Annotated in this window: 215 protein-coding genes, 2 tRNA genes and 3 pseudogenes (2 of these 220 only partly in view); 90 read left to right on the top strand and 130 right to left on the bottom strand. The window is 60.4% G+C overall.

Annotation, left to right across the window (positions count from 1 at the left end):
* Positions 1-237: the start of an acyl-CoA dehydrogenase family protein gene (locus ACXX9E_RS12145; protein ID WP_458555467.1), read on the bottom strand. The gene continues 642 nt to the left of window position 1, outside the view; 237 of the gene's 879 nt are visible here — the first part of the coding sequence; its start codon is at positions 235-237; its stop codon lies off the left edge, out of view.
* A gap of 154 nt (positions 238-391) precedes the next feature.
* On the opposite strand from ACXX9E_RS12145, the gene olsB reads away from it, so the two are divergent.
* Together olsB and ACXX9E_RS12135 are read left to right on the top strand one after the other, a co-directional pair.
* Positions 392-1,147, top strand: coding sequence for an L-ornithine N(alpha)-acyltransferase (olsB, locus tag ACXX9E_RS12140; RefSeq protein WP_016982801.1), 756 nt, complete (start codon positions 392-394; stop codon positions 1,145-1,147).
* On the top strand, positions 1,147-1,941 hold the full coding sequence (locus ACXX9E_RS12135; protein ID WP_123465356.1) for a lysophospholipid acyltransferase family protein: 795 nt from the start codon (positions 1,147-1,149) through the stop codon (positions 1,939-1,941). Before olsB ends, ACXX9E_RS12135 begins: the two co-directional genes overlap by 1 nt.
* Before the next feature lie 112 nt (positions 1,942-2,053).
* On the opposite strand, the gene ACXX9E_RS12130 is transcribed toward ACXX9E_RS12135, so the two are convergent.
* Complete coding sequence (locus tag ACXX9E_RS12130; RefSeq protein WP_458555466.1) at positions 2,054-2,632, bottom strand: acyl carrier protein phosphodiesterase; 579 nt, start codon at positions 2,630-2,632, stop codon at positions 2,054-2,056.
* 168 nt (positions 2,633-2,800) lie between these two features.
* Between ACXX9E_RS12130 and ACXX9E_RS12125 the strand changes: the two genes are divergently transcribed.
* The 3 genes from ACXX9E_RS12125 to ACXX9E_RS12115 are packed head-to-tail and all read left to right on the top strand — an operon-like array spanning position 2,801 to position 5,382.
* Positions 2,801-3,103, top strand: a complete 303-nt coding sequence (locus tag ACXX9E_RS12125; RefSeq protein ID WP_016771327.1) for an ArsR/SmtB family transcription factor — start codon at positions 2,801-2,803, stop codon at positions 3,101-3,103.
* A 34-nt stretch (positions 3,104-3,137) separates the two neighbouring features.
* A complete protein-coding gene (locus ACXX9E_RS12120) occupies positions 3,138-4,304 on the top strand; it encodes an MFS transporter (protein ID WP_458555465.1) in 1,167 nt (388 codons plus the stop codon).
* Between the two features lie 28 nt (positions 4,305-4,332).
* On the top strand, positions 4,333-5,382 hold the full coding sequence (locus ACXX9E_RS12115; protein ID WP_123465350.1) for an alkene reductase: 1,050 nt from the start codon (positions 4,333-4,335) through the stop codon (positions 5,380-5,382).
* 376 nt (positions 5,383-5,758) lie between these two features.
* Here ACXX9E_RS12115 and emhR read toward each other — a convergent pair whose 3' ends face one another.
* On the bottom strand, positions 5,759-6,391 hold the full coding sequence (gene emhR / locus ACXX9E_RS12110) for an efflux system transcriptional repressor EmhR (protein ID WP_123465348.1): 633 nt from the start codon (positions 6,389-6,391) through the stop codon (positions 5,759-5,761).
* 266 nt (positions 6,392-6,657) lie between these two features.
* Here emhR and emhA point away from each other — a divergent pair, with 266 nt between their 5' ends.
* The 5 genes from emhA to ACXX9E_RS12085 all read left to right on the top strand — a co-directional run bounded on the left by emhA (position 6,658) and on the right by ACXX9E_RS12085 (position 15,221).
* A complete protein-coding gene (gene emhA, locus ACXX9E_RS12105; protein ID WP_123465345.1) occupies positions 6,658-7,815 on the top strand; it encodes an efflux RND transporter periplasmic adaptor subunit EmhA in 1,158 nt (385 codons plus the stop codon).
* Positions 7,816-7,818: 3 nt separating this feature from the next.
* On the top strand, positions 7,819-10,983 hold the full coding sequence (gene emhB / locus ACXX9E_RS12100) for an efflux RND transporter permease subunit EmhB (protein ID WP_123465343.1): 3,165 nt from the start codon (positions 7,819-7,821) through the stop codon (positions 10,981-10,983).
* Positions 10,980-12,440 carry an efflux RND transporter outer membrane subunit EmhC gene (gene emhC / locus ACXX9E_RS12095; protein ID WP_123465341.1) on the top strand — a complete coding sequence of 487 codons (1,461 nt, stop codon included), beginning with the start codon at positions 10,980-10,982 and terminating at the stop codon, positions 12,438-12,440. Before emhB ends, emhC begins: the two co-directional genes overlap by 4 nt.
* A gap of 444 nt (positions 12,441-12,884) precedes the next feature.
* Positions 12,885-14,144 carry an OprD family porin gene (locus ACXX9E_RS12090; RefSeq protein WP_123465339.1) on the top strand — a complete coding sequence of 420 codons (1,260 nt, stop codon included), beginning with the start codon at positions 12,885-12,887 and terminating at the stop codon, positions 14,142-14,144.
* A gap of 270 nt (positions 14,145-14,414) precedes the next feature.
* A complete protein-coding gene (locus tag ACXX9E_RS12085) occupies positions 14,415-15,221 on the top strand; it encodes a methyltransferase domain-containing protein (RefSeq protein ID WP_128616249.1) in 807 nt (268 codons plus the stop codon).
* Positions 15,222-15,339: 118 nt separating this feature from the next.
* Here the strand turns inward: ACXX9E_RS12085 and pcaC are convergent, their stop codons facing one another.
* From pcaC to pcaR, 11 genes are all read right to left on the bottom strand, one after another.
* Positions 15,340-15,732, bottom strand: coding sequence for a 4-carboxymuconolactone decarboxylase (gene pcaC / locus ACXX9E_RS12080; protein WP_458555464.1), 393 nt, complete (start codon positions 15,730-15,732; stop codon positions 15,340-15,342).
* 10 nt (positions 15,733-15,742) lie between these two features.
* Complete coding sequence (gene pcaD / locus ACXX9E_RS12075; RefSeq protein WP_128616248.1) at positions 15,743-16,534, bottom strand: 3-oxoadipate enol-lactonase; 792 nt, start codon at positions 16,532-16,534, stop codon at positions 15,743-15,745.
* A gap of 11 nt (positions 16,535-16,545) precedes the next feature.
* On the bottom strand, positions 16,546-17,910 hold the full coding sequence (locus ACXX9E_RS12070; protein ID WP_128616247.1) for a 3-carboxy-cis,cis-muconate cycloisomerase: 1,365 nt from the start codon (positions 17,908-17,910) through the stop codon (positions 16,546-16,548).
* Between the two features lie 45 nt (positions 17,911-17,955).
* Entirely contained in the window at positions 17,956-19,251 is a 1,296-nt protein-coding gene (locus tag ACXX9E_RS12065; protein ID WP_457237139.1) for an MFS family transporter, read from the bottom strand.
* A 261-nt stretch (positions 19,252-19,512) separates the two neighbouring features.
* Positions 19,513-20,079, bottom strand: coding sequence for a protocatechuate 3,4-dioxygenase subunit alpha (gene pcaG, locus ACXX9E_RS12060; protein ID WP_222833517.1), 567 nt, complete (start codon positions 20,077-20,079; stop codon positions 19,513-19,515).
* A 1-nt stretch (position 20,080) separates the two neighbouring features.
* Positions 20,081-20,785 (bottom strand): protocatechuate 3,4-dioxygenase subunit beta, encoded by a 705-nt coding sequence (gene pcaH, locus ACXX9E_RS12055; RefSeq protein ID WP_123465327.1) that lies wholly within the window; start codon positions 20,783-20,785, stop codon positions 20,081-20,083.
* A gap of 37 nt (positions 20,786-20,822) precedes the next feature.
* Positions 20,823-22,028: a 3-oxoadipyl-CoA thiolase gene (gene pcaF, locus ACXX9E_RS12050; protein ID WP_185015789.1), complete on the bottom strand. Its 1,206-nt coding sequence runs from the start codon at positions 22,026-22,028 to the stop codon at positions 20,823-20,825.
* Positions 22,025-22,804 carry a CoA-transferase subunit beta gene (locus tag ACXX9E_RS12045; protein ID WP_128616245.1) on the bottom strand — a complete coding sequence of 260 codons (780 nt, stop codon included), beginning with the start codon at positions 22,802-22,804 and terminating at the stop codon, positions 22,025-22,027. Before ACXX9E_RS12045 ends, pcaF begins: the two co-directional genes overlap by 4 nt.
* A complete protein-coding gene (locus ACXX9E_RS12040) occupies positions 22,804-23,661 on the bottom strand; it encodes a CoA transferase subunit A (RefSeq protein WP_123465321.1) in 858 nt (285 codons plus the stop codon). The genes ACXX9E_RS12045 and ACXX9E_RS12040 overlap by 1 nt, the downstream gene beginning before the upstream one ends.
* A 274-nt stretch (positions 23,662-23,935) precedes the next feature.
* A complete protein-coding gene (gene pcaK / locus ACXX9E_RS12035; RefSeq protein WP_458555463.1) occupies positions 23,936-25,282 on the bottom strand; it encodes a 4-hydroxybenzoate transporter PcaK in 1,347 nt (448 codons plus the stop codon).
* Between the two features lie 294 nt (positions 25,283-25,576).
* Complete coding sequence (pcaR, locus tag ACXX9E_RS12030; RefSeq protein WP_123465317.1) at positions 25,577-26,419, bottom strand: pca regulon transcriptional regulator PcaR; 843 nt, start codon at positions 26,417-26,419, stop codon at positions 25,577-25,579.
* Positions 26,420-27,071: 652 nt separating this feature from the next.
* On the opposite strand from pcaR, the gene ACXX9E_RS12025 reads away from it, so the two are divergent.
* Positions 27,072-27,272 carry a hypothetical protein gene (locus ACXX9E_RS12025; RefSeq protein WP_008080067.1) on the top strand — a complete coding sequence of 67 codons (201 nt, stop codon included), beginning with the start codon at positions 27,072-27,074 and terminating at the stop codon, positions 27,270-27,272.
* 373 nt (positions 27,273-27,645) lie between these two features.
* A complete protein-coding gene (locus ACXX9E_RS12020) occupies positions 27,646-29,121 on the top strand; it encodes an inorganic phosphate transporter (RefSeq protein WP_123465315.1) in 1,476 nt (491 codons plus the stop codon).
* 1,004 nt (positions 29,122-30,125) lie between these two features.
* On the opposite strand, the gene ccoM is transcribed toward ACXX9E_RS12020, so the two are convergent.
* The 3 genes from ccoM to ACXX9E_RS12005 all read right to left on the bottom strand — a co-directional run bounded on the left by ccoM (position 30,126) and on the right by ACXX9E_RS12005 (position 31,017).
* Complete coding sequence (gene ccoM, locus ACXX9E_RS12015; protein ID WP_003222396.1) at positions 30,126-30,239, bottom strand: cytochrome c oxidase subunit CcoM; 114 nt, start codon at positions 30,237-30,239, stop codon at positions 30,126-30,128.
* A 148-nt stretch (positions 30,240-30,387) separates the two neighbouring features.
* On the bottom strand, positions 30,388-30,549 hold the full coding sequence (locus ACXX9E_RS12010) for a hypothetical protein (protein WP_164747860.1): 162 nt from the start codon (positions 30,547-30,549) through the stop codon (positions 30,388-30,390).
* A gap of 126 nt (positions 30,550-30,675) precedes the next feature.
* Positions 30,676-31,017: an aspartate-semialdehyde dehydrogenase gene (locus ACXX9E_RS12005; RefSeq protein WP_340133344.1), complete on the bottom strand. Its 342-nt coding sequence runs from the start codon at positions 31,015-31,017 to the stop codon at positions 30,676-30,678.
* 253 nt (positions 31,018-31,270) lie between these two features.
* On the opposite strand from ACXX9E_RS12005, the gene rapA reads away from it, so the two are divergent.
* Positions 31,271-34,117: an RNA polymerase-associated protein RapA gene (gene rapA, locus ACXX9E_RS12000; RefSeq protein WP_123465313.1), complete on the top strand. Its 2,847-nt coding sequence runs from the start codon at positions 31,271-31,273 to the stop codon at positions 34,115-34,117.
* A 182-nt stretch (positions 34,118-34,299) separates the two neighbouring features.
* On the opposite strand, the gene ACXX9E_RS11995 is transcribed toward rapA, so the two are convergent.
* Positions 34,300-35,649, bottom strand: a complete 1,350-nt coding sequence (locus tag ACXX9E_RS11995; RefSeq protein WP_123465312.1) for a spinster family MFS transporter — start codon at positions 35,647-35,649, stop codon at positions 34,300-34,302.
* Positions 35,650-35,950: 301 nt separating this feature from the next.
* Between ACXX9E_RS11995 and ACXX9E_RS11990 the strand changes: the two genes are divergently transcribed.
* Entirely contained in the window at positions 35,951-36,319 is a 369-nt protein-coding gene (locus tag ACXX9E_RS11990) for a YkgJ family cysteine cluster protein (protein WP_007918504.1), read from the top strand.
* Positions 36,320-36,468: 149 nt separating this feature from the next.
* Entirely contained in the window at positions 36,469-38,751 is a 2,283-nt protein-coding gene (locus tag ACXX9E_RS11985; protein ID WP_458555462.1) for a putative bifunctional diguanylate cyclase/phosphodiesterase, read from the top strand.
* Here ACXX9E_RS11985 and ACXX9E_RS11980 read toward each other — a convergent pair.
* Positions 38,642-39,535: an NAD(P)-dependent oxidoreductase gene (locus ACXX9E_RS11980; protein WP_458555461.1), complete on the bottom strand. Its 894-nt coding sequence runs from the start codon at positions 39,533-39,535 to the stop codon at positions 38,642-38,644. The two genes, ACXX9E_RS11985 and ACXX9E_RS11980, sit on opposite strands and share 110 nt — an antisense overlap.
* Before the next feature lie 198 nt (positions 39,536-39,733).
* Here ACXX9E_RS11980 and ACXX9E_RS11975 point away from each other — a divergent pair, with 198 nt between their 5' ends.
* On the top strand, positions 39,734-41,932 hold the full coding sequence (locus tag ACXX9E_RS11975; protein ID WP_123465306.1) for a hypothetical protein: 2,199 nt from the start codon (positions 39,734-39,736) through the stop codon (positions 41,930-41,932).
* A 318-nt stretch (positions 41,933-42,250) separates the two neighbouring features.
* On the opposite strand, the gene ACXX9E_RS11970 is transcribed toward ACXX9E_RS11975, so the two are convergent.
* Positions 42,251-42,556 (bottom strand): DUF2288 domain-containing protein, encoded by a 306-nt coding sequence (locus ACXX9E_RS11970; RefSeq protein WP_123465304.1) that lies wholly within the window; start codon positions 42,554-42,556, stop codon positions 42,251-42,253.
* Between the two features lie 352 nt (positions 42,557-42,908).
* On the opposite strand from ACXX9E_RS11970, the gene ACXX9E_RS11965 reads away from it, so the two are divergent.
* From ACXX9E_RS11965 to ACXX9E_RS11925, 9 genes are all read left to right on the top strand, one after another.
* Positions 42,909-44,036, top strand: coding sequence for a branched-chain amino acid ABC transporter substrate-binding protein (locus tag ACXX9E_RS11965; protein ID WP_123465302.1), 1,128 nt, complete (start codon positions 42,909-42,911; stop codon positions 44,034-44,036).
* Positions 44,037-44,266: 230 nt separating this feature from the next.
* The gene (gene livH / locus ACXX9E_RS11960; RefSeq protein ID WP_123465300.1) at positions 44,267-45,190 is read left to right on the top strand and encodes a high-affinity branched-chain amino acid ABC transporter permease LivH; all 924 of its coding nucleotides are present in this window, start codon (positions 44,267-44,269) and stop codon (positions 45,188-45,190) included.
* Positions 45,187-46,443: a high-affinity branched-chain amino acid ABC transporter permease LivM gene (locus ACXX9E_RS11955; protein WP_123465298.1), complete on the top strand. Its 1,257-nt coding sequence runs from the start codon at positions 45,187-45,189 to the stop codon at positions 46,441-46,443. Before livH ends, ACXX9E_RS11955 begins: the two co-directional genes overlap by 4 nt.
* Entirely contained in the window at positions 46,440-47,207 is a 768-nt protein-coding gene (gene livG / locus ACXX9E_RS11950; RefSeq protein WP_123465296.1) for a high-affinity branched-chain amino acid ABC transporter ATP-binding protein LivG, read from the top strand. Before ACXX9E_RS11955 ends, livG begins: the two co-directional genes overlap by 4 nt.
* The gene (locus ACXX9E_RS11945; RefSeq protein WP_003222380.1) at positions 47,208-47,909 is read left to right on the top strand and encodes an ABC transporter ATP-binding protein; all 702 of its coding nucleotides are present in this window, start codon (positions 47,208-47,210) and stop codon (positions 47,907-47,909) included.
* Between the two features lie 206 nt (positions 47,910-48,115).
* On the top strand, positions 48,116-48,421 hold the full coding sequence (locus ACXX9E_RS11940) for a BufA1 family periplasmic bufferin-type metallophore (protein WP_123465294.1): 306 nt from the start codon (positions 48,116-48,118) through the stop codon (positions 48,419-48,421).
* Between the two features lie 25 nt (positions 48,422-48,446).
* On the top strand, positions 48,447-49,334 hold the full coding sequence (bufB, locus tag ACXX9E_RS11935) for an MNIO family bufferin maturase (RefSeq protein ID WP_267800544.1): 888 nt from the start codon (positions 48,447-48,449) through the stop codon (positions 49,332-49,334).
* Positions 49,331-50,089 carry an HvfC/BufC N-terminal domain-containing protein gene (locus tag ACXX9E_RS11930; protein ID WP_222833522.1) on the top strand — a complete coding sequence of 253 codons (759 nt, stop codon included), beginning with the start codon at positions 49,331-49,333 and terminating at the stop codon, positions 50,087-50,089. The genes bufB and ACXX9E_RS11930 overlap by 4 nt, the downstream gene beginning before the upstream one ends.
* Entirely contained in the window at positions 50,086-50,562 is a 477-nt protein-coding gene (locus tag ACXX9E_RS11925; protein ID WP_123465288.1) for a DoxX family protein, read from the top strand. The genes ACXX9E_RS11930 and ACXX9E_RS11925 overlap by 4 nt, the downstream gene beginning before the upstream one ends.
* A gap of 30 nt (positions 50,563-50,592) precedes the next feature.
* Here ACXX9E_RS11925 and ACXX9E_RS11920 read toward each other — a convergent pair whose 3' ends face one another.
* A complete protein-coding gene (locus ACXX9E_RS11920; RefSeq protein WP_458555460.1) occupies positions 50,593-51,507 on the bottom strand; it encodes a LysR family transcriptional regulator in 915 nt (304 codons plus the stop codon).
* 104 nt (positions 51,508-51,611) lie between these two features.
* Here ACXX9E_RS11920 and ACXX9E_RS11915 point away from each other — a divergent pair, with 104 nt between their 5' ends.
* Positions 51,612-52,211: a short chain dehydrogenase gene (locus tag ACXX9E_RS11915; protein WP_123465284.1), complete on the top strand. Its 600-nt coding sequence runs from the start codon at positions 51,612-51,614 to the stop codon at positions 52,209-52,211.
* A gap of 3 nt (positions 52,212-52,214) precedes the next feature.
* Here ACXX9E_RS11915 and ACXX9E_RS11910 read toward each other — a convergent pair whose 3' ends face one another.
* Positions 52,215-52,565, bottom strand: coding sequence for a hypothetical protein (locus ACXX9E_RS11910; RefSeq protein ID WP_458555459.1), 351 nt, complete (start codon positions 52,563-52,565; stop codon positions 52,215-52,217).
* Between the two features lie 139 nt (positions 52,566-52,704).
* Between ACXX9E_RS11910 and ACXX9E_RS11905 the strand changes: the two genes are divergently transcribed.
* Both ACXX9E_RS11905 and ACXX9E_RS11900 read left to right on the top strand, forming a co-directional pair.
* Positions 52,705-53,358 carry a COG3650 family protein gene (locus ACXX9E_RS11905; RefSeq protein WP_123465280.1) on the top strand — a complete coding sequence of 218 codons (654 nt, stop codon included), beginning with the start codon at positions 52,705-52,707 and terminating at the stop codon, positions 53,356-53,358.
* A gap of 97 nt (positions 53,359-53,455) precedes the next feature.
* Positions 53,456-55,069: an NAD(P)/FAD-dependent oxidoreductase gene (locus ACXX9E_RS11900; protein ID WP_123465278.1), complete on the top strand. Its 1,614-nt coding sequence runs from the start codon at positions 53,456-53,458 to the stop codon at positions 55,067-55,069.
* 136 nt (positions 55,070-55,205) lie between these two features.
* Here ACXX9E_RS11900 and ACXX9E_RS11895 read toward each other — a convergent pair whose 3' ends face one another.
* A complete protein-coding gene (locus tag ACXX9E_RS11895) occupies positions 55,206-56,300 on the bottom strand; it encodes a PLP-dependent cysteine synthase family protein (protein WP_123465276.1) in 1,095 nt (364 codons plus the stop codon).
* A gap of 252 nt (positions 56,301-56,552) precedes the next feature.
* On the opposite strand from ACXX9E_RS11895, the gene nhaA reads away from it, so the two are divergent.
* From nhaA to ACXX9E_RS11880, 3 genes and pseudogenes are all read left to right on the top strand, one after another.
* The gene (gene nhaA, locus ACXX9E_RS11890) at positions 56,553-57,740 is read left to right on the top strand and encodes a Na+/H+ antiporter NhaA (protein ID WP_123465274.1); all 1,188 of its coding nucleotides are present in this window, start codon (positions 56,553-56,555) and stop codon (positions 57,738-57,740) included.
* 133 nt (positions 57,741-57,873) lie between these two features.
* A pseudogene (locus ACXX9E_RS11885) lies at positions 57,874-59,058 on the top strand (colicin E3/pyocin S6 family cytotoxin).
* Entirely contained in the window at positions 59,055-59,279 is a 225-nt protein-coding gene (locus ACXX9E_RS11880) for a hypothetical protein (RefSeq protein ID WP_128615358.1), read from the top strand. The pseudogene ACXX9E_RS11885 and the gene ACXX9E_RS11880 overlap by 4 nt, the downstream one beginning before the upstream one ends.
* A 155-nt stretch (positions 59,280-59,434) precedes the next feature.
* On the opposite strand, the gene ACXX9E_RS11875 is transcribed toward ACXX9E_RS11880, so the two are convergent.
* Complete coding sequence (locus ACXX9E_RS11875; protein WP_007969461.1) at positions 59,435-59,899, bottom strand: outer membrane lipoprotein; 465 nt, start codon at positions 59,897-59,899, stop codon at positions 59,435-59,437.
* Positions 59,900-60,067: 168 nt separating this feature from the next.
* On the opposite strand from ACXX9E_RS11875, the gene ACXX9E_RS11870 reads away from it, so the two are divergent.
* Positions 60,068-60,304, top strand: coding sequence for a hypothetical protein (locus ACXX9E_RS11870; protein WP_458555458.1), 237 nt, complete (start codon positions 60,068-60,070; stop codon positions 60,302-60,304).
* Positions 60,305-60,309: 5 nt separating this feature from the next.
* Here ACXX9E_RS11870 and pdxH read toward each other — a convergent pair whose 3' ends face one another.
* The 5 genes from pdxH to dinG form a co-directional block, all read right to left on the bottom strand.
* Positions 60,310-60,957 carry a pyridoxamine 5'-phosphate oxidase gene (pdxH, locus tag ACXX9E_RS11865; RefSeq protein WP_123465266.1) on the bottom strand — a complete coding sequence of 216 codons (648 nt, stop codon included), beginning with the start codon at positions 60,955-60,957 and terminating at the stop codon, positions 60,310-60,312.
* Between the two features lie 24 nt (positions 60,958-60,981).
* Entirely contained in the window at positions 60,982-62,103 is a 1,122-nt protein-coding gene (locus ACXX9E_RS11860; protein WP_123465264.1) for an OmpA family protein, read from the bottom strand.
* A 113-nt stretch (positions 62,104-62,216) separates the two neighbouring features.
* On the bottom strand, positions 62,217-63,362 hold the full coding sequence (locus ACXX9E_RS11855; protein ID WP_458555457.1) for a serine hydrolase domain-containing protein: 1,146 nt from the start codon (positions 63,360-63,362) through the stop codon (positions 62,217-62,219).
* Positions 63,363-63,576: 214 nt separating this feature from the next.
* A complete protein-coding gene (locus ACXX9E_RS11850) occupies positions 63,577-66,057 on the bottom strand; it encodes a beta-galactosidase (RefSeq protein WP_458555456.1) in 2,481 nt (826 codons plus the stop codon).
* Positions 66,058-66,149: 92 nt separating this feature from the next.
* Complete coding sequence (dinG, locus tag ACXX9E_RS11845; protein ID WP_003222341.1) at positions 66,150-68,294, bottom strand: ATP-dependent DNA helicase DinG; 2,145 nt, start codon at positions 68,292-68,294, stop codon at positions 66,150-66,152.
* A gap of 98 nt (positions 68,295-68,392) precedes the next feature.
* Between dinG and ACXX9E_RS11840 the strand changes: the two genes are divergently transcribed.
* Complete coding sequence (locus ACXX9E_RS11840; RefSeq protein WP_123465258.1) at positions 68,393-68,857, top strand: CopD family protein; 465 nt, start codon at positions 68,393-68,395, stop codon at positions 68,855-68,857.
* Between the two features lie 193 nt (positions 68,858-69,050).
* On the opposite strand, the gene ACXX9E_RS11835 is transcribed toward ACXX9E_RS11840, so the two are convergent.
* The 4 genes from ACXX9E_RS11835 to ACXX9E_RS11820 form a co-directional block, all read right to left on the bottom strand.
* Entirely contained in the window at positions 69,051-69,809 is a 759-nt protein-coding gene (locus ACXX9E_RS11835; RefSeq protein ID WP_222833533.1) for a collagen-like protein, read from the bottom strand.
* Entirely contained in the window at positions 69,802-70,077 is a 276-nt protein-coding gene (locus ACXX9E_RS11830) for a DUF1145 domain-containing protein (protein WP_123465254.1), read from the bottom strand. The genes ACXX9E_RS11835 and ACXX9E_RS11830 overlap by 8 nt, the downstream gene beginning before the upstream one ends.
* 162 nt (positions 70,078-70,239) lie before the next feature.
* The gene (locus ACXX9E_RS11825) at positions 70,240-70,962 is read right to left on the bottom strand and encodes a PA1041 family peptidoglycan-binding anchor lipoprotein (RefSeq protein ID WP_123465252.1); all 723 of its coding nucleotides are present in this window, start codon (positions 70,960-70,962) and stop codon (positions 70,240-70,242) included.
* A gap of 89 nt (positions 70,963-71,051) precedes the next feature.
* Entirely contained in the window at positions 71,052-71,747 is a 696-nt protein-coding gene (locus tag ACXX9E_RS11820; protein WP_128614907.1) for a PA1041 family peptidoglycan-binding anchor lipoprotein, read from the bottom strand.
* 200 nt (positions 71,748-71,947) lie between these two features.
* Between ACXX9E_RS11820 and ACXX9E_RS11815 the strand changes: the two genes are divergently transcribed.
* From ACXX9E_RS11815 to ACXX9E_RS11800, 4 genes are all read left to right on the top strand, one after another.
* Positions 71,948-72,445: a DUF6231 family protein gene (locus ACXX9E_RS11815; protein ID WP_123465248.1), complete on the top strand. Its 498-nt coding sequence runs from the start codon at positions 71,948-71,950 to the stop codon at positions 72,443-72,445.
* A gap of 4 nt (positions 72,446-72,449) precedes the next feature.
* A complete protein-coding gene (locus tag ACXX9E_RS11810) occupies positions 72,450-72,926 on the top strand; it encodes a YchJ family protein (RefSeq protein ID WP_123465246.1) in 477 nt (158 codons plus the stop codon).
* A 101-nt stretch (positions 72,927-73,027) separates the two neighbouring features.
* Entirely contained in the window at positions 73,028-73,522 is a 495-nt protein-coding gene (locus ACXX9E_RS11805) for an LEA/WHy family protein (protein ID WP_128614908.1), read from the top strand.
* Positions 73,519-73,722: an SEC-C metal-binding domain-containing protein gene (locus tag ACXX9E_RS11800; protein WP_030139406.1), complete on the top strand. Its 204-nt coding sequence runs from the start codon at positions 73,519-73,521 to the stop codon at positions 73,720-73,722. The genes ACXX9E_RS11805 and ACXX9E_RS11800 overlap by 4 nt, the downstream gene beginning before the upstream one ends.
* 272 nt (positions 73,723-73,994) lie before the next feature.
* Here the strand turns inward: ACXX9E_RS11800 and ACXX9E_RS11795 are convergent, their stop codons facing one another.
* On the bottom strand, positions 73,995-74,552 hold the full coding sequence (locus tag ACXX9E_RS11795) for a cysteine hydrolase family protein (protein WP_123465242.1): 558 nt from the start codon (positions 74,550-74,552) through the stop codon (positions 73,995-73,997).
* A gap of 142 nt (positions 74,553-74,694) precedes the next feature.
* Between ACXX9E_RS11795 and ACXX9E_RS11790 the strand changes: the two genes are divergently transcribed.
* The 11 genes from ACXX9E_RS11790 to pdeM all read left to right on the top strand — a co-directional run bounded on the left by ACXX9E_RS11790 (position 74,695) and on the right by pdeM (position 89,119).
* The gene (locus tag ACXX9E_RS11790; RefSeq protein ID WP_458555455.1) at positions 74,695-75,339 is read left to right on the top strand and encodes a glutathione binding-like protein; all 645 of its coding nucleotides are present in this window, start codon (positions 74,695-74,697) and stop codon (positions 75,337-75,339) included.
* A gap of 171 nt (positions 75,340-75,510) precedes the next feature.
* Positions 75,511-77,961, top strand: coding sequence for a penicillin acylase family protein (locus ACXX9E_RS11785; RefSeq protein WP_458555454.1), 2,451 nt, complete (start codon positions 75,511-75,513; stop codon positions 77,959-77,961).
* A 523-nt stretch (positions 77,962-78,484) separates the two neighbouring features.
* Positions 78,485-79,519: a ligase-associated DNA damage response exonuclease gene (locus tag ACXX9E_RS11780; protein ID WP_458555453.1), complete on the top strand. Its 1,035-nt coding sequence runs from the start codon at positions 78,485-78,487 to the stop codon at positions 79,517-79,519.
* Positions 79,516-81,204: an ATP-dependent DNA ligase gene (locus ACXX9E_RS11775; RefSeq protein ID WP_186744472.1), complete on the top strand. Its 1,689-nt coding sequence runs from the start codon at positions 79,516-79,518 to the stop codon at positions 81,202-81,204. The genes ACXX9E_RS11780 and ACXX9E_RS11775 overlap by 4 nt, the downstream gene beginning before the upstream one ends.
* A gap of 396 nt (positions 81,205-81,600) precedes the next feature.
* Positions 81,601-82,383, top strand: coding sequence for a transporter substrate-binding domain-containing protein (locus ACXX9E_RS11770; RefSeq protein ID WP_008083900.1), 783 nt, complete (start codon positions 81,601-81,603; stop codon positions 82,381-82,383).
* Positions 82,384-82,440: 57 nt separating this feature from the next.
* Positions 82,441-83,169 (top strand): ABC transporter permease, encoded by a 729-nt coding sequence (locus ACXX9E_RS11765; protein WP_128614962.1) that lies wholly within the window; start codon positions 82,441-82,443, stop codon positions 83,167-83,169.
* Positions 83,166-83,876, top strand: a complete 711-nt coding sequence (locus ACXX9E_RS11760; protein WP_186744470.1) for an ABC transporter permease — start codon at positions 83,166-83,168, stop codon at positions 83,874-83,876. The genes ACXX9E_RS11765 and ACXX9E_RS11760 overlap by 4 nt, the downstream gene beginning before the upstream one ends.
* An 11-nt stretch (positions 83,877-83,887) precedes the next feature.
* On the top strand, positions 83,888-85,006 hold the full coding sequence (locus ACXX9E_RS11755) for a succinylglutamate desuccinylase/aspartoacylase family protein (RefSeq protein WP_447807615.1): 1,119 nt from the start codon (positions 83,888-83,890) through the stop codon (positions 85,004-85,006).
* 13 nt (positions 85,007-85,019) lie between these two features.
* Positions 85,020-85,784, top strand: a complete 765-nt coding sequence (locus tag ACXX9E_RS11750; RefSeq protein ID WP_123465226.1) for an ABC transporter ATP-binding protein — start codon at positions 85,020-85,022, stop codon at positions 85,782-85,784.
* 192 nt (positions 85,785-85,976) lie between these two features.
* A complete protein-coding gene (locus ACXX9E_RS11745) occupies positions 85,977-88,466 on the top strand; it encodes a ligase-associated DNA damage response DEXH box helicase (protein ID WP_458555452.1) in 2,490 nt (829 codons plus the stop codon).
* Positions 88,463-89,119: a ligase-associated DNA damage response endonuclease PdeM gene (gene pdeM / locus ACXX9E_RS11740; RefSeq protein ID WP_128616389.1), complete on the top strand. Its 657-nt coding sequence runs from the start codon at positions 88,463-88,465 to the stop codon at positions 89,117-89,119. Before ACXX9E_RS11745 ends, pdeM begins: the two co-directional genes overlap by 4 nt.
* 46 nt (positions 89,120-89,165) lie before the next feature.
* On the opposite strand, the gene ACXX9E_RS11735 is transcribed toward pdeM, so the two are convergent.
* Positions 89,166-89,375: a hypothetical protein gene (locus ACXX9E_RS11735; protein WP_222833542.1), complete on the bottom strand. Its 210-nt coding sequence runs from the start codon at positions 89,373-89,375 to the stop codon at positions 89,166-89,168.
* 107 nt (positions 89,376-89,482) lie between these two features.
* The gene (dcd, locus tag ACXX9E_RS11730) at positions 89,483-90,049 is read right to left on the bottom strand and encodes a dCTP deaminase (RefSeq protein ID WP_007940589.1); all 567 of its coding nucleotides are present in this window, start codon (positions 90,047-90,049) and stop codon (positions 89,483-89,485) included.
* 353 nt (positions 90,050-90,402) lie between these two features.
* Between dcd and ACXX9E_RS11725 the strand changes: the two genes are divergently transcribed.
* Positions 90,403-90,612, top strand: coding sequence for a cold-shock protein (locus ACXX9E_RS11725; RefSeq protein ID WP_002554837.1), 210 nt, complete (start codon positions 90,403-90,405; stop codon positions 90,610-90,612).
* Between the two features lie 161 nt (positions 90,613-90,773).
* On the opposite strand, the gene ACXX9E_RS11720 is transcribed toward ACXX9E_RS11725, so the two are convergent.
* On the bottom strand, positions 90,774-91,781 hold the full coding sequence (locus ACXX9E_RS11720) for a DUF481 domain-containing protein (RefSeq protein WP_123465218.1): 1,008 nt from the start codon (positions 91,779-91,781) through the stop codon (positions 90,774-90,776).
* Positions 91,782-91,945: 164 nt separating this feature from the next.
* Here ACXX9E_RS11720 and ACXX9E_RS11715 point away from each other — a divergent pair, with 164 nt between their 5' ends.
* The 4 genes from ACXX9E_RS11715 (at position 91,946) to ACXX9E_RS11700 (ending at position 96,718) form a co-directional block, all read left to right on the top strand.
* A complete protein-coding gene (locus ACXX9E_RS11715; RefSeq protein ID WP_123465216.1) occupies positions 91,946-92,299 on the top strand; it encodes an MGMT family protein in 354 nt (117 codons plus the stop codon).
* 43 nt (positions 92,300-92,342) lie between these two features.
* Positions 92,343-93,902 (top strand): AmpG family muropeptide MFS transporter, encoded by a 1,560-nt coding sequence (locus ACXX9E_RS11710; protein WP_458555451.1) that lies wholly within the window; start codon positions 92,343-92,345, stop codon positions 93,900-93,902.
* A gap of 129 nt (positions 93,903-94,031) precedes the next feature.
* Entirely contained in the window at positions 94,032-95,747 is a 1,716-nt protein-coding gene (locus ACXX9E_RS11705) for a proline--tRNA ligase (RefSeq protein WP_123465212.1), read from the top strand.
* Positions 95,748-95,764: 17 nt separating this feature from the next.
* Positions 95,765-96,718 carry a hypothetical protein gene (locus ACXX9E_RS11700; protein WP_128615699.1) on the top strand — a complete coding sequence of 318 codons (954 nt, stop codon included), beginning with the start codon at positions 95,765-95,767 and terminating at the stop codon, positions 96,716-96,718.
* A gap of 127 nt (positions 96,719-96,845) precedes the next feature.
* Here the strand turns inward: ACXX9E_RS11700 and dinB are convergent, their stop codons facing one another.
* Positions 96,846-97,907: a DNA polymerase IV gene (gene dinB / locus ACXX9E_RS11695; protein ID WP_458555450.1), complete on the bottom strand. Its 1,062-nt coding sequence runs from the start codon at positions 97,905-97,907 to the stop codon at positions 96,846-96,848.
* A gap of 280 nt (positions 97,908-98,187) precedes the next feature.
* On the opposite strand from dinB, the gene ACXX9E_RS11690 reads away from it, so the two are divergent.
* From ACXX9E_RS11690 to ACXX9E_RS11670, 5 genes are all read left to right on the top strand, one after another.
* A tRNA-Met gene (locus ACXX9E_RS11690) sits at positions 98,188-98,264 on the top strand.
* Positions 98,265-98,483: 219 nt separating this feature from the next.
* Positions 98,484-98,560 (top strand) — tRNA-Met (locus ACXX9E_RS11685).
* Between the two features lie 279 nt (positions 98,561-98,839).
* A complete protein-coding gene (gene mprF / locus ACXX9E_RS11680; RefSeq protein ID WP_458555449.1) occupies positions 98,840-101,479 on the top strand; it encodes a bifunctional lysylphosphatidylglycerol flippase/synthetase MprF in 2,640 nt (879 codons plus the stop codon).
* A complete protein-coding gene (locus ACXX9E_RS11675) occupies positions 101,479-102,771 on the top strand; it encodes a virulence factor family protein (RefSeq protein ID WP_267799813.1) in 1,293 nt (430 codons plus the stop codon). Before mprF ends, ACXX9E_RS11675 begins: the two co-directional genes overlap by 1 nt.
* A 523-nt stretch (positions 102,772-103,294) precedes the next feature.
* A complete protein-coding gene (locus ACXX9E_RS11670) occupies positions 103,295-103,618 on the top strand; it encodes a DUF3077 domain-containing protein (RefSeq protein ID WP_123465205.1) in 324 nt (107 codons plus the stop codon).
* A 112-nt stretch (positions 103,619-103,730) separates the two neighbouring features.
* On the opposite strand, the gene ACXX9E_RS11665 is transcribed toward ACXX9E_RS11670, so the two are convergent.
* The gene (locus ACXX9E_RS11665; protein ID WP_458556577.1) at positions 103,731-105,572 is read right to left on the bottom strand and encodes a potassium transporter Kup; all 1,842 of its coding nucleotides are present in this window, start codon (positions 105,570-105,572) and stop codon (positions 103,731-103,733) included.
* Between the two features lie 350 nt (positions 105,573-105,922).
* Between ACXX9E_RS11665 and rimO the strand changes: the two genes are divergently transcribed.
* The 6 genes from rimO to tsaA all read left to right on the top strand — a co-directional run bounded on the left by rimO (position 105,923) and on the right by tsaA (position 111,330).
* Positions 105,923-107,260: a 30S ribosomal protein S12 methylthiotransferase RimO gene (gene rimO, locus ACXX9E_RS11660; protein WP_003222282.1), complete on the top strand. Its 1,338-nt coding sequence runs from the start codon at positions 105,923-105,925 to the stop codon at positions 107,258-107,260.
* Positions 107,261-107,588: 328 nt separating this feature from the next.
* Positions 107,589-108,062 carry a GNAT family N-acetyltransferase gene (locus ACXX9E_RS11655; protein WP_123465201.1) on the top strand — a complete coding sequence of 158 codons (474 nt, stop codon included), beginning with the start codon at positions 107,589-107,591 and terminating at the stop codon, positions 108,060-108,062.
* Between the two features lie 189 nt (positions 108,063-108,251).
* Positions 108,252-108,962 carry an rRNA pseudouridine synthase gene (locus ACXX9E_RS11650; protein WP_458555448.1) on the top strand — a complete coding sequence of 237 codons (711 nt, stop codon included), beginning with the start codon at positions 108,252-108,254 and terminating at the stop codon, positions 108,960-108,962.
* Between the two features lie 72 nt (positions 108,963-109,034).
* On the top strand, positions 109,035-109,502 hold the full coding sequence (locus ACXX9E_RS11645; protein WP_123465197.1) for a YehS family protein: 468 nt from the start codon (positions 109,035-109,037) through the stop codon (positions 109,500-109,502).
* Between the two features lie 175 nt (positions 109,503-109,677).
* Positions 109,678-110,448: an SDR family oxidoreductase gene (locus tag ACXX9E_RS11640; protein WP_267799807.1), complete on the top strand. Its 771-nt coding sequence runs from the start codon at positions 109,678-109,680 to the stop codon at positions 110,446-110,448.
* A gap of 183 nt (positions 110,449-110,631) precedes the next feature.
* Complete coding sequence (gene tsaA, locus ACXX9E_RS11635) at positions 110,632-111,330, top strand: tRNA (N6-threonylcarbamoyladenosine(37)-N6)-methyltransferase TrmO (RefSeq protein WP_458555447.1); 699 nt, start codon at positions 110,632-110,634, stop codon at positions 111,328-111,330.
* A gap of 87 nt (positions 111,331-111,417) precedes the next feature.
* On the opposite strand, the gene fpr is transcribed toward tsaA, so the two are convergent.
* Positions 111,418-112,197, bottom strand: coding sequence for a ferredoxin-NADP reductase (gene fpr, locus ACXX9E_RS11630; protein ID WP_003222277.1), 780 nt, complete (start codon positions 112,195-112,197; stop codon positions 111,418-111,420).
* A gap of 135 nt (positions 112,198-112,332) precedes the next feature.
* On the opposite strand from fpr, the gene ACXX9E_RS11625 reads away from it, so the two are divergent.
* Positions 112,333-113,259 (top strand): LysR family transcriptional regulator, encoded by a 927-nt coding sequence (locus ACXX9E_RS11625; protein WP_186745204.1) that lies wholly within the window; start codon positions 112,333-112,335, stop codon positions 113,257-113,259.
* Here the strand turns inward: ACXX9E_RS11625 and ACXX9E_RS11620 are convergent.
* The 3 genes from ACXX9E_RS11620 to ACXX9E_RS11610 form a co-directional block, all read right to left on the bottom strand.
* Positions 113,256-113,618: a diacylglycerol kinase gene (locus ACXX9E_RS11620; protein WP_042607041.1), complete on the bottom strand. Its 363-nt coding sequence runs from the start codon at positions 113,616-113,618 to the stop codon at positions 113,256-113,258. The two genes, ACXX9E_RS11625 and ACXX9E_RS11620, sit on opposite strands and share 4 nt — an antisense overlap.
* 76 nt (positions 113,619-113,694) lie before the next feature.
* Entirely contained in the window at positions 113,695-114,342 is a 648-nt protein-coding gene (gene erdR, locus ACXX9E_RS11615; protein WP_123465189.1) for a response regulator transcription factor ErdR, read from the bottom strand.
* Positions 114,343-114,565: 223 nt separating this feature from the next.
* Positions 114,566-115,312, bottom strand: coding sequence for a tRNA-uridine aminocarboxypropyltransferase (locus ACXX9E_RS11610; protein WP_123465187.1), 747 nt, complete (start codon positions 115,310-115,312; stop codon positions 114,566-114,568).
* Positions 115,313-115,501: 189 nt separating this feature from the next.
* Between ACXX9E_RS11610 and ACXX9E_RS11605 the strand changes: the two genes are divergently transcribed.
* A complete protein-coding gene (locus ACXX9E_RS11605; RefSeq protein WP_123465185.1) occupies positions 115,502-115,927 on the top strand; it encodes a PA3611 family quorum-sensing-regulated virulence factor in 426 nt (141 codons plus the stop codon).
* Here the strand turns inward: ACXX9E_RS11605 and ACXX9E_RS11600 are convergent, their stop codons facing one another.
* Positions 115,928-116,122 (bottom strand): hypothetical protein, encoded by a 195-nt coding sequence (locus tag ACXX9E_RS11600; RefSeq protein WP_123465183.1) that lies wholly within the window; start codon positions 116,120-116,122, stop codon positions 115,928-115,930. It lies immediately after the preceding gene.
* Positions 116,123-116,474: 352 nt separating this feature from the next.
* Here ACXX9E_RS11600 and ACXX9E_RS11595 point away from each other — a divergent pair, with 352 nt between their 5' ends.
* The gene (locus ACXX9E_RS11595; RefSeq protein WP_123465181.1) at positions 116,475-117,593 is read left to right on the top strand and encodes an LOG family protein; all 1,119 of its coding nucleotides are present in this window, start codon (positions 116,475-116,477) and stop codon (positions 117,591-117,593) included.
* Positions 117,594-117,650: 57 nt separating this feature from the next.
* Here the strand turns inward: ACXX9E_RS11595 and recX are convergent, their stop codons facing one another.
* The 37 genes from recX to ACXX9E_RS11410 all read right to left on the bottom strand — a co-directional run bounded on the left by recX (position 117,651) and on the right by ACXX9E_RS11410 (position 147,777).
* On the bottom strand, positions 117,651-118,121 hold the full coding sequence (gene recX, locus ACXX9E_RS11590) for a recombination regulator RecX (protein ID WP_123465179.1): 471 nt from the start codon (positions 118,119-118,121) through the stop codon (positions 117,651-117,653).
* 8 nt (positions 118,122-118,129) lie between these two features.
* On the bottom strand, positions 118,130-119,188 hold the full coding sequence (gene recA, locus ACXX9E_RS11585) for a recombinase RecA (protein ID WP_003222269.1): 1,059 nt from the start codon (positions 119,186-119,188) through the stop codon (positions 118,130-118,132).
* Positions 119,189-119,271: 83 nt separating this feature from the next.
* Entirely contained in the window at positions 119,272-119,772 is a 501-nt protein-coding gene (locus ACXX9E_RS11580) for a CinA family protein (RefSeq protein ID WP_123465177.1), read from the bottom strand.
* Positions 119,773-119,840: 68 nt separating this feature from the next.
* Entirely contained in the window at positions 119,841-120,359 is a 519-nt protein-coding gene (locus ACXX9E_RS11575) for a lysis system i-spanin subunit Rz (protein WP_336347021.1), read from the bottom strand.
* Positions 120,338-120,904 (bottom strand): glycoside hydrolase family 19 protein, encoded by a 567-nt coding sequence (locus tag ACXX9E_RS11570; RefSeq protein ID WP_123465174.1) that lies wholly within the window; start codon positions 120,902-120,904, stop codon positions 120,338-120,340. The genes ACXX9E_RS11575 and ACXX9E_RS11570 overlap by 22 nt, the downstream gene beginning before the upstream one ends.
* 75 nt (positions 120,905-120,979) lie before the next feature.
* A complete protein-coding gene (locus tag ACXX9E_RS11565) occupies positions 120,980-122,128 on the bottom strand; it encodes a phage tail protein (RefSeq protein ID WP_422495995.1) in 1,149 nt (382 codons plus the stop codon).
* Positions 122,129-122,138: 10 nt separating this feature from the next.
* A complete protein-coding gene (locus ACXX9E_RS11560; RefSeq protein ID WP_322373823.1) occupies positions 122,139-122,738 on the bottom strand; it encodes a YmfQ family protein in 600 nt (199 codons plus the stop codon).
* Positions 122,726-123,769, bottom strand: a complete 1,044-nt coding sequence (locus tag ACXX9E_RS11555; protein ID WP_458555446.1) for a baseplate J/gp47 family protein — start codon at positions 123,767-123,769, stop codon at positions 122,726-122,728. The genes ACXX9E_RS11560 and ACXX9E_RS11555 overlap by 13 nt, the downstream gene beginning before the upstream one ends.
* The gene (locus ACXX9E_RS11550; RefSeq protein ID WP_123465166.1) at positions 123,759-124,157 is read right to left on the bottom strand and encodes a phage GP46 family protein; all 399 of its coding nucleotides are present in this window, start codon (positions 124,155-124,157) and stop codon (positions 123,759-123,761) included. The genes ACXX9E_RS11555 and ACXX9E_RS11550 overlap by 11 nt, the downstream gene beginning before the upstream one ends.
* Positions 124,157-124,666, bottom strand: coding sequence for a phage baseplate assembly protein V (locus ACXX9E_RS11545; RefSeq protein WP_123465164.1), 510 nt, complete (start codon positions 124,664-124,666; stop codon positions 124,157-124,159). The genes ACXX9E_RS11550 and ACXX9E_RS11545 overlap by 1 nt, the downstream gene beginning before the upstream one ends.
* 158 nt (positions 124,667-124,824) lie before the next feature.
* Positions 124,825-125,868: a phage baseplate assembly protein gene (locus ACXX9E_RS11540; RefSeq protein WP_186745193.1), complete on the bottom strand. Its 1,044-nt coding sequence runs from the start codon at positions 125,866-125,868 to the stop codon at positions 124,825-124,827.
* A gap of 3 nt (positions 125,869-125,871) precedes the next feature.
* A complete protein-coding gene (locus ACXX9E_RS11535) occupies positions 125,872-127,110 on the bottom strand; it encodes a DNA circularization protein (protein WP_123465160.1) in 1,239 nt (412 codons plus the stop codon).
* Entirely contained in the window at positions 127,097-128,677 is a 1,581-nt protein-coding gene (locus tag ACXX9E_RS11530; protein WP_458555445.1) for a phage tail tape measure protein, read from the bottom strand. Before ACXX9E_RS11530 ends, ACXX9E_RS11535 begins: the two co-directional genes overlap by 14 nt.
* A gap of 130 nt (positions 128,678-128,807) precedes the next feature.
* Positions 128,808-129,104, bottom strand: coding sequence for a phage tail assembly protein (locus tag ACXX9E_RS11525; protein WP_007908778.1), 297 nt, complete (start codon positions 129,102-129,104; stop codon positions 128,808-128,810).
* Positions 129,101-129,448 (bottom strand): phage tail tube protein, encoded by a 348-nt coding sequence (locus tag ACXX9E_RS11520; RefSeq protein ID WP_007908779.1) that lies wholly within the window; start codon positions 129,446-129,448, stop codon positions 129,101-129,103. Before ACXX9E_RS11520 ends, ACXX9E_RS11525 begins: the two co-directional genes overlap by 4 nt.
* A gap of 67 nt (positions 129,449-129,515) precedes the next feature.
* A complete protein-coding gene (locus tag ACXX9E_RS11515; RefSeq protein WP_336347026.1) occupies positions 129,516-131,012 on the bottom strand; it encodes a phage tail sheath subtilisin-like domain-containing protein in 1,497 nt (498 codons plus the stop codon).
* Complete coding sequence (locus tag ACXX9E_RS11510; protein ID WP_123465154.1) at positions 131,012-131,194, bottom strand: DUF2635 domain-containing protein; 183 nt, start codon at positions 131,192-131,194, stop codon at positions 131,012-131,014. The genes ACXX9E_RS11515 and ACXX9E_RS11510 overlap by 1 nt, the downstream gene beginning before the upstream one ends.
* Positions 131,191-131,775: a phage tail terminator protein gene (locus ACXX9E_RS11505; RefSeq protein WP_458555444.1), complete on the bottom strand. Its 585-nt coding sequence runs from the start codon at positions 131,773-131,775 to the stop codon at positions 131,191-131,193. The genes ACXX9E_RS11510 and ACXX9E_RS11505 overlap by 4 nt, the downstream gene beginning before the upstream one ends.
* A gap of 148 nt (positions 131,776-131,923) precedes the next feature.
* A complete protein-coding gene (locus ACXX9E_RS11500) occupies positions 131,924-132,952 on the bottom strand; it encodes a hypothetical protein (protein WP_422495992.1) in 1,029 nt (342 codons plus the stop codon).
* A 9-nt stretch (positions 132,953-132,961) separates the two neighbouring features.
* Entirely contained in the window at positions 132,962-133,174 is a 213-nt protein-coding gene (locus tag ACXX9E_RS11495) for a tail protein X (RefSeq protein WP_128614956.1), read from the bottom strand.
* Complete coding sequence (locus ACXX9E_RS11490; RefSeq protein ID WP_458555443.1) at positions 133,167-133,550, bottom strand: phage tail protein; 384 nt, start codon at positions 133,548-133,550, stop codon at positions 133,167-133,169. The genes ACXX9E_RS11495 and ACXX9E_RS11490 overlap by 8 nt, the downstream gene beginning before the upstream one ends.
* The gene (locus tag ACXX9E_RS11485) at positions 133,550-135,784 is read right to left on the bottom strand and encodes a phage tail tape measure protein (protein ID WP_458555442.1); all 2,235 of its coding nucleotides are present in this window, start codon (positions 135,782-135,784) and stop codon (positions 133,550-133,552) included. Before ACXX9E_RS11485 ends, ACXX9E_RS11490 begins: the two co-directional genes overlap by 1 nt.
* Before the next feature lie 128 nt (positions 135,785-135,912).
* Positions 135,913-136,494, bottom strand: a complete 582-nt coding sequence (locus ACXX9E_RS11480) for a phage tail assembly protein (RefSeq protein ID WP_123465144.1) — start codon at positions 136,492-136,494, stop codon at positions 135,913-135,915.
* A 151-nt stretch (positions 136,495-136,645) separates the two neighbouring features.
* Positions 136,646-137,152: a phage major tail tube protein gene (locus tag ACXX9E_RS11475; protein WP_222833555.1), complete on the bottom strand. Its 507-nt coding sequence runs from the start codon at positions 137,150-137,152 to the stop codon at positions 136,646-136,648.
* Positions 137,152-138,318, bottom strand: a complete 1,167-nt coding sequence (locus ACXX9E_RS11470) for a phage tail sheath protein (protein ID WP_128614952.1) — start codon at positions 138,316-138,318, stop codon at positions 137,152-137,154. Before ACXX9E_RS11470 ends, ACXX9E_RS11475 begins: the two co-directional genes overlap by 1 nt.
* A gap of 2 nt (positions 138,319-138,320) precedes the next feature.
* On the bottom strand, positions 138,321-138,506 hold the full coding sequence (locus tag ACXX9E_RS11465) for a hypothetical protein (RefSeq protein ID WP_007964321.1): 186 nt from the start codon (positions 138,504-138,506) through the stop codon (positions 138,321-138,323).
* A gap of 93 nt (positions 138,507-138,599) precedes the next feature.
* A complete protein-coding gene (locus tag ACXX9E_RS11460; protein WP_458555441.1) occupies positions 138,600-139,154 on the bottom strand; it encodes a DUF4376 domain-containing protein in 555 nt (184 codons plus the stop codon).
* On the bottom strand, positions 139,154-141,859 hold the full coding sequence (locus ACXX9E_RS11455) for a phage tail-collar fiber domain-containing protein (RefSeq protein WP_422495987.1): 2,706 nt from the start codon (positions 141,857-141,859) through the stop codon (positions 139,154-139,156). The genes ACXX9E_RS11460 and ACXX9E_RS11455 overlap by 1 nt, the downstream gene beginning before the upstream one ends.
* Entirely contained in the window at positions 141,860-142,495 is a 636-nt protein-coding gene (locus ACXX9E_RS11450; protein WP_123465136.1) for a phage tail protein I, read from the bottom strand.
* The gene (locus ACXX9E_RS11445) at positions 142,492-143,487 is read right to left on the bottom strand and encodes a baseplate J/gp47 family protein (RefSeq protein ID WP_128614651.1); all 996 of its coding nucleotides are present in this window, start codon (positions 143,485-143,487) and stop codon (positions 142,492-142,494) included. Before ACXX9E_RS11445 ends, ACXX9E_RS11450 begins: the two co-directional genes overlap by 4 nt.
* A complete protein-coding gene (locus tag ACXX9E_RS11440) occupies positions 143,484-143,816 on the bottom strand; it encodes a hypothetical protein (protein ID WP_422495986.1) in 333 nt (110 codons plus the stop codon). The genes ACXX9E_RS11445 and ACXX9E_RS11440 overlap by 4 nt, the downstream gene beginning before the upstream one ends.
* A 15-nt stretch (positions 143,817-143,831) precedes the next feature.
* Entirely contained in the window at positions 143,832-144,440 is a 609-nt protein-coding gene (locus ACXX9E_RS11435) for a phage baseplate assembly protein V (protein WP_422495985.1), read from the bottom strand.
* A 1-nt stretch (position 144,441) separates the two neighbouring features.
* Complete coding sequence (locus tag ACXX9E_RS11430; RefSeq protein ID WP_123465128.1) at positions 144,442-144,963, bottom strand: hypothetical protein; 522 nt, start codon at positions 144,961-144,963, stop codon at positions 144,442-144,444.
* 70 nt (positions 144,964-145,033) lie between these two features.
* Positions 145,034-145,372 carry a phage holin family protein gene (locus tag ACXX9E_RS11425; RefSeq protein WP_011332709.1) on the bottom strand — a complete coding sequence of 113 codons (339 nt, stop codon included), beginning with the start codon at positions 145,370-145,372 and terminating at the stop codon, positions 145,034-145,036.
* Positions 145,373-145,516: 144 nt separating this feature from the next.
* Positions 145,517-145,957: a tail fiber assembly protein gene (locus tag ACXX9E_RS11420; RefSeq protein ID WP_225931062.1), complete on the bottom strand. Its 441-nt coding sequence runs from the start codon at positions 145,955-145,957 to the stop codon at positions 145,517-145,519.
* A 151-nt stretch (positions 145,958-146,108) separates the two neighbouring features.
* Positions 146,109-146,525 carry a tail fiber assembly protein gene (locus tag ACXX9E_RS11415; RefSeq protein ID WP_186745157.1) on the bottom strand — a complete coding sequence of 139 codons (417 nt, stop codon included), beginning with the start codon at positions 146,523-146,525 and terminating at the stop codon, positions 146,109-146,111.
* 517 nt (positions 146,526-147,042) lie between these two features.
* Positions 147,043-147,777: a LexA family transcriptional regulator gene (locus ACXX9E_RS11410; RefSeq protein ID WP_047291917.1), complete on the bottom strand. Its 735-nt coding sequence runs from the start codon at positions 147,775-147,777 to the stop codon at positions 147,043-147,045.
* A gap of 208 nt (positions 147,778-147,985) precedes the next feature.
* On the opposite strand from ACXX9E_RS11410, the gene mutS reads away from it, so the two are divergent.
* Positions 147,986-150,568, top strand: coding sequence for a DNA mismatch repair protein MutS (gene mutS, locus ACXX9E_RS11405; RefSeq protein ID WP_267799722.1), 2,583 nt, complete (start codon positions 147,986-147,988; stop codon positions 150,566-150,568).
* A 163-nt stretch (positions 150,569-150,731) separates the two neighbouring features.
* Positions 150,732-151,055: a ferredoxin FdxA gene (gene fdxA, locus ACXX9E_RS11400; protein WP_123465120.1), complete on the top strand. Its 324-nt coding sequence runs from the start codon at positions 150,732-150,734 to the stop codon at positions 151,053-151,055.
* Positions 151,056-151,592: 537 nt separating this feature from the next.
* Here the strand turns inward: fdxA and rpoS are convergent.
* The 8 genes and pseudogenes from rpoS to ACXX9E_RS11360 all read right to left on the bottom strand — a co-directional run bounded on the left by rpoS (position 151,593) and on the right by ACXX9E_RS11360 (position 158,845).
* Complete coding sequence (rpoS, locus tag ACXX9E_RS11395) at positions 151,593-152,603, bottom strand: RNA polymerase sigma factor RpoS (RefSeq protein ID WP_016985073.1); 1,011 nt, start codon at positions 152,601-152,603, stop codon at positions 151,593-151,595.
* Between the two features lie 106 nt (positions 152,604-152,709).
* Complete coding sequence (locus tag ACXX9E_RS11390; protein WP_458555440.1) at positions 152,710-153,591, bottom strand: peptidoglycan DD-metalloendopeptidase family protein; 882 nt, start codon at positions 153,589-153,591, stop codon at positions 152,710-152,712.
* 212 nt (positions 153,592-153,803) lie between these two features.
* A pseudogene (locus ACXX9E_RS11385) lies at positions 153,804-154,440 on the bottom strand (protein-L-isoaspartate(D-aspartate) O-methyltransferase).
* 41 nt (positions 154,441-154,481) lie between these two features.
* The gene (gene surE, locus ACXX9E_RS11380) at positions 154,482-155,231 is read right to left on the bottom strand and encodes a 5'/3'-nucleotidase SurE (protein WP_123465116.1); all 750 of its coding nucleotides are present in this window, start codon (positions 155,229-155,231) and stop codon (positions 154,482-154,484) included.
* Positions 155,219-156,277: a tRNA pseudouridine(13) synthase TruD gene (gene truD, locus ACXX9E_RS11375; protein ID WP_458555439.1), complete on the bottom strand. Its 1,059-nt coding sequence runs from the start codon at positions 156,275-156,277 to the stop codon at positions 155,219-155,221. The genes surE and truD overlap by 13 nt, the downstream gene beginning before the upstream one ends.
* A complete protein-coding gene (ispF, locus tag ACXX9E_RS11370) occupies positions 156,274-156,747 on the bottom strand; it encodes a 2-C-methyl-D-erythritol 2,4-cyclodiphosphate synthase (protein WP_007907189.1) in 474 nt (157 codons plus the stop codon). The genes truD and ispF overlap by 4 nt, the downstream gene beginning before the upstream one ends.
* 43 nt (positions 156,748-156,790) lie before the next feature.
* Positions 156,791-157,642 carry an S-formylglutathione hydrolase gene (fghA, locus tag ACXX9E_RS11365; RefSeq protein ID WP_186745212.1) on the bottom strand — a complete coding sequence of 284 codons (852 nt, stop codon included), beginning with the start codon at positions 157,640-157,642 and terminating at the stop codon, positions 156,791-156,793.
* 90 nt (positions 157,643-157,732) lie between these two features.
* Positions 157,733-158,845, bottom strand: coding sequence for an S-(hydroxymethyl)glutathione dehydrogenase/class III alcohol dehydrogenase (locus tag ACXX9E_RS11360; RefSeq protein ID WP_123465111.1), 1,113 nt, complete (start codon positions 158,843-158,845; stop codon positions 157,733-157,735).
* Between the two features lie 116 nt (positions 158,846-158,961).
* On the opposite strand from ACXX9E_RS11360, the gene ACXX9E_RS11355 reads away from it, so the two are divergent.
* Complete coding sequence (locus tag ACXX9E_RS11355; protein WP_123465109.1) at positions 158,962-159,858, top strand: LysR substrate-binding domain-containing protein; 897 nt, start codon at positions 158,962-158,964, stop codon at positions 159,856-159,858.
* A gap of 49 nt (positions 159,859-159,907) precedes the next feature.
* Here ACXX9E_RS11355 and ispD read toward each other — a convergent pair whose 3' ends face one another.
* The 23 genes from ispD to rpsB all read right to left on the bottom strand — a co-directional run bounded on the left by ispD (position 159,908) and on the right by rpsB (position 186,059).
* Positions 159,908-160,615 (bottom strand): 2-C-methyl-D-erythritol 4-phosphate cytidylyltransferase, encoded by a 708-nt coding sequence (gene ispD / locus ACXX9E_RS11350; RefSeq protein WP_458555438.1) that lies wholly within the window; start codon positions 160,613-160,615, stop codon positions 159,908-159,910.
* Positions 160,612-160,890, bottom strand: coding sequence for a cell division protein FtsB (gene ftsB, locus ACXX9E_RS11345; RefSeq protein WP_007964293.1), 279 nt, complete (start codon positions 160,888-160,890; stop codon positions 160,612-160,614). Before ftsB ends, ispD begins: the two co-directional genes overlap by 4 nt.
* A 171-nt stretch (positions 160,891-161,061) precedes the next feature.
* Complete coding sequence (gene eno / locus ACXX9E_RS11340) at positions 161,062-162,351, bottom strand: phosphopyruvate hydratase (RefSeq protein ID WP_003222156.1); 1,290 nt, start codon at positions 162,349-162,351, stop codon at positions 161,062-161,064.
* A 157-nt stretch (positions 162,352-162,508) separates the two neighbouring features.
* Positions 162,509-163,354 carry a 3-deoxy-8-phosphooctulonate synthase gene (gene kdsA, locus ACXX9E_RS11335; protein ID WP_123465105.1) on the bottom strand — a complete coding sequence of 282 codons (846 nt, stop codon included), beginning with the start codon at positions 163,352-163,354 and terminating at the stop codon, positions 162,509-162,511.
* Between the two features lie 5 nt (positions 163,355-163,359).
* Entirely contained in the window at positions 163,360-164,991 is a 1,632-nt protein-coding gene (gene pyrG, locus ACXX9E_RS11330; RefSeq protein WP_123465103.1) for a CTP synthase, read from the bottom strand.
* Positions 164,992-165,265: 274 nt separating this feature from the next.
* Positions 165,266-166,594 (bottom strand): tRNA lysidine(34) synthetase TilS, encoded by a 1,329-nt coding sequence (gene tilS / locus ACXX9E_RS11325; RefSeq protein WP_458555437.1) that lies wholly within the window; start codon positions 166,592-166,594, stop codon positions 165,266-165,268.
* A gap of 147 nt (positions 166,595-166,741) precedes the next feature.
* Complete coding sequence (locus ACXX9E_RS11320; protein ID WP_123465099.1) at positions 166,742-167,689, bottom strand: acetyl-CoA carboxylase carboxyltransferase subunit alpha; 948 nt, start codon at positions 167,687-167,689, stop codon at positions 166,742-166,744.
* 139 nt (positions 167,690-167,828) lie between these two features.
* Positions 167,829-171,350 carry a DNA polymerase III subunit alpha gene (gene dnaE, locus ACXX9E_RS11315; RefSeq protein WP_128615930.1) on the bottom strand — a complete coding sequence of 1,174 codons (3,522 nt, stop codon included), beginning with the start codon at positions 171,348-171,350 and terminating at the stop codon, positions 167,829-167,831.
* Between the two features lie 76 nt (positions 171,351-171,426).
* The gene (rnhB, locus tag ACXX9E_RS11310; RefSeq protein WP_064586190.1) at positions 171,427-172,053 is read right to left on the bottom strand and encodes a ribonuclease HII; all 627 of its coding nucleotides are present in this window, start codon (positions 172,051-172,053) and stop codon (positions 171,427-171,429) included.
* An 11-nt stretch (positions 172,054-172,064) separates the two neighbouring features.
* Positions 172,065-173,195, bottom strand: coding sequence for a lipid-A-disaccharide synthase (lpxB, locus tag ACXX9E_RS11305; protein WP_123465095.1), 1,131 nt, complete (start codon positions 173,193-173,195; stop codon positions 172,065-172,067).
* A gap of 2 nt (positions 173,196-173,197) precedes the next feature.
* The gene (lpxA, locus tag ACXX9E_RS11300; RefSeq protein WP_123465093.1) at positions 173,198-173,974 is read right to left on the bottom strand and encodes an acyl-ACP--UDP-N-acetylglucosamine O-acyltransferase; all 777 of its coding nucleotides are present in this window, start codon (positions 173,972-173,974) and stop codon (positions 173,198-173,200) included.
* Entirely contained in the window at positions 173,971-174,411 is a 441-nt protein-coding gene (gene fabZ / locus ACXX9E_RS11295; RefSeq protein ID WP_003222142.1) for a 3-hydroxyacyl-ACP dehydratase FabZ, read from the bottom strand. Before fabZ ends, lpxA begins: the two co-directional genes overlap by 4 nt.
* Before the next feature lie 106 nt (positions 174,412-174,517).
* Complete coding sequence (gene lpxD, locus ACXX9E_RS11290) at positions 174,518-175,573, bottom strand: UDP-3-O-(3-hydroxymyristoyl)glucosamine N-acyltransferase (RefSeq protein WP_123465092.1); 1,056 nt, start codon at positions 175,571-175,573, stop codon at positions 174,518-174,520.
* Positions 175,574-175,576: 3 nt separating this feature from the next.
* Positions 175,577-176,080 (bottom strand): OmpH/Skp family outer membrane protein, encoded by a 504-nt coding sequence (locus ACXX9E_RS11285; protein WP_007908849.1) that lies wholly within the window; start codon positions 176,078-176,080, stop codon positions 175,577-175,579.
* Positions 176,081-176,125: 45 nt separating this feature from the next.
* Positions 176,126-178,516, bottom strand: a complete 2,391-nt coding sequence (gene bamA, locus ACXX9E_RS11280; protein ID WP_128615929.1) for an outer membrane protein assembly factor BamA — start codon at positions 178,514-178,516, stop codon at positions 176,126-176,128.
* A 74-nt stretch (positions 178,517-178,590) separates the two neighbouring features.
* On the bottom strand, positions 178,591-179,943 hold the full coding sequence (gene rseP, locus ACXX9E_RS11275) for a sigma E protease regulator RseP (protein WP_458555436.1): 1,353 nt from the start codon (positions 179,941-179,943) through the stop codon (positions 178,591-178,593).
* Between the two features lie 54 nt (positions 179,944-179,997).
* Complete coding sequence (ispC, locus tag ACXX9E_RS11270; protein WP_123465084.1) at positions 179,998-181,188, bottom strand: 1-deoxy-D-xylulose-5-phosphate reductoisomerase; 1,191 nt, start codon at positions 181,186-181,188, stop codon at positions 179,998-180,000.
* The gene (locus tag ACXX9E_RS11265; RefSeq protein WP_458555435.1) at positions 181,185-181,991 is read right to left on the bottom strand and encodes a phosphatidate cytidylyltransferase; all 807 of its coding nucleotides are present in this window, start codon (positions 181,989-181,991) and stop codon (positions 181,185-181,187) included. The genes ispC and ACXX9E_RS11265 overlap by 4 nt, the downstream gene beginning before the upstream one ends.
* Entirely contained in the window at positions 181,991-182,746 is a 756-nt protein-coding gene (gene uppS / locus ACXX9E_RS11260; RefSeq protein ID WP_064120741.1) for a polyprenyl diphosphate synthase, read from the bottom strand. Before uppS ends, ACXX9E_RS11265 begins: the two co-directional genes overlap by 1 nt.
* Before the next feature lie 13 nt (positions 182,747-182,759).
* A complete protein-coding gene (frr, locus tag ACXX9E_RS11255) occupies positions 182,760-183,317 on the bottom strand; it encodes a ribosome recycling factor (RefSeq protein WP_123465080.1) in 558 nt (185 codons plus the stop codon).
* Complete coding sequence (pyrH, locus tag ACXX9E_RS11250) at positions 183,314-184,057, bottom strand: UMP kinase (protein WP_011332683.1); 744 nt, start codon at positions 184,055-184,057, stop codon at positions 183,314-183,316. The genes frr and pyrH overlap by 4 nt, the downstream gene beginning before the upstream one ends.
* Positions 184,058-184,267: 210 nt before the next feature.
* On the bottom strand, positions 184,268-185,131 hold the full coding sequence (tsf, locus tag ACXX9E_RS11245) for a translation elongation factor Ts (RefSeq protein ID WP_123465078.1): 864 nt from the start codon (positions 185,129-185,131) through the stop codon (positions 184,268-184,270).
* A gap of 190 nt (positions 185,132-185,321) precedes the next feature.
* Complete coding sequence (gene rpsB, locus ACXX9E_RS11240) at positions 185,322-186,059, bottom strand: 30S ribosomal protein S2 (RefSeq protein WP_003222119.1); 738 nt, start codon at positions 186,057-186,059, stop codon at positions 185,322-185,324.
* Positions 186,060-186,432: 373 nt separating this feature from the next.
* On the opposite strand from rpsB, the gene map reads away from it, so the two are divergent.
* The 3 genes from map to dapC are packed head-to-tail and all read left to right on the top strand — an operon-like array spanning position 186,433 to position 191,202.
* Positions 186,433-187,215, top strand: coding sequence for a type I methionyl aminopeptidase (gene map / locus ACXX9E_RS11235; protein ID WP_007964271.1), 783 nt, complete (start codon positions 186,433-186,435; stop codon positions 187,213-187,215).
* 41 nt (positions 187,216-187,256) lie between these two features.
* Positions 187,257-189,959, top strand: a complete 2,703-nt coding sequence (locus tag ACXX9E_RS11230) for a [protein-PII] uridylyltransferase (protein ID WP_123465076.1) — start codon at positions 187,257-187,259, stop codon at positions 189,957-189,959.
* A gap of 43 nt (positions 189,960-190,002) precedes the next feature.
* Positions 190,003-191,202: a succinyldiaminopimelate transaminase gene (gene dapC, locus ACXX9E_RS11225; RefSeq protein ID WP_422495974.1), complete on the top strand. Its 1,200-nt coding sequence runs from the start codon at positions 190,003-190,005 to the stop codon at positions 191,200-191,202.
* 48 nt (positions 191,203-191,250) lie between these two features.
* Here dapC and ACXX9E_RS11220 read toward each other — a convergent pair whose 3' ends face one another.
* The gene (locus tag ACXX9E_RS11220) at positions 191,251-192,882 is read right to left on the bottom strand and encodes a Na+/H+ antiporter (RefSeq protein WP_123465072.1); all 1,632 of its coding nucleotides are present in this window, start codon (positions 192,880-192,882) and stop codon (positions 191,251-191,253) included.
* A 293-nt stretch (positions 192,883-193,175) separates the two neighbouring features.
* Between ACXX9E_RS11220 and ACXX9E_RS11215 the strand changes: the two genes are divergently transcribed.
* From ACXX9E_RS11215 to ACXX9E_RS11200, 4 genes are all read left to right on the top strand, one after another.
* Positions 193,176-193,538: an ArsC family reductase gene (locus ACXX9E_RS11215; RefSeq protein ID WP_123465070.1), complete on the top strand. Its 363-nt coding sequence runs from the start codon at positions 193,176-193,178 to the stop codon at positions 193,536-193,538.
* Between the two features lie 32 nt (positions 193,539-193,570).
* Entirely contained in the window at positions 193,571-194,605 is a 1,035-nt protein-coding gene (gene dapD, locus ACXX9E_RS11210) for a 2,3,4,5-tetrahydropyridine-2,6-dicarboxylate N-succinyltransferase (RefSeq protein WP_123465068.1), read from the top strand.
* 131 nt (positions 194,606-194,736) lie between these two features.
* Positions 194,737-195,942 (top strand): aminotransferase class V-fold PLP-dependent enzyme, encoded by a 1,206-nt coding sequence (locus tag ACXX9E_RS11205; protein ID WP_458555434.1) that lies wholly within the window; start codon positions 194,737-194,739, stop codon positions 195,940-195,942.
* On the top strand, positions 195,939-196,343 hold the full coding sequence (locus ACXX9E_RS11200) for a SufE family protein (RefSeq protein ID WP_186745109.1): 405 nt from the start codon (positions 195,939-195,941) through the stop codon (positions 196,341-196,343). Before ACXX9E_RS11205 ends, ACXX9E_RS11200 begins: the two co-directional genes overlap by 4 nt.
* 115 nt (positions 196,344-196,458) lie before the next feature.
* On the opposite strand, the gene tcdA is transcribed toward ACXX9E_RS11200, so the two are convergent.
* On the bottom strand, positions 196,459-197,277 hold the full coding sequence (gene tcdA, locus ACXX9E_RS11195; protein WP_437180211.1) for a tRNA cyclic N6-threonylcarbamoyladenosine(37) synthase TcdA: 819 nt from the start codon (positions 197,275-197,277) through the stop codon (positions 196,459-196,461).
* A gap of 214 nt (positions 197,278-197,491) precedes the next feature.
* Here tcdA and ACXX9E_RS11190 point away from each other — a divergent pair, with 214 nt between their 5' ends.
* The 4 genes and pseudogenes from ACXX9E_RS11190 (at position 197,492) to ACXX9E_RS11175 (ending at position 202,736) form a co-directional block, all read left to right on the top strand.
* Positions 197,492-200,083, top strand: coding sequence for a glycosyltransferase (locus ACXX9E_RS11190; protein ID WP_123465060.1), 2,592 nt, complete (start codon positions 197,492-197,494; stop codon positions 200,081-200,083).
* 238 nt (positions 200,084-200,321) lie between these two features.
* Positions 200,322-201,474: pseudogene (dapE, locus tag ACXX9E_RS11185) on the top strand (succinyl-diaminopimelate desuccinylase).
* On the top strand, positions 201,474-202,283 hold the full coding sequence (locus tag ACXX9E_RS11180) for a putative RNA methyltransferase (RefSeq protein ID WP_123465056.1): 810 nt from the start codon (positions 201,474-201,476) through the stop codon (positions 202,281-202,283). Before dapE ends, ACXX9E_RS11180 begins: the two are co-directional and overlap by 1 nt.
* Positions 202,284-202,358: 75 nt before the next feature.
* Positions 202,359-202,736 (top strand): hypothetical protein, encoded by a 378-nt coding sequence (locus ACXX9E_RS11175; RefSeq protein WP_039769649.1) that lies wholly within the window; start codon positions 202,359-202,361, stop codon positions 202,734-202,736.
* Positions 202,737-202,805: 69 nt separating this feature from the next.
* Here ACXX9E_RS11175 and ACXX9E_RS11170 read toward each other — a convergent pair whose 3' ends face one another.
* Positions 202,806-203,015: a cold-shock protein gene (locus tag ACXX9E_RS11170; RefSeq protein WP_007908870.1), complete on the bottom strand. Its 210-nt coding sequence runs from the start codon at positions 203,013-203,015 to the stop codon at positions 202,806-202,808.
* Positions 203,016-203,252: 237 nt separating this feature from the next.
* Here ACXX9E_RS11170 and plsB point away from each other — a divergent pair, with 237 nt between their 5' ends.
* The 3 genes from plsB to ACXX9E_RS11155 all read left to right on the top strand — a co-directional run bounded on the left by plsB (position 203,253) and on the right by ACXX9E_RS11155 (position 206,973).
* Positions 203,253-205,754: a glycerol-3-phosphate 1-O-acyltransferase PlsB gene (gene plsB / locus ACXX9E_RS11165; protein WP_458555433.1), complete on the top strand. Its 2,502-nt coding sequence runs from the start codon at positions 203,253-203,255 to the stop codon at positions 205,752-205,754.
* Between the two features lie 103 nt (positions 205,755-205,857).
* A complete protein-coding gene (locus ACXX9E_RS11160) occupies positions 205,858-206,256 on the top strand; it encodes a YbaY family lipoprotein (RefSeq protein WP_123465052.1) in 399 nt (132 codons plus the stop codon).
* A gap of 27 nt (positions 206,257-206,283) precedes the next feature.
* On the top strand, positions 206,284-206,973 hold the full coding sequence (locus ACXX9E_RS11155) for a DUF4197 domain-containing protein (protein ID WP_458555432.1): 690 nt from the start codon (positions 206,284-206,286) through the stop codon (positions 206,971-206,973).
* A gap of 1,195 nt (positions 206,974-208,168) precedes the next feature.
* On the opposite strand, the gene ACXX9E_RS11150 is transcribed toward ACXX9E_RS11155, so the two are convergent.
* Together ACXX9E_RS11150 and ACXX9E_RS11145 are read right to left on the bottom strand one after the other, a co-directional pair.
* Positions 208,169-211,237 (bottom strand): efflux RND transporter permease subunit, encoded by a 3,069-nt coding sequence (locus ACXX9E_RS11150; RefSeq protein WP_222833572.1) that lies wholly within the window; start codon positions 211,235-211,237, stop codon positions 208,169-208,171.
* Between the two features lie 6 nt (positions 211,238-211,243).
* On the bottom strand, positions 211,244-212,344 hold the full coding sequence (locus ACXX9E_RS11145; protein WP_123465046.1) for an efflux RND transporter periplasmic adaptor subunit: 1,101 nt from the start codon (positions 212,342-212,344) through the stop codon (positions 211,244-211,246).
* Positions 212,345-212,438: 94 nt separating this feature from the next.
* On the opposite strand from ACXX9E_RS11145, the gene ACXX9E_RS11140 reads away from it, so the two are divergent.
* Entirely contained in the window at positions 212,439-213,074 is a 636-nt protein-coding gene (locus tag ACXX9E_RS11140; protein ID WP_458555431.1) for a TetR/AcrR family transcriptional regulator, read from the top strand.
* Positions 213,075-213,202: 128 nt separating this feature from the next.
* Here the strand turns inward: ACXX9E_RS11140 and ACXX9E_RS11135 are convergent, their stop codons facing one another.
* Positions 213,203-213,985 carry a class I SAM-dependent methyltransferase gene (locus ACXX9E_RS11135; RefSeq protein WP_123465042.1) on the bottom strand — a complete coding sequence of 261 codons (783 nt, stop codon included), beginning with the start codon at positions 213,983-213,985 and terminating at the stop codon, positions 213,203-213,205.
* Positions 213,986-214,078: 93 nt separating this feature from the next.
* On the opposite strand from ACXX9E_RS11135, the gene ACXX9E_RS11130 reads away from it, so the two are divergent.
* On the top strand, positions 214,079-214,699 hold the full coding sequence (locus tag ACXX9E_RS11130; RefSeq protein ID WP_222834428.1) for an energy transducer TonB: 621 nt from the start codon (positions 214,079-214,081) through the stop codon (positions 214,697-214,699).
* A gap of 3 nt (positions 214,700-214,702) precedes the next feature.
* On the opposite strand, the gene ACXX9E_RS11125 is transcribed toward ACXX9E_RS11130, so the two are convergent.
* From ACXX9E_RS11125 to adk, 6 genes are all read right to left on the bottom strand, one after another.
* On the bottom strand, positions 214,703-215,395 hold the full coding sequence (locus tag ACXX9E_RS11125) for an extensin-like domain-containing protein (RefSeq protein ID WP_458555430.1): 693 nt from the start codon (positions 215,393-215,395) through the stop codon (positions 214,703-214,705).
* A 2-nt stretch (positions 215,396-215,397) separates the two neighbouring features.
* Positions 215,398-216,234, bottom strand: coding sequence for an isocitrate lyase/PEP mutase family protein (locus ACXX9E_RS11120; RefSeq protein ID WP_123465038.1), 837 nt, complete (start codon positions 216,232-216,234; stop codon positions 215,398-215,400).
* Positions 216,235-216,263: 29 nt separating this feature from the next.
* Positions 216,264-217,124: a DUF72 domain-containing protein gene (locus ACXX9E_RS11115; RefSeq protein ID WP_123465036.1), complete on the bottom strand. Its 861-nt coding sequence runs from the start codon at positions 217,122-217,124 to the stop codon at positions 216,264-216,266.
* Positions 217,124-217,432: a hypothetical protein gene (locus ACXX9E_RS11110; RefSeq protein WP_123465034.1), complete on the bottom strand. Its 309-nt coding sequence runs from the start codon at positions 217,430-217,432 to the stop codon at positions 217,124-217,126. The genes ACXX9E_RS11115 and ACXX9E_RS11110 overlap by 1 nt, the downstream gene beginning before the upstream one ends.
* A gap of 221 nt (positions 217,433-217,653) precedes the next feature.
* Complete coding sequence (gene tsaB, locus ACXX9E_RS11105; RefSeq protein ID WP_422495965.1) at positions 217,654-218,328, bottom strand: tRNA (adenosine(37)-N6)-threonylcarbamoyltransferase complex dimerization subunit type 1 TsaB; 675 nt, start codon at positions 218,326-218,328, stop codon at positions 217,654-217,656.
* Between the two features lie 93 nt (positions 218,329-218,421).
* Positions 218,422-219,072: an adenylate kinase gene (adk, locus tag ACXX9E_RS11100; RefSeq protein ID WP_458555429.1), complete on the bottom strand. Its 651-nt coding sequence runs from the start codon at positions 219,070-219,072 to the stop codon at positions 218,422-218,424.
* Here adk and ACXX9E_RS11095 point away from each other — a divergent pair.
* Positions 219,062-219,265 carry a hypothetical protein gene (locus ACXX9E_RS11095; protein ID WP_458555428.1) on the top strand — a complete coding sequence of 68 codons (204 nt, stop codon included), beginning with the start codon at positions 219,062-219,064 and terminating at the stop codon, positions 219,263-219,265. The two genes, adk and ACXX9E_RS11095, sit on opposite strands and share 11 nt — an antisense overlap.
* Before the next feature lie 106 nt (positions 219,266-219,371).
* Here ACXX9E_RS11095 and ppc read toward each other — a convergent pair whose 3' ends face one another.
* Positions 219,372-222,002, bottom strand: a complete 2,631-nt coding sequence (ppc, locus tag ACXX9E_RS11090; RefSeq protein WP_458555427.1) for a phosphoenolpyruvate carboxylase — start codon at positions 222,000-222,002, stop codon at positions 219,372-219,374.
* A 214-nt stretch (positions 222,003-222,216) separates the two neighbouring features.
* Between ppc and ACXX9E_RS11085 the strand changes: the two genes are divergently transcribed.
* The 3 genes from ACXX9E_RS11085 (at position 222,217) to lptF (ending at position 224,177) form a co-directional block, all read left to right on the top strand.
* Positions 222,217-222,561 carry a pilin assembly protein gene (locus ACXX9E_RS11085; RefSeq protein ID WP_123465026.1) on the top strand — a complete coding sequence of 115 codons (345 nt, stop codon included), beginning with the start codon at positions 222,217-222,219 and terminating at the stop codon, positions 222,559-222,561.
* A gap of 366 nt (positions 222,562-222,927) precedes the next feature.
* On the top strand, positions 222,928-223,332 hold the full coding sequence (locus ACXX9E_RS11080; protein ID WP_025112229.1) for a DUF4398 domain-containing protein: 405 nt from the start codon (positions 222,928-222,930) through the stop codon (positions 223,330-223,332).
* A 56-nt stretch (positions 223,333-223,388) separates the two neighbouring features.
* Positions 223,389-224,177: a lipotoxin F family OmpA-related lipoprotein LptF gene (lptF, locus tag ACXX9E_RS11075; RefSeq protein ID WP_085712811.1), complete on the top strand. Its 789-nt coding sequence runs from the start codon at positions 223,389-223,391 to the stop codon at positions 224,175-224,177.
* Between the two features lie 261 nt (positions 224,178-224,438).
* On the opposite strand, the gene ACXX9E_RS11070 is transcribed toward lptF, so the two are convergent.
* The 5 genes from ACXX9E_RS11070 to ACXX9E_RS11050 form a co-directional block, all read right to left on the bottom strand.
* Positions 224,439-224,768, bottom strand: coding sequence for a PA3694 family proteiin (locus ACXX9E_RS11070; RefSeq protein ID WP_128615722.1), 330 nt, complete (start codon positions 224,766-224,768; stop codon positions 224,439-224,441).
* Entirely contained in the window at positions 224,765-225,670 is a 906-nt protein-coding gene (locus ACXX9E_RS11065; protein ID WP_123465024.1) for an alpha/beta hydrolase, read from the bottom strand. Before ACXX9E_RS11065 ends, ACXX9E_RS11070 begins: the two co-directional genes overlap by 4 nt.
* Before the next feature lie 101 nt (positions 225,671-225,771).
* On the bottom strand, positions 225,772-227,049 hold the full coding sequence (locus ACXX9E_RS11060) for a flavohemoglobin expression-modulating QEGLA motif protein (RefSeq protein WP_123465022.1): 1,278 nt from the start codon (positions 227,047-227,049) through the stop codon (positions 225,772-225,774).
* Between the two features lie 24 nt (positions 227,050-227,073).
* The gene (locus tag ACXX9E_RS11055) at positions 227,074-227,628 is read right to left on the bottom strand and encodes a hypothetical protein (RefSeq protein ID WP_123465020.1); all 555 of its coding nucleotides are present in this window, start codon (positions 227,626-227,628) and stop codon (positions 227,074-227,076) included.
* A 100-nt stretch (positions 227,629-227,728) separates the two neighbouring features.
* On the bottom strand, positions 227,729-227,757 hold the end of the coding sequence (locus tag ACXX9E_RS11050) for a TetR/AcrR family transcriptional regulator (RefSeq protein WP_123465016.1). The gene runs 685 nt beyond the window's last position; only the last 29 of its 714 coding nucleotides appear in the window; its start codon lies beyond the right edge, outside the window; the stop codon is at positions 227,729-227,731.

The following is a 227,757-nucleotide window of genomic DNA, read 5'->3' as shown; positions in this document are numbered from 1 at the left end:
TTCGGTCGCACACAATGCACCGAGGCTCAGTGGCGCGCTCGGCCACAACATCCTCAGCGCCGCCTGATAACCGATCAGAAACGCCAGCCTCGGCGTCGCCATCCGCCGTGCGCCGGCCACCGCCAATTCAAACGGTGTGACGTTGCCCAGTTGATGCAACAACGTCGCAAAACCCTCCGCAAGGTCAGGGGCGGCGGGCAACCGTTCACGGTTTTGCAGCAGAGCGGGCCAGGGCATAAGAGGCTCCTTGAGGGCTGTCATATAAGCATCACCGAACGTTCATGGCGATGACACCGGGGCTACATAGCCTGACTTTGCACAACACGGCTGCATAAAGAAAGTCGATCGGCTGCAACCCACGACGGGTTAAAGGCCCGTACGGAGATTCACAATGACTCAGATCGCCCGCATCAGCGACACCGGCAATGAACGCCGCCTGCAAGCCGAACGCCTGATCGGCGCCGAGGCTCTGCAGCAAGCCCAGGCCTTGCGTTTCAACGTTTTCAGCGGCGAGTTCAACGCCAAACTGAAAGGCGCGGAACTGGGTCTGGACATGGATGACTATGATGTTCACTGCAGCCACATCGGTGTGCGTGACTTGAACACCGGCCGTTTGGTCGCGACCACCCGCCTGCTCGATCACACCGCCGCCAGCAGCCTGGGCAAGTTCTACAGCGAAGAAGAATTCAGCCTGCATGGCCTGGCGCATCTGCAAGGCCCGATTCTGGAAATCGGCCGCACCTGCGTCGACCCGGCGTACCGCAACGGCGGCACCATCGCGGTGTTGTGGGGCGAATTGGCCGAAGTGTTGAATCAGGGCGGTTACAGCTACTTGATGGGTTGCGCGAGCATTCCGATGCAGGACGGCGGCATTCAGGCCCACGCGATCATGCAGCGCCTGCGCGAACGTTATCTGTGCACCGAAAACCTGCGCGCCGAGCCGAAAAATCCGCTGCCAACGCTGGACATCCCGTCCAACGTGATCGCCGAAATGCCGCCCCTGCTCAAGGCTTATATGCGTCTGGGCGCGAAGATCTGCGGCGAGCCGTGCTGGGACGAAGACTTCCAGGTTGCAGACGTGTTTATCCTGCTCAAGCGCGACGAACTCTGTCCGCGCTACGCCAAGCACTTCAAGGCGGCTGTGTGATGAGCCGGCTGCGGGTGTACGCGCGAATCGCGCGAGTGTTGCTGGTGGTGGCTCTGGGCTTGACCATGGCCAGCGTCTTTGGCGTGTTCGAACGGATTGGCCTGGCGCATTCAATGGAGCGTCGCCAGCGCTGGTCGCGCTTTTTCATGGCGCGTCTGAGCAATGCCCTGCCCTTTCGCGTGACCGTGCACGGCGAGCTGCCGAAGCAGCCGATGCTGTGGGTCAGCAACCATGTGTCATGGACCGACATTCCCCTGCTCGGTATGCTTACGCCGCTGTCGTTTCTGTCCAAGGCCGAAGTGCGCACCTGGCCGGTGGCCGGCTGGCTGGCGGCCAAGGCCGGCAGTCTGTTCATCCGTCGCGGTTCGGGCGACAGCCAGTTGATCCGCAAGCAGATGACCCGTCACCTGCAAACCGATCATGCGCTGCTGATGTTCCCGGAAGGCACCACCACCGACGGCCGCTCGCTGCGGACCTTCCATGGGCGCCTGTTGTCGGCGGCGATTGATTCGCAAGTGATGCTGCAACCGGTGGCGATCCGTTATCTGCGCGATGGCGAAATCGACGCGCTGGCGCCGTTCATTGGTGACGACGATTTGCTCTCGCATCTGATGCGCCTGTTCAGCCACGATTGCGGTGACGTAGAAGTGCACCTGCTCAAGCCGATTGCCTGCCAGGGTCGTGAGCGTGCGGCATTGGCGTTTGAAGCGCAGCAGGCGGTGCAGAAGGCGTTGTTTGGTGAGGTGGCGAAACCCGCTGAACCACGTCGTGCCGGCGAGCTGATCGCCGCCTGAAAACGCACTTCTCCCCTGTGGGAGCGAGCTTGCTCGCGAAAGCGGTATGTCATTCAAAGTTGGTGTTGGCTGACACGACGCCTTCGCGAGCAAGCTCGCTCCCACATTGGTTTTATGTCATTGACGGGTTTTGGGCGAAGTCCTGAAGTTGCGGGTAGAACAACCGGAAGTCTTCGCTCAATGGCTCATACAACCGCCGCAATTCCTGCATCGCCCCCGCCAGTTCTTCCGGCCGAGTCAACCGCCGCGAGATCCCGCGCAATACCTGCTCCAGCACTTCAAATTCCTGATACGAACCCAGCCAGTCATTGGCGACCATGTGCGGGGCAATCTTCGCCAGTCGCTCGGGCAATTGCGGTTCACGGGACAGCACCCGGTACACATCTGCGGTGAAGTGCTCCAGCGGCTGATCGGCATACAGCGTCCAGTCTCGCGCCAGGCAATGATCAAAAAACACATCGAGAACGATCCCGGCATAACGCCGGCGGGTCTGGCTAAAGCGCCCGAGGGCGGTGTCCACCAACGGATGACGATCGGTAAATACGTCAATCCGTCGATGCAGTTGAATGGCCGCCTCGACCTCCGGAGCGAACTGCCCTTGCAGCCGGCCTTTGACGAAGTCGCCATAGAGGCTGCCGAGTAATTGGCCGGGACGCTGGCCACCGAGGTGCAAATGTGCGAGATAGTTCATGGGCGCAGCTTAGCACTGCGTCCTGCAATCAACACCCCATGTATCGTTATAACCCGATATACCGATTTATGCTGAGTTCAGATCAAAATCATATTGGTGTATCGCGAATTAACGATTTAAAGTTCGCCTCATCGCGATATAGCGTTGTACACACACGAGCACCCTGCCATGAACCTTGACCTCGACGAAATAATAAAAGCCCTGGCGCACCCAGTACGGCGAGACATCCTCAATTGGCTGAAAGACCCGAAAGGCGAGTTCCCGGAACAGTTGCACAACCACGAGTACGGCATCTGCGCCGGGCAGATCGATCAGCGCTGCGGCCTGTCGCAATCGACTGTCTCGGCACACCTGGCAACGTTGCAACGCGCCGGTCTGATCAGCAGCCAGAAGGCCGGTCAATGGCACTTTTTCAAACGTAACGAGGACGTGATCCAGGCGTTCCTCAGCACCCTCAGTAAAGAGCTCTGACCCTTAACGTCAGCCAGCCGACAAGGAAACCTGCATGCCCCTCTCGCTACTCATACTCGCCTTGAGCGCCTTCGCCATCGGCACCACCGAGTTCGTCATCATGGGCCTGCTGCCCGATGTGGCGGCCGACCTCGGTGTGTCGATCCCCGGCGCCGGCTGGCTGGTGACCGGCTACGCCCTCGGCGTGGCCATGGGTGCACCGTTCATGGCCCTGGCCACGGCAAAACTGCCACGCAAGGCTGCACTGGTCGCGTTGATGGGCATCTTTATTGTCGGCAACCTGCTTTGCGCCATCGCCAGTGACTACAACGTGCTGATGTTTGCCCGCGTGATCACTGCGCTGTGCCACGGTGCCTTCTTCGGTATCGGTTCGGTGGTGGCGGCCAATCTGGTGCCGGCGAACAAACGCGCTTCGGCCGTGGCCCTGATGTTCACCGGCCTGACCCTGGCCAACGTCCTCGGCGTGCCGCTGGGCACCGCACTGGGTCAGGAAGCCGGCTGGCGTTCGACCTTCTGGGCCGTGACCGTCATCGGTGTGATCGCACTGATCGGCCTGATCCGCTTCCTGCCGGCCAAACGTGACGAGGAAAAACTCGACATGCGCGCCGAACTCGCCGCCCTCAAAGGCGCCGGTATCTGGCTGTCGCTGAGCATGACCGCGCTGTTCGCCGCCTCGGTGTTCACCCTGTTCACTTACGTGGCGCCGCTGCTCGGCGAAGTCACCGGCGTGTCGCCCCGTGGCGTGACCTGGACGCTGATGCTGATCGGCCTGGGCCTGACGGTCGGCAACATCATCGGCGGCAAGCTGGCCGACAAAGGCATGGCCGCCACGCTGATCGGCGTATTCATCGCCATGGCCGTGGTCTCCACCGTGCTGACCTGGACCAGCGTCGCGCTGATCCCGACAGAAATCACCCTGTTCCTCTGGGCCACCGCCTGTTTCGCCGCCGTGCCGGCACTGCAAGTCAACGTGGTGACCTTCGGCAAAGCGGCACCGAACCTGGTTTCGACCCTGAACATCGGCGCGTTCAACGTCGGCAATGCCCTTGGCGCCTGGGTCGGCGGCACCGTCATCGCGCACGGCTACGGCCTGACCAGCGTGCCGCTCGCAGCCGCCGCGCTGGCAGTGCTCGCCCTGCTGGTGACCCTGATCACTTTCCGTCAGAACGGCAACGCCGATCTGGCCCCGGCAACCAACTGATTAACTTTTACTTATGAGGGTTGTAGACATGGCAACTATTTTTGATCCGATCAAACTCGGCGACGTCGAACTGGCCAACCGCATCATCATGGCCCCGCTGACTCGCTGCCGCGCCGACGAAGGCCGTGTGCCGAACGCGCTGATGGCCGAGTACTACGTACAACGCGCCTCTGCCGGCCTGATCCTGTCCGAAGCCACTTCGGTGACACCGATGGGCGTCGGTTACCCGGACACCCCGGGTATCTGGTCCAATGACCAGGTGCGTGGCTGGGCCAACGTGACCAAGGCCATTCACGCGGCCGGCGGCAAGATCTTCCTGCAACTGTGGCACGTTGGCCGTATCTCCCACGAGTCGTACCTGAACGGTGAAACCCCGGTTGCGCCGAGCGCGATCCAGCCTAAAGGTCACGTCAGCCTGGTGCGTCCAATGGCTGACTACCCAACCCCGCGCGCTCTGGAAACCGCTGAAATCGCCGACATCGTCGACGCTTACCGCACCGGTGCCGAAAACGCCAAGGCGGCTGGTTTCGACGGCGTGGAAATCCACGGCGCCAACGGTTACCTGCTCGACCAGTTCCTGCAAAGCAGCACCAACCAGCGTACCGACCTCTACGGCGGCTCCCTGGAAAACCGCGCCCGTCTGCTGCTGGAAGTGACTGACGCGGCGATCGAAGTCTGGGGCGCTGGCCGCGTCGGTGTGCACCTGGCACCGCGCGCCGATTCCCACGACATGGGCGATGACAACCTGGCGGAAACCTTCACCTACGTCGCCCGTGAGCTGGGCAAACGCGGTATCGCGTTCATCTGCTCCCGCGAGAAAGAAGGCGCCGACAGCCTCGGCCCACAACTGAAGGAAGCCTTCGGTGGCCCGTACATCGCCAACGAACGTTTCACCAAAGACAGCGCCAACGCCTGGCTGGCGGCTGGCAAGGCAGATGCCGTGGCATTCGGCGTGCCGTTCATCGCCAACCCGGATCTGCCGGCACGCCTGAAGGCGGATGCGCCGTTGAACGAGGCGCGTCCAGAGCTGTTCTACGCCAAAGGCCCGATCGGCTACATCGACTACCCGACGCTGTAAGCCGTAACGTTGGAAGACAAAAGCCCCCGACTCGTGAGAGCCGGGGGCTTTTTTGTTCGCCTGAAGATTGATTGGGCGGCTGAGTACGTGGCCCCTCACCCCAGCCCTCTCCCAAGGGCGAGGGAGCCGATCTGTGTGCTTTTCAAATCTGGAGTTCGGCCCTGATATCTCAGGTCGGTGTAACTCGAATAAACAACACGGTCAGTCGCCTCTCCCTCTGGGAGAGGGTTAGGGTGAGGGCAGCAGCCAACACTTGTTCACACAGAAGACACAAATTCCCTACAAAATGCGTAGCTCGCTACGTATAAACTCCCTGCCGCGAACGTATATAAAAGCCGGCCAATTGACATAAGCTGTGCCAATTACGCATTTTGTTTCATTTGCGCAGGCTGGGGCTCAGGCGCAGCATATCCAACCCTGTATCGACCCAACGCTCGGCCTCGGCATGCAGCTCAAAGCTGTCCGGCGCCAAAAGCCATCCATACAGGAGGCCATCAATATAGCCATGAATACTGATGGCCGCACGGGCGGTGTCGAGATCTTCCGGCAACTGGCCGCGATTGACCGCATTACGCAAGGTCAGCGCGATGCGCTCATTGCAATCGAGACTGACTTCCCGGCGCTGCTGACGCAGATCGCACATTTCATCGGTGAACTCGCACTTATGAAACAGAATTTCGTTGATACGCCGGGTTTTCGGGTCCAGCGCAACTTGATGAAACAAATGAATCAGCAATTGGCGCATGCAGCCCAGCGGATCCAGCTCATCCTCACTTTCACTGGCCCGAGCCAGCTCATCCAGCGGCTCCCGCAAGGAGTCGAGCATGGCCTGTACCAGATCGGCCTTGTTACTGAAATGCCAATAAATAGCACCGCGCGTGACGCCGGCCAACGCCGCGATATCCGCCAGGGTGGTGCGCGCAACGCCCCTTTCATAAAAAGCTTTCTCCGCCGCTTCCAGAATCTGGCTACGGGTTTCTTGAGCTTCCTCTTTGGTACGACGGACCATGGCAGTAAAACCTCAAACAGGATGTTTCAGGGATGGCTGAATATCCGCTGAATAAAGAGGGGGCGATCTCTCGTGAATCGGCTCCCCGGCCTACAATTTCAAACCTTGCGACGCGTTTTGTAACAGGGTGGGTACAACGCCAAGGTGTTTACAAACAACCATGAACGTAAGTATATTCCTTAGCAAGCTACTTATCCACCCGGAAGCCGTTTTTTACCCTTCCACACTTCTTGTGCGTTTTTCGCGCGCCTGACCCGAGGATCTTCATGCAATTCAAGCCAGCTGTTACCGCTCTGGTCACTGCCGTCGCCCTGGCATCGCTGCTCAGCGGATGTAAAAAGGAAGAAGCGGCTCCAGCCGCTCCGCCTCCTCAGGTCGGCGTCGTCACCCTGCAACCACAAGCGTTCACCCTCACGTCCGAACTGCCGGGGCGCACCAGTGCGTACCGCATTGCTGAAGTTCGACCGCAGGTCAACGGCATCATCCTCAAGCGTCTGTTCAAGGAAGGCGGCGACGTCAAAGCCGGCCAGCAGCTGTATCAGATTGACCCGGCGGTCTATGAAGCGACCCTGAAAAGCGCGGAAGCCAGCCTGCGTTCGACCAAGTCGATCTCCGACCGCTACAAGCAACTGGTCGATGAGCAGGCCGTGAGCCGTCAGGAATACGACACCGCCGTGTCCAACCGTATGGAATCGGAAGCGGCGTTGCAGAGCGCACAGATCAACGTGCGTTACACCAAGGTGTATGCGCCGATCTCCGGGCGTATCGGCCGCTCTTCGGTCACCGAAGGTGCCTTGGTGAGCAATGGTCAAACCGACGCCATGGCCGTGATCCAGCAATTGGACCCGATCTACGTTGACGTCACCCAGTCCTCGGTGGAGCTGCTGGAGCTGCGCCGCGAACTGGAAAGCGGTCGTCTGCAAAAAGCTGGCGACAACGCCGCCGCCGTCAAACTGACCCTGGAAGACGGCAGCCAATACAAGCTCGACGGTAAGCTGGAATTCTCCGAAGTGTCGGTCGACCAGACCACCGGTTCGGTGACCCTGCGCGCCGTGTTCCCGAACCCGGATCACACCCTGTTGCCAGGCATGTTCGTCCACGCCCAGTTGCAGGCAGGTGTGAACAGCGCGGCTATCCTCGCTCCGCAGCAAGGCGTGACCCGTGACCTCAAAGGCACGCCGACCGCACTGGTCGTCGGCCCGGACAACAAAGTCGAGTTGCGTCAGTTGAAGGCCAGCCGCACTGTCGGCAGCCAGTGGCTGATCGAAGACGGGTTGAAGGCCGGCGATCGCCTCATCACCGAAGGGCTGCAATTCGTCAAACCGGGCGTCGAGGTCAAACCGACCGAAGCGACCAACGTCGGCACCAAAAACCCGGCCCCCGCTCAGGCAGCTGACAAAGCCGCTGGCGGCAAAGGGGAGTAACTCATGTCGAAATTTTTTATCGACCGTCCGATTTTCGCCTGGGTAATTGCCCTGGTGATCATGCTGGTCGGGGCACTCTCGATCCTGAAACTGCCGATCAACCAGTACCCGAGCATTGCGCCTCCGGCCATCGCGATCTCCGTGACCTACCCGGGCGCTTCGGCGCAAACCGTGCAGGACACCGTGGTCCAGGTGATCGAGCAGCAGCTCAACGGTATCGACAACCTGCGTTATGTGTCCTCGGAAAGTAACTCCGACGGCAGCATGACCATCACCGCGACCTTCGAGCAAGGCACCAACTCCGACACCGCGCAGGTTCAGGTTCAGAACAAGCTGAACCTGGCCACCCCGCTGCTGCCGCAGGAAGTGCAGCAACAAGGTATCCGCGTCACCAAGGCAGTGAAAAACTTCCTCCTGGTGATCGGCGTGGTGTCGCGTGACGGCAGCATGACCAAGGACGACTTGTCCAACTACATCGTGTCGAACATGCAGGACCCGATCTCGCGGACCGCCGGTGTCGGTGACTTCCAGGTCTTCGGTGCCCAGTATGCGATGCGCATCTGGCTCGACCCGGCCAAGTTGAACAACTTCAACCTGACCCCGATCGACGTGAAGACTGCCATCGCGGCGCAGAACGTCCAGGTCTCGTCCGGCCAGCTCGGCGGCTTGCCTGCCGTGCAGGGTCAGCAACTGAACGCGACGATCATCGGCAAAACCCGTCTGCAAACGGCCGAGCAGTTCAAAGAGATTCTGCTCAAGGTCAACAAGGACGGCTCGCAGGTTCGCCTCAAAGACGTCGCCGACGTCGGCCTCGGTGGTGAGAACTACGCGATCAGCGCCCAGTTCAACGGCAGCCCGGCTTCCGGCCTGGCAGTCAAACTGGCCAACGGCGCCAACGCCCTCGACACCGCCAAGGCCCTGCGTAATACCATCGACAGCCTGAAGCCGTTCTTCCCGCCAGGCATGGAAGTGGTGTTCCCGTACGACACTACGCCGGTGGTGACCGAGTCGATCAAGGGTGTGGTTGAAACCCTGGTCGAAGCGATCGTGCTGGTGTTCCTGGTGATGTTCCTGTTCCTGCAAAATTTCCGCGCCACGGTCATCACCACGATGACCGTGCCGGTGGTACTGCTCGGTACGTTCGGCATCCTCGCCGCCGCCGGATTCAGCATCAACACCCTGACCATGTTCGGCATGGTGCTGGCCATCGGCTTGCTGGTGGACGACGCCATCGTCGTGGTGGAAAACGTCGAACGGGTGATGAGCGAGGAAGGCCTGTCACCGAAGGAAGCGACCAAAAAATCCATGGGCCAGATCCAGGGAGCCCTGGTCGGTATCGCCCTGGTGCTGTCGGCGGTACTGCTGCCGATGGCGTTCTTCGGCGGCTCAACCGGGGTGATCTACAAGCAGTTCTCCATCACCATCGTTTCGGCCATGGCGTTGTCGGTACTGGTTGCCCTGATCTTTACCCCTGCGCTGTGCGCCACCATGCTCAAGCCGATTCCCCATGGCGAGCACGGCATACCGAAAAAAGGCTTCTTCGGCTGGTTCAACCGTGGATTCGACCGCAGCGTCAAAAGCTACGAACGAGGCGTGGGCAATATCCTGCGTCACAAGGCCCCGTACCTGCTGGCTTACGTGATCATCTTCGTAGGTATGATCTGGCTGTTCCTGCGCATACCGTCCTCCTTCCTGCCGGAAGAAGACCAAGGCGTACTGTTTGCCCAGGTGCAGACACCGGCCGGTTCCAGTGCCCAGCGCACGCAGGTGGTCGTGGATGAAATGCGTGAATTCCTGCTGCGTCCGAGCAAGGATGGCGGCGAGGGTGACGCGGTCTCGTCGGTGTTCACCGTCACCGGCTTCAACTTCGCCGGCCGTGGTCAGAGTTCGGGTATGGCGTTCATCATGCTCAAGCCGTGGCACGAGCGGAACGCCGACAACAGCGTGTTCAAACTCGCCGCCCGCGCCCAGCAGCACTTCTTCAGTTTCCGCGATGCAATGGTGTTTGCCTTCGCCCCGCCTGCGGTACTGGAACTGGGTAACGCCACCGGATTCGACGTGTTCCTGCAGGACCGTGCCGGTATCGGCCATGATCAACTGATGGCTGCTCGCAACCAGTTCCTCGGCATGGCAGCGCAAAGCAAAGTGCTGTCGCAGGTGCGTCCAAACGGTCTGAACGACGAGCCGCAGTTCCAGCTCGAAATCGATGACGAGAAGGCCAGTGCACTGGGTATCACCATCAGCGACATCAACAACACCCTGTCGATTGCGCTGGGCAGTAGCTACGTCAACGACTTCATCGACCGCGGTCGCGTGAAGAAGGTGTATGTCCAGGGCCAGCCGGATTCACGGATGAGCCCGGAAGACCTGAAGAAGTGGTACGTGCGCAATGCCTCCGGCACCATGGTTCCGTTCTCGGCGTTTGCCAAGGGTGAGTGGATCTACGGGTCGCCGAAGCTGTCGCGTTACAACGGCGTGGAAGCGATGGAAATCCTCGGGGCCCCGGCACCGGGCTACTCCACCGGTGAAGCGATGGCTGAAGTCGAGGCAATCGCTGCCAAGCTACCTAAAGGTGTCGGTATTTCCTGGACCGGACTGTCCTATGAGGAACGTCTGGCAGGCTCGCAGGCGCCGGCGCTGTTTGCGCTGTCGTTGCTGATGGTATTCCTGTGTCTGGCGGCGCTGTACGAGAGCTGGTCGATCCCGATCGCCGTTGTGCTCGTAGTGCCGTTGGGGATTATCGGGGCATTGCTCGCCACCAGCCTGCGCGGCCTGTCCAACGACGTGTACTTCTTGGTGGGTCTGTTGACCACCATTGGTCTGGCGGCGAAAAACGCTATTCTGATCGTCGAGTTCGCCAAGGAGTTGCACGAGCAGGGCAACAGCCTGATCGACTCCGCAGTCGAAGCGTGCCGCATGCGTCTTCGCCCGATCATCATGACGTCCCTGGCGTTCATTCTGGGCGTCGTGCCACTGGCCATCTCCACCGGGGCCGGCTCGGGTAGCCAGCATGCCATCGGTACTGTGGTAATCGGCGGTATGATCACCGCCACGATCCTGGCGATCTTCTGGGTCCCACTGTTCTTTGTCACGGTTTCGTCCCTCGGCCAGCGCAAAATCGCCGACCAGGACGAGACGACTGAAACCCCTAAAGAGGCTGGCCAATGAGCAAGTCGCTACTCTCCATCGCAGTCGCCGCCTTCGTGCTGAGCGGTTGCTCGCTGATCCCCGATTATCAGCAGCCTGAAGCACCGGTTGCGGGCCAGTACCCGCAGGGCCCGGCGTACTCGCCGGCCCAGGCTCCGGCGCAAGCGGCTGCCGAGCAAGGCTGGAAGCAGTTTTTCCATGACCCGGCCCTGCAACAGCTGATCCAGGTCGCCCTGGAAAACAACCGCGACCTGCGTGTCGCGGCGCTGAACATCGACGCCTATGCGGCTCAATACCGCATCCAGCGTGCCGATCTGTTTCCGGCGGTGTCGGCCAATGCCAACGGCAGCCGTCAGCGGGTTCCGGCCCGTGCCTCGCAGACCGGTGAAGCGTCGATCAGCAGCTCCTACTCCGCTACCGTCGGCATCAGTGCCTACGAACTCGACCTGTTCGGTCGCGTTCGCAGCCTGAGCGAACAAGCGTTGCAACAATACTTCGCCACCGAAGAAGCACGGCGCAGTACCCAGATCAGTCTGGTGGCCAGCGTGGCCAACGCCTACCTGACCTGGCAAGCGGACAAGGAACTGCTCAAGCTCACGCAGGACACCCTCGGTGCCTTCGAGGAAAGCTACAAGCTGACCAGCCGCAGCAACGAAGTCGGCGTGGCCTCGGCACTCGACCTGGCGCAGTCGCGTACTTCCGTGGAAAACGCCCGGGCCCAACTGGCGCGTTATACCCGCCAGGTCGCGCAGGACGAAAACAGCCTGACCCTGCTGCTCGGCACCGGTATCCCGGCCAACCTGCAAGGGGCGAAGCCGCTGTCGGATGACCTGCTCAGCGACGTACCGGCCGGTCTGCCATCGGACTTGCTGCAACGTCGTCCGGACATCCTGCAAGCCGAGTACAACCTGAAGGCGGCCAACGCCAACATCGGCGCGGCCCGTGCCGCGTTCTTCCCGAGCATCAGCCTGACCGCCAACGCGGGTAGCTTGAGCCCGGACCTGTCCGGTCTGTTCAAGGGTGGTTCGGGGACGTGGCTGTTCCAGCCGCAGATCAACCTGCCGATCTTCAACGCCGGCAGCCTGCGCGCCAGCCTCGACTACGCCAAGATCCAGAAGGACATTGGCGTGGCGAACTACGAGAAGTCGATTCAGACCGCCTTCCAGGAAGTCGCCGACGGCCTGGCGGCCCGCCAGACCTACACCGAGCAGTTGCAGGCGCAGCGTGACTTCGTCGCGGCCAACCAGGATTACTACCGCCTGGCCGAGCGTCGTTACCGCATCGGTGTCGACAGCAACCTGACCTTCCTCGATGCCCAGCGTCAGCTGTTCAGTGCGCAACAGTCACTGATCACCGACCGCCTCGCGCAGCTGACCAGTGCGGTCAACCTGTACAAGGCCTTGGGTGGCGGCTGGAATGCGCAGACCGCGCAGAACGAAGCACTGAAAGAAGAAGCACCGAAGATGAAGCTGTTCTGATCATCTTCAGGTGAAAACAGGAAGCCCACCGATTGGTGGGCTTTTTGTTGCCTGTCAAAACGCTGTGGTATCCGACCCGGCCCCATCGCTGGCAAGCCAGCTCCCACAGATTTATCTGGGGGTCTGCAAATGTGTGCTCACTGAAGATCCTTGTGGGAGCTGGCTTGCCAGCGATGGGGCCTGATCCCCCCCCACAAAACCCGGCAGAATCTTGCGTTCGATAATCGCCCAGAACCCGCTTTCCCCGATTGAAACCCGCCCTTCGCGCCCCGCACCATTCGCTCCACAAAACCAATAACAACAGGTTCGATACCATGCTCCCGCGCCCTGCTCCGTCCGGCTGATCGCTCGCCGCTTCATCCCCAAAAGTGCAACTTCGTAACTGCCCCGAGAACGGCGGCAACGGATTTCGTTCGACCCCAAAAAATAACAAGAGACCCTGCGATGACCCATCCCATTGCGCCGTATGCAATTCCCGGCCTGATCGCCCTGACACTGGCTGGCGCGGCCCTGCCCGTAGCGGCCGAAGAAGCCGGTTTCATCGAAGGGGCAAAGGTCAACCTCAACCTGCGCAACTTCTACATCAACCGCAACTTCACCAACCCGACCAAGGCCCAGGGCAAGGCTGAAGAATGGACGCAGAGCTTCATCCTCGACGCCAAATCCGGCTTCACCCAAGGCACCGTCGGCTTCGGCATGGATGTACTCGGTTTGTACTCGGTGAAGCTCGATGGCGGTAAAGGCACCGGCGGCACGCAACTGCTGCCGCTGGATCACGACGGCCGTCCGGCTGACAACTTCGGTCGCACCAACGTCGCGTTCAAGGCCAAGCTGTCGCAGACCGAAATCAAGGTCGGCGAATGGATGCCGGTGCTGCCGATCCTGCGCTCCGACGACGGCCGTTCGCTGCCGCAAACCTTCCGTGGCGGGCAGATCACCTCGAAGGAAATCGACGGCTTGACCCTCTACGGCGGGCAGTTCCGCGCCAACAGTCCGCGCGACGACAGCAGCATGAGCGACATGTCGATGACCGGCAAAGCGGCGTTCACTTCCGATCGCTTCAACTTCCAGGGTGGTGAATACGTTTTCAACGACAAACGCACGCAGATCGGCCTGTGGAACGCCGAGCTCAAGGACATCTACAGCCAGCAATACGTCAACCTGATTCACAGCCAGCCACTCGGCGACTGGACGCTGGGGGCCAACCTCGGGTTCTTCTATGGCAAGGATGACGGCAGCGCCCGCGCCGGTGACCTCGATAACAAAACCTGGTCCGGAATGTTCTCTGCCCGCTACGGCGGCAACACCTTTTACCTCGGCCTGCAGAAACTCACCGGCGACAGCGCCTGGATGCGCGTCAACGGCACCAGTGGCGGCACCCTGGCCAACGACAGCTACAACGCCAGCTACGACAACGCGCAGGAACGCTCCTGGCAATTGCGCCATGACTACAACTTCGCCGCCATGGGCATTCCCGGCCTGACGCTGATGAACCGCTATATCAGCGGCGACAACGTACACACCGGAACCATCACCGACGGCAAGGAATGGGGTCGCGAATCGGAACTCGGTTACACCGTGCAAAGCGGCACGCTCAAGGACCTGAACGTGCGGTGGCGCAACTCGACCATGCGCCGCGACTTCAGCAACAACGAGTTCGACGAGAATCGCCTGATCGTCAGCTATCCGATCAGCCTGCTCTAACCCCTTGCAGGAGTGAACCTGCGCGCGAAGGCGGCATACCAGCCATCACTGTTGGTGACTGATCTACCGCCATTGCGAGCAGGTTCACTCCTACAGGTCGGTGCCATCCGTCAGGATCTGTGGCACATCGCGAGGCCTCGGATAAAGTAAGAAAAACCTGAAGGACTCAGGCGCCACACTCACCCCGCTTCCGCTACCCATAGTTGTTGGTCCTCAAGATTTGGCCAGATTGTCATCGGAAGACACTGCTGATCATCGGAGGACCACCTCATGATCACCCGTTTCTACACCGTGCCCGACTGGGACGCCAAGGCGTACCAGCAGTTTTCCAGCCACCGGCAACGCCCGGTCAACGAATTGCTCGACCGTGTCGAACTGGACGACCCCAAGTGCATTTACGACCTCGGTTGCGGCACCGGCATTGCCACGCAACTGCTGGCCGAACGCTGGCCGCGTGCGCAGTTGCATGGCGTCGACAGTTCCGCACAGATGCTCGAAGAGGCGCGTTGCCTGCCAATCAGCGCACTGTGGAAACAATGCGACCTGCTCGACTGGCAACCTGAACAACCCGCCGACCTGCTGCTCGCGGCGGCGGTGTTGCACTTCATCGGTGACCACGAACAGTTGCTGCCCCGTTTGCTGGGCCATCTCAGCCCCGGCGGCTGTCTGGCGGCGCATATGCCGGACTGGCGCGATGCGTTGTGGTATCGCCTGATGCTCGACACGCTTGAGGACTCGGGCCCAGGCCACACGCCCTTGGGCACTGCGCAATTGCGCCAGCGCATGGCCGCGCGACCGTTGCTGTCGCTGGAAGATTACTACCGCTTGCTGGCGCCACTGACCACGTCGCTGGATATCTGGGAAACCGAGCAACTGCAGGTGGTGGACGGCAAATCGCCGATTTATGACTGGGTAAAGGTGTCGGCGCTGCGGTCGGTGATGCAGGCGCTGAACTCAGAGGAACAGGCGCGGTTTATCTACCACTTCATGATGCGCGTGCATGCGCATTATCCGCAGGAGAAAAACGGCAATACGCTGTTTCCGTTCAAGCGGATTTTCATTGTGGCCAGGGTTTAATTCATCAAGGCACCTACCGCTATCGCTGGCAAGCCAGCTCCCACAGCGATGTTCAGTGAACACCATTTTTGTGTACACCCGAAAACCTGTGAGAGCCGGCTTGCCAGCGATGGCGCCATTATTCCCGGGATTCGACGCCTAGCTCATCCCAAACCGATTCGGCCAGATGGAACGTCGCATTGGCCGCCGGAATCCCGCAATAAATCGCACTCTGCATGATCACTTCCTTGATCTCGCTACGGCTCACGCCGTTATTGGCCGCCGCCCGCAGGTGCAGTTTCAGTTCGCCCTCGCGGTTCATGCCAATCAGCATGGCGATGGTGATCAGGCTGCGGGTATGCCGCGGCAACCCCGGTCGCGTCCAGATATCGCCCCAGGCGTGGCGGGTGATCATTTCCTGAAACTCCGAGTTGAACTCGGTCAGGGTGGTGAGGCTGCGATCGACATGCGCATCGCCCAGCACCGCACGGCGAACCTGCATGCCCTCGTTGTAACGTTGTTTCTCGTCCACAAACACTTCCTCACTGAGCCTGCAAAAACGCCAGCACGCGATCACTGAAATCCGCACCGGCCTGCACGTTGGACAAATGCGCCGCATAGAACTCGGCGTACTCGGCACCGCGCACATGTGCCTGAATGAAATGCCCGCCGGACGGCGGTGTCACCGCATCTTCGGTGCCGGCAATCACCAGCAGCGGCAGGTTGATCGAGGCCAACTGTTCACGGAAGTCGGCATCGCGCACCGCCGCGCAGTTGGCTGCGTAACCTTCAGGCGAGGTGGCCGCGAGCATGTCGGTGATTTTCTTCGCCGCGGCCGGATCGGCCGCCGAAAAGTCCGGGGTGAACCAGCGCGCAATCGACGCATCACGCAGGGCGACCATCGCTGCCGGGCCATCACGCAGTACAGTTTCGATGCGCGGGTTCCACACCGACGGGTCGCCGATCTTCGCCGCGGTGTTGCACACGATCAATTTGTGCAGACGATGCCCGGCGTTGATCCCCAGCCACTGGCCGATCAAACCACCCATCGACAGCCCGCAGAAATGCGCACGCTCGATGTGCAATGCATCGAGCAGACCCAGCACGTCGCGGCCCAGTTGTTCGATGCTGTAAGGCCCCGCTGTCACCAGCGACTGGCCGTGGCCACGCGTATCGAAACGTAGTACGCGAAAGTGTTCGGTGAACGCCGGCATCTGCGCGTCCCACATGTGCAGGTCGGTGCCCAGTGAGTTGGACAGCACCAGCACCGGCGCCTCAGCCGGGCCCTCCAGTTGATAGTGCAGTTCGCCATCGGCGAGTTGAACGAAAGCCACAGCCCTCTCCTTCAGACAGTCAAAGCGTTGTGTTCGGCCACCGCACGCTCGACCCAGACCTGCGCCTGGCCGAGGTAATGGGCGGGATTCAAAAGATCATCGAGTTCGGCGTGGCTCAACTCGGCAGTCACCTTGGGTTCGTCACCCAATACCGCACGCAAATGCCGTTGTTCGGCCACCGCCCGCTTGCAGCATTGTTCGAGCAAGTGGTGCGCGGTGTCGCGACCGACCCGTTGCGCGAGCACGATGCTCACCGCTTCGGCCAGCACCAACCCTTGGGTCAATTCGAGGTTGCGCGCCATGCGCGCGGCGTCGACTTCCAGGCCAGCGGCCAGCAACTGCGCTTGTTGCAACGCGCCGGACACCAGGCAGCAGATCTCCGGCAAGGTTTCCCATTCGGCATGCCAGAGACCGAGGCTGCGCTCGTGCTCCTGAGGCATGGCGCTGAACAGCGTCGAGACTAGCCCCGGCACCCGGGTCGCCGCGCCGATCAACACCGCCGCGCCCACCGGATTGCGCTTGTGCGGCATGGTTGAAGAACCGCCCTTGCCCGGCGCCGACGGCTCGAACACTTCCGCCGCTTCGGTCTGCATCAACAGACTGATGTCGCGGCCGAACTTGCCAAGGCTGCCGGCGATCAAGCCGAGTACCGCACCGAACTCGACGATGCGATCACGCTGGGTGTGCCACGGTTGCTCGGGCAGCGTCAGGTGCAGTTCTTCGGCCAGGGCTTGTGCGATGGGCAACGCTTGCTCGCCGAGCGCCGCGAGCGTCCCCGACGCACCGCCGAATTGCAGCACCAGCAAGCGCGGCTTGAGTTCACGCAGACGCTGACGGCTGCGAGTCACCGCACCGAGCCAACCGGCGATCTTCATGCCGAGGGTCACCGGTGTCGCGTGTTGCAACCAGGTACGGCCGGCCAGTGGCGTGGTGGCGTAACGCTGTGCCTGGGTCGCGAGCGCATCCGCCAGTTGCGCCAGATCGCTTTCGATCAACTCCAGCGCCTGACGCACTTGCAGCACCAGCCCCGAATCCATCACGTCCTGACTGGTGGCACCCAGGTGCACATAGCGTTCTGCTGCAGCGTCGGTGGCAGCGATCTGCTTGCCCAACGCCTTGACCAGCGGAATCGCCGAATTCCCCGCCGTGGCGATGGCCTCACCCAGCGCCGCGAAGTCATACAGACCGGCGTTACAGGCAGCGCCAATCGGGGCAACGGCGGACGCCGGAATCACCCCGACCCGTGCTTCGGCGCGCGCCAGTGCAGCTTCGAAGTCGAGCATCGCCTGCACGCGGCCCTGATCGCAGAACACCTCACGCATATCGCGGGCAGTGAAGTAGGCATCGAACAATTGATTGCCCGGTCGCTGAGTCATAAAAATCCTTGCCGGCGCGGGCCGTGGCGGCCCGCGCCCATCGGGTTAGAGATCGTGGTGCAGATACGCGGCCTGTTTCGGCAAGCGCAGGCTGAACAGAAACGCCACCGCCATCATCACCGTGACGTACCAGTAGAACGCGTTTTCCATGCCCCCGGCTTTCAGGCTCAGGGCGACGTATTCCGCCGAGCCGCCGAAAATCGCGTTGGCCACGGCATAGGCCAGGCCGACGCCGAGGGCGCGCACTTGCGGCGGGAACATTTCGGCTTTCACCAGGCCGCTGATCGAGGTGTAGAAACTGACGATCGCCAGCGCCACGGTGATCAGCACAAACGCCAGAATCGGGCTGCTGACGCTTTTCAGGCTCAACAGAATCGGCACCGTGAACAGCGTACCGAGCGCGCCGAACCAGAGCATCGAATTACGTCGACCGATCTTGTCAGCAAGCATGCCGAACAGCGGCTGCATGCACATATACAGGAACAGCGCGCCGGTCATGATGTAGCTGGCGGTCTTGGCATGCATGCCGGCGGTATTCACCAGGTACTTCTGCATGTAGGTGGTGAAGGTGTAGAAAATCAGCGAGCCACCAGCGGTGTAACCGAGCACGGTGATGAACGCGGCTTTGTGATCGCGCAACAGTGCGCGGATGCTGCCGGCGTCCTTGTTCTCGCGCATTTCCTTGCTGCTGGTTTCTTTCAGGGAGCGACGCAGGAACAACGAAATCACCGCCGCCACCGCACCGACCACAAACGGAATCCGCCAGCCGTAGGCACGCAGTTCGTCTTCGCTGAGGAACTGCTGCAGGATTACCACCAGCGACACCGCCAGCAATTGCCCGCCGATCAGGGTCACGTACTGGAACGAGGCGAAGAAGCCGCGCTGGCCCTTGAGCGCGACTTCACTCATGTAGGTCGCGGTGGTGCCGTACTCGCCGCCCACCGACAAACCTTGCAGCAGACGGGCAAACAGCAACAGCAGCGGCGCCCAGACGCCGATGCTGGAATAGGTCGGCAAACAGGCGATGAGCAACGAGCCGAAGCACATCATCAGCACCGAGATCATCATCGAAGTCTTGCGGCCCTTCTTGTCCGCCAGCCGACCGAAAATCCAGCCCCCAATCGGGCGCATCAGGAACCCGGCGGCGAACACCCCGGCCGTGTTGACCAGTTGCACCGTGGGATTGTCGGAGGGGAAAAACGCCGGGGCGAAATAGATCGCACAGAAGGCATAGACATAGAAGTCGAACCATTCGACGAGGTTGCCGGACGAGGCACCGACAATCGCGAAGATGCGCTTGCTGCGCTCCTCGCCAGTGTAATCAGCGGTGGTAGTTGTCATTGTTTTTTACTCTGAAGGGACAGGTGAGAGTCTAGACACACTTTGCAACAGTCCCGTTCCACAGATACATCCAACACAGTTCCCTTGCAGGAGTGAACTATGTGGCGAGGGGATTTATCCCCGATGGGCTGCGAAGCAGCCCCAAAACGGATAATCACGAAGCAACAGACCTGGCGCATTTACCGGTTTTGCGAGCGCTGCGCACTCGGTCGGGGATAAATCCCCTCACCACACACTCACTCCCTTGGAAGGGGATTTCGATCAGTAATCGAAGAACACCGTCTCCGCCTCAGTGCCCTGCAAAATCACATTCCACTGATAAACCCCCGCCGCATCCGGCTTGGCCAGCAACGTCGCGCGACGCTCGGCCGGTACACACTCCAGCAGCGGATCATCTACGTTCGCCGGCTCGCCTTCAAAGTAGATCCGTGTCAGCAAATGCTTCACCAGGCCACGGGCAAACACCAGCACCACCAGATGCGGCGCCTGGGTCGAGCCCTTCAGGCCTTCGACCGTGCCCGGTTTGATCGTGGTGAAACGGAAACGCCCCTCGGCGTCCACCGGCACCCGGCCGAACCCTTCGAAATGCGGGTCCAGCGGTTTGTCCTGCTCGTCTTCCGGATGCGCGTACTTGCCGGCGGCGTTGGCCTGCCAGACTTCGAGCATGGCGTCATTGACGACATCGCCATTGCCATCAATCACTTGCCCGGTGATCGCCACGCGCTCGCCGAGGGTTTGTTCAACCGCGAGGTTCTCGCGGTTCAGCCAGGTCAGGCCGATGTGGTAGTACGGCCCGACGGTGTGGGACGTGGTCGCAGTCAGCGTCATCTTATTTCTCCATCGGCGTGGCTTCACGGCCGCGCAACACGATGTCCCAGCGGTAACCGAGGGCGTAGGACGGAATGGTTTTTTCCAGATCGAAAGCGGCGATCAGACGTTCCTTGGCAGAAGTGTCCGGCACGCAGTTGTAGATCGGGTCGTAGGCCAGCAGCGGATCGCCGGGGAAGTACATTTGCGTCACCAGACGGGTGAGGATGCTCGGCCCGAACAGCGAGAAGTGGATGTGCGCCGGGCGCCACGCATTATGGTGGTTGCCCCACGGATAGGCGCCGGGCTTGATGGTCTGGAACTGATACCAGCCGTCGGCATCGGTCACGGTGCGGCCGGTGCCGGTAAAATTCGGGTCCAGCGGCGCGTCGTGCAGATCGCGCTTGTGGTTGTAGCGGCCGGCAGCGTTGGCCTGCCAGATCTCCACCAGAATCCCCGGCACCGGCAGGCCGTTTTCGTCGAGCACGCGGCCGTGAATGATGATGCGCTCGCCCAACGGTTCGCCGTCGTGCTGGGCGGTCAGGTCGTTGTCCTTGTCGGCGACGCGTTCGGCGCCGATGGTCGGACCGGTGATCTCCGACAACGAATGCGGCAGAAACACCAATGGCTTGGACGGCGAGCGCAGGTTGGTGGATTGATACGTCGGGTGCAGGTACTCGGGCTGGGTGCCTTCCTGCGGACGACGGTAGCCAGGCTTGTCAGTCATTTCGCTTTCCTCTGTTCTTATCAGTCGACGCGCTGCGTCAGACGCGTTCGATGGCCAGGGCCAGACCCTGGCCGACACCGACGCACATGGTCGCCAGACCTTTCTGGCCGCCGGTCTTTTCAAGTTGATGCAGCGCGGTCAGCACCAGGCGCGCACCGCTCATGCCCAACGGGTGACCGAGGGCAATCGCACCACCGTTCGGGTTGACCTGCGCCGCATCGTCGGCCAGGCCCAACTCACGCAGCACCGCCAGGCCCTGGCTGGCGAAGGCTTCATTGAGTTCGATCACATCGAAATCGCTGACTGCCACGCCGAGACGTTCGGTTAATTTGCGCACCGCTGGCACCGGGCCGATGCCCATCACCCGTGGCGCGACGCCGGCACTGGCCATGCCGAGCACTTTGGCGCGGGCGGTCAGGCCGTGTTTCTTCACCGCTTCAGCCGACGCGAGAATCAGCGCCGCAGCACCGTCGTTGACGCCGGAGGCGTTGCCGGCGGTGACGGTTTTGTCCGGGCCGTTGACCGGTTTCAATTTGCTCAGCGCTTCAATGGTGGTCTCAGCGCGCGGATGTTCGTCCTGGCTGACCACGGTTTCGCCCTTCTTGTGGGCGATGCGGACTTCGACGATTTCCTCGGCGAAGTAGCCGGCAGCCTGCGCGGCGGCGGTGCGTTGCTGACTGCGCAAAGCAAAAGCGTCCTGATCGGCGCGCGAGACTTTATAGTCATCGGCCACGTTGTCGGCGGTCTGCGGCATCGCGTCGACGCCGTACTGGGCCTTCATCAACGGGTTGATAAAGCGCCAGCCGATGGTGGTGTCTTCCAGTTTCATGTTGCGCGAAAACGCCGCGTCAGCCTTGCCCATCACGAATGGCGCGCGGGACATCGACTCGACGCCACCGGCAATCGCCAGCTCCATCTCGCCACTGGCAATCGCGCGGAACGCGGTGCCGATCGCGTCCATGCCCGATGCACAGAGACGGTTGAGGGTCACGCCCGGCACGGTTTCCGGCAGGCCGGCCAACAGCAGCGCCATGCGCGCGACGTTGCGGTTGTCTTCGCCAGCCTGGTTGGCGCAACCGAGGAACACTTCGTCGATGGCGTTCCAGTCCACCGACGGATTGCGCTCCATCAGCGCCTTGATCGGCACGGCGGCCAGATCGTCGGCGCGCACGCCGGCCAGACCACCGCCGAAACGGCCGATGGGGGTACGAATCGCATCGCAGATATACACGTCACGCATCATGCTTCTCCCGGTGCCTGGCCGTGGGCGGCGGCGGTGCGTGCTTCGAGATCGCGCAGCGCAGTCAGTTCGACGTCGGTCGGCTCGGCGGTAATGGCGACATGGTCGGCAAAACGAATCGCCCATCCGGTGGCCGCGACCACTTGCTCGCGGGTCACACCGGGGTGCAGCGCGGTGACCACGAACTCATGAGTGCCCGCTTCCGGCTCCATGATGCACAGGTCGGTGATGATCCCGACCGGGCCGGCACCCGGCAGGCCCAGACGCTTGCGCGAATCGCCGCCCTCGCCATGACCGACCGAGGTGATGAAGTCGAGCTTGTCGACGAACGAACGCGCCGACTGCTTGAGGATGATCAGCACGCTTTTCGCCGAACCGGCGATTTCCGGCGCGCCACCGGCACCCGGCAGACGCACTTTCGGCGCATGGTAATCACCGACCACGGTGGTGTTGATGTTGCCGAAACGGTCGACCTGCGCCGCGCCCAGGAATCCGACGTCGATGCGCCCGCCCTGCAGCCAGTAGCGAAAAATCTCACCGGTCGGGACCACGGTGTCGGCGGTTTCCGCCAGCTCGCCATCACCGATCGACAGCGGCAACACGCTCGGCTTGGCGCCAATCGGGCCCGACTCGTAGATCAGTACCACGTCCGGCGACGAGGTCAGACGCGCAAGGTTCGCGGCTTTCGACGGCAGGCCGATACCGACGAAGCACACCGAGCCGTTTTTCAGGCGACGAGCTGCGGCGACGGTCATCATTTCATTGGTGGTGTACGTCATTACTTGGCCTCCGAAGCAGCGGCCAACTTGGCCTGGAACTCGCTGAAGTCAGCGCAGCCATGGATGTATTCGTTGATCCACGCGGTAAACGTCGCCCGGTCGCGAGCGATCGGGTCCCACGCCTGATAGAAACGGTTGTCGCGTTCGGTGTAACCGTGGGCGTAGGACGGGTGCGCACCACCGGGTACGTGGCAAACCGCGCTCAAGGCCCAGGTCGGCAGCACGCAGGCGTTCATCGGGGCGTTGAGGTTGTCGACGATTTCCTCGACGGTGACGATGCAGCGCTTGGCCGCCAGTGCGGCTTCTTTCTGCACACCGAGAATGCCCCACAGCAGCACGTTGCCCTGGCGGTCGGCTTTCTGCGCGTGGATCACGGTCACGTCGGGGCGCACCGACGGCACCGCCGCCAGCACTTCACCGGTGAACGGGCAGGTGACCGATTTGATCAGCGGGTTGACCTTCGGCAGGTCGGAACCGGCGTAAGCCCGCAACACGGCGAATGGCAGGCCGGAAGCCCCGGCAACATAGGCATTGGCCAGGTCGGCGTGGCTGTGTTCTTCGATTTCCAAAGCGTGTGGCCATTGCTTCTCGACCGCATCGCGCAGACGGTGCAGCGAACCGACGCCCGGGTTGCCGCCCCAGGAGAAAATCAGCTTGCGGGCACAACCGGCACCGATCAGTTGGTCGTAGATCAGGTCAGGCGTCATCCGCACCAGGGTCAGGTCTTTCTTGCCCTGCCGAATGATTTCATGACCCGCTGCCGTAGGGATCAGGTGAGTGAAGCCTTCGAGCGCGACGGTATCGCCGTCGTTGACGAATTGCTTCACCGCGTCATGCAGCGAAAGGATCTCAGCCATGGAGCGGGCTCCCGTTTTTGTAATGAATCGCCAGTGATAAAAAGGCGCGAGGTTCAGCGCCGGAGTCACTGCAGATTAAGCCGCTGAAAATCGCCAAACAATCCGATAATCGACTGAGTGTTCGTTTATCGAACGGATTGTTATCTCCCTAACAATCAAAACCGAAGGCATCGCGAGCAGGCTCACTCCTACCGGGGAAATGCATTCTCAAATGTCGGAGTGAGCCTGCTCGCGATGCGGCCATCACATTCACCGACGATGCTGAAAGTGAAACTCAGGTCGCATCCGCATGACTCACCATGCCTTTGATCACCACCGCCGCCGTCGCCAACGCCGCCGGAATCACCAGCGCCGTCAACACCTGTTCGAAGTTCCAGCCCAGGCCCAACAGCGTCGCGCCCATCCACGCTCCGAGAATCGCGCCGAAGCGACCAATCCCCAGCATCCAGGAAACACCGGTCGCCCGGCCCTGAGTCGGATAAAACCGCGCCGCCAGCGACGGCATCGCCGATTGCGCACCGTTCACGCACATCCCCGCCACCAGCACCAAGGTCGCAAGCAAGGTAATGTTGCCCAGGCTCTGCCCCACCGCATAGGCAAACACCCCGGCCAACAGATAGAACGCGCCGATGACCTTGTGCGGATTGAAGCGGTCCATCGCCCAGCCCACCGCGACCGCACTCAGCACACCGCCGAACTGGAACAGCGCACCGATGAACGCGGCCTGCTCCATGCTCGCGCCGCTGTCACGCATCAGCGTCGGCAACCAGCTGGTCAGCAGGTACACGATCACCAGTCCCATGAAATAGGTCAGCCACAACAACAAAGTGCCGGTGCTGTAGGTGCCGGAGAAGATCACCGCGAACACATTGCGCGCCTTGACGGTTTTCTGTTCCGGCACACTGAAACTCGACGCTTGGGCAACGGTGACCGGGTCGATCGGTGCCAAGGTCTTGCGCACCTTGTCGGTGCCGCGGTTACGCACCACCAGGTACCGCGCCGATTCCGGCAGCCAGACCAGCAATACCACCGCGAGGATCAACGGCAGAATCCCGCCAATCAGCAGCAGGCTGTGCCAGCCGAACGCCGGAATCAATTTGGCGGAAATGAAACCGCCGCCGGCCATGCCGAGGTTGAAGCCGCAGAACATGCTGGTCACCAGCAGCGACTTCTTGCGCTCCGGGGTGTACTCCGACAGCAGCGTGGTGGCGTTGGGCATGCCGGCGCCCAGACCGAGGCCGGTGAGAAAGCGCAGCACCAGCAGTTGTTCGACATTGGTGCTGTACGCTGACGCCAGGCTGAAGGCACCAAACAACACCACTGCGCCGACCAGCACGACTTTGCGCCCGAAGCGGTCAGCCAGGGGGCCGGAACCCAGTGCACCGAAAACCATGCCGATCAACGCGGCGCTCATCACCGGGCCGAGGCTGGCGCGGTCGATGCCCCAGTCCTGAGACAGCGCCGGGGCAATGAAGCCCATCGCGGCGGTATCAAGGCCATCGAGGAACACAATCAGGAAACACAGGATCACCACCCGCCACTGATAGCGCGAGATCGGTTGGGCATTGATGAAGGTCTGCACGTCGAGGCAGTTACCCACAGCGGACTGAGGCTGGTTCATTATTTTTATTCCACGCAAAAAACGCAGTCGAACGGCGGCCGGCCAGAGAGCGGCACGGTCACAAGAATAGAAGGTGTGGATCAGGCGTTGCGTTGAAACCGGCAACACGGGGAGCGGCGGCGACAGTCGGGGAACGTGCGCATGGGGAGTTGCCTCTTGTCATTATTATGGGAGTCGGCAGTCCGGCGAGCTCATTCACATCAGCGCCGGATGACGCTGCCGCGACATTAATGATCCGAGGGTTTTAGCGTCAATTCGATAAACGCAACACTGTGCGTTTATCGAACAGCTTCCTCAGGCAAACAGTTGCGCACTGAGGTCGCGGCTGGCGCTGAGCAGGCCCGGCAGGAAGCGTTGTTCCAGCTCGGTACGGCTGACACGGCCAGCGTGGGTGCTGACGTTGAGCGCAGCGACCACTTGCCCCGAAGCATCGTAGACCGGCACGGCAATCGAGCGCAGGCCTTGTTCCAGCTCCTGATCGACAATGCACCAGCCCTGCTGCCGCACTTCTTGCAGACACTCGAGTAAGGCTTCCGGGGTGTGAAGCGTGCGGCTGGTCTTGGCCACGAGTTCGGCATGATCGAGGTATTCACCGAGGGATGTGTCGTCCAGCGCCGCCAGCAGAATCCGCCCCATCGACGTGCAATACGCCGGCAGGCGCCCGCCCACCGACAGGTCCACCGAAATCAGCCGTTGCGTGGTCGCCGAGCGGGCGATGTAGAGAATGTCGTCCCCTTCGAGCGTGGCCATGTTGCAGGCTTCGTGCAATTGCTCGCTCATGCGGTCGAGGTACGGCTGGGCCGAAACCGCCAACGGGGTCGAAGACAGATAGGCGTGACCGAGGGTCAGCACTTTGGGCAGCAGCGAATAGGTACGGCCGTCGGTGGTGGCGTAGCCGAGCTTGATCAGGGTGTGCAGGCAACGACGCACGGCAGCGCGGGGAATTTCCGTGCGGTGGCTGATCTGGGCGATGGTCAGGTGCCGCTTGCGCTCCTGAAATGCCTGCACCACCGCCAGGCCCCGGGCCAGCGAGGTCATGAAGTCCGGATCGCCGGTCAGGGCCTGAATGCGCTTGGCCGGCGAGGCAACGATCGGCGGCGCCACGGAGGTAAAGGAGTTGCGCATTTGATCGTTCATGTCGGGTCCTTGTTTTTGTGCTCGGCTCAGCGGCTATACAAACGACTTGGCAACCGATGCACAAGCGTCGAACCGCCAACATTGGGCGATTATCGAACCGTCGACCGATAATCGCAATCGACCTGCGCTGCCTCGCTCGGTGCTTTTTTGCTCAGGCCTCAACTTCACCAGCGCACTGAACAGCGCTTTAGTTGTTCGACTAAATGACGCCAAAAACAGATCGCCAGGCCAATAACTGTATTTTCCAGACGTTAACTAGCAATAAAGTTGCGAGCAACAAAACGATCACACATCCAGAACCGTTTTTAACTTGGCAAAGATAGTCATTCCCGAATCGACCGCTATAATGCACCTCAGTGGCACCGCGTTTTTAATCACCGGGGTCGCCACTGGCTGATGCGATGTCCATCGCCGACGCCCCGGCCTGCGCCTGACACCAATGCCTCATGCAACGCCAGCGCTCGCTGAAACAGGAAACTGATGCTGCGTCAGTTTTAATCTGGTGCCGTAGCCGCCTGTAACATGGAAGTCCTTGACCCGCCCTGCTCTTATATCAATGTCCGTTCAGGCGTTGAGCACTCGACGGGACCGATCAAGCGATTCGTTGCAGTGTGTTCACCAGACATTCAACTCAACTCAAACAGGTAGCACTGTGACGAAAGACGAACTGCGCGCGGAACTTGAGCGCCAGGAACAACGTTACAAGGAAGTTTACGGCGGGGAAGTCACCACCTACGCCGCTCAACCCGAGCCGGAACGCAAGGCATGGCGCAAACGCCCTACCGTTCAGGATCAGGTCTTCAAGCAGGAAATCGAAAAGATCGAAAAGGAACTCAAAGCCGAAGAGCCATGAGCCACGGGTTTTGACGATTTCGAAGGTCAACGTGCGCACCGGTTACCAGCGCGGTGTATCGACGATGCCTTGCGCGCCCGCTACCCGCGGGCAGCGGCTCTCTTTCAGTCAGACCGACTGAAGGAAGCTTCCTACACGTTTCAGAGATATTTCAGACAAGCGTTTGATGCTTTGTCACGCCTGGAAAAACCCCTTCCAGGCAAAGCTTTTAGCAACAAAATCAATGACTTGAAAAACCCTGCGCCACGCTTGGTTTTAACCTGCTGCAACAAATTAAATCGAAGAACATTGTTACCAATGAGCAGGTAGGGGATCGATTCCCAGTCTTTTCTGGCATAATCGCGCCCCCTTACGACCGGGTCAGAAAACCTTCATGATCGATTTATTCAGCGGACTGGATGCTTGGGTGCTTGTGAGCCTCTTGCTCGCCCTGACGTTTGTCCTCGCCTTCGAGTTCATCAATGGATTTCATGACACCGCTAACGCGGTAGCCACTGTTATCTACACCAAAGCCATGCCGCCTCATCTGGCGGTGTTCTTCTCCGGTGTGTTCAATTTCCTCGGCGTGCTGCTGGGCGGCGTTGGCGTGGCGTATGCCATTGTCCACCTGCTGCCGGTAGAGCTGCTGATCAATGTGAACACCGGCCATGGCCTGGCAATGGTGTTCTCGTTGCTCGCCGCGGCAATCGCCTGGAACCTGGGCACCTGGTACTTCGGTATCCCGGCCTCCAGCTCGCACACCCTGATCGGTTCGATCCTCGGTGTCGGCCTGGCCAACGCCCTGATCAACGACATTCCGCTGGCTGACGGCGTGAACTGGCAGAAAGCGATCGACATCGGTGCCTCGCTGGTGTTCTCGCCGATGGCCGGTTTCCTTGTCGCGGCGCTGGTGCTGATTGGCCTCAAATGGTGGCGCCCACTGTCGAAGATGCACAAGACGCCGGAACAGCGCCGCAAGATCGACGACAAGAAACACCCGCCATTCTGGAATCGTCTGGTGCTGGTGATGTCGGCAATGGCCATGAGTTTCGTGCACGGCTCCAACGACGGTCAGAAAGGCATCGGCCTGATCATGCTGGTGCTGATCGGTATCGTGCCGGCGCAGTTCGTGCTCGACCTGAACAGCACCACTTACCAGATCGAACGCACCCGCGACGCGACCCTGCACCTGAGCCAGTTCTACCAGCGCAACTCCGCCACCCTCGGTGAGTTCCTGGCCCTGGGCAAAAGCGTGGAAGGCGACCTGCCGGAGAAATTCCGCTGCAACCCGCAGCAGACCGAACCGACCATTTCCGCCCTGCTGCACACCCTCAAAGGTGTAGCGGACTACCACTCGCTGCCGGCCGAAAGCCGCATCGAAGTGCGTCGCTACCTGCTGTGCCTGGACGACACCGCGAAGAAAGTCGCCAAGCTGCCAGGCCTTGAAGCCCGCGAAAAGGCTGACCTCGACAAGTTGCGCAAAGACCTGACCACCACCACCGAATACGCCCCGTTCTGGGTAATTCTGGCGGTCGCGCTGGCCCTGGGTCTGGGCACCATGATCGGCTGGAAACGCGTGGTACTGACCATCGGCGAGAAAATCGGCAAGCAAGGCATGACCTATGCCCAGGGCATGTCGGCGCAGATCACCGCCGCGAGCATGATCGGCCTGGCCAACATCTTCAGCCTGCCGGTATCCACCACTCACGTTCTGTCCTCGGGCGTGGCGGGCACCATGGTCGCCAACAAAAGCGGCCTGCAAGGTGGCACGGTTCGTACCATCCTGCTGGCTTGGGTCCTGACCCTGCCGGCGACGGTGGCGCTGTCGGCTGGTTTGTTCTGGCTGGCGTCGAAGGCGTTGGGTAGTTGATAGGCTGCTTCAAGCTTTGATGAAAAGACGCGATTCTTGAGGATCGCGTCTTTTTTTTGGGTCTGGTTTTGTGAGCATATCCGTTGCTGTGGGTGTTGCTGCTGGCGGTTTCGCGCTTACAGCGAGTCACTTTTTCCAAACGCCGGAATGCCGGCCCAGCGAAAAATAACCCAAAAGGCTTTGCCCCGGCGTACGGCACTTCGCTGAGGCTCAGTGTTCCCTCGCTACGGTGTCCATCAGAGGGCATCGCCTACGGCTTGCTTCGCTGCACCTCCTCTCGATGTATGCGGCTGCGCCGCATGGCGCTGCGCGCCTCCCCCCTGATGAACACCTCCGCTCGGCCTGCCGATGGGGCAAAAGATCAAAAGCCAGATCAAAAGCCCCTCACCCTAGCCCTCTCCCGGAGGGAGAGGGGACTGACCGAGGTGTTTGATAGAGTTACGCCGACGTGAAAGTCCGAGTTGAACGCAAATTTTCACAGGCCCACCATCGGCTCCCTCTCCCTCGGGAGAGGGCTGGGCGGGCGGCGTTCCGATGAGGGGCAAGAGCACCACAAACCCAAAGCCGAACACCCGCTTTTCACCACTCAATAGGCCGAGTGTCAGCTCGCCTGCTTTTGATCTTGATCTGTAAGGCGACGTCGGAAGGCTGAGTGGAGGGATTGATCCGGGCGTGGGAGCGCAGCGACCGTACGACGCAGTCGTACACAGCGGAAGGAGGTGCAGCGAAGCAAACCGGAGCCGCTGCGCCCGGATTGATCCCGTAGCGAAGGAACCCGAGCCTGCGAGGGCCGAACGTAGGAGCAAGCCTTTTCGGTTACCTTTTTGGCGTTTGAAAAAGGTGACCCGCCGTAAGGGCGGAACCGTAATCAGCAACACCCGCAAAAACGGATATTCACCCAGAACCCCAAGAGCCTGGTCGGCCCAAAGGCCGCCACGGCACAAAAAAAAAGGGCAACCGAAGTTGCCCAAAATGCCTTGCGTGCTCATCAAACCCAGAAAGACCTACTTCTTGCGCTTATTCGCATCCTTCCAGATAAAAAATCCAAACCCTGCAAAAAACAGAACCATGAGCCCAACGGTCAGAACCCCGGCAAACACCACGTTATCGAAAAACATGACTGTGGCCTCCCGGCCCCTGCTTTGCTGCGATGGAGCTAAGTTAACCAATCACGCAGGCGCAGAAATTGACCAGGATCAAGTCCGGTCAACACAGAGGGCAAAGGCGGGAAAATAACTGACCTGCATCAAAGGATGCGGAGGGAGATCAACGCTTTTTCGGTTTCTTTTTCGGCTTTTTCTGGGTTTTTCCCAACGGCATGGCCTGCTCGAAGGCCTTGCGCACTTCATTCAGGCGCTTCTCGTTGAGGTCATGCACGCGCTTGGCGCGCTCGGTGCTGAGGTCAATCAGTTTATCGTCTTGGCTCATGGCGTTCGGCGCATCGCTTGAAGAAATCACAACTGCCGCATCGCCGGCAGGACTGCGCCAATCATGCCGCCTGACGCCAGCGCTGACCAGCCACCGCTCTAAGACATTTCATGTAAATGGACGGATTCAGATCTCGATATCGACCCACAAACCCTGACGCGGCTGGTCTTCCATCAGCGGCACCACCGGTACGGTGTTGTCGGCATTGAGTTCGGTGCCTGGCACCGCAAGGTGTGCTTCCGGATCTTCGTCGGCCTCGCGACGACGACGATCACGCTCCTGCTGACGGCGCTGTTCTTCGCGCAACAGCAAGCCATCCTCTTCCGGATCGCGTTTTTGCAGATCAATCGTGCTTTCGTTGGAGCTTTCCTGCACCGGTACCACTGGCGGAATGTCCGGTCGCTGGCGGATCGGATCCTGCTGGGAAGTGATCGGCACGGCGCTCAGGGGGAGCATCGGTGGCAACATATAAAGGGTCTCCTGTCAGCAGGCTATCGGCTGTGGCAAAGGCGCCTTGAGCCACTCGTCGTAAATCTGTGACGCGCTTGGCACCTGCAGGAGCTGCCGAAGGCTGCGATCTTTTAATCGGACACCACAAAACTCAAGTGTTCCCAACGATTAAAAATTCGCCGCCCGCCACAGCGCCTACCCAGTAATCTTTGGCCCTTAAGCCCGCATTCCGTTAAGATAGCCCGCTTTTTCAAGGTGGGAGTCAGGCAGCATGGCGCAGCAGTATCAACCGGGGCAACGCTGGATCAGTGACAGCGAAGCAGAGCTTGGTTTAGGCACCGTTCTGGCACAGGACGGCCGCTTGTTGACCGTGCTTTACCCGGCCACTGGCGAAACCCGCCAGTACGCGCTACGGAATGCGCCCCTGACCCGCGTGCGGTTCTCGCCGGGTGACAGCATCACCCACTTCGAAGGCTGGAAGATGACCGTACAGCAAGTCGACGACGTCGACGGGCTGATGGTCTATCACGGTCTCAACGGGCAAAACGAAGCAGTTACCCTGCCGGAAACCCAGCTGTCGAACTTCATTCAGTTCCGTCTGGCCAGCGACCGTCTGTTCGCCGGGCAGATCGACCCGTTGGCGTGGTTCTCCCTGCGTTACAACACCCTCGAACACACCAGCCGCCAGTTGCAATCCTCGCTCTGGGGCCTGGGTGGCGTTCGTGCTCAGCCAATCGCGCACCAGTTGCACATTGCCCGTGAAGTCGCCGACCGTATCGCCCCGCGCGTTCTGCTGGCGGACGAAGTGGGCCTGGGTAAAACCATCGAAGCCGGTCTGGTGATCCATCGCCAACTGCTCTCGGGCCGCGCCAACCGTGTACTGATCCTGGTGCCGGAAAACCTCCAGCACCAATGGCTGGTGGAAATGCGCCGCCGCTTCAATCTGCAGGTCGCGCTGTTCGACGAAGAGCGCTTCATCGAAAGCGATGCCTCCAACCCGTTCGAAGACACGCAACTGGCGCTGGTGGCGCTGGAGTGGCTGGTCGAAGACGAGAAAGCCCAGGACGCGCTGTTCGCCGCTGGCTGGGACCTGCTGGTGGTCGACGAAGCCCACCACCTGGTCTGGCACGAAGACAAGGCCAGCCCGGAATACACCCTGGTCGAGCAACTGGCAGAAACCATTCCGGGCGTGCTGCTGCTGACCGCTACCCCGGAACAGCTCGGTCAGGACAGCCACTTCGCTCGCCTGCGTCTGCTCGACCCGAACCGTTTCCATGACCTGGCCGCGTTCCGCGCCGAGAGCGACAACTATCGCCCGGTGGCCGAAGCCGTCCAGGAACTGCTCGACAAGGGCCGCCTGTCGCCAGAAGCGCACAAGACCATTCATGGCTTCCTCGGCAACGAGGGTGAAGCCCTGCTGACCGCCGTCAACGATGGCGACACCGAAGCCAGCGCCCGCCTCGTGCGCGAATTGCTCGACCGCCACGGCACCGGCCGCGTGCTGTTCCGTAACACCCGCGCCGCCGTGCAAGGGTTCCCTGAGCGCAAACTGCACCCGTACCCGCTGCCATGCCCGGATGAATACCTCGAACTGCCGCTGGGCGATCACGCCGAGCTGTACCCGGAAGTCAGCTTCCAGGCCCAGCCGGACGCCAGCGAAGAAGAACGCTGGTGGAAATTCGACCCGCGCGTCGAATGGCTGATCGATCAGCTGAAAATGCTCAAGCGCACCAAAGTGCTGGTGATCTGCGCCCACGCCGAAACCGCGATGGACCTGGAAGACGCCCTGCGCGTGCGCTCCGGCATCCCGGCCACGGTGTTCCATGAAGGCATGAACATCCTCGAGCGTGACCGCGCCGCCGCCTACTTCGCCGACGAAGAGTTTGGCGCGCAAGTGCTGATCTGTTCGGAAATCGGCAGTGAAGGCCGCAACTTCCAGTTCGCGCACCACCTGGTGCTGTTCGATCTGCCGTCGCACCCGGACCTGCTTGAGCAGCGGATCGGTCGTCTCGACCGGATCGGCCAGAAGCACATCATCGAACTGCACGTGCCGTACCTGGAAACCAGCCCGCAAGAGCGCCTGTTCCAGTGGTACAACGAGGCGCTGAACGCGTTCCTCAACACCTGCCCGACCGGCAACGCCTTGCAGCATCAGTTCGGCCCGCGCCTGCTGCCGCTGCTCGAAGAAGCCGACGACGGCGAGTGGCAAGCGCTGATCGACGAAGCACGCAGCGAGCGCGAGCGTCTGGAAGAAGAGCTGCACACCGGTCGCGACCGCCTGCTGGAGCTGAATTCCGGTGGCGCTGGCGAAGGTGATGCGCTGGTCGAAGCGATCCTCGAGCAAGACGATCAGTTCGCCCTGCCGATCTACATGGAAACCCTGTTCGACGCCTTTGGCATCGACAGCGAAGACCATTCGGAAAACGCCCTGATCCTCAAGCCGAGCGAAAAGATGCTCGACGCCAGTTTCCCGCTGGGTGACGACGAAGGCGTGACCATCACCTACGACCGCAACCAGGCGCTGTCGCGTGAAGACATGCAGTTCATCACCTGGGAACACCCGATGGTGCAGGGCGGCATGGACCTGGTGTTGTCCGGCTCGATGGGCAACACCGCCGTCGCGCTGATCAAGAACAAGGCGCTGAAACCGGGCACTGTATTGCTGGAACTGCTCTACGTCAGCGAAGTGGTTGCCCCGCGTTCGCTGCAACTGGGCCGCTATCTGCCACCAGCGGCCCTGCGCTGCCTGCTCGACGCCAACGGCAACGACTTGTCGCCACGGGTCTCGTTCGAAACCCTGAACGATCAGCTGGAAAGCGTGCCACGCGCCAGCGCCAACAAGTTCATCCAGGCCCAGCGCGATCAGTTGACGCCACGGATCAACGCCGGTGAAGACAAGATCGCCCCGCGTCACGCCGAGCGTGTGGCCGAGGCCCGCCGCCGCCTGGCGGCCGACACCGATGAAGAACTGGCGCGCCTGACCGCGTTGCAAGCGGTCAACCCGTCCGTGCGCGACAGCGAACTGGATGCGTTGCGCAAGCAACGTGAACAGGGTCTGGCGATGCTCGATAAAGCGGCGTTGCGCCTGGAAGCGATCCGGGTGTTGGTGGCGGGTTAATCCCTCCTCCTTGCTGAAAACAAGAAGGCCCGCAGCGATGCGGGCCTTTTTGTTTGCCTGTTATTTATCCGGTGATGCTGATGACGTCATCGCTGGCAAGCCAGCTCCCACAGTGATCGGGTCGTTCACATAATCTGTAAACACCACAATACCTGTGGGAGCTGGCTTGCCAGCGATAGCAGTCAGGCAGTCGCTGCTGCAACCTCTGGCTCAACCACCGCCACCAACCCCTCCTTCATCCGCTTCGCATCCCGTACAAAACACCGCGCCGCCAGAAACAGAAACACCATGGTCAAGAACAGCGCCACCGGAATCAGGTACATCGCATCATGCAGGCCGACTGCCTTGAACGCTTCGGTCATCTGCTCCGCCCCCGCCGACAACATCGCGGTATGCGCAAAATGATCCGACAACCCGCCGACCACCACCGGCCCCAGACCACCGCCGAGCAGATACAACCCGGCAAAGAACAACGCCATCGCCGTCGCCCGCAAACGTGGCTCGACCACATCCTGAATCGCCGTGTAAACGCAGGTGTAGAAGTTGTAGGCAAACAGCCAACCGACACTGAACACCGCGACAAACACACCAATCTCGATCCGCCCGGCATGCAGCGCCCACGCCGTGCACAGGGTCGAGATGATCAGGCTGAACGCCGCAAACAGCAGCCGCCCGTTGGCCACGCGCTGGTGAATCTTGTCAGCAATCCAGCCGCCCAGCGTCAACCCCACTAACCCGGTGACGCCAACGATCATCCCGGTAGCCACCGCCGCTTCCTGCAACGGCATGAGGAAATAGCGCTGCAGCATCGGCACCAGAAACGAGTTGCAGGCGTACGTCGCGAAGTTGAAGCACAACCCGGCCATGACCAGCCAGAGAAAAGTCGGCACCGCCAGAATCCGGCGGATCGGCTTGTCGACTTTCTCCTGCGAGACTTGCACGGTTTCCGCCGCACCGCGCTTCGGCTCTTTAATGAAGAACATGAAAATCGCCAGGATCAGCCCCGGTACGGCGGCAATAAAGAACGGCGCGCGCCAACTGTCGAACGCCTTGACCATCGCGCCGATGGTGAAGAACGCCAAGAGCAATCCGAGCGGCAGACCGAGCATGAAAATGCCCATCGCCCGCGCCCGACGATGGGCCGGAAACAGGTCGCCGATCAGCGAGTTGGCCGCCGGCGCATAACTGGCCTCGCCAATGCCGATGCCCATGCGCACGATCAGAAAACTCCAGAAACTGCCGACCAGACCGTTGACCGCGGTCAGCGCGCTCCAGGTCGCCAGGCCCCAGCCCATCAGTTTGCTGCGCGAACCGGTGTCCGCCATGCGCCCCAGCGGCAGCCCGGCAATCGCGTAAACAATGGTGAATGCGGTACCGACAATGCCCAGTTGAAAGTCACTGAGGTGCCATTCCATGCGGATCGGTTCGATGATGATCGCCGGAATGGTGCGGTCGAAGAAATTGAACAGGTTGGCCAGGAACAGCAGGAACAGAATGCGCCAGGCATTCGCCGCTTGGGTCGAGTTCTGCATGGGTCCGTCTCTTTATTGTTATAGGGCTTCACTGCCACCGCATCCGAGCCCGGAACCTGCAATCTAGTCAGCGCGGACTGGCCTGTCTGTGATCATTCGTCTGCCTGATATCGGGCCATGGCACTGTAACGAAACGTAAGCCCTTGATAAGCCTGCAATCCCCCGAAAACCGGGGCTTTTGCGGCAAAATCCTGGCACAAAAAAATACTTTCGCGCCCCCCTTCCCAAGTTTGTGGCAAAGCCTAGAATGGCCGCCGGATCCGTCCGGATCTCCCGATCAATCCCTTTGATACCCTCGCCCATGTCTGAAGTCAGTCCGTGTCTGAATTGCGGTGCCTGCTGTTCCCATTTTCGCGTGTCGTTCTTTTGGGGTGAGTGCTCATCTTCAGGTGGCACGGTGCCTGATGAGCTGGTCACACAGATCAGCCCCAGTCGGGTGGCGATGAACGGCACCGACTGCAAATCGCCGCGCTGCACGGCGTTGGTCGGTGAAGTCGGCAGCGAGGTGAAGTGCTCGATTTATGAACTGCGCTCCAGCCCCTGCCGCGAATTTGAGTCGTCATGGGAAAATGGCGAGCAGAATGTCGATTGCGATAAGGCCCGCGCGCGTTTCGGCTTGCCGCCCCTGCAACCCGACTGGGCGCAAATCCCTTTCGAACAGATCGCTTAAGCTTTTAGCGCTAATCGCTATGACGCTAATGCCAAAATCATTAGCGCCAATGTGCCACTACCGCTTGCACCCCGAAATCGGCCTCTATACTCCTGACATTCAGCTGCGTTCAACGCTTACTCGGGACGACTTCAGAGACGGGGCATGCTATGGAGTGGCTTGGTTTGCAGTTTGTTACCGAGCTGCCGGAGAGCGGGCAGGTCATCCTCGATTGCACACATAATCCCCTGCTGGTGCTGGTGGCCTATCTGGTCGCCAGCGCCGCGAGTTTTGCCACCCTCGACATGGCCGAGCGCGTCGTCCATGCCGAAGATCCACGCTCGCAACGCCTTTGGCGCTGGATCGGCGCGACGTGCCTGGCCGGCGGCATCTGGGCCATGCACTTCATCGGCATGCTGGCGTTTCAGGCACCGATCGAAATCCATTACGACCTGCCGATTACCCTGTTTTCCCTGCTGATCGCCCTGCTCGCCTCGTGGCTGGCCATGCACACGTTGAGCGATGCGCAGACCAGTCTGATGCGGTATCTGAAAACCGCCATCGTCATCGGTCTGGGCATTGCCGGCATGCATTACGTCGGCATGGCGGCGATGAAATCGAACGCCACCGCCTACTACCAACCGACGCTGTTCGTGTTGTCGATCGCCATCGCCATCGGCGCCAGTTTCGCCGCATTATGGGTCGCCGGTTATTTGCGTGAAGGCAGTGGCCTGTTCCATCAGATGCTCAGGTACAGCGCGGCACTGCTCCTCGGCGCCGGCATTTTCAGCATGCATTTCACCGCCATGGCGGCGCTGAATCTGGTCTTGCCCGAAAGCGGCCAGCCGATGCCGACAGCCCAAACCAACCATCTGCAGCTGGGCCTCACCGTCGCGCTGATTACCTTGCTGATCCTTGGCAGTGCGATCAGTGCGGCGCTGGCCGACAAGAAACTGCAGAACAAGGAAGAGGACCTGCGCCGGGTCAACGCCCTGCTCAGCCAGCTCGATCAGGCGCGCATGTCGCTGCAGCAAGCGGCCAACTACGATGCCCTGACCAACCTGATCAACCGTCGCGGTTTCAACCAGATCTTTGCCGAAAAGCTCTGCCAGAAAACCACTGAGGGCGGCATGCTTGCGGTGATGTTTCTCGACATCGACCACTTCAAACGGATCAACGACAGCCTCGGCCATGACGCCGGTGACGAACTGCTCAAGGTTATCGCCCAGCACATCAAAGGCTCGGTGCGCAGCCATGAAGACGTGGTCGCGCGTTTTGGCGGCGACGAGTTCTGCATCCTGATCGGCCTTCGTGATCGCGAAGAAGCCCGCAATATGGCCCAGCGCATCATGCTCAAGATGAAAGAGCCGATCGAACTGGCTGGACGCCGCATGGTGATGACCACCAGCATTGGCATCAGCCTGTTTCCGGAGGATGGCACCACCTGCGAGGAACTGCTCAAACACGCCGATCTGGCGTTGTATCAATCCAAGGGCGCCGGCCGCAACGGCCTGCATTTTTTCAGCTCCAACCTCAAGACCCGCGCCAGCTTCGAGCTGCAACTGGAAGAAGAACTGCGCCACGCCTTGCGCGAAGAAAACGGCCTGACCCTGTATTACCAACCGATCTTCGAACTGAAGACTGGCCGTGTCACCAAGCTCGAAGCGCTGATCCGCTGGCAGCATCCGCTGCACGGGTTGCTGACCCCGGATCGCTTTATCTCCATCGCTGAAAATAACGGCCTGATTGCCGAGCTGGATAATTGGGTGCTGCGCCGGGCCTGCAAGGACCTGGGTGAATTGTCGCGGCATGGCTGCGAAGAACTGAAAATTGCCTGGAACTGCTCACCACTCAACCTCACCCGGGAGGAACTGGCCAACGAAATCGAAAGCGCATTACGCAGCGCCGGGGTGGCGCCGGAACGGCTGGAACTGGAAGTCACCGAAAACGCACTGATGGGCAACATTGCCAACACCCTGGTATTGCTGAGGCAGATCCGCGCGCTTGGCGTCTCACTGTCGATTGACGACTTCGGCACCGGCTACTCCTCGCTGGCCTACCTCAAGCGCCTGCCGCTCAACACGCTGAAGATCGACCGCTCGTTCATCCTCGACATTCCCACGGCGACCGCCGACATGGAGATCGTCCAGGCGATCATTGTCATGGCGCACACCCTGCATTTACAGGTGGTGACCGAGGGTGTGGAAAGCCTGGAGCAGTACGAATTCCTTGAACGCTCGGGCTGCGATTTCATTCAGGGTTACCTGCTCAGCCGCCCGGTGCCGCTGGACGAATTACGTCCGGTGCTCGAGGAAATCAATCAACGCACGCCGCCCCACGCGGTCAATCCGCTGATTCTGGCGCGCGGTACATTTGCACCAGTGTCGCTGGATCCTGCGCCAAATAGCCTTGCGCCCCATGCAGGCGCATCAGTTGTGCGGCCAATCCGCTAATTGGCGTCGCCGAACCCTGTTCGCGGGAGAATTTGACGGCGGTATCGAGATCCTTGAGCAGCGTGCGCACGTGCCATTTGATCGGTTCGAAACGGCTTTCCGCCATTTGCGGGGCGAGGATCTGCAACGGTTTCGAATCGGCAAAACCGCCGGCCAGCGCTTCAGCGATCAGGCTCGCATCGACGCCCGCGTGTTCGGCGAGCGCCACCACTTCGGCAATCACCAGCGCGTTGCAGGCAACAATCATCTGGTTGCAGGCCTTGGTCACCTGCCCGGCACCGATGCCGCCCATGTGCGTAACCCGCTGACCGAGGTTGAGCAACACCGGGCGTACGCGCTGAAGATCGGCCGCAGCGCCACCGACCATGATCGCCAGGCTGCCCGCCTCGGCACCGACCACGCCGCCGGACACCGGTGAGTCCAGCCAGCTCATGCCGGTTTTCTCCATCAGCTCTGCCGCCATCTCGCGCGTGGCGGTCGGTTCAAGGCTGGAAAAGTCCACCAGCAACTGGCCTTTTTTTGCGCCTTCGGCGACACCCGCCGGGCCAAACACCACTGCGCGAACCACCGCCGTGTCCGCCAGACACAGCATCACCACGTCGGCGTGTTCGCACAGTTCAGCGGGGCTCGCTACCTGTCGCGCGCCGGCTTCAACCAGTGGCGCGCACTTGTCCGGGTTGCGATTCCACACGGTCAGCGGGTAACCCGCCGCCAACAGACGCCGGCACATGGGCAGCCCCATCAGACCGATTCCGGCGAACCCCAACGAAGGTAGCGTTGACATCACTTTGCCTCTTTTCAATTAAAGATCGCCGAATAATGGCCGATTCATCAACGATCAGGAAAGGATTCCCCCCAGCGAAAGTCAGGCCAGAAGCCTGACGCTCGGGCTCAATTCGCGCACAAAAGACGCGAGATCTTATTCCGTGAGGCCCGCTGACATCGGTCAGCGGGCCAAACCAGTCCAGGTATATGGCGCCCAATGACTTCTAAAAACAATCCTGCCACTGCGGTCTCCGATCTGACGTTGAGCCCCGCTGCCAACAGCCCGTCATCGTCAAAGCCAGCGGTCCCGTCGCGCCCGCTGTCGACCCAGCAATACCTGTACTTCACCGAAACCAACACCGACCGCATCCTCGACAACCTCGACGGCTTGCGCGACCTGGTGTTCCCGCGCCCACCGCACCTGGAAGGCGACAACGAACAGCATAACGACCAGGAATTCCCTTCGGTGTGCCTGATCGGCCTCGGTCGCTGCGGCTCGAACATTGCCCTCGACGTCGCGGAGCTGGTGTACAACGCGCGCAAGTTCTACCTCAACGAATTCAACAACGAAGACCGCGCGGCGGATCGGCGTCTGGCCGACAAGGGCTACAGCCCGGCCCAGTGGATCAAGCAGAACCTGCGGATCGGCCCGAACAAATCCACCAAACCGGTGTTCCTGGTAGAACCGTTGGTGATGCTCGGCGACCTCGACAAGGACATCGCCGGGCGCATCCGTTTTTCGCGCAAGGGCGAGAAAAGCGGCTTCCTGCGCGACTACAGCAAAATGAAAATCATGGACTTGTCCGAAGTCCACGCCGGTGGCGCCGGTAACGCGCCGATCCTCGGCCAGTACCTGGCGAAGATCATCCTCAACAAGGACACCCAGCGTTTCTCCAGCCCCGACTGGAAAATGATCCACTCGTACCTGATCGACAGCTGCGGCATCAAGGCCAACCAGTCGCGTCTGTATTTCTCGATTTTCAGCGCCGGCGGCGGTACCGGTTCGGGCATGGCTTCGGAGTTCGGCCTGGCCCAACAGCACTCGTACATGAACAAGACGTTCGACACCAAGCCAATGGACGAGCACGACGGCAAGAGCGGCCATTCGTTTGTGTTCGAGCCGATCTTTACCAGTGGCATCTGCGTGCTGCCGAACATTTCCGACCACCGCAGTGAAATGTCCGAGGCGCTGCACATCAACGCCGGACGCCTGCTGTGCAAATACCTGTCGGAAGAATGGGATTTCTCCTACAACTTCGCCAACGAAGACAGCAGCGAAGCCAGCGTCATGGGCCGTATCCGTCCATGGAACGCGATGATGCTGATCTCCAATGACATCATGCGTTACGCCGAAGAAAGCGATGACGGCAACATCCAGAACATTGATGTCAATGCGATGGAGAAGCACGCCAATCAGTACATCTCGCAGCAGATCTTCAACATTCTGACGGCGCAGGCGGTGACCACCGACTACGACCAGAACTACTTCCGTCGTGCCGGCATCGACATCGGCGAAACCATTCGCCTCGACGCCAACGACCTGTTCATGAGCCTGGCCGGCCCGGTGGCGATCGCCTACGCCGAATCGGTAGTGCCGGAAACCCCGCCGCCGAGCAGCGACAAGTTCAAGGTGTTCGACAAAGAGCCGCAGCGCCTGAACATCGACGACCTGTTCTTCCGCTCGATCGACCTGCCGCATTTCAACAAGGTCACCCAGGCGATCGAGGGCATCAGCCTGCTGCCGATCGAATCCAAGCGCTATCGTGCGTCGCTGGAGCAGTACAAGAATTCCGGCTACGACGCCGCCGCCCTGCACGACCTGCACTTCTTCAAGAACTGCTCGTCGGTGGTCTCGATTGTCTCGCTGCCCAAAGACTACAAACTGTCGTACATGGACCTGAACCGGTTGAAGACCCACCTCAACAGCCTGTTCCCCAACACCACGCTCAAGCGTTACGCGCTGGTGATCGGCGCCTCGGCCAACCTGTCGCTGACCACTCTGATCGCCAAGAGCCCGTGCCTGTCGGACGACTTCCTGACGTTGATCGTGGCGTTCATCAAGCGTTGCTTCGCGAAGAACCCGTACCGCTTCGACGAGACCCTCGACAACTCGATCCTCGACTTCATCATCCACGAGGATTTCGACGAAGACCGCATCGACGATCTGCTCAACGAGTTCGAAAACCCGGCGAAGATCCTCGACACCAACTGGTACGCGATCAAACCGATGTACGAGAAGAAGTACCGCGAGCTGATCAACGACAAGGACAAGTTTGTCTCGATCAATGACATTCGCCTGTCACGGGATTGCGTGAAGAAGTCGATCAAGTACCTGCGCGAGATCTACCGTCACCGGATCGGCAAGACCAAGGTTATTTCCCTCAATAACCATACGGGGAAGACTTACTCGGTCTGATCCAGAACCGAGTCGCCTCAATCGCTGGCAAGCCAGCTCCCAGAGGATTTGTAGTGTTCACAATAGTTGTGTTCACTCGGACCCTGTGGGAGCTGGCTTGCCAGCGATGAGGCCATGACAACAGCGCAAAAACTCACGCCTTCCAACATCCAGAAACAATTAAGCAGCCGTTAGGCTGCTTACTAAACTGTTCCCGTTACGTTTACGTCACCGTGATGCCACCCCCGCTTGTGGCATTTCTCTACGGCAACCTGCCATCACGCTACTCCACTACACACTTTTCCCCGGCGGCAACGCGCACCACCGAGGTGCACGCATTCAACTGCGCGCCCTTTCCTGGACCAGAATCCACGGCCGAACCACCACCGCCCACATCTCGGGATCGCGCTCGAAAATATCCAGCGCCCGCGTTTCAGACAGCTTGCCGACCTTGTCTTCGGCCAGCCAGGCAGCCACTTTCTCGCCATCGTCCGAGGCCACGGCCTCGGCGGCAGCGATCAAATCCAGGTCAGGGTCGACCCACAATAGGGCACCCTTGGCAAAGAACGGCTCCAACTCTTTCCAGGTAATAGATGCGGTTTCACCAAGCAGCTTGGCATAGAGGGTGCTAGGTTCTTGATTCATGGGAACTGTCCGGAAAAGAAATCGGCGCGAATGATAACGTCGGTGGTCCGCCAGAAAAACCCGGTTGCAAAGGGCTGCACCGAACGAAAAGAGCAGGAACGCCAGGGAATGCTGCTGATTGAGCTATATGCCCACGATCGCCCCGCCGCAATTCTGTCTTTTTCATTCAAAAATGCGACACCCTCAAGTTTTGCCCCTCGGCGCCCGCTTCCCAGGCTAACAACCGGCGCTCTACACTGTACCGGTACAGTTGCCGGGGGCATTTCCGGAGGGTATCGCAAAGATATCTGACCCGGTTCTGCTGCTACGGCGCCAGGACTCTAAAAAAATACAACAGTAAGAGTGGAGCACTATGACTAAGGCTACTAAGCAGATTTCCAAACTGTTTGCCGCTATGGTTCTGGCCGGGGTTGCCAGCCATTCGTTCGCAGCTGACACCATCAAAATCGGTATCGCCGGTCCAAAGACCGGTCCAGTAGCCCAATACGGCGACATGCAGTTCAGTGGCGCGAAAATGGCCATCGAGCAGATCAACGCCAAGGGCGGCGTCGACGGCAAGAAACTCGAAGCCGTTGAATACGATGACGCCTGCGATCCGAAACAAGCCGTAGCGGTCGCGAACAAGGTCGTCAACGACGGCATCAAGTTCGTGGTCGGTCACCTGTGCTCCAGCTCCACTCAACCGGCTTCGGACATCTACGAAGACGAAGGCGTGATCATGATCACCCCGGCTGCCACCAGCCCGGACATCACCGCCCGTGGTTACAAAATGGTCTTCCGTACTATCGGTCTGGACAGCGCCCAGGGCCCTGCCGCCGGTAACTACATTGCCGATCACGTGAAACCGAAAGTCGTTGCCGTCCTGCACGACAAACAGCAATACGGTGAAGGCATCGCCACCGCCGTTAAAGCTACCCTCGAGAAGAAAGGCGTGAAAGTCGCCGTGTTCGAAGGCGTCAACGCCGGCGACAAGGACTTCTCCTCGATCATCGCCAAACTCAAGCAAGCCAACGTCGACTTCGTTTACTACGGCGGCTACCACCCGGAGCTGGGTCTGATCCTGCGTCAATCCCAGGAAAAAGGCCTGAAAGCCAAGTTCATGGGTCCGGAAGGCGTGGGTAACGACTCCATTTCGCAGATCGCCAAAGACGCTTCCGAAGGTCTGCTGGTAACCCTGCCGAAATCCTTCGACCAGGATCCGGCCAACGTCGCCCTGGCAGATGCATTCAAGGCGAAGAAAGAAGACCCGAGCGGCCCGTTCGTGTTCCCTTCCTACTCGGCGGTTGAAGTGATTGCCGGCGGTATCACCGCAGCCAAATCCGAAGACACTGCCAAAGTGGCCGAAGCCATCCACGCCGGCACCTTCAAAACCCCGACTGGCGACCTGAGCTTCGACGCCAAGGGCGACCTGAAGGACTTCAAGTTTGTGGTTTACGAGTGGCACTTCGGCAAACCGAAAACTGAAGCTTCGCCTCAGTAAGGCGCGCCCTGACTGACTGCCAATAAAGCCCACGGCGTGCCGTGGGCTTTGTTTTACGAATGTATGGGCCGCGCTGGCGTGATCCGCCAGTCTCCCCACCTGAAAATCTCAAAACCGTCATCAGCGGTTCGCTGGCAAAACCCGGATTCGAAGTGGATACAGATCCACGGGGCCGGGCGGGAAAATGACTCCACCAGTGAAATGCGTATCAGGTTTTTAGGAGCGTTGTAATGCCTGACCTCTATCACTTCTTCCAGCAGCTGGTTAATGGTCTGACCATTGGCAGCACGTATGCCCTGATTGCCATCGGCTATACGATGGTTTACGGCATCATTGGAATGATCAACTTCGCCCACGGCGAGGTGTACATGATCGGCTCCTACGTGGCGTTCATCGCCATCGCCGGGCTGGCCATGATGGGAATCGACAACGTCCCGCTGTTGATGACCGCAGCTTTCATCGCGAGCATCGTCGTGACAAGTTCCTACGGTTACAGCATCGAACGGATCGCCTACCGCCCTCTGCGCGGCAGCAACCGTCTGATCCCGCTGATCTCCGCCATCGGTATGTCGATCTTCCTGCAGAACACGGTGCTGCTGGCGCAAGACTCCAAGGACAAATCCATCCCCAACCTGATCCCCGGCAACTTCTCCATCGGGCCAGGTGGCGCACATGAAGTGCTGATTTCCTACATGCAAATCGTGGTGTTCGTGGTGACCCTGGTCGCCATGCTCGGCCTGACGCTGTTCATCTCCCGTTCTCGCCTGGGTCGCGCCTGCCGCGCCTGCGCCGAAGACATCAAGATGGCCAACCTGCTGGGCATCAACACCAACAACATCATCGCCCTGACCTTCGTCATTGGTGCTGCGCTCGCGGCCATCGCGGCTGTGCTGCTGAGCATGCAATACGGTGTGATCAACCCGAACGCCGGTTTCCTCGTCGGCCTCAAAGCCTTCACCGCGGCAGTACTCGGCGGCATCGGCAGCATCCCCGGCGCCATGCTCGGCGGGTTGGTGCTTGGGGTGGCGGAAGCCTTTGGTGCCGATATCTTCGGCGACCAGTACAAGGACGTCGTGGCTTTCGGCTTGTTGGTTCTGGTGCTGTTGTTCCGTCCGACCGGCATTCTGGGCCGTCCGGAGGTTGAGAAAGTATGACTAGGAATCTTAAACAGGCACTGTTCAGTGCCTTGCTGGTGTGGGCCGTGGCCTACCCGGTACTCGGTCTGAAACTGACCATCGTCGGCATCAACCTCGAAGTGCATAACACCAGCCCGATGATTCTGGCGACCATCGCCATCTGCTCGGTGCTGATGTTCCTGCGGGTGCTGTTCAACCAGCAGATCAGCAAGGCGTGGAAATCCTCGCCAGGCTTGCCGCTGATCCCGGCCAAGGCGAGTAACTTCCTGACCCTGCCGACCACCCAACGCTACTTCATCATTGCGCTGATCATCGGCGCGCTGGTGTGGCCGTTCTTCGGTTCGCGTGGCGCGGTGGACATCGCCACGCTGATCCTGATCTACGTGATGCTCGGCCTCGGTCTGAACATCGTCGTGGGACTGGCCGGTCTGCTCGACCTCGGTTACGTCGGCTTCTACGCCGTCGGCGCCTACAGCTACGCGCTGCTGTCGCACTACTACGGCCTGAGCTTCTGGATCTGCCTGCCGATTGCCGGCCTGATGGCGGCGACGTTCGGCTTCCTGCTGGGCTTCCCGGTGTTGCGTCTGCGCGGTGACTATCTGGCGATCGTGACCCTCGGTTTCGGCGAGATCATCCGTCTGTTCCTGCGTAACCTGACCGATATCACGGGTGGCCCGAACGGCATCAGCAATATCGAGAAACCGACGTTCTTCGGCCTGACCTTCGAACGTAAGGCGGCGGAAGGCCTGCAGACGTTCCACGAGTACTTCGGCCTCGAATACAACTCGATCAACAAGGTGATTTTCCTCTACCTGGTTGCGTTGTTGCTGGCGCTGGCGGCGCTGTTCATCATCAACCGTCTGCTGCGCATGCCGATCGGCCGTGCGTGGGAAGCGCTGCGTGAAGATGAAATCGCTTGCCGTGCACTGGGTCTGAATCCAACCGTGATCAAGCTGTCGGCCTTCACCCTCGGTGCGAGCTTCGCCGGTTTCGCCGGCAGCTTCTTCGCCGCCCGTCAGGGTCTGGTAACCCCGGAATCGTTCACCTTCATCGAGTCGGCGATCATCCTCGCCATCGTCGTGCTGGGTGGCATGGGCTCACAACTGGGCGTGATTCTCGCGGCCGTGGTGATGATCCTGTTGCCGGAAATGATGCGTGAGTTCAGCGAGTACCGCATGTTGATGTTTGGTGCCCTGATGGTGTTGATGATGATCTGGCGTCCACAAGGTCTGCTGCCGATGCAACGCCCACACATGGAGTTGCGAAAATGAGCCGCGAGATTCTTAAAGTCGAAAACCTGAGCATGCGCTTCGGCGGCTTGCTGGCGGTCAATGGCGTGGCCCTGACCGTCAAGGAAAAACAGGTGGTTGCCTTGATCGGGCCGAACGGCGCGGGCAAGACCACCGTGTTCAACTGCCTGACCGGTTTCTATCAGCCTACCGGCGGCAGCATCCTTTTGGACGGCGAGCCGATTCAGGGCTTGCCGGGCCACAAGATCGCCCTCAAAGGCGTGGTGCGCACCTTCCAGAACGTGCGTTTGTTCAAGGAAATGACCGCGGTCGAGAACCTGTTGATCGCCCAGCACCGTCACTTGAACACCAACTTCCTGTCCGGCCTGTTCAAGACCCCGGCGTTTCGCAAGAGCGAGCGCGAGGCGATGGAGTTTGCCGAGTACTGGCTGGAAAAGGTCAACCTCAAAGAGTTCGCCAACCGTACCGCCGGAACCCTGGCCTACGGTCAGCAACGGCGTCTGGAAATCGCTCGCTGCATGATGACCCGTCCGCGGATCCTCATGCTCGACGAACCGGCGGCCGGTCTGAACCCGAAGGAAACCGAAGATCTCAAGGCGCTGATCAGCGTGTTGCGGGAAGAGCACAACGTCACCGTGCTGCTGATCGAACACGACATGAAACTGGTCATGAGCATTTCCGACCACATCGTCGTGATCAACCAGGGCACGCCTCTGGCCGACGGTACGCCGGAACAGATCCGCGATAATCCTGAAGTGATCAAAGCCTACCTGGGGGAAGCGTAAATGCTGCAGTTCGAAAACGTTTCCACCTTCTACGGCAAGATCCAGGCCCTGCACAGCGTCAACGTCGAAGTCCGCCAGGGCGAGATCGTGACCCTGATCGGCGCCAACGGGGCCGGCAAGTCCACGCTGCTGATGACGCTCTGCGGTTCACCGCAGGCGCACAGCGGCAGCATCCGCTACATGGGTGAGGAACTGGTCGGCCAGGATTCGTCGCAGATCATGCGCAAGAGCATCGCCGTGGTGCCGGAAGGTCGTCGGGTGTTCGCCCGTCTGACCGTTGAAGAAAACCTGTCCATGGGCGGCTTCTTCACCGACAAGGGCGACTATCAGGAGCAAATGGACAAGGTCCTCGGCCTGTTCCCGCGCCTGAAAGAACGCTTCAATCAGCGCGGCGGCACCATGTCCGGCGGCGAACAGCAGATGCTCGCCATCGGCCGGGCGCTGATGAGCAAGCCGAAACTGCTGCTGCTCGACGAGCCGTCGCTGGGCCTGGCGCCGATCATCATCCAGCAGATCTTCGACATCATCGAACAGCTGCGTAAGGACGGTGTGACGGTGTTCCTGGTCGAGCAGAACGCCAACCAGGCGCTGAAAATCGCCGACCGTGCCTATGTTCTGGAGAACGGCCGGGTGGTGATGCAAGGCACCGGTGAAGCGCTGCTGACCGACCCGAAAGTACGCGAGGCGTATCTGGGCGGTTGATGCTTTGCTCTGAACAAAGAAACGGCCTTCGGGCCGTTTTTTTGTGCCTGCTCGATCTTCAAATCCTCCAAAAATCCCTTGTAGGAGTTTTGCGTTTTTTCAAAAAGATTTTGAGTGAGCTGTAACGCAACGCCACCTCGTTTCTCTAGAGGGACAAGCAAGCGCACTTTGCTTGCAAAACCCAAGTTCAAATCTGGAGAAACATCATGACTGCTACCACCCGCACCCTGTCCGCCACCGCCCTGGTTCTGGCCCTCGGCTCGGCCCTCAGCATCGCCGCCGTATCGACCGTCCACGCCGCTGACGCTGACATGGAAAAATGCTTCGGCGTGGCCTTGAAAGGCAAAAACGATTGCGCCGCTGGTGCAGGCACCACCTGTGCCGGCACGTCGAAAATGGACTACCAGGCCAACGCCTGGAAACTGGTTCCGAAAGGCACCTGCGCCACCACCGAGAGCAAGACCTCGCCGACCGGCTTCGGTCAGATGGAAGCGTTCAAAGCCAAGTCCTGACCTGCGGCCTGCCTGAGTGACGATCATGTTCACCCTCGACGAACCTGTCCCACCCCGCACTCAGGCAGCCCTCTCCGGGCTCCCGCCCCGTGCCGGGCTGGGGCTCAAGACCGGGCACTTTCGTGAAGTGCTCGGCTCACTACCGGACCTCGGCTTCTTCGAAGTCCACGCCGAAAACTACATGGTGGACGGCGGTCCGTTTCATCATTTTCTCGGTTTGATCCGCGAACAGTATCCGCTGTCGCTGCACGGCGTCGGCCTGTCCATCGGTGCCGAAGGGCCACTGGACACAGAGCACCTCAAGCGTCTGGCCGGGCTGATCGAGCGTTATCAACCCCAATCCTTTTCCGAACACCTGGCCTGGTCGAGCCACGGCCCGGTGTTCCTCAATGACCTGCTGCCACTGGCCTACGATACGCCGACGCTGAACCGCGTCTGCGCGCATATCGACCAGGTGCAGAACACCCTCAAACGCCCGATGCTGCTGGAAAATCCGGCGACCTATCTGGCCTTCCAACACTCGACCCTCGACGAAGCCGACTTCATCAGTGAAGTCATCCGTCGCAGCGGCTGTGGCTTGCTGCTCGACGTCAACAACGTCTACGTCTCTTGCATCAACCATCAACGCGATCCGCAGGCCTACCTCAACGCGCTGCCACTGCACGCCGTCGGTGAGATTCATCTGGCCGGGTTTGCCGAAGATTGCGACAGCCTCGGTGACCGCTTGCTGATCGACGATCACGGAGCGCCGGTTGATCAAGTCGTTTGGACCTTGTACCGACAAGCGCTGGAGCGTATCGGCCCGGTAGCGACGCTGATCGAACGTGACAATCAGGTCCCGGCCTTCAATGTGCTGCTGGCCGAGGCACGGCAGGCCGACGAAATACTGCTCGGTGCGGGAGTCCGGTCATGAGTCATCAAGCGGCTTTTGCTGCCGCGCTACTCGACCCGCAATTGCCCTGCCCCGATGGGCTGTGCAGTGCCAACGGGGCCGATCCGGCCAGTCGGTTTTCGGTGTATCGCAACAATGTGCAGAGTTCGCTGATCAACGCGTTGGCGGACAGCTATCCGGTGGTGCAGCAATTGGTCGGCGAGGATTTTTTCCGCGCCATGGCCGCTGTTTTCGTACAACAACACCCACCAGAAACCCCGTTGATGAGTCGCTACGGCGAAGCGCTGCCAGCCTTCCTCGACGCATTCGAGCCGGCAGCGAGCGTGCCGTATCTGGCCGACGTCGCACGGCTCGAACGCCTGCGCACCCGCGCCTACCACGCCGCCGATGCACTGCCGGTGCGCCCGGAGCAGATCACCGCGGCACTCGCCGATCCGACTGCGCTGAGCGACCTGCGCTTCAAGCTTCATCCGTCGCTGCACTTGCTGGACTCGCACTACGCCGTGGTTGCGATCTGGGCTGCGCATCAGGGTGATGCGACGCTGACCGGTATCGACACCCGGCACGGGCAGCACGCCTTGGTGCTGCGCAACGGCCTCGACGTCGAGGTATTTGCCGTCGAACCCGGCGCCAGTGTGTTTCTGCGTCACCTGCTCAATGACCAACCGCTGTTGCTGTCCGCGCAAAACAGCCCGCCGTTCGACCTCAGCCACACCCTCGCGCTGTTGATTGCCAGCAACGCCATCGTCCACCTGAAAAACAAGGAATCGCCATGAACAACCTCATCACCCGCGCCATCGCCCTGCTGGAGAAAATCCCCCACAGCCTGATCGCCTTCATTGCGCGTTTCTCGATTGCGGCGGTGTTCTGGAAGTCCGGGCAGACCAAGGTCGAAGGGTTGGCCATTGACCTGATCGACGGCACGTTTCAATTCGGCTGGCCACGCCTGGCGGACTCGACCATTGCGCTGTTCAAAAGTGAATATCACGTGCCGTTGCTGTCGCCGGATGTCGCCGCGCACCTGGCCGCGTTTGCCGAACACTTCTTCCCGGTGCTGATCCTGGTCGGCTTCGCCACGCGGTTTTCGGCGCTGGCGCTGTTGGGTATGACCCTGACCATTCAACTGTTCGTGTATCCAGATGCCTATCCGACCCACGGCACCTGGGCGGCCGTGTTGCTGTACCTGATGACGACCGGGCCGGGCAAGCTGTCGATTGACCATCTGATCGCCCGCCACTTTTCGCGCTGAGCAGAATCCCACTGGAAATGAATTGCAAAGCTATTTCGGCAGGCGATCCAGCGCCTCGCCACTGCGCTTGAACCAGCTCATCAGATAGTCCGCCAGCACTTGCGTGCGTTTCGGCAGACCGCCCTGATAAGGGTGCACCAAGTACATCGGCATGCGTCGAGTCTGAAAATCGCGCAGGAGCCAGCGCAATCGCCCGTCAGCCAATTCCGCCTGCAACAGGTACGAAGGTAACCGGGCGATGCCCGCCCCGCTGAGTGCGGCCTTCTTGAGCAGGTTGTAATGGTTGCTGGCGAACGGTCCCGACACCCGCACCCGCTGCAATTCGTGTTGCTGGTGATACAACCATTCTTCGCGACCGCTGTAATGGCTGTTGAGCAGGCAACGATGATCGGCCAGCGCCTGAGGCGTCAGCGGTTCGCCGAACCGCTCGAGATAGGCGGGGCTCGCGCAGGTCATCTCCTGCCAGGCCAACAAGGGTTTCGCCACCAGTCGCTCGTCGTTGGCCACTTCACTGCGGATCGCCAGATCGAAGCCGTCGCGCGACAGGTCACGGTAGCTGTTGTTCAGTTCCAACTCGATCTGCACCTCGGGGTACTGCTGGGAAAACTCCAGCAGCAAGCCATCGAAGAAGGTTTCCCCCAGCGACACCGGCACTGTCATCCGCACCGGACCGGCCATGTCGTCTTTCAGCCGCGCCAAGGCCTGACGCGCTCGTTCGACCTGAACCACAAGCGCCTGGGCCTGCGGCAATAACGCTGCGCCCGCGGCAGTCAGGCTCAGGCGGCGCGTGGTGCGCTGCAGCAGCACCACGGAAAATCGCGCTTCCAGCTGACTGATGCGTTTGGACAGCTGCCCCTTGCTGCAACCCAATTGCTGCGCCGCCAAGGTAAAACTGCCGGCCTCGATCAACACCGCGAACGCCGCCAGATCATCCATTTCACTCATGGATTGTTTCCATTTGAAAACCAAAGGTTGCCCATTAGCGCGCTTATCCGTAGAAAAAACCACTCTAGACTGAAACCTCGTTCAATCACTTGAGGCACAGCACAATGAAAATCCTGTTGATCGGCGCCAGCGGCACCATCGGTTCAGCCGTGGACAAAGAACTGTCGCAACGCCACGAAGTCATTCGCATCGGTCGCACCAGCGCTGATCTGCAAGTCGATATCAGCGACAGTGCGTCGATCCGCCAGCTGTTCGAAAAAACCGGCAAATTCGACGCCCTGGTCTGCGCCGCCGGCAACGTGACGTTCGCCCCGCTGGGAGAGATGAACGAAGACAGTTTTGCCCTCGGCCTCAAGGACAAACTGATGGGCCAGGTCAACCTGCTGCTGATCGGCCGCGAGTTCGCCAATGACGGTGCGTCATTCACCTTCACCACCGGCGTACTCAGCCATGATCCGATTCGCAGCGGTGCGTCAGCGGCGCTGGTCAACGGTGCACTGGACAGTTTTGTGAAAGCGGCCGCCATCGAACTGCCTCGCGGTCTGCGGGTGAACTCGGTCAGCCCGACCGTACTGCTGGAGGCGATGGGCAGCTACGCCCCGTACTTCCGTGGCTACAAGCCGGTTCCCGCGGCGGACGTGGCGTTGGCCTACGCAAAAAGTGTCGAAGGCCTGCAGACCGGACAGACCTTTCACGTGGGTTGATTTTCACTTCTCGATCAAAGTCGGCAGCAGTTTTTTGGCCGCAGGACGCGACATCACGATCATCAGTTGCGCCCCCAGTTCCGAATGCACCGTCGCCGTTGAAATGTGCTGGCCGTTGATAGACAGGTTCAATGGCTGGCCCAGCGCCTTTCGACTGATCCTTCGAGCCCTGATGGTCGCCTCGGGAGACAGGGTCACGGAAAGCCGGACGTGATCCGGTTGGGCGCTTGGGTCATCCTTGAGCAGTATCTCCATCCGGGTGAAATCTGCCGCGGAGGAAAAATCAATATCGGCAGCCTGGCTGGTCCCACAGCCTGCGACTGCCAACAGCAGCAGTGCATGTTTCCATTGCATGGCGATCTCCTTGATCCATCAGACCCAACCGGCCCAAGACTATGTGATGCCCCTGTGCCCAATTCAATAGTGGCCAGACAAACCTTGTGATCGGCAGCCAGCCTCAGTAACGTGGCGGCACTTGTCTGGAGAGCCGAAGATGCGTGTTGCCCGTTCGTTGATCGTTATTGCCCTGCTGCCGTTGTTTGCCGGCTGCCAATTGCTGGATGGCCCGCGACAGAGTGCTTCCCACGTCGGGCAATCCCGGATGCAAGGGCAATTGACGGCGGCCGACGGCAAACTGGTGTTCCAGCCGTGTGGCGAACAGCGTCAGTACGCGGTCAACGACATCGGCGGCACCAGCGTGCTGCAAGAGGCCGCCACGCTTGCCGATCAACAGGGCAAGTTATTCGCCGATGTACGCGGCAAGATCGCCGGCGACCGTCTCGACCTGACCCAGTTGTACCGCGTCGAACGTTCCGGCACGGCGTGTGACGACCCGAATTTCAAACTGCTGATCCTGCGCGCCGCCGGCCATGGCCCGGAATGGAACGTCAAGGTCAGCGGCAAAGGCATGGTCATCGACCGCGCCGGACAGCCGCCGCTGGCCGTGCCTTATGTTGAAGAGCAACTGGGCGACGGCCGCTTCAACCTCAGCAGCGAAGCCAACAACCAGCGCATTGAGCTGTGGGTCGCACCACAACGTTGCGTCGACAGCAGCACCGGCAGCGTCCAGCACATGAGCGCCGAGTTGCGCATCGACGGCCAGGTCGAGCGCGGCTGCGGGTATTTCGGCGGATCGCGCAACGACTGAGCGTTTTAGCCTCACCGGATCCGGCCTTTGCGGCTTATAATCGCGGCCTTCAAACGCCTTGGCGCAGTTGTGCGCCCCGCGAACCCGGATCCCCGCCATGTTACGAATCACTGAACTCAAGCTGCCAATCGACCATCCTGAAGAAGACCTGCGCGCCGCCATCGTGCAACGCCTGGGCATCGCCAGCGATGATTTGCTCGATTTCACCTTGTTCAAGCGCAGCTACGATGCGCGCAAAAAGTCCTCCGAACTGTGCTTCATCTACACCATCGACCTCAACGTACGCGATGAGGCCAAGGTGTTGGGCAAGTTCGCCGACGACCGAAACGTCAACGTGGCGCCGGATGTCAGCTACAAATTCGTCGGCCAGGCGCCGAGCGACCTGAGCCAGCGCCCGATCGTCGTCGGTTTCGGCCCGTGCGGGATCTTCGCCGGCCTGCTGCTGGCACAGATGGGCTTCAAGCCGATCATCCTCGAACGCGGCACCGAAGTGCGCCAGCGCACCAAGGACACCTGGGGCCTGTGGCGCAAAAGCGTGCTCAACCCCGAGTCCAACGTGCAATTCGGCGAAGGCGGTGCGGGCACGTTCTCCGACGGCAAGCTGTACAGCCAGATCAAGGACCCGAAGTTCCTTGGCCGTAAAGTCCTGCACGAGTTCGTCAAGGCCGGCGCGCCGGAAGAAATCCTCTACGTCAGCAAGCCGCACATCGGTACGTTCCGCCTGACTGGCATGGTCGAGACCATGCGTGAAGAGATCCGCGCGCTGGGCGGCGAAGTACGCTTCCAGGAGCGCGTCAGCGACGTGCTGATCGAAGACGGCCAACTGGTCGGCGTGCAATTGGCGAGCGGCGAAACCCTGCACTCCAGACATGTGATTCTGGCTCTGGGCCACAGCGCCCGTGACACCTTCCGCATGTTGCACAGCCGTGGCGTGTTCATGGAAGCCAAGCCGTTCTCGGTGGGTTTCCGCATCGAACACCCGCAATCGCTGATCGACCGTGCACGACTGGGCAAGTACGCCGGCCATCCGAAACTCGGAGCCGCCGACTACAAACTGGTGCATCACGCCAAAAACGGCCGTTCGGTCTACAGCTTCTGCATGTGCCCGGGCGGCACCGTGGTCGCGGCGACTTCCGAGCCAAACCGGGTGGTCACCAACGGCATGAGCCAGTATTCGCGTAACGAGCGTAACGCCAACTCCGGGATCGTCGTCGGCATCACCCCGGAAGTCGATTATCCGGGCGGCCCGCTGGCGGGGATCGAGTTGCAGGAGCGCCTGGAATCCCATGCGTTCATCCTCGGCGGCAGCGATTACAAGGCCCCGGCGCAATTGGTCGGCGACTTCATCAACGGCACGCCTTCGACCGAACTGGGCGAAGTCGAGCCGTCGTACAAACCCGGCGTAGCGCTGGGTGATCTGGCGTTGGCCTTGCCGGAATTCGCCATCGAAGCGATCCGCGAAGCCCTGCCGGCGTTCGAGAAACAGATTCGCGGTTATTCGTTGCACGACGCCGTGTTGACCGGGATCGAAACCCGTACCTCGTCGCCGCTGCGCATCACGCGTAACGAGTCGTTGCAGAGCATGAACGTCAAGGGCCTGTTCCCGGCCGGCGAAGGTGCGGGTTATGCCGGCGGGATTCTGTCGGCAGGCGTGGACGGGATTCGGATTGCCGAGGCTGTAGCACGCGACATTCTCGGCCTCGAAGCCTGATCAGCATTAGCTGACCCAACACAAAACCCTGTGGCAGCGAGCTTGCTCGCGAAAGCGGTATTTCAGACAACGATGATGTTGAATGAGGTGACGCCGTCGCGAGCAGGCTCGCTCCCACATTGGTCTCTGCTCTTGATCAGATGTTTGCACGCAGGACAGAGTCAGGCAGCGGCTCCCCCCGCTCGGCACTCGCCGCCACCGCTTCGACCAACCCACTCAACTCATACCCCTGCGCCTTGAGCCAGTCCTGGTCGTAATAGGTGTCAGCGTAACGCTCACCGCCATCGCACAAAATCGCCACGATCGACCCCGACTCCCCCGCCGCTTTCATCTGCTGCGCCGCCATCAATGCGCCAATCAGATTGGTGCCGCTCGACCCGCCGACATGCCGCCCCAGACGCTGCGCCAGATAATGCATGGCCGCCAGCGACAAGGCGTCCGGCACCTTGACCATCGCATCGATTACCTTGGGCAGAAACGACGCTTCCACCCGAGGCCGGCCAATTCCTTCAATCCGTGAGCCGCAATCCAGACGCAGGCTGGCGTCGCCAGTCTGGTAGTAATCAAAGAACACCGAACGCTCGGCGTCGGCGCACAACACGCGAGTGCAGTGCTGGCGATAGCGCACATAGCGGCCGAGGGTCGCAGTGGTGCCGCCGGTGCCGGGGCTGGAAATCAGCCAGCTCGGTTCCGGGTGTTTCTCGTAGCGCATCTGCTGGAAGATCGATTCGGCGATGTTGTTGTTCGCCCGCCAGTCCGTGGCGCGCTCGGCATAAGTGAATTGATCGATGAAGTGGCCGCCATGCTCGCGCGCCAGACGTTCGGACTCGGCGTAGATCTGCGTCGGATCCTTCACCAGATGGCTCTGGCCACCGTAGAAGGCAATTTGCGCGATCTTCTCCTTGGAGGTGGTCGCCGGCATCACCGCAATGAACGGCAAACCGAGCATCCGCGCGAAATACGCCTCGGAAATCGCCGTCGAACCGCTGGACGCCTCGATCACCGGCGCGCCGGGTTTGAGCCAGCCGTTACACAAGGCGTAGAGAAACAGCGACCGGGCCAGGCGATGCTTGAGGCTGCCGGTCGGATGGCTGGATTCATCCTTGAAATACAGCTCGATGCCCGCAAAACCCGGCAGTGGCAAGGGGATCAGGTGGGTGTCGGCGCTGCGCTGGAAGTCCGCCTCGATGATGCGGATGGCTTCGCGGGCCCACTGTCGGTTGTCGCTCATGGTGAGGGTTCTCGTTGAATCGGGCAGAAAATCGACCTCCTTTTGAAGGCTCGTCCATCAGCTTAGGAAAAAACCCGAATCGCGCACAGATACAGCTGAGTCTCAATATGTCAGGCAACTGCTAGGCTCAGCGTGGCCTCGGGAAAGCTGCGTTGTAACGCCATATAACAAAAAAGAATATAACTTTTGTTTTAACAACTAACAGTACGGGTTAGGGTGTTCCACCTTTTGACCTTTCGATGGAGAGCGACCTTGCCTCTGCGTAGCACTTTCACGCGTTTCTTTCAGTTGGAAGCTGCCAGCGGTCTGTTATTGATCGCCGCGGCCATCCTGGCTCTGATTATCAACAACTCGCCACTGTCGTGGCTGTACACCGGCCTGCTCGACACTCCGGTGGTGGCGCAGATCGGAGCGTTGAAAATCGCTAAACCCCTGCTGCTGTGGATCAACGACGGCTTGATGGCGATGTTCTTCCTGCTGATCGGCCTGGAAGTGAAGCGCGAGGTGCTCGACGGCCAGTTGTCCAAGCCTTCGCAGATCGTCCTGCCCGGCGCGGCAGCCATCGGCGGCATGCTGATACCGGCGCTGATCTACTGGTTTCTCAACCGCGACAACCCGCCCGCGCTGAGCGGCTGGGCGATCCCGACCGCGACCGATATTGCCTTCGCCCTCGGCGTGCTGGCCCTGCTGGGCAAGCGGGTGCCAGTGTCGCTGAAACTGTTTCTGATGACCCTGGCGATCATAGATGACCTGGGCGCCATCGTGATCATTGCGATCTTCTACTCCGGCGAACTCTCGACCCTGTCGCTGGGCCTGGCGGCGGCGTGCATCGCGGCGCTGGTGGCGATGAATCGGTTGGGTGTAGTCAAACTCGGGCCGTACATGATCATCGGTTTGATCCTGTGGGTCTGTGTACTCAAAAGCGGCGTCCATGCGACGCTGGCCGGTGTGACACTGGCGTTCTGCATCCCCCTGCGCACGAAAAATGCCGAACCGTCGCCGTTGCTGACCCTCGAGCATGCGCTGCATCCGTGGGTGGCCTACGGCATCCTGCCGCTGTTCGCCTTCGCCAACGCCGGCCTGTCGCTGAGCGGCGTCACTGTCGAAAGCTTCACCCACCATGTGCCAATGGGCATCGCGATTGGCCTGTTGTTGGGCAAGACTGTCGGTGTGTTCGGCCTGACCTGGCTGGCCGTGAAAGCCGGCATCGCTGCCCTGCCCCAAGGAGCGAATTGGGGCCAGGTGCTGGGCGTGGCGATCCTGTGCGGCATCGGCTTCACCATGAGCCTGTTCGTCGGCTCGCTGGCCTTTGAACCGGGCGTAAGCGATTACGCCGGAATGGACCGAATGGGCATTCTGACCGGTTCGATTCTGGCGGCGTTGATCGGTTATGCGGTGACGGCGGCGGCGAGCAAAAAGAACACCGCGCTGCCTTCCTGATACGCCATGGATCGCCGTAGCGAACAATCGCCACGTCTTTAGAGACGCGTCCTACAGCCACGATTTTCCTGCTTCGTTAACGTTGCGCAGCCCTTTGCGAAGGGCTGTCGACGGATGAACGAAAGGACGATCAGTGGCTGGCAACAAGGACATTCCCCGGGTTTCCAACCCACCGCAAGGCGACGGGCATCACGTCACCTACCGCTACATGACGGCCACTGAACTGGCCGAGCGCGACGCCAGACAAAACGCTTACGACGCCATGCTGGCGCGGCAGGAGGCTTTCGAGCGCAGCCGTGAAGTTGCGGCCAAAAAAGCCGAGCCCGTGCGTGCCGGTTGCGTATTTGCCAAGTCCTGCAAATTGCCGGATGCGATTATCGATTACTCGAGTCCTTCGGGGATGGTGCCGACCGACAGCCTGAAGGATTACGGCGATCTGATCCTGCTGGGCGCTCGCGAGGCTGATGAAAACGGCGCAGTTCCTCTCAAGAAAATCGGCGCAACGGCCATCCCGGCAGGCTTCGGCAGTTTTGCGTTGACGGGTTCAGCTTTCAAAGCACTGCCCACAGTTATATCCACCGCAGTGATCACGCCATTGGTGACCCTGGTGGCGCTGTTCATACCCTCGAGCCTTGGTGACAGCGCGCTCTATACCGACGAGCAACTGCGTGGACTTGAACAGGCGCGAACGCGTGTTCGGTTGAGAGTCGAACAGCAGGCCGACGGCAGCCTGAAGGGCTACGGCTTCTACACCGGCAAGAATCGCGATTGGGAAATGGTTGATGTCGTGTAGTTCAAGTTGCGTGGCAGCCAGTTCATTGCTGACTTGGGTGAAGGCGTAGAGCTGATCTGGACGCCTGCTGTGGATGGCTCGGACATCCTCGGTATTCCCGCGCTGGAGGCTGCACCGCAGGCACCGCACATCTGGGTTTATCCGCCGACGAAAGCGGCGGACGGGATTCTGGTTAATCCGGTTTATCCGCCGGAGTACAGGGATTTTATTCTGGTTTTTCCGGTGAATTCGGGAGTCAGGCCGGTCTATGTTGTAGCGAGCATTTCGCATGGAAACTACTATCAAAAGCCTGAAAACTTGCCGGCTTATCCCGATGCCCGATGGGCTACGCCAAAAACGCCAATAAAAGGTGGCGGGGGATTACGCCCACGCTGGAAAGACAGAGACGGCGTAATTTATGAATGGGATTTTCGACATGGAGCGATTGAAAAATATACAAAACGTGGAAAACATTTGGGGGAGTTTAACCACGAAACAGGCGAGCAAACGAAACCGGCAGATCCCACCAGAAGGATAGAACCATGAAACATCAGGTCATGGGAGTAAAGAGAGGAGAAGATTTCCCCCTCTTTCAGCAACCCCTTTCCATCGCTACATCAGATCTGAAGATAGTTATGGGCTGGGAGAATGAGGAAGAATTCCAGCATGACTATAGGCTGACAGAGCAACAGATTATTGAAATTGAAAAATCATGCGCGATCACTCTTCCTCGAGATCTTGACCTTTATCTATCCACTCAGATCTGAGTAGCCGCGCTGTGAACTCTTCGAAGCCTAAGTTTCCCGAAAGGCTGGGAGTTCTTTGTGGGCACCTGTGCTGATTACTGAACTACCGAATTGAAAGCAAAAAACAAAACCCCGACCAGTCACCTGATCGGGGTTTTCTTTACCCTACATTCCGCTTAGTGCGAAACGCGGCTGGTCCCGCCAACGGTGGAGATGCGCACGCGCTCGCCAACACGGAACACTTCATTCTCCTGAACCTGCTGCACATAGGCACGCATGCTGCCGTCGTCTTCACGCACGGTGATTTCCACGCCCTGGGTACGGGTCAGACCTTCTTCAGTGGCCGAACCGATCAGACCACCCGCCACCGCACCGATGACCGCAGCCACGATGCTGCCTTTACCGCCGCCGATCGCGCTGCCGCCGACACCGCCGACCACTGCGCCTGCAGCGCCGCCGATCGGGGTCTTGGTGCCTTCGATTTTCACCGGACGCAAGGATTCGATGGTCCCCATGCGAATCGTCTGTACACGACGCGCTTCGTCACGGGAGTAGGAGTCACCGGTCAGGCTCGATTGGCAGCCGGTAAGCAACATCGCCATCGTGGAAAAGGAAGCAACCAGCAGAACAGACTTACGCATAGCATCAACTCCAAAGGAACATATATTCATTAAACTCCGCTGCTTGACGCCTGTCACGGCACAGCCCGGATAAATTGGCTTTCATTCAGGCGCGGTACAGACGCCTGCAAGGTTTTCCAACAGTAGCGCCAAATTACCGATTCTGCGCCACCGACACCAAGGATTTTCATGGATTACTTCATCATTTTCGTCACCACCGTTGCGGGACTGTACTTCCATTGGTGGCTTTACGTGCGCATCAAACGCTGGATGGATCGCGACCTGGCACTGTCGCTGGCGGGCGAGGATGAAGGTAAACGCGTCTTCATGCTTGAACGGTTGGCGGACGCGCAGGCGCAAAATATCAAGCGCAAGGATCTGCCGCAGTGGCTGGAGGCCGCTGCGGCAAGCTATTGCGCTCGGTAGACTGCCTAGGGTGCCAGACGTTCAAGAATCCAGTCGGCGCCCTGCAGGCGGTAGTTGAGGCGATCGTGCAGGCGGCTCGAACGCCCCTGCCAGAACTCGATGCGCTCGGGCAGCAGGCGGTAGCCGCCCCAATGTTCCGGGCAATGCGGCTGGGTGTCGCTGAAGCGCTGTTCGGTGGCCTTGAGCAACTCTTCCAGCTCACCCCGGCCGTTGATCACCCGGCTCTGCGGTGAAGCCCAGGCCCCGAGGCGGCTGCCCAGTGGACGCACCTGAAAATACGCATCGGACTCCTCAGGCGTGACTTTCACCACCCGCCCTTCAATGCGCACCTGACGCTCAAGGGTTGGCCAGAAGAACGTCATGGCGGCGAACGGATTGGCCGCCAGATGCTGGCCCTTGGCGCTGTCGTAGTTGGTGAAAAAGGTGAACCCCTGCTCGTCCAGGCCCTTGAGCAGCAGAATGCGGCAATGCGGTCGTCCGTGCGTATCGACCGTGGCCAGGGTCATGGCGTTGGCCTCCACGGGCGCCTGTTCGGTTTTCACCGCGTCGGCAAACCATTGGTGAAACAACGCAAACGGCTCGTTCGGGGCTTGCGCCTCGGTCAAGCCATCCCGGGTGTAATCACGACGCATATCTGCCAGAGCCTGGGTCATGGCGCATTCCTTTTCGTTAGCGGATCACTGCTTGGAAGTATCGGTGGCGGCGACTTTCTTGTCAGTGGTCGCCGCTTTGGCTGGAGCGGTTTTCTTGGCAGGCGTTTTCGCCGGAGCCTTGGCCGCTGCTTTTTTCGCCGGAGCCTTGGCGGCGGCTTTCTTCGCTGGCGCCTTTTTGGTTGCAGGTACGGCGGCTTTGGAAGCGGCCGGCGCCGGTGTTACCGGCTTGGCTACAGGCTTGACGTCCTGGGCGGCAATCATCGTGGTCGGTGCCGGTGCCGGCATGTTGTATTTGCTTAGCAGGGCAACCATGGTGTTCTGCGGGGTCACCAGCAATTCGACGCGACGGTTCAGGGCACGGCCTTCGGCGCTGTCGTTGGCGGCACGCGGGGCATCGCCGCCCATGCCGCGCAGCATCAGGCGATCACGCTGCAAACCGCTCAGACGGAAGATCGCCGCCACGGACTGGGCGCGCTCCTGGCTGAGTTTGACGTTGGCCGGCGCGGCGCCGGTGTTGTCGCTGTGACCGAGCACCAGTACCGCGGTTTTCGGGTCAGCTTCGAGAATTTTCGCAACATTGGTGAACGGGCTGAGTGTCACCGGCAGCAACATGGCCGGACGCTTCGGGTTGAACGAGCCCTCCACCGGCGCGATCACCACCAGCACGTTGTCACGGCGCTCGAGTTGCAGATTGCTGTCCTTGATTGCCGCACGCAGGCGTGGCTCGTAGTCATCCAGCCAGGCCTGGGTGACTTTCGGGTCAGGCATCGGCACTACTTTGGCAGTGGACTGATCCTTGCCGCCGAACGGCCACCACCACTTGCTGCCGGTGTCGGCATCGGTCTTGGCCACTGCAACCGGGGTTTTGGCTGCAGGTTTTACTTCAGGTTTCACCTCAGCCTTGGCCGCTGCATCATCGGAGCTGCCGAACGGCCAGTACCAGTGGCTGCTGCTTTCAGTCTTGGCCACCGGTGCAGTGGCGGCAGGTTTCAGCGGGGCTGGAGCAGGTGCTGGCTCTTTGGCTGCGACTTTGTCGGAAGAGCCGAACGGCCACCAACTGCCGCCGTCTGCATCGTTTTTCGGAGTCTGTGCACAACCGGTCATTGCAACGCACAGGGCCAGGGCGAGGGTCTTTTTAGATGACATTGAAAGTCCACAAAATGAAGTAAGGAAAAATCAGAGCTCTTTCGCCCGGATAAACAGTCGGTTTGAATCGAAAAACCGCATGAGGTTCCGGCCCTGGAACCCCGAATGAAACTTTACAGACAAGTGGCAAGCACCCGCGCGAGCTTCTGCGCGCGCGGATCCATCAAGACGTACGGCCCCAGGGTATTTGTCACAAAACCGAAGGCAACATCATGCTCAGGATCAGCAAAACCGATGGAACCGCCCGCGCCCGGATGGCCGAACGCCCGCGGGCCGAGGCCATAGGTGGCGTTCGGCACGTCCGGTTGATCGAGCATGCAGCCCAGACCGAAACGGGTACGGGTCAACAGAGTCTTGTCTTCGCCGAGGCTGTGTTCGCGGGTCAGCTCTTCGAGCATGTCGCTCTCGAGCAGGCTGCCGTCGAGCAAACCGGCGTAAAAGCCCGCCAGACTGCGCGCGTTGCCGTGGCCGTTGGCCGCCGGTTGCTGCATGCGGCGCCACTCCGGCTTGTTGGTGCTGGTGAGCACCGAGGGCGGATTGGTAAAGGCGCGGGTGGTCATCGCGGTCGGTTCGCGCAGGGTCACTTGCAGCAGACGCTGAGCGGCGGCGTCCCCGGCATTGCCTTTGCCTCGTGCGATATGCGCGACGCGGTGAAACTCTTCATCGGCCAGGCCAACGTGAAAGTCCAGACCCAGGGGCCTGGCGACACGGGCGACGATGGACTCCCCCGGCCCGCGACCGTCGGCGCGCCGCAGCAATTCACCCATCAACCAGCCGTAAGTGATTGCGGCATAACCGTGGCCGATGCCCGGCGTCCACCACGGTGCTTCGGCCGCGAGGGCGTCGACCATGGTTTGCCAGTCGTACAGTGCTTCCGGCGCCAGCAACTCACGCAAGGCCGGCAGACCGGCCTGATGGCAGAGCAATTGGCGCAGGGTGACCGACTCTTTGCCGGCGGCGGCGAATTCCGGCCAGTAGCGCGCAACCGGAACATCGAGTTGCAACTTGCCTTCGGCAACCAGCTGTAGCGCGGTGACGGCGGTGAAGGTTTTGGTGCAGGAAAACAGGTTGGCGATGGTGTCGCTGTGCCAGGCCTCGCGACCATCCTTGTCGGCAGTGCCGGACCAGAGGTCGAGAACGGTTTCTCCACCGACCTTGATGCACAGGGCTGCGCCGCGTTCCTGGGGATCGTCGAACAGTGCGGCAAAGGCTTCGCGCACCGCTTCGAATTGAAGCTCGTAATGTCCCTGAATCTGCACCCGCAACTCCCCCGCGAAAACGCTCTACAAAGTGGCCCGCATTGTTCCAGCCCTAGAGGGATTTGGGAACAGCTGCGGGCCAGACGGTTAAATGCTGTGGTGAGGCTACTGGCGCCTTCGCGAGCAGGCCCGCTGCCACACCTGATCTTCAGTGCAGCAGAGATCGAATGCGGAAGCGGGCTTGCTCGCGAAGAACGCTAACGCGGTCTAAACCTTAGTGACCATTCCCGGAATGCCCACCCGCATGACTGGCACCCGGCCCCTTGCCGGCCTCGCCCTTGCGTCCGCCTTCAGCTTCATGCCCCGCCGCAGTGGCCGCTTTCTCAGCCTCCTTGCCCAACTGATCAAGCGCCTGCAGGTTGCTTTTGCGCACAGTCTCGACAAACCCCTGATACGGCAGATCCGTCACCCCGACCAGTCCGAAGTGCCCGTTCTCGCCATCGAGCAGACGCCCGGTCACCGGCTGATCCAGATACTGGAACCAGTGCACACCGACAATCGACGGTTCACTCAACGCCTGCTTAAGGAAGTTGGCGTAGGCCGGTCCGCGATCTTCTTCCCGGCTCAACTGCGTCACGCCGCCCCAGAACGGGCCGCGATCGGTCGAGCCGAAGTTAAACTCGGTGATCAAGACCGGTTTGTCGAGGGCACCCAGCGCGGCGAAGTCATAGCCGTCCTGTGGCTTGAGCGTGTACATGTTGAAACTCAACACATCGCAATACTGCGCGCAGGAGGCCACGGCTTCCGGAGTGCTGGTGGCGAAACGGCCGCCGAGCAGCAGCTGATTGGGCGCGTGCCATTTCAGCGAGTCGGAAATGGTTTTGAAGTAGGTGTCGGCAAAGACCTTCTGGAAGTACTTGAAGTCGGCCTCGATTTCCGGGTGTTCAGGGTTCGGCAGCGGCGGCACGAAGCCCGGGTCTTCCATCAGTTCCCAAGCCGGCAGATCAATGCCCCATGCCTTCGACAGCCCCGCCTGATTACGGTATTTGTCGCGCAGCTGCTTGAGGAACGCGCGTTTGGCCGGCACGTCGGTGGTCATTTTCAACGTGCCGTAGGCCAGCGCGTAGCGCGATTGCGGATCGTCACCGGGGCCGGCCCAGGCCAGTTCGTTGTCGGCAAAGTAGCCGATCAGCCAGGGATCGTCGCGGTGATCACGGGCGGCAATCGCCACGGCACGTTCGGTGGCCATGGCGAAGCGTGGATCGAACGGATCCGGCATGCCGCCCCACCAGTCGCTGCCCGTGCTGATGCTGGTGTAATCGCCGACGATCGACAGCGGCAAGGTGTACGGTACACGCTCGGCGTCGCCCAACTGCGGCGCACTCCAGTTGCCAACCGTGTTGAAGCCCCAGGCTTGCAGGCGATCAAGGGTGTGGCTGGCCCATTGCTGCTCATCGAGGGCGGCTGTGCAGGGCGCGGCTGCGTTGGCGTTCGTCGCTTGCGCAGCATCGGTCTGCGCCGCTTCGGCAACCCCGGCCTTCGGCTCAGTCGGCACAGCGGCAGGCTCTGCGGTGTTGGCGGCAACGCTTTCGGCGGCTTGCGTCTTCGCCGCTGCCGCGACACCGGATGCGCCGACACTGGCCGATTTGCACGGTTCGCCGTAGACCCGCTGCAGGTTGGCGGCATAAAAGTCGTACCAGCGCCCGTTGCCGTAACCGCGGCCTTGATCGGCACCATTGCCGCCCCGGTTATCGCCTTCGCCGAAATGGCTGGCGAGCGGTTCGTCGGGTTTGGGCAGGGATTCGAACATGTATTCGCGACCGGCCACGTATGTCTGGTTGACGTCCGGGCTGACGGTGTTGACGCCGAGGGAGTAGAACGGATGGCCCTCAGGGGTCACCAGATACCAGCGCCCGTCACGTTTCTCGGTGCGGAAGAAGCCGCTGGCCTTGAACGTCGGGCCCTTGTTCCAGCCGCCAAATTTGTCCAGCGAGGACTTTGCACGTTCGGCCAGCCAGGTTTTCAGCTGTTGCTGCTCTTTGGCGGCGGCAGATTTGAGTTGTTCGTCGCTGGTGACCTTTTCCGGCCATCTGCTACGGGTCGACTGCCCGTAGGCGTCCACCAGATTGCCGTACACGGCCTGCGTCACCGCATCGCCGTCCTGTACGCCGAAACGTTCGAGCAGCAGGCTTTGAGGCACTTTCGGCTGATCCATCGACAGACTGACCGACACCACCTGGCTGCGATCCAGCTCGCCGCTGCTGCTGGCCAACAGAATCCGCTGGCCATCGACGGTCACCGGCATCGGCGGCCCGGCCTTCATGCCCTGGCTCAGCGGCGAGGTCGCCACCAGCGGCACCAGCAGGGTTTGTGCCGGCCCCGCTGGCAGGTCGACGCGACTGGTCAGCGTCTGCCCGTTGTTGCTCTGGATTTGCACGTAGACCGTCACGGCCCAGTTCATTGCGCTTTGCAGCCGCAGGCTCATCATCCCGGACTGCGACCAGTCCCACGCACCGGTCTGCGGGGTCAGGCGCAGGGTCGGGCGGGCTACCGGGTTGAACGTCACCCGGCGCAGCACTTCACCTTCCTGGGTCTGTTCGGCGTTGGCTTGTGGCAGGTCAGTGTTTTCGGTGACGACTTTCACCACGTCGGCGGGGCGAACGAAGTTGAACAGGGTCTGCTGACCGGCAGGCGCCGCCAACAACGGCGCGGCGAAGATCAAGGCAAACACGGCAGGCAACGAGCGGCGAATCATAAGAACGGAGTTCTCCCTAACGACCAAAGGGCCAATGGAAAAGCATGGCAGAGAGATAGACAGCGCGGCGGGCAAAACTGCCCACCGTTGTCTCAGGATATTTCACGACGGAATGGCGGCAACGCATTGAGGATCGCTTTGCCGTAGCGCTGGGTGACCAGACGGCGATCCAGCAAGGTGATGGTGCCCCGGTCTTCTTCGGTACGCAGCAAGCGACCGCAAGCCTGGACCAGTTTCAGCGAGGCGTCCGGCACCGAGATTTCCATGAATGGATTGCCACCACGGGCCTCGATCCACTCCGACAACGCCGCCTCGACTGGATCGTCCGGCACCGAGAACGGAATCTTGGCAATCACCACGTGTTCGCAGTAGGCGCCCGGCAAGTCCACCCCTTCGGCAAAACTGGCGAGGCCGAACAGCACGCTGGAATCGCCGCCATCGACCCGCGCCTTGTGCTTGTTCAGGGTTTCCTGTTTCGACAGGTTGCCTTGAATGAACACTTGCTTGCGCCAGTCGCGGTCGAGGCCGTCGAACACGTCCTGCATCTGTTTGCGCGAGGAGAACAACACCAGCGTACCGCGCGAGCCTTCGACCAGATCCGGCAACTCACGGATGATCGCGGCGGTGTGAGCGGCGGCATCGCGCGGGTCGGCTTTCAGGTCGGGGACCCGCAACACGCCGGCGTCGGCGTGATGGAACGGGCTCGGCACCACAGCGGTAACGGCTTTTTTCGGCAGGCCGGCACGCATCCGAAAACGGTCGAACGTGCCCAGCGCGGTCAGGGTTGCCGACGTCACCAGACAACCGTAAGCCACGTTCCACAGGCTGCGGCGCAAGGTCTCGGCGGCGAGAATCGGGCTGGCGTTGACCTCGATATCGAACAGCGAACCGCTTTCGGCCAGCGTCAGCCAGCGGGCCATCGGCGGGCTGTCTTCCGGGTCTTCGGCGGTGAAGGCGGTCCACAGCTCCCAGTTACCCGAGGCACGGGACAACAGGCTGCCGAACAGCGGATACCACTCTTCGGCCTGATTGCTGGCGATGCCGATATTGACCTCGCCGTCCATGCCTTCCTTGAGCAGGTCGGTCAGACGGGTGAACAGGTCATTGAGCCGCGAGTAGCCCTTCTTCAGCTCGATGCCCATCTCGCGCATGTGCTCGGGAATCACCCCGCCGACGAAACGATGGCGTGGCCGCTCGCGACCTTCGACGTCTTCGCCGGGTTTGAAATCGGCAATCTGCTCGCACGCGGTGAACATGAACTGCTGCTGGGTCTTGATCTCCCGCGCCAGCTCGGGCACTTGCTCGATCAGCTTGCCGAGATCCCCCGGCAACGGATGCTGGGCCAACAGTTTGGTGAGGTTTTTCGCGGTGGTTTCCAGCCAGTCGGCGGTGGAACGCAGGCGCGTGTAATGAGCGAAGTGGCCGATGGCCTTGTCCGGCAGGTGATGACCTTCGTCGAACACGTAAATGGTGTCGCGTGGGTCCGGCAACACCGCACCGCCGCCGAGGGCCAGGTCAGCCAGCACCATATCGTGGTTGGTGACGATCACGTCGACCTTGCCCATGCCTTCGCGAGCCTTGTAGAAGGCGCACTGGCCGAAGTTCGGGCAATGGCGGTTGGTGCACTGGCTGTGATCGGTGGTCAGACGCGCCCAGTCGGCATCTTCCAGCGCATTGGGCCAGCTGTCGCGGTCGCCGTCCCACTTATTGCCGGCGAGCTTTTCGATCATGCTGGTGAACAGCTTCTGACTGGCCTCGTCGACCTCGATCTTGAAACCTTCTTCTTCGAACAACTGCGCAGTGGCGGTTTGCGCGTGGCCTTCCTGCAGCAACATGTCGAGCTTGGACAGGCACATGTAGCGGCCCCGACCCTTGGCCAGGGCGAAGCTGAAGTTCAGCCCGCTATTGCGCATCAGGTCGGGCAAGTCCTTGTAGACGATCTGCTCTTGCAGGGCCACGGTCGCGGTGGCGATCACCAGACGCTTGCCGGCCAGCTTCGCCGTCGGGATCGCCGCAAGGCTGTAGGCCACGGTCTTGCCGGTACCGGTGCCGGCTTCCACCGCGACAATCGCGGGGTCGCCACTGCGCCGGCCTTCGTCATCGGTGTCGATATCCCCGAGGACTTTGGCGATTTCAGCGATCATCAGGCGCTGGCCGTAACGCGGTTTGAGGCTCTTGGCTTCAAGAAAACGCGAATAGGCGCCCTGGATCGTGGTTTTGAGTTCAGTGCTGATCATTGAGTGTCGGGCGCAAAAACGCTGGATAAATTTTCAGTGGTTCGGTTCGGCGGCTATCATACCCCGCGAATCGATCCCGCGCAGAACGGAGTACCCCAATGACACCTTTTAGCCTCGTTTATCCGCTGCATGTCCTGTCCGCTCTGGTCTGGGTCGGCGGCATGTTTTTCGCCTGGATGGTCCTGCGCCCGGCGGCGGTAAAGGCCCTCGACGGTCCAGCCCGCCTGACCTTGTGGGTGGAAGTGTTTCAAGGTTTTTTCCGCTGGGTGTGGGTCGCGGTGATCCTGCTGCCGATCAGCGGCGTGGGCATGTTGCATTTGCAGCACGTGGGGTTCGAAACCGCACCGAAGTACGTGCAGGTGATGATGGGCTTGTATGTGGTGATGACCGCGCTGTTCATCCGGATTCAGGGTTTGATGCTGCCGGAACTGCGCAAAGCAGTGGACGCGAAGGACTGGCCGGCGGGTGCGGCGGTCCTGGGGCGGATTCGCCGGGTGGTAGGGATCAATCTGATTGTCGGGTTGGTGCTGGTGGCGATTGCGGCGGCAAGACCGATGATCTGAAAATCAAAAGCCCCTCACCCTAACCCTCTCCCGGAGGGAGAGGGGACTGAATGGGGGGTATTGAAGAGTTACACCGACCTGGAGGATTGGCTTTGGAATCCATAATCGACTCGGTTTTTCAGGTCGATGGATAGTCTGAGTCACCTCACCCCAGCCCTCTCCTCCGGGAGAGGGCTGGGGTGAGGGAAAGCTTTTACAAGCGTTGCACAGTCACAGCACCCGCCGCCCCCGCTGGCCCAGGCTGGCCATCAGCCCCGGCCTTGCCATTCTTGCCGCCATCGGCGCGATACACCAGGCAGCCCTTGGATTTGCCGCCCTTCCCTGCTTTGCCGCCAACACCCGCCGGGCCACCGGCACCGCCAGCCACGTTGACCTTGATCAGCTCGGCCGGAAACTCGCGTGGCACTTCAAGACGCACCAGCGCACCCGGCGCGCCCGGTTGGCCATCGCTGCCGTTACTGCCATCGAAACCGTGCCCGGCCGCGCCATAGGTGCAGCCCGGGTCTTCGCCGTTACCGCCATCGAGGCCGACAAAACCCGGCGCACCGGTGCCGCCACGGGCATCGACCAACAGTTGCGGCGCGTTCAACGCCTTGAATTGCAGATTCAGATTGCGCCCCGCACGGGCGGCTTTTTCAAAAGTTCCCGGCGCCCCGCGCGCGGTGATCTGGCTGCCTTCGCTCAGTTCGGCACGGGCCACTTTCAATTCCAGCGCCTGTTCAGCCGGAACGATCGCAATGCGCGCTTCATGGCCAAGACGCAATTGGCCCACGGTCAGCTCGGTCACGTTGGCAGGAATCAGCAAAGTACCGTAATCGGCCACGTCCAGACGTTCGAGCTGCAAAGTGCTGACGGTATTGGGCAAACGCATCAGGGAATTGGGTTCGACGCTGACCACCTGGGCACAGGCCAAGGGACTGATCAATGCAGCGAGCAAGCAGAGTTTACGCATGGGAAGAAGCCTCCGGAGCGGCCGGGGCCGGGATGGTTTGCAGGTGAAATACGCCAAACAACAGGATCCGCAGACGGTCACGCCACGGGTTGGGACGCCCCTTGAGACGACAGAACAGCAACTGCAGAACATGCAGCGCCAGCAACAAGGCGCCAGCCAGATTGACCAGCAAGTGCAGCGGATGCACAAAAGGCACCAGCAGATTGACCACCACCACGCACCAGAACAGCAGGGTCAACAAGCGCCCCAGCCCCCAGAAAACCTTCATACGCTCCCCCGTGTCGGAATTATTCTTTGGGCGCACAGTAACGGCTTAGACGGGGGATAAGCCAGAGGGAAAAATGAAAAAACTTTTGTCAGTCGTCGGATCGCTGCCGGTTCGACGATGATCGTCGCCCGGCAGCTCTAGCCTGCGGACTACAGACAAGTCCTAGCGATTGATATGCAACTCCACCCGACGGTTTTTCGCCCGTCCCTCGTCCGTCGCGTTGTCGGCGACCGGCTCGCTCTCGCCACGCCCTTCACTGGTCAGCTTGCCCGGTTCCAGACCCTGGCTCAGCAGATACGCCGCCACACTGCTGGCACGCCGCTCCGACAGTGCCTGGTTATAGGCATCCGAACCTTTGCTGTCGGTATGGCCGATGACTTTGATGCTGACCACATCGGCGTTGCGCAGCTTGTCCATCAGCGTATCGAGCTGGGCTTTCGCGGCCGGCGTCAGATCAGATTTGTCGAAATCGAACAGCACGTTGCCGGCATCGCTGAGGGTGATGACTTCCGATTGCGGCGCAGGTTCGGGGGCTTTTACAGTGACCGGATATTGCGGCAGCGGGCAACCACGGTGATCGACCGGGGTATTGGCCGGGGTGTCAGGGCAACGGTCGCGGCGGTCGAACACGCCATCGCCGTCTTCATCGCCGTCCTGGGCATAACAGATCAGTCCGCCGGTGAGGATCCCCAGCGCTGCGCCGCCGCCAGCCCAGCCACCACTTTCGATGGCGCCAAGACCGCCGCCGACCAGCCCGCCGATCAGGCTGCAAATCGGCCACGTACGTTGATTGAGGGGTGCAGTGCCATCGCTGTGAGTAGCGCAACCGGTGAGCAAGCTGCCTAGCAGCAGCACTGGCAAGACGGACCTTGAGAAAACAGTCATTTTGAAAGCTCCTGTGTCACCGGCCCATACCGGTTACACAGGAGTAAAGACCCGCATCCGCGACTGCACAAGCCGCGGATGCGAGAGGTCTAGCGGACGATTTTGATTTCGGTACGACGGTTTTGCGCGCGACCGTCAGCGGTTTTGTTATCGGCCACTGGCTGGCTTTCACCCATGCCGGACACCGAAACGAAGCTGGCGCGTGGCACACCCTGCTGGATCAGGTATTCCACCACCGAATGCGCACGACGATCCGACAGTTTCTTGTTGTAGGCATCGCTGCCCACACTGTCGGTATGACCGGTCACGGTCAGTTGCGCGTTGGAGGATTCCTGTTTCAGGCGAGTGGCGACTTTGTCGAGCACTTGTTTGTCAGAACCGGTCAGCGTGGCCTTGTCGAACTGGAAGTGCACATCGCGAATAACGATGGTTTCTTCCTTGACCACAACGGCTTCTTCTACCACTGGCGCAGGGGCAGGTGGTGGGCAGCCGTCAGCATCGACTTGCACGCCTCGAGGCGTGTGCGGGCACTTGTCGCGACTGTCCGGCACACCATCACCGTCCTCGTCACCATCACCGTGCACCCAGCAATAGGCCGCTGCCGTACCACCGACCAACAGTGCGCCGTAGCCGGCCCACGCCGAACTTTCCGTCGCACCGAGGCCCGCACCGACTACACCGCCGACCGCCGCACAGGTCGGCCAGTCGGTTTTCTGCAAACCTGCGCAACCAGTCAACACACTGGTTAGCAGAATCAAAGGTAATGCTGTCCGAACTATGCTCATCTGGTTTTCTCCTGAGGGATCGGCTTAGAACCGATTCAGGGAGTAAAGACCGGAGTTTTAATCTCCGCCAGCAATAGGCCATTGCTGTTTGCGACCGTGTTCACAGGACTTTCCCCCCATTTACCGCGAACCGGCGCCGCAGCGCGCTTTGCCGGCGCAGTCAGGCAGGCTAGTCTTGGCAGTCTGATTGAGGAGCATTGATGAACGTCGCCATTTCTTCCCGCACGCCACAACAGGCGTTGGCCGCTTTGCTGGATCGCTACGCCCCGGCGCGTCTGCTGTTGATCGGCGCCAGTGAATTCCCGGCGCTGAGCGCATTCAAGCAAGCGCACCCGGACACCTGCGTGGCACATGCCGCGCCCGGCGCCTTGCCAGCGGAACTGGCCGCGCGGCGTTTCGACCTGGCGCTGGTGGTCGATTGCCTGGAACATTTGCCCAAGCGCGATGGCCTGAACCTGTTGGGCGGCATTCGTAACCTCAACGCCAGCCGCATCGCGGTGCTCTCGGATCTGACGGCCAGCGGCTGGCAGGAAACCGATTTCTATTCGCTGGCACTGCAGGCCAGCGAGCGCTTCCAGCGTGACGATCAGGTGCTGACCCTGTTCACTTACGATCTGCTTGACTACAAACAAGTCCCCGACTGGCTCAACTCGCGGTTCTGGGCCAATCCGGAAAACTTCGGGAAATACTGGTGGTAATGCAATGAGTACAGCCATTTGCCCGTGCGGCAGCGGTAATCTGCTGGACGCCTGCTGCGGTCACTATCACGCCGGCCACCCGGCGCCGTGCGCCGAGGCGCTGATGCGCTCGCGCTACAGCGCCTATGTGCTGGGTCTGATCGATTATCTGGTGGCGACCACCCTGCCCGCCCAGCAAGCGGGGCTGGATCGTCAGGCAATCAGTGCCTGGAGTGCGCAGAGCACCTGGCTCGGCCTCGACGTGGAAAGCTCGGAAGTCTTCGGCGGCCAGCCGGAGCACGCCTTCGTCACCTTCACTGCACGCTGGCACGACAGCCAGGGCGAACACAGTCACCGCGAGCGCTCATCGTTCGTGCAAAACGCCGGGCGCTGGTACTTCATCGACCCGACCGTGCAGTTGAAACTGGGACGCAACGATGCGTGTCCTTGTGCCAGCGGGCAGAAATTCAAGAAGTGCTGTGCGGGGTATTTCGGCGCATAGGATCAAGCAGATCGCAGCCTGCGGCAGCGCCTGCAGAGAACGCCATCTCATGCAGGCGGCGATCTTTTAGCGTCTAGACTGGCAGCAAAAGGAGTTCAACCATGCTCGGTCGTTGGCGCACATTCCAGCTCTTCACCTTGATGCTGACCCTGAATCTGGGCGGCTGCGCTTCGTGGTTCAGCGACGACAGTGTCGACCCCGCCGTGCACCTGGTGAACGTCGAGGTGGTACGGGCAAAACTGCTCGAACAGAAATTCATCCTGCACTTTCGCATCGACAACCCCAACGACAGCGACCTGACCGTGCGCGGCCTGGAATACCGCATTCATCTGGGCGACCTGCTGCTGGCCGAGGGTGAACATGAACACTGGTTCACGGTGGGGCCCAAACGCAGCGCCTACTTCAAGGTGCCGATCCGCACTAACCTGTGGCCGCAGGTCAAGGAGGTGGTGAAAATGCTGAAAAATTCGAACCAGCCGATTCCTTATCGGTTACAGGGCGAAATGGAAACCGGTTTATTCATCGCTCACTACGTGCACCTTGAACGCAATGGCGTGATAATCCCCGCCGATCTAATTCCGGAGCAACACCGATGACCCAGCAACCTCATGTCCATGGCCCTGACTGCAACCACGATCATGATCATGACCATCACCACGATCATGGCCATGTCCACGGCCCGAACTGCGGCCACGCCCACCAGGAACCGGTGCGCAACGCCTTGAAAGACGTCGGCCGCAACGATCCGTGCCCATGCGGCAACGGCAAGAAATTCAAGAAGTGCCACGGCGCGTGATGCGCCAGGCGAAGAGCGCCTTCGCCTGATACTCCGCCATCGCTGGCAAGCCAGCTCCCACAGTGATCGAGTTCCTCCCGCTGGAAGGCAATTAACTGTAGGACTGAGCCTGCTCGCGATGACGGCAGTACATTCAACATCGCTGGCGCCTGACAGACCGCTATCGCGAGCAGGCTCACGCCTGCAGGTGAGCGGGTTTCTTCAGATGGAATGCAATCGCCCTGTGGGAGCGAGCTTGCTCGCGAAGGGGCCGGTACACAGGGCAAAGATTTTCAGCCCGCCGCGAGAATCTGCTTCGCACTGACCACCGTCGCATACTCCCCCTGCAAATTCCCCAGCGACATCCCGTGCACCTCTTCAGCCGTGCGCAACGTGCCGAAATAATCGGCCTTGTCGAAGGTAAAGCACGCATCCTCCACCACCCACGCGTCGAACCCCAGATTGCCCGCCGCGCGCGCCGTGGACTCCACCGAGTTGTGGGTGGCCACGCCAACGATGATCAACTGCCCGATCCCCGCCTCATTCAACCGTGCTTCCAGCCCGGTGCCACAAAAGGCATCCGGCACGCGTTTCTGTATCAGCCACTCGCCATCCTGCGGCAAAAACCGCTGCTGAAACTCCACGCCTGACTGTTGCGGCCAGAACACCGAGTCCGGCGAATGCGAAAGATGCTGCACATGAACCACCGGCCGCGCGTTGCGGCGCCAGAATCCGAGCAAATCGAGGATTCGCTCTTCGGCCTGCGGATTGTTCCGCCGCCCCAGACGCGGTTCCAGAATGCCTTGTTGCTGGTCGATGATGATCAGCGCAGCGTTGGCCTGAAGTTCCATGGCGATTTTTCTCACGAGGGGTCATTGAATTTCCCCTAGTTCAGCATCACCTCTTCCTGCCAGGCAAGCGATCGAACGCACACGGGACGACTCGACGCCGACGTTGGCTGCACGCAAGTCCATTTCTGATTTGGAGCTTTCCATGATCGACCTGTATTACTGGACCACCCCCAACGGCCACAAGATCTCGCTGTTTCTCGAAGAAGCCGGCCTGCCGTACAACGTGCACCCGATCAACATCAGTCAGGGTGAGCAATTCCAGCCGCACTTTCTGAAAATCGCTCCGAACAACCGAATCCCGGCCATCGTCGACCATGAACCGGCCGATGGCGGCGAGCCGCTGTCGCTGTTCGAGTCGGGGGCCATCCTGCTGTATCTGGCGGAAAAGACCGGGCTCTTCCTGCCCAAGGATCTGCGGGGTCGGCAAACGGCGTTGCAATGGCTGTTCTGGCAAATGGGCGGGCTGGGGCCAATGGCGGGGCAGAATCATCACTTCAGCCAGTTCGCCGCGGAAAAAATCCCCTACGCGATCAAGCGCTACATCGACGAAACCGCGCGCCTCTATAGCGTGTTGAACAAGCAACTGGCCGACCACGCATTCGTCGCCGGCAGCGAGTACAGCATCGCCGACATGGCGATCTACCCGTGGATCGTCTCGCATAAATGGCAGAGCCAGAACCTTGAGGACTTCCCGCATGTGCTGCGCTGGTTCAATCACATCAAGGATCGTCCGGCGACGGTCAAGGCGTATGCCCTGGTGCAGCAGATCAACCCGCCCAAAGCCTGATTGAATTCACTGTGGCGAGGGGATTTATCCCCTCGCCACAGGTCTCGTGTTGTCCTCAGGTGAAGGTTCGTCTGACAAATCGAGAAATAACCCCCGCCCCCGCTTGCGCGGCACCCTCCTGCTCACTAACGTAGCGCCTTTACTGACGCTACCCCCCGCAGGAGCTTTGCCATGGCCTCGCCAGCCCTTACACATTTTCTTCCCCGGTTCGGCGTTGCCGCAGCAGTGGCCGGTGTTTTGGGCCTGTCCGGGTGCCAGACCTGGAACGCCCAGGACACCCTCCCGCCCACCTCCGGCGTGCAACCGCTCAAGGGCCTGGCGCAGAACGTGTCGGTGCGACGCAATGCCATGGGCATGCCGTTGATCGAAAGCAACAGTTTCCATGACGCGCTGTTCACCCTCGGTTACGTGCACGCCAGCGACCGCATCAACCAGATGGTCACCCTGCGCCTGTTGGCTCAGGGCCGTCTCGCGGAAATGTCCGGTGCGTCAATGCTCGATGCCGACCGCTACATGCGCGCGGTCAACCTGAAGAAAAGTGCCGGCGAGCTGTACAAGGCCTCGTCGCCACGGCTCAAGCGCTTCTTCGAAGTCTATGCGCGGGGCGTCAACGCCTACCTGTTCCGCTACGCCGACAAACTGCCAGGCGATCTGGCCTCCAGCGGCTACAAGCCGGAATACTGGAAACCGGAAGACTCGGCGCTGATATTCGCCCTGTTGAATTTCAGCCAGTCGGCCAACCTGCCGGAAGAAATCTCATCCCTGGTGCTCGCGCAAACCGTAACCAGCGACAAACTCGCCTGGCTGACGCCGTCCGCCCCCGATGAGAATTTGCCGCTGGCTGAGGCCGACAAGCTGCAAGGCTTGAAACTGAACGGACAGATTCCCGGCCTGAGCGAACTGAGCAACGCCAGCCAACAGTTGTCGGCGCTGAACCTGCTCGGCACCACCTCGTCGAACAATTGGGCCATCGCCCCGCAACGCAGCCGCAGCGGCAAGAGCCTTCTCGCCAGCGACAGCCATGGCCCACTGGCGGCGCCGTCGCTGTGGACCTTCGTGCAGATCCGCGCACCGAAGTATCAGGCCGCCGGTGTCACCGTTGCCGGTTTGCCGATGGTGCTCGGCGGCTTCAACGGCAAAGTTGCGTGGAGCGCCACCAGCGTGCTCGGCGACAACCAGGACCTGTTCCTGGAAAAAATCCGTCGTCAGGGCAACAGCCTGACCTACGAGGTCAATGGCAAATGGCAGCCGCTGGGCGTGCGCAACGAAACCTATTTCGTCAAAGGCCAGCGGCCGATTCGCGAAGCGGTGTACGAAACCCGCCACGGCGCACTGCTCAACAGTGCCCAGGCCGCGGCACAGGGCAACGGTTTTGGCCTGGCTCTGCAAACACCGAGTTTCACCGACGACAAGTCGCTGGACGCGTTTTTTGACCTGACCCGTGCGCAGAACGTTGAACGTGCCTCGGACGCGAGCCGCGAGATCCGCGCCATTGCCCTGAACATGGTGTTCGCCGACGCCAGCAACATTGGCTGGCAAGTCACCGGGCGTTTCCCCAACCGCCGTGAAGGCGAAGGCCTGCTGCCGTCGCCGGGCTGGGAAGGTCGTTACGATTGGGACGGTTACGCCGACCCGATGCTGCACCCGTACGATCAGGACCCGGCGCAAGGCTGGCTCGGCACCGCCAACCAGCGGGTGATTCCTCACGGCTACGGCATGCAACTGTCGAACTCCTGGGCGGCGCCGGAACGTGGCGAGCGTCTGGCGGAACTGGCCGGCAGCGGCAAGCATGACGGCCGCAGCGTGATCGCCATGCAGTACGACCAGACCACCACGTTTGCCGCCAAACTGAAAAAAATGTTCGAAGCGCCGGGCATGAAGCAACCGCTGAAACAGGCGATCGACGCCCTGCCGGAAGCGGAGCGCAACAAGGCCCGCGAGGCGTTCACCCGCCTGATGGCATTCGACGGCAAACTCAGCCCGACTTCGGCCGATGCGGCGATCTACGAACTGTTCCTGCAAGAAAGCATGAAACAGATCTTCCTCGACGAACTGGGCCCTGAATCGAGCCCGGCGTGGAAAGCGTTCATCGCCAACGGCGACTTGTCTTACGCGGCCCAGGCCGATCACTTGCTCGGCCGTGAGGACAGTCCGTTCTGGGATGACATTCGCACGCCACAGAAAGAAGACAAGGCCGTGATCCTCGCCCGCAGTTTCGCGGCGGCGATCAGCGCTGGCGACGGTCAACTGGGTGGCGATCACCGGGCCTGGCAGTGGGGCAAACTGCATAGCTACGCGTGGAAAAACGCCAATGGCCAGACCGTTCGCGGACCGCTGGCAGCCGGGGGCGATCACACCACCCTGAATACCGCCGCGTTCGCCTGGGGCCAGGACTTCACCACCACCCGCGCGCCGTCGATGCGCTTTATCGTCGACTTTGGTCAGGCTGAACCGCTGATGGGGCAGAACGGTACCGGCCAGTCGGGGAACCCGGTCAGCCCGAACTACCTCAACGGTGTCGATGCATGGCTGAAGGGGCAGTACATCGGTTTGCCGATGCAGCCGCAGAACTTTGACCGGGTGTACGGCAAAACCCGCCTGACCCTCACCCCCGGCAAATAAGGCAAACATCAAGAGCCCCTCACCCTAACCCTCTCCCAAAGGGAGAGGGGACTAATTGGGGATTGCTGAAGTCATGCGCCGACCTGAACGGACACTGCCGAATCCAGAATCGACTCGGCTGTGCTTTGCCGAACCCATAATCAACTCGGCCTTTCAGGTCGATGTAATTCACCAGACACCTCGGTCGGCCCCCTCTCCTTCCGGGAGAGGGATTGATTGGGGGTTGCTGGAGTCATGCGCCGACCTGAACGGGCACTGCCGAATCCATATTCGACTCGGCTGGTGTTTTGCCGAATCCAGAATCAACTCGGTTCGGGCTTTGCCGAACCCATAATCAACTCGGCTGTGCTTTGCCGAACCCATAATCAACTCGGTCTTTCAGGTCGATGTAATTCACCAGACACCTCGGTCGGCCCCCTCTCCCTCCGGGAGAGGGCTGGGGTGAGGGGGCTTTTCAAAGTCGATAGAACTTCCGGACTCGCGTCCGCCTCATAGCTAACAAGCCCCCCATTCTGGTAACGACATGGACCTTGTTATCGCGCGCCCCGAAGGTTTGTATTGCCCGGCAGGCGATTTCTATATTGACCCGTGGCGTCCCGTCGAACGCTCGGTCATCACCCATGCCCACGGCGATCACGCCCGTAACGGCAACCAGCATTACCTGGCCAGCAGCGCCAGCGAAGGGATTTTGCGTGCGCGACTGGGTCAGGACATCAATCTGCAGACCCTCGCCTACGGCCAGCGCCTGACCCACCACGGCGTTACCTTGAGTTTTCACCCGGCGGGCCATGTGCTCGGTTCGGCGCAGGTGCGTCTGGAGTACGGCGGCGAAGTCTGGGTCGCGTCCGGCGATTACAAGATCGAACCGGACGGCACTTGCGCGCCGTTCGAGCCGGTGCGTTGCCATACCTTCATTACCGAATCGACCTTCGGCCTGCCGATCTACCGCTGGCAGCCGCAGGCGCAGGTGTTCAGCGAGATCAACCAGTGGTGGCAGGCGAACATCGCCGCCGGCAAGGCCAGCGTGTTGTTCTGCTATTCGTTCGGCAAGGCCCAGCGCATTCTGCACGGCATCGACGCCAGTCTCGGGCCGATCCTCAGTCATGGCGCGGTCGAACCGCTGAACCGGGTCTACCGCGAAGCCGGGGTGTACCTGCCGCCGACGATCTACGCCGGCGATGTGAAAAAGTCCGACCCGATCATGCGTCAGGCCTTGGTCATCGCCCCGCCGTCGGCCGGTGGCAGCACCTGGATGCGGCGTTTTGGTGATTTCAGCGACGCCTTCGCCAGCGGCTGGATGCGCCTGCGCGGCACTCGCCGGCGACGTGGCGTGGATCGCGGCTTCGTGCTGTCCGATCACGCCGACTGGCCCGGCCTGCTCTGGGCCATCAACCAGACCGGTGCCGAACGGGTGATGGTCACCCACGGCTCGATCAGCGTGCTGCTGCGTCATCTGCGCGAACAGGGCCTGGACGCGCAGGGTTTCAGCACCGAATACGGCGATGACGAAGAGGAGAACATCGGCGCCGCCCCGGTTATTGCCGAGGTACAAGCATGAAAGCCTTTGCCGAGTTGTACGCCGAACTCGACGCCACCACGTCCAGCAACGCCAAACTGGCGGCCATGCAACATTACTTCGCCCAGGCTGCACCGCAGGACGCCGCCTGGGCGGTGTACTTTCTGTCCGGCGGTCGTCCACGGCAACTGGTGCCGGTGCGCATCCTGCGCGAATTGGCCGTCGAGGTCTCGGGGCTTGCACCCTGGCTGTTCGAAGAGAGCTACCAGGCGGTCGGCGATCTGGCGGAAACCATTTCGCTGGTACTGCCGGAAAACCCGCACAGCTCCGAGGCCGGGCTGGCCGAGTGGGTCGAAGACAAACTGCTGCCATTGCGCGGTGAAACCCCGGAATACCTCACCCGCCAACTGCCAGCGCTGTGGGCGCAACTGGACCGACCGAGCCTGATGCTGTGCATCAAGCTGATCACCGGCAGTTTCCGCGTGGGGGTGTCGAAACTGCTGGTCACTCGCGCCCTGGCCTCCATGGCCGGGCTCGACAGCAAACGCGTGGCGCAGCGGTTGGTGGGTTACACCGACCTGTCGAACCGGCCGAACGCGGCCAGCTATCTGAAACTGATCGCCGCAGAATCGGCCGACGAGCACGCCCAGCGCGGCGGGCAACCGTACCCGTTTTTCCTCGCCCATGCCTTGTCGCAACCGGTCGAGGAGTTCGAAGCACTGATCGGCCCGGCGAGCAACTGGCAGGTGGAATGGAAGTGGGATGGCATCCGCGCGCAGGTGGTCAAGCGCGAAGGGCGTTTGTGGGTGTGGTCGCGCGGCGAGGAACTGGTGACCGAACGCTTTCCCGAGCTTGATGTGCTGGTACACGGTTTGCCGGAAGGCACGGTGGTCGATGGCGAAATCGTCGTGTGGAAAAGCACGCATCCGCGCACTGAAGACGCTTTCGATCCGCAATCGACCGAACCACCGGCGGTGCAACCCTTTGCCTTGCTGCAACAACGCATCGGTCGCAAGACCCTCGACAAGAAGATTCTCGAAGAGGTGCCGGTGGTGGTGCTCGCCTACGACTTGCTGGAATGGCAGGGTGAGGACTGGCGCAACCGGCCGCAGGCCGAGCGCCGCGCGCAACTGGAAGCGCTCATCGCCCGGTGCAACAGCCCGGTGTTACTGCCCTCCCCTGTGTTGACCGGCACCGACTGGTTCGACCTCGCCCGCCAGCGCGAAGCGTCGCGGCGGCTGGGAGTCGAGGGCATGATGCTCAAGGCCCGCGACGCGTTATACGGCGTCGGCCGCACCAAGGACATGGGCGTGTGGTGGAAGTGGAAAGTCGACCCGTTCAGTGTCGACGCGGTGCTGATCTACGCGCAACGCGGCCATGGTCGACGCGCCAGTCTGTACAGCGATTACACCTTCGCGGTGTGGGACGGCCCGCCGGAGTCGAGCGAGCGGTCACTGGTGCCGTTTGCCAAGGCCTATTCCGGGCTGACCGATGAGGAAATGCGCCAGGTCGACAGCATCGTGCGCAAGACCACGGTGGAAAAGTTCGGCCCGGTCAGCAGCGTGAAACCGAGCCTGGTGTTCGAGTTGGGGTTCGAAGGCATTGCCCTTTCGCGTCGACACAAAAGTGGTATTGCCGTGCGTTTCCCGCGCATGCTGCGCTGGCGCCAGGACAAGACCGTGGAAGAGGCCGATAGCCTGGCGACGTTACAGGATCTGTTGGCGTGACCCGGTTTTCCAGGACAGCGACCACGCATAGGAATGAATAACCGGCAGCGAGAGATCATCTGTGGCGAGGGGATTCATCCCCGTTCGACTGCGAAGCAGTCGCAAATCCCGATCACGCATTTACTGGGCTGTCGGGGGGGCGCCCAGCGCGCCCAACGAGGATAAATCCCCTCGCCACAAAAGCACTGTGAACCGCGGAAACGAGCCATCTTGGTGCAACGCATTTAACGCGCCCGTTTCCGTGCACCAATCCCCTCCTCGCCATGCTTGCGCCACCTTTTAAAACACTTGTTCGGGACTCTGGTTCGGAAATTGCTACTTTCTATGTGTCGTACGCGTTCCAGTAACAATAATTCTGCGCCACAAGCGCTCATATTGGTTCTTAGGGATTGAATAATGAAAAAAGCATTGCTGACCCTTTCTGCACTGGCGTTGTGCATGGCCGCCGGCTCCGCGCTGGCCAAGGAATACAAAGAGCTGCGCTTTGGCGTTGACCCTTCGTACGCACCGTTTGAGTCGAAAGCGGCCGACGGCAGCCTGGTGGGCTTCGATATCGACTTGGGTAACGCGATCTGCGCCGAACTGAAGGTCAAGTGCAAGTGGGTCGAAAGCGACTTCGACGGCATGATTCCGGGCCTGAAAGCCAATAAATTCGACGGTGTGATCTCGTCGATGACCGTGACCCCGGCCCGCGAAAAAGTCATCGACTTCTCCAGCGAACTGTTCTCCGGCCCGACCGCCTACGTGTCGAAAAAAGGCTCCGGTATCACCGCAGACGTTGCGTCGCTCAAAGGCAAAACCGTCGGCTACGAGCAAGGCACCATTCAGGAAGCCTATGCCAAAGCCGTGCTGGACAAGGCCGGCGTGAAGACTCAGGCCTATCAGAACCAGGACCAGGTGTATTCCGACCTGACTTCCGGCCGTCTCGACGCGGGCATTCAGGACATGCTGCAAGCCGAATTGGGCTTCCTGAAGTCGCCACAAGGCGCCGACTATGACGTCAGCAAGCCGGTCGACAACGAATTGCTGCCAGCCAAGACCGCTGTCGGTATTAAGAAAGGTAACACTGAGCTGAAGGCCCTTTTAGATAAAGGTATCAAAGCGTTACACGATGATGGCAAATACGCCGAGATTCAAAAGAAACACTTTGGCGATCTGAACCTGTACAGCGGCAAATAATGCCCCGGCGCCCATCACTCGATGGGCGCCTTTTCCATCCGCTCAGGTTGCTGATTTATGTTCGAAAACCTCTTACAAAATCTGGGGCTCTCCGCCTTCAGCCTCAAGGGCTTCGGTCCTTTGCTGTTGGAAGGCACCTGGATGACCATCAAATTATCGGCGTTGTCGCTGCTGGTGGCCGTGTTGCTCGGTCTGATCGGCGCCAGTGCCAAGCTGTCCAAAGTCAAACTGGTGCGCCTGCCAGCCCAGCTCTACACCACGCTGATTCGCGGGGTGCCGGATCTGGTGCTGATGCTGCTGATCTTCTACAGCCTGCAAACCTGGCTGACTTCGCTCACCGACTACATGGAATGGGAATACATCGAAATCGACCCGTTCAGCGCCGGAGTACTGACCCTGGGCTTCATTTATGGGGCGTATTTCACCGAGACCTTCCGTGGCGCGATCCTCGCCGTACCGCGCGGTCAGGTCGAAGCGGCCACCGCCTATGGCCTCAAGCGTGGCCAGCGTTTTCGTTTCGTGGTGTTCCCGCAAATGATGCGCTTTGCCTTGCCGGGCATCGGCAACAACTGGATGGTGATGCTCAAGGCCACCGCGCTGGTGTCGATCATCGGTCTGGCCGATCTGGTCAAAGCCGCGCAGGACGCCGGTAAAAGCACCTACCAACTGTTTTACTTCCTGGTCATCGCCGCGTTGATTTACCTGCTGATCACCAGTGCCTCGAACTTCATCCTGCGCTGGCTCGAACGCCGCTACGCCGCCGGTGCCCGGGAGGCCGTACGATGATCGAACTCCTGCAGGAATACTGGAAAGCCTTCCTCTATACCGACGGCCAGAACATCACCGGTCTGGCGATGACGATGTGGCTGCTCAGCGCGTCGATTTTCTTTGGTTTCCTGGTGTCGATTCCATTGTCGATCGCTCGGGTTTCATCGCACTTCTACATTCGCTGGCCGGTGCAGTTCTACACTTACCTGTTCCGGGGCACGCCGTTGTATATCCAGCTGCTGATCTGCTACACCGGGATCTACAGCCTGGCGGCGGTACGTGCGCAGCCTTTGCTCGACAGTTTCTTCCGCGATGCGATGAACTGCACGATCCTCGCCTTTGCCCTGAACACCTGCGCCTACACCACGGAGATTTTCGCCGGGGCGATCCGCAGCATGAACCATGGTGAAGTCGAAGCGGCCAAGGCCTACGGACTGACGGGCTGGAAGCTGTATGCCTACGTGATCATGCCCTCGGCCCTGCGCCGTTCGTTGCCGTACTACAGCAATGAAGTGATCCTGATGCTGCACTCGACCACCGTGGCGTTCACCGCGACCATCCCCGACATCCTGAAAGTTGCGCGGGACGCCAACTCGGCGACCTTCCTGACTTTCCAGTCGTTCGGCATCGCCGCGCTGATCTACCTGGCCATTACCTTTACGCTGGTCGGCCTGTTCCGCCTCGCCGAACGCCGATGGCTGGCCTTCCTCGGGCCGACCCACTAGGAAAACCTGTAATGCGACACCAGATCCATGACCTGCTGGCCCCGCTACCGGGGACCGCAAGACAGATCCACAGCTTCCACTTCGGCCCGGAGCAGGCCAAAGGCAAGGTCTACATCCAGTCGTCGCTGCATGCCGACGAACTGCCCGGGATGCTCGTCGCCTGGCACCTCAAGCAGCGCCTGGCGGAGCTGGAAGCCGCCGGGCGCCTGCGCAGCGAAATCGTGCTGGTGCCAGTGGCCAATCCGGTCGGCCTCGAACAAGTGCTGATGGACGTACCGCTGGGCCGCTACGAACTGGAGAGCGGGCAGAATTTCAATCGCTGGTTTGTCGACCTCAGCGAAGAAATCGGCAACGACATCGAGGGCAAGCTGAGCGATGACCCGCAACGCAACCTTGAGCTGATCCGCGCCAGCCTGCGCAACGCCCTCGCCCGCCAGACCGCCGGCACCCAACTGCAATCCCAGCGCCTGACCCTGCAACGGCTGGCCTGTGACGCCGACATGGTGCTGGACTTGCACTGCGACTTCGAATCAGTGGTTCATCTGTACACCACGCCGGAAGCGTGGCCGCAGGTCGAGCCTCTGGCGCGCTACATCGAGTCACGGGCGAGCCTGCTGGCCACCGATTCCGGCGGCCAGTCGTTCGATGAGTGCTTCACCCTGCTGTGGTGGCAACTGAAGGAGCGCTTCGGCGAACACTTCGACATTCCGCTGGGCAGTTTCTCGGTGACCGTCGAATTGCGCGGCCAGGGTGACGTCAATCACCCGATGGCCAGCCGCGATTGCCAGGCCTTGATCGACTACCTGATCCAGTTCGATGCGATCGTCGGCGAAACCAGACCGCAGCCGCCCTTGCCATTCCCGGCCACGCCACTGGCCGGCGTCGAACCGGTGACCACGCCGGTCGGCGGCCTGCTGGTGTACACCGCAACGGCCGGTCAATACCTGGAAGCCGGGCAACAGATCGCCGAAATCATCGACCCGATCCATGACCGGGTCACCCCCATTCATTGCACCAGCGCCGGCGTGATGTACGCCCGCTCGCTGCGACGCATGGCCACTGCCGGCATGGTCATCGCCCATGTTGCGGGCGCCGAAGCCTATCGCAGCGGCTACCTACTTTCGCCTTGAGGATGTCTGTCCCATGTACAAACTGACCGTTGAAGGCCTGCACAAAAGCTATGGCGACCATCAGGTGCTCAAAGGCGTTTCGCTCAAGGCCAAGACCGGCGACGTGATCAGCCTGATCGGCGCCAGCGGCTCGGGCAAAAGCACCTTTTTGCGCTGCATCAACTTCCTCGAACAACCCAACGACGGCGCCATGAGCCTTGATGGCCAGGCGATCCGCATGATCACCGACCGCCACGGCATGCACGTCGCCGACGCCGATGAATTGCAACGCCTGCGCACGCGTCTGGCGATGGTGTTCCAGCATTTCAACCTGTGGAGCCACATGACCGTGCTGGAAAACATCACCATGGCTCCGCGCCGGGTGCTGGGTTGCAGCAAACAGGAAGCCGACGACCGTGCCCGGCGCTATCTCGACAAGGTCGGCTTGCCGGCGCGGGTCGCCGATCAATACCCGGCGTTTCTCTCCGGAGGCCAGCAACAGCGCGTGGCGATTGCCCGCGCGCTGGCAATGGAGCCGGAGGTGATGCTGTTCGACGAACCGACGTCGGCGCTCGATCCGGAATTGGTGGGAGAAGTGCTGAAGGTGATTCAGGGGCTCGCCGAAGAAGGCCGGACCATGATCATGGTGACTCATGAGATGAGCTTCGCCCGCAAAGTCTCCAGCCAGGTGCTGTTCCTGCATCAGGGATTGGTTGAAGAAGAAGGTGCGCCCGAAGATGTGCTCGGCAACCCGAAAAGCGAACGCCTCAAACAATTCCTCAGCGGCAACCTCAAATAGCCATTAGTGCAAAACCCTGTGGGAGCGAGCTTGCTCGCGAAAGCATTCTGTCAGTCACATTGATTTTGAATGTTCCGCCGCCTTCGCGAGCAAGCTCGCTCCCACAGTGGACCTCCGCAGCCTACAAAAATCAAACTTGTCCGCCCGCCCCGTGGTCTCTGGAAGAACCCCTCCAGAGCGCGCGCAGCCCGCATGGCGAAATCCTCCGACCTCGCAAAAACCTGGTTCAGCGCCCGTGGCTGGAAGCCGTTCGCCTTTCAGAAGCAGCTGTGGGCTGCGGTCAAAAACGGCGAATCCGGCTTGCTCCACGCCAGCACCGGTGCCGGTAAAACCTATGCGGTCTGGTTCGCCGCGCTCAATCGCTTTGCCAAATGCGCCGCCGTCGTTGAAAGCCCACGCAAACGCAAACCACCGGCCGAACCGCTGACCGTCTTGTGGATCACGCCCATGCGTGCCCTCGCCGCCGACACCGCGCGCGCCTTGCAAAGCCCGGTCGATGATCTGCGCCTGCCGTGGAGCATCGGCCTGCGCACCGGTGACACCAGCAGCAGCGAGCGTGCCCGCCAGAGCCGACGCCTGCCGACAACCCTGATCACCACTCCGGAAAGCCTGACCTTGCTGTTGGCCCGCGCCGACGCCCGCACCGCGCTCTCGACCCTGCGCATGATCGTGGTGGATGAATGGCACGAACTGCTCGGCAATAAACGCGGCGTGCAGCTGCAACTGGCCCTCGCCCGCTTGCGTCATTGGCAACCCGAGCTGATTGTCTGGGGTATTTCCGCGACCCTCGGTAATCAATCCCACGCCGAGCAGGTGCTGATCCCACAGGGTGGCGGCGTGTGTGTGCAGGGGCAAAGCGAAAAATCGCTGACAGTCGACACCCTTCTCCCGACCGCCATCGAGCGTTTTCCGTGGGCCGGGCACATCGGTCTGAAGATGTTGCCGCAGGTCGTGGCCGAGCTCGATGCCTGCGCCAGCAGCCTGGTGTTCACCAATACCCGGGCGCAGTCGGAAATCTGGTATCAGGCCTTGCTTGAGGCGCGGCCGGACTGGGCCGGGTTGATTGCGTTGCATCACAGCTCATTGTCCCGCGAGACCCGTGACTGGGTTGAGCACGCCTTGAAGGAAGGTCAATTGAAGGCAGTGGTGTGCACGTCGAGCCTGGATCTGGGGGTGGATTTCCTGCCGGTGGAACGCGTGCTGCAAATCGGTTCGGCCAAGGGTGTCGCGCGGTTGATGCAACGCGCCGGGCGTTCGGGCCACGCACCGGGACGCACCTCGAGGGTGACCCTGGTACCGACACACAGCCTTGAACTGATCGAAGCAGCCGCCGCCCGCGATGCTGTCGAGCAACGGCGCATCGAACCGCGCCAGTCACCACACAAGCCACTGGATGTGCTGGTGCAGCACCTGGTCAGCATGGCATTGGGCGGCGGATTTGTTCCTGATGAGCTGTACGAAGAGGTCCGTGGGGCCTGGGCCTATCGTGACCTGACCCCGGCGGATTGGGCCTGGGCGCTGGCTTTCGTACGTCATGGCGGGATGTCTCTGACGGCCTATCCGGATTACCGTCGGGTCGAACCGGACGAACACGGCGTCTGGCGCGTACCCGATGCACGCTTGGCGCGCCGCCATCGCATGAGCATCGGCACGATCGTCAGCGATGCGAGCATTCATCTGAAGTTCTGGAGCAAGGGCGGTGGCGGCAAACAACTGGGCAGCGTCGAGGAAGGTTTTATTGCAAGGCTGAAACCCGGCGACGGGTTTCTGTTTGCCGGGCGTTTGCTGGAGTTGGTGCGGGTGGAAAACATGACCGCTTACGTCAAACGCAGCACCGCGAAAAAAGCCGCCGTGCCACGCTGGAATGGCGGGCGCATGCCGCTCTCCAGTGAACTGGCCGAGGCCGTGGTCAGGCGCTTCAGCGCCGCCGCAGAGGGCGCGTTCGCCGGCCCGGAAATGCACGCCTTGCGGCCATTGCTGGACACCCAGACACGCTGGTCTGGCCTGCCCACCACCGATAATTTGCTCGCAGAAGTGCTGAAATCCCGCGAAGGCTGGCACCTTTTCCTCTACCCGTTCGCCGGTCGTCAGGTGCATCTGGGGCTCGCCAGCCTGCTGGCCTGGCGCGTCAGCCAGCGCCAGCCGCTGACGTTCTCCATCGCGGTGAACGACTACGGGCTGGAATTGCTCAGCGCCACGCCTGTGGACTGGGCCGAGCAACTCGATACCGCGTTGCTCAGCCCCGAACAGTTATTGAAGGATGTGCTCGCCAGTCTCAACGCGGGCGAGTTGGCCCTGCGGCGCTTTCGCGAAATCGCCCGAATTGCCGGACTGGTGTTCGCCGGTTACCCCGGCGCGCCGAAAAGCACCCGTCAGGTGCAGGCCTCCAGCGGTCTGTTTTTCGAAGTGTTCAAACAATACGACGCCGACAACCTGTTGCTGGCCCAGGCCGGGGAAGAAGTCTTACGAGAAGAACTGGATATTCAACGTCTGGAACAGACACTGGAGCACATCAACCGGATGAAACTCGACGTGCATCAGATAAAGCGTCCTACGCCACTGGGGTTTCCACTGCTGGTGGAACGCATGCGCGAAAGCATGAGTTCAGAGAAACTCGCTGACCGCATCAGACGTATGGTCGGCGACCTGGAAAAATCCGCCGACAAGGGCAAATCCCGATGAGCGCGCCCTACCCTGTGCGGTTGGCAGGTGAAGACCTCTGGTTGCTGCCGGAGAAGGCCCTGTACTGGCCAGCGCAACAAGCCTTGCTGATAGCCGATGTGCATTTCGGCAAAGCCGCCGCCTACCGCAGCCTCGGTCAACCGGTCCCGCAAGGCACCACGGCGAGCAATATCGCGGTGATTGACCGATTGCTGGCGAAACTGCCCTGCCGGCAACTGATATTTCTCGGCGATTTTCTGCACGGGCCCGGCTCCCATGCAGAGGGTACGCTAAACGCCTTGGCGCAATGGCGAGCGCGCCACGCCGAACTGCCGATGACACTGATCCGTGGCAATCACGACAAACGCGCGGGCGATCCGCCTGATTCGCTGAATATCCGGGTCGTGCCTGAACCGCTGCTGATAGGACCGTTCGCTTTGCAGCATGAACCGGACCCGCATTCTGAAAGACACGTGCTGGCCGGTCATGTGCATCCCGTGTATCGGCTGCATGGCAAGGGTCGACAAAGTTTGCGCCTGGCGTGTTTCAGGCTCAGCGAAGGCATCAGCCTGCTACCGGCCTTTGGCGCATTTACCGGGGGTTATCCGGTCGAGAAGGAGGAAAGCTGCAGGATTTTCGTCATCGGTGACAACGAAATATGGCCAGTCAGTTGAAGTCGTCGCAGACCTCGACTGACTGGCCATTGGTTTTCAACGCAGATCAGGCAACCGGTGCCGGAGGCGGCTCGTCCGGAAGGATAGGATCGCCCGGCTCGGTTGGTTGTTCGTTGGGGGTATCGGGGTCGGGCTGACCGGGAATTCCACCGGCCATGCTCAGAGGCGGGTGCGCCAACAATGACCAGGCCAATACGCCAACCTGATTGGGCTCAAGCCTTGCCAGTTCGGCAGTGATTTGCGGATCGATCTTCATAGGGCACTCCTCGGCGAAGGCCCGTTTCGACAGAAACAAAAACGGGCAGTACACCCCATAGAGTGTCTGCCCGCCAAAGAATTCCCGTGATCTGTCGGATGGACGGATCAGGTACGCGGCAAGGTCACGCCACGCTGGCCCTGGTACTTGCCGCCACGGTCCTTGTAGGAAACTTCACATTCCTCGTCGGACTCAAGGAACAGCATCTGTGCCACGCCTTCGTTGGCGTAGATTTTCGCCGGCAGGTTGGTGGTGTTGGAGAACTCCAGGGTCACGTGACCTTCCCACTCTGGCTCGAGCGGGGTGACGTTGACGATGATGCCGCAACGCGCGTAGGTGCTTTTACCCAGGCAGATGGTCAATACATTGCGCGGGATGCGGAAATACTCGACGGTGCTGGCCAGGGCGAAAGAGTTCGGCGGGATGATGCAGACATCGCTGTGGATGTCGACGAAGCTGCCGGCATCGAAGTTTTTCGGATCGACGATGGCCGAGTTGATGTTGGTGAACACCTTGAAATGGTTGGTGCAACGCACATCGTAGCCGTAGCTCGACACGCCGTAGGAGATCACACGGCTGTCGTCGCTGCCGCGCATCTGACGCTCGACGAACGGCTCGATCATGCCGTGTTCCTGCGCCATGCGGCGAATCCACTTGTCCGATTTGATGCTCATGGCGGGTGTCCTGAATAGCGAGGTGGAAAAATTCTGTCCGGCATCTTACCGGGCGCGCCGCCGCGTTCAAAGTGCGGGGTGCAATTCTCGTCGAACACCCTGGAATGACAGGCTCTGGCGACGAACCGTCGCACCGCCGATCCTTAAAACAGAGAAACCTGTGCAAGAAGCATTGGCACGTCTCGGAAAAAGGGTTAAGGTGGCGCCACTGTGCTGCTTGTGTCACTGAGAATCTCTACACGATATGTTGAATTTCGATCCAACCATCTACAAGAATTTTTCCTGCTCTTTGCACTCAGTCTCGGCCAGGGTTCTTCCTGAGTCGCAGTTATCTTTGTTCAAGGAGTTACACCATGTCTAATCGCCAAACCGGTACCGTTAAGTGGTTCAACGATGAAAAAGGCTTCGGCTTCATCACTCCACAATCCGGTGACGACCTGTTCGTTCACTTCAAAGCTATCCAATCCGACGGCTTCAAAAGCCTGAAAGAAGGCCAACAGGTTTCTTTCATCGCTACCCGCGGTCAGAAAGGCATGCAAGCTGAAGAAGTACAAGTTATCTAACTTGTAGCTTCTTTAGAAAAGAGCCCCGCCCTTAAAAGCGGGGCTTTTTTGTGGGCGCTTGTTTTCCGGGCGTAAAAAAAGATCGCAGCCTTCGGCAGCGCCTACAGGATGTACATTAATCCTCTGGAGCTGCCGAAGGCTGCGATCTTTTTGCCTGTGCCTTACCAGGCCACGCCAAACCCTGCGGTATAGCGGGTCTTGTTCAGGTCCGCATCCTGGGTACCGCTAATGATGTCGCGCTCGGCCTTGAGGTTGAGCGACGCCCAGTCGGTGACCTTGTAGCGCAAGCCCAATTCGGCATCCAGCGCGTAGTTGGCGACGTCGGAGAGCGGCTTGCCCAGCTCGCCACTGGTGAAGAACTCGACTTTCTTGCCAATCAGGTAGCGGTTGTAATCCCACTTCATCGCGACCGAGTAGAAATTGTCCTTGCCGCCATCGCTGTACTCGTAATCGGTACGGTTGAGCAGCGAACCCAGCGAGAACGCGCCCAGTTCGTCATCCCAGAACTGGTAACCCGGACCTGTACCGACCACGCGCTGACGCGACAGCTCTTCGACGTAATCCCGCTTGTAGTTCAGACGCCCCTGCCAGAACCACTTGTCGGTCAGGAAGCGGTCGAGGGCGTATTCGGCGCGCCAATTGTTAGTGGTGACCTGTTCGTCCTGCACTTCGCGGTTGTATTCGCCTTCGCCGGTGTGGCGCCAGCGACCATGACGTGCAGTGGTCTTGAAGTCGATGTCATAGTCGTCGGTGTCCTTTTCCGCGCGCTGATAATCCAGGGCGAGGCCGACGTTGCCCTTCCAGACCAGATCCTCGACCACCGGTTTCGGCTTGAGAATCTGTTGAATGCTCGCCAGCTCCACGGTTTTCGGTGCTTCGCCATTGGCCAGGGTGACCTTGCCGTCATCGGCTGCGGTCAGTGACTTGGCTTTTTCACCGGTATAAGCATCCTGTTTGACCAACAACTCTTGATCACTTTCCAGGGTCTTGACCTGTTTCCAGTCGATCGTGACTGCACCCGCATATTGGGTCTGGATCAGCAATTTGCCGCCATCGAACAGGGAAATTTTGCCACTGAGCTTGTCACCGTTCTTCAACCAGACGGTATCGGCAAGCAGGGGCGTAGACGCGCTGAAGACAGCAAGGCACAGCAAGGTTCTGGACAACATAAGCGGACTGAGGGCTCAGGATTGCAAAAAAAGATCGGCATTATCCGTAGGAATAATGCCCTGACAAGGACTGACCGGGCGATTTCCATTGAGTTCATTTCTCAATAGCGCTCCGAGGGATTACGCTTGAGTCATCAACATGAGCATGCTCAGGAACCGCGTACGTGACAGATCCGACCCACGCAGACGAAAGCGAAGCGCAAATCCGACGCACGGCGCTCTACTCGACCCTCGCCCAAGTGCCGGAAGGCAAAGTCGTCAGCTATGGCCAGTTGGCTGAACTGGCCGGTTTAGGGCGCGCCGCCCGCTGGGTCGGCCGCACCTTGAGTCAATTGCCGGGGGATACGCGCCTGCCCTGGCACCGTGTGCTGGGTGCCGGCGGTCGGATCAGCCTGCCGGCGGGCAGCCCTTCGGGCGATGAACAACGGGCAAGATTGCGCATGGAAGGCATCACCGTCCTGAACAATCGTGTGGATATTCAGCGCCATGGCTGGCGTCCGGTAGAGCACAGCGGTTAGAGTGCGCGCTTTGTTTTCGCAATCTTGAGGCAGACTTCAGCCCATGCCCCGTAAAACCTGGCGCGCCGCGCTAGCCGCTTATGCCAGTCCTTCGACGCTCGTGCTGTTGTTGCTCGGTTTCGCCGCCGGCCTGCCGTACATGCTGGTGTTCTCTACGCTTTCCGTCTGGCTGCGTGAAGCCGGTGTCGCCCGTGAAACCATCGGCTACGCCAGCCTGATCGGCCTGGCTTACGCGTTCAAATGGGTCTGGTCACCGCTGCTCGACCAATGGCGCCTGCCGTTGCTGGGCAAACTTGGCCGACGACGTTCCTGGCTGGTGCTGTCGCAGACACTGGTGATTCTCGGCCTGATCGGCATGGGCTTCTGTGATCCGCAGAAACACCTGTCCTGGCTGATCGCCATCGCCGTTATCGTCGCCTTCGCCTCTGCAACCCAGGACATCGCGGTCGACGCCTATCGCCTGGAAATCGCCGATGACAGCCGCCAGGCCGCACTGGCCGCCAGTTACATGTCCGGCTACCGCGTCGCCGCCCTGCTGGCCACGGCCGGTGCACTGTTCTTTGCCGAAGGCTTCGGCTCGACCGGCTTCAACTATCAACACTCGGCCTGGACCGGCACCTATGCCCTGTTCGGGGTGCTGATGATCCCTGCCCTGCTGACCTCGCTGCTGATGCGCGAACCACCCGTACCGCTGCGCACGCAGTTGCAGGCCGGCCGCTACAGTTTTGTGCATCAACTCGCGTCGGTATTCGTACTGATCGTGTTACTGGTGTCGGTACCGGCGATGTTCACCCAGCTCTACAACACCGACTTCGCCGAAGTGTTGTTTGGCACCATGAGCCCGCTCGACCTGTTGCTCGAAGACCGCGCCTTCCTGCGTGCGATCCTTTACACGCTGCTCACCTGGATGTGCCTGTCGGCGATGGGTCGCCGTGGCCTGGCGCCGGTGCTGACTCCGGTCAACGACTTCATTCTGCGCTACCGCTGGCAGGCGCTGCTGTTGCTCGGACTGATCGCCACCTATCGGATGTCCGACACCGTGATGGGCGTAATGGCCAACGTGTTCTACATCGACCAGGGTTTCACCAAGGACCAGATCGCCAGTGTCAGCAAGATTTTCGGCCTGATCATGACCCTTGTCGGCGCGGGCATGGGCGGCCTGCTGATCGTGCGTTTCGGCATCCTGCCGATCCTGTTCATCGGCGGTGCGGCCTCGGCGGGCACCAACCTGCTGTTTGTGATGCTCGCCGACATGGGCCCGAACCTGCAGATGCTGGTGGTGACCATTTCCCTCGACAACTTCAGTTCCGGGCTGGCCACCTCGGCGTTCGTCGCCTATCTGTCGAGCCTGACCAACCTCAAGTTCTCCGCGACGCAATACGCCCTGCTCAGCTCGATCATGCTTTTGCTGCCACGCCTGATCGGCGGCTATTCCGGGGTGATGGTCGAGAAGTTCGGTTACCACAACTTCTTCATGATCACCGCGTTGCTCGGCGTACCGACCCTGGTGCTGATTGCCCTGCACTGGTTCCAGGAAAATCGCCGCGAGGGCCCTACGCCCACCCCCGAGCCGGTGCCGACGCCGGTTGCGGAAGAGTCGTAAGACATTTCACCCACGGCGGGAGGAATCCCGCCGTTGGACCTCACCGCCGGCCACGCTTCTGTACGTCAGCAAAACTCGCCGGTACACTGCTCCGTCATTTCCAGTCATAGCAACCGACAACGGCCAACCATGCGCACCAGTCAATTTTTGCTCGCCACACAGAAAGAAACGCCTTCCGATGCGGTCGTGATCAGCCATCAGCTGATGCTGCGCGCCGGCATGATCCGCAAACTTGCCTCGGGCCTGTACACCTGGCTGCCGATGGGCCTGCGAGTCATGCGCAAGGTTGAAGCCATCGTTCGCGAAGAAATGAACGCTGCCGGCTCTCTGGAAGTGTTGATGCCGAGCACCCAACCGGCCGAGCTGTGGCAGGAATCGGGACGCTGGGACGAATACGGCCCTGAGCTGCTGCGCATCAAGGATCGCCACGGTCGCGACTTCTGCGCGGGCCCGACCCACGAAGAAGTGATCACCGATCTGATGCGCAACGAGTTGAGCAGCTACAAACAGCTGCCGATCAACCTGTACCAGATCCAGACCAAATTCCGTGACGAAATCCGCCCACGCTTCGGTTTGATGCGCGGCCGCGAATTCATCATGAAGGACGCCTACTCCTTCCACGCCGACCAGGCATCGCTGCAGGTCACCTATGACCGCATGCACCAGGCGTACTGCAACGTGTTCACCCGCCTGGGCCTGAAATTCCGTCCGGTTGAAGCCGACAACGGCTCGATCGGTGGCGCCGGTTCGCACGAATTCCACGTACTGGCCGAATCCGGCGAAGACGATATCGTCTTCAGCAACGGTTCCGACTACGCGGCGAACATTGAAAAAGCCGAAGCGGTGCCACGCGAAACTTCGCGCGCCGCTCCGACCGAAGAGCTGCGCCTGGTCGATACGCCAGACACCAAGACCATCGCGGCGCTGGTGGAGAAATTCAATCTGCCGATTGAAAAGACCATCAAGACCCTGATCGTGCGCGCCGAAGAAGAAGGCAAGCTGATCGCGCTGGTCATCCGTGGCGACCACGAACTCAACGAAATCAAGGCTGCCCAGCAACCTGGCGTGGCCAGCCCGCTGGTCATGGCTACCGATGCCGAACTGCGTGACGCCATCGGCGCCGGCGCCGGTTCCCTCGGCCCGCTGAACCTGCCATTGCCAATCATCATCGACCGCTCGGTCGAGCTGATGAGCGACTTCGGTATCGGCGCGAACATCGACGACAAGCACTACTTCGGCGTGAACTGGGAACGTGACCTGCCGGTTCCGACCGTCGCCGACCTGCGCAACGTCGTGGCCGGCGATCCAAGCCCGGACGGCAAAGGCACCCTGGAAATCAAGCGCGGCATCGAAGTCGGGCACATCTTCCAGCTGGGCAACAAGTACAGCAAGGCGATGAAGTGCGAAGTGCTGGGCGAGAACGGCAAGCCTGTCACCCTGGAAATGGGTTGCTACGGCATCGGCGTGTCCCGCGTGGTTGCCGCCGCCATCGAGCAGAACAACGACGAAAACGGCATCATCTGGAGCGACACCCTGGCGCCGTTCCAGATCGCTCTGGTACCGCTGCGTTATGAAACCGAGCAGGTGCGCGAAGCCACCGACAAGCTGTACGCGGAACTGACCGCTGCCGGCTTCGAAGTGCTGCTGGACGATCGCGACAAGAAAACCAGCCCGGGCATCAAGTTCGCGGACATGGAGCTGATCGGCATTCCGCACCGGATCGTGGTCAGTGACCGCGGTCTTGCCGAAGGCAACCTGGAATACAAGAGCCGTACCGAGGCCGAAGCGCAAGCGCTGCCGGTCGCCGATGTAGTGCCCTTCCTTCAGGCCCGTATCCGCCGCTGATTCCAGATAGAGACCTCATGTTCAAGCGAAACACCTTGGGCCTCGGTGGCACCGCCCTGTGCGGTGCCCTGCTGGTCAGCGGCTGTGCCAATCACATGTCACAGCGCAGCGAGCACGAAGAGCGGGTCGAGCGCAAACTGCTCGACCACAGCCTGCAGATCGATGTCGGTGAGCCCAAGGAGCTTGAGCTGCCGCAGCGACGCGTGAAAATCAACGAACAGAAGACCTTCGAAGTCACCGAGTTCGAAGTCACCCGTCGTTACGACCGTTACACGCCTTACCAACCCTGGCGGGAGGTCTACGAGATTCCGCTCGGCGCGGTGGCCGTGGTGGCCGGTATCGGCGCGAATGTGGTCAATGTCTTCGCTCTGGGTAACCTGCCGGACAGCGTGACCAAGGATTGGCTGAACTACGGCATTGCCGGGGTCAACCCGTTCATGAACGTGCAGTCCCATGGGCGTGCGCAACAGAACCTGGCCGGTATAGATGAAGTCCAGCGCGACAAGCGCATGGAGTATTCGAGCCTGCCGTGGAGCGAGCGGCCGGTGCAGGTCAAGGCCGGCAAGCAGACCTTCGACATGACCACCGACCGCAACGGCGTGCTGCGCCTGAACCTGCTGGACAGTCCGTTCGCCGAAAATGACCTCAATCATGTCGGCAAACTGCAGATCAGCGTCGAGGACGGCAAGGATGACGTGCACAGCGACTCGTCCCTGACCATCAGCAGCCACCTGCGCAGCAAGTTGCTGGAAGCGCACGGGCTGATTTACGACGATCTGGAAGACGACGAAGTGAGTCAGTGGGTCCACCGGGTCAAACGTCTGTCGGAACTGGGGCTGGAAGAAGAAGCCAGCGAGCTGGAACAAAGCCTGATCGAACTGACCCGTAACGATCCTGAGTTGCAGACCGAGTTTCTCAAGTCGCTGACCAAGGATGCCGGGCGCCTGGTGGCGGATCCGGGACCGAATTAAAAGCTAAAAGCATCGCGGGCAAGCCCGCTCCCACAGTGTTTAATGGTGAAACACACATTGTGTGAACTCCAAAAATCCCTGTGGGAGCGGGCTTGCCCGCGATGACCATCCGAAATTTGTCGCAAAACTACCGCTCAAACAACTCCATCTGCTCAAACCCGCCGCGCAAATCCTCCAGCCTTACCCCGACCCCGAGCAACCGCACCGGTTTCCCGCCGCGATTGAACGCCTGCGTCAGCATCAACTGATAACTGCCCAGATCGCGCCCTGCCCCGGCCTGCTCCAGCGTGGTCTGGGTAAAGTCATGGAATTTCACTTTGACGAATGGCTTGCCCGGTCGATAGCTGCTGTCGATGCGCGCCATGCGGGTTTTCAGGGTTTCCAGCAGTTCGGGCAATTTATCCAGGCAACTGCGCAGATCCGGCAGGTCAACGTCGTAGGTGTTTTCGACGCTGATCGACTGACGCCGACTGTCATTGTGCACTTGCCGGTCATCAATCCCGCGGGCCAGGCTCCAGAGTCGCTCGCCAAAACTGCCGAATTCGCGCACCAGCGCCAGCTTGCCCCACTCACGCAACTGCAGGCAGTCGACGATACCGAGCTTGCCCAGCCGGTCGGCGGTGACCTTGCCGACGCCGTGCAACTTGCTCACTGGCAAACCGCTGACAAAGTCCTCGACCTGGTCCGGGGTGATCACGAACAAGCCGTTGGGCTTTTTCCAGTCGCTGGCGATCTTTGCCAGAAACTTGTTTGGCGCCACGCCGGCGGAAACGGTGATGTGCAACTGATTGGAGACGCGTCGGCGGATGTCCTGGGCAATGCGCGTGGCGCTGCCGCCGAAATGCGCGCTGTCAGACACGTCGAGGTAAGCCTCATCCAGCGACAGGGGCTCGATGAGGTCGGTGTAGTCGGCAAAGATCGTGTGAATTTCCTTCGATGCTTCCCGGTACGCATCCATCCGCGGCTTGACGATGGTCAGGTCCGGGCACAGCTTCAAGGCATGCCCGGAGGCCATGGCCGAGCGCACGCCGTACGCCCGCGCCTCATAATTACAGGTGGCAATCACCCCGCGCCGGTCCGCCGACCCTCCCACTGCCAATGGCTTGCCCGCCAGCCGCGGGTCATCGCGCATCTCGATGGCGGCGTAGAAACAGTCACAGTCGATGTGGATGATTTTTCGCTGAGTCATGTCAGAAAAGGAAACGTGGCGAACCGGATCAGCAGTATCTCACTGAGACCTGTATATAGCACCAGTGGTTTGAATGTTCTTTCCCAGCGGTAGGAAAAGTCCTTTGAATTTGTTTTTTCAATTGAAACTGAGCACCCAATAGAGCTGAAAGCCTTGCCCCACCTGCCCTACGGCAGGACAAGACACCTGTAAAGGAACGCTAACCGATTGAACCTCAAGAGATTTTATCCAAATCAAGGTTGACACTCCGGCGATCCTCTGTAGAATGCCGACACACAGACGCGGGATGGAGCAGTCTGGTAGCTCGTCGGGCTCATAACCCGAAGGTCGTCGGTTCAAATCCGGCTCCCGCAACCAAACATCAAAAAAGGCTACTCGAAAGAGTGGCCTTTTTTGTGCGCGTGTGTTTTTGCAGATCGACCTGCCCACAATGCTGCAGGCAAACAGGAATTCGTTGTATTTCCGAAACTTAACCCATGACCTGCGACCGTTTGCCGCGATTTCACGCTTATTTGACCCTTTTCGGGATTAGCGGTTGACACTCAGCCGTTCGCCTGTAGAATGCCGCCACACAGACGCGGGATGGAGCAGTCTGGTAGCTCGTCGGGCTCATAACCCGAAGGTCGTCGGTTCAAATCCGGCTCCCGCAACCAAACATCAAAAAAGGCTACTCGAAAGAGTGGCCTTTTTTGTATCTGTTGAAAAAGTCCTTTCGCAACAATGATCTGTCACTGTGCAGTGAATCGTCCAGGATCATCAGACCCGCCCACTTGCGACTATGCTTTGCGTCGCGGGCAAGCAGTCTGCAATCCATGACTGCCCTCGCCGATACCCGGTGAGAGGCGTAGTATTTTGTGATTATTTTTTTCTACAGGGATTGGTAACTTGGCTGGATACCCCCATCCTGTCGCGCACAATCCAAGAGGTGATTGATGCGCGCCAACTCGTCTGATCCACAAGACACCGTCACAGCGGAAAATCCGATCAAACCCGAGCGTTTGCGCTTGCTGGATCGGCTGAGCAAATACCGTCAACCCATCGGTCTGGCGGTCACGCTGCTGCTGTTTACGATTGCGCTGATTGCCTGTCGTCATCTGCTCGTCGAACTCGATCTCGACGCGCTGCACGACTCGATTCTCGACGTGCCGAAACCGGCCCTGCTCGGTGCATTCGGTGCCACCGTCGTCGGTTTCATCATTCTGCTGGGCTACGAATGGTCGGCCAGCCGCTACGCCGGGGTCACCTTGCCACCGCGCACACTGGCGCTGGGCGGCTTCACCGCGTTTGCGATCGGCAATGCCATCGGCCTGTCGCTGCTGTCCGGCGGCTCGGTGCGCTACCGTTTATACGCACGACTGGGACTGGGGGCGTCGGAAGTCGCGCACATGACCCTGTTTGCCAGCCTGTCGCTGGGCTGCGCATTGCCGCCACTGGCTGCGCTCGCCACGCTGAGCGACCTGCCCGCCGCGTCTCAGGCGCTGGGGTTGTCGCAAGGCCTGCTCGGCACCGTCGCGGTGACCGTGTTGTTGCTGGGCGCCATTCTCGCAATCGGCATCTATCGTCGGCGCCTGCCGGAACAACCCTACCGCGACAACCTGTTGGTCAAGGCTGGCCGCCGTACTCTGCGCCTGCCGGGCCGTCGCCTGACGTTCCTGCAACTGGTCATCACCGCGCTCGACGTGGCTGCCGCTGCCACCGTTCTGTATCTGTTGCTGCCGGAAGCACCGCCGTTTGGCGCTTTCCTGCTGGTGTACCTGCTGGCCCTGGCGGCGGGTGTACTCAGCCATGTCCCGGGTGGCGTGGGGGTGTTCGAAGCGATTCTGCTCGCCGCCTTCGCCGATAAACTCGGCGCCGCGCCTCTGGCTGCTGCGCTGCTGCTGTATCGGCTGATCTACGTGGTGCTGCCGCTGCTGGTGGCCTGCGTTCTGCTGCTGATCAACGAAGGTCAGCGCCTGTTCCAGACCCAGACCATGCGCGCCGCGTCTGGCCTGGCCGCGCCGATTCTGGCGGTACTGGTGTTCCTGTCCGGCGTCGTGCTGCTGTTCTCCGGCGCCACACCGGAAATCGACACTCGCCTTGAACACATCGGTTTCCTGATCCCGCATCGCCTGGTCGACGCCTCGCACTTCGGCGCCAGCCTGATCGGCGTGCTCTGCCTGCTGCTGGCCCAGGGCCTGCGTCGGCGCCTGTCGGCCGCGTGGATGCTGACCACCATTCTGTTGCTGGTGGGCGCCCTGCTCTCGCTGCTCAAAGGCTTCGACTGGGAAGAAGCGACGCTGATGACGCTGACGGCGGCCCTGCTCGGGGTGTTCCGTCGCTCCTTCTATCGTCCGAGCCGCCTGACCGAACTGCCCTTCTCGCCGCTGTATCTGGTGTCCAGCCTCTGCGTGCTGGGCGCCTCGACCTGGCTGCTGCTGTTCGCCTATCAGGACGTGCCGTACAGCCATCAGCTGTGGTGGCAATTCACCCTCGACGCTGACGCCCCACGGGGTCTGCGTTCGCTGCTCGGTGCCGCCGTGCTGTTGCTGGTGATTTCCCTGACCTGGCTGTTGCGCACCGCACGTCCGGTCATTCATCTGCCGACGCCGGACGAACTCGATCGCGCAGCAAAGATCCTCATGGCTTCGGCGCAACCTGACGGCGGCCTCGCGCTGACCGGTGACAAGGCGCTGCTGTTCCACCCCAACGACGAGGCGTTCCTGATGTACGCGCGTCGTGGTCGCAGCCTGGTGGCGCTATACGACCCGATCGGTCCTGGTCAGCAACGCGCTGAAATGATCTGGCAGTTCCGTGACCTGTGCGACATCCATCACACACGGCCGGTGTTCTATCAGGTGCGCGCAGAAAACCTGCCCTACTACATGGACATCGGCCTGACCGCGATCAAGCTCGGCGAAGAGGCCCGCGTCAATCTGCAGCGCTTTGACCTGGAAGCCAAGGGCAAGGAAATGAAGGATCTGCGCTACACCTGGAACCGTGGCACCCGCGATGGCCTGTCGCTGGAAATCCATGAGCCGGGTCAGGCGCCGATGGACGAGCTGAAAGTGATTTCCGATGCGTGGCTGACCGGCAAGAACGTGCGTGAGAAAGGTTTCTCCCTCGGCCGTTTCAGCGACGATTACCTGAAGCATTTCCGCATTGCGGTGATTCGCTTCGAAGGCCGTCCGGTGGCGTTCGCCAACTTGCTCGAGACTTACAGCCACGACCTGGCCAGCCTCGACCTGATGCGCGCGCACCCGGATGCACCGAAGCTGACCATGGAATTCATGATGGTCGGCCTGATTCAACACTATAAGAGTCACGGATACGCGCGCTTCAGCCTGGGCATGGTGCCGTTGTCAGGGTTGCAACCCCGGCGCGGTGCACCGCTGACCCAGCGTCTGGGCTCGATGGTTTTCCGCCGTGGTGAGCAGCTGTACAACTTCCAAGGCTTGCGCCGCTTCAAAGACAAGTTCCAGCCTGACTGGGAACCCCGTTATATGGCCGTGCCCGCGGGACTTGATCCGCTGGTGGCGCTGGCCGACACTGCTGCCCTGATCGCGGGCGGCTTGACTGGATTGGTGAAACGCTGATGATTCAACGCTCCCTGAAGTACATCCTGGCCGCATTGATTGTGCTGGCCGTGATTGCCGGCGGCGGTTACTGGTACCTCAAACGTCCGGCCCCCCAACCGACCCTGCAACCGCTGACGGCCGCCGACGGCACCGTCATGACCCGCGTGATTCCGGGCACCCAGCCCAAGGCGCAGGTGCTGGTGGCGGTCAATGACGACCAGAAGCTGACCGACAACCAACTGAGCACCCTGAGCCGCAGCGCCTCGGCGCAGATCGTTCAGGTGATTCTGCCCAAGGACTGCCTGCAACAAAGCCGCGCCCTGCAGACCGGCCTGCGCGAACTGAACGGCCCCGCGACGCTGGTCAGCGGTATCGGCCCTGGCGCCGTGCTGGCGTGGCGCTGGTTGTCCGAGCAGAAGAACGACAAGGCCCAGGCCATCTCGGTTGACCTGGCGCTGGAAAAACCCGGCTGCACCCACCTGCTGCCAAAATCTGCGGCTCACGGCCACTGGCTGGTGGCGTGGAACGACAACCCGGACGACACCAGCGCCGGTTTCGTGCGCGATCAACCAAACGCCGAAACCAGCATCAGCGACTACGACATCAACCTGCCGCAAGTGCTGAACAACGAACTGCGCAAGATCCTCGTCGGCGGCGACAAGGCCAACGGCGGCCTGGCGATTCCGGTGGTGGAAGTGCCGGCAGGCCAGGCGAAAGACACCGTGACCCTGTTCCTCTCCGGTGACGGCGGCTGGCGCGACCTCGACCGCGATGTGGCCGGCGAGATGGCCAAGATCGGCTACCCGGTGGTCGGCATCGACACCCTGCGCTACTACTGGCAGCACAAGAGCCCGGAGCAAAGCGCGCTGGACCTGACCGAACTGATGCAGCACTACCGGCAGAAATGGGGCACCAAGCGCTTCATCCTCACCGGTTACTCGTTCGGTGCCGACGTCCTGCCGGCGATCTACAACCGCCTGCCGGACACCGAGCAACAGCGCGTCGACGCAATCATCCTGCTGGCCTTCGCCCGCACCGGCAGCTTCGAAATCGAAGTCGAAGGCTGGCTTGGCAACGCCGGCAAGGAAGCCGCCACCGGTCCGGAAATGGCCAAGCTGCCGGCCGCCAAAGTGGTGTGCATCTATGGCGCCGAAGAAACCGATGAAAGCGGCTGCACCGACAAGACTGCCGTCGGCGAAGCGGTGAAATTGCCCGGCGGCCACCACTTCGACGAGAACTACCCGGCGCTGGCCAAGCGTCTGGTGGACTTGATCGAGAAGCGTCAGAGCAAGGATCAGCCGGCAGAGTGATTTGAGCCGGCGACACGAAAAGCCCCCGCAGCCTTACGGTTGCGGGGGCTTTTTGCATACCGCCGAACACCCAAAAACCAATGTCTGAGCGGGCTTGCTCACGAATGAGGTGGATCAACCGGCAGATTCGTAAATCTGACATTGCGCCTTCGCGAGCAAGCCCGCCCCCACTGGGTTCATTTCGTGCCTGACGTTTAGATTCGCTTGCACCTGGTCTCGCAATATCGGATGGCGCCCACAGACCTTGTAGGCAAACTCCGAATCTCATATTTGAACGGCTAGCTGCACTATTGGGCTGTTTTTCGACGGGATACTCTGCGGACGTCGCTGGCTCATTCAGCGATCAGGTGTGGTAACCCGGAGCAACCAGCGCGACAGCGCGTCCATCAAGTCATGGCAGCTGCGCGTGGGACGCCTGCGGGCGTGCCCCTTTCCTCGGTTCCCGGTTTATCACCCTGCGTACAGCTGCCTCCCTTTCGCGAGGTAACGAAAGTCGCGGCACTTCGAACCAAGGAGTAACACGATGACCGAAACTGATCTGTACGGACTCGCACACCTTAAAACCATCGGCTTCACCCCCTTCCTCTACCACTCGGATCAAGCGTTTTTCAACGTCCGCTCCGGCATCCCGATCATTGATGCCTTGTCCCAATCCTCCGACTTGCTATACCTCGCCAAATCCTTCGCCGAGGACGCGGCCTTCATCAAAGACACCGACCGCCATGCCTGGGCTGCGCATTACCTGACGGTGATGGGCAAGGCTTTGCTGGATGATGTGATTCAGACACTGATGCCACGATCTGTGCGGGCCAATGCCGAATCTGAAGACATGCCTGATCGCAGGTAACACCACGGCCCTTTGTGAGAACGGGGTCTGCGGTGAATGTGGGGTTTATACAAAGCCACAAAAAAGCCCCCGCCAGCCACAAGGCTGACGGGGGCTATCAGTAGATGCAGAGCTACATCTCGACCTGCGTTCCCAGTTCAATCACCCGGTTCAACGGCAGATTGAAGAAGCGCAAGTTGCCATTGGCATTCTTCAACATGAACGCAAACAGCGCTTCACGCCAACGGGCCATGCCTTCGAGTTTCGAGGCGATCACCGTTTCGCGGCTGAGGAAATAGGTGGTGCGCATCGGGCTGAAGTCCAGGTCATCCAGATGGCACAACTTCAGTGCCAGCGGCACGTCCGGCTCATCGGTGAAGCCGAAGTGCAGGATCACCCGGAAGAAGCCTTCGCCGTGGGCCTCGACCTCGAAGCGGCGCGATGGCGGCACACGCGGGATGTCTTCGTAGACCACCGTCAACAGCACCACTTGCTCGTGCAGCACCTGGTTATGCAGCAGGTTGTGCAACAGCGCGTGCGGCACGGCGTCGGAGCGTGCGGTGAGGAACACCGCAGTGCCCTGCACGCGGTGCGGCGGTTGCACGCGGATGCTGCTGATGAAGATCGGCAGCGGCAGCGCGCCTTCGTCGAGACGATCGACCAGCAACTCCTTGCCGCGTTTCCAGGTGGTCATCAGGATGAACAGCACTATCCCCGCGAGTACCGGGAACGCACCGCCCTGAATGATCTTCGGCACGTTGGCCGCGAAGAACATACCATCGACCAGCAGGAAGCCGAGCAGAATCGGCACGGCCAGCAGCGGTGGCCATTTCCACAGCAGCAGGATCACCGCCGCCACCAGAATGCTGGTGATCAGCATGGTGCCGGTCACCGCCACTCCGTAGGCAGACGCCAGTGCGCCGGAGGATTCGAAACCGATCACCAGCAGGATCACGCCGACCATCAGCGCCCAGTTCACCGCACCGATGTAGATCTGCCCCTGTTCGGCACTGGAGGTGTGCTGAATGTGCATGCGCGGGATGTAGCCGAGTTGAATCGCCTGGCGGGTCAGCGAGAACGCACCGGAAATCACCGCTTGCGAAGCGATCACCGTGGCCAGGGTGGCCAGCACCACCAACGGCACCAGCGCCCAGTTCGGCGCCAGCAGGTAGAACGGGTTACGCGCCGCTTCCGGGTTTTCCAGCAGCAAGGCGCCCTGGCCGAAGTAGTTCAGCACCAGCGCCGGCAACACCAGCGCCAGCCAGGCGCGGGCAATCGGCTTGCGACCGAAGTGGCCCATGTCGGCGTACAAAGCTTCGGCGCCGGTCAATGCCAGCACCACCGCGCCGAGAATCGCCACCCCCATGCCCGGATGCACTATGAAGAACCGCACACCCCAGATCGGGTTCAGCGCATTCAGCACTTCAGGGTGTCTGACGATCCCGCTGACACCCAGACCGCCCAGCACCAGAAACCACGCCACCATCACCGGACCAAACAGCTTGCCGATGCGATCGGTGCCATGCTTCTGGATCAGAAACAACCCGACCAGCACCACCAGTGCCATCGGCACCACCCAGCGCTCCAGACCATCAAACGCCAATTCCAGACCTTCGACCGCCGACAACACGGAAATGGCCGGGGTAATCATGCTGTCGCCGTAAAACAGCGCGGCACCGATCAACCCCAGAATCACCAGCACCGCCTGCAATTTCGGGTAGCGGCCCGATGCACGTCGCGCCAGGGCAGTCAGCGCCATGATCCCGCCTTCACCCTGGTTGTCGGCGCGCAGTACGAACAACACGTACTTGATCGTGACTACCCAGATCAGCGACCAGAAAATCAACGCCAGAATCCCGAAGACTCCGTCGTGATTGACCGGCACCCCATAATGACCGGCGAACACCTCTTTGAGGGTGTACAACGGGCTCGTGCCGATGTCGCCGTAAACCACCCCGACTGCCGCGACCAGCATGCTCAGCGGTTTTGCAGCCGAATGCTCGGCGCCCGCCGCCTGACTACTTGCCTGACCCATCCAACACTCCTACTTCTCAGAACCGGCTTCTTTGAATGAAGCACTATGCTTTGTGGTGCAGCATGCGCTGTTTTACCCGTTGTTACAGACGTTTTGTTGACTGTAAAAAATTGGTAAAGCTCAACGGCGCGAAGCATAGCGCAGCACTCGTCGTATTTCCCTGCATAAAGCTGGTCAAGTGCGTTGCTCACCGCTAGAATTGCGCACTTTTTGATCAGAGGCGCCGTTCAAGCGCCCATCCGTCGGCTTCCACACCAGGCAAGCGACGTCACAAAACACCGAGGTTAGACATGTCCACCACTCCTGCGCCGGCCAATCCCAAGGTTGGCTTCGTATCTCTGGGTTGCCCGAAAGCACTGGTCGACTCCGAGCGCATCCTGACCCAGCTGCGCATGGAAGGCTATGACGTGGTGTCCACCTATCAGGACGCCGATGTCGTGGTGGTCAACACCTGCGGTTTCATCGACTCGGCCAAGGCTGAATCGCTGGAAGTGATCGGTGAAGCGATCAAGGAAAACGGCAAGGTGATCGTCACCGGTTGCATGGGCGTGGAAGAAGGCAATATCCGCGACGTACACCCGAGCGTGCTGGCCGTGACCGGTCCGCAGCAGTACGAGCAAGTGGTCAATGCCGTGCACGAAGTCGTGCCGCCGCGTCAGGATCACAACCCGCTGATCGACCTGGTGCCGCCGCAAGGCATCAAGCTGACGCCGCGCCACTACGCCTACCTGAAAATTTCCGAAGGCTGCAACCACAGCTGCAGCTTCTGCATCATCCCGTCGATGCGCGGCAAACTGGTCAGCCGTCCGGTCGGCGACGTGCTCGACGAAGCCCAGCGTCTGGTCAAATCCGGCGTCAAAGAGCTGCTGGTGATCTCGCAAGACACCAGCGCCTACGGCGTTGATGTGAAATACCGCACCGGTTTCTGGAATGGCGCGCCGGTGAAAACCCGCATGACCGAACTCTGTGAAGCGCTGAGCACCCTCGGTGTCTGGGTGCGTCTGCACTACGTTTACCCGTACCCGCACGTTGACGAGCTGATCCCGCTGATGGCTGCCGGCAAGATCCTGCCGTACCTGGACATCCCGTTCCAGCACGCCAGCCCGAAAGTGCTGAAGGCAATGAAACGCCCGGCGTTCGAAGACAAGACTCTGGCGCGGATCAAGAACTGGCGCGAAATCTGCCCGGACCTGATTATCCGTTCGACCTTCATCGTCGGCTTCCCGGGCGAAACCGAAGAAGACTTCCAGTACCTGTTGAACTGGCTGACCGAAGCCCAGCTCGACCGTGTCGGCTGCTTCCAGTACTCGCCGGTAGACGGCGCACCCGCCAACGATCTGGACCTGGAAGTGGTCCCGGACGACGTCAAGCAGGATCGTTGGGAGCGCTTCATGGCGCACCAGCAAGCGATCAGCTCGGCACGCCTGCAGATGCGCATCGGCCGCGAGATTGAGGTGCTGGTGGACGAAGTCGACGAGCAAGGCGCAGTGGGCCGCTGCTTCTTCGACGCCCCGGAAATCGACGGCAACGTGTTCATCGACAACGGCAGCAACCTCAAGCCGGGCGACAAGGTCTGGTGCAAAGTGACTGATGCTGACGAATACGATTTGTGGGCTGAGCAGATCTGATCTGAACGTCAAAAGCCCCTCACCCTAGCCCTCTCCCAGAGGGAGAGGGGACTGATTGAGGTGTTCTTGCGAGCTGCACCGACCTGAACGTTCGAGTCGAACTCAGGTTTTGAACAGCACGAAGATCAGCTCCCTTCCCCCTCGCCCCCTCTGGGGGAGAGGGTTGGGGTGAGGGGGAGAGATCTTGCTGGCGACAGAAATCGCCAGCCAGACACCGCAACAAATACAGAAAGCCCCGCTCTTTTTTACGAGATGCGGGGCTTTTTTACGGCTATCGTTTGCTGGGGGAAGGACTCCCGCTTATCCACATTAGAAGAGGCAGACGGGCATGCGTCAGCATTCGGTCATCCATACGCCGAAACTCAGCGATTATCAGGAACTGACCCGGGTCTGGGAGGCCTCGGTCCGCGCAACCCATGATTTTCTGCCAGACAGCTACATCGAGCTGCTGCGCAATCTGGTGCTGACCCGCTACCTCGATGCGGTGATGCTGATCTGCACCAAGGACGCTCAGCAGCGCATCACCGGGTTCGCCGGGGTCGCGGCGGGCAAGATCGAGATGCTGTTTATTGATCCCGCCCATCGGGGCCAGGGCCTGGGCAAAAAACTGCTCACCTACGCCATGCAACACCTGAACGCCGATGAACTCGACGTCAACGAACAGAACCCGCAGGCGCTGGGCTTTTACTTCAAGCAGGGCTTCGAAGTGATCGGCCGCTCGGAAGTCGATGGCATGGGCCAGCCGTATCCGCTGCTGCACATGCGTTTACGGCAGAACCAGCAGCGCTCCAGTAACGGCTGACACACCATGGCCCCCTGTGGGAGCTGGCTTGCCAGCGATGCAGACGCCTCGGTCTGACAGATGCACCGAGGTGATGCCATCGCTGGCAAGCCAGCTCCCACAGGGAATACGAACACCGTGTAAATGGAACCGGACTTAACCGGCACCACACAGGTACAATGCCCACCCCTTTTTTGTTACGGCCCTGTCATGACTGACCCGATTCGCCTCTCCAAACGCCTCATCGAACTGGTGGGTTGCTCCCGCCGCGAGGCCGAGCTGTTCATTGAGGGCGGCTGGGTCACCGTGGACGGCGAAGTCATCGACGAGCCGCAATTCAAGGTGAGCGACCAGAAAGTCGAGCTCGACAAGGACGCCAAGGCCACCGCACCGGAGCCGGTGACGATTCTGCTGAACGTGCCGGCGGGCATGGATGTCGACACCGCCATGCAATCGCTGAGCGCCGAGACCCTCAGCGAGGAGCACCGCTATGGCAAACGCCCGTTGCGCGGACATTTCCTGCGCCTGACCGCCAGCGCCGACCTGCAGCCCAAGGCCAGCGGCCTGCTGGTGTTCACCCAGGACTGGAAGATCCTGCGCAAACTCACTGCCGATGCGGCCAAGATCGAGCAGGAATACGTGGTCGAAGTCGAAGGTGACATGGTCGCCCACGGCCTAAACCGCTTGCAGCACGGACTGACTCACAAGGGCAAGGAGCTGCCGCCGGTCAAGGCCAGCTGGCAGAACGAAAACCGCCTGCGCTTCGCCATGAAGAATCCGCAGCCGGGGATCATTGCCCAGTTCTGCGAAGCGGTGGGCCTGAAGGTCATCGGCATCCGCCGCATCCGCATTGGCGGCGTCTCGATCGGCAAAGTCCCGGTCGGCCAGTGGCGCTATCTGTCCGGCAAAGAGAAGTTCTAAGGCTTCCGCTGCCGCCACACATTCCGGCAGTACGCCCGCGTGCTGCCCACAACGCTTATCAGGAATACCGACATGGTTCATAACGACGTACTGCGCAGCGTGCGCTACATGCTCGACATCAGCGACAAGAAAGTGGTCGAGATCATCAAACTCGGCGGCATGGACGTCACCCTTGCCGACGTGGTGACCTGGCTCGACAAGAAAGAAGAAGACGAAGAAGGTTTCGTGCGTTGCCCGGACGAGGTCATCGCGCACTTCCTCGACGGTCTGGTGATCTTCAAGCGTGGCAAGGACGAAAGCCGTCCGCCGCAGCCGATCGAAGTCCCGGTCACCAACAACATCATCCTGAAAAAGCTGCGTGTGGCCTTCGAGCTGAAAGAAGACGACATGCACGCGATCCTCAAGGCCGCCGAGTTCCCGGTGTCCAAGCCTGAGCTGAGCGCGCTGTTCCGCAAGGTCGGCCACACCAACTACCGTCCGTGCGGCGACCAGTTGCTGCGCAATTTCCTCAAAGGGCTCACGCTGCGCGTGAGAGCTTAAAAGCAGCCCCAAGCTGCAAGCTGCAAGCTGCAAGTGGCCACCCTGCTTTTACTTGCCGCTTGCAGCTTGCAACTCGAAGCTGGCCGCATGGCCCCCCATTCCCTGCAAAAATAGTGGCTCCGCTTTTCGTGGCTGACGACTAGGGTGTACTGATCCCTAATCCTCAGGACTCGCCATGCATCCGTACTTCTCCCTGCAAGGCCGCACCGCTCTGGTGACCGGCGGCACCCGTGGTATCGGCAAAATGATCGCCAAGGCTTTTGTCGAGGCCGGCGCCCGTGTTTACGTCTGCTCCCGCGACGCCGAAGCCTGCCATCAAACCGCTGAAGAACTCAGTGCCTTGGGCACTTGTCACGGCGTGGCGGCGAATCTGGCCAGCGAAGACGGCGTGCACGCACTCGCCGCGCGTCTGGGCGAGCAGATCACTCACCTGGATATTCTGGTCAACAACGCCGGCACCACTTGGGGCGCGCCACTGGAGAGTTACCCGGTCAAGGGCTGGGAAAAGGTCATGCAGCTCAACGTGACATCAGTGTTCAGTTGCATCCAGCAGTTTCTGCCGTTGTTGCGCAAGGCCGGTTCGGCAGCGAATCCGGCGCGGATCATCAACATCGGCTCGGTGGCGGGGATTTCCTCCTTTGGCGAGCAGGCTTATGCCTACGGGCCGAGTAAAGCCGCCCTGCATCAGTTGTCGCGGATTCTGGCCCGGGAGCTGGTCAGCCAGCACATCAACGTCAACGTGATTGCACCGGGACGGTTTCCGAGCAAGATGACCCGGCATATCGGCAACGATGAGCAGGCGCTGGCCGAGGATACGGCGCTGATCCCGATGAAACGTTGGGGGCGCGAGGAGGAGATGGCGGCATTGGCGATCAGTCTGGCGAGTACGGCTGGGGCTTATATGACCGGGAATATCATTCCGCTGGATGGTGGGTTCAGCCTCTGACATCGGCGGTGCGGCCATCGCTGGCAAGCCAGCTCCCACAAGTTTTGTGGTGTTTACAAATGATGCGAACGCCCGAAAACCCTGTGGGAGCTGGCTTGCCAGCGATGGCGTCTGCCCGGCCACCACCTGACGTGAGGCCGGACGGGTTATCATGCCCACCCGCTTCCGCTTCGAATGCAAACCATGACTTACAGCGTCTCTCCCATCGGCTACGTGCGCTCCTGCTTCAAGGAGAAGTTCGCCATCCCCCGCCAACCGCAACTGGCCCCCGCTGCCCGTGGTGTGCTGGAACTGGTGGCGCCGTTCGATCAGGGAGATGCCGTGCAGGGTCTGGAGCAGGTCAGCCATGTGTGGCTGCTGTTCCTGTTTCATCAAGCACTGGAAGAAAAACCTCGCCTGAAAGTGCGCCCGCCACGCTTGGGTGGCAACAAATCCATGGGCGTATTCGCCACCCGCGCCACGCACCGACCGAACGGCATCGGCCAATCAGTGGTGAAACTGGACAAGGTCGAAGCCAATCGCCTGTTCATCTCCGGGATCGACTTGCTTGATGGCACGCCGGTTCTCGACATCAAACCCTACGTGCCATACGCCGATATCATCCCCGAAGCCGCCAACAGCATCGCCAGCGCCGCGCCACAGCTGATTGACGTGCAGTGGACGGATTCGGCGCTGCAACAGGCGCACACACACGCTCAGCGCCTCGACGAGCCGTTGGTTGAGCTGATTAAACAGTGTCTGGCTCAGGATCCGCGCCCGGCGTATCAAACCCCGCTGCCCGAGCGCGAGTACGGCGCACAATTCTGGGATCTGGACGTGCGCTGGCATTACCCGACACCGGAGCAGATCCGCGTGCTCGAAGTGATCCCCGCCGGGGCGTAATCCCCGGAAACGAAAAAGCCCGCGCTGCCTTCTCAGGCAACGCGGGCTTTTACTGTGTCACCACAACACCAATTGTGGGAGCGGTGCTTACTTCTCGACGAATGCACGCTCGATCAGGTAATCACCCGGCTCGCGCATCCGCGCCGAGATCTTCAGGCCGAAGCTGTCGAGCACTTCGCTGGTCTCGTCGAGCATGCTCGGGCTGCCGCAGATCATCGCGCGGTCGTCCTGCGGGTTGATCGGTGGCAGACCGATGTCGCTGAACAGCTTGCCGCTGCGCATCAGGTCGGTCAGACGGCCCTGGTTCTCGAACGGCTCACGGGTCACGGTCGGGTAGTAGATCAGCTTGTCACGCAGCGCCTCGCCGAAGAACTCGTTCTGCGGCAGGTGCTCGGTGATGAATTCGCGGTAGGCGACTTCGTTGACGTAACGCACACCGTGCACCAGGATCACTTTTTCAAAGCGTTCGTAGGTTTCCGGGTCCTGGATCACGCTCATGAACGGCGCCAGACCGGTACCGGTGCTCAGCAGATACAGGTGCTTGCCCGGATTCAGGTCGTCCAGTACCAGAGTGCCGGTAGGCTTTTTCGAGATGATGATCTCGTCGCCTTCCTTCAGGTGCTGCAGTTGCGAAGTCAGCGGACCGTCAGGCACTTTGATGCTGAAGAACTCGAGATGCTCTTCCCAGTTCGGGCTGGCAATCGAGTAAGCGCGCATAAGCGGGCGGCCGTTGGGCTGTTGCAGGCCGATCATCACGAACTGACCGTTCTCGAAGCGCAGGCCCGGATCGCGGGTGCACTTGAAGCTGAACAGAGTGTCGTTCCAGTGATGAACACTGAGGACACGCTCGTGGTTCATGTTGCTCATGTACGTGGGACTCCTGGATATTGGGTCTGCGCTTGCCTGGAAACGGCCGACGGTGCGCAATTGCATCGCATTCTAATAGCGACGACAATATCTGTTAACTGGATTATTAAGATAAGGGTTATCGGTTATATAGATATGCGATTTACTCTCCGTCAACTGCAAGTCTTCGTCGCCGTCGCCCAGCAGGAAAGCGTATCCCGTGCTGCGGGTCTGCTCAACCTCTCGCAATCGGCTGCCAGCACCTCGATCACCGAACTGGAGCGCCAGTCCAGCTGCCAACTGTTCGATCGCGCGGGTAAACGCCTGAGCCTCAACGCCCTTGGCAAACAACTGTTGCCGCAAGCGGTGGCCCTGCTCGATCAGGCCAAGGAAATCGAAGACCTGCTCAACGGCAAATCCGGTTTCGGCTCGCTGTCGGTGGGAGCGACGCTGACCATCGGCAATTATCTGGCAACCCTGCTGATCGGCGGTTTCATGCAGCGCCACCCGGAAAGCCAGGTGAAGCTGCACGTACAGAACACTGCCAATATCGTGCAACAAGTCGCCCATTACGAAATTGATCTGGGTCTAATCGAAGGCGATTGCAGCCACCCGGACATCGAAGTGCAGAGCTGGGTCGAGGATGAGCTGGTGGTGTTCTGCGCGCCGCAACACCCGCTGGCCAAACGCGGCAGTGCAACCATGGAAGAATTGACCCATGAGGCGTGGATTCTGCGGGAACAGGGTTCCGGCACGCGGCTGACCTTCGATCAGGCCATGCGTCATCATCGCAGCGCGCTGAATATCCGGCTGGAGCTGGAACACACCGAAGCGATCAAACGCGCGGTGGAATCGGGGCTGGGGATTGGCTGTATCTCGCGGCTGGCACTGCGCGATGCGTTTCGGCGCGGCAGTCTGGTGCCGGTGGAGACACCGGACCTGGACCTGGCCCGGCAGTTCTACTTCATCTGGCACAAGCAGAAATACCAGACTTCAGCCATGCGCGAGTTTCTCGAACTGTGCCGCGCTTTCACCGCCGGGGTGCAGCGCAGCGACGAGATCGTCTTGCCAAATATCGCTTAAAGCAGAATCACTGCCCACACCAGGGCAATCATGCTCAGTGCCACGAATTGCGCGGCGCTGCCCATGTCCTTGGCGTTCTTCGACAGCGGGTGCAACTCCAGCGAGATGCGGTCGATGGCCGCTTCCACTGCCGAGTTCAGCAACTCGACGATCAGCGCCAGCAGGCAGACGGCGATCAACACCGCCTGCTCGACACGGCTGACATTCAGGAAAAACGTCAGTGGGATCAACACCACATTGAGCAGCACCAACTGGCGGAATGCCGCTTCACCGGTGAAGGCTGCGCGCAGACCGTCGAGCGAATAACCGGAAGCGTTGAGGATGCGTTTCAGGCCAGTCTGGCCCTTGAAAGGTGACATAAAGTGAAAACCAACCAATAAGGAGTGGGAAAGCTAGTTCAACAAAAGTCAAAAAAGCGTGAAGTCGCGCGCTTTATCAGCTCGAAATTGACTCAAGTTGTTGCAGAAGCAAGGCCGCCTGAGTCCGGGTGCGCACATTCAACTTGCGAAAGATCGCTGTCACGTGGGCCTTGATGGTCGCTTCCGACACACTCAGCTCGTAGGCAATCTGCTTGTTCAACAACCCTTCGCAGACCATCGTCAGCACGCGGAACTGTTGCGGCGTCAGGCTGGCGAGGCCATCGCTGGCGGCCTTGGCTTCGTCGGACACGCTGACCGCTTCGAAGGCCTGCGGTGGCCAGAACACATCGCCGTCGAGCACTTTGCGCACCGCTTCCTGAATCACGCTCAGGTCGCTGGACTTGGGAATAAAGCCGCTGGCCCCGAACTCGCGGGACTTGACCATGACCGAGGCTTCTTCCTGCGCCGACACCATCACCACCGGAATCTGCGGGTATTGCCCGCGCAGCAGCACCAGGCCGGAGAAACCGTAGGCGCCGGGCATGTTCAGGTCCAGCAGGACCAGATCCCAGTCAGCCTTTTCGGTCAGACGCGCTTCCAGCTCGGCGATGCTCGCCACTTCCACCAGCCGTACATCCGGGCCGAGGCCCAGCGTCACCGCTTGATGCAGTGCGCTACGAAACAGGGGGTGATCATCGGCAATCAGGATGTCGTATGTGGCCATTTTTCAAATGATCCTGTTTTTGATGGCAGACGCGGTGCATTCCGGCCTGACCCAAGCAACTCAAGATGCCGCTTGAAAGCGGTATCCACAGGGGCACGTTCAACGCCAATAACCAGCAAACACGGCGTTTCAAACCTTGGCCGCACCCTAAACGGCGCCAAGCATGCCCAGCGTTAACCGGGTGGTCAAGCAGCACGGCCCCCGCGCTGTACAGTATGGGCCACTATTGGGCCAACACCGCTTGCGGCTTTCGTATAAAGGGTCGCAACTCGGCATGGGCCGGCGTCGACTCGTTGACGTCCCGTTGCTGTTTGGCGCCCAGGTAATGCTGGCTGAACACGTCGAAATAGGCATCCAGCGCCGAGGCGGCGTCGCTGTCGCCCGCCAGTTCCAGGCACAACGCTGCCACTTCGGCGGTGCACAGATGCTCGCTGCGGGTCGAACGGCGCAAGCGGTAACGCGACAGTTTGTCGGGCAGCAGGCTCAGGATCGGCAAACGGTCGAAATACGGGCTCTTGCGAAACATCTTGCGCGCTTCGGTCCACGTTGCGTCGAGCAAGATGAACAGCGGGCGCTTATGACTATCGGCGGCAACGGCGTTGGTCACCCGCGACGGTTCGACGTACTCGCCGGGGAACACCAGATACGGCTGCCATTGCGGGTCGTTGAGCAGCGCCAGCATCTGCGGGTCGGGCTCGGTGCGCGACCAGATGAATGCATGGTTGTCCCGCACCACATCGGCAATCAGCCAACCGGTGTTGCTCGGTTTGAACACTTCCTTGCCGGTCATGATCAGGCACACGCCAGAGCGCGTTTCTACACTTGGCCGCCAGGCACACAGGCAATGGCTGCTGATCACCCGACAATCGCGGCAACGTTCGGAACGAAAGCCACGGGCCTGAATCGGTTTGATGCCCTCATCCTCGCGCTGATCGCGCAGGCGGGCTACGGCGTTGGGGGCGTGATTCATCGCAGGCAACGCCGACAGACAGGAAAACTCGACACGAACAGCACTCGGCAAGGCAATAAAGGCCGGCAGTTTACCAGAGCGACGGGCACAAGCCTGTACCGTCCAGACCGGCTCCCCTATAATTCGCCGCCACTGAACGCACAGCCCCTTGGCTGGTCGAACCACCAGTCACCGAATCAGGAGAGTTTCATGCTGCGCCTAATCGTTCCCACCGCTGCCATTCTGCTGGCGTCGTCCTTCACCGCTCAAGCGGCATCCTTGAGTGAGCAGAATCTGAACAGAGAGCTGCGCAACGTCGCCGCCCAAAGCAGCGTCGGCACGCCACGGGCCATCAATGAAGACATTCTCGATCAAGGCTACACCGTCGAAGGCACGCAACTGATCAACCACCTGAGCGTGCAACAAAGCCACGCCGACAAAATGCGCGCCGACCCCAAAGCCGTGTATTTCCAGTTGGGCGCCTCGGTGTGCAACAACCCGTCGTACCGCAAACTGATGGCCAAGGGCGCGATCATGCGTTACGACTTCACGGAAGTGAAAACCAACAAGGCGATCGGCTCCGCGAGCTATCAGGAATCGGATTGCCCGAAAGCGGCCCCGGCGAAGAAGAAGTAATCATCGTGAATTGGCGCGCCGCTGTTCATCCTCGGCGCGCAGTTCGGCCAGCAAGGCCTGTAAATAGCGTGAACGACGCTCCCCGCCTGCCAGTCTGCGGCAGCACTCCTCTTCGAGACTGATTTGATTGGCCTCGGCCGATGCCTTCAACATCCGATACAACTGCGCATCAATCTCCAGAATCACTCTGGCCATGTGTCCCGCCTCCTTGCCAACCGCTAATCCTTGAATAGCGTGCACCTTGCGTACGGTCGTGACGCAAAGTTGTCGTACGGCGCCTTTAAGTTAGTTAATCAGAGCGTTTGGCCGCCGGCGTACGTTCGGACGAGCGGTGACGAGATCGGCCCCTACCTCCATTTGCGGTTGCCAGGTACAACGTTGCGGCGCAATGATCAAGTCAGCGCAAATGCTCGCAAGGGTCTAGATTCAGAGTATTCCCGATCACGTGCAAACGGCGGCCAAGGACCTGCCGATCGGAAGTGTTATTGCAGCGCGGCACTGACGCCGCATGTCAGGGCCACTCGCTCTGTGCATAAGGAGACGTTGAATGCCTTACCAACCGAATGACCTGCTCAGTCGTCATTTTCAGGAAAACGGCCCCGACCTCATCAGCAAGGTCGAAGAACAACTCAACCGTGTTTCCCCCAACAGCCCGAACATTCCCATCTACCGCGACATGATCCTGACCGTGCTGCGCATGGCCCAGGAAGACCACAACCGCTGGAACGCCAAAATCACCCTGCAAGCCCTGCGTGAACTGGAGCAGGCGTTTCGGGTGATGGAACAGTTCAAGGGACGACGCAAAGTCACGGTGTTCGGCTCGGCGCGCACGCCAGTCGAACATCCCCTGTACGCCATGGCACGAGAACTCGGCGCCGCCCTGGTTCGCTCGAACATGATGGTCATCACCGGGGCCGGGGGCGGCATCATGGCGGCCGCGCATGAAGGGGCCGGCCGTGATCACAGCCTCGGTTTCAACATCACCCTGCCCTTCGAGCAGCATGCCAACCCCACCGTCAACGGCACCGACAATCTGCTGCCGTTCCACTTTTTCTTCACCCGCAAGCTGTTTTTCGTCAAGGAAGCCGACGCGCTGGTGCTGTGCCCGGGCGGCTTCGGCACGCTGGATGAAGCACTGGAAGTACTGACACTGATCCAGACAGGCAAGAGCCCGCTAGTCCCGGTGGTCTTGCTGGACACACCGGGCGGCACGTTCTGGCAGGGTGCGATGGACTTTATCCGCCAGCAACTGGAGGACAACCACTACATCCTGCCCACCGACATGAAGCTGATGCGCCTGGTCTACAGCGTCGAAGAAGCAGTTGAAGAGATCAATCAGTTTTACAGCAACTTCCACTCCAGCCGCTGGCTCAAGCGTCAGTTCGTGATTCGCATGAATCACAAGCTCAGCGATCAGGCGCTTGAGCACATGCAGTCAGCCTTCGCCGATTTGTGCCTGAGCGACCAGTTTCATCAACACGCCTACAGCGGCGAAGAGCACGATGAAGCACAGTTCAGTCATCTGGTGCGGCTTGCCTTCGCCTTCAATGCCCGCAATCACGGACGTTTGCGGGCGTTGGTGGACTACATCAACCTGCCGGAAAACTGGGCACAGTCCGCACCACAAATCGCGCAACGCAGTCGCGAACCGTCGAAGGTTATTTGAAGGCAAAAAAAAAGCGGCCCGCTATTTCCATAGCGGGCCGCTTTTTATTTAACCGTGTTAATCGTCCATGTGCCTGCCGCTGAACAAGCGGTTGATCATCTCCATCGAAAACCCCCGATAAGCGAGAAACCGGCCCTGTCTGGCCCGTTCCTTGGCATCGTTGGGTAGCTGCCCGGAGAACTTTCGCTGCCACGTTTCCTGAAGTTGCTCCTGCCAACTGATACCGCTCTCGCGCAGGGCGACTTCGATATCGGCACGTTGCAAGCCACGCTGGCTCAACTCTTCACGAATTCGCAGAGGGCCATAGCCGGAACGGGCACGGTAGGAAACAAAGCTTTCAAGGTAACGGGCTTCGGACAGCAGCCCCTCTTCCGTCAAACGGTCGAGGGCTGTTTCGATCATCTGCGCCTCAGCGCCGCGCTGGCGCAGTTTGCGCGTCAACTCGACTCGACCATGCTCGCGACGTGCGAGCAGGTCCATGGCGGTTCGCCGCACCGCGACGAGGGTATCAAGTACGGCGGTGGTCATCGCTGCAATCAGATATCAGCGTCAGCCAGGTCGTCTTCAGTCTCTTTGACTGCAGAGGCCTTGGAATCGGCGATCACGGCTGGCGACAGCAGTTTGTCACGCAGTTGCTTCTCGAGCTTGGCGGCGACTTCCGGGTTGTCCGCCAGGAACTTGGCCGAGTTGGCCTTGCCCTGACCGATCTTGGTGCCTTCATACGCATACCATGCGCCGGACTTCTCGACGAAACCGTGCAGCACACCCAGGTCGATCATCTCGCCGTTGAGGTAGATGCCCTTGCCGTAGAGAATCTGGAACTCGGCCTGACGGAACGGCGAAGCGACCTTGTTCTTCACAACCTTGACGCGGGTTTCGCTGCCGACCACTTCGTCGCCTTCCTTCACCGCGCCGGTACGGCGGATGTCGAGACGAACCGAGGCATAGAACTTCAGCGCGTTACCACCGGTAGTGGTTTCCGGGCTGCCGAACATCACGCCGATCTTCATGCGGATCTGGTTGATGAAGATCACCAGGCAGTTGGCGTTCTTGATGTTACCGGTGATTTTACGCAGCGCCTGGGACATCAGGCGGGCTTGCAGGCCCACGTGCATGTCACCCATTTCGCCTTCGATTTCAGCCTTCGGTACCAGGGCTGCCACGGAGTCGACGATGATCACGTCAACGGCGTTGGAGCGCACCAGCATGTCGGTGATTTCCAGGGCCTGTTCGCCGGTGTCCGGCTGAGATACCAGCAGGTCGTCGACATTGACGCCCAGCTTGCCGGCGTACTCAGGGTCGAGGGCGTGTTCGGCGTCGACGAATGCGCAGGTCGCGCCGGCTTTTTGCGCCTGGGCGATCACGGACAGCGTCAGTGTGGTTTTACCGGAAGATTCAGGACCGTAGATTTCAACGATACGGCCTTTTGGCAGACCGCCGATGCCGAGTGCGATGTCCAGACCCAGAGAGCCAGTGGAAATGGCCGGGATCGCCTGACGGTCCTGATCGCCCATACGCATTACGGCACCCTTGCCGAATTGACGTTCGATCTGACCCAGGGCCGCAGCCAAGGCTTTCTTCTTGTTGTCGTCCATTAAAGTCCTCACGTAATCAATAAGGCCTGACGGCCAACACCTGTATAAGTAGCCAGTATTATTCCACAGCGTTCGCGGATCGCCTACCCCTGATTTTCGATTTCTCGTGCCGCTAGTCGCAGGAGCCCCTCTAGCGCGGCCTTCACCGTTTGTCGGCGGACCTCGTCGCGGTTGCCGGGGAAGTGCTGAACTTCACTGCTCAGCGCATCGCCGACACCAAAGGCCAGCCATACGGTACCCACCGGTTTGTTCGGCGAGCCGCCGTCCGGGCCGGCAATCCCGCTGACCGCCACGGCAAACCGCGCCCGGCTGTGTTTCTGTGCGCCGCGCACCATCGCCTCGACTACTTCGCGACTGACCGCGCCCACCGTACCGAACAATTCGGCGGGCACATTCAGTTGCTGGGTTTTCTGTCGGTTGGAGTACGTCACGTAGCCGGCCTCGAACCATGCCGAACTCCCCGGAATGCGGGTGATCGCTTCGGCAATACCGCCGCCGGTGCAGGACTCGGCGGTGGTGACGTGGGCGTTGAGCAATTGCAGGCGTCGGCCAAGTTCGGCAGCCAGTTGAGTGAGGTCTTTCACGGCGTGCTCCGGATCGGGTGGAATGCCTACCACCGTACACGAGCCGGTTGCGCTTTCAATACACAGACTCATTCAAAATGTGCGGGCGCCAGCGCTCTGACATAGGCCTGACACGCCTGCAAGGCAATCAGTCCGCGGTCACCGGTGTCGGTGATGGCGATAATTCGTTGAGCATGCGCCGGGTCAAGTCGGGCGCGTACGGTTGCATGATCCACGCCGCCGGTGCCGGCGGTGGCTGGCACCCCGCAGCCATGGGCAGCGTCGCCGGCGTCGATGAGGACTGACAGGCGCAGATCAGCAGTGGCAAGACGATCGCGCAGGCGATCCTGATCACGTTGGGCATCGCTGAGTGCTCGATAGTGGGTTTGTTCACTGGCCGCGAGGCGTTGCTCGAGGGCCAGACGTTTATCCTGCTCGGCCTGCTGCGCGGTGGCAGCCGTCAACGTCAGTTGATTGAGGGTCTCAGTGTTTAATCGCGCCTGCTCGGCCAGTTGTCGCCCGTAACGCCAGTCCTGAAATTGCCAGGCCGCTGCAAACGCGCCAGCGGCCAGCAACAGAACGCCGATCATTCGCCAGGGGATTGGCATAGCACCGCCCTCGCCCGCGCCCAGATGTCGAGGCGATCCTGCAGGCCATTCAACCCGCCGTTGATTCGGCGAGTGATGCTGTTGAACTGATCGCGATCGGCCAGTTCGTTCAGGCCGTTCAGTTCCCAGAACCACGCCGCGGATTCGGCTGCCCATTGCGGTTGTTCGAGCAATTCGGGCAACGACAGCAAGCGCTCATCGCCGAACAGTCCGAGGCTGCATTGGCGGTAGTTGCTGCGCCCGGTGATCTGGATCAGTCCGCGACCACGGTACCTTTGCCCATCGCCGTCAGCCTCAGGCGTGTTGCCCAGACGCAAGGCCAGCGTGCCGGTGTCATATTTGCTCAGGTATTGGTTGTTGCCCAGCTCCCGCACGTACTGCAATTGCCCCGATTCATGGCCGACCTGCGCGAGGAAAGCGGCGATGCGTTTGGGGCTGTCGATGTGACGCCGGGCCATGGCGGCGTTGAGCGCAGAAACAAAAACGCCCGCTTGGCTGCGGGCGTTGGGGAATATCTTGAGCAGTTGTTGATCGGTCAAATCCATCACTCGCTCCGGTCAATGTGAAAAGAAAAAACCGCGCCCCGCAGGCATGCACGGGCACATTTGCGGGGCCGGGTCTCAGTACTTGATGACGTACAACAAGGCGACGTTACGAGGCCGCGCCTCGTTGCCGCCGTCCGCGGCCACTGATACGGCGTGAGTGTGGTCGCCCACGGCGTTCACCGTGATCGTATGGGCGTGATCGCCGGCCGCAATGATATAGAGACCGTGCGCGTGATTGCCGGCCACTGAAGTAACGGCTGCATAGTCGCCAGGACCGCTGCCTGTACCCTGGCGGCCGTAGGAGGTGTTGTTACCGGACGCCAGAATGCCGTGCTGGTGTTCCCCGAACTCGTTGGTGAAACCGCCGTGGCTATGGTTACCGGCAACGGCGGCAGAGGCACCGTGAGTGTGGCTGCCTGCCGCGGCGGCAGAAGCCGCGTGGGTGTGGGAAGCGTTCTGCCCGGCCTGGGTGCTGCCCAGCGCCCGGGCATTGTCGACCTTGCGGCCATCGTCCCAGCCGCGAACGAACTCGCCACGCAGATCCGGGAGGGCAAACGTCGTGCTGCCATCACCCACACCGAAGCGCGTGCCGATCGCAGCGAACAGTCCCGCATATTGCGTACGGGAAACCACAGCGCCGTTACATTTCAGCCAGCCCTTGGGGGCGTCCGCCGTGGCCACAGTCTTGATGTCGCCGATGTCACTGCCGGTCTGTTTGACCATCCCGGTGCTGGCAATCATCACCCAGACGCCACCGGCAATCGAGCTGTTCCACTGTACCCAGACATCACCGGCGGCAGTGATTTCGCCTTCCTGCACAGCGTTGTGGTCAACGCCCACAATGGGTTTGGCCGCCAGACCGTTTGCCGAGAAGGTACTGGCACCGGTGTTGGTGTTAAGGGCCTTGAACCGCAAGACCAACCCGTCCACCAGGCTCGGTACCACCGGCGCATAGGTGGCGCGGTAAGCGTTGGCCGTACCGGTATCCATGGCGTAATCCACCAACCCGGTCTGACTGATCTTGCGCACCGCCAGAAACAACTGGCCGAGCTCGACTTCATCGGGCGTCAGGCCTGCGCCCTTGATCACGCCCAACAGCTCTTCGGTGACCGAATTGCCCCACACCGCTGGAATCAGCGACCCGGGTGTTCCGGCCACCGGGTTTTCATCGACAAACTTGCCATCGACCAGCCCAACGCTGGGCACACTCTTTGGATAATCCATTATTCATTCCTTAGTCATAATTGATGTACACCTGGGTATGAGCCGGTGCGCTACGGTGAATCAGGCATTCCAGGGCGGAACCCGGGTTCATGCCAAAACGTTCGCCCCAGTAACTGGCGCCATAACGGCGCCCCAGCGACAGGCGTCCACCGGTGTTGAGAATCCACATGAACTGCGCCTTCCAGGTACCGAAGTGCGCTTTACCGAAGCGTGAGCGGCCCATCCGCGGGACCCGCAGTTCGGTGACGGTCGCGTCCGGATAACCCTGACTGCGCGCCACCTCGACGAAGTACGCCGTCGACTGATCGCCCACGGCCAACAAGCGCCGGCGCACGGCCAAACGTCGGTCGTCATAGAGCGGCGTGGCGCCCAGGCACGGATCGGGCAGGTTCATCACCCGCTCCCAATCCGGCACCAACTCGCTGACGCCGGCCGGGTCCATTTCGTTGAGCAGATCGACCGAGCGCGCGTCCAGCCGCGCCAGTTCCGCGGCGATGCCTTGCAAGACTTGATCAAGCTCCGGCAGGCGTTCCAGCTCCCAGGCGGGGCCGCTGGGCAGCAGGCTGCGCAACTGGTTGCGGTATTGCGCGACACCCCTCAAGACAGCCATTCGCAACCTCCAAAGGTCAGCAACTGATTGTTGGCGGCGGTCACATTGGCCGCCGGCGAAACCAGGGTGTGGTCCGTTTCACCGGTCGCACTGCTGATGGCTTCGGCGATATGACTGAGCAACAGGGTTTCACCCAGACCTGCTTCGCGGTTGTGCAGATCCCGCAACTGGTTCTCGATGGCCGCGCGCACCGCACTGGTATCGGGGGTGATGCGCAGTCGGTAATTGACCAGCACCTGCACCGGCGCCAGCACACGGACATCGGCCGTCACCGGACGCAGCGGTTCGATGTAAGCCTGAACCTCGGCCAATTGCTCGGCATTGGGAATGGGTTGCGGATCGTCGTCGCGCATGATGAAAACGCCGACGGTGCCCGGGCCGAGAAAGTTGCCTCGGCACCAGGCGCGGCTGACGCCCGGGCATTCCAGCGCCCACGTTTCGTAGTCTTGCGCCGAGCCACCGTGGGGGATCAGGCGATAGGAGCGAATGACCCGCGAACGCAAGGACTCAAGGCTTTCCCGGGCGACACCGCCCGTCATGCCGGGCTCTTGCACCACGAAACTGTTGCTGGTGATCCCCTGGACCGGTTGCACCAGGGTCAGCACCAGGCCCGCGTCGGCGTTGCCCTGACTACCGGCCTCGAGTGCGGCAATGGTCGTGCCGTTGAGGCCATTGCCAGTGGTGCGCGCCGTGGTGACTTTATAGGTGCGGCCATCGTTGGACTGCAGCAATGTATCGACATCCAGCACCGCTCCGGCAGACGCGGTAAAACTGACGCTGCCGGTGGCCGCTTGTGCAGGCTTGCGCGGCTGGTTCAGACGTAAAGTGGCGATGCGCTCCAGCGTCGATTCATCGGCCTTGTCGGGCAAGATCTGTTGGGCAATCCAGTCGAGATATCCGTACAGACCATAAACCGCGCCGCCGAGGGTACGGGCCAGCACTTGCGCATCGGACTGGCGCAGCGAATCGCCGGCCAGGTCGCTTTGGGTGCGTTTGATCAGCACCGGCAGCGAAGGGGTTTCAAACGGCATAGATCACCTGCCAACTGTTATCGGGGTTGATGTCCAGACGTTCGCCGTCGGCCAGGGTCAGGACCGTGCGCAGGTTCAGGCGCTGGGCGTCGAGGCGTTCGCTGATGATGTCGATGGCACGGCAATGCCCGTCGTCGATCAGCCATTGCAGGGCTTCGCGGGCATAGAACTCGGCGTCCATCTGGGTCTGTCGGCTCAGCTTGACCCGGCGCAACAGCCACAGCCGCGAGCCGATACGGTCATCGGCAACGGTGGGAAAACTGTCGCCCCACCAGCCGAAGCGTTCATCGTCGTCGAGGGCGTCGTCATTGGCGGCACGGCGCCAGGTGAACAGGCTGATGAGCACGGCACGGGTCAGTGCAGCGTGGAGGTTCTGGCTGACAAACATCACTGGCCTCCTGCCGGCGCACCGGTCTTGCCGCTGCCGGGCTGCACGTCGACGTGCACATGTTTGATCTGGCTGATGCCACCGGCGAGCTGGTCGCCGGTGGAGACGATCTTGCCGGTCTGGTTGATCACCGGCGTATCGACGTTCACAGCGGTCGTGGCGCGGATGTTCAGCGTGGCGGTTTCGATGTCGATGATCCGCCCGCGCTTGAAGTGAATTTTGTCGCCCTCGTCGGTGTAGATCGCCACTTCGCCGGCCGCCAGTGCTTGCAGGCGATAACGCCGATCGGCGATGACCAGCGCGATGGCATGGGAACGGTCGCCGCCAAGAAAAGTGACGACACCTTCGGCACCCGCCAATGGACGACTGGTGAACCCGTACGGTTCGAAGTGCTCGACGTCGTCGTTCAGTTCACCGGCGGTGAGGCGCATTTGCAGCGATTGCAGCTTGGATGCCGAGTTGGCGAGCACGACGGTGCCGCGCGCCAGCAGGCGTGTCAGTAGGCTCATGATGTTGTCCTCAAGGCTCGGCCAGGCGCAGACAAACCCAGTGGGAGCGGGCTTGCCCGCGTTGGCGGTGAGTCAGGCAAAGATGTGTTGCGGCGACCGTCGCTTTCGCGGGCAAGCCCGATCCCACAGGGTCCAACGGCGTTTACAACAGTTCAGGCTCAAGCCTGTTTCGGTGGGGTTGGATCAGGATCGAACGTATGCGGTGGCGCCACTTGCAGCGTGGTCACCGAACCTTGTGCCGACAGCGAATACGTCACTTTGGAAATCAGCATGTCGCCGTCAAACCCCAGTACCGGATCCTTGACCCGGACCAGGGTGTTGTGGCGCCATAAATCACCATTGGACTGGCGCCAGCCCTGCACCTGATAAGTCGTGGTCTGGGCTCGCCCGACACGGGTGGCGCTTTCCCAGAGGGCACGTTGCAACGACAGGTCAGGATTGATCTGCAGGCCTTCGTTGATCACCGTCACGCGTCGGCGCTTGTACCCCAGATCGGTAGCAATCGACTCGATCTCGCTGACCGCCGCCCCGCTCTTCTGATCGTTGCCTTTTTGTTGGCCAATCACCCGATATTCGGAAAACACCTGGCTGTAATCCATCGCTGCACTGGCCGACAAAATGTTCTTGCCCAGTTCCAGTACATCACTGGCCCGGCCACTGCTGCCAGGCCGGGCCAACAACAGCCGGCCTTGCGCGTCATCGGTGGAGAACACCCGAAACAACGAGAGCAAACGGTCGATGGATTGAAACACCGTCTCGCCCGGGACGATGGTGTAGCTGCCGAGTCGCGCCGTCTCCGCAATCTCGCTGACCACATTGACCTTATAGGAAGACGCCAGCGCTTCGACGATGCTCAGCATCGGCTGGTTTTTCCATTGGTTCGGGCGATTGATCGCGGCGCAATCCACCAGATCCTGGGTACAGGAACTGCCTTCGATGCTCAGACTGATCTGCCGCCCGTCATAGCGGATCGGCGCCTTGAACACATACCCGGTCAAGACCAGATCCTTGCCGATGCGCACCTCGCAGGCATCGCCGGCGGCGATGCGCTGATCCACGGTCTGGCCCGGCCATTGCCAGGTGATATCGAGTTTGAACGTACGAAACTGGCGCTCGAGATCGGCGGTGATTTCAACACTTTTCCAGCCGCCGTATTCCATATCGCCTACGGTCAGCGTGACGCGATTATCCATCTCGCTCATGGCTCACTCCCTGGAGACTTTCACGTCATTGGGCGACAGGAACCCGGGATGGGCAGCCGCATTGCGCTGGATCACTTCAGTGACACGCGTGGCGTCGGTGAATTGTTTGTAAGCCACCACCAACGCCGGCAGGCTTTCCTGGAAGGATTTGCTGACCAGTCGCACACCAGACGAGGCGACAGCCTTGAGGTGCGCATTCAAGGCATCCTTCACGTCATTGATCGCTTGAAAATGCGCTGGCCCGGCCTTGTCCAGCATCGGATCGAGCGCCACTGCCACCGCATCACGCAACGCCTGCATGTCGTCCGTGACCGGTACTTCCTGACGGCTGACCGGCTGCCTGGACTGATGATCCAGAGACGGTGTCGATGACAGCTTCACCGGTGTCGACGCCACGGGCATGGAAGCTACCCATTGCGCCACCTTGACCAACATCGTGTCCTGCACCAGATCGGCCATGGCTTGCGCCGCTGCCGTGGTGTCCTTGCCGGTGGTGAGCTTCGGCGCATCGGCCTTGCGGATCGCTTCGAGTTGTTGCGACACGTCGGCAATCACGCCACGGTAGCCTTCCCTGGCGAACGCTTTCAGTTCCTTGATATCGCCGAGCAGGCCCTTGAACTCTGCCGCCACTTCCTTGGGCAGCTCCTTGACCGCCTTGACCAGTTCAGTGATCTCTTTGTACTGGTCGATCAGTGGCTGGAGCTGTTCCTTGATCACCTCGTAGACCCCGGTCAGGCTGTTACGCAGATTGGCAATGCCGATCCGCGCTGCCTTGATCAGCGTCATCGCCTGTTCGAAGCGCGCCACCGCCGAACCCAACAGCGTGTCGGCCTTGGCCAACAGGACTTTCTGGGTGCTGACGCTTGCGGTCGGAAACGGCAACGGCTGGTCGGGATAGAACTTCAGCGTGAACGTGACCAGCCCACCGTCCTGGCGGGTGTGGGTCATGTCGCATTCGCCGACCTTGACCTGCAGGCGCCCCAGCCACGGGTGCACCAGCTCGCCGCTGCCCTGCTCCAGCGCCTTGAGCAGCTTGTCGCGCTGCTCCAGGCAATCGGCGCCGACGATGAAGGCCGTCAGATCGTGGGTCTTGGCCTGCTGGCCGAGATCCTCGAAAAACGGCAGGTCGCGTTGCGGATATTCGTGCAACTGACCTTTGCGACCGACCGGGGTTTTCGCCTGATCGATCCAGAACCCGACACCGCGAAAGGATGCCGGCAACAAACGGTCACGCCAGTTCATTGGAACCTCCCACGGACAGCGAGCGATAACCGATGCGCGACGACAGCGCCAGGCCCGGTTGATTGGTGTGCGGTTGATCGGTGCGCAGCCCGACCGGTGCATTTTCGAAGCGCACGGTCAGGCCGCCTTCGAGTTGCGCCCGGTTGTTGGCGGCGCTTTGCTGGATCAGGGTGTTTGAGGTTTGCACCAGTGAGCCGCCCTGCAACACCGGCTTCTCTGGCACCGGCACTGCGGCCGGCAGGCTGCCCGAAGGCGACAACTCGATCGAGGGCGATTCGCTGTTGCCCTTGAAAAACACCGGCGCCAGCTCGCCTTTGCCTTCGGCATTGGTTTTCAGCTGAGCCTGAGTGAAAACATCCACCCGGGCCTTGGCGTCGGCAATCAGTTCACCGAAACCACCGTTGAAAAACGCCTTGATCGGGGCGATGGCGTCCTGAAACTTCTGCGCCCACTTTTCAATCCAGGCCGTGACGGGGGCCCAGTTCTCGATGATCTTTTCCAGCGGCGACCAGCCCAGTTGCTCACGAATAATCGCGTAGGTCGCGAGGAACGGCAGCTTGATGTAATCCCAGATCGCCGTGAACACGCTGACCACACCGCCCCAGATTGCCTGAATCACTTCAAGCGGCGACCAGTCGAAGAAGCTCTTGAGAAACGCCTGCACGGGGACCGACACCGCCCTGAGCAAATCCCAGATCGAAGAGAACAGACTGACGATCGGTCCCCAGTTGTTCAGAATCAGCCCTTGTGGCGAATAGTTGAACACGGTCTTGTAGAACTCGATCACCGGCGCCGCAATCGCTTTGAGGCCGTCCCACAACGCCGAGAAAAACGCCATGACCGGCCCCCAGTTGCTGATCAAAAGCCCCAACGGCGTGTAGCTGAACATCGTTCTGAAGAACTCGGCCATCGGCACCACCACCGGCGCGATGGTCTGCCAGAGCCCGATGAAAAGCGTCGAGAGCGGTTTCCAGTAAGCCACGATCAGACCGGCCGCCAGGGCAATACCGGTAGCGATCAGCATGACCGGATTGGCTTTCATCACCAGGCTCATCACGTCGAGCACCTGGGTCGCACCGGTCACGGCGGTTTGCATCGCCGAGAAGGCAATCGCGCCTGCCGCCAGCCCTTGCACCAGTTCAGGGTTGTCATTGAGCAAGTTGCCCACCCCGGTCATCAACGGTTCCAGCCCGACCACCACCGCCCCCACCGCTGGCACCAGCGCGGCATTCACTGCCGTGGACACCTTTTCCATCGACGCACTGAACACGTTCATGTTCTGCGCAGCGACTTTCGGCGCGGCGGGCAGGTCGACGGTTTTCGCCGTCTCGCTGACCTCGGTCAATTTGCCTTGAAAGGCTGCCGCCGATTTGATGCCGTCCACGAACGGCGTGATCACGCTGCCGCCCTTGAACAGCCCGCTGATATCCAGCTTGCCGAGGCCGGTCTGTTCGAGGTTTTTCTTGAAACTCTCGACCCTGGCCCGGAGCGCGCCGAGTTTGGGCGACAGCTCATCAATGCCCGTGATCAGCACCGGCGTTTTCACTTTCTTGTCTTCGTCTGCCATCACTGCACCTGCTGCATCGCATTGATCCGTTGCGCGTGCTCCAGCGATTCGCGGAGCACATCCAGTGGCCTGGCCATCATCTGTTCGGGGTCAACCTTCCAGAACCAGGCCAGGTCATAGGCGACGGCGATCAGGTCGGTGATGGCGCCGACGCCGCACTCATGAAAAAACTCGCGACGGCCCAGCTCAGCGCGTTGAGGTCAGCCAGATCGAGCTGGTTGACCGACGACGGCGGAATGCCGGCGCACACGGCGATGTACTTGGCCGCCACATCCATGTCGAGGCTGACTTCTTCGCTCTTGTCGATCTTGTACGGCAGCGCCTTGATCGCTCGTACTTCCTGCACCGTCGGACGGCGCAGGACGAGTTCGGTCAGGGGCTCGCCGTGAGCTTCGATCGCAACCTGAAGCTTCACGGCGCCGCTCATTGCCAAGTCCCCTTGATGCCTTCGAATTTCAGTTCGATGGTGGCGTCATCGCCCTTGGAAACCGGCTCTTCGACCAGGTAGGCGCCGGCCAGTACGTAGACTTTGCCGTTGCTGAATTCGCAGGTGACGGTGATGTCGGTGCCTTCGATCAGCTTCTTCAGCGGGAAGTCGGCGGTGTGCAGCGCGGTCACTTTGAACGACGGCGCAATGTCGGTTTCCTTGTAGAAGCCGGGTACGACGGTTTCGCGTTTGACCGCCATCAGCGGGGCTTCGCAGCCGCCGTTGATGGTCAGTTGTGCGCCGTCGACTTTGACGTAGCAGGTGCCTGCAATCAGTTGACCCATGGTGTTACTCCCTTCAATAAAAAAGCCCACGCGAGGTGGGCTGAAATCGCACGTTCAGACGCTGTTTTTAAGCGGCGGCGTCGTACTGCAGACGGAATTGGTTGAGCAGTGCGAACACGCGCAGACCGTTGATGTAGTCCGGTGGGAACAGCACGTTCACGCGGCTCGGATCCTGCACGTCGCGCTCGACGATCAGGTGCTCGGCGAACAGCTCAGCGTTCTCCACGTGGCCTTCCAGTTCCAGCTTGGCGTACTGGGCGATCAGCTCGCCGCGAATGGTCGCAGGCGTCACGATCGGCTGGCCGGCACCGAAACGGGTGCCGTCGGAGGCCAGCTTGTGGCGACCGTATTTGCTGGTGATCACGCTCTGCAGACGACGCACGATGAACGCCGACTGGTGCATGGTTTCGCTGTCCAGGTAGGAGTTGTCGGCCTGGCCGTAAGCGTTCTTCTGGTAGGTGGTGATCGAGCGCTGGATGCGCACGTAACCGCCTTCGTAGTAGGCCGTGGCGATGCCGTAGTTGAGCAGCGACTGACGCTCGGTCAGGGTGAAACGCTCGCTGGCCGGCGCCGGATCAACGCCCGGCAGGCTGCCGCTTTGCGTCGGACGGCTGGCGTCGGCAGAGATGAACACCGCGGTGCGGGCAGCCAGTGCGGCGGCCTGTACCCAGACCGGTTGCGGCACGCCCGGCTCCAGCGCCTGAATGGTCATGTGCTGATCGTTGCGTGCCTGGCCTGCAGCGACCAGGGTCCCCACAGTGCCGCGTTTGGCGCTGTAGACGTGACCGAACAATTGCTTGGCCCAGGACCAGCGACCGGTGCTGTCATCCATGACCGCTTGCCAGGTGTTGAGGGTCGACAGATCGGACCACGGCAGTGCGATGAACTCGAACGGCTCGTCGCCCAGTGCTGCCACAGCAGCGATTTGATCCGGCACGCCAGCGCCACCGGTCATCGGGGTAATGGCCGTGACCAGACCCGCCGGCGTTTCTTCGCCGTTGCTCTTGCCCAGACGGTTGAATTGCAGGCTGATGTCGTTACCGCTATCGCCGGTCCATTTGGCGCTCAGGGTCACCACGCCTTCGGCGGCCACGGCACTCACTGGCAAATCCGCCGTGGCATTGACTTTGAGCGCCAGCGCTGTGGCGGCCTGTGCGGCAGTCGCGCCGGTGACGACGCTACTCTGAACGCGCACGCCGCCGACGTACAGATTGAGCACCCCCGCCTGCGTAGCGGCACCGGTCAGGGTCAGTACGCCTTTGGCGATGCTGCCTTCGCTGTTGTGCAGCGGCAGGCACCAGATTTCACCGACCGGATCGGACTTGCGGAAGGTCTCGTACATCGAGGCGAGCATCGAGCCCTGTCCACCGATGCTTTTGGCCAGCGCCACGCTGGAAACCAGCACCAGTTTGCCGGCATCGGCCGGCGCGATATTGTCGTTGACCTGAGCCACGATCAAACGACGCATGCTCGAGCTCGCGGTATTGGCGGCCGAGTTGTCCATCTCGGCGTAGAACAGCGGTACACGAATGTCCGCGGGGATGTTGCTGAATCCGATCGCCATTATTTGGCTCCCTGTGGTTTAGCCGCTTTTGCGGTTTTGAGTGTGATGTCGCCGTCGGCCAGACGCCGGCGCCACCAGGCGCTGTCCAGCACTTCACGGCCCTCGAGCGGGAGCAGATCGCCCGCCTCCGGGTCAGGTACGGCACGGCCAATGACCGGCAGCACAGTGATGCGTTTGCTCATGGGGTTACGTCTCCAGAGAAAGTCAGTTCCACGCGCCCATCGGGGCCCGGGCGTTTCAGGTTGGGGTCGGCCGGGTCGATCGCATCGACCCGAACCGTGGCCCCGGTAAAGGACGACAAACCGTCCAGTTCGCGTTCGTGCCAACTCTCCGCAGGCTGACTCGGCAGATTGCGGCCGAGCTGGAACTCGGCAAAAAAGCGCAGCCGGTAGAACCCGCGACTGCTGTTGATCGAGACCATTTCGCCGCCGTCATAGACGATGGCGCCGTAGCCGTCGCCCGGCTTGAACCCGACCAGTGCGCGCCACAGCTCGGCGCGCAGGTCATGCAACAGATCCAGCGCTTTTGTAGCGTCGGTTGCGTCAAGCGCGAGGACGATTTCGAAGCGGTCGCGGATTGGCTGGGCGATGAGGTTTTGCGCGGTGCTGTTGCTGGCCACATCGGCGATTGGCAGCACGTGGGCCGAAGGTGTTGGCAGATCGGCGTTGCCTTGCAGCAAGGCCAGATCGACACCGACGGCAATGTGGTTGGCAAGGCTTGGGCATTGCGCACGCAACTGCGTGAGGATCGGGGTGATCTTCATGAGGGTGTTCCAGATTATGAAAATGACCACAGGCCCCTGTAGGAGTGAGCCTGCTCGCGATTGCGGTGGGTCAGACAGATTGATTTTGACTGTGGCACCGCGATCGCGAGCCGGCTCACCCCTACCAGGGATTCGTGTCGCGGCTAAATCAGTCTTTGGCGGCGGCGTTTGGATCGAGGCCGCTGGCATCGATCACGCAGCGATAGCTGTTCTCGCGATTGCCACTGGCGGTGACCTTGTCGATCGACCAGCGTCCGCGCATGAAGTCCGGCCAGGTGTCATCGAGCAGCACCAGGCCCTCCGCCGCCAGTCGTGGGTCGCCGGGGCAGGTGATCTTCACTTTGTACTTCTGGCGCAGCATCTTGCGCACCTCGCCTTCACCGACGGCGATGGCATCGGCTTCGCTGGGCTGTTTCTGGCGCAGGGTCTTGAACGGCGCAAGCCCCGTTTCGACCCAGCGCAACACGCCCGCAGCACCGTCCCAAAAACACGTCTTGCAGCCCTTGGTCTGCTCGCGAGCGGACTCCTCCAGCGTGGCGCTGATAAACGCGTGATCGCCGGGACGATTGTTGTGGGTGACCGAAAGGGTCACGTCCGCGAGCTTCTGGCCCGATATCGATTTGGTCTGGCCGGGATGGGCCAATACATACATATCGTCGTACGGTTTGGTCACCGCGTTGTACTTTTTCGCCAGGCGCGTCAGAAAGCTCATATCGGTTTCGTTGGACTGGTCGACGTGCTCGATCCTGATCATCGCTACCTCCGGCGCGACGCGTGGTGAAAAGCCATGGGGCGATACCAGTTCGTGAAACAGCGCACCCAATGTGGTCGGGCCATGGCTAGCCGTTCGGCGTTGCTTGAAGCCCGTTTCATCATCCTTGCTGAACGGTGCCGCCGTGGCCACCAGGGTCAGGCGAAACGGGAACAGCGTCGGCGTCAGGCGCGTCACTTTGAACTGGCCCTTGTCGACCATTCCCGACTCCAGATAACCGACCTCAAGGCCGATTTTCCCTCCCAGGTCTGGCAGCCCTTCGAGGCCTTCGAGATCAATCGTCAATGTCAGCTGATCGGATTCGAAACCGGCAGCATCGACGTGCTCCCAACTGATCAGGCGTTGATTGAGCAGATCCTCGTTTGCGCCGTAAATCTTGACGACCGGCGTAAAACCCAGTGCCATGCAACCTCCTTAATCCCAGGCTGTGAACGGTTTGATCGTGGCCGGTTTCGAATCGAGTTCCGGCAGCACGACCCAGACACCTGCAGGCAGAATCGGCCCGTGTTCAGCCAGGGTCGGATTGAGTTTCCACAGGGCTTCTTCGGCAGCGTCATCACTGCGCCCGGTTTCGCGGTAGAGCAACAGATTCACCGAATCACCGGCCACGCTTCGAACCTTACGCATTGTTGAACTCCGCTAATTCGATCACCCACTTGATGACCATTGCGGTGCCATCGTCGATGACTTCGCTTTGGTTTTCCTGGACGCTGTTGATTCGCCACAAACCCCAATTACGACCGATACCGTCAATCAACGGCAGCGGTACACGCGAGGTTTGCAGCGCTCGCAGTTCGTCGAGCCGATCCATGGCCACGGCGTACATGGAAGTACCGGTGATGGTCAGGGTTTCCAGTTTTTGCCCGGTCTGGCTGGACTTGGGTTTGCTGGTCAGGATCGGCAGGTCCGTCCATCCGCCATCGGATTTTCGCGCCAGCGTGCTGTAGGCGAACTTGCGCGACAGGCCGAAGATAAAACTGCCTAGAGCCATTTGTTGTTTCATCAGGCGACTCCATCGCTGAGGGCAGCGTCACGGCGGGTAGCGAGGGGGTTGGTGCCGATAGCAGGCATGTACCCGGTGTCGAAATGGTTTCGTATGACTTGCGCAACCACAGCGCCGATTTTCTCGGAGTTGAGTGCATCGCTGCCGCTGATCTGCACGACTGGTGCATAGGTGTATTGCGGATTCTGCGTCTGAGCGCTGCTCAGTTCCTTGGCCACTTGCGCAGGAGGCGCGAGCTTGTCCTCGGCAGTTTCTCCCCATTTCTGCCCAAGATAGGAGCCGACCGCCCCGCCGATATATGTGCCAATGCCTGGCGCAATGAACGTACCGATCGCGGCGCCAATGGCAGTGCCGGCCAACTCGCCCGCGGCGCCTTTGACGGCCTGATCATCACCTTCACGCCACCCCTTCAAACCCGTGTAAGCGGCATGGGCAAGGGCCAGCGGCGCACCCAGTTTCAACGCCGGCATTGCCTGGGCAAGCCGGGGCATCAAACTGGCGCCCAAGCGCTGGACCGCTGGCACCTGTCGGGCAGCCATTTTCTCGATTGAGCGCGGTGTCCAGCTGCCAATTTTATCTGCCCACATCTCGAGTCCGATCTTGGCATTGTCGATTAAGGGCAGGACTCGTGCCGTAACGCCTCGCAAACGACTGCCGCCAACGGAGCGCGAAGGTGCCTTGGCAGGATTCTGTCGAGCAGGCGAGCGACTGGATTTTTTCTTTTTGCGAGGGCGATCAGCGTCCTCATCCCCGCCAATCACATCACCGATTTCAGGTGGCAATCGGGTAGACGCCAGACGCAACAGTTTTGTCGTAACCGCACCAATCACAGCCGCCGCGCCACTCTTGAGCGCAGCCGTGACAAAGGGCAGGGTGACCGCTCCCAGCACAACTAGTCCGGCGGTGAGGGCCGGGAATGCCTCTGCTGCTGTACTCGCGACATTGACCACCGCCGTCAGCCCGACCGCGAGAGCATCCGTGAGCGGTGCCAGTGCGGTACCAAACGCCGTGGTTAGCCGATTGAGACTCGCATCCAGCGCATTCCAGCGCCCTTGCGAAGTATCACCAAACGCCTCGGCAGTTTTCGTCGCGGCACCACCGCCGGAACCCAGTTCCGAGGTTGCATAATTGTGCTTGTCGGACACTCGCGTGAAGGCTGTCTTGACGTCGTCGGGCTTCTTCAACAACTCAAGAATGCTTGCGCCACTTTCGCCAAACAGCGTCTTCGCCGTGGCTGCGCGTTCGGGCCCGGATTGTTGGTTGAGTGCCACGAGCACCGAATCAATCGCACCTGGCGCATCCGTGCGCATCTTCTCACGCAACGATTCGGGGTCCAGTTGCAACCGGGTCATCGCCGAACGCTGTTCGGTTGACGCAGCGTTTCCTTTGCCGAAGACCGAAGCAAAGCTTTTCAATGCCGCACTGGCACCGTCCTTGTCCGCCCCACTGTTCAACAGCGCAGTGGCGAACGCTGCCACCTGTTCCGGGGTCATTCCCGATGCAACAGCACTCTCGCCCGAACGCTGAACGACCGAACCAATATCGGCGGCCTTGGCATCCAGACCGCTGCTCCCCAGATAACTGATCGCGTCGGCCAGATCCTGGCCTTGGTATCGATCCAGTTTCAAGGAGGAACGCCAGACCGCGAGCATTTCCCCCGCGGCCTTGACATCCATGCGGAAGGCCGTGGCATTGATCGCTGCATCGCCGGAATAGGCCCTTAGCTCTGTAGCCCGCTGATCCCCCTTGGCGCCGTCGGCAATACCGGATCGCGCCCCGACCTGCTGCACTTGCAGAAGATCCGCACCGGTCGCGCCACTGGCCGCGATCGGCCGCTGAGTTGCCAGTTCGAGGGTTTGCTCTGAGTGTGCTTGAAGCTGGTCTTTGTTGAGTCCGATCAACTGATTGAGCTCAACCAGTGCGGTCTCGCTAGCCATCGACGATTGCAGGCTTTTCGGTGGCGGGCTCTGCTCGATTTCCGCCTTGAGTTTTGACTTCGGCTCACTATTGGCAGCCGGGGCCGCCGCCACGACCTTGAACAACGACTGCTGGCTGACCAGCAGCTCCCGCAGCTTGATCTGCTCCTGAGTCAGCAAACGAATAGCATTACTTGCCAGTGCCAATGTCAGGTTCAAATCCCGCAGCGGTTTGCCGAAGTTATCGAGCAGCGCCAATCCGCCCGTGGTGTTGCCGCTCTCACCGGCGTATGTGAGCGCATATTTGTTTTCTGCCATGCCGCTCTACTCCTGTTTCACGCCAAGGCGAGTGATCGCTATGTCGTAGCGGCGCAACGCCTTTTCGGCGTCCCATTCCAGAATCTCCGCTTCACTTACCGGGTAAATGAGCGGGACGATATCGAGGATTACTTCGATGTCGCGTTCCGAAAGTAGGCCGCCGGCTGGTTTAAAAAATCGTCGATGCGCACCTGCAATTGCGTCCAGTCAGGGACGCTCAAGTGGGCCAGATCGGGGATCATCAGACCGGTGCAGTGGGCGGTGATGAACTCGGCGCGTTCCTTGGCCGTTTTCAGTTTTTTCATCACTTTGGTGGCGCGCAGTGCGGGCATTTCCAGCGACAGCGAGGTCACGGTGCGGCCGGTCACGGCAAGCGGTTGCAGCAGTTGCACCTGGTCAGGATCGGCGGACTTTTCCGCGTCCTCGATCTGCTCCAGAAAGTACGACGCCGGACGGGTCGACATCTCGTGCACGTATTGGGCAATGCTCACGTAATCCGGGCGTTTGAGCTGATCGAGTTCCTTGACCGACAGGCCAGTGGCGAGCAGCGCCAGTTCGAAGAACTGATCGTCTTCATCATCGCCGGCGCGTTCCAGTGCTTCTTTTTGTGCGGCGTAGAACAGTGGCTTGAGCTGGATCTGCTCGATCTGCGCGCCGTCATCGCCGGTGATCGGCGACAGCAGGTCATGCTGGGGTGGCATCCACGACATGTATGAATTCCTTGGTGATTCGTAAAGATCCACTGTGGGAGCGAGCTTGCTCGCGAAAGCGGAGTGGCATGCAACATTGCTGTCGACTGACTTGACGCCTTCGCGAGCAAGCTCGCTCCCACAGGGTTTGGTGATTGCCTTCAGCCGTGGCTTACGGCATCAGCACCGCACGACGGGCATCACCAAGGATGTCGACGCCGTTGAGCACGAACTTCTGGGTGCGCACGTCGATGTCGATCACCGGGATGCCGTTTTCCAGGCGGGTGTAGGTGCGGCAGGACAATTCCAGGGTGGTCTTGGGTTTCTCACCCATTTTGATCACGCCCTCATCGAGGATCTTCAGCTTGCCGCCGACGGTGTGGTAGGTGAACCAGGTGTTGCCGTCCTGATCCTGACCGGCTTCACGCACGTTCAACAGAATGTCATCGCCGAGCTTCACACCCAGGGCGAGCATGATTTCCGGGCCAGCGCCCTGCAGGATCAACTTGGCGCCAAGCGCCTTCGCGCTTTTGGCCATTTCTTCGACAATGAAGCGTCCGCCCGCCATGTTTTCCATGTCGAATTCGATTTTCGGCGGGGTGAATTCCTCCACGGTCGCCGACAACGGCAGGCCTTGCAGGGTGGCCGCGATGGCCTGGCGATTGCGGTTGGTAAACATTAGAGAACGTCCTCCAGGAACTGCTCGATGATTTCATCGCGGGCGTTGAGTTGATAAACCATGTGTTCGTTCGGCGCGTAGCGGCCGTAGTCGATGACCACGTACCAGGTGCCGTTCTTGTACTTCTCGACGCTGTTGAGTTCCGGGTGCAGGTACACGCTGCCGCCCGGAATGGTTTCGTCGGCGACCAGGGTTTGCAGCCAGTCGTTGATGCGCTTGACCTCTTGATCCATGAAGGACTTGGTCAGGTTCTTGGCCATGGCTTTCTGGCCGGCCTTGACCAGCTTGCGGCTGATCGCATCTTCGAGGCCGACGTAGCTGATGAACTTGCCGGTGATCGAGCGGTTACCCAGCAGCGAGAAGCCGCCAAGCACGGTGCGGGCGTAGTAGCTGACGCCGTAGCGGTTGAGCAGATCGCCTTCGGTGGAGGTGTCGAGGATGTTGTATTCAACGACCCGCGACACGTCTTCGGCGTAGGTCACCTGGTTGCCCGGGCTCTCCCACTGCTTGACCTTGGCCAGCGCGGCAATCGCCAGGCTGGACGGTGCGAGGAAGACATTTTTCTTCGCTGCTTTCGAGTACACGGCCGGCATGTTGTGCACCACCAGGCAACGGTCGAAACCGAGATCCGCACCACCCAGTTCCTGGCTGTAGGTCACTTGATCGGCGACCGAGGCATCCTTGCCATCCAGCACCACACGGGCCTTGATGCGCTTGCCGAACGAGGCGAACTCGCTGGCCACCGCTTTGGTGCCGGTGAAGCCCGGCGCGCCGATGATGGTCAGGTCTTCCGGGACACTGCCCAGCGCGGCCAGACCGAGCTTGCGGCCGGTGGCTGGATCGACGCCGCCGATCACCGCGTTAACGGTGTCAGCCGGGGTCGCGCCCGCTTCGACAATCACCACGTACACCGGCACCTTGACCACTTTGAGGATCTGGTAAACCGCGTGGTACAGGGTGCCCTCTTCAGAACCGGTCGGATCGAGCAGCGCATGGGTGGTAAAACTGTTAATGCGAAACGGCGCGTTACGCGGAATCAGCGGATCGGCTTTCGGCGCGGTGCCGACCAGACCGATGACGTTGTCACCCAGGCCACCCATGGCCTCGGGGGATTCAGTGGCATTGACGGTAATGCCGTTGTGCTCGAAGTTCAGAACCTCAGCCATAGTTAGTCAGCCTTCTTGGCAGCGGCCTTTTTGGCCTGGGTGGAGGGGGTTTTCAGTTCCAGTCGACCGGCGCTGTGCAAGGCACTGGCCTCGACGTCGAGCAGATCAAGGTCTTGACCGACGCTCGACCAGTGCCCACCGCCGGTGGGGAATGGGACGAGCACGGTGTAGGTTTGGCGGGTTGCCATTTTTCGTTTCTCCATAAACGGGAAAGCCCCTCGTGGGGAGGGGCTTTGGCGGGTAAGAAAACGCCCCGACGGTGCGGGGCGTTTATTGAAGCGTCACAAACCGGGCTCAGGCACTGGCGGTACATCTGGCCAGCCCTCAGTCAGCATTTCGGGACGATAATTTCCACTGTCGATTGCCAGCAGCAACTCGCGCTCGCGGTCAAAGCAAGCCTGGACATGAGTGCGTACAGCCTTGGCAATTTCGAGAATTCGCGGCGCATCAATTTCGACGAAGCCATTGGCTGACTTGAAGTTGCATCGGTATTCCGGATCGACGATTGCCGACAAGCCCATTCCAGCAATCAGCGTCTGGCTGTCACGAGTGGTTTCGATGGTTAATCCGTCGACAATGACGCCACCGGCTTCGTGCATGAAGCGTTCGGCGGCAATAGCGACCGCTTGAGTTTCAGGCGTGGCTGTTATCGGTAGCTCGGGCGAAAACAACCACTCCCCGCCTTGCTCTTTCGCTAGCCAGCCTTGACGGGGAAGTGGATCGAGATGATCGACGCACACCCACACCAGCGTCGGCGGATACATCGTCGAAATATCACCGCTGGTTTCGATTTGCTCGACAACCTTGTCGGCATAAATACGAACATAGACGCTCATCAGGTCCACTCCTCGATAATCAGGATGCCGTCGGCACCGTTGCCGCCTTTAAAGTTGTACGGGCACGACGGCTTGGCCAAAGCACCTCCACCACCTGCACCAGGATTTACGGCCCCCTCCCCCTCACGACTGGCGCCGCCCGAAGCGTTACCACCCGGTCCAAATTTGCTCGGACCTCCTTCACCGGATGTACAAAGAGCCAGTGTCGGCCCGCTCACTCCGCCACCGCCCTGGCCATTTGCATTGAGGGTCGATCCACCTGATGCCAACTCAGAGTTTGGGCTTCGGCCAAGTTGCAGAGGCGGTACACCGTTGAGCGAGAATCCTCCGCCGTATCCTCCTGGTGCAGCGATTCCGGCAAAAGAGGTTGTCCCCCCATTGAGACCGACATTTACAACAACGCCCACGCCACCCTTACCGATAGTGATCTGCTGACCATCGAACCCTTGAGTCAGCCAGCCTTCTGCGTAAGCGCCAGCACTACCACCGCAACCAGCGGACAGTTGAGTGTTGGCGGTCGAGGCAGCCCCTCCGCCGGCACCGCCACCACCTTGCAGTCTGTATTTGATTTTTTTGGTGTCGGGACCCGATTGATAAAGATCGTTGGCCTTGAAAATCCGGGTTCTCAGATAACGTCCAGAAGAGTTGCGAACTTCAACAGCGAGAGCGGCGACGTCGATGCTTCCTTGATTGACCGCCGCGTTCCAGGCTTTGATGCACCACATCACCGCCAGGTTGCGTGGACGCGTAACTCCCAATGCCCCAGTACTAACCGGAGTGGCGCCAGCGGTGAATACCGCATTGGAAACGCTGTAATCCGTCGTGTTATGAGGGTCAAGCCCATGTGCGTCCTGAAGTCCGGCATCTGATGCCATGTTATGCCAGAGGCCCGAAACTGCCGGATTGACATTGGAGGGGTCGAAAGACTGGAGGCTACCTTTTTGCCAACTGCCGATCGGACGTCCACCGTCTACACCACGCCCATGATCCCAACCGCGTAAAAACTCACCACGCGACTCCGGCAAGCGGAAGTTGCCCGTGCCCTCGTTGCCTTTGTTGTAACTGGTACCGAGATAAGCGGCCAGATCCGGATAAGTCGCAATGCTCTGCACGCTGCCATCCAGCTCCAGATAACCAGGCGCAACGATCCCCGTCGGGAATGCCAAAACAGCACCCACCGGAACGGCGGACTTGAGACGTTCAACTTCCTTGGCCAGCGCCGCTACGTCGATGGTTCCCTGATTGACCGGTGCGTTCCAGGCTTTGATGCACCACATGACGGCGATGTTGCGCGGACGTGTTTCAGTGGCAGAACCAAAGTTGTAGGTCCTGACGCGACCAATAGTTAGCTCGGCGTTGTCACCTTCCGTACGCAGAATCCAGTCTGCGGCCGTATCTTTCAGCACAACCGTTGGAGTCTCCCCATTTGGGTCGACCGCCTGGCCGCCTCCCGACCCGGTCGGGAGGGAATGGTAATGCGCCTTGAGACTGTCCGACTGAAAGCTACCTGCTGCACGCCCGGCATCCACCCCACGTCCATGATCCCAACCGCGCAAGAACTCCCCACGCGCTTCCGGCAAGCGGAAATTCCCAACCCCTTCATCACCCTTATTGAACTTGCCGCCCAGATAAGCGCTCAAGTCCGGGTAAGTCGCGCTGCTCTTGACGCTGTTGTCCAGCTCCAGAAAACCCGGCGGTGGCGAATCGACCGGGAACGCCACAATCGAACCCACCGGCAACGCTGAGGCCTTGGCAATCAGCGCCTCAACTTCAGCTTTGGTGTACGAATCCTTGATGCCAAACCCGGCCAATGTTTCAGGGTTGGCACCGGCAGTCGCCCGGCCATACTCATCAACCGTCAGACTCTTGTAAGTCCCGGCCGCAATACCGGTTCGACCAGCGAGCATCTTGAACGTCAGCGCAGTCGTGCCGAGGGTGATCGGCGCATTGGTCGTCAGGTGCCACAGCGAATCACCGTTCGCCACGCCCTCCTCCACCATCACCGTCAGGCCCGGCGTCACCTTGGCGCTGATGTTGGCATCGGTCGCCCGCACCCAGTCGCCGTTGGCGACGACCCACAGGCCGTTATCCTTGGCCAGGGTCTGGTTCGTCAGCAACACGCGGTCGCCAGCAATCACAGCTACGCCGTCGATCTGCTGCGCACCGTTCAACACGATGTTGGTCGAAGCCGCGACGCGCACCGATTGCTTGCCATCGAGTTTGCCAAGTTCTTCGGCGAGGTAACTCATGACCCAGGCACGAGTGGCCTTTACCACGGTGTCGTCGATCAGCAACGTCACCAGCGACGCATTGCTGGTCTCGAAAATCGAGCGAATGTAGAACTCTTTACCCGAACCCGACGTCGCCAACACCGGTTTGAACGACTCCGGGTATTTGACGATGGCGTAAAGAACGCCGGTGTCAGTCCACAGCCCTGCTTCCCGTACATACCAGCCGCCGACGTCCGGCGGAATGGTAACTTCGGCGAGTAACCAACTCGGGTTTTTCTCGTCCTGGAACAGTGCGTTGAGTGGCCCGCGCCAGACTTCGCGTTTCAGCGCGGTGGCGGTCGCGGCCGGGTTGTAGACCGCGCCGCCGCCGTCGCCGACGGAAATCTGCGTCAGCTTGATCGGTGTGCCCGCGGCCTTGCACGCCGTTTCGTAGGCAATCCCTGCGTTGGTGAGCAGGGTGTAATAGTCAGCCATTCAGGCCCCCTGAGGATAAATTGTGGATGTTTCGACGGTGTACAACGCAGCGGCCATGAACGCCTCGCCAGAGGTTTCAAGCCCTTCGATGAACACCGGATAAACCGTGGTCAGTTCGCCGCAGAAAGTCGCAGCGGCGATGGAGTGGCTGCCGAACGCGCTCAAGCCAACGGTTACCGAAAGAATGTCCCGCTCGCTCTTGGCATCCGCCAGGCGGCGATCGAGACGAGCGTCGATTTCTGCGCTGTACGGTTGCTCGCTGAAGGCGCGCACGGTGAAGCTGTAAGGCACGCCGGGTGGCGATTGTTCGTACCAGGCGCGGACTTCGGGGCGCAGTTGTAAACCCTTCGCCGCGTTTTCCAGCGCCTTGCGAGTGCCGGCCTGGCGCGCGGTGGGCCAGGCCAGTTCGACGGTCAGGCGTTTTTCCGCTTCCGGTGCGCGGGTGCTCCATTCGGCGACGCCGCGATCCGCCGCCAGATACGGCAGGAACGCCACTGGCGTTTCGCTTGGATTCATCAGTTCAGGGAACGGCGGCGCGATGCGATCAAGCAGTGTGCCGAAGCCCAGATCCAGCCCCCGTTCGAGTGCCGAGCTGTTGGCCGGCAGCAGCGTCCGGCGATGCGTTGGCTCACTCATAGCGTCAGCACCTCAACCTCGACCGCCGTGCAGTACGGCGCCTGAAACGCAGTGGTCACGACCGGCGCCAGCGGTTCGAGAATCTGCAGTTGCACGGCGCCGGCGCTGTGCAGCGTGTAGTCGATCCAGCTCGGATCGACCCGCCCTTCGAGGCGATGACAACTGTCGGCGTAGGCCTGCAACTGCTGCTGCGCGGCGACTTTGGTCAGGCCTGAATCCGGTCCCGAATTGATCTTGGCGACGACGCGGATCTTGTAGCGCTGAATGTCGGCAGCCTTCACGGTGACGAGGTCGGTTTCCGGTCGTACATCCGGCCGGGCGAAGTGTTGACGCACGCCTTCCAGCAACGCCGCGGAAGGCGTGCCATCGCCGTCTCGCGACAACACGGTGACCTGCACTTCCCCCGGCGCGGTACGACGACCATTACCATCCTTGACCTGTGCAGCGAGGCCGTCGGGGTTGAAGGTGTAAGTGACGTTGACCACACCCGCATCGGTGGATTCGACCTTCACCGACGGCCGTTCGCCGAGGGTGAATACCTCACGGCGATACTGCATCCGTGAACCCGCCGCCGGGGCATGCGGCGCCAGGTAATAACGCAGGCGTGCATCGTCATCGCTTTCGTAAATCGCGGGCACCGGCGGGAACGCTGTCGGGTCGCCCGGGTCGAGCAACTGCCGCTCCAGGCCCATGTCCGCCAACCGCGCATCGAGGTTGCTGCCGGTCGCCCACCACGCCAGCATCTGCTTGATGCGGGCGTTGTATTTGCGTTCGTGGGTTTGCAGCCGAACGCAGAAGGCTTCGAGCGCCATCGTCAGCAATTCGCTCTCGTTTTCCAGGCTGGTCTTGAGCTTTGCGGCACTCTCGGGCGAACGCGCACCGACGTATTCGACGACGAAGGTCTTGAACTCGGCGAGCAGCTCTTCGAACGCTTCGACAGTGATCAGCGCGGGTTCGGCCAACTGGTTCTGGCCGGGGATCAACATACTCATGTCACGACCTCGAAGGTTTGTTGACGGTTTTTCCAGGTGCCGGCGAAGCGCAGCAGCAAGCCGGCGCCCTGGCGGGTGGCGACGATCACTTGCGGCTGAAAATCGCTGATCCCGTTCTGCGTGTTGTAGAACGCCTGAGCCGCGTGGCTCTGGGCCAGAAGCAGAACGTCGTCACCGAGGTTCTGACCCAGCAGCGTGGGGATCAGCGAGCCATAAAGGGGCCTTTTTTGCCGGGTGCCCAGCGGCGTGGTCAGGGCCCGGGTCGCGCGCTGCACAAACTGCAGCCAGTCGTCGACCGTGACCCCGTTGTCTCTATCAATTCCGATCATGTTCAGGCTCTTGAATCAGGGGCTGATGACGCGGCCCTGGTGATCGACCAACGGGCCGCTGAAGTGCACGCCCGAGACGTCGATGGTCAGGCCGACGGCGCCCAGTTGCAGGCTGATCGCTTGCGGCGTCATCGCCAGTTGCGCCGGGCCGATGCTCAGTTGCAGCGCCTGGCGAGAGCCAGTGAAGGCCGCCGGCCCGTTCTGCCAGTGCAGGGTGTGACTGGCGTCGTCGTAACCGCTTTCGCTGCCGTCGACATGCACCCGTCGCGTCAGCGTCGGTACCGTTGCCGTCGGCGGAAACCGGTCACTGTTCAGGCCGAACAGCGCCACACTTTGCGCGCCGCTTTCACCACTGCCGTAGTTAAACAACAGACACTGTTCGCCGACGCTCGGAATCCGCGATTCGCTCTGGGCGCCGGCACTCGGATTGAAGAATTTGATGGCCGGCGTGAGCAAACCACCGTGGCTGACCTGGCAGGTATTGCTCGCAGCATCGACGGTCTGGCAAATGCCGATGCGGCAGAAGCTTTCGGCGCGTCGGTGCAGGTCGTCGATCTCCGCTTCCATCTCGGCCAGGCGCTCGATGATCGGGCCGAGTTGCATGCGCAATAGTCCGTCGAACATCTCAGGCCTCCAGCGCGGTGTATTGGTCGGGGTCGTCGATGTTGCTGACTTCCCAGGTACGGGCGAATTTCGGCGTGCCGAGCGGATCGTCGAGCAAGGTCGGGCCGAGGTAGAGGGTCTGATTGAACGACAGCGTCCAGGCTTTGTATTGCTGATCGCCGCGGATGAGCAATGACGGCAGGCCATCAATGTTCATTGGCAGATCGCATTGATCGCCGGGCAAGCTCCAGCGGTTGTCGGTGATCAGGTTTTTCAGCACCGCGATCAAATCGCACGCTGCAAATGCGCTGGCGGCAAGGGCCGGGATGACGTGCAGGGACACCGTCATGACATGAGCAATGCGTCCGTCCGCGGCGCGCTCTCCCGGTCCATTCCGCTCGAAGTTGATCAACACCCAGGCCTGATCGCCCGGCGCAGTGAAATCATCGTGATTGCCGACGTTGAGGTTGAGTCCGGCAGTGTTGCGCAGTGTCGTCGCGATGGCTGTGAACAGTTGCGACGGCTGTTGGATCGGTGTGGGCATACATGACCTCCTTTTCAATCGTCCACGCGCAGCCCTGCCGCCAAAATGGCGGCACGGAGAAGTACTAAAGTTAAGGTTGGTCGCGAGGCGGAACTTCGCAGACGCCGATGCGCTTGGCGGCCCAGCGTTCGTACAACCCGATGGCGACGTCGGCGCCGGCCATCGCTGTCAGGCAACCGAATGCGCCGGCGGCCCAGATCGAAAGACCGGCGGCGTACAGCAGCATGATTGCCGAGACGCCGCAGATCATGCAGGCGCCAGAGCGCAAGGCAAGGCGTCGCAGCAGTGACCAGCCACGGGCGCCCTCCTTGTCGGCGCGCCACATTTCGCCGGACACCCCGCCGACGACGGCGAGGAGGATGACCAGCCAGATCGGCATGTCCGCCAACGCTTGTTGCTCGTTTGTCATGTCACGCCTCCGGAAGTATTGGGTGAGTGGTGTGTGTTGGGATCAATCGCGTTCTCTTGAGGCAGGCATTCCAAAAAGCCCGGCGCTGAGGCTGGGCTTTTCAGTAATGCGCTCTCTATAGAGGGTGTGACGGTCATGACCGAATCAGAAAGGAGCGACCGGCCAGTTGACGGTGGATGGATAGCCGGATTGTTTGTTCATGTCGCTGAGACCAACGCAGTACTGTTTGTAAGCGAGCAACAGTGCTTGTTCTTCAGGTGTGGCAACACCAAGGTCGACCTTGTAGTGCAGGGAATTCAGCATCAACCACTGCCCTGCCGCAGAAAGAAGCTCCAGAGCTTCCTGCGCTACATCTTTCTCCATTTCTTGAGAGGTGGGTTCACTGAACTCCCAATCAACATAATTTGTCGTCGTACCCTTCCATCCCACCTGGACTGCCGGGTTTGCTGTGATATCCACCCAAAAACCATTCGACAACTTTGCTTCTACTGGCATGGCCGTAGGCTTCTCGACAGCGTCGACAATCACCAGAACTTTGTTGAAGGGTTTGGAATAGTTGAAGCGAACAAAAGCATAGCGGTTCATTTGTTTCTCCTGCTGGCACTCATTGCGAATGATTGGCTTGAGGCTCTGAGTAAACATCGCAGGCACTGTTGAATCGCCCGGTTATGCACCGGGCTCTTCAGCGTCGCACTGCGGATTTCAAATAGTGATGTTGCGGTGCAAGAAGCGCTGTTTATGGAACTTCAGGCCAGTTGACCGTCAGCGGATAACCAGGCTGTTTGTTGACGTTGCTCAGATCAATGAAGAACTGCTTATATTCCAGTAGCGCAGCTTTCTCAGCCGGCGTGGCCAGCCCCAGCTCAACCTTTTGCACCAAGGCCGACGTCGCCAGCGTGGTATTGGCTTTATCGAGACGATTGGTTCTTGCGTTACGCAATTGCATAGCCAGCAAGGACGGCTGGCCCCACATATCGCTGTCGGTAAATGTCCAGACGCCGTTGGTGTTTACCGCGTTCCAGGAGTAATCGATCTTCGGCAGTGCGCTGACATCCACCCAGACTTGATCTGCCGGAAACTCATCGGTGATCGGGTTAGCGGTTTCAAAAATGTTGTCGACCTTGCCAGCAACGACACGTGCGTACTTCTTCATGTTCATCTTCCTTTTTGATTGCCGGCATTGCGGCATTTCAGATCCTGCCCAGGTAGGCATTCCAAAAAGCCCGGCAGCAAAGCCGGGCTTTTCAGTAATGCGCTCCTTCGCCTTCCTTCAAATCCTGTGTTCGAGAAGGAAGCTGACTTTTCGGCGCTACTGGCGCGGTACGAGTCCATTCAGATTGTTTTTCCGACCGCGGTCCCTGCCCGCCGGATAACTGCTTCTGGTGCTTTACGCTGCACACCCGGGTCAGTTGCCAACCCTCTGAACCGTTGAGGCCGGTTCATCGCTGCCTGTTCTTGTGGAACTAAAGAGCTGTCTTGCTCAGCCGCTTTGTCGAGCGGCTTGGTGGCAAGAATATGCATTCATGCATATGCAGTCAATGCGTAAATGCATTTATTTTTGCGCGATAAATGCGCAAACGCATGAAACCCTCGTCAGGCAAGGCTTCTACGGTTTTCTCGAAGGCGAAAAAAAACCCGCCGATGGGCGGGTTTTGTCTGAGCGGGTGGCTTTATCGGGCGTACATGCCCCACCAGAAGACGTGACCGAGGATGACGATCTGCTCGTCCTGCATATCCTGGAAGCTGTAGTCCTCGTCCGGATGCTCGTCACGGTTGAAGCTGCGCAGACGGATACCGGTCGGCAGACGGTAGAGTTGCTTCACGCGCAACTGACCGTTGTGGTTGATCGCGTACAGGTCGCCATCAATGATGTCGCCGATGCCACACTTGCCGGCATTCACACCGACGGTGGCGCCGTCACGCAGCACCGGCAACATGCTGTTGCCGCGGACTGTCACGCATTTGGCCTGGTCGAACTGCACACCGTTATGGCGCAGGCTGCGCTTGCCGAAGCGCAGGCTGGAGCGTTCGCTCTCTTCGATGACGAATCTTCCTGATCCAGCAGCCAATTCAACCTCGCGAAGAAAGGGCACCGACACCTCGTCGTCATCGACAGGGGTATCGTCGTCCCACAGGCTTATGTCCTTGAGTTCCGCATGCACGTCATCACGCGCACCACCGGTCGCGGTCGCGACATCGGCGCGGCCGCGCAATTGATCGGTGCTCACATTGAAGTACTCGGCGATCTTCGAGATATGTTTATCCGAGGGATCGACGATCTTCCCGCTGAGAATCCGCGAGAGAGTGGATTGAGGCACGCCGGTGCGACGGTGGAGCTCCGTAGGGGAGATCCCGTGCTGGTCGAGCAGTGCTCTTAAGACGGAGGATACGTTGCGTTTTTGCATAACGCGCATAGTGCTTGAAGTTTTTCGCGAAGACAAATGCTGATTTGCATAAATCGTGCATAATTCTCAATTTCCTGAGAAAACTGCCAGTGAGCCGTCATGCCTGCGTCGAGCGGACTGCCCATGGTAACCTTGCGCCCATCGCGGAAAAGCCTGGGCCTTGCCCCGCTTCTACCCCACATCTTTTAACGAGTTGCCCGACAATCCGATGAATAAAGCCGTCTCCGACCTGTCCTCCCACACCCCGATGATGCAGCAATACTGGCGCCTGAAGAACCAGCACCCGGATCAGCTGATGTTCTATCGCATGGGCGACTTCTACGAGATCTTCTATGAGGATGCGAAGAAGGCCGCCAAGCTGCTCGACATCACGCTGACCGCCCGTGGGCAGTCGGCAGGGCAGGCGATTCCGATGTGCGGGATTCCTTATCACGCAGCGGAAGGTTACCTGGCGAAACTGGTCAAGCTCGGAGAGTCGGTGGTGATCTGCGAGCAGGTCGGCGACCCGGCCACCAGCAAAGGGCCGGTGGAACGTCAGGTAGTGCGAATCATCACGCCGGGCACAGTCAGCGATGAAGCGCTGCTGGATGAGCGGCGCGACAACCTGATCGCCGCCGTGCTGGGTGACGAGCGCCTGTTCGGTCTGGCGGTGCTGGACATCACCAGCGGCAACTTCACCGTGCTGGAGATCAAGGGCTGGGAGAACCTGCTGGCGGAGCTGGAACGGGTCAATCCGGTGGAGCTGTTGATCCCGGATGACTGGCCGAAAGACCTGCCGGCGGAAAAACGCCGTGGGGTACGGCGTCGTGCACCGTGGGATTTCGAGCGCGATTCGGCGCTGAAAAGTCTCTGCCAGCAATTCTCCACTCAGGATCTGAAAGGCTTCGGCTGCGAAACCCTGACGCTGGCCATCGGCGCCGCCGGTTGCCTGCTGGCCTACGCCAAGGAAACCCAGCGCACCGCCCTGCCCCACTTGCGCAGCCTGCGTCACGAACGTCTTGATGACACCGTCGTGCTCGATGGCGCGAGCCGGCGCAATCTGGAGCTGGACACGAACCTTGCCGGTGGCCGCGACAACACCCTGCAATCGGTGGTCGATCGCTGCCAGACCGCGATGGGCAGCCGCTTGCTGACCCGCTGGCTGAACCGTCCGCTGCGCGATCTGAGCGTGCTGCTGGCGCGGCAGACTTCGATCACTTGCCTGCTCGACGGGTACCGCTTCGAAAAGCTGCAACCACAGCTCAAGGAAATCGGCGACATCGAGCGGATTCTCGCGCGGATCGGGCTGCGCAATGCCCGTCCCCGTGACCTCGCCCGTCTGCGCGATGCGCTCGGCGCGTTGCCGCAACTGCAAGTGGCGATGACCGATCTGGAAGCGCCACACCTGCAACGTCTGGCGACCACCACCAGCACCTACCCGGAACTGGCGGCGCTGCTGGAAAAAGCCATCATCGACAACCCGCCTGCGGTGATCCGCGACGGCGGCGTGCTGAAAACCGGTTACGACAGTGAACTCGACGAACTGCAATCGCTGAGCGAGAACGCCGGCCAGTTCCTGATCGACCTGGAAGCCCGGGAAAAGGCACGTACCGGCCTGGCCAACCTGAAAGTCGGCTACAACCGTATTCACGGCTACTTTATCGAGCTCCCGAGCAAGCAGGCAGAATCCGCTCCGGCGGACTACATCCGTCGCCAGACCCTCAAGGGCGCCGAGCGCTTCATCACGCCGGAACTGAAAGAGTTCGAAGACAAGGCGCTGTCCGCCAAGAGCCGTGCCCTCGCCCGCGAGAAGATGCTCTACGAGGCCTTGCTGGAAGACCTGATCAGCCAGTTACCTCCGCTGCAGGACACTGCCGGCGCTCTGGCCGAGCTGGACGTGCTGAGCAACCTCGCCGAGCGTGCGCTGAACCTTGACCTGAACTGCCCGCGCTTCGTCAGCGAGCCGTGCATGCGCATCACCCAGGGCCGTCACCCGGTAGTCGAGCAAGTGCTGACCACGCCGTTCGTGGCCAACGACCTGAGCCTGGATGACAACACGCGGATGCTGGTAATCACCGGCCCGAACATGGGTGGTAAATCCACCTACATGCGCCAAACCGCGTTGATCGTGCTGCTGGCACACATCGGCAGCTTCGTACCGGCGGCCAGTTGCGAGTTGTCGCTGGTGGACCGGATCTTCACCCGGATCGGCTCCAGCGATGACCTCGCCGGTGGCCGCTCGACCTTCATGGTCGAGATGAGCGAAACCGCCAATATCCTGCACAACGCCACCGAACGCAGCCTGGTGCTGATGGACGAAGTCGGTCGCGGTACCAGCACCTTCGATGGTCTGTCCCTGGCATGGGCCGCCGCCGAGCGTCTGGCGCATCTGCGTGCCTATACTCTATTTGCCACGCACTATTTCGAACTGACTGTGTTGCCGGAAGCCGAGCCGTTGGTGGCCAACGTGCACCTGAACGCCACCGAGCACAACGAGCGCATCGTGTTCCTGCACCACGTGTTGCCGGGGCCTGCCAGCCAGAGCTACGGCCTGGCGGTGGCGCAACTGGCGGGTGTACCAAGTGAAGTAATCGTGCGTGCCCGTGAGCACCTGAGCCGACTGGAAGACACCGCATTGCCGCACGAAGCGCCAAAGCCTGCCGTCAAAGGCAAGCCGGCCGCTCCGCAGCAAAGCGACATGTTTGCCAGCCTGCCGCATCCGGTGCTCGATGAGTTGGCCAAAGTGGATCTGGATGACCTGACCCCGCGGCGGGCGCTCGAATTGTTATATGCACTTAAGAACCGGATCTAAGCACCAGCGAACCGGATATAACGCAAACGGCTTCAAGCTGTTAGAATCTCGCGCGGTTTGGGATGCTGCTGGCTAATAGCCTGGCCAGCAGACATCGCTCCCGAACCTGGCGACCCCAACCGTGAAGGGGCAACGCTGCCGCCGCCTGAGGAGAAAATTAGAAATGACCTTCGTCGTCACCGACAACTGCATCAAGTGCAAGTACACCGACTGCGTAGAAGTCTGTCCGGTGGACTGCTTTTACGAAGGCCCGAACTTCCTGGTGATTCACCCGGATGAGTGCATCGACTGCGCCCTGTGCGAACCCGAGTGCCCTGCCGTGGCCATTTTCTCCGAGGACGAAGTTCCGGAAGATATGCAGGAATTCATTCAGTTGAACGTTGAGCTGGCTGAAGTCTGGCCAAACATCACCGAGAAGAAAGAATCGCTGCCGGATGCCGAAGAGTGGGATGGCGTCAAAGGCAAGATCAAAGACCTCGAACGCTGATCTGTCGCGCGTTACCAAAAGGCCCCTTGCGGGCCTTTTTGCTTTTCTGCAGGCATAAAAAAGGGGCGGTTTGACCCGCCCACATTTTTTCCCTATTCCCTGTGTTCCTTTTCATCGTCCTGATGAATCGCGTCCTGCGATGTCCATTCCCCTCATCCTTGAAGGGCGTGTCTGTCCGTCGACACAGTGCTGATACTAAAGAGTTCCCTGCCGAGAGCAATCGGCCCTGAGGGCAGAAAAACGCTGTAATAAGCACTTCATATTAAAAAATAAGCATATAAATCATATAGTTAATCACTAGCACCGAAGGCAATCGACGTCTGCCGTCTTGCAAAAATAGGGAACACTTACGAAAGAGTAAGCCGAGGCTTACACCGCGAGACTACAAACGATGGAAATGCCGACCGTATGTCTGGTGATGAATGGTGTGGCGAGGCTGCTTGCTCCCTCGCCACAGGAAATTCCATTCCGTACTCGAGCAGGCAACAAAAAGCCCCGAACCAGTCGGGGCTTTTTGTGGGCGATCAATCGAAGCGCTTACTGGAACAGCGACTCGCTCGACAGGCCATTCTTCTCGAGGATTTCACGAAGGCGCTTGAGGCCTTCTACCTGAATCTGCCGCACCCGTTCCCGGGTCAGGCCGATCTCCAGGCCTACGTCCTCCAGCGTGCTGCTCTCGTGACCGCGCAGGCCGAAGCGGCGGACGACCACCTCGCGCTGCTTGTCGGTCAGTTCGGACAGCCATTGATCGATGCTCTGTGACAGGTCATCGTCCTGCAGCAGTTCGCAGGGATCGGTCGGACGATCATCAGTGAGGGTGTCGAGCAGGGTTTTATCCGAATCCGGACCCAGCGACACATCGACCGAAGAAACCCGCTCGTTCAGGCCGAGCATGCGCTTGACTTCGCCCACCGGTTTTTCCAGCAGGTTGGCGATCTCTTCGGGTGAAGGTTCATGGTCGAGCTTTTGCGTCAGCTCCCGTGCAGCCCGCAGGTACACGTTGAGCTCCTTGACCACATGGATCGGCAACCGGATGGTCCGGGTCTGATTCATGATCGCGCGCTCGATGGTCTGACGGATCCACCAGGTTGCGTAGGTCGAAAAGCGGAAGCCGCGCTCGGGATCGAACTTTTCCACCGCCCGGATCAGCCCGAGGTTGCCCTCTTCGATGAGATCCAGCAGCGACAGCCCCCGATTGACGTAACGCCGGGCGATTTTGACCACCAGCCGCAGGTTACTTTCAATCATGCGCTTGCGCCCGGCCGGATCACCACTCTGCGACAAACGCGCAAAATGGACCTCTTCTTCCGGGGAGAGCAATGGGGAAAAGCCGATTTCGTTGAGATACAACTGCGTGGCATCAAGTGCACGCGTGTAGTCGATGTACTTATGTTGTTTAAGTGAAGCGGAGTGTTTGGATTTGGAACGAACGGAAGGTGGAGCAGCCCCTTCATCATTCGACATCGAAGATTCCGAATCGATGCCGGCCTCCATAAGGAGAACCTCATCGTCGATGTCAAACTCCGGCACTTCTTTACTGAGAGCCATTGTTATAGTCCTTTGGTGAGTTCGACCCCAAGCTCAAGCGACGCCTTTATCCTTGGCAGCGCTGGAGCCTGTCCCCTCTACGCGACGGAACAGGCTGGCTTACAAATCAACGTCTTGGCAGGAACTGCAGCGGATCTACAGGTTTACCTTGTCGGCGAATCTCAAAATGCAGTTTCACCCGGTCTGTACCCGTTGACCCCATTTCGGCAATTGTCTGTCCGACCTTGACCTGCTGTCCCTCCCGAACCAACAGCCGACGGTTGTGACCGTAAGCACTGACGTAGGTTTCGCTGTGTTTGATGATGACTAATTCGCCGTAGCCCCTTAAGCCACTCCCGGCGTATACCACCGTCCCATCAGACGCAGCTAAAACAGGCTGTCCCAAATCTCCGGCGATATCAATTCCTTTATTCAAACTACCGTTTGAAGAGAATTTTCCAATGAGAATGCCATTAGATGGCCATCCCCAGCCGGTCGGGGCCGGACCCGCAGGAGGCAGTGGAGGCGGGGCAGATTTGCTGGCGACGGACGGTGCAGCCCCCGTAGAACCGGCACCGGACCCGGTCACGGTCGTGGTCGTCGTGCCATTCGCCTGGCGCCGGATTACCGTGGTTTTGCTCGACGATGAAGGCGAAGAACTGCTGTTGCTGACCACTGCCGTCGGCGTTGAACCTGTGCGCCCATCGAAGCGAATTGTCTGACCCGGGTGGATCGTATAGGGCGTAGGAATATTGTTCCGCGCCGCGAGGGCTTTGTAGTCCCAGCCGTAGCGAAAGGCGATGGAGAACATCGTATCGCCTGGACGAACTACGTACTGTCCGGTCGTCACTGTAGGACGCTGCGCAACCGCATTGTTACGATCGACCACCCGCACGTTGCTCGATTTGGTGCTGGAGCAACCCACCAGCAAGGTGCTCAAGACAAGGCCAGTCACCAGGCGCTGAAAGCTCGTGTTACCCATACGCTGCGCAATGACTGTGAGACTCACCCGCCGCTCCCTTTTGTGGTGGCTGAAAAAGTTGGCATGCCGGATTCGGCACGAAGTGTCGCAAGTATAACGGGCCGCACCGGCTTTACCTTTAATGAAGCGAAATCACTGCGCGCACACGTTTGCAAGTGACCAGTCTGCTGCGTTTAATCTCTCGCTGCCGGAGTAAGACCGAGGCGAACGAAAGGAATTCAGCACCCGTGAATAAATGCTCAGGCCAGCGGACCATTGAGCAAAGGCACGAAACGCACGGCCCCCAGAACGTGTTCGCGAAAAGCCGTGCTCTTCACGCACGATCAGCATCAGTTGCTGCACTTCACCCGAGCCCACCGGAATCACCATGCGTCCGCCCGGTGCCAGTTGATCAAGTAGCGCCTGCGGGACATCGGTGGCCACGGCGGTAACGATAATGCCGTTATAAGGCGCCAGTGCAGGCCAGCCCTCCCAGCCATCGCCCCAGCGAAATACCACATTGCGCAGGTTCAACTCGACCAGGCGTTCCTTGGCCCGGTCCTGCAGAACCTTGATGCGCTCCACCGAGAACACCCGCTCGACCAGTTGCGACAGCACCGCTGTCTGATAGCCAGAGCCGGTACCGATCTCCAGCACCTTGTCCAGCGGCCCGGCCTCCAGCAGCAGCTCGCTCATGCGCGCCACCATATAAGGCTGGGAAATGGTCTGGTTGTGGCCGATCGGCAGCGCCGTGTCTTCGTAGGCGCGATGTGCCAGCGCTTCGTCGACGAACAGGTGACGTGGCGTACGGCGGATCACTTCCAGCACCTTGGCGTTGGACAAGCCTTCTTCATATAGACGCTGGATCAGACGCTCGCGCGTGCGCTGCGACGTCATCCCGATGCCGCTGCGCATTCTGTCTTCGTGTTCACGAGCCATCAGCGCAGTCCCTCCAGCCAGCCGTCGAGACTTCTGAAGGCATCGTTGAAGGTGCGATCAAGCTGCAACGGGGTGATGGAAACGTAACCCTGCATCACCGCATGAAAGTCGGTGCCCGGCCCGCCGTCTTCGGCATCACCGGCAGCCGCAATCCAGTAACCGGCCTTGCCACGCGGATCGACCACTTTCATTGGCGCCGCCGCCCGGGCGCGATGGCCGAGACGGGTCAGTTGAATACCGCGAATGTGGTCGATCGGCAGATTCGGAATGTTCACGTTGAGTACCGTGCGCGGCGGCAGATCGAGCCCGGCATGGGCCTCGACCAGTTTGCGCGCAAACCAGGCCGCTGTCGGCAGATTATCCACCTGGCGCGAGACCAGCGAAAAGGCGAACGACGGACGCTCGAGGAAGCGCCCTTCGAGAGCAGCCGCCACGGTGCCGGAGTACAGCACGTCATCGCCCAGGTTGGCGCCGAGATTGATGCCGGACACCACCATGTCCGCCTCGCGCTCCAGCAGGCCGTTGAGGCCCAGATGCACGCAGTCGGTCGGGGTGCCGTTGAGGCTGATAAAACCGTTGGCCAGGTATTGCGGGTGCAATGGACGGTCGAGCGTCAGCGAGCTGCTGGCGCCGCTTTTGTCCTGCTCCGGGGCGATAACCACGCATTCGGTGTAATCCGCCAGCGCAGCATAAAGCGCGGCGAGACCGGGTGCAGTTACCCCATCGTCGTTAGAAATCAGAATACGCATGGGCTGTCCGTCTGCCCCACCGGCACCAGATCAACGAGTTCGCGCACCAATACGGTGGCGAAGCATCCGGCCGGAAGGACGAATTCCAGTTGCAGAATGTCAGGCTGGGGATAATGCCACGACAACCCGCCAATGGGCAGTCGCAGGATGCGACGTTCGTGGCTCATGCCGGCGTGAATCAACCAGTCGCGCAGATCCGCCTCACGGGCGGCGATCCCCTGTTCGAGTTCATGGACAGCGCCCGCGGTCGGAGAGTCACCTTCGCCCCACTGCGGCCCGGTCGGGTGCAGGTCGAGAATCGCCAGACGCGGGTCACTGCACTCGGCTTCACCGGCCGGGAAAAAACTGCGGCTGTCGGTGAACGCCAACAGATCGCCGACCTGGGCTGTTTGCCAGGTGCCATCGGCGACCCGTGCTGCGAGCACTTGATTGAACAGAAAACTGCGCGCCGTCGACAACAGTCGCGAACGCACATTGCGCTGTTCCGGCAAGGCTTTGCGCGTCGCCCAGGCACGAGCATCGACGACGTTGCCGCCGTCATGGCCGAAACGCTGGGCGCCAAAATAATTGGGAATGCCCTGCCTGGCGATCAGTTGCAGCCGCTGCTCGATCGCCGCCTTGTCGCCGGCGAACTGGGTCAGGCGCAGGGTAAAACCGTTGGCCGAATGCGCGCCGCGTTGCAGCTTGCGCTTGTGGCGCGTGGTCTTGAGGATCTTCAGCGTGTCGTTTTCCGCCGACGACAGATCCGGGTCAGCCTTGCCCGGCAGTTGCACGCTGAACCACTGACGGGTCAACGCCTGCCGATCCTTGAGCCCGGCATAGCTGACGGTACGCAATGGCACACCCGCCGCCTTGGCAATACGCCGCGCCGCTTCCTCGGTGTTCAGGCCACGTTTTTCGACCCAGATCCACAGGTGTTCGCCATCGCCGCTGAACGGGATGTCGAGCACTTCATCGACCTGAAAATCTTCGGCGATGGCTTTCAGTACCGCGGTGCCGAGCGGTTCGCCCCAGGCCCGCGGGCCGAGCAATTGCAGTTCGTTCATGCGCGCAGCAACAAGGCAACGGAATGCACGGCAATGCCTTCTTCGCGACCGACAAAGCCGAGCTTTTCGGTGGTGGTAGCTTTCACGTTCACTTGATCCAACTCAACTTGAAGATCGGCGGCGATCAACGCGCGCATGGATTCGATATGCGGAGCCATTTTCGGCGCCTGGGCGACGATGGTGTTGTCGACGTTGCCGACTTTCCAGCCTTTGGCGTGGATCAGCGCGACCACATGACGCAGCAGCACACGGCTGTCGGCGCCCTTGAATTGCGGGTCGGTATCCGGAAAGTGCTTGCCGATATCACCCAGCGCGGCCGCGCCGAGCAAGGCATCGCTCAAGGCGTGCAGCAGGACGTCACCGTCGGAATGAGCGAGCAGCCCGAAGCCGTGTGCAATGCGCACGCCGCCCAGAGTAATGAAATCGCCTTCAGCGAAACGGTGCACATCATAGCCGTGGCCAATACGCATAAAAAAACGCCCCGATTTTTGTCAGGGCGTGATTCTACCTGCATTAGGCCCGAAGGGCGCGTGCGTGATGCTGCAAGTGGTCGTCAATGAAGCTTGAGATAAAGAAATAACTATGGTCGTAGCCCGGCTGCAGACGCAGGGTCAGCGGATGACCCGCTTGTTTTGCCGCTTGTTGCAGGGCTTCGGGTTTGAGCTGAGTGGCGAGGAAGTCATCCCGATCACCCTGATCGACCAGCAACGGCAGCTTTTCAGTGGCCTCGGCGATCAGTGCACAGGCATCCCACTCTTTCCACTTCGAACGGTCTTCACCCAGATAGCGCGAGAACGCCTTCTGGCCCCACGGGCAATCCATCGGATTGTTGATCGGCGAAAACGCCGACACCGATTGGTAACGTCCCGGATTGCGCAGTGCACAGACCAGCGCCCCGTGGCCGCCCATGGAGTGGCCGCTGATGCTGCGTTTTGCCGACGCCGGGAAATGCGCTTCAACCAGTGCTGGCAATTCCTGCACGACATAGTCATGCATCCGATAGTGCCGCGCCCACGGTTCCTGCGTGGCGTTCAGGTAAAACCCGGCACCGAGGCCGAAGTCCCAGGCGCCATCCGGATCACCCGGCACGTCCGGGCCACGCGGACTGGTGTCCGGCGCCACAATGATCAACCCCAGCTCAGCCGCCATGCGCATCGCGCCAGCCTTTTGCATGAAATTCTCGTCGGTGCAGGTCAGGCCCGACAACCAGTACAGCACCGGCAGCTTGCCGCCCTGCTCCGCTTGCGGTGGCAGATACACGGCAAACACCATGTCACAGCCGAGCACCTCGGAGCGGTGGCGATAGCGCTTGTGCCAACCGCCGAAACTCTTCTGACAGGAGATGTTTTCCAGACTCATGGGGATTCTCCCAGCTGCAAGCGGCAAGCTTCGAGCTTCAAGAAAAGGCAAAAGCGCCCGGACTTGCAGCTTGAAGCTTGTAACTTGAGGCTGCTTTTAGAAATGAATGACGGTACGGATGCTCTTGCCTTCGTGCATCAGGTCGAAGGCCTTGTTGATGTCTTCCAGGCCCATGGTGTGGGTGATGAAAGTATCCAGCGGGATCTCGCCGCTCTGCGCCATGTCGACGTAGCTTGGCAGCTCGGTACGGCCACGCACGCCGCCGAACGCCGAACCGCGCCAGACACGCCCGGTCACCAGTTGGAACGGACGGGTGGAGATTTCCTGACCGGCTCCGGCCACGCCGATGATCACCGACTCGCCCCAGCCTTTGTGGCAGCATTCAAGGGCTGCACGCATCAGTTGCACGTTGCCGATGCACTCGAAAGAGAAATCGACGCCACCATCGGTCATGTCGACGATGACTTCCTGGATCGGGCGATCGAAATCCTTCGGGTTCACACAGTCGGTGGCGCCGAGCTGTCTGGCGATCTCGAACTTGGCCGGGTTGATGTCGATGGCAATGATCCGCGAGGCCTTGGCCTTCACGGCGCCGATCACGGCGGACAAACCGATGCCGCCCAGGCCGAAAATCGCCACGGTGTCACCTGGCTTGACCTTGGCGGTGTTAAGCACTGCACCGATACCGGTGGTCACGCCGCAACCGAGCAGGCAGACCTTTTCCAGCGGCGCATCCTTGGCGATTTTTGCCACGGAGATTTCGGGAAGCACGGTGTACTCGGAGAAAGTCGAGGTGCCCATGTAGTGGAAAATTGTTTCGCCCTTGTAGGAAAAGCGCGAAGTACCGTCCGGCATCAGGCCTTTACCCTGAGTCGAGCGAATCGCCTGGCACAGGTTGGTCTTGCCCGACTTACAGAATTTGCACTGGCCGCATTCCGGGGTGTACAGCGGGATCACGTGATCACCGACAGCTACCGAGGTCACGCCCTCGCCAATGGCTTCAACGATGGCACCGCCCTCGTGGCCGAGGATAGACGGGAAGATCCCTTCCGGGTCAGCGCCGGACAGGGTGTAGGCGTCAGTGTGGCAAACCCCGGACGCGACCACACGCAGCAACACTTCACCGGCCTTGGGCATGGCGACATCGACTTCTACGATTTCCAGCGGCTTCTTGGCCTCGAAGGCTACGGCGGCGCGCGACTTGATCATGCTGACTCTCCAGTGAATCCATTGAATAAAAAACCAGACAGCCAGTGTAGTTCAGCGCCAGGTGATGAATAATCGGGTCAAAAGCAAAACATTATTGCCATATAGGGATAATCCCGATGTCCGAAAACCGCTGGGAAGGCATCGACGAGTTCGTCGCCGTCGCCGAATGCAGCCAGTTCACCGCTGCCGCCGAACGCCTGGGTGTTTCCTCCTCCCACATCAGTCGCCAAATCGTACGGCTTGAGGAGCGTTTGCAGACACGCCTGCTCTACCGCAGTACCCGTCGCGTGACATTAACCGAGGCCGGACAAACGTTTCTGCAACATTGCCAACGCTTGCAGGACGGTCGCGAAGAAGCGCTGCGCGCGGTCGGCGACCTGACCAGCGAACCGAAAGGCATGCTGCGCATGACTTGCGCCGTGGCTTACGGCGAGCGTTTCATCGTGCCGTTGGTCACTCGATTCATGGGGTTGTACCCGCAGTTGCGCATTGATATTGAACTGTCCAACCGCCCACTCGATCTGGTTCATGAAGGCCTGGATCTGGCGGTCCGCCTGGGCCGATTGCAAGATTCACGATTAGTGGCCACGCGACTGGCGCCTCGGCGCATGTATCTGTGCGCGTCACCGTCCTACCTCGAACGGTATGGACGCCCGCACAGCCTGTCGGAACTGAGTCGGCACAATTGCCTGATTGGCAGTTCGGATATCTGGCAGCTGGAACAGAACGGGCGGGAATTTTCCCAGCGGGTGCAGGGAAACTGGCGCTGCAACAGTGGGCAAGCGGTGCTGGACGCAGCGCTGCAAGGGGTCGGTTTATGCCAGTTGCCGGACTATTACGTGCTTGAACATTTGCACAGTGGCGCGTTGATTTCCCTGCTGGAGGCGCATCAGCCGCCGAATACGGCAGTGTGGGCGCTGTACCCGCAGCAGCGGCATTTGTCGCCGAAGGTGCGCAAGTTGGTGGATTTTTTGAAGGAAGGGTTGGCTGAGCGGCCGGAGTATCAGGAATGAGTGTTGCGTTGGCTGCTCGCGATGGCGATTCAACAGGCACCACAAAAATTCAGTGGCGGTTAGCCCAACGCTGACGCAACCACTCCAGGTCTTCCGGCCGGGTAACCTTGAGGTTATCCGCCCGCCCTTCGATCAGACGTGGCGCCAGACCGGCCCACTCCATTGCCGAGGCTTCATCGGTAATCAGTGCATCCGCCACCAGACTGTCCGCCAGCGCTCGATGCAGCGCACCGAGGCGGAACATCTGCGGCGTGTAGGCCTGCCAGATCACGCTGCGATCGACCGTTTCGACCACACGGCCATGCTTGTCGACCCGCTTCAGCGTGTCGCGTGCCGGCACCGCCAGCAAACCACCCACCGGGTCATGCGCCAGCTCAGCCAGCAGCTTGTCGAGGTCATCACGGCCCAGGTTCGGTTGCGCGGCATCATGCACCAGCACCCAATCCTCATCATCGGCACCTTGCGCATGCAGATGCAGCAAGGCGTTGAGCACCGAGCCTGAACGCTCGGATCCGCCCTCGACACGCTGAATTCGCGAGTCAGTAGCGCACGCCAGGTTCGGCCAATAAGGATCGTCAACCGCCAGACTGACCACCAGGCCCTTCAGACTCGGGTGATCAAGGAAACAGCCAAGGCTGTGTTCGAGAATTGTACGTCCGCCCAGTTGCAGGTACTGCTTGGGACGGTCCGCGGCCATTCGGGCACCGACGCCCGCGGCAGGAATCACGGCCCAGAAGGCCGGCAGAGAATCGATCATTGGGCCAGCTGGTAAAGGGTTTCACCGTCCTTGACCATGCCCAGTTCATGGCGAGCCCGCTCTTCCACGGTCTCCATGCCTTTCTTCAGCTCGCTGACTTCAGCGTCCATCACCCGGTTGCGCTCCAGCAGGCCTTCGTTCTCGGCGTGCTGATCAGCAATCTGCTGTTTCAGCTCGGCGACCTGCGCCAGACTGCCATTGCCCACCCACAGGCGGTACTGCAGACCGGCCAGCAGCAAGAGCAAAACGAGAAACAACCAGTAAGGACTGCGCATCGAATATCAGGTATCCAGTGAAAAAAGACAGCCACGCCAAAACTTTGAAACGTCTGATAGCACGAAGCCTGGAAGATCCAGGCTTGTGCATGTAAGGCATCAGATTAGTGGTAAATCCATCGCTGTCACGACTTTTCCGACACAATCCGGTGTCCTTCCATCAGTTTGTACTTAGCCGCGGAACTCGCTGCGACCGTTGTACTTGGCTTTGCCATTCAACTGCTCTTCGATACGCAGCAGTTGGTTGTACTTGGAAACGCGGTCGGAACGGCACAGCGAACCGGTCTTGATCTGGCCAGCCGAGGTGCCCACAGCCAGGTCGGCGATGGTCGAGTCTTCGGTTTCGCCCGAACGGTGCGAGATCACTGCGGTGTAACCGGCGGCCTTGGCCATCTGGATGGCTTCCAGGGTTTCGGTCAGGGTGCCGATCTGGTTGAACTTGATCAGGATCGAGTTGGCGATCTTTTTATCGATGCCTTCTTTCAGGATCTTGGTGTTGGTCACGAACAGATCGTCGCCAACCAGTTGGGTCTTCTCGCCGATCTTGTCGGTGAGGATCTTCCAGCCAGCCCAGTCGGACTCGTCCAGACCGTCTTCGATCGAGATGATCGGATAACGTTCAGTCAGGCCTTTCAGGTAATCGGCGAAACCTTCAGCGGTGAACACCTGGCCTTCGCCAGACAGGTTGTACTTGCCGTCTTCGTAGAATTCGCTCGCCGCGCAGTCCAGCGCCAGGGTCACGTCGGTGCCCAGCTTGTAACCGGCGTTGGCCACTGCTTCGGAGATCACTTTCAGCGCGTCTTCGTTGGACGCCAGGTTCGGTGCGAAACCGCCTTCGTCGCCAACTGCAGTGCTCAGGCCACGAGCCTTCAGCACAGCTTTGAGGTGATGGAAAATCTCGGTGCCCATGCGCAGACCTTCCGAGAAAGTCTTGGCGCCGACCGGCTGCACCATGAATTCCTGGATGTCGACGTTGTTATCGGCGTGCTCGCCACCGTTGATGATGTTCATCATCGGTACCGGCATCGAGTAGACACCCGGGGTGCCGTTCAGGTTGGCGATGTGTGCGTACAGTGGCAGATCCTGATCCTGTGCAGCAGCCTTGGCCGCAGCCAGGGACACCGCGAGGATCGCGTTGGCGCCCAGAGTTGCCTTGTTTTCGGTACCGTCGAGCTTGATCATCGCGTGATCCAGGGCTTTCTGGTCGCTCGGGTCGGTGCCCAGCAGCAGATCGCGGATCGGACCGTTGATGTTGGCTACCGCTTTGAGCACGCCCTTGCCCAGGTAACGGCTCTTGTCGCCATCACGCAGCTCGAGCGCTTCACGCGAGCCAGTGGATGCACCGGACGGCGCGCAAGCGCTGCCGATGATGCCGTTGTCGAGAAGCACGTCCGCTTCCACGGTGGGATTGCCACGGGAGTCGAGAACTTCACGACCTTTGATGTCGACGATTTTTGCCATTGTTGTAAACACTCCAAAGTTGACGAAAACGACGCAGCTAGAGGAAATCTTTTTACCGTCGGCAAGGGGTGTGCAGCGGGCAGACTTGCAGACGATAACGCTCATGCCCGAGGGCATGAGCGACAAATCGTGCGGTACTTTACCGGAGAATTGAGGTTTACGCGGTTTCTACCGTCGGAAAACTCTTCACCAGTTCGTCCAAAGCTTTGAGCTGGGCCAGGAATGGCTCCAGTTTGTCCAGACGCAAGGCACAAGGGCCGTCGCATTTGGCGTTGTCCGGATCCGGATGGGCTTCGAGGAACAGACCGGCCAGCGACTGGCTCATGCCGGCCTTGGCCAGATCGGTGACTTGTGCACGGCGACCGCCGGCGGAGTCGGAACGACCGCCAGGCATTTGCAGCGAGTGGGTCACGTCGAAGAATACCGGGTACTCGAACTGCTTCATGATGCCGAAGCCGAGCATGTCGACCACGAGGTTGTTGTAGCCGAAGCTCGAACCACGCTCGCAGAGGATCAGTTGATCGTTACCCGCTTCCACGCACTTGTTCAGGATGTGCTTCATTTCCTGAGGCGCGAGGAACTGGGCTTTCTTGATGTTGATCACCGCGCCGGTCTTGGCCATCGCGACGACCAGATCGGTCTGGCGCGACAGGAAGGCCGGCAACTGGATGATGTCGCAGACTTCAGCGACGGCCTGAGCCTGATCAGGCTCGTGGACGTCGGTGATGATCGGCACGCCGAAGGCTTGTTTGATGTCCTGGAAGATGCGCATGCCCTCTTCCAGGCCAGGACCACGATAAGAGGTCACAGAAGAACGGTTGGCCTTGTCGAAACTGGCCTTGAACACGTAAGGGATGCCGAGCTTTTCGGTGACCTTCACGTACTCCTCGCAAACCTGCATGGCCATGTCACGGCTTTCCAGCACGTTCATGCCGCCGAACAGCACCATGGGTTTGTCGTTGGCAATCTCGATGTCGCCGACGCGGATGATCTTCTGTGCCATCGGGGTTACGCCTTCTTCTGGTGTTGAGCCAATGCTGCTTTGACAAAACCGCTGAACAGCGGATGGCCATCACGTGGTGTCGAGGTGAACTCAGGGTGGAACTGGCAAGCGACGAACCATGGATGATCCGGTGCTTCGACCACTTCAACCAGCGCGGCGTCAGCGGAGCGACCGGAGATTTTCAGGCCGGCTTCGATGATTTGTGGCAGCAGGTTGTTGTTCACTTCGTAGCGGTGACGGTGACGCTCGACAATCACATCCTTGCCGTAGCAATCGTGCACCTTGGAGCCGGCCTCGAGCAGGCATTCCTGAGCGCCCAGGCGCATGGTGCCGCCCAGATCGGACGCTTCGGTACGCACTTCAACCGCGCCGGTGGCGTCTTCCCACTCGGTGATCAGACCCACGACCGGATGGCCGCTGGCGCGATCGAACTCGGTGGAGTTGGCGTCTTTCCAGCCCAGCACGTTACGGGCGAACTCGATCACCGCCACTTGCATGCCGAGGCAGATGCCCAGGTACGGAACCTTGTTTTCGCGAGCGTACTGAACGGCAGTAATCTTGCCTTCCACGCCGCGCAGACCGAAGCCACCCGGTACGAGGATCGCATCGACACCTTCGAGCAGCGCAGTGCCCTGGTTTTCGATGTCTTCGGAGTCGATGTAGCGCAGATTGACCTTGGTACGGTTGCTGATGCCGGCGTGACTCATCGCTTCGATCAGCGACTTGTAGGCGTCCAGCAGTTCCATGTACTTGCCGACCATCGCGATGGTCACTTCGTGTTCCGGGTTCAGCTTGGCATCAACCACAGCTTCCCACTCGGACAGGTCAGCGCTGCCGCACTGCAGGCCAAAACGCTCGACGACAAAATCGTCCAGACCCTGCGAGTGCAGGATGCCCGGGATCTTGTAGATGGTGTCGGCGTCTTCCAGCGCGATGACCGCACGTTCTTCAACGTTGGTGAACTGAGCGATCTTGCGACGCGACGAAACGTCGATCGGGTGATCGGAACGGCACACCAGCACGTCTGGCTGCAGGCCGATCGAACGCAGTTCCTTCACGGAGTGCTGGGTCGGCTTGGTTTTGGTCTCGCCAGCGGTGGCGATGTACGGCACCAGTGTCAGGTGCATCAACATCGCGCGCTTGGCGCCGACTTCGAAACGCAGCTGACGGATGGCTTCAAGGAACGGTTGCGACTCGATGTCACCGACGGTGCCACCGATTTCGACCATTGCCACGTCAGCGTCACCGGCACCTTTGATGATGCGACGCTTGATTTCGTCGGTGATGTGCGGAATCACCTGAATGGTTGCACCCAGGTAGTCACCACGGCGCTCTTTGCGCAGCACGTGCTCGTAGACACGGCCGGTGGTGAAGTTGTTGTTCTGGGTCATGGTCGTGCGGATGAACCGCTCGTAGTGGCCCAGGTCCAGGTCGGTCTCGGCGCCGTCGTGGGTGACGAACACTTCACCGTGCTGGAACGGGCTCATGGTGCCCGGGTCGACGTTGATGTACGGATCCAGCTTAAGCATGGTGACCTTAAGCCCCCGCGCCTCCAGGATGGCCGCCAATGAAGCCGAGGCAATGCCTTTCCCCAATGAAGAAACAACACCGCCCGTGACGAATATGTAGCGCGTCATGAAAAACCCTAGAAGTCTGCGTTAAAGCGGTACGAGCCGCCGGGGAAAGCGAAGGAAGGCCGAAGCCCCCGATCACCTGCATTAATCACAGTGCACCTTTCAAAAAAACCGCCGCGTTGGGACAGACCGGCAGATGAAACACCGGTACGTTGCTCGCTACACATTTTTTGGAATCGCCCAGCAAAGACTGCTTGGTAATCGGCAACTCCTGCAATTCAGGCGAATCCACAGAAGTTGTATCAAGAAGGGAGCGTAGTCTACCGGAATGCTCCTTTCAGCTCAAACCTTGATCTTCGTCTGTTGGCTGCCAATGCAATTTCCAGCCATCGCGCCCATCGCCATCAAGCCCCGGCAGGTTCGCCACCGCGAGCAATTCTGCGCCACGAAACAGCAGCGGCAATCTGCCACGCACGAAGGCCGGCACTGCCCGCTCATTGAGCAGGCGCTTGAGATCGCGGTGGCCGCGATCGGCCAGACGCATCACTTCGCCGCCCTGCCGATAGGCAATGCGCAGCGGCCCGGCAGGCGCCTGCCCCGTGAGCATGACACGGCCGTTATCGGGCAAGCGTAGCGCTGACGTCGGGGCTTGCCACTCGCCACCGATCACCGGCGTGCGCAGCCAGTTGCCACTGAGCCACCACAATCGACCGGCGCTGCGATGCAACTCGCCATCGGCCAGACGCCAGATCGGTGAAGCATCGCCGGCGGCATGGCACAGATCGTCCCAACCCGACCAATGGTCAGTGTCGGGCAGTCGCGTCAGCGGTTCGAGCCAGTGCCTCAGCGCGTTTCGTTGACGGGCGGCAGACAGCCCGGACAGCGGGGCCAATGTCAGCGACGGCAGGCCCAGCCACTCGAAATCGTGGGCAGTGCCGGCCTGAGCCAGATCCATCTGCGCCAGCTCATCGAGCAAGCCTTGTGCGTCACGCAGATGCGCGGCGCTGCGGGCCATGTTCGCCTGCGCTTGCGGCCAGCGCTCGCTCAGCGCCGGCATGACCTGATGGCGCAGGTAATTGCGCGAGAACTGCCGATGCTGATTCGACGGATCTTCGATCCAGCTTAACGAGTGAGCCTGTGCATAGCGTTCCAGCTCGGCGCGAGTGACATCCAGCAACGGACGAATCAACGTGCCCTGCCCCACAGGCCTTTGCTGCGGCATTCCCGACAATCCACGCACTCCCGCGCCACGCAGCAGCCGAAACAGCAGCGTTTCCGCCTGATCATCACGGTGCTGGCCAGTGAGCAATACGTCATTGGCTAGTGTCTGGGCACTGAATACCGCGTAACGCGCATCCCGCGCCGCCCGCTCCAGACTCGCGCCTGGCTGCACCTTCACCCGCTCGACCAGCAACGGCACCCCCAGCGCATCACATACGGCCTGGCAATGTTGCGGCCACGCATCAGCCGCAGTCTGAAGACCATGATGGATATGGATGGCGCTCAGTGCAGGGAGTGATTCGGTTTTTGCCAGATCGGCAAGCAGGTGCAGGAGGACGGTGGAATCGAGACCACCGGAAAACGCGATGCGCCAATGCGCGGCGTTGCGCCACTGCTCAAGGTTGCGCAAAAGCCGTGAAGGCAAATCAATCGAAAGCGGACTCATTTTTTACCTTCACGGAAAGCCAATGTGGGAGCGAGCTTGCTCGCGAAAGCGGTTCAACATTCAACATTTTCGTTGTTTGTTATAACGCCTTCGCGAGCAAGCTCGCTCCCACAGTGTTTTGCATTGTCAGCCGAATCGGCGTTCGACTTAGAGACCGTAGCTCATCAGTCGATCGTAACGGCGCTTCAACAGCGCTTCGTTGTCGAACTTCTTCAGCATCGCCAGTTGCGAGCTCAGCTCGGCGCGGATCGACGCAGCGGCAGCTGCCGGATCACGGTGGGCGCCGCCCAGTGGCTCGCTGATCACCTTGTCGACAATGCCCAGGCCTTTCAGGCGCTCGGCGGTGATGCCCATCGCTTCAGCGGCATCCGGCGCTTTTTCGGCGGTTTTCCACAGAATCGAAGCGCAACCTTCCGGCGAGATCACCGCGTAGGTCGAGTACTGCAGCATGTTCAGCTGATCGCAGACACCGATTGCCAGTGCACCGCCGGAACCACCCTCACCGATCACGGTGGCGATGATCGGGGTTTTCAGGCGCGACATCACGCGCAGGTTCCAGGCAATCGCTTCGCTCTGGTTACGCTCTTCGGCGTCGATACCTGGATAAGCACCCGGGGTGTCGATGAAGGTCAGGATCGGCATTTTGAAACGCTCGGCCATCTCCATCAGACGGCACGCCTTGCGGTAGCCTTCCGGACGCGGCATGCCGAAGTTGCGGCGTACCTTCTCGCGCACTTCACGGCCCTTCTGGTGGCCGATGATCATCACCGGCTGGTCTTCCAGACGTGCCACGCCGCCAACGATTGCCGCGTCGTCGGAGAAGTGACGGTCGCCGTGCAGTTCGTCGAACTCGGTGAAGATGTGCTCGATGTAGTCCAGGGTGTACGGGCGTTTCGGGTGACGCGCCAGGCGTGCGATCTGCCAGCTGGTCAGCTTGCCGAAGATGTCTTCGGTCAGCGTTTTGCTCTTGTCCTGCAGGCGGGAGATCTCATCGCCGATATTCAGCGAATTGTCATTACCGACCAAGCGCAACTCTTCGATCTTGGCTTGCAGGTCGGCGATCGGCTGTTCGAAATCTAGAAAATTCGGGTTCATAGGCGTCCGTCTTGGGTCGTGTCCCAAATGAGCTTGGGCCGGCCGGTTGTCTATTCGCGCCCTACCTTAAGGGAGAGGCGCGCTGAGGTCGAGATTAAAAATTCAGGTTTCAGGCAAGCGCAATGATGGCACCTGCCGGTCAACGGTATTGGAGGAAGACGTTGTCTCGCCCGAACTGGTCACGCAGGGCTTGAATCAAGGCATCCGCCGGGTCGATCCGCCAGGTCTCGCCGAACTGCAGCAAGGTCTTCGCATCGGGACTGGTGTATTCCATGGTGATCGGGCACGCCCCGCGATGACGCTTGAGCAAATCCCCCAACCAGCGTAGCTGATCGCCTTTCAAATCCTGAGTCTGCAGCTTCAAACGCAGACTCTCGGCCAGGTTGGTGCGCGCATCTTCCATGCTCATCACGCGCTTGACCCGCAGGCGCAGGCCGCCGGAGAAGTCGTCGTTGCTGACCTCGCCTTCGACCACCACCATTGCATCGGTCTGCAACAGCGACTGTGCGGAGTGGAACGCATCGGCGAACAGCGACGCCTCGATCCGCCCCGAGCGGTCGTCGAGGGTAATGAAGCCCATCTTGTCGCCCTTCTTGTTCTTCATCACCCGCAGGGCAATGATCATCCCGGCCACGGTTTGCGTGTCGCGGGCCGGCTTCAGGTCGATGATGCGCTGCCGGGCGAAACGGCGGATCTCGCCTTCGTATTCGTCGATCGGGTGACCGGTCAGGTACAGGCCCAGGGTGTCTTTCTCACCTTTGAGACGTTCCTTGAGGGTCAGCTCCTTGGCCTTGCGATGCGACGCATAAACGTCGGCGTCTTCCTCGACGAACAGCCCGCCAAACAGATCGGCGTGACCGCTGTCGTGGGTACGCGCGGTTTGTTCGGCGGCCTTGATCGCCTCTTCCATCGCCGCCAGCAGCACGGCGCGGTTACGGTCGATGTTGGCCTGATAAGCCTTTTGTTCGTCGTGAAAGTACGGGCCGAGGCGATCCAGTGCACCGCTGCGGATCAAACCGTCCAGCGTGCGCTTGTTGATGCGTTTGAGATCGACCCGGGCGCAGAAATCGAACAGATCCTTGAATGGACCTTCCTGACGCGCTTCGGTAATTGCCTCAACCGGACCTTCGCCGACGCCTTTGATCGCCCCGAGGCCATACACGATGCGGCCGTCGTCGTTCACCGTGAACTTGAACTCGGAAGTGTTCACGTCCGGCGCGTCGAGGCGCAGCTTCATGGTGCGCACTTCCTCGATCAAGGTCACGACCTTGTCGGTGTTGTGCATATCCGCCGAGAGTACCGCGGCCATGAACGGCGCCGGGTAGTGGGCTTTCAGCCAGGCGGTCTGGTACGAGACCAGGCCGTAAGCGGCGGAGTGGGATTTGTTGAAGCCGTAACCGGCGAATTTCTCTACGAGATCGAAGATGTTACCGGCAAGGTCGGCGTCGATATTATTGGTCGCGCAACCTTCAATGAAACCGCCACGCTGCTTGGCCATTTCTTCCGGTTTTTTCTTACCCATCGCCCGACGCAGCATGTCCGCACCACCGAGGGTGTAACCGGCCATGACCTGGGCAATCTGCATCACCTGTTCCTGATACAGGATGATGCCGTACGTCGGCGCCAATACCGGCTTGAGGCCTTCGTACTGGTAGTCCGAGTGCGGGTACGCCAGTTCGGCGCGACCGTGCTTACGGTTGATGAAGTCGTCCACCATGCCGGACTGCAGCGGGCCCGGACGGAACAACGCCACCAGTGCGATCAAGTCTTCCAGGCAGTCGGGCTTGAGCTTTTTGATCAGCTCCTTCATGCCGCGGGATTCAAGCTGGAACACTGCTGTAGTTTCAGCTTTCTGCAACAGCGTGTAGGTCGGTTTGTCGTCCAGCGGGATAAACGCGATATCCAGCGGCGGCTCGTTGACCTTGGCGCGGTCGCGGTTAATGGTTTTCAGCGCCCAGTCGATGATCGTCAGGGTCCGCAGACCGAGGAAGTCGAACTTCACCAGACCGGCGGCTTCAACGTCGTCCTTGTCGAATTGGGTTACCAGACCGTCGCCGGCCTCGTCGCAATAGATCGGCGAGAAGTCGGTCAGTTTGGTCGGCGCGATAACCACGCCACCGGCGTGCTTACCAACGTTACGCACCACGCCTTCGAGCTTGCGCGCCATCTCCCAGATTTCTGCCGCTTCTTCATCGACCTTGATGAAGTCACGCAGGATCTCTTCCTGCTCGTAGGCTTTTTCCAGGGTCATGCCGACTTCGAACGGAATCATCTTCGACAGACGATCCGCCAGGCCGTAGGACTTGCCCTGCACCCGCGCCACGTCGCGCACCACAGCCTTGGCGGCCATGGAACCGAAGGTGATGATCTGGCTCACCGCGTTGCGGCCGTATTTCTCGGCCACGTAGTCGATCACCCGGTCACGACCGTCCATGCAGAAGTCGACGTCGAAGTCGGGCATCGAAACCCGTTCCGGGTTAAGGAAACGTTCGAACAGCAGGTCGTATTCCAGCGGATCGAGGTCGGTGATCTTCTGCACATAAGCTACCAGCGAGCCAGCACCCGACCCCCGGCCAGGACCTACTGGCACGCCGTTGTTCTTGGCCCACTGGATAAAGTCCATCACGATCAGGAAGTAACCGGGGAAGCCCATCTGGATGATGATATCCAGCTCGAAATTCAAGCGATCGACGTAGACCTGACGCTTGGCTTCGTAGTCTTCGGTGGTGTCCTTGGGCAGCAGCACCGCGAGACGCTCTTCGAGACCGTCGAAGGACACCTTGCGGAAGTATTCGTCGATGGTCATGCCATCGGGGATCGGGAAGTTGGGCAGGAAATGCGTGCCCAGCTTCACCTCAATGTTGCAGCGCTTGGCAATCTCGACGGTGTTTTCGATGGCGTCGGGAATGTCGCTGAACAGCTCGGCCATTTCCTCGGCGCTTTTGAGGTATTGCTGATCGCTGTAATTCTTCGAACGCCGCGGATCGTCGAGGGCACGGCCCTCACCGATGCATACACGGGTTTCGTGGGCCGCGAAGTCTTCCTGCTTGATGAAGCGCACATCGTTGGTCGCCACCAGTGGCGCGCCGAGCTTGTCGGCCAGGGCCACGGCGCCGTGCAGTTGTTCTTCGTCATTGGGACGGTTGGTGCGCTGGATTTCCAGGTAGAAACGATCCGGGAACACCGCCATCCATTCACGCGCCAGCGCTTCGGCTTCGGCCGGGTTGCCGCCGATCATGGCCATGCCGATCTCGCCTTCTTTGGCGGCGGACAGCATGATCAGGCCCTCGTTGGCCTCGGCAACCCACTCGCGCTCGACGATGATCATGCCGTTGCGCTGGCCTTCGATGAAGCCGCGCGAGATCAACTCGGTGAGGTTGCGATAGCCCTTGGCGTTCATCACCAACAGACTGATGCGGCTCAGCGGCGCATCCGGATCCTTGTTCGACAGCCACAGGTCGGCGCCGCAGATCGGCTTGATGCCTGCGCCCATGGCGTTTTTATAGAATTTGACCAGGGAACACATGTTGTTCTGGTCGGTGACCGCCACCGCCGGCATGTTCATGCCGGTCAGGGCCTTGACCAGTGGCTTGATCCGCACCAGCCCGTCGACCAGGGAGTATTCAGTGTGCAGGCGTAGATGAACGAATGAAGCCGGCATAGTGATCCTGTCCAGTTACATAGAGACAACAAGGCCCGGATTGTACCGGGCCTCGAACAAAACATCAGCCTTGCGACTAAACCTGCGTCAGGCCTTCCAGCGCCTCGTAAGCCTGACGCACCGGGGCAAACGAGCGCCGGTGAATCGGCGTCGGCCCGAGCCGGGCCAACGCTTCCAGATGAACGGGCGTCGGATAGCCTTTATGGCCGCCGATGCCGTAACCCGGGTAGATCAGTTCGAACGCGGCCATTTCACGGTCGCGGCTGACCTTGGCCAGAATCGACGCCGCCGCAATCGCGGGAACCTTGCCATCACCCTGCACCACCGCTTCGGCGCGCATCGGCAGTTTCGGGCAGCGATTGCCGTCGATCATCGCCAGTTTCGGCTGCACATGCAGGCCAGCCACAGCGCGCTGCATGGCCAGCATGGTGGCGTGGAGGATGTTGAGCTCGTCGATTTCCTCGACTTCGGCGCGGGCGATGCACCAGCTCAGGGACTTCTCGATGATCTCGTCGTAGAGCTTTTCGCGTTTGGCTTCGGTGAGTTTCTTCGAGTCGTTGAGGCCAAGGATCGGCCGGTTCGGGTCGAGAATCACTGCTGCCGTGACCACCGCACCGCATAACGGGCCGCGACCGACTTCATCGACACCGGCGACCAGTTCCTCGACTTCGGCGACCAGGGTGAAATCCAGGCCCATCTGCATAATTTTCTTGCTCATCGTGATTGACCGATCAGGTTGAGGACGGCGTCCGCCGCCTGATTGGAAGCGTCCCGCCTCAGCGTGCGATGAATCTCGTCAAAGCCGCGGGTCTGCTCTTCGCCACCGTCGATCAAGGGCGACAGTGTCTGCGCCAACGCCTCGACTGTCGCATCATCCTGCAACAGTTCTGGCACCAGCAGCCGCTGAGCCAACAGGTTTGGCAGCGACACATAAGGGCTCTTGACCATGCGCTTGAGAATCCAGAACGTCAGCGGCGCCAGGCGATAAGCCACCACCATTGGCCGTTTGTACAGCAGCGCCTCAAGCGTGGCCGTGCCGGAAGCGATCAGTACGGCATTGCACGCCGCCAGGGCCAGATGGGATTTGCCGTCGAGCAGGGTCACCGGCAGGTCGCGGCCAACCAGCAGCGCTTCGATCTGCGCACGACGCTCGGCATTGGCGCACGGCAGGACGAAACGCAAACCCGGGTGCATGGCACGCAGGCGCTCGGCCGTATCGAGGAAAAGTGCACCGAGACGGCCGACTTCGCCCCCCCGACTGCCCGGCATCAACGCGACCAGCGGACCGTCGGGCAGGCCCAGTTCGGCACGCGCCGCAGCGCGATCGGCTTCCAGCGGGATGGTATCGGCCAGCGTGTGACCGACGAACCGGACCGGCACGCCCTTCTCTTCGTAAAACCTGGCTTCGAACGGCAACAGCGTCAGCATCAGGTCGCAGCCTTCACGAATCTTCAGCACGCGCTTCTGCCGCCACGCCCATACCGACGGGCTGACGTAGTGCACGGTTTTGATTCCGGCCTGACGCAGCTTGAGTTCGATATTGAGGTTGAAGTCCGGGGCATCGATACCGATGAACACGTCCGGTTTCGCGGCGATCAGCGTGGCGATCAGATCCTTGCGACGCTTGAGCAATTCGCGCAACCGCCCAAGGACTTCCACCAGGCCCATGACCGACAGGCGCTCCATGGGAAAGCAGGACGTCAGCCCCTCGGCCTGCATCAAGGGCCCGCCGACACCGATGAACTCGACCGCCGGGTGTTGTGCCTTGAGGGCGCGCATGAGACCGGCGCCCAAAATGTCACCGGAAGCCTCACCCGCTACCAGCGCAATACGCAGATTGGCCATGATCAGCGGGTGATGCCGCGAGTCGACGACAGGATGGAGTCACGGAACATTGCGACTTCCGGGAACTGGGCAGCAGGTTCGGCCAGTTCCGCCAAAGCCTGTTCAACCGTCAACCCCTGGCGATAAACAGTCTTGTAGGCGCGACGCAAGGCGTGAATCGCCTCTTCGCTGAAACCGCGACGGCGCATGCCTTCGAAGTTCATGCTGCGGGCTTCGGCCGGGTTGCCGAACACGGTGACAAACGCAGGCACATCCTTGCCGATCGCCGTGCCCATGCCGGAAAAGCTGTGGGCGCCGATGTGGCAATACTGGTGAACCAGGGTGAAGCCGGAGAGGATCGCCCAGTCATCAACATGAACATGGCCGGCCAGCGCGGTGTTGTTGACGAGGATGCAGTGATTGCCAATGACGCTGTCGTGACCGATGTGGGCATAGGCCATGATCAGGTTGTGATCGCCCAGGGTGGTTTCGGAACGATCCTGTACCGTGCCGCGGTGAATCGTAACGCCTTCACGGATGACGTTGTGGTCACCGATCACCAGGCGGGTTTCTTCACCCTTGTATTTCAGATCAGGCGTGTCTTCGCCTACCGAGGAAAACTGGTAGATACGATTGTGCTTGCCGATGCGGGTCGGGCCTTTGAGGATCACATGCGGCCCGATCACGGTACCCTCGCCGATTTCCACACCTGCGCCGATGATCGACCACGGGCCGACCTCGACGCCGTCAGCCAGAACGGCCGACGGATCGATGATTGCGCGAGGGTCAATCAAACTCATAGCTTGCGTTCCGCACAGATGATTTCAGCCGAGCAGACCGGCTTGCCATCAACCGATGCCTGGCATTCGAACTTCCAGATCTGACGCTTGCAGCTGATGAATTTCGCTTCCAGGATCAGTTGGTCGCCCGGCAGCACTGGCTGGCGGAAACGCAGTTTGTCGGAACCGACGAAGTAGTAAAGCGTGCCATCGGCCGGCTTCACATCAAGCATTTTAAAACCGAGGATCCCGGCAGCCTGAGCCATCGCTTCGATGATCAGCACGCCCGGCATGATTGGATGCGCCGGGAAGTGACCATTGAAGAACGGTTCATTGATGCTGACATTCTTGTAGGCGCGAATGCGCTTGCCTTCAGTGTCCAGTTCCACCACCCGGTCCACCAGCAGGAACGGGTAACGGTGAGGCAGGTATTCGCGAATCTCGTTGATGTCCATCATTTCGGGGGGAAGCCTATGTAAAGATTGGGAGCGCGACTGACGCGCACTCCTCTAGCAAATCAAGGAGGCAGTCTAGAGGCTGTGCACACTTGATATGGAAATGGTATCAGCCATCTGATGAAGCATTACCGTCAGGGGTCACTTCCCCTACGCGCTTTTCCAGTTGTTTCAACCGTCGCGCGATATCGTCGAGCTGACGGATGCGGGCCGCGCTTTTGCGCCATTCGGCCGCCGGTTGCATGGCTGTTCCAGAAGAATAGGCACCCGGCTCGGTAATCGAGTGGGTCACCATGGTCATCCCGGTCAGGAAAACGTTGTCGCAGATATCAATGTGCCCAACCAGGCCGACACCACCGGCGAGCATGCAGTGCTTACCGATTTTGGTGCTGCCGGAGATCCCCACGCACGCGGCCATGGCGGTGTGATCACCGACCTGGACGTTGTGGGCAATCTGGATCTGATTGTCGAGCTTCACGCCATTACCGATCACGGTATCGGCCAACGCACCGCGGTCGATGGCGGTATTCACGCCAATCTCCACATCGTCGCCGATGGTCACGCCACCGATCTGGGCGATTTTCTGCCAGATACCCTTCTCGTTGGCAAAGCCGAAGCCTTCACCACCGAGCACCGCACCGGACTGGATCACCACGCGCTTGCCGATGCGCACGTCGTGATACAGCGTCACTCGCGGAGCAAGCCAGCCGCCTTCGCCGATTTCGCTGCGCGCGCCAACTACGCAATGCGCACTCAGCGTCACGTGGGCAGCAATCCGCGCGCCCGCCTCGATCACCACGAACGGACCGATGCTGGCGGTTGGATCAACCACGGCATCCGCCGCAATCACCGCTGTCGGGTGGACACCCGCTGCGGCTTTTGGCTTGGGATCGAACAGATGAGAAATGCGTGCGTAAGCCAGATAAGGATCCGGCACCACCAATGCATTACCGGCAAAGCCTTCGGCATCGGCCGCTTTGAGCAACAGAGCTGCCGCCTGCGAGCCCGCCAGGTATTTGCGATATTGAGGGTTTGCCAGAAAGCTCAACTGAGCTGGGCCAGCCTCTTGCAAAGTGGCTAGCCCAGTAATTTGCGTCTCAGGGTCGCCACGCAAGGTGGCGCCGAGGAACTCGGCCAACTGGCCGAGCTTGATAGTCACGGTCATGGGTTACTTCAGCTGATTCATGCGCTCGATGACCTGGCGCGTGATGTCGTACTGAGGTTTGACATCAATCACTGCGCCACGCTCGAACACCAGGTCAAAACCACCTTTCTTGATGACTTCTTCCACTGCGCTATCCAGTTTCGGCTTCAGTTGCTTGAGCATTTCGCGGTCGGCAACGGCTTTGGCTTCGTTCAGTTCCTTGGACTGGAACTGGAAGTCACGGGCCTTTTGCTTGAATTCAAGCTCCAGACGCTCACGTTCGCCTTGCTGCATTTTGTCGCCACCGGCCATCAGACGGTCCTGAATGCCCTTGGCGCTGCTTTCCAGCGTCTTCAGCTTGGTCAGTTGCGGACCGAACTTCTTCTCGGCATCCACGGCGTATTTCTTGGCCGCGTCCGATTCCAGCAAGGCCATCTGATAGTTCAGAACGGCAATTTTCATGTCGGCAAATGCCGGGCCTGCCACCATCAAGGAGGCCAGGAGAACCAATTGAGTCAACTTACGCACGATGCACTCCTACAAAATCCATTGTCGTTATCTTGGGTCAGACGCTTAGAACGTCTGGCCGAGGGAGAATTGGAACACTTGGGTTTCAGCGTTATCCGGTTTCTTGACAGGCATCGCCAGGGCAAAACTCAGAGGACCCAGTGCGGTGACCCAGGTCACACCCACACCAACGGAACTGGCCATGTTGCTCAGGCTGATGTCGTTGCACTGCGTGGATGACGTGGAGCCTGCGGTCGCGTTGGTGGTCTTCTGGCATTTGGAATCGAATACGTTACCCACATCCCAGAATACCGAAGTACGCAGGGAGCGCTGATCCTTCACGAATGGCAGCGGGAACAGAACCTCTGCACCACCCTGAATCAGCACGTTACCACCGAATGGCAATGGATCCTGATCCGGGTCGGCAATCGTACCGGCGTTACCGGTAACCCCCTGACCACGACTCGGCGTACTGCGAGGACCCAAGGTGCTGTCCTTAAAGCCACGTACCGAGTTGAAACCACCAGCATAGTAGTTTTCATAGAAAGGCAAGCCATCGGTCGAACCGTAACCGTCGCCATAACCCAGCTCGGTGTGCAGACGCAGGGTGTAGTTCTCGGTGATCGGCTGGAACAGCTGGCCACGGTAGTCGAGTTTGTAGAACGACAGGTCGCTGCCCGGAATCGTGGTTTCCAGCGTCAGGCTCTGCGAACGGCCACGGGTCGGCAATACGCCCTTGTTCAGGGTCGACTCGGACCAGCCGGCCGAAGCCTTGAAGTTCAGATACTGATCGCCTTCCTTGTTAACGAAGTCGAAGATCTCGTCAACGGTGTACTGACCGGTCTTGATCTTGTCCTGTTGAGCGGACAGACCGAAGGTCAGGCGCGAAGTCTCGCTGATCGGGTAGCCAACGTTCACACCGGCACCCAGGCTGTCTACCGCATAGCTGGCTACGTCGATGTTGAGATCTTTGTAGTCGGTGGTGCGATAGAACGCGTTGTAGCCCAGGCTCACGCCATCGGCGGTCCAGTACGGGTCAACGTAGCCGAAGTTGTAGCGGCTCTGGTATTCGCTTCGGGTCAGGCCGACGCTGACGCGGTTACCGGTACCGAGGAAGTTGTTCTGGGTGATCGAACCACCGAGGATCAAACCGGCGCTCTGGGCGAAACCGACGCTGGCGGTAATCGAACCGGAAGCCTGTTCTTCAACGGCGTAATTCACGTCAACCTGATCGTCGACACCCGGAACGGCCGGCGTCTCGACGTTCACTTCTTTGAAGAAGCCCAGACGCTCAAGACGGGTCTTGGACTGGTCGATCAGGTAGGTCGAAGCCCAGCCACCTTCCATCTGACGCATTTCGCGACGCAGCACTTCGTCTTCGGACTTGGTGTTGCCACGGAAGTTGATGCGGTTGACATAGGCACGCTTGCCCGGATCGACAGCAAACAGGATGTCCACCGTGTGATCGTCGTCATGCGGCTGAGGCACACCATTGACGTTGGCGAAGGTGTAGCCCTCGTTACCCAGGCGACGGGTGATCAGTTCGGAGGTGGTGGTCATCAGCTTGCGCGAGAACACCTGGCCCTTCTGCACCAGCAACAGGGACTTGACCTGGTCTTCAGGGACTTTCAGGTCACCGCTGAGCTTGACGTCACGAACGGTGTACTTTTCACCTTCGGTCACGTTGACGGTGATGTAGACGTGTTTCTTGTCCGGGGTGATGGACACCTGGGTCGAAGCGATATCCATGTTGATATAGCCGCGGTCCAGGTAGTAGGAACGCAGACGCTCCAGGTCACCGGAAAGCTTTTCACGGGCGTACTTGTCGTCGTTCTTGAAGAACGACAACCAGTTGGTGGTTTTCAGTTCGAACAGGTCGGTCAGGTCTTCTTCAGGGAAAACCGTGTTGCCCACCACGTTGATGTGCTGAATGGCGGCAACGGTGCCTTCGTTGATCTTCACTTTCAGACCAACGCGGTTACGCGGCTGCGACACCACTTCGGTATCGACGGTAGCCGAGTAACGACCTTGCGCGACGTACTGGCGCTGCAGCTCGTTACGCACGCCTTCGAGGGTGGCACGCTGGAAGATCTCGCCTTCGGCCAGACCGGATTGCTTGAGGCCTTTCATCAGGTCTTCGGTAGAGATCGCCTTGTTACCTTCGATCTCGATACTTGCGACGGATGGACGCTCGACAACCGTGATTACCAGAACGTTGCCTTCGCGGCCCAGCTGGATATCTTGAAAGAAACCGGTTTTGAACAACGCACGAGTGGATTCCACCAGGCGACGATCATCCGCCTGCTCGCCGACGTTCAACGGCAAGGCACCAAAGACACTACCCGCGGAGACCCGCTGGAGGCCGTTGACGCGAATATCAGAGATAGTGAAGGACTCGGCGTGAACTTCGGCGATCATCAATACGGTGAGAACCGCAGTTAGCAGCAGACGTTTCATGAAGTCCTTTCTTATTCCAACTGGCAATAAACAAACTGCCGCAAAATGCGGCAGATTCGCAATTCAGCTAAGCGTTACAGTCGACCCAGATCGTTGACCAGAGCAAGCAACATCACCCCGACCACCAAACTGATACCGATCTGTATCCCCCAACCTTGCACCCGATCCGACAAGGGACGACCACGCGCCCACTCGATCAGATAAAACAACAAATGCCCCCCATCCAGTACAGGGATGGGCAGCAAATTCAGAACCCCCAGGCTAATACTCAGATAAGCAAGGAAATTCAGGAAATCAGCGACGCCCGACTGGGCAGAAGCGCCCGCCACTTTAGCAATGGTTATCGGTCCACTCAAGTTTTTTACCGAGAGCTCGCCGAACAGCATTTTCTTCAGCGAATCCAGCGTCAGAATGCTCATGGTCCAAGTGCGACGGGCACCCTCGCCAATAGCGGCCAACGGCCCGTAACTGACCTCGCGGATCATCTCTGGCGGCCAGTCGACCGCTTTCACGCCTGCGCCCAGATAGCCGCTTGGCGACTTGCTTTCACCACGCGCCGCCAAAGTCACCGGGACGTCGATTTGAGCACTGTCGCGCTCGATGCGCAGCATGATTTTGGTATCAGGACGCGTACGAACCGTATCAACCACTTGCTGCCAGTCATTGAGCGCCTGCCCATCAAGGGCCAGCAACCGGTCACCGGTCTTGAGCCCGCCAGCCTGTGCCGGCCCCTTCGGGTCAAGCTCGGCCAGCACCGGCGGCAGGGCCGGACGCCATGGACGAATACCCAGCGAACGAATCGGATCGGGCTCATCAGCACCCTTGAGCCAGTTATCCAGAGCCAGCGTTCGCGGCGAATCGGCGCTCGAGCCTTGTTCGCGCACCAGCAATTGCAGGGAACCACTCTCACCGAGGCGGCGCACCAGTTGTAGATTCACGGCAGCCCAACCGGAAGTCGGCTCACCATCAATCGCGACGATTTCCTCGCCCGCGCTCAAACCGGCCTTTGCCGCAATGCTGCCGGACTCGACTGCACCAATGACCGGACGCACCTGCTCGCTGCCCAGCATGGCCAGCACCCAGAAAAACACCAGTGCCAGGAGGAAGTTGGCAATCGGGCCGGCAGCGACGATGGCGATGCGCTGACGCACGGACTTGCGATTGAACGACTGATGGAGCTGATCGGGTGGAACCTCGCCCTCACGCTCGTCGAGCATCTTGACGTAGCCACCCAGCGGAATCGCGGCAACCACGAACTCGGTGCCCTGCCTGTCGTGCCAGCGCAACAACGGCATGCCAAAGCCCACGGAAAAACGCAGAACCTTGACGCCACAGCGACGCGCGACCCAGAAATGGCCGAATTCGTGAAAGGTGACCAGCACACCCAAGGCGATCAGGGTGCCGGCAATCATATAGAGCGCGCTCATCTATTTTCTCCGCAATCCCGTTCAGTGCCGCGTGCAGCCATTTTGTAGCAAAATCTATCGACCGTGACGCTGCAACCATTGCCCGGCCAGAACCCGCGCCTTCGCATCCGCAGTAAACACGGCTTCGAGATCGTCCAGGGCCACCACCGGCTCCAGACTCAAGACTTCCTCGATGATACTCGCGATTTCCAGGTAACGTACCCGTCCGTCGAGAAACGCCGCCACCGCTACTTCGTTGGCCGCGTTAAGCATCGCCGGCGCGCTGTCACCCGCTTCGGCAGCTTGCCGCGCCAGACGCAGGCAAGGGAAACGCTGCTCATCCGGAGCTTCGAAGTCCAGACGTGCGATTGCAAACAGATCCAGCGGTGCCACGCCCGAATCGATGCGCTCCGGCCAGGCCAGGGCGTTGGCGATCGGCGTACGCATATCGGGATTGCCCAATTGCGCCAGCACCGAACCGTCCACATAGTCGACCAGCGAATGGATCACGCTCTGCGGATGAATCACGACCTCGACTTGCGACGGCCTTGCATCGAACAACCAGCAGGCTTCGATCAATTCGAGGCCCTTGTTCATCATGCTGGCCGAATCCACGGAGATCTTGCGTCCCATGGACCAGTTCGGATGGGCGCAAGCCTGGTCAGGCGAAACATGCGCCAGCTCGGCCATCGGTGTCTGCCGGAAGGGACCGCCGGAGGCTGTCAGTAAAATCCGACGCACGCCCACTGAGCTCAACCCACGAGCAAAATCCTGAGGCATGCACTGGAAAATCGCATTGTGTTCGCTGTCGATCGGCAACAGCACCGAGCCGCTCTTGCGTACCGCCTGCATGAACAAGGCGCCGGACATCACCAGCGCCTCTTTGTTGGCCAGAAGGATTTTCTTGCCGGCCTCGACCGCCGCCAGCGTCGGGCGCAACCCCGCCGCACCGACAATCGCCGCCATGACCGCATCGACTTCAGGGGCTGCAGCCACCTGACACAAGCCCTCCTCCCCGACCAACACACGGGTCGGCAGACCGGCCGCACGCAAGTCGTCCTGCAGACCGCGCGCGGCAGCGACTTCCGGCACCACGGCGAACTGCGGCACATGGCGCACACACAGGGCGAACAGCTCACTCAGGCGAGTGAAGCCGCTCAGTGCGAACACCTGATAGCGCTCAGGGTGACGAGCAATGACATCGAGGGTGCTCAGACCGATCGAGCCGGTCGCCCCAAGGACGGTAATCTGCTGTGGGCGACTCACGGTGCAGCCATCCACAACAGCACGGCAAATACCGGAATCGCCGCCGTGAGGCTGTCGATACGATCAAGCACGCCACCATGACCCGGAAGCAGATTACTGCTGTCCTTGATGCCGGATGAGCGTTTGAACATGCTTTCGGTGAGATCACCGACAACGGAAATGAACACGATCAGCGCAGCGCCGATCAGGCCTTTAAGCAGCTCGGCAACCGTCCAGTCGCGTACCAGACCGACAATGGCGGTAATCACCAGACTCAGCGCCAGACCGCCATAGACACCTTCCCAGCTCTTGCCCGGACTGACCTGCGGTGCAAGCTTGCGCTTGCCGAAAGCTCGACCGGAGAAGTAAGCGCCAATATCTGCACCCCAGACCAGCACCATCACCGCCATGATCAACCAGTTGCCCAGTGGGTACTGCTTGATCTGCACCAGGCCTTGCCAGGCCGGCAACAGGATCAACAGACCGATCACCAGCTTGGTCGCCGCACTGGACCAGTGCTCGCTCGACTGCGGATAGGTCAGTACCAGCCAGGTCGCCACCATCCACCACAGTACTGCCGCGCCCAGCACCCACGGCGCGAGGACGGGCAAGATGTACATGACGAACAGCATCAGCGCGACCGCGGCGGCATAACCGACACGGAACGTCTGGCCATTGAAACCGGCAAGCCGCGCCCACTCCCACGCGCCCAGACTGACCACCAGCCCGATGAACAGCGCAAAGCCGGAACCTTCGAGCAGGAAAAAACCGCACAAGGCGATCGGCAACAGGATCAGCGCAGTGATGATTCGTTGTTTAAGCATTAAACCCGGGCTCCAGCTTCAATCTGCTCACTCGTTTTACCGAAGCGACGCTGACGAGAAGCGAAATCGGCCAGCGCATTGCGCATGGCATCGTGTTTGAAGTCCGGCCAGAACAGGTCGGAGAAGTACAGCTCGGCGTAGGCCAGCTGCCACAGCAGGAAATTGCTGATGCGGTGCTCACCACCCGTGCGGATACACAGATCCGGCAACGGCAGGTCGCCGGTGGCCAGACAGGTCTGCAGCAGATCCGGCGTGATGTCCTCCGGACGCAGGTGTCCGGCCTGGACTTCCCGCGCCAGACGCTGCGCAGCTTGTGCGATATCCCACTGACCGCCGTAGTTGGCTGCGATCTGCAGAATGAAGCGGTTGGCACCGGCGGTCATGGCTTCGGCCTCGCGCATCGCCGCCTGAAGCTCAGGGTGGAAGCGCGAACGATCGCCAATGATCCGCAAGCTGATGTTGTTGTCGTTGAGGCGCTTGGCCTCACGACGCAACGCCTTGAAGAACAGATCCATCAAGGCGCTGACCTCATCGGCCGGGCGCTGCCAGTTCTCACTGGAAAACGCGAACAGGGTGAGCACTTCGACCTTGGCCTCAGCGCACACCTCGATCACTGCCCGTACAGCATCCACGCCCGCTTTATGCCCGGCGACACCCGGCATAAAGCGTTTTTTCGCCCAGCGATTGTTGCCATCCATGATGATCGCGACATGGCGCGGCACCGCGGACGGCGCAGTCTGCTTGGTCTTGTCCATTAAAACTCGACCCTTATACGGCCATCAGGTCTTTTTCTTTCTCAGCCAGTTTCGCGTCGATCTCGGCCACGTACTTCTTGGTCAGATCGTCGATTTCGCCAGTGGCGCGACGCTCTTCGTCTTCGCTGATTTCCTTTTCCTTGACCAGATCCTTCAGCGAGCTGTTGGCATCGCGACGGATGTTGCGCACGGCAACACGGGCGTCTTCGGCCACATCACGCGCCTGCTTGGTGAAACCACGACGGGTTTCTTCGGTCAGGGCCGGCATGCTGATCAGCAGCAATTCACCCAGGTTGGTCGGGTTCAGGTTCAGACCTGCACTGCCGATCGCCTTGTCGACAGCACCGAGCATGTTGCGCTCGAACGCAACCACTTGCAGGGTACGGGCGTCTTTGACGGTGATGTTGGCGACTTGCTTGATCGGGGTGTCCGCGCCGTAGTACGGCACCATCACGCCTTCCAGAATGCTTGGGTGCGCCTGGCCGGTACGGATACGGCCGAAGTTGTGAGCCAGAGACTCAACGGACTTCGTCATGCGCTCTTTGGCGTCTTTCTTGATTTCGTTGATCATTGTTGAACTTCCTCGATCAGGGTTCCTTCAGCGCCGCCGTGTACGATGTTCAGCAGGGCGCCGGGCTTGTTCATGTTGAATACGCGCAGCGGCATCTTGTGATCGCGGCACAGGCAAATAGCTGTCAGATCCATTACACCCAGCTTGCGATCCAGTACTTCATCATAAGTCAGATGATCGAACTTCTCGGCATGCGGGTCCTTGAATGGGTCAGCGGTGTAGACGCCATCGACCTTGGTTGCCTTGAGCACGACATCGGCATCGATTTCAATGGCGCGCAGGCAGGCTGCCGAATCCGTTGTGAAGAACGGGTTGCCGGTACCGGCCGCGAAAATCACCACGTCCTTGGAGTTCAAGTGGCGCATGGCTTTGCGACGATCATAGTGATCGGTTACGCCCACCATGGAAATGGCCGACATCACGATGGCCGAGATATTGGCACGTTCCAGCGCGTCGCGCATGGCCAAGGCATTCATCACAGTGGCCAGCATGCCCATGTGGTCGCCTGTCACCCGATCCATGCCAGCCTTGCTCAAGGCTTCGCCACGGAACAGGTTGCCACCGCCGATCACCAGACCGACCTGAACGCCGATACCGACCAGTTGGCCGACTTCCAGCGCCATGCGATCCAGAACCTTCGGATCGATCCCGAACTCTTCCGAGCCCATCAGGGCCTCGCCGCTAAGCTTGAGTAGAATGCGTTTATAGCGAGCCTGATAACCACTGCCCTGCTGAGCCATTGCGAATCTCTCCTGCGGCGTATTTAAAAATTCTTTGCGAGCTGTTTACAGCTGGCGTTCACTCTAGCTTGGCGCTGCTTCAGCGCCATCGGAACATGGCTTTGTAAGTCAGTTCCAAGTGGAAACCAATTAAAAATTGGTAACCCCATCTGAAAAGAGGCTGCGCGCGTGAGCGGGCAGCCTCTTTCGGGCGACAGTTGAAAAACCGTCTTATTGCTTGGCTGCAGCCAGCTGGGCAGCAACTTCTTCAGCGAAGTTGTCGACCGGCTTCTCGATGCCTTCGCCTACTTTGAAGTAGGTGAAGGAAACGATTTCTGCGCCGCCTTTCTTGGCCAGCTCGCCAACCTTGATTTCAGGGTTCTTGACGAACGCCTGCTCAACCAGGCTCGCTTCTGCCAGGAACTTGCTGATACGGCCTTTGACCATGTTCTCAACAATGTTTTCTGGCTTGCCTTTGATCTTCTCTTCGTTCAGCTGCATGAACACAGCTTTTTCACGCTCGATCGCTTCAGCCGAAACTTGCGAAGGCAGCAGGAACTCAGGGTTGCTGGCAGCTACGTGCATCGCGATGTCTTTGGCCAGCTCGACGTCACCGCCTTTCAGAGCCACAACAACACCGATCTTGTTGCCGTGCAGGTACGAACCTACAACGTCACCTTCGATACGGGTCAGACGACGGATGTTGACGTTCTCGCCTACTTTGGCAACCAGTGCTTCGCGAGCGGCTTCTTGAGCAGCGATCAGCGGAGCAGCGTCGGTCAGCTTGTCAGCGAAGGCTTTTTCAACGCTGGCAGCAACAAAGTTTTTGAAGTCGTCTTGCAGGGCCAGGAAGTCGGTCTGCGAGTTCACTTCCAGGATAACGGCAGCTTTACCGTCGTCCTTGATTGCGATTGCGCCTTCAGCGGCAACGTTGCCAGCCTTTTTCGCAGCCTTGATCGCGCCCGAAGCACGCATGTCATCAATGGCTTTTTCGATGTCGCCGTCAGCCTTTTCCAGGGCTTTCTTGCAGTCCATCATGCCTTCGCCGGTACGCTCGCGCAGTTCTTTAACCAACGCTGCAGTAATTGCTGCCATTTTCAAATTCCTCTTGGATAGGTTTTCAACCATTCCACCCGATCGAACGGGCGTTCAATTCTTCCCGAACCAGCTTGTAGCCGCTGCACGTTACAGATGCTGTAGCTGCGCCGCCGACAAATGGTTTTCGAGGTGGCAAAAAGGGGGCCAAGCCCCCTTTTTGCTTACTGAGTCAACGCCAAGGCGTCAATTACTCAGCTGCAGCCTGAGTTTCTTCAGCTGCGAATTCTACAGTGCCGCCAGCAACGTTGTTGCGACCACGGATAACAGCGTCAGCCATCGAACCCATGTACAGCTGGATAGCGCGGATGGCGTCATCGTTACCTGGGATGATGTAGTCAACGCCTTCCGGGCTGCTGTTGGTATCGACAACGCCGATTACCGGGATGCCCAGCTTGTTGGCTTCGGTGATCGCGATGCGCTCGTGGTCAACGTCGATCACGAACAGTGCGTCAGGCAGACCGCCCATGTCCTTGATGCCGCCCAGGGAGCGATCCAGCTTTTCCAGGTCACGGGAGCGCATCAGCGCTTCTTTCTTGGTCAGCTTGGCGAAAGTACCGTCTTCGGCTTGAACTTCAAGGTCACGCAGACGCTTGATGGAAGCACGAATGGTTTTGAAGTTGGTCAGCATGCCGCCCAACCAGCGGTGATCGACGTACGGCGAACCGCAACGTGCTGCTTCTTCAGCAACGATCTTGCCAGCGGAACGCTTGGTGCCGACGAACAGAATCTTGTTTTTGCCCTGGGCCAGACGCTCTACGAAAGTCAGAGCTTCGTTGAACATTGGCAGGGTTTTTTCAAGGTTGATGATGTGAATCTTGTTACGCGCGCCGAAAATGTACTTACCCATTTTCGGATTCCAGTAACGGGTTTGGTGACCGAAGTGCACACCGGCCTTCAGCATATCGCGCATGTTGACTTGGGACATGATAGTTCCTTAATAAGTCGGGTTTGGCCTCCACGTATCCCAATGACCAACCAGTGGCATAAAGCCAAAAGCACCCAGGTCATCGTGTCGACACGTGTGTGGATTTAAGCTTTTCGGGGTATCCCCGGAAAGCGGCGCATTTTATACCACAGGGTGCGCAGAAACGGAACCCGGAATCTGTAATCGCACCCGGGACATGGACGCAGCCCCCTTGGAATCGCCTTCAAGCGCACCATTGTATAGAGAGACACGATGCACGCAGGCGCGGATTTGCTCCTTTCGTCTGTTAGAATCGGGTTTTTCAGGGTCGCAAAACGCACATGTGCCACCCAATACGTATCAACAAGCGCCGCCGAGCGCAGAGAGAGCCTGTATGACCGTCAACCTCAAAACCCCCGAGGACATCGCTGGCATGCGTGTCGCCGGCAAACTGGCCGCCGATGTGCTGGAAATGATTGCCGAACACGTCAAACCGGGCGTTACCACCGATCAACTGAACCAGATCTGCCACGATTACATCGTCAACGTGCAGCAGGCCATCCCCGCCCCACTGAATTACAAGGGTTACCCGAAGTCGATCTGCACTTCGATCAACCATGTGGTCTGCCATGGTATTCCGAACGACAAGCCGCTGAAAAACGGCGACACCCTGAACATCGACGTGACCGTGATCAAGGACGGCTACCACGGTGACACCAGCCGCATGTTCCACGTCGGCGAAGTACCGGTCTGGGCCGAGCGCCTGTCGCAAGTCACTCAGGAATGCATGTACAAGGCCATCGAGATCGTCAAACCTGGCTGCCGCCTCGGCGATATCGGCGAAATCATCCAGAAGCACGCGGAAAAGAATGGCTTCTCGGTGGTCCGCGAATTCTGCGGCCACGGCATCGGCAAGGTGTTCCACGAAGAACCGCAGATCCTGCACTACGGTCGCGCCGGCACCGGCATGGAACTGAAGGCCGGCATGACCTTCACCATCGAACCGATGATCAACCAGGGCAAGGCCGACACCAAGGTGCTGGGTGACGGCTGGACCGCGATCACCAAGGACCGCAAACTCTCGGCGCAGTGGGAACACACCTTGCTGGTCACCGACACCGGCTACGAGATCTTCACCCTGCGCGCCGACGACACCATCCCGCGCGTATCGGCCTGATCCGCAACGCTCCCAGCCTTATATAGAAGGAAAGCCAACCGATGCCGCAGGTGGATCCCGAACTCTTCGACCGCGGCCAGTTCCAGGCAGAACTGGCTCTGAAAGCGAGTCCTATCGCGGCGTTCAAAAAGGCGATCCGCCAGGCACGCGAAGTGCTCGACGCGCGCTTTCGCAGTGGCCGCGATATCCGCAGGCTGATCGAAGACCGCGCCTGGTTCGTCGACAATATCCTGCAAAAGGCCTGGGAGCAGTTCAACTGGAGCGAGGACGCCGACATCGCGCTGGTTGCGGTCGGCGGTTATGGCCGGGGGGAGTTGCATCCCTATTCCGACATCGACTTGCTGATCCTGCTGGACAGCGCCGATCACGAAGTTTTCCGTGATTCCATTGAGCGCTTTCTGACCTTGCTGTGGGACATCGGCCTGGAAGTAGGTCAGAGCGTTCGCTCGGTCGACGAGTGCGCCGAAGAGGCCCGTGCCGACCTGACGGTGGTCACCAACCTCATGGAAAGCCGCACCATCTGCGGCCCCGAGCATCTGCGCCAGCGCATGCTCGACGTCACCAGCACTGCGCACATGTGGCCGGCCAAGGAGTTCTTCCTGGCCAAGCGCGCCGAACAGAAGGCCCGTCACCACAAATACAACGACACCGAGTACAACCTGGAACCCAACGTCAAAGGCTCGCCGGGCGGCCTGCGGGATATCCAGACGATTCTGTGGGTGGCCCGTCGTCAATACGGCACCCTCAACCTGCGCGCCCTGGCCGGCGAAGGCTTTCTGGTCGAGAGTGAAAACGCACTGCTGGCCTCCTCCCAGGAATTTCTCTGGAAGGTGCGCTACGCCCTGCACATGCTCGCCGGTCGCGCCGAAGACCGCCTGCTGTTCGATCATCAGCGCACCATCGCCGGTTTGCTGGGGTTTGAAGGTGACGACGCCAAGCAGGCCGTCGAAAACTTCATGCAACAGTATTTCCGCGTCGTGATGAGCATCGCTCAACTCAGCGACCTGATCATCCAGCATTTCGAGGAAGTCATCCTCGCCCCCGAAGATGAAGCACCGCCGCAGCCAATCAATTCGCGCTTCCAACTGCATGACGGCTATATCGAAGCACGCAACGACAACGTGTTCCGCCGCACGCCGTTCGCCATGCTCGAGATTTTCGTGCTGATGGCCCAGCAGCCGGAAATCAAAGGCGTACGGGCAGACACCATTCGTCTGCTGCGGGAGAACCGTCACCTGATCGACGACAATTTCCGCAACGACATCCGCAATACCAGCCTGTTCATCGAGCTGTTCAAGTGCAAGATCGGCATCCACCGCAATCTGCGGCGGATGAATCGCTACGGCATTCTCGGGCGTTACCTGCCGGAGTTCGGCTTTATCGTCGGGCAGATGCAGCACGACCTGTTCCACATCTATACGGTTGATGCGCACACCCTGAACCTGATCAAACACCTGCGTAAGTTGCAGTACACCCAGGTGTCGGAAAAATTCCCGCTGGCGGCCAAGCTCATGGCCAAGCTGCCCAAGCCCGAACTCATTTACATGGCGGGGCTGTACCACGACATCGGCAAGGGCCGGCATGGCGATCACTCGGAAATCGGCGCGGTCGATGCCGAGGCGTTCTGCCAGCGCCATCAATTGCCGGTGTGGGACAGCCGCCTGATTGTCTGGCTGGTGCAAAACCATCTGGTGATGTCGACCACTGCCCAGCGCAAGGATTTGTCCGACCCGCAAGTGATCCACGATTTCGCTCAGGCCGTCGGCGACGAAACCCGCCTCGACTACCTGTACGTGCTGACCGTGGCCGACATCAACGCGACCAACCCGACCCTGTGGAATTCATGGCGCGCCAGCCTGTTGCGCCAGCTCTACACCGAGACCAAGCGCGCCTTGCGTCGCGGCCTGGAGAACCCGGTGGATCGTGAAGAACAGATCCGCCAGACCCAAAGCGCTGCGCTGGATATTCTGGTGCGCGGCGGCACCGATCCGGACGACGTCGAGCAATTGTGGGCGCAGTTGGGCGATGACTATTTCCTGCGGCACACCGCCGGCGACGTGGCCTGGCACAGCGATGCGATCCTGCAGCAGCCGGCCGATGGCGGGCCGCTGGTACTGATCAAGGAAACCACCCAGCGCGAATTCGAGGGCGGTACGCAGATCTTCATTTATGCCCCGGACCAACACGACTTCTTCGCCGTGACCGTGGCAGCAATGGACCAGCTCAACCTGAACATTCACGACGCCCGGGTCATCACGTCCAGCAGCCAGTTCACCCTCGATACCTACATTGTGCTCGACAACGACGGGGAATCCATCGGTGACAACCCGGCGCGGATCAAGCAGATACGCGAAGGCCTCACCGAAGCCCTGCGCAACCCGGACGACTACCCGACGATCATTCAGCGCCGGGTCCCGCGCCAGCTCAAGCACTTCGCCTTTGCACCGCAGGTGACGATCCATAACGACGCCCAGCGTCCGGTGACCGTGCTGGAACTGACCGCGCCTGACCGGCCAGGTTTGCTGGCACGCATCGGCGGGATTTTCCTCGAGTTCGACCTGTCGCTGCAGAACGCCAAGATTGCGACCCTGGGCGAGCGGGTGGAAGACGTGTTCTTCATCACCGACGCCCACAACCAACCATTGTCCGACCCGTTGCTGTGCAGCCGTCTGCAGGATGCGATCGTTGAGCAACTGAGCGTCAATCAGGAACCCGATATCAAATTGTCGCGCATCAGTATCTGATGGCGCCCCGGATTCAAATGGCTTTGCGAGAGACCCTGCCCCAATGAACAACGCTCTGAACCAGCTCCAGCCGTACCCGTTCGAAAAGCTCCGCGCCCTGCTCGGCACCGTAACGCCAAATCCGGACAAACGCCCGATCGCTCTGTCGATCGGCGAGCCGAAACACCGTTCGCCAAGTTTTGTCGCCGAAGCGCTGGCCAACAGTCTGGATCAGATGGCGGTATACCCGACCACCCTCGGCATCCCGGCCCTGCGCGAAGCCATCGCTGGCTGGTGCGAGCGTCGTTTCGGCGTGCCGAGCGGCTGGATTGACCCGGCGCGTAATGTGCTGCCGGTCAACGGTACCCGTGAAGCGTTGTTCGCCTTCACCCAGACCGTGGTCAACCGTGGCGATGACGCCCTGGTGGTCAGCCCGAACCCGTTCTATCAGATCTACGAGGGCGCGGCGTTTCTCGCCGGCGCCAAGCCGCACTACCTGCCATGCCTGGACGAGAATGGCTTCAACCCGGACTTCGACGCGGTATCGCCAGAAATCTGGAAACGCTGCCAGATCCTGTTCCTGTGCTCGCCGGGCAACCCGACCGGCGCACTGATTCCGGTCGATGTGCTGAAAAAACTGATCGCCCTGGCCGACGAATACGACTTCGTCATCGCCGCCGACGAGTGCTACAGCGAACTGTACTTCGACGAACAGACGCCACCGCCGGGCCTGCTCAGCGCCTGCGTCGAACTGGGCCGCAAGGATTTCAAGCGCTGCGTGGTGTTTCACAGCCTGTCCAAACGCTCCAACCTGCCAGGCCTGCGCTCCGGTTTCGTCGCGGGTGATGCCGACATCCTCAAGGGCTTCCTGCTGTATCGCACCTACCACGGCTGTGCGATGCCGGTGCAAACGCAACTGGCCAGCGTGGCCGCGTGGAACGACGAAGTGCACGTGCGCGCCAACCGTGCGCTGTACCGCGAGAAGTTCGACGCGGTCCTGGCAATCCTCAGCCCGGTGATGGATGTGCAGCGTCCGGATGGCAGTTTCTACCTGTGGCCAAACGTGCAAGGTGATGACGCGGCGTTTTGCCGGGAGCTGTTTGCCGAAGAACACGTGACCGTGGTGCCCGGCTCCTACCTGTCCCGCGATGTAGACGGTGTCAACCCGGGTGCCGGTCGCGTGCGCATGGCACTGGTTGCGCCACTGGCTGAATGCGTCGAAGCGGCGGAACGTATTCGCGCCTTCATCACACGGCACAAGTAAGCATCCGATTGCCCGCGCCAGACGCTCTGGCGCGGGCAAATCCGCAGGCTATTTGACCTGTCCCAGATTCGCCTCACTCAAATCCAGCTCACCCAAGACCTCCCGCAACACGTCATCGCCAATCTGATGCTGCCGACTGAGGCTATACAGTTCGAGGCGCTGCGCCCGTAGGGCCTTCAAACGCAGCCGGCGCTCCAGCAGATCCATCTGAAACGCCAACGCCTGGGCTTCGGCGGAATCGTTGAAGACCTCAAGTTGATGGCGATACTCGGACATGATCCGCGCTTTCAGTTCCGCCGAGAGTGCCGCCTGAGCGGCGTCCTGCGGGGCGACCTCTTCGGTTTCCAGCGCATGGATCGCCGCCTCGGCAGTCTTGCGCCAGGCATCGCGCACTTCCTGACGGCGCTTGTCATCCGGGCTTTTTTCGATGCCCCGCAGCAACAGTGGCAGCGCGATACATGCCGAGATCAGCGACAGCAGAATTACCCCGGCGGCGATGAAGATCAGCAGGTCACGCTCGGGGAAAGCCTCGCTACCCATCAGCATCGGCACCGACATCACACCGGCCAGCGTCACCGCACCTCGCACCCCACCGACAGTCAACAGCCAGCAGGAACGCGCCGTCGGCACTTGCGTCAGCTCGCCCTTGCCGCGCAAACGTCGCAGCAGCACCGACAAGCGCCAGATACTCTGCACCCAGATAAACCGCAGCAGTACCAGCGCGAGGAAAATCGCCACGACATCAAGGCAGCGATAGAACAGCGTCGGCCACAACGTCGGCTCGTGGCTGACCACGGCTTTGATGATGTCCGGCAATTGCAGGCCCAGCAGCAGGAAGATCAAACCATTGAAGGCAAACTCCAGCAATGACCAGACGCTGCGATTGAGCAAGCGGGTGCTGGTCTGGCGGGGCAACAGATCGAGCCAGCTCTGCATCATCCCCGCCGCCACCGCCGAAAGAATGCCGGAAGCGCCCAACCGCTCGGCCAGCACATACGCCGCGAAAGGCAGCAGTAACATGAACACCACGTGGGTGGCCGGATCATCCCAGCCGCGAGCGATCATCCACGCACGCAAGCGCCCGACCAGCCAGCTCAGCGCGACGCCCACCGCCAGACCACCAACCGCCACCAGTACAAACGTCAGACTGGCATTGGCCAGCGAAAATACTCCGGTCACTGCGGCAGCGAGGGCGAACTTGAATGTCACCAGGCCTGACGCGTCGTTCATCAGCGCCTCGCCCTGCAACATGTGCATCAGTGGCGTCGGCAAGCGGTTCTGCGAAATCGCCGAGACGGCCACCGCATCCGTCGGCGACAGCACGGCGGCCAGGGCGAAAGCCACCGGCAGCGGAATCGTCGGCAGCAGCCAATGAATGAAGTAACCCGCTCCGACCACGGTGAACAGAACGAGTCCGACCGCCAGGGTCAGAATCGGCCCGCGCAACTGCCAGAACTCGCGCTTGGGCATGCGCCAGCCATCGGAAAACAGCAACGGTGGCAGGAATAGAAACAGGAACAATTCGGGATCAAGGGCCACGTGCAGACCGAGGGTCGGCCAGGCGAGCAAGGCGCCAGCGGCGATTTGCACCAGAGGAAGCGGCAGCGGGATGACCCGTCCGACCAGCCGCGAGACGCTGACCAGCATCAGCAGGATCAGGACGGTATAAGCGGTTTGCATAAAGCGGAAATCTCAGACGATCGACAGCGTTGAACTGCCATATTAGCCGCTTAGGATGCGTCTGGCGTTTGCACCTATGTCGCACGCGTACACGCCGCACCAATGTGGGAGCGAGCTTGCTCGCGAATACGGTGTGTCATTAACAGAGATTTTGACTGACACGGCCCCTTCGCGAGCAAGCTCGCTCCCACAGGGTTTTGCATTGCCAAATCGACCTGAGGCGCCGCGAACCGGTTTGGTCATGGCATAATCCGACACCATTTTTCTCCAGCACCTGTAAAGGGGGCGATTCCTTGACCGTTTCAAGTAAAACGTTGCACCTTTTCGGCATCAAAGCCTGCGACACCATGAAGAAGGCGCGCACCTGGCTCGATGAACACGCTGTCAGCTACGACTTTCATGATTACAAAACCGCCGGTATCGACCGTGAGCACCTGACTCAATGGTGTGACGAGCACGGCTGGCAAACGGTGTTGAACCGTGCAGGCACGACCTTTCGCAAACTCGACGACGAACGTAAAGCCGATCTCGACCAGTCGAAAGCCATCGAACTGATGCTCGCTCAACCCTCGATGATCAAGCGCCCGGTGCTCGATCTCGGTGACCGAACCCTGATTGGCTTCAAGCCAGACATCTACGCGGCTGCACTCCAGTAAGCAGCCCGTCACTTATTGCTAGAGGTATTCACATGTCCAAATCCCTGTTCAGCATCGCCTTTGGTGTCGGCACTCAGAACCGTCAAGGCGCGTGGCTGGAAGTGTTTTACGCCCAGCCACTGCTCAACCCGTCGGCCGAACTGGTCGCCGCTGTTGCGCCGATCCTCGGCTACACCGAAGGCAACCAGGCCATCGCCTTCACCACCGCGCAGGCTGCGCAACTGGCTGAAGCGGTCAAAGGCATCGACGCCGTGCAAGGCAAGCTGCTGACCCGTCTGGCCGAGAGCCACAAGCCGCTGGTCGCCACCCTGCTGGCGGAAGACGCACAGCTGACCTCGACACCTGAGGCCTACCTCAAGCTGCACCTGCTGTCCCACCGTCTGGTCAAGCCGCACGGCGTGAGCCTGGCCGGGATCTTCCCGCTGCTGCCGAACGTGGCCTGGACCAGCCAGGGCGCGATCGACCTGAGCGAACTGGCCGAGATGCAACTCGAAGCCCGCCTGCGCGGCGAGCTGCTGGAAGTGTTCTCGGTGGACAAGTTCCCGAAAATGACCGACTACGTGGTTCCGGCCGGCGTGCGCATCGCTGACGCTGCGCGTCTGCGTCTGGGTGCCTACGTGGGCGAAGGCACCACCGTGATGCACGAAGGCTTCATCAACTTCAACGCCGGCACCGAAGGCCCGGGCATGATCGAAGGCCGCGTGTCCGCTGGCGTGTTCGTCGGCAAGGGCTCGGATCTGGGCGGCGGCTGCTCGACCATGGGCACCCTGTCGGGTGGCGGCAACATCGTGATCAAGGTCGGCGAAGGCTGCCTGATCGGTGCCAACGCCGGTATCGGTATCCCGTTGGGCGACCGCAACACCGTCGAGTCGGGCCTGTACGTGACCGCCGGCACCAAGGTGGCACTGCTGGACGAGCACAACAACCTGGTCAAGGTGGTGAAGGCGCGTGAGCTGGCCGGTCAGACTGACCTGCTGTTCCGTCGCAACTCGGAAACCGGTGCCGTGGAGTGCAAAACCCACAAATCGGCAATCGAGCTGAACGAAGCGCTGCACGCTCACAACTAAGCAGCACATCGACCTCCTGTGGGAGCAAGCTTGCTCGCGAAGCTTTTGGCGTATTCAAGAACGCCTTCGCGAGCAGGCTCGCTCCCACAGTGTCTTGTGTACATCCCGCCCAAGTTCACAGGGCTGAACAAATGATGATTCCCTCCCCCTGGCGCGCCGACTTTCCGGCCATCGCCGCCCTGCAACGGCAAGACCAGACCTATCTGGACAACGCCGCCACCACGCAAAAACCGCAAGCCCTGCTTGACGCACTGACGCATTACTACGCCAACGGCGCGGCCAATGTGCATCGTGCGCAGCACCTGCCCGGCGCTCACGCGACGCAGGCGTTCGAAGACAGTCGGCTCAAGGTGGCCCAGTGGCTGAATGCCGGTGACAGCGGGCAGATCATCTTCACTCACGGCGCCACCAGTGCGCTGAATCTCCTGGCCTATGGCCTGGAACATCTTTTCCACCCGGGCGATGAAATTGTCATCAGCGCCCTGGAGCATCACGCCAACCTGCTGCCGTGGCAGCAACTGGCGCAGCGGCGCGACCTGAAACTGGTGATCCTGCCGCTGGATGCCGCCGGTTTTATCGACCTCGCGGCCGCCGTGCATCTGATCGGCCCACGTACACGTTTGCTGGCGGTCAGTCAGTTATCCAATGTGCTCGGTGCCTGGCAGCCATTGCCAGCGCTATTGGGCATGGCCAAGGCACAGAACGCCCTGACCGTGGTCGATGGCGCGCAAGGTGTGGTGCACGGTCGCCACGACGTGCAGGCGCTGGGTTGTGACTTCTATGTGTTTTCCAGCCACAAGCTGTACGGCCCCGATGGCCTCGGCGTGCTGTTCGGGCGCAACAAGGCGCTTGAGCAACTGAAGCCCTGGCAGTTCGGCGGCGAAATGGTGCTGGAAGCCAATTATCACGATTCACGTTTTCGCCCTGCTCCGCTGGGTTTCGAGGCGGGTACGCCGCCGATCGCCAGCGTGATCGGCCTCGGTGCGACCCTCGACTACCTGGCCGGCCTGGACCAGGACGCAGTGTCCGCGCACGAAGCGGCGCTGCATGACTATCTGCTCAAGGGCCTGCACGCTCGCAATGGCATCCGTCTGCTGGGCAAGCCGCAACTGGCGTTGGCCAGTTTTGTCGTCGAAGGCGTGCACAACGCCGATCTGGCGCACCTGCTGACCGAGCAAGGCATTGCCGTGCGCGCCGGGCATCACTGCGCCATGCCGTTGCTGAAAAGCCTGGAGCTGGCCGGGGCGATTCGTGTTTCGCTGGCGTTGTACAACGATTCCGAGGATCTGGAACGCTTCTTCGAAGCGCTGGATCAGGCGCTGGAGTTGTTGCGATGAGTCTGCCGCCCGCCGCTGCCGAAGCGCTGCACACTTTTCAGAATGCCGCCGGTTGGGAACAGCGTGCGCGGTTGCTGATGCAGTTTGGCGATCGCCTGCCACCGCTGGACGATGCAGATAAAAACGACGCCAACCGCGTGCATGGTTGTGAAAGCCAAGTGTGGTTGGTGGGCTCGCTGAATGACGGCCACTGGCAGTTTTCGGCAAGTAGTGATGCGCGGATGATTCGCGGGTTGGTGGCGTTGTTGCTGTTGCGGGTCAATGGTCTGAGCGCTGCTGAATTGCAGCAAGTGGATCTGCCGGACTGGTTCAACGAACTGGGGCTTTCGCGGCAACTCTCGCCTTCGCGCAGTAATGGTCTCAATGCCGTACTTCAGCGGATGAATGAGTTGGCAGGTTAATCGCCATCGCTGGCAAGCCAGCTGCCATAGGGCTCTATGGTCTTCACAAATGCAGTGAACCAACCAAATACCTGTGGGAGCTGGCTTGCCAGCGATGAGGCCATAAGCCCCGACATCAAACCTGAGGCTTGAGCCGATCCACCGGGCGCCGGACACCCGCCACAATCTTGTCCACCGCCTTGGTCGCCGCGACCATGCCGAATGTCGCCGTCACCATCATCACCGCGCCAAACCCGCCGGCGCAGTCGAGCTTCACGCCATCGCCGACAAAACTCTTCTGCAAACAGATACTGCCGTCCGGTTTCGGATAGCGCAGCTGTTCGGTGGAGAACACGCACGGCACGCTGTAATGGCGGGTCACGGTGCGCGAGAAGCCGTAGTCGCGACGCAAGGTCGAACGCACTTTTGAAGCCAGTGGATCGTTGAACGTACGGTTCAGGTCGCACACCTGAATCAACGTCGGATCAATCTGCCCGCCCGCACCGCCGGTGGTGATGATCTGGATCTTGCGCCGCTTGCACCAGGCAATCAGCGCAGCCTTGGCGTTGACCGCGTCGATGCAGTCGATCACGCAGTCAATGTTCGGCGTGATGTATTCGGCCATGGTCTCGCGGGTGACGAAATCGGCCACGGCGTGCACCGTGCAGTCCGGGTTGATCCCGCGCAGGCGCTCGGCCATCACTTCGACCTTGGGTTTGCCAACGGTGCTGTCCAGCGCATGCAACTGCCGGTTGGCGTTGCTGACGCAGACGTCGTCGAGGTCGAACAGCGAAATCTCGCCGACACCACAGCGGGCCATGGCTTCCGCCGCCCAGGAGCCGACGCCACCGACGCCAACGATCGCCACATGGGCCGCGCGCAGGCGCTCGAGACCCTCGATGCCATACAAACGGGCGATGCCTGCAAACCGTGGATCTTCTGTACTCATGACCATTACCCCAAAAACCGGCGCGCATTATAGGGCTACGCAGCGACAAGTTTTAACCTTCGAGCTAAAAGTGTAAGAACTTAAGTCAAAGTCGGATGCCCAATATCCGGCATTTCCTTGTCTTGTGTACGACTAGTGGAGTGCCGGTGTAGGATTCGCGCCCTTTTGGCGTAAGCCGATCCGTTCCTTCGTTCCACAGCCTTTGGAACCCGAAATAGCTATGTCATCGCGTAAATTTGGTCTCAACCTGGTGGTGGTTCTGGCAATCGCCGCCCTGTTCACCGGTTTCTGGGCGCTGATCAACCGCCCGGTCTCCGCGCCCAACTGGCCGGAGCAGATTTCCGGTTTCTCCTATTCGCCATTCCAACAGGGACAATTCCCACAGAAGGATCAGTATCCGACTGACGATGAAATGCGCCGCGACCTGGAGATCATGAGCAAGCTGACGGACAACATCCGCATCTACTCGGTCGACGGTTCGCTGCAGGACATCCCGAAACTGGCGGAAGAATTCGGTCTGCGCGTGACGCTGGGGATCTGGATCAGCCCTGACCAGGAACGCAACGAGCGGGAAATCCAGCGCGCCATCGAACTGGCGAACACTTCGCGCAGCGTGGTTCGCGTGGTGGTCGGCAACGAAGCGATCTTCCGCAAGGAAATCACCGCCGAACAACTGAGCGTGCTGCTTGATCGCGTGCGGGCGGCCGTCAAGGTGCCGGTGACCACCTCCGAGCAATGGCACGTCTGGGAAGAACATCCGGAACTGGCCAAGCACGTCGACCTGATCGCGGCGCACGTCCTGCCCTACTGGGAATTCATTCCCGTGGACAAGGCCGGGCAGTTCGTCTTCGACCGCGCCCGCGACCTGAAAAAGCTGTTCCCGAAAAAACCGCTGCTGCTGTCCGAGGTCGGCTGGCCGAGCAACGGTCGCATGCGCGGTGGCGCCGATGCGTCGCCGGCGGATCAGGCGATATACCTGCGCACGCTGGTCAACAAACTTAACCGTCAGGGCTTCAACTACTTCGTGATCGAAGCCTTCGACCAGCCGTGGAAGGCCAGTGACGAAGGTTCGGTGGGCGCCTACTGGGGCGTATTCAACGCCGCGCGTCAGCAGAAGTTCAACTTCGAAGGCCCGGTGGTGGCGATCCCGCAATGGCGCGTACTGGCCATCGGTTCGGTGGTGCTGGCGCTGCTGTCGCTGACCCTGCTGATGATCGACGGTTCGGCCCTGCGTCAGCGCGGCCGTACCTTCCTGACCTTTATCGCGTTTCTCTGCGGTTCGGTGCTGGTGTGGATCGGCTACGACTACAGCCAGCAATACAGCACCTGGTTCAGTCTGACCGTGGGTTTCCTCTTGGCGCTGGGTGCGCTCGGGGTATTTATCGTGCTGCTCACCGAGGCCCATGAACTGGCCGAAGCGGTGTGGATTCACAAGCGGCGACGCGAATTCCTGCCGGTAATCGGTGATTCGGACTATCGACCGAAAGTCTCTATTCACGTGCCCTGCTACAACGAGCCGCCAGACATGGTCAAACAGACCCTCGATGCCTTGGCTGCCCTCGATTATCCGGACTATGAAGTCCTGATCATCGACAACAACACCAAAGACCCCGCAGTCTGGGAGCCGGTGCGCGACTACTGTGAAACCCTGGGGCCGCGCTTCAAGTTCTTCCACGTCTCGCCCTTGGCCGGGTTCAAGGGCGGCGCGCTGAACTACCTGATTCCGCACACCGCCAAGGACGCCGAAGTGATCGCGGTGATCGACTCCGACTACTGCGTGCACCCGAACTGGCTCAAGCACATGGTGCCGCACTTCGCCGATCCGAAAATCGCCGTGGTGCAGTCGCCGCAGGATTACCGCGACCAGAACGAAAGCACCTTCAAGAAGCTCTGCTACGCCGAATACAAAGGCTTCTTCCACATCGGCATGGTCACCCGCAACGACCGTGACGCGATCATCCAGCACGGCACCATGACCATGACCCGCCGCTCGGTCCTGGAAGAACTGGGCTGGGCCGACTGGTGCATCTGTGAGGACGCCGAACTGGGTCTGCGCGTGTTCGAAAAAGGCCTGTCGGCGGCGTATTACCACGACAGTTACGGCAAGGGCCTGATGCCGGATACCTTCATCGACTTCAAGAAACAGCGTTTCCGCTGGGCTTACGGCGCGATCCAGATCATCAAGCGCCATACCGGCAGCCTGTTGCGCGGCAAGGACACCGAGCTGACCCGTGGTCAGCGTTACCACTTCCTTGCGGGCTGGTTGCCGTGGGTCGCGGACGGCATGAACATCTTCTTCACCGTCGGCGCGCTGTTGTGGTCGGCGGCGATGATCATCGTGCCGCAACGGGTCGATCCGCCGCTGCTGATTTTCGCGATCCCGCCGTTGGCGCTGTTCGTGTTCAAGGTCGGCAAGATCATCTTCCTGTACCGTCGCGCCGTCGGCGTGAACCTCAAGGATGCGTTCTGCGCGGCGCTGGCCGGGCTGGCGTTGTCGCACACCATCGCCAAAGCGGTGCTGTACGGCTTCTTCACCAGCAGCATTCCGTTCTTCCGCACACCGAAAAACGCCGACAACCATGGCTTCTGGGTGGCGATTTCCGAAGCACGGGAAGAGCTGTTCATCATGTTGCTGCTGTGGGGCGCGGCGCTGGGGATCTACCTGGTGCAAGGCATTCCGAGCAACGACATGCGCTTCTGGGTGGCGATGCTGCTGGTGCAGTCGCTGCCTTACGTCGCGGCACTGATCATGGCGTTCCTCTCGTCGCTGCCGAAACCTTCGGCGGCGCCTGAGCCGGCGCCTGTCGTCTAATTCCTCGACGAAGCACTAAACGGCGGCCAATGGTCGCCGTTTTGCTTTAAGATAACCGCCATTTTGCGGGGCTTGGCGTGATACGCGGTGTAACTGACCGAACCCAATCCCCGTGGGAGCGAGCTTGCTCGCGAAGGCTTTGTAAAATTCAACCCTTATGTTGCCTGATACACCGCTTTCGCGAGCAAGCTCGCTCCCACATTGGCCCTCGCTCAAATTCATGATCCCGGAGTTTTCCATGACGGCCCACGCCGACCTTTCGCCGACCCTCCAACTCGCCATCGACCTGATCCGCCGCCCGTCCGTGACGCCAGTCGACGCCGATTGCCAGAAGCAGATGATGCAGCGCCTGGGCGATGCCGGTTTCACCCTGGAGCCGATGCGCATCGAGGATGTGGATAACTTCTGGGCCACCCACGGCAACGACGAAGGCCCGGTGCTGTGCTTCGCCGGCCACACCGACGTGGTGCCGACCGGTCCGGTGAGCGCCTGGCAGATCGACCCGTTCAACGCCGTCATTGATGAACACGGCATGCTCTGCGGCCGTGGCGCAGCGGACATGAAAGGCAGCCTGGCGTCGATGACCGTGGCCGCCGAGCGCTTCGTCGCCGACTACCCGAACCACAAAGGCAAGGTCGCGTTCCTGATCACCAGCGACGAGGAAGGCCCGGCGCACCACGGCACCAAGGCTGTGGTGGAACGGCTGGCAGCGCGCAACGAACGTCTGGACTGGTGCATCGTCGGCGAACCGTCGAGCACTACCCTGGTCGGCGACGTGGTGAAAAACGGTCGGCGCGGCTCCCTCGGTGCCAAGCTCACTGTTCGCGGTGTTCAGGGCCATGTGGCCTACCCGCATCTGGCGAAGAACCCGATCCACCTCGCCGCCCCGGCGCTGGCCGAACTGGCTGCCGAGCACTGGGATCACGGCAACGATTTTTTCCCGCCGACCAGCTTCCAGATTTCCAACGTCAACTCCGGCACCGGCGCGACCAACGTGATCCCGGGCGATCTGGTGGCGGTGTTCAACTTCCGCTTTTCCACCGAATCGACCGTCGAAGGCCTGCAGAAGCGCGTAGCCGACATCCTCGACAAACACGGTCTGGACTGGCACATCGACTGGGCGCTGTCCGGCCTGCCGTTCCTCACCGCAGCCGGGCGCGCTGCTCGACGCGGTGTCGTCGAGCATCCGCGACATCACTGGCCGCGAGACCAAGGCGTCCACCAGTGGCGGTACGTCCGATGGCCGTTTCATCGCGACCATGGGCACCCAGGTGGTTGAGCTGGGCCCGGTCAACGCGACCATTCACCAGGTCAACGAGCGCGTGCTGGCAGCCGATCTCGACGTACTGACCGAGATCTACTACCAGACCCTGATCAAGTTGCTCGCCTGATGCTCGCGTGCCCGATCTGCAGTGAACCGCTGAACAGCGTGGACAACGGCGTGGTCTGCCCCGCCGGCCACCGCTTCGACCGTGCGCGTCAGGGTTACCTGAACCTGTTGCCGGTGCAGCACAAAAACAGCCGCGATCCCGGCGACAACCAGGCCATGGTCGAGGCGCGCCGCGACTTCTTGAATGCCGGGCATTATGCGCCGGTGGCCAAACGCCTGGCCGAACTGGCGGCGAGTTACGCCCCGGATCGCTGGGTCGATATCGGTTGTGGCGAGGGTTACTACACCGCACAGATCGCCGAGGCTTTGCCGAACGCAGATGGCTACGCGCTGGACATCTCCCGCGAAGCCGTCAAACGCGCCTGCAAGCGCAACCCGGCCCTGACTTGGTTGATCGCCAGCATGGCCCGCGTGCCGTTGGCGTCGGGCAGTTGCCAGTTTCTCGCCAGCGTTTTCAGCCCGCTGGACTGGGAAGAGGCCAAGCGCCTGCTCAGTGTCGGCGGCGGCCTGATGAAGGTCGGCCCGACCAGCGGCCATCTGATGGAACTGCGCGAACGGCTGTACGACGAAGTGCGCGAATACACCGACGACAAGCATCTGGCCCTGGTGCCCGAAGGCATGGCGCTGGCGCACAGCGAAACCCTGGAATTCAAACTGACGCTGGACAAGCCCGAGGATCGCGCCAACCTGCTGGCAATGACACCTCACGGCTGGCGCGCCAGTGCCGAGCGTCGTGCAGCGGTGATCGAACAGGCCGAGCCGTTCGTGACCACCGTGTCGATGCGCTACGATTATTTCGTTCTTCAATAACTTTTGGTCTCGGGCGAGTGCCCGGGGCCGGCTAAATCCGCGAATGGATTTTTCAGACCCGCAGTGAGGACATCCATGCGCCAACCGGATATCGAGATTTACCTGAAAGACGCCGACGTCGACCACAAGGCCATTTCCGCCTGGCTCGGCGCCGCGCTGGGCCCGTGCAGCGACTGGGTACAGAAAGGCCAGACTTACAAATGCAAGGCCGGCAACATCCCGGTGACCTGGCTGCCGAAAGCCGTGGGCAAGTGGAACAGCCTGTACCTGGAAAGCGATGCGACCCCATGGGACGACGACATCGCCTGCGCCCGCGCCGCCTTTGCCGCGTTGAACGTGGAGGTGCGTTGCGCGCCAGGGACGTGGGTTGAAGAAGAAGGTGAAGAGACGGCAGATCGCTGGATTCGCATCAGCGCCGATGGTGAAGAAGAGATCACCTGGAAAACGGCATAAAAGCAGCTGCAAGCTGCAAGTCTCAAGCTGAACGGCTTGTAGCTTGTGGCTTGCAGCTTGAAACCGCTGTTACAAGCCGACTACATCCTCAGCCTGCAAACCCTTCTCGCCAGTAATCACTGCGTATTCAACCTGCTGGCCTTCAGTCAGCGACCGGTGCCCTTCGCCGCGAATCGCGCGGTAGTGCACGAACACGTCCACCCCGTCTTCGCGCTGAATAAAGCCGTAGCCCTTGGCGTCGTTGAACCACTTCACATTGCCGGTTTCACGTGTTGCCATCTGTTCATACTCCTTTTTTATTATTGAACAGGCTTTTCGCAGGAAAGCCTTCGCGGAACGTCAGCCTGCGTCCGACGTCCATAAAAGGGCCCCGGCGACAGACCGCCGAGTATATGACAGGTGCGAAAAGTCTCAACAGGAGATTACTTCGCCGCTTTTTTGCCGATTTTCGGTGAATACGGCAAACTGTCGACCTCCCGAGCAAACGCTCGGTTTATCAACTCACGCAGAAGCCGTATGACCCGTTCCCCGTTCCGCCGTCTTGTGTTTGGCACCTTGCGCCGACTGTTGTATCTCTGGGTGCGATCCGAGACGATCAACCAGTCGTCGTTCACCCTCAACCTCGACCGCAGTCGTCCGGTGTTCTACGTCCTGCAAAACCCTTCACTGACCGATCTGGCCGTGGTCGACACCGAGTGCACCAAGGCTGGCCTGCCGCGTCCGGTGCTGCCGGTGTCGGTCGGCTCGCTGATCGAGCCGGCGGCGTTTTTCTATCTGACGCCGGACCCCGACTGGCTCGGTCGCCAGGATAAACGCGGCGCACCGCCAACCCTGACCCGTCTGGTCAGCGCCCTGACCCAGAACGCCGCCGAAGACGCACAGATCATTCCGGTCAGCGTGTTCTGGGGCCAGTCGCCGGACAGCGAAAACAGTCCGTGGAAGTTGCTGTTTGCCGACAGCTGGGCCGTGACCGGGCGCCTGCGTCGCCTGCTGAGCATCATCGTCCTTGGCCGCAAGACCCGCGTGCAGTTCTCGGCGCCGATCCACCTGCGCGAACTGATCGAACATAACAAGGGCCACGAACGCACGGTGCGCATGGCCCAGCGCATCCTGCGCGTGCACTTCCGCAATCTGAAAGCCGCCGTCATCGGCCCGGACATTTCCCACCGCCGTAACCTCGTCAAAGGTCTGCTCAACCAGCCACTGGTCAGGCAAGCGATCGTCGAAGAGGCCGAGCGCGAGAACATCTCCCTGGAAAAAGCCAAGGCCCAGGCCCTGCGCTACGGCAACGAGATCGCCTCGGACTACACCTACACCGCGATCCGCTTCCTCGAAGTGGTGCTGAGCTGGTTCTGGAACAAGATCTACGACGGCATCAAGGTCAACCACATCGAAGGCGTGCAGAAGGTCGCCCAGGGTCACGAAGTGATCTACGTGCCGTGCCACCGCAGCCACATCGACTATCTGCTGCTGTCGTACTTGCTGTTCCGCAACGGCCTGACCCCACCGCACATCGCCGCCGGGATCAACCTGAACATGCCGGTGATCGGCAGCCTGCTGCGCCGTGGCGGCGCGTTCTTCATGCGCCGCACGTTCAAGGGCAATCCGCTGTACACCTCGGTGTTCAACGAATACCTGCACACCCTGTTCACCAAAGGTTTCCCGGTCGAGTACTTCGTCGAAGGTGGCCGCTCACGCACCGGGCGCATGTTGCAACCGAAGACCGGCATGCTCGCCATCACGATGCGCAGTTTCCTGCGTTCGTCGCGGATGCCGATCGTCTTCGTGCCGGTGTACATCGGTTACGAGCGCGTGCTGGAAGGTCGTACCTACCTCGGAGAATTGCGAGGCGCGAGCAAAAAGAAAGAATCGATCTTCGACATTTTCAAAGTCATCGGCGCGCTCAAGCAACGTTTCGGCCAGGTAGCGGTGAACTTCGGCGAACCGATCAAACTCGCGGAATTCCTCGACAGCGAACAGCCGGGCTGGCGCCAGCAGGAACTCGGTCCGCAGTACAAACCGGCATGGCTTAACGAAACCACCAACCGCCTCGGCGACAAAGTCGCGCAACACTTGAACGAAGCGGCGGCGATCAACCCGGTCAATCTGGTGGCGCTGGCATTGTTGTCGACCACCCGCCTGGCGCTGGATGATCGCGCGATGGCGCGGGTGCTGGATCTGTACCTGGCCCTGTTGCGCAAGGTGCCGTACTCGCCACACACGACCTTGCCGGAAGGCGATGGCCGCGCATTGATCGAGCACGTGAAGGATATGGATCTGCTGTCCGAGCAGAACGACGCCCTGGGCAAAATTCTCTACCTGGACGAGCAGAACGCCGTCCTGATGACCTACTACCGCAACAACGTGCTGCACATCTTCGCCCTGCCGGCACTGCTGGCGAGCTTTTTCCAAAGCACGTCACGCATGAGTCGCGAACAGATCCTGCGCTACACCCGCGCGCTGTATCCGTACCTGCAATCGGAGCTGTTCATTCGCTGGACGCTGGACGAACTCGACGGGGTCGTCGATCAGTGGCTGGAAGCGTTCGTCGAACAAGGGCTGCTGCGCTTCGAGAAAGAGCTGTACTTGCGACCGGCACCGAGTTCGCGGCATTTCGTGCTGCTGACCTTGCTGTCGAAAAGCATCGCGCAGACGTTGCAACGCTTCTACATGACGGTGTCGTTGCTGCTCAACGCCGGCCAGAACAGCATCAGTGCCGAAGAGCTGGAAGACCTCTGCACGGTCATGGCCCAGCGCCTGTCGATCCTGCACGGCCTCAATGCCCCGGAATTCTTCGACAAGAGTCTGTTCCGCCACTTCATCCAGACCCTGCTCGACCTCGACGTTCTTCGTCGCGACGAAGCCGGCAAACTGAGCTATCACGAACTGCTCGGCGAACTGGCCGAAGGCGCGGCCAAACGCGTGCTGCCAGCGGAGATTCGCTTGTCGATCCGCCAGGTGGCGTTGCACCGCAGTGAAGATGCAGCAGACCAACCGACCAGCCAGTCCGAAGTCTGATGCAATACCTGTAGGAGAGAGCCGGCTCGCGGTAGGGCAGACAACAGGGATGTTGAACCGTCTTCGCGAGCAAGCCCGCCCCCACATTGAAAGGAGATTTACCATGAAAAAACTCACCGTTCTCGCTGCCGCTGCCCTGCTCAGCGCCTGCCAGTCGACCACCCCCGCCGGCAAAGTCGGCCTCGACGGCGAAGTGTTCTACCTGCAACGCATCGCCCTGCCACCGAGCGCGACCCTGAGCGTGAGCCTGCAAGACGTGTCGCTGGCCGATGCGCCGGCGGTGGTCCTTGATGAACAGAAAGGCCCGGTCAAAGGCCAGGTTCCGTTGCCGTTCCACTTGAGCTACGATCCGGCCCAGGTCAAACCCGGCCACCGTTACTCGGTTAGCGCGCGCATTGAAGTCAACGGCGAGCTGATGTTCATCACCACCGAAAACCACGCCGTGCAACTCGACGGCAACGACCCGCAACCGCTGAAAATCCGCGTCGACGCTGTTCGTTAATTCATTTTCTGCAACAAGGAAGCCGCCATGCTCCGCCCTACCCTTCGCTTCGCCGGCCTGTGCGCAGGCCTGATGATCTGCGCCAACGCGATGGCACTGTCGCTTACCGACCTGTCGCAACAAGACGCCGCCGGCGGCCTCAAGGATGCGCTGGCTCAAGGCGCGCAAATCGCCGTCAAACAACTGGGCACCCCGGGTGGGTTCAGCAATAACCCGGACGTGAAGATCGAATTGCCGGGCAAACTCGGCAAAGCCGCCAGCAAAATGAAAGCCTTCGGCATGGGTGCCCAGGTCGAAGAACTGGAAACCGCCATGAACAAGGCCGCCGAATCCGCCGTGACCCAGGCTCAGCCCATCCTGATCGACGCCGTGAAAAAAATGAGCGTGGCTGACGCCAAAGGCATCCTCAGCGGCGGCAAAGATTCGGCCACTCAATACCTGGACAAATCCAGTCGCGAACAGATCCGCGCCAAATTCCTGCCGATCGTCAAACAAGCCACTGACAAAGTCGGCGTGGCCCAGAAATACAACGCCTTCGCCGGCCAGGCCGCCACCTTCGGCGTCGTCGACGCCAAGAGCGCCAACGTTGAAAACTACGTCACCGAACAAGCGCTCAATGGCCTGTTCGAAATTATCGGCAAACAGGAAGAAACCATCCGCCAGAACCCGGCCGCTGCCGCGACCAGCCTGGCGAAGAAAGTGTTCGGGACGCTGTAAACCCCGAACGACAAAAAGCCCGCTGACCTCCACCGGCTCAGCGGGCTTTTTTGTGGGCGCCAGTGTTGCGAATCGACTTGATCGAGGCTCACTCCTACAGTTGGATCGTGAGCAGTCTGCTAGAGACTTGTCGGCTGGGGGGCCGTCATCGCTGGCAAGCCAGCTCCCACAATTTTGACTGGGTGTATGCAGATAGAGATTGGGAGGCTGTGCGGGCCTCATCGCCAGCAGGCTGGCTCCTACAGTTAATTGCGTACATCGGCAAAAAACAGGTCGGCTGTCAGGCGCCTTCGCGAGCAGGCTCACTCCTACAGTTGGATCGTGAGCAATCTGTTAGAGATTGGTCGGCTGGCGGGCCGTCATCGCTGGCAAGCCAGCTCCCACAATTTTGACTGGGTGTATGCAGATAGAGATTGGGAGGCTGGGCGGGCTCATCGCCAGCAGGCTGGCTCCTAAAGTTAATTGCGTACATCGGCAAAAAACAGGTCGGCTGTCAGGCCGCCATCGCTGGCAAGCCAGCTCCCACAGAAGCGCACGAGCAAAACGCGCACACCTCATCCCGCCTCGCTTCTCACCACTCAACAGGATGAGCGTTAGCTCGGCTGCAGCTTTTGATCTTGATCTCCCACAGGTTGGAAAGAGTCCATGCAGAGAGAGATTGGGAGGCTGTGCAGGCCTCATCGCCAGCAGGCTGGCTCCTACAGTTGGATTGAGTACATCTGCAGCAAACAGGTCGGCTGTCAGACCGCCATCGCTGGCAAGCCAGCTCCCACAGAAGCGCACGAGCACAACGCGCACACCTCATCCCGCCTCGCTTCTCACCACTCAACAGGATGAGCGTTAGCTCGGCTGCGGCTTTTGATCTTGATCCACAGGCCCCGTCGGCAGGCTGAGTGGAGGGATTGATCCGGGGGTGGGAGCGCAGCGACCGTTTGGCGAAGCCAAACACATCGAGAGGAGGTGCAGCGAAGCAAACCGGAGGCGATGCGCCCGGAACAATCCCGGAGCGAAGGAACCCCGAGCCCCAGCGAGCGGGCCGAACGTTGGGGCAAAGACCTTTGGTTCCTTTGGGGCGTTTGCCAAAGGGACTCGCCGTAAGGGCGAAACCGCCAGCCGCCCCCCCCCAAACCAACGGATATTCACCCAAAACCCCAAGAACCTGGCCGGCCCGAAGGCCGCCACGTCAAACCAAAGATCAACCCTCGCGACGAACCCTGAACCAAGCCGCATACAACGCCGGCAAAAACAACAACGTCAGCGCCGTCGCCACAATCAACCCACCCATGATTGCCACCGCCATAGGCCCGAAAAACACACTCCGAGACAAAGGAATCATCGCCAGAACCGCCGCCAGCGCCGTCAACACAATCGGCCGAAAACGCCGCACAGTCGCCTCGATAATCGCCTGCCAAGGCTTCAAACCCGAGGCAATATCCTGCTCAATCTGATCCACCAGAATCACCGAATTGCGCATGATCATCCCCGACAGCGCGATCGTCCCCAGCATCGCCACAAAGCCGAACGGCTGACGGAACACCATCAAAAACAACGTCACCCCGATCAACCCCAACGGCGCCGTCAAAAACACCATCGCCGTGCGCGAGAAGCTACGCAGTTGCACCATCAGCAACGTCAGCACCACGACGATGAACATCGGCACCCCGGCATTCACCGACTTCTGCCCGCGCTCGGAATCTTCCACCGTGCCGCCGACATCCAGCAAGTAACCATCCGGCAATTCAGCACGAATCGAATCCAGCGTCGGCATGATCTGTTTGACCAGTGTCGCCGGCTGCTCCTTGCCATAAATATCGGCCCGCACGGTCACGTTCGGCAGGCGATTGCGGTGCCAGATAATGCCCTCCTCGAAGCCATATTCCAGCGTGGCGATCTGCGACAACGCCACACTGCGGCCGTTGTCCGTCGGCACCGCCAGACTCGGCAACAACGACAATTCAGTGCGCTCATGCACCGTTCCGCGCAGCAGAATCTCGATCAATTCGTTGTCTTCGCGGTACTGACTGACACTTGAGCCGGTCAACGAACTCTGCAGGAATTTCGCCAGATTGGCGGTGCTCACCCCGAGTGCCCGAGCGCGATCCTGATCGATATTCAGATACACGACCTTGCTCGGTTCTTCCCAATCCAGATGCACATTGACCACATGCGGATTCTCGCGAACCTTGGCCGCCACCTTGCGCGCCAGCGCGCGGACTTCCTCGATGTGTTCACCGGTGACGCGGAACTGCACCGGATAACCCACCGGCGGCCCGTTCTCCAGACGCGTCACCCGCGAGCGCAGGGCCGGGAACTGCTCGTTGAGCGTGTCGATCAGCCAGGTGCGCAGCACCTCGCGCTCCTCGATGGTTTTCGCCAACACCACAAACTGGGCGAAGCTCGCTGCCGGCAATTGTTGATCCAGCGGCAGGTAGAAACGCGGCGAACCGGTGCCGACATACGCCACGTAGTTGTCGATGCCTGCGTGATCCTTGAGCAGCGCTTCCAGGCGCTTGACCTCGCCGGCGGTGTTGGCCAAAGACGCGCCTTCGGCGAGTTTCAGATCGACCATCAATTCCAGCCGGTTGGAGGCCGGAAAGAACTGCTGCGGCACGAACCGGAACAACATCACCGAGGCGATGAACAGCCCCAGCGTCATCACGATCACGGTTTTGCGATGCACCACGCACCACTCCACCAGCCGCCGCACCCGCTGATAGAACGGCGTGCCGTAAGGGTCTGACTGGCCATCAGCCGTTCCGTGTTTGGCCGCATGAATCTTCGCCAGATCCGGCAGCAGTTTTTCCCCCAGATACGGCACGAACATCACCGCCGCCACCCACGAGGCGAGCAACGCGATGGTCACCACCTGGAAGATCGAGCGGGTGTATTCGCCGGTGCCGGACTGCGCCGTGGCAATCGGCAGAAAGCCTGCGGCAGTGATCAACGTACCGGTAAGCATCGGGAATGCGGTGCTGGTCCAGGCATAGCTCGCCGCGCGAATACGGTCGAAGCCCTGCTCCATTTTGATCGCCATCATTTCCACGGCAATGATCGCGTCGTCCACCAGCAAACCCAGCGCCAGCACCAGCGCGCCGAGGGAAATCTTGTGCAGGCCGATGCCCAGGTAATACATGCAGGCGAAGGTCATCGCCAGCACCAGCGGAATGGTCAGCGCCACCACCATGCCGGTGCGCACGCCAAGGGAAAAGAAGCTCACCAGCAACACAATCGCCAGCGCTTCCACCAACACCTGAACGAACTCGCCGACCCCGGTTTTCACCGCTGCCGGCTGGTCGGAGACCTTGCGCAACTGCATGCCGGCCGGAAGGTTTTTCTGGATCCGCGAGAACTCGCCTTCCAGTGCTTTGCCGAGCACCAGAATGTCGCCGCCATCTTTCATCGCCACGGCCAGCCCGATCGCGTCCTCGCCCATGAAGCGCATGCGCGGCGCCGGTGGATCGTTGAAACCCCGGCGGACATCAGCGACGTCGGAGATGCGGAACGTGCGATCGCCGACGCGGATCGGGAAATTCTTTATCTCATCGACGGTCTTGAAATTCCCCGTAACCCGTAGCTGCAAACGCTCGCTGCCGGTCTCGAAGAAGCCGGCGGTGGACACCGCGTTCTGTTCTTCCAATGCCTGCTGCACGGCTGCCAGCGGCAAGCCGAGGGTGGCGAGTTTGACGTTGGACAGTTCGACCCAGATCTTCTCGTCCTGCAAACCGAGCAGGTCGACCTTGCCGACGTCCTTGACCCGTTGCAGCTGAATCTGAATGCGGTCGGCGTAATCCTTGAGCACGGCGTAGTCGAAACCATTGCCGGTCAGTGCATAGATATTGCCGAACGTGGTACCGAATTCATCGTTGAAAAACGGTCCCTGAATCCCCGGCGGCAAGGTCTGCCGGATGTCGCTGACCTTCTTGCGCACCTGATACCAGAGGTCGGGAATCTGGTTGGAATGCATGGAGTCGCGGGCGATGAAGGTGACCTGCGACTCACCCGGGCGAGAGAACGAGACGATGCGTTCGTACTCACCGGTTTCCATGAGTTTCTTTTCAATGCGCTCGGTGACCTGGCGCGAGACTTCCTGCGCGGTCGCCCCCGGCCACCGGGTCTGGATGACCATGGCCTTGAAGGTGAACGGCGGGTCTTCACTCTGGCCCAGTTTGGTGTAAGACAAGGCGCCGACGATGGCCAGCAACAGCATCAGGAACAGGACGATCTGGCGATTACGCAGCGCCCATTCGGAAAGGTTGAAGCGCATCGGGACTTACTCCTTGTCCGCCAGATGGACCACACGGTTGGAGCGATCCACCGGGCGCACCTGCTGGCCTTCGAGCAGCACATGCACGCCAGCGGCGACCACCCAGTCGTTGGCGTTGAGGCCTTCGAGCACCGGCACGGTTTTTTCGCCGAACGGACCGACGCGCACCGGGGTTTTCTTCAGCGTGTTGTTGGCGCTGACGACCCAGACATAGGTCGCGCCGTTTTCGGCGGTCAGTGCCGAGAGTGGCACCGACAACGGCACGGCATCGGCCGACTGCACGAACACCCGGGCGCTCTGGCCCAGCTCGGCCGGGACCTTGCCGCTGGTGAAGGCAATGCGCGCGGCGAAGGTGCGGGACTTTGGATCGGCTGCAGGCGACAGTTCGCGGATCTGCCCGGCGAAGCGCTGGTTCTGTTGCGTCCACAGTTCAACGGTCACCGGCTGACCGACCTTGAACCGGCCAAAACTTTGTTCCGGCAGGCTGATGAGCACTTCGCGCTCGCCGTCGGTGGCGAGGGTGAACACGGTTTGCCCAGCCGCGACCACCTGACCCACTTCCACCGAACGCTTGGCCACTACGCCGTCCTGCGGCGCGCGCAGTACCGCGTAACTGGCCTGGTTGGTCGAGACGTTGAATTCGGCTTTGATTTGTTTGAGGCGGGCTTCACCGGAGCGGTAAAGGTTTTCGGCGTTGTCGTAAGCCGAGCGGCTGACCATCTGCCGGTCCATCAGGGTCTTGTAGCGGTCGCGTTCGGCGCGCACCAGATTGAGGTTGGCTTCGGCTGCAGCGACCTGGGCGCGGGTGGCCTCCAGTTGCAGGCGGACATCCTGCGGATCGAGCTCGGCCAGCGGTTGATCGGCCTTGACGCGTTGGCCCTCATCAACCAGTCGTCGGCTGACTTTGCCGCCGATGCGGAACGCCAGATCGGGCTCGTAGCGCGCGCGCACCTCGCCCGGGAAACTTTCCATCGCCTGCGTCGAAGGCTCTGGCTGCACCACCATGGCCGGTCGCACGGTCACTTGCACCGCCTCCTCCTGACCACACGCCGACAACAAAAACGCCAGACTGGCTGGCAACGCAAAGGACAACGCATGGCGGAACATGGTGACGGACCTTTCGCTAATGGTGCTTGGAATATTTATACTGGCCGGTATGGTATTAATAGCAAACTCACCAGTCCAGTATTAAAAGCGAAGAATGTCGAACAATCTTTCAGCTCCAAACGGCCCGGGCCGTCCGAAGGATCCGGCCAAGCGCCGGGCGATCCTCGATGCGGCGAAAATCCTGTTTCTGAGTCAAGGCTACGCCAACACCAGCATGGACGCGGTCGCCGCCGAGGCTGGCGTGTCGAAGTTGACGGTTTACAGCCACTTCAACGACAAGGAGACGCTGTTCTCCTCCGCCGTGATGGCCAAATGCGAGGAGCAGTTACCGCCGCTGTTCTTCGAATTGCCTGCCGGCATCGCCGTGGAAAATGTGTTGCTGAACATTGCGCGAGGCTTTCATCAGCTGATCAACAGCGAAGAGTCGGTGAATTTGCACCGTTTGATGATGGCGCTGGGCACACAGGATCCGAAGCTCTCGCTGATCTTCTTTGAGGCCGGCCCCGAACGCATGGTGCAAGGCATGGAGCGGCTGCTGAAGCGCATCCACGAGACCGGCGCGTTGAGCATCGGCCAACCGCGTAACGCGGCCGAGCACTTCTTCTGCCTGATCAAGGGCGCGGGGAATTTTCGCTTGCTGTATTGCTGCGGTGAGCCGCTGAGTGAAGAGGCGGCGGAGATCCATGTACAGGAGGTGGTGGGGTTGTTCATGCGGGCGTATCGGCCCTGATTATTCAGGGTCTGTGCTGACGCCATCGCTGACACGCCAGCTGCCACAGGGGTTGTGGTAAACACCCATCGTGCGAACGACACAAAAACCTGTGGAGCTGGCTTGCCAGCGATTGGAGCGACTCGGTTTTACGGCTTGAGCGCTTTCTTCGGGTAAATATCGTATCGGCTGGACTTGCCATCCAGCGCATGACTCGGCTTCGGCCCTTCGATACACGGCGCCTTGCGCGGACGCTTGACCACCACCCGGTGCGTCGCCAGTGCCAGCGCCGCTTCAAGCAAGGCCGGGGCATCCGGATCATCCCCGACCAATGGCCGGAACAGACGCATTTCCTTCTTCACCAACGCGGTTTTCTCGCGATGCGGGAACATCGGGTCGAGATAGATCACCTGCGGCGGCTCGCCTTCCCAGTTACGCATGACCTCGATGGAGTTGCCCTTGAGCAGCTTCATCCGCGCCACGATCGGCGCCACCTCGAAATCTTCCGCCGCCCGCGCCAGACCGTCCTCCAGCAGCGCACCGATCAGCGGCTGGCGCTCGATCAGGCTCATCTCGCAACCGAGGCTGGCCAGCACGAACGCATCCTTGCCCAGCCCCGCCGTGGCATCCAGCACCCGTGGTCGCACGCCCTGGGCGATGCCGACGGCCTTGGCGATCATCTGCCCGCTGCCGCCGCCGTACAACCGCCGATGCGCCGCGCCGCCCTCGACAAAATCGACGCGCACCGGCCCCGGTGCATCCGGGCCCAACTGCTGCAGTTGCAAACCCTGCTCGCCGACCTGCAAGGCGAACTCACCGTCGGCTACTGCCAGCGGCAGGCCCAGACGCTCGGCCCACTGCTCGGCTTGCGCTTCAAACGCCGGGCCGAGGGCCTGGACATGGATGCGGCAGGCCGCGGGTTGCTCAATCATGAAAACACGCTCAAAAAAGTTAAGGATCGGCAAAAAGTGGCCGATAAACCAATCAACGCGCATTTTGCCAGAGCTGAGCGTCAACCGAAAAAAATGTCAGGCATTCTTCCCACATCGATTGGCTACATTTCGCCCCATGGCGACTTCAGCCGTCAAAACACTCAAGCACTGAGCGGCGTCAGTCACCTGTGGCAGGATTTCTTTGCCCAGGCGCTGGCCGAACAGACGAGTGAAGTGGTACCCGCCTGCGGCACATTCCCCCCGGTTGACCTGAGCAGCCCTGAAGAACCGACCCTGGGCAGCGAACTGCACGCGCACATCATCAGCCAGCGCGAATGCGATGTGGTCGAAACCGAAGTGCGTCCGCCGGAGCCGCTGTTCCTGCCGATCGCCGAATTCGAAATGGAATTGCTGGACAAGCCGTTCCCGCCGTTCCCGCCTGAAGAGCTCAAGGCTCAGCAAGAGCAGCAGGATTTCGACAGCAGCTGGGTACGCCCGATCGTGATCAACAACGGCCAGCCAACACCAGAGCCTGGTCCGGCCCCGCAGAAGAAGCCGCTGTACCTGCCGATTGCCGAGTTCGATCTGGATCTGCTGCAAAAGCCTTTCCCGCCATTCCCGCCAGAAGAAATTGCCGAGCAACAGAAGGCGCTGGACTTCGATAACGGCTGGGCCCGCCCGATCGTTCTGCAGAACCTGCGCCTCGCCGCCTGACCCTCAGCGACACACGCTCCAGCGCCCGACATCGAAATGAAAGTGATTACGGTGAGCGGCGTTGTAATCCGGGCTCAATACCACACTGAACGCCTCACAGGCGCCGTCACGCACATGGCGTAGGAACTGCGCGTCGCGAGTTTGCCCTGGCCAGTCCTTGAGGACGCTGATGCTGCGCCCGCTGGCCAGACGAAATCCGGCGATATCCAGCGCATCGGCACTGGCATGCCGGCTGAGTGCGCCGCTCTCACGGTTATAGACATTGCGGCAGGCGAAGCTGCCAAGGTGATCGAGACGGCTGACTTTCTCGCCGTAAACGGCTTGAGCGACGGGTTGCAGGGTGTGGCGCTCAAACAAGGCGTAGGCCACCGCCAGCGGACAACTGGCGAGGAAACCGCTGCTCAACGCGACCTCGCCGCCCTGCACGCGTAAGGCGCCGATCAGCGGACACTTGGCATCGGGGCTGTCGGATTGCCGTGTGACACGCAGTCCAGAGCTGCTAAGCGCCTGTGCGCAGAGTTCGGGATCGCTGCGCAAGCGCATCAGTTTGTAGCCGGTCAGCCAGTTGGGGACTGCCTTCACATCCAGCGGCGCCCACGGATTCCACTCGGCTGGCACGTCCAGCCAGCCACGCCAGACACTGACTATCGCACCGCCAATCAGCAGCAGCACACTCAGCGCAAACCAGCGTCCCACGTTCAGCCTTTGAAAAACTGATTGGCCTGGGCGTAGGGCATCGACTGCGAAGTAAACCCGAAGGTGCCCGTTTGCTGGATCTCTTCAGCGGCGCGCAAGAATCCGCCGAACGCGGCCAGTGCCAGTGCCGAACCGGTGCTGATGCGCCGCACGCCCATTTCTTCGAGTTCCTGCACCGTCAACTTCAAACCGCCGGACATCAACACGTTGACGGGCTTCGGCGCCACCGCACGCACCACTGCCAACACTTCTTCGGCACTGCGCAAACCTGGCGCGTACAGCACGTCGGCACCGGCTTCGGCGAACGCCTGCAAGCGGCGGATGGTGTCGTTGATATCGGGATGGCCGTGCAAGTAGTTTTCCGCACGGGCGGTCAGGGTGAAGGGAAAAGGCAGCGTACGCACGGCGGCGACAGCGGCTTCGATGCGCGCCACCGCGTGTTCGAAGCAATAGATGGGCGCGTCGACGCGGCCTGTGGCGTCTTCGATTGAACCACCCACTGCGCCGGCCTCGGCGGCACGCAACAGGCTGTTGGCGGATTCGAGCGGGTCATCGGCGAAGCCGTTTTCCAGATCCACCGCCACCGGCAGATCCGTGGCCGCGACAATCGCCCGGACGTTGGCCAGGGTCTCATCGAGCGTCAACGCACCATCGGCCTTGCCTTGGGAAAACGCATAACCGGCGCTGGTCGTGGCCAAGGCCTGATAGCCGAGACTGGCGAGCATCTTCGCCGAGCCCGCATCCCATGGGTTGGGGATGACGAAAATGCCCGGCCGTTCATGCAGGGCTTTGAAAGCGTGGGCTTTACGGGCTTGTTCTTCGCGGGCTTGGGCGTCCATCGGCAGGCTCCTGGGCAGAAAAAACCGCCTCAGAGCAGGCCAAGTTGCTCGGCGGCGGGTTCTCTGTATAGCTCAGGCAGCGATGGCAGGCCAGGCAAACGTTGCATCAATTGCGTGTGAAAACGTTGCGCCAGTTTCGCCGCCAGCAGGTTGTCGGCGGTGTGCAGAAAGATATAAGGCGTGCGGCCCTCTTCGATCCACTCGGCGATTTTTGTTACCCACGGCACGAGGAAGGGATCGTTGGCTTCGAGTTCGGGATGCCCGATGAAGCGTACTTGCGGGGACTGCGTGAAGGCCGCCGGGCGCGTCGGCACACGGGGCTTTTTGGACTGCGCGTGAATCACCGAAGACTCGGTCGACAGGCAACTGAACAGCGCCCGCGGATCGAGGCAGATGCGTTCGACGCCACGGTCGAGCAGCAGACGATTGAGCAGGCGCTCACTCTCGCCCTTGGCGAAGAACTGCTCGTGACGCACTTCCACCGCCAGCGGGCAATCCAGCGCATCAATGAACCCCGCCAATTCCGGCAGACGCTGCGGCGTGAAGCTTTTCGACAGTTGCAGCCAGAACGGCGCGACGCGTCCGCCCAGCGGCTGCATCAACTGCAAAAAGGTTTCGGCGGCGGTCAGTTGCTCGCGCAGGTCACCGCTGTGGCTGATGTCGCCGGGGAACTTGGCGGTGAAGCGAAAGTGCTCGGGCATGACCTCGGCCCAGCGCTGCACGGTGGCCGGCGACGGGCTGGCGTAGAAGGTCGTGTTGCCTTCCACAGCGTTGAACACTTGGGAATAGAGACCGAGAAAGTCGGAGGTTTTCGCGTCTACCGGGTACAGATACTCGCGCCAGGCATTTTCGCTCCAGGACGGGCAACCGAGGTAGTAAGGCAGCGCCATCAGATGTACAAATCGAGGCCCAGCACGTCTGCATCCCAATCGACAAAACCGGCGGTGCTCAGGTAACTGGCCAAGGCCATCGCTACGCTCTTTTTCATCGCACGGTGATAAATCATGTCTTGCTGACGGGCAGGCAGATTGCTCAGGCGTTGTGCCGAGGCTTTGGCAGCACGGGCGGCCAGTTGCTCTTCAGTCGGGAATTCCAGCTCGCCGTCGATATCGTCGACGGATTCATCCAGCGCCACATTGCCTTTGCGAGGCTTGCGCTTGATGGGATAGGACTGAGAGGAAACGCCGTCTATACGCATAAATTCATGCTCGGTATCAATGATGGCAATTTAGCGGCACCTGACCGACTTAGCAAATCGCCGAGTGATAACTAGAACACATAAAGCGCAAAAGGTTTAAAGCACGGGGTTGGAAACTGACGATTGGCAGGATTTGGAATAAGGCACTGAATTGCGGGTGAGTGTTTTTGTCGCGAGGGAACAAGCTCCCTCGCCACAATGGACCTCGCCGTTTTGATTGATCAGCGAGCCTTGGGGGTGGCGACTTTGTCGCGCAGGTAAACCGGTTGCGCGTCATCGGCCGGGATCGACTCACCGCGCTCCCAGGCGAAGCGCGCCAGGGTCAGCAAGTCTTCGGCATGGGGCAACATGCCCGCATCGGAATCGCTCGGTTTGACGGCAATACGCTCGCCGTAGCCCCAACCGGTACCGGCACCGAACCACTCGCCGCTGGCGTCTTGCGGCAGCGCTGCAACCTCGGGTGGCAACACCGCTTCGGCACCGACCAGACGCATCTCGCCGGCAGTCTCGCGGTAGCAGCCCCAATACACTTCATCCATCCGCGCATCAATGGCCGCTGCAACCTGGCTGACGCCGTGCTCGCGATGAGCCCGTTGCGCCAGCACCGCCAGGTTCGACACCGCAAGCACCGGACGGTCGAGGGCAAACGCCAGCCCCTGCACTACACCGATGGCGATCCGCACACCGGTGAATGCACCCGGGCCGCGACCGAAGGCGATGGCGTCCACCGCTTGCAGCGTGGTGCCGGCGTCGGCCAGCAGTTGCTGGATCATCGGCAACAGCTTTTGCGCATGCAGGCGCGGGATCACCTCGTAATGGCTCGTGACCTTGCCGTCATGCAGCAAGGCAACGGAGCAAGCTTCAGTCGCGGTGTCCAGGGCCAGCAAGGTGCTCATTGATGTATCCAAAACAGGTGGGAAAAAGGTGCGTCAGTATAAACAACTACGGCCCGCAAGCGGGCCGTGGATGATGCAGCAGAATCAGCTTTTTCAGCTCAGCGCCTCAAGGACCTTGGCGGTGATGGCTTCAACCGAACCGACACCCGGGATGTGGCTGTACTTCGGCTTGCCGGCATTGGTAGCGGACAGCTTCTGGTAGAAGTCCACCAGCGGCTTGGTCTGCGAATGGTAGACCGACAGGCGATGACGCACGGTTTCTTCAGTGTCGTCCTTGCGCTGTACCAGTTCTTCACCGGTGATGTCGTCTTTGCCAGCGATTTTCGGCGGGTTGTAGACGATGTGGTAAACGCGGCCGCTGGCCTCGTGCACACGACGACCGGCGATACGCTGCACGATCTCTTCGTCTTCAACGGCGATTTCAACCACGGCGTCCAGTTCGACACCGGCAGTCAACAGTGCTTCGGCCTGCGGAATGGTGCGCGGGAAGCCGTCGAACAGAAAGCCATTGGCGCAGTCAGCTTGAGCGATGCGATCCTTGACCAGCGCGATGATCAGGTCATCCGACACCAGGCCACCGGCATCCATGATGCTCTTGGCCTTGATGCCCAGCTCGGTGCCGGCCTTGACCGCAGCACGCAGCATGTCGCCAGTGGAGATTTGCGGAATGCCGAATTTTTCGGTGATGAACTTTGCCTGAGTACCTTTACCGGCCCCGGGAGCTCCCAGCAGAATGACGCGCATCGATGTGCTCCTCAATTTTTTATATAAAAGCTTTACAAAACAAAGGATTCGCCACTTGGCGGCGAATCCTGAAAATACGGGTCGTGGCCACACAAACGGCCAAAGGCTGATCAAGATACACAGCAGGCTGCGCCCACACAAGACGCCAAAAGTCGGAGAAACCGACGCCCGCCGCGACCTTGCGACACGGTGACCCAAGTCGCAACCCCATCATTAACTGTCGCCTGGCGGCACATTTCCCCTGTGCAGCAAACGACAGCCGAGGCATGCATCGGCTGCCGCATCCTACGGAAAAAACCTTAGCCGGTATTTCGCAAACCGGCGGCAATCCCCGCCACAGACACCAGCAACGCCTGTTCCACCGGGCTGCCCTGCTCGACATTCTGCTGCCGCGAACGCGCCAGCAGTTCGGCCTGCAATAGATGCAGCGGGTCGAGGTAGGTGTTGCGCAGACGGATGAATTCGAGCGTATCAGGGCTATGTGCCAGCAGTTGCGACTGACCAGTCAGGCCGAGCACTACCGCACACGCCTGCGACAATAGGTCGCGTAACTGCGCGCCCAACGGCAGCAAGTCCGGCTCGACCAGACGCTGGTCGTAAGACAGCGCGATGTCCGCGTCAGCCTTGGCCAGGACCATTTCCAGCATGTCGATGCGCGTGCGGAAGAACGGCCACTGCTCGCGCATCTGCCCGAGCAATTGACCTTCACCGCGCTCCAGCGCCTTGCTCAGCGCCGACTCCCAGCCGAGCCACGCGGGCAACATCAATCGCGTCTGCGTCCAGCCGAAGATCCACGGAATCGCCCGCAGACTTTCGATGCCACCGGCACGGCGCTTGGCCGGACGACTGCCCAGCGGCAGACGCCCCAACTCCTGCTCCGGGGTGGACTGGCGGAAATACTCGACGAACTGCGGATTTTCCCGCACCACCGCACGGTAGGCACTGACCCCGTCCGCCGCCAACTCGTCCATCAGATGCCGCCACTCGGGCGTCGGTGGCGGTGGTGGCAACAGCGTTGCTTCGAGCACGGCAGCCAGATACAGATTGAGGTTCTGCTCGGCGATGTCCGGCAGGCCAAATTTGAAACGAATCATTTCCCCCTGCTCGGTGGTGCGAAAGCGCCCCGCCACCGATCCTGGCGGCTGCGAGAGAATCGCCGCGTGGGCCGGACCACCGCCTCGACCGACAGTGCCGCCGCGACCGTGGAACAGCAGCAGTTCGACTTGTTGCTCCCGACAGATTTCCACCAGACGTTCCTGCGCCCGGTATTGCGCCCAAGCGGCAGCAGTAGTGCCGGCGTCCTTGGCCGAGTCGGAGTAGCCGATCATCACTTCCTGCGGGCCCTGCAGGCGCGCGCGATAACCCGGCAGCAGCAACAGACGCTCCATCACCGGGCCGGCGTTGTCGAGGTCTGCGAGGGTTTCGAACAACGGCACGACACGCATTGGTCGCAGCACACCGGCTTCTTTAAGCAGCAGTTGCACCGCCAGCACATCGGATGCAGCCCCGGCCATCGAGATCACGTAGGACCCCAGTGACGCGCCTGGTGCGGCGGCGATTTCCTTACAGGTATTGAGCACTTCCGCCGTATCGGCGGAGGGTTTGAAATGCGCCGGCAGCAACGGACGACGGTTGCTCAGCTCCCGTGTCAGGAAGCCGATGCGCTGCTCTTCGTCCCAGTCTTCGTAGCGCCCCAGGCCCAGATAATCGGTAATTTCGGTCATCGCCGAGCTATGGCGCGACGAGTCCTGACGCACATCGAGGCGCACCAGAAACAGGCCGAAGGTCACTGCGCGGCGCAGGCAATCGAGCAGCGGGCCATCGGCAATCACGCCCATGCCGCATTCGTGCAGCGAGTTGAAACACAACTCCAGCGGATCGAGCAGATCGCGGTTGTTGTGCAGTACGTCGGCGGGGGCCGGGGTCGGCGCGGTCAGCGAGGCCTGCGCCCAGTTGCGGGTGGCGCGCAGGCGTTCGCGCAATTGCTTGAGCACTGCGCGATAAGGTTCGGCGCTGTCGCCGGCCCGGGCTTTCAATGCATCACTGGCCTGCTGCATCGACAACTCGGCCGCCAGATGATCGACATCGCGCAGGTACAGATCGGCGGCCATCCAGCGCGCCAGCAATAACACTTCACGGGTCACGGCCGCAGTGACGTTGGGGTTGCCGTCACGGTCGCCGCCCATCCACGAGGCAAAGCGTATCGGCGCAGCTTCCAGCGGCAGACGCAGGCCCGTCGCTTCATGCAACGCCTTGTCGGCCTTGCGCATATGGTTGGGGATCGCCTGCCACAGCGAATGCTCGATCACCGCAAAACCCCACTTGGCCTCGTCCACTGGCGTCGGCCGCGTACGGCGGATTTCTTCGGTGTGCCAGGCTTCGGCGATCAGCCGTTGCAAGGTAGCGTGGATCTGCTCGCGCTCGGCGCTGGTCAGGTCGCGATGATCCTGAGCGGCCAGTTGCGCGGCAATCGCGTCGTACTTCTGAATCAACGTGCGCCGCGCCACTTCGGTCGGGTGCGCGGTCAGCACCAGTTCGATTTCCAGGCGCGCCAGTTGCCGGGCCAGGGATTCGGCGCTGTGCCCTTCGTTGCGCAGGCGCGCCAGCAGTTCCGGCAGCACACGGGATTCGAATGGCGCCGGCTGCGACTCCTCGCGACGATGGATCAACTGATACTGCTCGGCGATGTTCGCCAGATTGAGGAACTGGTTGAACGCCCGCGCCACCGGGAGCAATTCGTCTTCGCTCAATTGATTGAGGCTGGCGCTGAGCTCGGCGTCCATCGAGCCACGCCGGTCGGCCTTGGCGCCCTTGCGAATCTGCTCGATCTTGTCGAGAAACGCCTCGCCGTACTGGTCTCGAATGGTGTTGCCCAACAACTCGCCGAGCAGGTGAACATCTTCGCGCAAGCGTGCATCAATATCGGTCATCAGCAGTTCTCCAGCGGTAATCCGGGCGGCCTAGAAACGAGTGCATGACCTAGAGAGTGCCGCTCTGCGACGCTTCTTACAAGCAGGCCGACGAAGGGACTTTAAACCTTGTGACCGAAAGCTAGTCTCAACAGTAAGCCGTACAACGGCTTGCCACCGGCCACGCCGGACACTCACCCAGACCTGCCACGAGCAGGTGCGAAATGAGGTCATCATGAAAATCCGTGAGCTCGCCCAGCATTGGGAAGAAACCGCCAAAGGTCGCCTGACCGACACCGGCTACGCGATTCATCTGGACGTTGAGGCCGCTGCGCGTCTGGCAGCGATTACCGAGATGTACCCCAAACGTCATGTCGAAGAACTGCTTGGCGAACTGATCGGCGCGGCGCTTGAAGAGTTTGAGGCGAGCCTGCCCTATGTGAAAGGTTCGACGGTGGTGGCGACCGATGAGGAAGGTGATCCGCTGTATGAGGATGTCGGGCCTACACCGCGTTTTCTGGCCCTTTCGCGCCGTCATTTGCATGACCTCTCGGCGACTGCCGGCAAGCAGAAACACTGACACCCGATTGCGTTAAACCTGTGGGAGCTGGCTTGCCAGCGATGGCGTCCGTTCAGTCACCGACGTGTTGAATCTGACGGCCCCATCGCTGGCAAGCCAGCTCCCACAGGACCGCATTTTCCCTCAAGAATCATGTTGTTTTCCCCCGCGCGTACCACTCTCCTCGGCCAAAGTTCCCGTCCCAGGGCCTTGTCCATTCGGTCAAAAATTTTTTTGGCGATAGGCCATCTTTTCTGAACTTTTGAAAAATGCCTCCGGTCGGAACGAGTAACCACGCCTGGAACGAGCGTTTCAAAAACGCGCTTTCATACGACGCTTTAGGCTCCTCGACCAGGATGGATTTTCGGTTTTATCAGGAGTTAAACAATGGAGTTGAAGACCATGAAGACCCAAACCTCGTTCTCTCACCTGCGCGGTCTGAAACTGGCTGCTCTGGCCATCGGCACCAGCTTCGTGCTGGCCGGTTGCGCCGGTAACCCGCCGACCGAGCAGTACGCCGTGACCCAGTCGGCAGTCAACAGCGCCGTCAGCGCCGGTGGTACCGAATTCGCCGCCGTCGAGATGAAGCAGGCGCAGGACAAACTCAAACAAGCTGAAATCGCCATGCACGACAAGAAGTATGACGAAGCTCGCACCCTCTCCGAGCAGGCCGAATGGGACGCTCGCGTAGCGGAACGCAAGGCTCAGGCAGCGAAAGCCGAACAGGCACTGAAGGATTCCCAGAAAGGTGTTCAGGAACTGCGTCAGGAAAGTCAGCGCACCGTGCAGTAAGCGCGCATCCCGAATCGCAAAGCTGAAACTTTTAACGATAGAAAGGACGACAAATTATGCGTAAGCAACTGATGATCCCCGCTCTCCTGGCTGCAAGCGTTGCCCTGGCTGCCTGCTCCACCCCGCCTAACCCGAACCTGGAACAGGCGCGCACCAACTACGCCGGACTGCAAGCCAACCCACAGGCCAGCAAAGTCGCAGCCCTGGAAACCAAAGACGCCAGCGATTACCTGGACAAGGCCGACAAGGCTTACCTGGACAAGGAAAACGCGGCCAAGGTTGACCAACTGGCCTACCTGACCAACCAGCGTGTGGAAGTGGCCAAGCAGACCATCGCCCTGCGCACCGCTGAAAACAACCTGAAGAACGCCGCAGCCCAGCGTGCCCAGGCGCGTCTGGATGCTCGCGATCAGCAGATCAAACAGCTGCAGGACAGCCTCAACGCCAAGCAGACCGATCGCGGCACCCTGGTGACCTTCGGTGACGTGCTGTTCGCCACCAACAAGGCTGACCTGAAATCCAGCGGTCTGGTGAACATCAATAAACTGGCGCAGTTCCTCCAGGAAAACCCTGATCGCAAAGTGATCGTCGAGGGTTACACCGACAGCACCGGTGCGGCTTCTTACAACCAGTCGCTGTCCGAGCGTCGTGCGACCTCGGTACAAGTCGCGCTGATCAAGATGGGCGTAGATCCTTCGCGCATCGTGGTTCAGGGTTATGGCAAGGAATACCCAGTTGCCGATAACGGCAGCGTTTCCGGCCGTGCGATGAACCGTCGTGTGGAAGTGACTATCTCCAACGACAACCAGCCAGTGATGCCACGTTCGGCGGTCAGCTCGAACTAAGCGTCACGCGGTAACGCAAAAGCCCCGCCTGAGTGATCAGGCGGGGCTTTTTCGTGGGAGCTGAAATTGCGGCCCCTCACCCCAGCCCTCTCCCGAGGGAGAGGGGGCCGAATGGGGGGGTCAGTAGCGGCGTCGACCTGAAAGTACTTCGCCGAATCCATAATCAACGCAATCTTTCAGGTCGGCGTAACTCGCAAGAACAACTCGATCAGTCCCCTCTCCCTCTGGGAGAGGGTCAGGGTGAGGGCTGGTCCTGCAGAATCACTCCTCCAGCTTCTGCGGAGTCTCCTCCCCCATGCAGCGCACGGCTTTTTTCTGCGCGTTGATCAACACACCGGTCAGGCCTTTCTGCTCGGTGTCGAACAGCACCAGCACCCCGTCAATGCACTGCGCGACTTGCGGCGCCGGGTCCAGCGAGACTTTGTAGTCCTCGCCGGGCACGGTCTTGAGCATGGTGAATTCGTTGAGCAGCAACGCATCCTCAGGCTTGGCGAAGTGCAGGTAGCCGTAGTACCACAGCGCCCCGACGGTGCCGAGGATGCTGCAGATACCGGTGATGATCAGCGGGATGGCGTTACGTTCTTCAGTCATTGCGGACTCTCATCTTCAGAATTCGGAGGTGGCGGATAATTCGGGATTTCGCCGAGACGGCGCAGGCCATTGAAGTGTTCGGGATCTTCCAGATAGCGCAGCATCACCTGACGCCAGACCGGGTCGCCGAAGGTCTGCACGTGGCCGCCACGGGTCAGTTGCAGCACCCTCGGAGGCGGTGCCGCCTGATACAGACGGATGCCGTTGGCAAGCGGTACCAGCGGGTCGTCGATGCTGTGAAAAATCAGTTTTGGCACGCCCTTGAGCTGCGGCATCGAATTGATTGCACTGTCGCCGTCCGGCACCAGCCACGACAGCGGCACCTGGAACGGCCAGGTCAGCCACGAGGTACTGAGGGCGTACTGGCCAACGCTGCGATAGCTGGCGGGTACACCGTCGAGAACGAAGGCCTTGAGTTGTTTCTGCCGCTCCGGGTGCTGCACCAGCCAATGCACGGCCATCGAACCACCGAGACTTTGCCCCAGCAGAATCAGCGGTTTGCCTTTGACCTCTGGCGCCTGGTCGAGCCAGGCGAATGCGGCGTCGATGTCCTGATAGATCGCCGGCAGGCTCGGCTCTCCCTCGGACAAACCGTAACCGCGATAGTCCACCAGCAACACTTGATAGCCGTTTTTCGGCAACCACCAACTGCCACCCAGGTGCATCGGCAAATTGCCGCCATTGCCGTGCAGGTGCAGGACTGTGCCTTTGACCTCGACACCGGGTTTGGCCGGCAGCCACCAGGCATTCAGCTTGAGGCCGTCGGCGGTGGTCAGGGTAACGGTGCGGTATTCGAGCTTGGCTTTTTCCGGGGTAAAGATCTGGCCGGGCTCGGGGTAGAACAACAGCGAACTGCAACCGCCGAGGGTCAGGAGCAGGCAAAAGATGCCGAGGATTCTCATCCGGTGAAACCTCGCAACAGAAGTTGGCAATACGATCCAGAGAAAAACAAATAACCCTGTGGGAGCTGGCAAGCCAGCTGCCACAGGATTTGCATGCTGGCTCAGAGGATATTGGAGTAATCCGCCTCGATCCGGTCCAGGCTCAAGTGATTGAGGAAGTTGGAGAAACACATCCACGCCGACAACGCGTTCAAATCGCGGAACTGCTCCGGCAGATACTTCGGCGGCACCACCAGTCCTTCATCCACCAGCTGACGCAGGGTACGCATGTCCTCCAGCGTGGTCTTGCCGCAGAACAACAGCGGAATCTGCTCGAGCTTGCCTTTACGCACGGCCAACTGAATGTAGTTGTAAACCATGATAAAGCCCTTGAGGTAGGACAAGTCTTTGGTAAATGGCAGACCAGTCGGTGTCGAGCCACGGAAAACGCGACTGGCGTTGCCGTAACTTTCTGCCATTTCAAAGCCCTGCTCGCGGAAGAACTCGAACACCTGCAGGAAGTCCGCGCCCTCCTCGACCATATGAATGGCGCGGGTGCGGTTGGTCAGTTTGCGCAGGCGACTCGGGTAGGAGGCGAACGTGATGATCTCCATCAAAATCGCCAGGCCTTCCTGGGTCACCGTCGACGACGGTGGGCCTTTGGACAGGAAAGTGCAGATAGGCTGGTTCAAGCCATTGAGCGTGGTGCCGACGTGCACCAGGCCTTCGTGGACTTCCAGTGCGCGCACATCGCGATCGTTGAACAGCGCGTCGGTGCGGATCTTGATGTAGTCGGCGCCTGCCGCCGCGTCAGCCACGATGCCGTCGGACTCGAACACGCGGATGGTTTCCTCGGCCTCGCCGAACACCTTGTTCAAACGGGTTTGCAGCAGGTGCACGGCATCCTTGGCGGTGAGGATCTTCGGCTCGTCCTTCAGGTCGCCACGGCCATCAATGTTGTTCAGGTAGTCGGACATCATCAGGCCGAGGTCGGCCAGGGTCGGGTCGCCGGCGTGAAACGCATCGGAGGCGGCGCCGTAGAGTTCCTGGGAGATCAGGCCGAAATCCTCGGTGCCGCGCGCTTCGAGCATGCGCACCACCATGCGGTATTCCTTGCACATACGGCGCATGATCTGCCCGACCGGGTTGAACTGACCGAGCTGACGGGTGATGTCACGCTCGATGTTCTGGAACTCCAGCTTGACCTTGCTCGAATCGAAGGACAGCGGTCGATTGAGGTAGTAGTCGCGATCCACCGCCGGCATTTCCTTGCCCTTGGCCTTGAGAAAGCCCTTGCGGATGTTTTCATCCCACTTCACCGCATCGAGGACGCGGATCGGTGTCTGCGCCAGCACAATGCGATCGGACAGCGTGCGTATCGTCTGCTGGTAATCGTCCACCCGAAACTCCTGTAGAAAACTGAATTATTTGGCGCGGGCCTGACGCTGATAGCGCGCGGCTTCGACGAACACATCGGAATTGGCCGGATCGTCGAGGTAAGCAAAGACCTTGTCCAGGTTGCTGTCGACCTGCACGCCGTCGCCATCGTCGGTCTGAAAGGCCTGACCGTCGAGGGCTTTCTGTTTGATCGCTTGATTGATCTGTTCGAGATCGAGGTTGTAGATCACCAGTTCGTGTTTATCGGTGAGCTCGAAACCGGCGATGGTGTAATGGCCGCCGTACTGCGCCGGGACTTTCGCCGACAGGTACCAGCGGCTGCCGTGGCGCGAAACGGTGAACGGATAGGCTTCGCGTTCGCGGGGCTTGGCCTTGAAGTACGTGACAGCCTGATAGCGGTCGTTGCCCAGGCGCGTCAGTTCAAGGTTCATCGGTTCGCCCCAGGCATTGGTACTCGACCATTTGCCGAGCAGGCCCTTGGGCGCCGGGTCACTGGCGGTCAGCGGCTCCTTGAAGGTCACCAGACAGCCACTGAGCAGCAGGAACGACAAGGCGATCAGCACGCCACGCCAGGCTTTCATTCAATACTCCCTATGAACATTCGCCACCCTCGAATACACCACTGAACCTGTCAGAGCGAGCAAGCTCGCTCCCGCAGGGTCAGGTGTTTCCCCCAGAGGGTCAGACCGACGCGAGCACCAGGTGCATGT

This window comes from Pseudomonas sp. GNP014 (assembly GCF_054344005.1).
The sequence above is the reverse complement of the archived record's forward strand: the minus strand, read 5'-3'. Positions and strand labels throughout refer to the sequence as shown.

Coding starts and splice junctions, on each gene's coding strand:
- olsB (WP_016982801.1), top strand. CDS start 392: ATGACTCAGATCGCCCGCATCAGCGACACCGGCAATGAACGCCGCCTG.
- ACXX9E_RS12135 (WP_123465356.1), top strand. CDS start 1,147: ATGAGCCGGCTGCGGGTGTACGCGCGAATCGCGCGAGTGTTGCTGGTG.
- ACXX9E_RS12130 (WP_458555466.1), bottom strand. CDS start 2,632: ATGAACTATCTCGCACATTTGCACCTCGGTGGCCAGCGTCCCGGCCAA.
- ACXX9E_RS12125 (WP_016771327.1), top strand. CDS start 2,801: ATGAACCTTGACCTCGACGAAATAATAAAAGCCCTGGCGCACCCAGTA.
- ACXX9E_RS12120 (WP_458555465.1), top strand. CDS start 3,138: ATGCCCCTCTCGCTACTCATACTCGCCTTGAGCGCCTTCGCCATCGGC.
- ACXX9E_RS12115 (WP_123465350.1), top strand. CDS start 4,333: ATGGCAACTATTTTTGATCCGATCAAACTCGGCGACGTCGAACTGGCC.
- emhR (WP_123465348.1), bottom strand. CDS start 6,391: ATGGTCCGTCGTACCAAAGAGGAAGCTCAAGAAACCCGTAGCCAGATT.
- emhA (WP_123465345.1), top strand. CDS start 6,658: ATGCAATTCAAGCCAGCTGTTACCGCTCTGGTCACTGCCGTCGCCCTG.
- emhB (WP_123465343.1), top strand. CDS start 7,819: ATGTCGAAATTTTTTATCGACCGTCCGATTTTCGCCTGGGTAATTGCC.
- emhC (WP_123465341.1), top strand. CDS start 10,980: ATGAGCAAGTCGCTACTCTCCATCGCAGTCGCCGCCTTCGTGCTGAGC.
- ACXX9E_RS12090 (WP_123465339.1), top strand. CDS start 12,885: ATGACCCATCCCATTGCGCCGTATGCAATTCCCGGCCTGATCGCCCTG.
- ACXX9E_RS12085 (WP_128616249.1), top strand. CDS start 14,415: ATGATCACCCGTTTCTACACCGTGCCCGACTGGGACGCCAAGGCGTAC.
- ACXX9E_RS12070 (WP_128616247.1), bottom strand. CDS start 17,910: ATGACTCAGCGACCGGGCAATCAATTGTTCGATGCCTACTTCACTGCC.
- ACXX9E_RS12065 (WP_457237139.1), bottom strand. CDS start 19,251: ATGACAACTACCACCGCTGATTACACTGGCGAGGAGCGCAGCAAGCGC.
- pcaG (WP_222833517.1), bottom strand. CDS start 20,079: ATGACGCTGACTGCGACCACGTCCCACACCGTCGGGCCGTACTACCAC.
- pcaH (WP_123465327.1), bottom strand. CDS start 20,785: ATGACTGACAAGCCTGGCTACCGTCGTCCGCAGGAAGGCACCCAGCCC.
- pcaF (WP_185015789.1), bottom strand. CDS start 22,028: ATGATGCGTGACGTGTATATCTGCGATGCGATTCGTACCCCCATCGGC.
- ACXX9E_RS12045 (WP_128616245.1), bottom strand. CDS start 22,804: ATGACGTACACCACCAATGAAATGATGACCGTCGCCGCAGCTCGTCGC.
- ACXX9E_RS12040 (WP_123465321.1), bottom strand. CDS start 23,661: ATGGCTGAGATCCTTTCGCTGCATGACGCGGTGAAGCAATTCGTCAAC.
- pcaK (WP_458555463.1), bottom strand. CDS start 25,282: ATGAACCAGCCTCAGTCCGCTGTGGGTAACTGCCTCGACGTGCAGACC.
- pcaR (WP_123465317.1), bottom strand. CDS start 26,419: ATGAACGATCAAATGCGCAACTCCTTTACCTCCGTGGCGCCGCCGATC.
- ACXX9E_RS12020 (WP_123465315.1), top strand. CDS start 27,646: ATGATCGATTTATTCAGCGGACTGGATGCTTGGGTGCTTGTGAGCCTC.
- ccoM (WP_003222396.1), bottom strand. CDS start 30,239: ATGTTTTTCGATAACGTGGTGTTTGCCGGGGTTCTGACCGTTGGGCTC.
- ACXX9E_RS12010 (WP_164747860.1), bottom strand. CDS start 30,549: ATGAGCCAAGACGATAAACTGATTGACCTCAGCACCGAGCGCGCCAAG.
- ACXX9E_RS12005 (WP_340133344.1), bottom strand. CDS start 31,017: ATGTTGCCACCGATGCTCCCCCTGAGCGCCGTGCCGATCACTTCCCAG.
- rapA (WP_123465313.1), top strand. CDS start 31,271: ATGGCGCAGCAGTATCAACCGGGGCAACGCTGGATCAGTGACAGCGAA.
- ACXX9E_RS11995 (WP_123465312.1), bottom strand. CDS start 35,649: ATGCAGAACTCGACCCAAGCGGCGAATGCCTGGCGCATTCTGTTCCTG.
- ACXX9E_RS11990 (WP_007918504.1), top strand. CDS start 35,951: ATGTCTGAAGTCAGTCCGTGTCTGAATTGCGGTGCCTGCTGTTCCCAT.
- ACXX9E_RS11985 (WP_458555462.1), top strand. CDS start 36,469: ATGGAGTGGCTTGGTTTGCAGTTTGTTACCGAGCTGCCGGAGAGCGGG.
- ACXX9E_RS11980 (WP_458555461.1), bottom strand. CDS start 39,535: ATGTCAACGCTACCTTCGTTGGGGTTCGCCGGAATCGGTCTGATGGGG.
- ACXX9E_RS11975 (WP_123465306.1), top strand. CDS start 39,734: ATGACTTCTAAAAACAATCCTGCCACTGCGGTCTCCGATCTGACGTTG.
- ACXX9E_RS11970 (WP_123465304.1), bottom strand. CDS start 42,556: ATGAATCAAGAACCTAGCACCCTCTATGCCAAGCTGCTTGGTGAAACC.
- ACXX9E_RS11965 (WP_123465302.1), top strand. CDS start 42,909: ATGACTAAGGCTACTAAGCAGATTTCCAAACTGTTTGCCGCTATGGTT.
- livH (WP_123465300.1), top strand. CDS start 44,267: ATGCCTGACCTCTATCACTTCTTCCAGCAGCTGGTTAATGGTCTGACC.
- ACXX9E_RS11955 (WP_123465298.1), top strand. CDS start 45,187: ATGACTAGGAATCTTAAACAGGCACTGTTCAGTGCCTTGCTGGTGTGG.
- livG (WP_123465296.1), top strand. CDS start 46,440: ATGAGCCGCGAGATTCTTAAAGTCGAAAACCTGAGCATGCGCTTCGGC.
- ACXX9E_RS11945 (WP_003222380.1), top strand. CDS start 47,208: ATGCTGCAGTTCGAAAACGTTTCCACCTTCTACGGCAAGATCCAGGCC.
- ACXX9E_RS11940 (WP_123465294.1), top strand. CDS start 48,116: ATGACTGCTACCACCCGCACCCTGTCCGCCACCGCCCTGGTTCTGGCC.
- bufB (WP_267800544.1), top strand. CDS start 48,447: ATGTTCACCCTCGACGAACCTGTCCCACCCCGCACTCAGGCAGCCCTC.
- ACXX9E_RS11930 (WP_222833522.1), top strand. CDS start 49,331: ATGAGTCATCAAGCGGCTTTTGCTGCCGCGCTACTCGACCCGCAATTG.
- ACXX9E_RS11925 (WP_123465288.1), top strand. CDS start 50,086: ATGAACAACCTCATCACCCGCGCCATCGCCCTGCTGGAGAAAATCCCC.
- ACXX9E_RS11920 (WP_458555460.1), bottom strand. CDS start 51,507: ATGAGTGAAATGGATGATCTGGCGGCGTTCGCGGTGTTGATCGAGGCC.
- ACXX9E_RS11915 (WP_123465284.1), top strand. CDS start 51,612: ATGAAAATCCTGTTGATCGGCGCCAGCGGCACCATCGGTTCAGCCGTG.
- ACXX9E_RS11910 (WP_458555459.1), bottom strand. CDS start 52,565: ATGCAATGGAAACATGCACTGCTGCTGTTGGCAGTCGCAGGCTGTGGG.
- ACXX9E_RS11905 (WP_123465280.1), top strand. CDS start 52,705: ATGCGTGTTGCCCGTTCGTTGATCGTTATTGCCCTGCTGCCGTTGTTT.
- ACXX9E_RS11900 (WP_123465278.1), top strand. CDS start 53,456: ATGTTACGAATCACTGAACTCAAGCTGCCAATCGACCATCCTGAAGAA.
- ACXX9E_RS11895 (WP_123465276.1), bottom strand. CDS start 56,300: ATGAGCGACAACCGACAGTGGGCCCGCGAAGCCATCCGCATCATCGAG.
- ACXX9E_RS11880 (WP_128615358.1), top strand. CDS start 59,055: ATGAAACATCAGGTCATGGGAGTAAAGAGAGGAGAAGATTTCCCCCTC.
- ACXX9E_RS11875 (WP_007969461.1), bottom strand. CDS start 59,899: ATGCGTAAGTCTGTTCTGCTGGTTGCTTCCTTTTCCACGATGGCGATG.
- ACXX9E_RS11870 (WP_458555458.1), top strand. CDS start 60,068: ATGGATTACTTCATCATTTTCGTCACCACCGTTGCGGGACTGTACTTC.
- pdxH (WP_123465266.1), bottom strand. CDS start 60,957: ATGACCCAGGCTCTGGCAGATATGCGTCGTGATTACACCCGGGATGGC.
- ACXX9E_RS11860 (WP_123465264.1), bottom strand. CDS start 62,103: ATGTCATCTAAAAAGACCCTCGCCCTGGCCCTGTGCGTTGCAATGACC.
- ACXX9E_RS11850 (WP_458555456.1), bottom strand. CDS start 66,057: ATGATTCGCCGCTCGTTGCCTGCCGTGTTTGCCTTGATCTTCGCCGCG.
- dinG (WP_003222341.1), bottom strand. CDS start 68,294: ATGATCAGCACTGAACTCAAAACCACGATCCAGGGCGCCTATTCGCGT.
- ACXX9E_RS11840 (WP_123465258.1), top strand. CDS start 68,393: ATGACACCTTTTAGCCTCGTTTATCCGCTGCATGTCCTGTCCGCTCTG.
- ACXX9E_RS11835 (WP_222833533.1), bottom strand. CDS start 69,809: ATGCGTAAACTCTGCTTGCTCGCTGCATTGATCAGTCCCTTGGCCTGT.
- ACXX9E_RS11830 (WP_123465254.1), bottom strand. CDS start 70,077: ATGAAGGTTTTCTGGGGGCTGGGGCGCTTGTTGACCCTGCTGTTCTGG.
- ACXX9E_RS11825 (WP_123465252.1), bottom strand. CDS start 70,962: ATGACTGTTTTCTCAAGGTCCGTCTTGCCAGTGCTGCTGCTAGGCAGC.
- ACXX9E_RS11820 (WP_128614907.1), bottom strand. CDS start 71,747: ATGAGCATAGTTCGGACAGCATTACCTTTGATTCTGCTAACCAGTGTG.
- ACXX9E_RS11815 (WP_123465248.1), top strand. CDS start 71,948: ATGAACGTCGCCATTTCTTCCCGCACGCCACAACAGGCGTTGGCCGCT.
- ACXX9E_RS11810 (WP_123465246.1), top strand. CDS start 72,450: ATGAGTACAGCCATTTGCCCGTGCGGCAGCGGTAATCTGCTGGACGCC.
- ACXX9E_RS11805 (WP_128614908.1), top strand. CDS start 73,028: ATGCTCGGTCGTTGGCGCACATTCCAGCTCTTCACCTTGATGCTGACC.
- ACXX9E_RS11800 (WP_030139406.1), top strand. CDS start 73,519: ATGACCCAGCAACCTCATGTCCATGGCCCTGACTGCAACCACGATCAT.
- ACXX9E_RS11795 (WP_123465242.1), bottom strand. CDS start 74,552: ATGGAACTTCAGGCCAACGCTGCGCTGATCATCATCGACCAGCAACAA.
- ACXX9E_RS11790 (WP_458555455.1), top strand. CDS start 74,695: ATGATCGACCTGTATTACTGGACCACCCCCAACGGCCACAAGATCTCG.
- ACXX9E_RS11785 (WP_458555454.1), top strand. CDS start 75,511: ATGGCCTCGCCAGCCCTTACACATTTTCTTCCCCGGTTCGGCGTTGCC.
- ACXX9E_RS11780 (WP_458555453.1), top strand. CDS start 78,485: ATGGACCTTGTTATCGCGCGCCCCGAAGGTTTGTATTGCCCGGCAGGC.
- ACXX9E_RS11775 (WP_186744472.1), top strand. CDS start 79,516: ATGAAAGCCTTTGCCGAGTTGTACGCCGAACTCGACGCCACCACGTCC.
- ACXX9E_RS11770 (WP_008083900.1), top strand. CDS start 81,601: ATGAAAAAAGCATTGCTGACCCTTTCTGCACTGGCGTTGTGCATGGCC.
- ACXX9E_RS11765 (WP_128614962.1), top strand. CDS start 82,441: ATGTTCGAAAACCTCTTACAAAATCTGGGGCTCTCCGCCTTCAGCCTC.
- ACXX9E_RS11760 (WP_186744470.1), top strand. CDS start 83,166: ATGATCGAACTCCTGCAGGAATACTGGAAAGCCTTCCTCTATACCGAC.
- ACXX9E_RS11755 (WP_447807615.1), top strand. CDS start 83,888: ATGCGACACCAGATCCATGACCTGCTGGCCCCGCTACCGGGGACCGCA.
- ACXX9E_RS11750 (WP_123465226.1), top strand. CDS start 85,020: ATGTACAAACTGACCGTTGAAGGCCTGCACAAAAGCTATGGCGACCAT.
- ACXX9E_RS11745 (WP_458555452.1), top strand. CDS start 85,977: ATGGCGAAATCCTCCGACCTCGCAAAAACCTGGTTCAGCGCCCGTGGC.
- pdeM (WP_128616389.1), top strand. CDS start 88,463: ATGAGCGCGCCCTACCCTGTGCGGTTGGCAGGTGAAGACCTCTGGTTG.
- ACXX9E_RS11735 (WP_222833542.1), bottom strand. CDS start 89,375: ATGAAGATCGATCCGCAAATCACTGCCGAACTGGCAAGGCTTGAGCCC.
- dcd (WP_007940589.1), bottom strand. CDS start 90,049: ATGAGCATCAAATCGGACAAGTGGATTCGCCGCATGGCGCAGGAACAC.
- ACXX9E_RS11725 (WP_002554837.1), top strand. CDS start 90,403: ATGTCTAATCGCCAAACCGGTACCGTTAAGTGGTTCAACGATGAAAAA.
- ACXX9E_RS11720 (WP_123465218.1), bottom strand. CDS start 91,781: ATGTTGTCCAGAACCTTGCTGTGCCTTGCTGTCTTCAGCGCGTCTACG.
- ACXX9E_RS11710 (WP_458555451.1), top strand. CDS start 92,343: ATGCCCCGTAAAACCTGGCGCGCCGCGCTAGCCGCTTATGCCAGTCCT.
- ACXX9E_RS11705 (WP_123465212.1), top strand. CDS start 94,032: ATGCGCACCAGTCAATTTTTGCTCGCCACACAGAAAGAAACGCCTTCC.
- ACXX9E_RS11700 (WP_128615699.1), top strand. CDS start 95,765: ATGTTCAAGCGAAACACCTTGGGCCTCGGTGGCACCGCCCTGTGCGGT.
- dinB (WP_458555450.1), bottom strand. CDS start 97,907: ATGACTCAGCGAAAAATCATCCACATCGACTGTGACTGTTTCTACGCC.
- mprF (WP_458555449.1), top strand. CDS start 98,840: ATGCGCGCCAACTCGTCTGATCCACAAGACACCGTCACAGCGGAAAAT.
- ACXX9E_RS11675 (WP_267799813.1), top strand. CDS start 101,479: ATGATTCAACGCTCCCTGAAGTACATCCTGGCCGCATTGATTGTGCTG.
- ACXX9E_RS11670 (WP_123465205.1), top strand. CDS start 103,295: ATGACCGAAACTGATCTGTACGGACTCGCACACCTTAAAACCATCGGC.
- ACXX9E_RS11665 (WP_458556577.1), bottom strand. CDS start 105,572: ATGCTGGTCGCGGCAGTCGGGGTGGTTTACGGCGACATCGGCACGAGC.
- rimO (WP_003222282.1), top strand. CDS start 105,923: ATGTCCACCACTCCTGCGCCGGCCAATCCCAAGGTTGGCTTCGTATCT.
- ACXX9E_RS11655 (WP_123465201.1), top strand. CDS start 107,589: ATGCGTCAGCATTCGGTCATCCATACGCCGAAACTCAGCGATTATCAG.
- ACXX9E_RS11650 (WP_458555448.1), top strand. CDS start 108,252: ATGACTGACCCGATTCGCCTCTCCAAACGCCTCATCGAACTGGTGGGT.
- ACXX9E_RS11645 (WP_123465197.1), top strand. CDS start 109,035: ATGGTTCATAACGACGTACTGCGCAGCGTGCGCTACATGCTCGACATC.
- ACXX9E_RS11640 (WP_267799807.1), top strand. CDS start 109,678: ATGCATCCGTACTTCTCCCTGCAAGGCCGCACCGCTCTGGTGACCGGC.
- tsaA (WP_458555447.1), top strand. CDS start 110,632: ATGACTTACAGCGTCTCTCCCATCGGCTACGTGCGCTCCTGCTTCAAG.
- fpr (WP_003222277.1), bottom strand. CDS start 112,197: ATGAGCAACATGAACCACGAGCGTGTCCTCAGTGTTCATCACTGGAAC.
- ACXX9E_RS11625 (WP_186745204.1), top strand. CDS start 112,333: ATGCGATTTACTCTCCGTCAACTGCAAGTCTTCGTCGCCGTCGCCCAG.
- ACXX9E_RS11620 (WP_042607041.1), bottom strand. CDS start 113,618: ATGTCACCTTTCAAGGGCCAGACTGGCCTGAAACGCATCCTCAACGCT.
- erdR (WP_123465189.1), bottom strand. CDS start 114,342: ATGGCCACATACGACATCCTGATTGCCGATGATCACCCCCTGTTTCGT.
- ACXX9E_RS11610 (WP_123465187.1), bottom strand. CDS start 115,312: ATGAATCACGCCCCCAACGCCGTAGCCCGCCTGCGCGATCAGCGCGAG.
- ACXX9E_RS11605 (WP_123465185.1), top strand. CDS start 115,502: ATGCTGCGCCTAATCGTTCCCACCGCTGCCATTCTGCTGGCGTCGTCC.
- ACXX9E_RS11600 (WP_123465183.1), bottom strand. CDS start 116,122: ATGGCCAGAGTGATTCTGGAGATTGATGCGCAGTTGTATCGGATGTTG.
- ACXX9E_RS11595 (WP_123465181.1), top strand. CDS start 116,475: ATGCCTTACCAACCGAATGACCTGCTCAGTCGTCATTTTCAGGAAAAC.
- recX (WP_123465179.1), bottom strand. CDS start 118,121: ATGACCACCGCCGTACTTGATACCCTCGTCGCGGTGCGGCGAACCGCC.
- recA (WP_003222269.1), bottom strand. CDS start 119,188: ATGGACGACAACAAGAAGAAAGCCTTGGCTGCGGCCCTGGGTCAGATC.
- ACXX9E_RS11575 (WP_336347021.1), bottom strand. CDS start 120,359: ATGCCAATCCCCTGGCGAATGATCGGCGTTCTGTTGCTGGCCGCTGGC.
- ACXX9E_RS11570 (WP_123465174.1), bottom strand. CDS start 120,904: ATGGATTTGACCGATCAACAACTGCTCAAGATATTCCCCAACGCCCGC.
- ACXX9E_RS11565 (WP_422495995.1), bottom strand. CDS start 122,128: ATGGATTATCCAAAGAGTGTGCCCAGCGTTGGGCTGGTCGATGGCAAG.
- ACXX9E_RS11560 (WP_322373823.1), bottom strand. CDS start 122,738: ATGGCTGTCTTGAGGGGTGTCGCGCAATACCGCAACCAGTTGCGCAGC.
- ACXX9E_RS11555 (WP_458555446.1), bottom strand. CDS start 123,769: ATGCCGTTTGAAACCCCTTCGCTGCCGGTGCTGATCAAACGCACCCAA.
- ACXX9E_RS11550 (WP_123465166.1), bottom strand. CDS start 124,157: ATGTTTGTCAGCCAGAACCTCCACGCTGCACTGACCCGTGCCGTGCTC.
- ACXX9E_RS11545 (WP_123465164.1), bottom strand. CDS start 124,666: ATGAGCCTACTGACACGCCTGCTGGCGCGCGGCACCGTCGTGCTCGCC.
- ACXX9E_RS11540 (WP_186745193.1), bottom strand. CDS start 125,868: ATGAGCGAGATGGATAATCGCGTCACGCTGACCGTAGGCGATATGGAA.
- ACXX9E_RS11535 (WP_123465160.1), bottom strand. CDS start 127,110: ATGAACTGGCGTGACCGTTTGTTGCCGGCATCCTTTCGCGGTGTCGGG.
- ACXX9E_RS11530 (WP_458555445.1), bottom strand. CDS start 128,677: ATGGCAGACGAAGACAAGAAAGTGAAAACGCCGGTGCTGATCACGGGC.
- ACXX9E_RS11525 (WP_007908778.1), bottom strand. CDS start 129,104: ATGAGCGGCGCCGTGAAGCTTCAGGTTGCGATCGAAGCTCACGGCGAG.
- ACXX9E_RS11520 (WP_007908779.1), bottom strand. CDS start 129,448: ATGGGTCAACTGATTGCAGGCACCTGCTACGTCAAAGTCGACGGCGCA.
- ACXX9E_RS11515 (WP_336347026.1), bottom strand. CDS start 131,012: ATGGCGATCGGATTCAGCAACATCCCCGCGGACATTCGTGTACCGCTG.
- ACXX9E_RS11510 (WP_123465154.1), bottom strand. CDS start 131,194: ATGAGCAAACGCATCACTGTGCTGCCGGTCATTGGCCGTGCCGTACCT.
- ACXX9E_RS11505 (WP_458555444.1), bottom strand. CDS start 131,775: ATGAAGATCACCCCGATCCTCACGCAGTTGCGTGCGCAATGCCCAAGC.
- ACXX9E_RS11500 (WP_422495992.1), bottom strand. CDS start 132,952: ATGGCACTGGGTTTTACGCCGGTCGTCAAGATTTACGGCGCAAACGAG.
- ACXX9E_RS11495 (WP_128614956.1), bottom strand. CDS start 133,174: ATGCGTAAGGTTCGAAGCGTGGCCGGTGATTCGGTGAATCTGTTGCTC.
- ACXX9E_RS11490 (WP_458555443.1), bottom strand. CDS start 133,550: ATGAAACAACAAATGGCTCTAGGCAGTTTTATCTTCGGCCTGTCGCGC.
- ACXX9E_RS11485 (WP_458555442.1), bottom strand. CDS start 135,784: ATGGCAGAAAACAAATATGCGCTCACATACGCCGGTGAGAGCGGCAAC.
- ACXX9E_RS11480 (WP_123465144.1), bottom strand. CDS start 136,494: ATGTCGTGGATGCCACCCCAGCATGACCTGCTGTCGCCGATCACCGGC.
- ACXX9E_RS11475 (WP_222833555.1), bottom strand. CDS start 137,152: ATGTTTACCAACCGCAATCGCCAGGCCATCGCGGCCACCCTGCAAGGC.
- ACXX9E_RS11470 (WP_128614952.1), bottom strand. CDS start 138,318: ATGGCTGAGGTTCTGAACTTCGAGCACAACGGCATTACCGTCAATGCC.
- ACXX9E_RS11465 (WP_007964321.1), bottom strand. CDS start 138,506: ATGGCAACCCGCCAAACCTACACCGTGCTCGTCCCATTCCCCACCGGC.
- ACXX9E_RS11460 (WP_458555441.1), bottom strand. CDS start 139,154: ATGAGCGTCTATGTTCGTATTTATGCCGACAAGGTTGTCGAGCAAATC.
- ACXX9E_RS11455 (WP_422495987.1), bottom strand. CDS start 141,859: ATGGCTGACTATTACACCCTGCTCACCAACGCAGGGATTGCCTACGAA.
- ACXX9E_RS11450 (WP_123465136.1), bottom strand. CDS start 142,495: ATGAGTGAGCCAACGCATCGCCGGACGCTGCTGCCGGCCAACAGCTCG.
- ACXX9E_RS11445 (WP_128614651.1), bottom strand. CDS start 143,487: ATGAGTATGTTGATCCCCGGCCAGAACCAGTTGGCCGAACCCGCGCTG.
- ACXX9E_RS11440 (WP_422495986.1), bottom strand. CDS start 143,816: ATGATCGGAATTGATAGAGACAACGGGGTCACGGTCGACGACTGGCTG.
- ACXX9E_RS11435 (WP_422495985.1), bottom strand. CDS start 144,440: ATGTTCGACGGACTATTGCGCATGCAACTCGGCCCGATCATCGAGCGC.
- ACXX9E_RS11430 (WP_123465128.1), bottom strand. CDS start 144,963: ATGCCCACACCGATCCAACAGCCGTCGCAACTGTTCACAGCCATCGCG.
- ACXX9E_RS11425 (WP_011332709.1), bottom strand. CDS start 145,372: ATGACAAACGAGCAACAAGCGTTGGCGGACATGCCGATCTGGCTGGTC.
- ACXX9E_RS11420 (WP_225931062.1), bottom strand. CDS start 145,957: ATGAACCGCTATGCTTTTGTTCGCTTCAACTATTCCAAACCCTTCAAC.
- ACXX9E_RS11415 (WP_186745157.1), bottom strand. CDS start 146,525: ATGAAGAAGTACGCACGTGTCGTTGCTGGCAAGGTCGACAACATTTTT.
- ACXX9E_RS11410 (WP_047291917.1), bottom strand. CDS start 147,777: ATGCAAAAACGCAACGTATCCTCCGTCTTAAGAGCACTGCTCGACCAG.
- mutS (WP_267799722.1), top strand. CDS start 147,986: ATGAATAAAGCCGTCTCCGACCTGTCCTCCCACACCCCGATGATGCAG.
- fdxA (WP_123465120.1), top strand. CDS start 150,732: ATGACCTTCGTCGTCACCGACAACTGCATCAAGTGCAAGTACACCGAC.
- rpoS (WP_016985073.1), bottom strand. CDS start 152,603: ATGGCTCTCAGTAAAGAAGTGCCGGAGTTTGACATCGACGATGAGGTT.
- surE (WP_123465116.1), bottom strand. CDS start 155,231: ATGCGTATTCTGATTTCTAACGACGATGGGGTAACTGCACCCGGTCTC.
- truD (WP_458555439.1), bottom strand. CDS start 156,277: ATGAACGAACTGCAATTGCTCGGCCCGCGGGCCTGGGGCGAACCGCTC.
- ispF (WP_007907189.1), bottom strand. CDS start 156,747: ATGCGTATTGGCCACGGCTATGATGTGCACCGTTTCGCTGAAGGCGAT.
- ACXX9E_RS11360 (WP_123465111.1), bottom strand. CDS start 158,845: ATGATCAAGTCGCGCGCCGCCGTAGCCTTCGAGGCCAAGAAGCCGCTG.
- ACXX9E_RS11355 (WP_123465109.1), top strand. CDS start 158,962: ATGTCCGAAAACCGCTGGGAAGGCATCGACGAGTTCGTCGCCGTCGCC.
- ispD (WP_458555438.1), bottom strand. CDS start 160,615: ATGATCGATTCTCTGCCGGCCTTCTGGGCCGTGATTCCTGCCGCGGGC.
- ftsB (WP_007964293.1), bottom strand. CDS start 160,890: ATGCGCAGTCCTTACTGGTTGTTTCTCGTTTTGCTCTTGCTGCTGGCC.
- eno (WP_003222156.1), bottom strand. CDS start 162,351: ATGGCAAAAATCGTCGACATCAAAGGTCGTGAAGTTCTCGACTCCCGT.
- kdsA (WP_123465105.1), bottom strand. CDS start 163,354: ATGGCACAGAAGATCATCCGCGTCGGCGACATCGAGATTGCCAACGAC.
- pyrG (WP_123465103.1), bottom strand. CDS start 164,991: ATGACGCGCTACATATTCGTCACGGGCGGTGTTGTTTCTTCATTGGGG.
- tilS (WP_458555437.1), bottom strand. CDS start 166,594: ATGAGTCCGCTTTCGATTGATTTGCCTTCACGGCTTTTGCGCAACCTT.
- ACXX9E_RS11320 (WP_123465099.1), bottom strand. CDS start 167,689: ATGAACCCGAATTTTCTAGATTTCGAACAGCCGATCGCCGACCTGCAA.
- dnaE (WP_128615930.1), bottom strand. CDS start 171,350: ATGCCGGCTTCATTCGTTCATCTACGCCTGCACACTGAATACTCCCTG.
- rnhB (WP_064586190.1), bottom strand. CDS start 172,053: ATGCAGATGGGCCTGGATTTCACCCTGGTCGCCGAAGTCGAGGAACTG.
- lpxB (WP_123465095.1), bottom strand. CDS start 173,195: ATGGCCAATCTGCGTATTGCGCTGGTAGCGGGTGAGGCTTCCGGTGAC.
- lpxA (WP_123465093.1), bottom strand. CDS start 173,974: ATGAGTTTGATTGACCCTCGCGCAATCATCGATCCGTCGGCCGTTCTG.
- fabZ (WP_003222142.1), bottom strand. CDS start 174,411: ATGATGGACATCAACGAGATTCGCGAATACCTGCCTCACCGTTACCCG.
- lpxD (WP_123465092.1), bottom strand. CDS start 175,573: ATGACCGTGACTATCAAGCTCGGCCAGTTGGCCGAGTTCCTCGGCGCC.
- bamA (WP_128615929.1), bottom strand. CDS start 178,516: ATGAAACGTCTGCTGCTAACTGCGGTTCTCACCGTATTGATGATCGCC.
- rseP (WP_458555436.1), bottom strand. CDS start 179,943: ATGAGCGCGCTCTATATGATTGCCGGCACCCTGATCGCCTTGGGTGTG.
- ACXX9E_RS11265 (WP_458555435.1), bottom strand. CDS start 181,991: ATGCTTAAACAACGAATCATCACTGCGCTGATCCTGTTGCCGATCGCC.
- uppS (WP_064120741.1), bottom strand. CDS start 182,746: ATGGACAAGACCAAGCAGACTGCGCCGTCCGCGGTGCCGCGCCATGTC.
- frr (WP_123465080.1), bottom strand. CDS start 183,317: ATGATCAACGAAATCAAGAAAGACGCCAAAGAGCGCATGACGAAGTCC.
- pyrH (WP_011332683.1), bottom strand. CDS start 184,057: ATGGCTCAGCAGGGCAGTGGTTATCAGGCTCGCTATAAACGCATTCTA.
- tsf (WP_123465078.1), bottom strand. CDS start 185,131: ATGGCAGCAATTACTGCAGCGTTGGTTAAAGAACTGCGCGAGCGTACC.
- rpsB (WP_003222119.1), bottom strand. CDS start 186,059: ATGTCCCAAGTCAACATGCGCGATATGCTGAAGGCCGGTGTGCACTTC.
- map (WP_007964271.1), top strand. CDS start 186,433: ATGACCGTCAACCTCAAAACCCCCGAGGACATCGCTGGCATGCGTGTC.
- ACXX9E_RS11230 (WP_123465076.1), top strand. CDS start 187,257: ATGCCGCAGGTGGATCCCGAACTCTTCGACCGCGGCCAGTTCCAGGCA.
- dapC (WP_422495974.1), top strand. CDS start 190,003: ATGAACAACGCTCTGAACCAGCTCCAGCCGTACCCGTTCGAAAAGCTC.
- ACXX9E_RS11220 (WP_123465072.1), bottom strand. CDS start 192,882: ATGCAAACCGCTTATACCGTCCTGATCCTGCTGATGCTGGTCAGCGTC.
- dapD (WP_123465068.1), top strand. CDS start 193,571: ATGTCCAAATCCCTGTTCAGCATCGCCTTTGGTGTCGGCACTCAGAAC.
- ACXX9E_RS11205 (WP_458555434.1), top strand. CDS start 194,737: ATGATGATTCCCTCCCCCTGGCGCGCCGACTTTCCGGCCATCGCCGCC.
- ACXX9E_RS11200 (WP_186745109.1), top strand. CDS start 195,939: ATGAGTCTGCCGCCCGCCGCTGCCGAAGCGCTGCACACTTTTCAGAAT.
- tcdA (WP_437180211.1), bottom strand. CDS start 197,277: ATGGTCATGAGTACAGAAGATCCACGGTTTGCAGGCATCGCCCGTTTG.
- ACXX9E_RS11190 (WP_123465060.1), top strand. CDS start 197,492: ATGTCATCGCGTAAATTTGGTCTCAACCTGGTGGTGGTTCTGGCAATC.
- ACXX9E_RS11180 (WP_123465056.1), top strand. CDS start 201,474: ATGCTCGCGTGCCCGATCTGCAGTGAACCGCTGAACAGCGTGGACAAC.
- ACXX9E_RS11175 (WP_039769649.1), top strand. CDS start 202,359: ATGCGCCAACCGGATATCGAGATTTACCTGAAAGACGCCGACGTCGAC.
- ACXX9E_RS11170 (WP_007908870.1), bottom strand. CDS start 203,015: ATGGCAACACGTGAAACCGGCAATGTGAAGTGGTTCAACGACGCCAAG.
- plsB (WP_458555433.1), top strand. CDS start 203,253: ATGACCCGTTCCCCGTTCCGCCGTCTTGTGTTTGGCACCTTGCGCCGA.
- ACXX9E_RS11160 (WP_123465052.1), top strand. CDS start 205,858: ATGAAAAAACTCACCGTTCTCGCTGCCGCTGCCCTGCTCAGCGCCTGC.
- ACXX9E_RS11155 (WP_458555432.1), top strand. CDS start 206,284: ATGCTCCGCCCTACCCTTCGCTTCGCCGGCCTGTGCGCAGGCCTGATG.
- ACXX9E_RS11150 (WP_222833572.1), bottom strand. CDS start 211,237: ATGCGCTTCAACCTTTCCGAATGGGCGCTGCGTAATCGCCAGATCGTC.
- ACXX9E_RS11145 (WP_123465046.1), bottom strand. CDS start 212,344: ATGTTCCGCCATGCGTTGTCCTTTGCGTTGCCAGCCAGTCTGGCGTTT.
- ACXX9E_RS11140 (WP_458555431.1), top strand. CDS start 212,439: ATGTCGAACAATCTTTCAGCTCCAAACGGCCCGGGCCGTCCGAAGGAT.
- ACXX9E_RS11135 (WP_123465042.1), bottom strand. CDS start 213,985: ATGATTGAGCAACCCGCGGCCTGCCGCATCCATGTCCAGGCCCTCGGC.
- ACXX9E_RS11130 (WP_222834428.1), top strand. CDS start 214,079: ATGTCAGGCATTCTTCCCACATCGATTGGCTACATTTCGCCCCATGGC.
- ACXX9E_RS11120 (WP_123465038.1), bottom strand. CDS start 216,234: ATGGACGCCCAAGCCCGCGAAGAACAAGCCCGTAAAGCCCACGCTTTC.
- ACXX9E_RS11115 (WP_123465036.1), bottom strand. CDS start 217,124: ATGGCGCTGCCTTACTACCTCGGTTGCCCGTCCTGGAGCGAAAATGCC.
- ACXX9E_RS11110 (WP_123465034.1), bottom strand. CDS start 217,432: ATGCGTATAGACGGCGTTTCCTCTCAGTCCTATCCCATCAAGCGCAAG.
- tsaB (WP_422495965.1), bottom strand. CDS start 218,328: ATGAGCACCTTGCTGGCCCTGGACACCGCGACTGAAGCTTGCTCCGTT.
- ACXX9E_RS11095 (WP_458555428.1), top strand. CDS start 219,062: ATGACGCGCATCGATGTGCTCCTCAATTTTTTATATAAAAGCTTTACA.
- adk (WP_458555429.1), bottom strand. CDS start 219,072: ATGCGCGTCATTCTGCTGGGAGCTCCCGGGGCCGGTAAAGGTACTCAG.
- ppc (WP_458555427.1), bottom strand. CDS start 222,002: ATGACCGATATTGATGCACGCTTGCGCGAAGATGTTCACCTGCTCGGC.
- ACXX9E_RS11085 (WP_123465026.1), top strand. CDS start 222,217: ATGAAAATCCGTGAGCTCGCCCAGCATTGGGAAGAAACCGCCAAAGGT.
- ACXX9E_RS11080 (WP_025112229.1), top strand. CDS start 222,928: ATGGAGTTGAAGACCATGAAGACCCAAACCTCGTTCTCTCACCTGCGC.
- lptF (WP_085712811.1), top strand. CDS start 223,389: ATGCGTAAGCAACTGATGATCCCCGCTCTCCTGGCTGCAAGCGTTGCC.
- ACXX9E_RS11070 (WP_128615722.1), bottom strand. CDS start 224,768: ATGACTGAAGAACGTAACGCCATCCCGCTGATCATCACCGGTATCTGC.
- ACXX9E_RS11065 (WP_123465024.1), bottom strand. CDS start 225,670: ATGAGAATCCTCGGCATCTTTTGCCTGCTCCTGACCCTCGGCGGTTGC.
- ACXX9E_RS11055 (WP_123465020.1), bottom strand. CDS start 227,628: ATGAAAGCCTGGCGTGGCGTGCTGATCGCCTTGTCGTTCCTGCTGCTC.